Annotated in this window: 197 protein-coding genes, 1 tRNA gene and 1 riboswitch (1 of these 199 only partly in view); of the genes, 106 read left to right on the top strand and 92 right to left on the bottom strand. The window is 49.6% G+C overall.

The window, feature by feature from the left end; genetic code table 11:
- From porN to lipB, 9 genes are all read right to left on the bottom strand, one after another.
- Positions 1-639: the 5' portion of a type IX secretion system ring subunit PorN/GldN gene (porN, locus tag AC5FXQ_RS08910; RefSeq protein ID WP_007658785.1), read on the bottom strand. Its footprint begins 219 nt before the window's first position; 639 of the gene's 858 nt are visible here — the first part of the coding sequence; the start codon lies at positions 637-639; its stop codon lies beyond the left edge, outside the window.
- A 25-nt stretch (positions 640-664) separates the two neighbouring features.
- Positions 665-2,263 (bottom strand): type IX secretion system motor protein PorM/GldM, encoded by a 1,599-nt coding sequence (porM, locus tag AC5FXQ_RS08905; RefSeq protein ID WP_493602117.1) that lies wholly within the window; start codon positions 2,261-2,263, stop codon positions 665-667.
- A 51-nt stretch (positions 2,264-2,314) separates the two neighbouring features.
- Positions 2,315-3,112: a type IX secretion system motor protein PorL/GldL gene (gene porL / locus AC5FXQ_RS08900; RefSeq protein WP_493602116.1), complete on the bottom strand. Its 798-nt coding sequence runs from the start codon at positions 3,110-3,112 to the stop codon at positions 2,315-2,317.
- A 77-nt stretch (positions 3,113-3,189) separates the two neighbouring features.
- Positions 3,190-4,209 carry a T9SS ring complex lipoprotein PorK/GldK gene (gene porK / locus AC5FXQ_RS08895; protein ID WP_493602115.1) on the bottom strand — a complete coding sequence of 340 codons (1,020 nt, stop codon included), beginning with the start codon at positions 4,207-4,209 and terminating at the stop codon, positions 3,190-3,192.
- A gap of 225 nt (positions 4,210-4,434) precedes the next feature.
- A complete protein-coding gene (locus AC5FXQ_RS08890) occupies positions 4,435-5,394 on the bottom strand; it encodes a PorP/SprF family type IX secretion system membrane protein (RefSeq protein WP_493602114.1) in 960 nt (319 codons plus the stop codon).
- Positions 5,395-5,549: 155 nt separating this feature from the next.
- Positions 5,550-6,341, bottom strand: a complete 792-nt coding sequence (locus AC5FXQ_RS08885) for a uroporphyrinogen-III synthase (RefSeq protein WP_007656327.1) — start codon at positions 6,339-6,341, stop codon at positions 5,550-5,552.
- Between the two features lie 61 nt (positions 6,342-6,402).
- Positions 6,403-7,569 carry a DUF4271 domain-containing protein gene (locus AC5FXQ_RS08880; protein WP_493602113.1) on the bottom strand — a complete coding sequence of 389 codons (1,167 nt, stop codon included), beginning with the start codon at positions 7,567-7,569 and terminating at the stop codon, positions 6,403-6,405.
- 31 nt (positions 7,570-7,600) lie between these two features.
- Positions 7,601-8,005 carry a hypothetical protein gene (locus AC5FXQ_RS08875; RefSeq protein WP_493602112.1) on the bottom strand — a complete coding sequence of 135 codons (405 nt, stop codon included), beginning with the start codon at positions 8,003-8,005 and terminating at the stop codon, positions 7,601-7,603.
- The gene (gene lipB / locus AC5FXQ_RS08870; protein ID WP_493602111.1) at positions 8,006-8,743 is read right to left on the bottom strand and encodes a lipoyl(octanoyl) transferase LipB; all 738 of its coding nucleotides are present in this window, start codon (positions 8,741-8,743) and stop codon (positions 8,006-8,008) included.
- Between the two features lie 148 nt (positions 8,744-8,891).
- Here lipB and AC5FXQ_RS08865 point away from each other — a divergent pair, with 148 nt between their 5' ends.
- Positions 8,892-9,254: a YraN family protein gene (locus AC5FXQ_RS08865; protein WP_493602110.1), complete on the top strand. Its 363-nt coding sequence runs from the start codon at positions 8,892-8,894 to the stop codon at positions 9,252-9,254.
- On the opposite strand, the gene AC5FXQ_RS08860 is transcribed toward AC5FXQ_RS08865, so the two are convergent.
- The gene (locus tag AC5FXQ_RS08860; protein WP_493602109.1) at positions 9,251-10,153 is read right to left on the bottom strand and encodes a toxin-antitoxin system YwqK family antitoxin; all 903 of its coding nucleotides are present in this window, start codon (positions 10,151-10,153) and stop codon (positions 9,251-9,253) included. The genes AC5FXQ_RS08865 and AC5FXQ_RS08860 overlap by 4 nt on opposite strands.
- A gap of 229 nt (positions 10,154-10,382) precedes the next feature.
- Positions 10,383-12,206, bottom strand: coding sequence for a molecular chaperone HtpG (gene htpG, locus AC5FXQ_RS08855; protein ID WP_493602108.1), 1,824 nt, complete (start codon positions 12,204-12,206; stop codon positions 10,383-10,385).
- 297 nt (positions 12,207-12,503) lie between these two features.
- On the opposite strand from htpG, the gene AC5FXQ_RS08850 reads away from it, so the two are divergent.
- The 4 genes from AC5FXQ_RS08850 to AC5FXQ_RS08835 all read left to right on the top strand — a co-directional run bounded on the left by AC5FXQ_RS08850 (position 12,504) and on the right by AC5FXQ_RS08835 (position 16,863).
- Complete coding sequence (locus AC5FXQ_RS08850) at positions 12,504-12,830, top strand: hypothetical protein (RefSeq protein WP_493602107.1); 327 nt, start codon at positions 12,504-12,506, stop codon at positions 12,828-12,830.
- A 237-nt stretch (positions 12,831-13,067) separates the two neighbouring features.
- Positions 13,068-15,416: a TonB-dependent receptor gene (locus tag AC5FXQ_RS08845; RefSeq protein WP_493602106.1), complete on the top strand. Its 2,349-nt coding sequence runs from the start codon at positions 13,068-13,070 to the stop codon at positions 15,414-15,416.
- 89 nt (positions 15,417-15,505) lie between these two features.
- Entirely contained in the window at positions 15,506-16,036 is a 531-nt protein-coding gene (locus AC5FXQ_RS08840; RefSeq protein ID WP_493602105.1) for a hypothetical protein, read from the top strand.
- 260 nt (positions 16,037-16,296) lie between these two features.
- Entirely contained in the window at positions 16,297-16,863 is a 567-nt protein-coding gene (locus tag AC5FXQ_RS08835) for a hypothetical protein (protein ID WP_493602104.1), read from the top strand.
- Positions 16,864-17,009: 146 nt separating this feature from the next.
- On the opposite strand, the gene AC5FXQ_RS08830 is transcribed toward AC5FXQ_RS08835, so the two are convergent.
- The gene (locus tag AC5FXQ_RS08830; protein WP_493602103.1) at positions 17,010-17,669 is read right to left on the bottom strand and encodes a YdeI/OmpD-associated family protein; all 660 of its coding nucleotides are present in this window, start codon (positions 17,667-17,669) and stop codon (positions 17,010-17,012) included.
- A gap of 99 nt (positions 17,670-17,768) precedes the next feature.
- Here AC5FXQ_RS08830 and AC5FXQ_RS08825 point away from each other — a divergent pair, with 99 nt between their 5' ends.
- Both AC5FXQ_RS08825 and AC5FXQ_RS08820 read left to right on the top strand, forming a co-directional pair.
- Positions 17,769-19,010 carry an MFS transporter gene (locus AC5FXQ_RS08825; RefSeq protein ID WP_493602102.1) on the top strand — a complete coding sequence of 414 codons (1,242 nt, stop codon included), beginning with the start codon at positions 17,769-17,771 and terminating at the stop codon, positions 19,008-19,010.
- Positions 19,011-19,172: 162 nt separating this feature from the next.
- Positions 19,173-19,499 carry a DUF4286 family protein gene (locus tag AC5FXQ_RS08820; RefSeq protein ID WP_493602101.1) on the top strand — a complete coding sequence of 109 codons (327 nt, stop codon included), beginning with the start codon at positions 19,173-19,175 and terminating at the stop codon, positions 19,497-19,499.
- A gap of 145 nt (positions 19,500-19,644) precedes the next feature.
- Here the strand turns inward: AC5FXQ_RS08820 and AC5FXQ_RS08815 are convergent, their stop codons facing one another.
- From AC5FXQ_RS08815 to AC5FXQ_RS08800, 4 genes are all read right to left on the bottom strand, one after another.
- Positions 19,645-20,118, bottom strand: coding sequence for a GNAT family N-acetyltransferase (locus tag AC5FXQ_RS08815; protein ID WP_493602100.1), 474 nt, complete (start codon positions 20,116-20,118; stop codon positions 19,645-19,647).
- Between the two features lie 149 nt (positions 20,119-20,267).
- On the bottom strand, positions 20,268-21,011 hold the full coding sequence (locus AC5FXQ_RS08810; protein WP_493602099.1) for an acyl-[acyl-carrier-protein] thioesterase: 744 nt from the start codon (positions 21,009-21,011) through the stop codon (positions 20,268-20,270).
- Between the two features lie 120 nt (positions 21,012-21,131).
- The gene (locus AC5FXQ_RS08805) at positions 21,132-21,575 is read right to left on the bottom strand and encodes a hypothetical protein (protein ID WP_493602098.1); all 444 of its coding nucleotides are present in this window, start codon (positions 21,573-21,575) and stop codon (positions 21,132-21,134) included.
- Positions 21,576-21,724: 149 nt separating this feature from the next.
- Complete coding sequence (locus AC5FXQ_RS08800; protein WP_493602097.1) at positions 21,725-23,923, bottom strand: prolyl oligopeptidase family serine peptidase; 2,199 nt, start codon at positions 23,921-23,923, stop codon at positions 21,725-21,727.
- A gap of 228 nt (positions 23,924-24,151) precedes the next feature.
- On the opposite strand from AC5FXQ_RS08800, the gene AC5FXQ_RS08795 reads away from it, so the two are divergent.
- A complete protein-coding gene (locus tag AC5FXQ_RS08795; RefSeq protein WP_493602096.1) occupies positions 24,152-24,808 on the top strand; it encodes a 2OG-Fe(II) oxygenase in 657 nt (218 codons plus the stop codon).
- Positions 24,809-24,909: 101 nt separating this feature from the next.
- Here the strand turns inward: AC5FXQ_RS08795 and AC5FXQ_RS08790 are convergent, their stop codons facing one another.
- Positions 24,910-25,911, bottom strand: coding sequence for a sugar phosphate nucleotidyltransferase (locus AC5FXQ_RS08790; protein WP_493602095.1), 1,002 nt, complete (start codon positions 25,909-25,911; stop codon positions 24,910-24,912).
- A 164-nt stretch (positions 25,912-26,075) separates the two neighbouring features.
- On the opposite strand from AC5FXQ_RS08790, the gene AC5FXQ_RS08785 reads away from it, so the two are divergent.
- The 4 genes from AC5FXQ_RS08785 to AC5FXQ_RS08770 all read left to right on the top strand — a co-directional run bounded on the left by AC5FXQ_RS08785 (position 26,076) and on the right by AC5FXQ_RS08770 (position 30,872).
- Positions 26,076-26,654, top strand: coding sequence for a LemA family protein (locus tag AC5FXQ_RS08785; protein WP_493602094.1), 579 nt, complete (start codon positions 26,076-26,078; stop codon positions 26,652-26,654).
- A gap of 92 nt (positions 26,655-26,746) precedes the next feature.
- Positions 26,747-27,184, top strand: a complete 438-nt coding sequence (locus AC5FXQ_RS08780) for a TPM domain-containing protein (RefSeq protein WP_076421397.1) — start codon at positions 26,747-26,749, stop codon at positions 27,182-27,184.
- 6 nt (positions 27,185-27,190) lie between these two features.
- Positions 27,191-27,973 (top strand): TPM domain-containing protein, encoded by a 783-nt coding sequence (locus AC5FXQ_RS08775; protein ID WP_493602093.1) that lies wholly within the window; start codon positions 27,191-27,193, stop codon positions 27,971-27,973.
- Positions 27,974-28,139: 166 nt separating this feature from the next.
- Positions 28,140-30,872 (top strand): ATP-binding protein, encoded by a 2,733-nt coding sequence (locus tag AC5FXQ_RS08770; protein WP_493602092.1) that lies wholly within the window; start codon positions 28,140-28,142, stop codon positions 30,870-30,872.
- Here AC5FXQ_RS08770 and AC5FXQ_RS08765 read toward each other — a convergent pair.
- The 3 genes from AC5FXQ_RS08765 to AC5FXQ_RS08755 all read right to left on the bottom strand — a co-directional run bounded on the left by AC5FXQ_RS08765 (position 30,869) and on the right by AC5FXQ_RS08755 (position 33,794).
- Positions 30,869-32,248 (bottom strand): sigma-54-dependent transcriptional regulator, encoded by a 1,380-nt coding sequence (locus tag AC5FXQ_RS08765; RefSeq protein ID WP_493602091.1) that lies wholly within the window; start codon positions 32,246-32,248, stop codon positions 30,869-30,871. The two genes, AC5FXQ_RS08770 and AC5FXQ_RS08765, sit on opposite strands and share 4 nt — an antisense overlap.
- A 185-nt stretch (positions 32,249-32,433) precedes the next feature.
- Complete coding sequence (locus tag AC5FXQ_RS08760) at positions 32,434-33,009, bottom strand: hypothetical protein (RefSeq protein ID WP_493602090.1); 576 nt, start codon at positions 33,007-33,009, stop codon at positions 32,434-32,436.
- 206 nt (positions 33,010-33,215) lie between these two features.
- On the bottom strand, positions 33,216-33,794 hold the full coding sequence (locus AC5FXQ_RS08755) for a hypothetical protein (RefSeq protein ID WP_493602089.1): 579 nt from the start codon (positions 33,792-33,794) through the stop codon (positions 33,216-33,218).
- 281 nt (positions 33,795-34,075) lie between these two features.
- Between AC5FXQ_RS08755 and polA the strand changes: the two genes are divergently transcribed.
- The gene (gene polA / locus AC5FXQ_RS08750; RefSeq protein ID WP_493602088.1) at positions 34,076-36,922 is read left to right on the top strand and encodes a DNA polymerase I; all 2,847 of its coding nucleotides are present in this window, start codon (positions 34,076-34,078) and stop codon (positions 36,920-36,922) included.
- Between the two features lie 110 nt (positions 36,923-37,032).
- Here polA and AC5FXQ_RS08745 read toward each other — a convergent pair whose 3' ends face one another.
- On the bottom strand, positions 37,033-38,427 hold the full coding sequence (locus tag AC5FXQ_RS08745; RefSeq protein ID WP_493602087.1) for an SGNH/GDSL hydrolase family protein: 1,395 nt from the start codon (positions 38,425-38,427) through the stop codon (positions 37,033-37,035).
- Positions 38,428-38,445: 18 nt separating this feature from the next.
- The gene (locus tag AC5FXQ_RS08740; protein ID WP_493602086.1) at positions 38,446-39,684 is read right to left on the bottom strand and encodes an OmpP1/FadL family transporter; all 1,239 of its coding nucleotides are present in this window, start codon (positions 39,682-39,684) and stop codon (positions 38,446-38,448) included.
- Positions 39,685-39,918: 234 nt separating this feature from the next.
- Here AC5FXQ_RS08740 and AC5FXQ_RS08735 point away from each other — a divergent pair, with 234 nt between their 5' ends.
- The gene (locus AC5FXQ_RS08735; protein WP_493602085.1) at positions 39,919-40,827 is read left to right on the top strand and encodes an NAD(P)/FAD-dependent oxidoreductase; all 909 of its coding nucleotides are present in this window, start codon (positions 39,919-39,921) and stop codon (positions 40,825-40,827) included.
- On the opposite strand, the gene AC5FXQ_RS08730 is transcribed toward AC5FXQ_RS08735, so the two are convergent.
- Positions 40,824-41,669: a cyanophycinase gene (locus AC5FXQ_RS08730; RefSeq protein WP_493602084.1), complete on the bottom strand. Its 846-nt coding sequence runs from the start codon at positions 41,667-41,669 to the stop codon at positions 40,824-40,826. The two genes, AC5FXQ_RS08735 and AC5FXQ_RS08730, sit on opposite strands and share 4 nt — an antisense overlap.
- A 343-nt stretch (positions 41,670-42,012) precedes the next feature.
- On the opposite strand from AC5FXQ_RS08730, the gene AC5FXQ_RS08725 reads away from it, so the two are divergent.
- The 3 genes from AC5FXQ_RS08725 to AC5FXQ_RS08715 are packed head-to-tail and all read left to right on the top strand — an operon-like array spanning position 42,013 to position 42,632.
- On the top strand, positions 42,013-42,189 hold the full coding sequence (locus AC5FXQ_RS08725; protein ID WP_155800719.1) for a hypothetical protein: 177 nt from the start codon (positions 42,013-42,015) through the stop codon (positions 42,187-42,189).
- Between the two features lie 49 nt (positions 42,190-42,238).
- Positions 42,239-42,415 (top strand): hypothetical protein, encoded by a 177-nt coding sequence (locus tag AC5FXQ_RS08720; RefSeq protein ID WP_155800721.1) that lies wholly within the window; start codon positions 42,239-42,241, stop codon positions 42,413-42,415.
- A 52-nt stretch (positions 42,416-42,467) separates the two neighbouring features.
- Entirely contained in the window at positions 42,468-42,632 is a 165-nt protein-coding gene (locus AC5FXQ_RS08715; protein ID WP_493602083.1) for a hypothetical protein, read from the top strand.
- Positions 42,633-42,810: 178 nt separating this feature from the next.
- Here the strand turns inward: AC5FXQ_RS08715 and AC5FXQ_RS08710 are convergent, their stop codons facing one another.
- Together AC5FXQ_RS08710 and arfB are read right to left on the bottom strand one after the other, a co-directional pair.
- Positions 42,811-43,458, bottom strand: a complete 648-nt coding sequence (locus tag AC5FXQ_RS08710; RefSeq protein ID WP_493602082.1) for a hypothetical protein — start codon at positions 43,456-43,458, stop codon at positions 42,811-42,813.
- Between the two features lie 204 nt (positions 43,459-43,662).
- Positions 43,663-44,079, bottom strand: a complete 417-nt coding sequence (gene arfB / locus AC5FXQ_RS08705; RefSeq protein ID WP_493602081.1) for an alternative ribosome rescue aminoacyl-tRNA hydrolase ArfB — start codon at positions 44,077-44,079, stop codon at positions 43,663-43,665.
- A gap of 135 nt (positions 44,080-44,214) precedes the next feature.
- Between arfB and AC5FXQ_RS08700 the strand changes: the two genes are divergently transcribed.
- The 4 genes from AC5FXQ_RS08700 to AC5FXQ_RS08685 all read left to right on the top strand — a co-directional run bounded on the left by AC5FXQ_RS08700 (position 44,215) and on the right by AC5FXQ_RS08685 (position 49,762).
- Positions 44,215-45,123 (top strand): alpha/beta fold hydrolase, encoded by a 909-nt coding sequence (locus AC5FXQ_RS08700; RefSeq protein WP_493602080.1) that lies wholly within the window; start codon positions 44,215-44,217, stop codon positions 45,121-45,123.
- Between the two features lie 131 nt (positions 45,124-45,254).
- Positions 45,255-46,235 carry a TIGR03885 family FMN-dependent LLM class oxidoreductase gene (locus tag AC5FXQ_RS08695; RefSeq protein WP_493602079.1) on the top strand — a complete coding sequence of 327 codons (981 nt, stop codon included), beginning with the start codon at positions 45,255-45,257 and terminating at the stop codon, positions 46,233-46,235.
- Between the two features lie 88 nt (positions 46,236-46,323).
- Positions 46,324-47,403, top strand: a complete 1,080-nt coding sequence (locus AC5FXQ_RS08690; protein WP_493602078.1) for a site-2 protease family protein — start codon at positions 46,324-46,326, stop codon at positions 47,401-47,403.
- Positions 47,404-47,539: 136 nt separating this feature from the next.
- Positions 47,540-49,762, top strand: a complete 2,223-nt coding sequence (locus AC5FXQ_RS08685; RefSeq protein ID WP_493602077.1) for a T9SS type A sorting domain-containing protein — start codon at positions 47,540-47,542, stop codon at positions 49,760-49,762.
- A gap of 48 nt (positions 49,763-49,810) precedes the next feature.
- Here the strand turns inward: AC5FXQ_RS08685 and AC5FXQ_RS08680 are convergent, their stop codons facing one another.
- Complete coding sequence (locus AC5FXQ_RS08680; RefSeq protein ID WP_493602076.1) at positions 49,811-50,275, bottom strand: Hsp20/alpha crystallin family protein; 465 nt, start codon at positions 50,273-50,275, stop codon at positions 49,811-49,813.
- Positions 50,276-50,889: 614 nt separating this feature from the next.
- On the opposite strand from AC5FXQ_RS08680, the gene AC5FXQ_RS08675 reads away from it, so the two are divergent.
- The 4 genes from AC5FXQ_RS08675 (at position 50,890) to AC5FXQ_RS08660 (ending at position 56,844) form a co-directional block, all read left to right on the top strand.
- On the top strand, positions 50,890-51,783 hold the full coding sequence (locus tag AC5FXQ_RS08675) for a DUF3667 domain-containing protein (RefSeq protein WP_493602075.1): 894 nt from the start codon (positions 50,890-50,892) through the stop codon (positions 51,781-51,783).
- A gap of 18 nt (positions 51,784-51,801) precedes the next feature.
- Positions 51,802-53,169 (top strand): dGTP triphosphohydrolase, encoded by a 1,368-nt coding sequence (dgt, locus tag AC5FXQ_RS08670; protein WP_493602074.1) that lies wholly within the window; start codon positions 51,802-51,804, stop codon positions 53,167-53,169.
- A gap of 240 nt (positions 53,170-53,409) precedes the next feature.
- On the top strand, positions 53,410-54,747 hold the full coding sequence (locus AC5FXQ_RS08665; protein ID WP_493602073.1) for a M16 family metallopeptidase: 1,338 nt from the start codon (positions 53,410-53,412) through the stop codon (positions 54,745-54,747).
- A gap of 12 nt (positions 54,748-54,759) precedes the next feature.
- Positions 54,760-56,844, top strand: a complete 2,085-nt coding sequence (locus AC5FXQ_RS08660) for an insulinase family protein (RefSeq protein ID WP_493602072.1) — start codon at positions 54,760-54,762, stop codon at positions 56,842-56,844.
- Positions 56,845-57,041: 197 nt separating this feature from the next.
- On the opposite strand, the gene AC5FXQ_RS08655 is transcribed toward AC5FXQ_RS08660, so the two are convergent.
- The gene (locus AC5FXQ_RS08655) at positions 57,042-57,956 is read right to left on the bottom strand and encodes a DUF72 domain-containing protein (protein ID WP_493602071.1); all 915 of its coding nucleotides are present in this window, start codon (positions 57,954-57,956) and stop codon (positions 57,042-57,044) included.
- A gap of 318 nt (positions 57,957-58,274) precedes the next feature.
- Here AC5FXQ_RS08655 and AC5FXQ_RS08650 point away from each other — a divergent pair, with 318 nt between their 5' ends.
- On the top strand, positions 58,275-58,919 hold the full coding sequence (locus AC5FXQ_RS08650; RefSeq protein ID WP_493602070.1) for a septal ring lytic transglycosylase RlpA family protein: 645 nt from the start codon (positions 58,275-58,277) through the stop codon (positions 58,917-58,919).
- Positions 58,920-59,054: 135 nt separating this feature from the next.
- Here the strand turns inward: AC5FXQ_RS08650 and AC5FXQ_RS08645 are convergent, their stop codons facing one another.
- From AC5FXQ_RS08645 to AC5FXQ_RS08625, 5 genes are all read right to left on the bottom strand, one after another.
- Positions 59,055-59,762: a DUF4097 family beta strand repeat-containing protein gene (locus AC5FXQ_RS08645; RefSeq protein WP_493602069.1), complete on the bottom strand. Its 708-nt coding sequence runs from the start codon at positions 59,760-59,762 to the stop codon at positions 59,055-59,057.
- Between the two features lie 26 nt (positions 59,763-59,788).
- Complete coding sequence (locus AC5FXQ_RS08640; RefSeq protein WP_493602068.1) at positions 59,789-60,646, bottom strand: DUF4097 family beta strand repeat-containing protein; 858 nt, start codon at positions 60,644-60,646, stop codon at positions 59,789-59,791.
- 18 nt (positions 60,647-60,664) lie between these two features.
- A complete protein-coding gene (locus tag AC5FXQ_RS08635; protein WP_493602067.1) occupies positions 60,665-61,450 on the bottom strand; it encodes a HEAT repeat domain-containing protein in 786 nt (261 codons plus the stop codon).
- Positions 61,437-61,949 (bottom strand): GFO_1088 family ECF-type sigma factor, encoded by a 513-nt coding sequence (locus AC5FXQ_RS08630; RefSeq protein ID WP_493602066.1) that lies wholly within the window; start codon positions 61,947-61,949, stop codon positions 61,437-61,439. The genes AC5FXQ_RS08635 and AC5FXQ_RS08630 overlap by 14 nt, the downstream gene beginning before the upstream one ends.
- A gap of 114 nt (positions 61,950-62,063) precedes the next feature.
- Positions 62,064-63,749 carry a S41 family peptidase gene (locus tag AC5FXQ_RS08625; RefSeq protein WP_493602065.1) on the bottom strand — a complete coding sequence of 562 codons (1,686 nt, stop codon included), beginning with the start codon at positions 63,747-63,749 and terminating at the stop codon, positions 62,064-62,066.
- A gap of 284 nt (positions 63,750-64,033) precedes the next feature.
- Here AC5FXQ_RS08625 and AC5FXQ_RS08620 point away from each other — a divergent pair, with 284 nt between their 5' ends.
- The 12 genes from AC5FXQ_RS08620 (at position 64,034) to AC5FXQ_RS08565 (ending at position 77,709) form a co-directional block, all read left to right on the top strand.
- Positions 64,034-65,680 carry a TldD/PmbA family protein gene (locus tag AC5FXQ_RS08620; protein ID WP_493602064.1) on the top strand — a complete coding sequence of 549 codons (1,647 nt, stop codon included), beginning with the start codon at positions 64,034-64,036 and terminating at the stop codon, positions 65,678-65,680.
- Positions 65,681-65,827: 147 nt separating this feature from the next.
- Complete coding sequence (locus AC5FXQ_RS08615; RefSeq protein ID WP_493602063.1) at positions 65,828-67,144, top strand: TldD/PmbA family protein; 1,317 nt, start codon at positions 65,828-65,830, stop codon at positions 67,142-67,144.
- Positions 67,145-67,217: 73 nt separating this feature from the next.
- Positions 67,218-67,451, top strand: a complete 234-nt coding sequence (locus AC5FXQ_RS08610) for a DUF4160 domain-containing protein (RefSeq protein WP_493602062.1) — start codon at positions 67,218-67,220, stop codon at positions 67,449-67,451.
- Complete coding sequence (locus AC5FXQ_RS08605; protein WP_493602061.1) at positions 67,435-67,668, top strand: DUF2442 domain-containing protein; 234 nt, start codon at positions 67,435-67,437, stop codon at positions 67,666-67,668. The genes AC5FXQ_RS08610 and AC5FXQ_RS08605 overlap by 17 nt, the downstream gene beginning before the upstream one ends.
- Before the next feature lie 32 nt (positions 67,669-67,700).
- Positions 67,701-68,318 carry a DUF4159 domain-containing protein gene (locus AC5FXQ_RS08600; RefSeq protein ID WP_493602060.1) on the top strand — a complete coding sequence of 206 codons (618 nt, stop codon included), beginning with the start codon at positions 67,701-67,703 and terminating at the stop codon, positions 68,316-68,318.
- 453 nt (positions 68,319-68,771) lie between these two features.
- Positions 68,772-69,767, top strand: a complete 996-nt coding sequence (locus tag AC5FXQ_RS08595) for an AAA family ATPase (RefSeq protein ID WP_493602059.1) — start codon at positions 68,772-68,774, stop codon at positions 69,765-69,767.
- Between the two features lie 80 nt (positions 69,768-69,847).
- Positions 69,848-70,387, top strand: coding sequence for a hypothetical protein (locus tag AC5FXQ_RS08590; RefSeq protein WP_493602058.1), 540 nt, complete (start codon positions 69,848-69,850; stop codon positions 70,385-70,387).
- A gap of 12 nt (positions 70,388-70,399) precedes the next feature.
- Positions 70,400-71,299 carry a DUF58 domain-containing protein gene (locus AC5FXQ_RS08585; protein ID WP_493602057.1) on the top strand — a complete coding sequence of 300 codons (900 nt, stop codon included), beginning with the start codon at positions 70,400-70,402 and terminating at the stop codon, positions 71,297-71,299.
- Positions 71,300-71,337: 38 nt separating this feature from the next.
- A complete protein-coding gene (locus AC5FXQ_RS08580; RefSeq protein WP_493602056.1) occupies positions 71,338-72,102 on the top strand; it encodes a class I SAM-dependent methyltransferase in 765 nt (254 codons plus the stop codon).
- A gap of 6 nt (positions 72,103-72,108) precedes the next feature.
- Positions 72,109-73,623 carry a BatA domain-containing protein gene (locus tag AC5FXQ_RS08575; protein WP_493602055.1) on the top strand — a complete coding sequence of 505 codons (1,515 nt, stop codon included), beginning with the start codon at positions 72,109-72,111 and terminating at the stop codon, positions 73,621-73,623.
- Positions 73,623-75,812 (top strand): hypothetical protein, encoded by a 2,190-nt coding sequence (locus tag AC5FXQ_RS08570; RefSeq protein ID WP_493602054.1) that lies wholly within the window; start codon positions 73,623-73,625, stop codon positions 75,810-75,812. The genes AC5FXQ_RS08575 and AC5FXQ_RS08570 overlap by 1 nt, the downstream gene beginning before the upstream one ends.
- 94 nt (positions 75,813-75,906) lie before the next feature.
- Positions 75,907-77,709, top strand: a complete 1,803-nt coding sequence (locus AC5FXQ_RS08565; RefSeq protein ID WP_493602053.1) for a hypothetical protein — start codon at positions 75,907-75,909, stop codon at positions 77,707-77,709.
- Between the two features lie 55 nt (positions 77,710-77,764).
- On the opposite strand, the gene AC5FXQ_RS08560 is transcribed toward AC5FXQ_RS08565, so the two are convergent.
- Together AC5FXQ_RS08560 and AC5FXQ_RS08555 are read right to left on the bottom strand one after the other, a co-directional pair.
- Complete coding sequence (locus AC5FXQ_RS08560) at positions 77,765-78,586, bottom strand: alpha/beta fold hydrolase (RefSeq protein WP_493602052.1); 822 nt, start codon at positions 78,584-78,586, stop codon at positions 77,765-77,767.
- A gap of 255 nt (positions 78,587-78,841) precedes the next feature.
- Entirely contained in the window at positions 78,842-81,007 is a 2,166-nt protein-coding gene (locus tag AC5FXQ_RS08555; RefSeq protein ID WP_493602051.1) for a sensor histidine kinase, read from the bottom strand.
- Between the two features lie 120 nt (positions 81,008-81,127).
- On the opposite strand from AC5FXQ_RS08555, the gene AC5FXQ_RS08550 reads away from it, so the two are divergent.
- From AC5FXQ_RS08550 to AC5FXQ_RS08525, 6 genes are all read left to right on the top strand, one after another.
- Positions 81,128-81,895 carry a LytR/AlgR family response regulator transcription factor gene (locus tag AC5FXQ_RS08550; RefSeq protein WP_493602050.1) on the top strand — a complete coding sequence of 256 codons (768 nt, stop codon included), beginning with the start codon at positions 81,128-81,130 and terminating at the stop codon, positions 81,893-81,895.
- 55 nt (positions 81,896-81,950) lie between these two features.
- Entirely contained in the window at positions 81,951-82,238 is a 288-nt protein-coding gene (locus AC5FXQ_RS08545) for a hypothetical protein (RefSeq protein WP_493602049.1), read from the top strand.
- A 200-nt stretch (positions 82,239-82,438) separates the two neighbouring features.
- Complete coding sequence (locus AC5FXQ_RS08540; RefSeq protein ID WP_493602048.1) at positions 82,439-83,995, top strand: sodium:solute symporter family transporter; 1,557 nt, start codon at positions 82,439-82,441, stop codon at positions 83,993-83,995.
- A gap of 79 nt (positions 83,996-84,074) precedes the next feature.
- Positions 84,075-85,025 carry an alpha/beta fold hydrolase gene (locus AC5FXQ_RS08535; RefSeq protein ID WP_493602047.1) on the top strand — a complete coding sequence of 317 codons (951 nt, stop codon included), beginning with the start codon at positions 84,075-84,077 and terminating at the stop codon, positions 85,023-85,025.
- A gap of 39 nt (positions 85,026-85,064) precedes the next feature.
- Positions 85,065-87,563: a TonB-dependent receptor gene (locus tag AC5FXQ_RS08530; protein ID WP_493602046.1), complete on the top strand. Its 2,499-nt coding sequence runs from the start codon at positions 85,065-85,067 to the stop codon at positions 87,561-87,563.
- Positions 87,564-87,641: 78 nt separating this feature from the next.
- Positions 87,642-88,409, top strand: coding sequence for a 3-hydroxybutyrate dehydrogenase (locus AC5FXQ_RS08525; protein WP_493602045.1), 768 nt, complete (start codon positions 87,642-87,644; stop codon positions 88,407-88,409).
- 89 nt (positions 88,410-88,498) lie between these two features.
- Here the strand turns inward: AC5FXQ_RS08525 and AC5FXQ_RS08520 are convergent, their stop codons facing one another.
- The 5 genes from AC5FXQ_RS08520 to AC5FXQ_RS08500 form a co-directional block, all read right to left on the bottom strand.
- Positions 88,499-90,493, bottom strand: a complete 1,995-nt coding sequence (locus tag AC5FXQ_RS08520; RefSeq protein ID WP_493602044.1) for an OmpA family protein — start codon at positions 90,491-90,493, stop codon at positions 88,499-88,501.
- A 19-nt stretch (positions 90,494-90,512) separates the two neighbouring features.
- Complete coding sequence (locus AC5FXQ_RS08515) at positions 90,513-91,466, bottom strand: PorP/SprF family type IX secretion system membrane protein (RefSeq protein WP_196116832.1); 954 nt, start codon at positions 91,464-91,466, stop codon at positions 90,513-90,515.
- 26 nt (positions 91,467-91,492) lie between these two features.
- Positions 91,493-95,686 (bottom strand): ice-binding family protein, encoded by a 4,194-nt coding sequence (locus tag AC5FXQ_RS08510; RefSeq protein ID WP_493602043.1) that lies wholly within the window; start codon positions 95,684-95,686, stop codon positions 91,493-91,495.
- A gap of 465 nt (positions 95,687-96,151) precedes the next feature.
- Positions 96,152-97,111 (bottom strand): PorP/SprF family type IX secretion system membrane protein, encoded by a 960-nt coding sequence (locus AC5FXQ_RS08505; RefSeq protein ID WP_493602042.1) that lies wholly within the window; start codon positions 97,109-97,111, stop codon positions 96,152-96,154.
- A gap of 5 nt (positions 97,112-97,116) precedes the next feature.
- The gene (locus tag AC5FXQ_RS08500) at positions 97,117-100,629 is read right to left on the bottom strand and encodes a DUF8696 domain-containing protein (RefSeq protein ID WP_493602041.1); all 3,513 of its coding nucleotides are present in this window, start codon (positions 100,627-100,629) and stop codon (positions 97,117-97,119) included.
- 657 nt (positions 100,630-101,286) lie between these two features.
- Between AC5FXQ_RS08500 and AC5FXQ_RS08495 the strand changes: the two genes are divergently transcribed.
- Both AC5FXQ_RS08495 and ygiD read left to right on the top strand, forming a co-directional pair.
- Positions 101,287-101,862, top strand: coding sequence for a Crp/Fnr family transcriptional regulator (locus tag AC5FXQ_RS08495; protein WP_493602040.1), 576 nt, complete (start codon positions 101,287-101,289; stop codon positions 101,860-101,862).
- Positions 101,863-102,022: 160 nt separating this feature from the next.
- On the top strand, positions 102,023-102,856 hold the full coding sequence (gene ygiD, locus AC5FXQ_RS08490; RefSeq protein ID WP_493602178.1) for a 4,5-DOPA-extradiol-dioxygenase: 834 nt from the start codon (positions 102,023-102,025) through the stop codon (positions 102,854-102,856).
- Between the two features lie 288 nt (positions 102,857-103,144).
- On the opposite strand, the gene AC5FXQ_RS08485 is transcribed toward ygiD, so the two are convergent.
- The 5 genes from AC5FXQ_RS08485 to AC5FXQ_RS08465 all read right to left on the bottom strand — a co-directional run bounded on the left by AC5FXQ_RS08485 (position 103,145) and on the right by AC5FXQ_RS08465 (position 108,354).
- A complete protein-coding gene (locus AC5FXQ_RS08485) occupies positions 103,145-103,873 on the bottom strand; it encodes a TonB family protein (RefSeq protein WP_493602039.1) in 729 nt (242 codons plus the stop codon).
- A gap of 275 nt (positions 103,874-104,148) precedes the next feature.
- The gene (locus AC5FXQ_RS08480) at positions 104,149-104,934 is read right to left on the bottom strand and encodes a hypothetical protein (protein ID WP_493602038.1); all 786 of its coding nucleotides are present in this window, start codon (positions 104,932-104,934) and stop codon (positions 104,149-104,151) included.
- Between the two features lie 365 nt (positions 104,935-105,299).
- Positions 105,300-105,836, bottom strand: coding sequence for a restriction endonuclease (locus AC5FXQ_RS08475; RefSeq protein ID WP_493602037.1), 537 nt, complete (start codon positions 105,834-105,836; stop codon positions 105,300-105,302).
- 553 nt (positions 105,837-106,389) lie between these two features.
- Positions 106,390-106,466: transfer RNA gene (locus AC5FXQ_RS08470), tRNA-Met, on the bottom strand.
- A gap of 85 nt (positions 106,467-106,551) precedes the next feature.
- The gene (locus AC5FXQ_RS08465; protein WP_493602036.1) at positions 106,552-108,354 is read right to left on the bottom strand and encodes a BamA/TamA family outer membrane protein; all 1,803 of its coding nucleotides are present in this window, start codon (positions 108,352-108,354) and stop codon (positions 106,552-106,554) included.
- 178 nt (positions 108,355-108,532) lie between these two features.
- On the opposite strand from AC5FXQ_RS08465, the gene hemW reads away from it, so the two are divergent.
- From hemW to AC5FXQ_RS08450, 3 genes are all read left to right on the top strand, one after another.
- A complete protein-coding gene (gene hemW / locus AC5FXQ_RS08460) occupies positions 108,533-109,660 on the top strand; it encodes a radical SAM family heme chaperone HemW (protein ID WP_493602035.1) in 1,128 nt (375 codons plus the stop codon).
- Between the two features lie 70 nt (positions 109,661-109,730).
- A complete protein-coding gene (locus AC5FXQ_RS08455) occupies positions 109,731-110,141 on the top strand; it encodes a hypothetical protein (RefSeq protein ID WP_493602034.1) in 411 nt (136 codons plus the stop codon).
- Between the two features lie 13 nt (positions 110,142-110,154).
- Positions 110,155-110,925, top strand: coding sequence for a cyclase family protein (locus AC5FXQ_RS08450; protein WP_493602033.1), 771 nt, complete (start codon positions 110,155-110,157; stop codon positions 110,923-110,925).
- Between the two features lie 219 nt (positions 110,926-111,144).
- Here the strand turns inward: AC5FXQ_RS08450 and metF are convergent, their stop codons facing one another.
- The 4 genes from metF to rplU form a co-directional block, all read right to left on the bottom strand.
- A complete protein-coding gene (gene metF, locus AC5FXQ_RS08445) occupies positions 111,145-112,101 on the bottom strand; it encodes a methylenetetrahydrofolate reductase [NAD(P)H] (protein ID WP_493602032.1) in 957 nt (318 codons plus the stop codon).
- 45 nt (positions 112,102-112,146) lie between these two features.
- Positions 112,147-115,860 (bottom strand): methionine synthase, encoded by a 3,714-nt coding sequence (metH, locus tag AC5FXQ_RS08440; protein ID WP_493602031.1) that lies wholly within the window; start codon positions 115,858-115,860, stop codon positions 112,147-112,149.
- A 72-nt stretch (positions 115,861-115,932) separates the two neighbouring features.
- Positions 115,933-116,042, bottom strand: a riboswitch (SAM riboswitch).
- A gap of 276 nt (positions 116,043-116,318) precedes the next feature.
- Positions 116,319-116,588 carry a 50S ribosomal protein L27 gene (gene rpmA / locus AC5FXQ_RS08435; RefSeq protein ID WP_076421363.1) on the bottom strand — a complete coding sequence of 90 codons (270 nt, stop codon included), beginning with the start codon at positions 116,586-116,588 and terminating at the stop codon, positions 116,319-116,321.
- 68 nt (positions 116,589-116,656) lie between these two features.
- The gene (rplU, locus tag AC5FXQ_RS08430; protein ID WP_007657183.1) at positions 116,657-116,965 is read right to left on the bottom strand and encodes a 50S ribosomal protein L21; all 309 of its coding nucleotides are present in this window, start codon (positions 116,963-116,965) and stop codon (positions 116,657-116,659) included.
- A gap of 661 nt (positions 116,966-117,626) precedes the next feature.
- On the opposite strand from rplU, the gene AC5FXQ_RS08425 reads away from it, so the two are divergent.
- From AC5FXQ_RS08425 to AC5FXQ_RS08410, 4 genes are all read left to right on the top strand, one after another.
- Positions 117,627-118,586 carry a ribonucleoside-diphosphate reductase small subunit gene (locus tag AC5FXQ_RS08425; RefSeq protein ID WP_493602030.1) on the top strand — a complete coding sequence of 320 codons (960 nt, stop codon included), beginning with the start codon at positions 117,627-117,629 and terminating at the stop codon, positions 118,584-118,586.
- A gap of 349 nt (positions 118,587-118,935) precedes the next feature.
- The gene (locus AC5FXQ_RS08420; protein WP_493602029.1) at positions 118,936-121,317 is read left to right on the top strand and encodes a ribonucleoside-diphosphate reductase subunit alpha; all 2,382 of its coding nucleotides are present in this window, start codon (positions 118,936-118,938) and stop codon (positions 121,315-121,317) included.
- A gap of 135 nt (positions 121,318-121,452) precedes the next feature.
- Positions 121,453-122,502 (top strand): hypothetical protein, encoded by a 1,050-nt coding sequence (locus tag AC5FXQ_RS08415; protein WP_493602028.1) that lies wholly within the window; start codon positions 121,453-121,455, stop codon positions 122,500-122,502.
- 241 nt (positions 122,503-122,743) lie between these two features.
- A complete protein-coding gene (locus tag AC5FXQ_RS08410; protein WP_493602027.1) occupies positions 122,744-124,180 on the top strand; it encodes an amidohydrolase family protein in 1,437 nt (478 codons plus the stop codon).
- Positions 124,181-124,219: 39 nt separating this feature from the next.
- On the opposite strand, the gene AC5FXQ_RS08405 is transcribed toward AC5FXQ_RS08410, so the two are convergent.
- The 4 genes from AC5FXQ_RS08405 to AC5FXQ_RS08390 all read right to left on the bottom strand — a co-directional run bounded on the left by AC5FXQ_RS08405 (position 124,220) and on the right by AC5FXQ_RS08390 (position 127,898).
- Entirely contained in the window at positions 124,220-124,663 is a 444-nt protein-coding gene (locus AC5FXQ_RS08405) for a hypothetical protein (RefSeq protein ID WP_493602177.1), read from the bottom strand.
- Between the two features lie 88 nt (positions 124,664-124,751).
- Positions 124,752-125,174 (bottom strand): hypothetical protein, encoded by a 423-nt coding sequence (locus AC5FXQ_RS08400; RefSeq protein WP_493602026.1) that lies wholly within the window; start codon positions 125,172-125,174, stop codon positions 124,752-124,754.
- A gap of 239 nt (positions 125,175-125,413) precedes the next feature.
- Positions 125,414-126,076, bottom strand: coding sequence for an OmpA family protein (locus AC5FXQ_RS08395; RefSeq protein ID WP_493602025.1), 663 nt, complete (start codon positions 126,074-126,076; stop codon positions 125,414-125,416).
- A gap of 163 nt (positions 126,077-126,239) precedes the next feature.
- Positions 126,240-127,898, bottom strand: a complete 1,659-nt coding sequence (locus tag AC5FXQ_RS08390) for an Ig-like domain-containing protein (protein ID WP_493602024.1) — start codon at positions 127,896-127,898, stop codon at positions 126,240-126,242.
- A 421-nt stretch (positions 127,899-128,319) separates the two neighbouring features.
- Between AC5FXQ_RS08390 and AC5FXQ_RS08385 the strand changes: the two genes are divergently transcribed.
- Positions 128,320-128,757 carry an Hsp20/alpha crystallin family protein gene (locus AC5FXQ_RS08385; RefSeq protein ID WP_493602023.1) on the top strand — a complete coding sequence of 146 codons (438 nt, stop codon included), beginning with the start codon at positions 128,320-128,322 and terminating at the stop codon, positions 128,755-128,757.
- A 6-nt stretch (positions 128,758-128,763) separates the two neighbouring features.
- Here the strand turns inward: AC5FXQ_RS08385 and AC5FXQ_RS08380 are convergent, their stop codons facing one another.
- Complete coding sequence (locus tag AC5FXQ_RS08380; RefSeq protein ID WP_493602022.1) at positions 128,764-128,943, bottom strand: hypothetical protein; 180 nt, start codon at positions 128,941-128,943, stop codon at positions 128,764-128,766.
- A 663-nt stretch (positions 128,944-129,606) separates the two neighbouring features.
- On the opposite strand from AC5FXQ_RS08380, the gene AC5FXQ_RS08375 reads away from it, so the two are divergent.
- From AC5FXQ_RS08375 to AC5FXQ_RS08355, 5 genes are all read left to right on the top strand, one after another.
- Positions 129,607-129,912 carry a hypothetical protein gene (locus AC5FXQ_RS08375; protein WP_493602021.1) on the top strand — a complete coding sequence of 102 codons (306 nt, stop codon included), beginning with the start codon at positions 129,607-129,609 and terminating at the stop codon, positions 129,910-129,912.
- Positions 129,913-129,952: 40 nt separating this feature from the next.
- Positions 129,953-130,702, top strand: a complete 750-nt coding sequence (locus tag AC5FXQ_RS08370) for a hypothetical protein (RefSeq protein ID WP_493602020.1) — start codon at positions 129,953-129,955, stop codon at positions 130,700-130,702.
- An 8-nt stretch (positions 130,703-130,710) separates the two neighbouring features.
- Positions 130,711-131,409: an alpha/beta fold hydrolase gene (locus AC5FXQ_RS08365; RefSeq protein ID WP_493602019.1), complete on the top strand. Its 699-nt coding sequence runs from the start codon at positions 130,711-130,713 to the stop codon at positions 131,407-131,409.
- Between the two features lie 40 nt (positions 131,410-131,449).
- Positions 131,450-131,854 carry a septal ring lytic transglycosylase RlpA family protein gene (locus AC5FXQ_RS08360; protein ID WP_493602018.1) on the top strand — a complete coding sequence of 135 codons (405 nt, stop codon included), beginning with the start codon at positions 131,450-131,452 and terminating at the stop codon, positions 131,852-131,854.
- Between the two features lie 112 nt (positions 131,855-131,966).
- Positions 131,967-132,329 (top strand): hypothetical protein, encoded by a 363-nt coding sequence (locus AC5FXQ_RS08355; RefSeq protein ID WP_493602017.1) that lies wholly within the window; start codon positions 131,967-131,969, stop codon positions 132,327-132,329.
- A 154-nt stretch (positions 132,330-132,483) separates the two neighbouring features.
- Here the strand turns inward: AC5FXQ_RS08355 and AC5FXQ_RS08350 are convergent, their stop codons facing one another.
- The 6 genes from AC5FXQ_RS08350 to AC5FXQ_RS08325 form a co-directional block, all read right to left on the bottom strand.
- Positions 132,484-133,239: a ZIP family metal transporter gene (locus AC5FXQ_RS08350; protein WP_493602016.1), complete on the bottom strand. Its 756-nt coding sequence runs from the start codon at positions 133,237-133,239 to the stop codon at positions 132,484-132,486.
- 6 nt (positions 133,240-133,245) lie between these two features.
- Positions 133,246-133,980 (bottom strand): class I SAM-dependent methyltransferase, encoded by a 735-nt coding sequence (locus AC5FXQ_RS08345; protein WP_493602015.1) that lies wholly within the window; start codon positions 133,978-133,980, stop codon positions 133,246-133,248.
- Positions 133,981-134,154: 174 nt separating this feature from the next.
- Complete coding sequence (locus AC5FXQ_RS08340) at positions 134,155-134,448, bottom strand: hypothetical protein (protein WP_493602014.1); 294 nt, start codon at positions 134,446-134,448, stop codon at positions 134,155-134,157.
- Between the two features lie 103 nt (positions 134,449-134,551).
- Positions 134,552-135,109, bottom strand: coding sequence for a hypothetical protein (locus tag AC5FXQ_RS08335; protein ID WP_493602013.1), 558 nt, complete (start codon positions 135,107-135,109; stop codon positions 134,552-134,554).
- Positions 135,110-135,181: 72 nt separating this feature from the next.
- Entirely contained in the window at positions 135,182-136,039 is an 858-nt protein-coding gene (gene nadC, locus AC5FXQ_RS08330) for a carboxylating nicotinate-nucleotide diphosphorylase (protein ID WP_493602012.1), read from the bottom strand.
- Between the two features lie 66 nt (positions 136,040-136,105).
- Positions 136,106-136,528, bottom strand: a complete 423-nt coding sequence (locus AC5FXQ_RS08325; RefSeq protein ID WP_007657219.1) for a DUF4783 domain-containing protein — start codon at positions 136,526-136,528, stop codon at positions 136,106-136,108.
- Positions 136,529-136,845: 317 nt separating this feature from the next.
- Between AC5FXQ_RS08325 and gpmI the strand changes: the two genes are divergently transcribed.
- The 3 genes from gpmI to AC5FXQ_RS08310 all read left to right on the top strand — a co-directional run bounded on the left by gpmI (position 136,846) and on the right by AC5FXQ_RS08310 (position 140,585).
- The gene (gene gpmI, locus AC5FXQ_RS08320; RefSeq protein WP_493602011.1) at positions 136,846-138,378 is read left to right on the top strand and encodes a 2,3-bisphosphoglycerate-independent phosphoglycerate mutase; all 1,533 of its coding nucleotides are present in this window, start codon (positions 136,846-136,848) and stop codon (positions 138,376-138,378) included.
- Position 138,379: 1 nt separating this feature from the next.
- Entirely contained in the window at positions 138,380-138,955 is a 576-nt protein-coding gene (locus AC5FXQ_RS08315) for a hypothetical protein (protein WP_076421354.1), read from the top strand.
- A gap of 136 nt (positions 138,956-139,091) precedes the next feature.
- Positions 139,092-140,585 carry a M43 family zinc metalloprotease gene (locus AC5FXQ_RS08310; RefSeq protein ID WP_493602010.1) on the top strand — a complete coding sequence of 498 codons (1,494 nt, stop codon included), beginning with the start codon at positions 139,092-139,094 and terminating at the stop codon, positions 140,583-140,585.
- Between the two features lie 13 nt (positions 140,586-140,598).
- On the opposite strand, the gene AC5FXQ_RS08305 is transcribed toward AC5FXQ_RS08310, so the two are convergent.
- From AC5FXQ_RS08305 to prfA, 4 genes are all read right to left on the bottom strand, one after another.
- Positions 140,599-141,024, bottom strand: coding sequence for a secondary thiamine-phosphate synthase enzyme YjbQ (locus AC5FXQ_RS08305; RefSeq protein WP_007657228.1), 426 nt, complete (start codon positions 141,022-141,024; stop codon positions 140,599-140,601).
- Between the two features lie 364 nt (positions 141,025-141,388).
- On the bottom strand, positions 141,389-142,759 hold the full coding sequence (locus AC5FXQ_RS08300; protein ID WP_493602009.1) for a hypothetical protein: 1,371 nt from the start codon (positions 142,757-142,759) through the stop codon (positions 141,389-141,391).
- A 24-nt stretch (positions 142,760-142,783) separates the two neighbouring features.
- The gene (locus tag AC5FXQ_RS08295) at positions 142,784-143,179 is read right to left on the bottom strand and encodes a hypothetical protein (RefSeq protein ID WP_493602008.1); all 396 of its coding nucleotides are present in this window, start codon (positions 143,177-143,179) and stop codon (positions 142,784-142,786) included.
- Positions 143,180-143,295: 116 nt separating this feature from the next.
- Positions 143,296-144,372 (bottom strand): peptide chain release factor 1, encoded by a 1,077-nt coding sequence (gene prfA, locus AC5FXQ_RS08290; protein WP_493602007.1) that lies wholly within the window; start codon positions 144,370-144,372, stop codon positions 143,296-143,298.
- 186 nt (positions 144,373-144,558) lie between these two features.
- Between prfA and AC5FXQ_RS08285 the strand changes: the two genes are divergently transcribed.
- From AC5FXQ_RS08285 to AC5FXQ_RS08275, 3 genes are all read left to right on the top strand, one after another.
- A complete protein-coding gene (locus AC5FXQ_RS08285; protein WP_493602006.1) occupies positions 144,559-145,182 on the top strand; it encodes a Tll0287-like domain-containing protein in 624 nt (207 codons plus the stop codon).
- A 145-nt stretch (positions 145,183-145,327) separates the two neighbouring features.
- Positions 145,328-145,648 carry a thioredoxin domain-containing protein gene (locus AC5FXQ_RS08280; RefSeq protein ID WP_493602005.1) on the top strand — a complete coding sequence of 107 codons (321 nt, stop codon included), beginning with the start codon at positions 145,328-145,330 and terminating at the stop codon, positions 145,646-145,648.
- 3 nt (positions 145,649-145,651) lie between these two features.
- Entirely contained in the window at positions 145,652-145,894 is a 243-nt protein-coding gene (locus AC5FXQ_RS08275; protein WP_493602004.1) for a DUF6952 family protein, read from the top strand.
- Between the two features lie 86 nt (positions 145,895-145,980).
- Here the strand turns inward: AC5FXQ_RS08275 and AC5FXQ_RS08270 are convergent, their stop codons facing one another.
- The 9 genes from AC5FXQ_RS08270 to rbfA all read right to left on the bottom strand — a co-directional run bounded on the left by AC5FXQ_RS08270 (position 145,981) and on the right by rbfA (position 156,013).
- Positions 145,981-146,589: a TetR/AcrR family transcriptional regulator gene (locus tag AC5FXQ_RS08270; protein WP_493602003.1), complete on the bottom strand. Its 609-nt coding sequence runs from the start codon at positions 146,587-146,589 to the stop codon at positions 145,981-145,983.
- A gap of 157 nt (positions 146,590-146,746) precedes the next feature.
- Positions 146,747-147,430, bottom strand: a complete 684-nt coding sequence (locus AC5FXQ_RS08265; protein WP_493602002.1) for a carotenoid biosynthesis protein — start codon at positions 147,428-147,430, stop codon at positions 146,747-146,749.
- On the bottom strand, positions 147,423-148,919 hold the full coding sequence (gene crtD, locus AC5FXQ_RS08260) for a 1-hydroxycarotenoid 3,4-desaturase CrtD (RefSeq protein WP_493602001.1): 1,497 nt from the start codon (positions 148,917-148,919) through the stop codon (positions 147,423-147,425). The genes AC5FXQ_RS08265 and crtD overlap by 8 nt, the downstream gene beginning before the upstream one ends.
- Before the next feature lie 145 nt (positions 148,920-149,064).
- Positions 149,065-149,505, bottom strand: a complete 441-nt coding sequence (locus tag AC5FXQ_RS08255) for an SRPBCC family protein (RefSeq protein WP_493602000.1) — start codon at positions 149,503-149,505, stop codon at positions 149,065-149,067.
- Between the two features lie 352 nt (positions 149,506-149,857).
- Positions 149,858-152,791, bottom strand: coding sequence for a DEAD/DEAH box helicase (locus AC5FXQ_RS08250; protein WP_493601999.1), 2,934 nt, complete (start codon positions 152,789-152,791; stop codon positions 149,858-149,860).
- Between the two features lie 180 nt (positions 152,792-152,971).
- A complete protein-coding gene (locus AC5FXQ_RS08245) occupies positions 152,972-153,301 on the bottom strand; it encodes a hypothetical protein (RefSeq protein ID WP_493601998.1) in 330 nt (109 codons plus the stop codon).
- A 46-nt stretch (positions 153,302-153,347) separates the two neighbouring features.
- Entirely contained in the window at positions 153,348-154,571 is a 1,224-nt protein-coding gene (locus AC5FXQ_RS08240; RefSeq protein ID WP_493601997.1) for an ABC transporter permease, read from the bottom strand.
- Between the two features lie 219 nt (positions 154,572-154,790).
- The gene (locus AC5FXQ_RS08235; RefSeq protein WP_493601996.1) at positions 154,791-155,600 is read right to left on the bottom strand and encodes a class I SAM-dependent methyltransferase; all 810 of its coding nucleotides are present in this window, start codon (positions 155,598-155,600) and stop codon (positions 154,791-154,793) included.
- Between the two features lie 17 nt (positions 155,601-155,617).
- Positions 155,618-156,013 (bottom strand): 30S ribosome-binding factor RbfA, encoded by a 396-nt coding sequence (rbfA, locus tag AC5FXQ_RS08230; protein WP_493601995.1) that lies wholly within the window; start codon positions 156,011-156,013, stop codon positions 155,618-155,620.
- A gap of 103 nt (positions 156,014-156,116) precedes the next feature.
- On the opposite strand from rbfA, the gene AC5FXQ_RS08225 reads away from it, so the two are divergent.
- Positions 156,117-157,523 carry a hypothetical protein gene (locus AC5FXQ_RS08225; protein WP_493601994.1) on the top strand — a complete coding sequence of 469 codons (1,407 nt, stop codon included), beginning with the start codon at positions 156,117-156,119 and terminating at the stop codon, positions 157,521-157,523.
- Positions 157,524-157,538: 15 nt separating this feature from the next.
- On the opposite strand, the gene rpiB is transcribed toward AC5FXQ_RS08225, so the two are convergent.
- From rpiB to AC5FXQ_RS08180, 9 genes are all read right to left on the bottom strand, one after another.
- Positions 157,539-157,976, bottom strand: a complete 438-nt coding sequence (gene rpiB, locus AC5FXQ_RS08220; protein ID WP_493601993.1) for a ribose 5-phosphate isomerase B — start codon at positions 157,974-157,976, stop codon at positions 157,539-157,541.
- A gap of 4 nt (positions 157,977-157,980) precedes the next feature.
- Positions 157,981-158,823, bottom strand: coding sequence for a twin-arginine translocase subunit TatC (gene tatC, locus AC5FXQ_RS08215; RefSeq protein WP_493601992.1), 843 nt, complete (start codon positions 158,821-158,823; stop codon positions 157,981-157,983).
- Positions 158,824-158,858: 35 nt separating this feature from the next.
- Entirely contained in the window at positions 158,859-160,133 is a 1,275-nt protein-coding gene (gene glyA / locus AC5FXQ_RS08210; protein WP_493601991.1) for a serine hydroxymethyltransferase, read from the bottom strand.
- Between the two features lie 259 nt (positions 160,134-160,392).
- A complete protein-coding gene (locus tag AC5FXQ_RS08205) occupies positions 160,393-166,479 on the bottom strand; it encodes an IPT/TIG domain-containing protein (RefSeq protein WP_493601990.1) in 6,087 nt (2,028 codons plus the stop codon).
- A gap of 766 nt (positions 166,480-167,245) precedes the next feature.
- A complete protein-coding gene (locus AC5FXQ_RS08200; RefSeq protein ID WP_493601989.1) occupies positions 167,246-169,498 on the bottom strand; it encodes an Ig-like domain-containing protein in 2,253 nt (750 codons plus the stop codon).
- Positions 169,499-169,905: 407 nt separating this feature from the next.
- Positions 169,906-170,601, bottom strand: coding sequence for a metallophosphoesterase family protein (locus AC5FXQ_RS08195; RefSeq protein WP_493601988.1), 696 nt, complete (start codon positions 170,599-170,601; stop codon positions 169,906-169,908).
- Positions 170,602-170,694: 93 nt separating this feature from the next.
- On the bottom strand, positions 170,695-170,934 hold the full coding sequence (locus tag AC5FXQ_RS08190) for a hypothetical protein (RefSeq protein ID WP_493601987.1): 240 nt from the start codon (positions 170,932-170,934) through the stop codon (positions 170,695-170,697).
- A 98-nt stretch (positions 170,935-171,032) separates the two neighbouring features.
- On the bottom strand, positions 171,033-171,344 hold the full coding sequence (locus tag AC5FXQ_RS08185; RefSeq protein WP_493601986.1) for a hypothetical protein: 312 nt from the start codon (positions 171,342-171,344) through the stop codon (positions 171,033-171,035).
- A gap of 76 nt (positions 171,345-171,420) precedes the next feature.
- On the bottom strand, positions 171,421-172,281 hold the full coding sequence (locus tag AC5FXQ_RS08180) for an SDR family oxidoreductase (RefSeq protein ID WP_493601985.1): 861 nt from the start codon (positions 172,279-172,281) through the stop codon (positions 171,421-171,423).
- Positions 172,282-172,405: 124 nt separating this feature from the next.
- Between AC5FXQ_RS08180 and AC5FXQ_RS08175 the strand changes: the two genes are divergently transcribed.
- The 6 genes from AC5FXQ_RS08175 (at position 172,406) to AC5FXQ_RS08150 (ending at position 176,266) form a co-directional block, all read left to right on the top strand.
- Positions 172,406-172,651, top strand: coding sequence for a 4a-hydroxytetrahydrobiopterin dehydratase (locus AC5FXQ_RS08175; protein ID WP_493601984.1), 246 nt, complete (start codon positions 172,406-172,408; stop codon positions 172,649-172,651).
- 94 nt (positions 172,652-172,745) lie between these two features.
- Entirely contained in the window at positions 172,746-173,438 is a 693-nt protein-coding gene (rsmI, locus tag AC5FXQ_RS08170; protein ID WP_493601983.1) for a 16S rRNA (cytidine(1402)-2'-O)-methyltransferase, read from the top strand.
- Between the two features lie 22 nt (positions 173,439-173,460).
- Positions 173,461-174,699, top strand: coding sequence for an Lnb N-terminal periplasmic domain-containing protein (locus AC5FXQ_RS08165; protein ID WP_493601982.1), 1,239 nt, complete (start codon positions 173,461-173,463; stop codon positions 174,697-174,699).
- A complete protein-coding gene (locus AC5FXQ_RS08160; protein WP_493601981.1) occupies positions 174,696-175,499 on the top strand; it encodes an inositol monophosphatase family protein in 804 nt (267 codons plus the stop codon). The genes AC5FXQ_RS08165 and AC5FXQ_RS08160 overlap by 4 nt, the downstream gene beginning before the upstream one ends.
- 34 nt (positions 175,500-175,533) lie before the next feature.
- Positions 175,534-175,710, top strand: a complete 177-nt coding sequence (locus AC5FXQ_RS08155) for a FeoB-associated Cys-rich membrane protein (RefSeq protein WP_196116641.1) — start codon at positions 175,534-175,536, stop codon at positions 175,708-175,710.
- A 217-nt stretch (positions 175,711-175,927) separates the two neighbouring features.
- A complete protein-coding gene (locus AC5FXQ_RS08150) occupies positions 175,928-176,266 on the top strand; it encodes a hypothetical protein (RefSeq protein WP_493601980.1) in 339 nt (112 codons plus the stop codon).
- A gap of 55 nt (positions 176,267-176,321) precedes the next feature.
- Here the strand turns inward: AC5FXQ_RS08150 and AC5FXQ_RS08145 are convergent, their stop codons facing one another.
- The 6 genes from AC5FXQ_RS08145 to AC5FXQ_RS08120 all read right to left on the bottom strand — a co-directional run bounded on the left by AC5FXQ_RS08145 (position 176,322) and on the right by AC5FXQ_RS08120 (position 185,786).
- Positions 176,322-177,248: a mechanosensitive ion channel family protein gene (locus AC5FXQ_RS08145; RefSeq protein WP_493601979.1), complete on the bottom strand. Its 927-nt coding sequence runs from the start codon at positions 177,246-177,248 to the stop codon at positions 176,322-176,324.
- Between the two features lie 40 nt (positions 177,249-177,288).
- On the bottom strand, positions 177,289-178,311 hold the full coding sequence (locus tag AC5FXQ_RS08140) for an SPASM domain-containing protein (protein ID WP_493601978.1): 1,023 nt from the start codon (positions 178,309-178,311) through the stop codon (positions 177,289-177,291).
- Between the two features lie 87 nt (positions 178,312-178,398).
- A complete protein-coding gene (locus AC5FXQ_RS08135) occupies positions 178,399-179,586 on the bottom strand; it encodes a baeRF7 domain-containing protein (protein WP_493601977.1) in 1,188 nt (395 codons plus the stop codon).
- Between the two features lie 203 nt (positions 179,587-179,789).
- Positions 179,790-181,205, bottom strand: coding sequence for a redoxin domain-containing protein (locus tag AC5FXQ_RS08130; RefSeq protein ID WP_493601976.1), 1,416 nt, complete (start codon positions 181,203-181,205; stop codon positions 179,790-179,792).
- 194 nt (positions 181,206-181,399) lie between these two features.
- A complete protein-coding gene (gene radA / locus AC5FXQ_RS08125; protein WP_493601975.1) occupies positions 181,400-182,785 on the bottom strand; it encodes a DNA repair protein RadA in 1,386 nt (461 codons plus the stop codon).
- Between the two features lie 64 nt (positions 182,786-182,849).
- Complete coding sequence (locus AC5FXQ_RS08120) at positions 182,850-185,786, bottom strand: CHASE domain-containing protein (protein ID WP_493601974.1); 2,937 nt, start codon at positions 185,784-185,786, stop codon at positions 182,850-182,852.
- A 267-nt stretch (positions 185,787-186,053) separates the two neighbouring features.
- Between AC5FXQ_RS08120 and AC5FXQ_RS08115 the strand changes: the two genes are divergently transcribed.
- From AC5FXQ_RS08115 to AC5FXQ_RS08040, 16 genes are all read left to right on the top strand, one after another.
- On the top strand, positions 186,054-186,770 hold the full coding sequence (locus AC5FXQ_RS08115; RefSeq protein ID WP_493601973.1) for a hypothetical protein: 717 nt from the start codon (positions 186,054-186,056) through the stop codon (positions 186,768-186,770).
- Between the two features lie 111 nt (positions 186,771-186,881).
- Positions 186,882-188,279 (top strand): class II fumarate hydratase, encoded by a 1,398-nt coding sequence (fumC, locus tag AC5FXQ_RS08110; protein ID WP_493601972.1) that lies wholly within the window; start codon positions 186,882-186,884, stop codon positions 188,277-188,279.
- A 419-nt stretch (positions 188,280-188,698) separates the two neighbouring features.
- On the top strand, positions 188,699-189,721 hold the full coding sequence (locus tag AC5FXQ_RS08105; RefSeq protein WP_493601971.1) for a hypothetical protein: 1,023 nt from the start codon (positions 188,699-188,701) through the stop codon (positions 189,719-189,721).
- Positions 189,722-189,886: 165 nt separating this feature from the next.
- Entirely contained in the window at positions 189,887-190,387 is a 501-nt protein-coding gene (locus AC5FXQ_RS08100) for a GbsR/MarR family transcriptional regulator (RefSeq protein WP_493601970.1), read from the top strand.
- A 47-nt stretch (positions 190,388-190,434) separates the two neighbouring features.
- Positions 190,435-190,800 (top strand): hypothetical protein, encoded by a 366-nt coding sequence (locus AC5FXQ_RS08095; RefSeq protein ID WP_493601969.1) that lies wholly within the window; start codon positions 190,435-190,437, stop codon positions 190,798-190,800.
- A gap of 19 nt (positions 190,801-190,819) precedes the next feature.
- Positions 190,820-191,197 (top strand): hypothetical protein, encoded by a 378-nt coding sequence (locus AC5FXQ_RS08090; RefSeq protein WP_493601968.1) that lies wholly within the window; start codon positions 190,820-190,822, stop codon positions 191,195-191,197.
- A 94-nt stretch (positions 191,198-191,291) separates the two neighbouring features.
- Complete coding sequence (locus AC5FXQ_RS08085) at positions 191,292-192,254, top strand: SRPBCC family protein (protein WP_493601967.1); 963 nt, start codon at positions 191,292-191,294, stop codon at positions 192,252-192,254.
- 22 nt (positions 192,255-192,276) lie between these two features.
- Positions 192,277-192,531: a hypothetical protein gene (locus AC5FXQ_RS08080; RefSeq protein ID WP_493601966.1), complete on the top strand. Its 255-nt coding sequence runs from the start codon at positions 192,277-192,279 to the stop codon at positions 192,529-192,531.
- Between the two features lie 264 nt (positions 192,532-192,795).
- Positions 192,796-193,275 (top strand): DUF1905 domain-containing protein, encoded by a 480-nt coding sequence (locus tag AC5FXQ_RS08075; RefSeq protein ID WP_493601965.1) that lies wholly within the window; start codon positions 192,796-192,798, stop codon positions 193,273-193,275.
- A gap of 52 nt (positions 193,276-193,327) precedes the next feature.
- Positions 193,328-193,858, top strand: a complete 531-nt coding sequence (locus AC5FXQ_RS08070; RefSeq protein ID WP_493601964.1) for a GNAT family N-acetyltransferase — start codon at positions 193,328-193,330, stop codon at positions 193,856-193,858.
- A gap of 138 nt (positions 193,859-193,996) precedes the next feature.
- Positions 193,997-194,773: an SDR family NAD(P)-dependent oxidoreductase gene (locus AC5FXQ_RS08065; RefSeq protein ID WP_493601963.1), complete on the top strand. Its 777-nt coding sequence runs from the start codon at positions 193,997-193,999 to the stop codon at positions 194,771-194,773.
- 105 nt (positions 194,774-194,878) lie between these two features.
- Positions 194,879-195,274, top strand: a complete 396-nt coding sequence (locus tag AC5FXQ_RS08060; RefSeq protein ID WP_493601962.1) for a methionine-R-sulfoxide reductase — start codon at positions 194,879-194,881, stop codon at positions 195,272-195,274.
- A gap of 23 nt (positions 195,275-195,297) precedes the next feature.
- The gene (locus AC5FXQ_RS08055; protein WP_493601961.1) at positions 195,298-195,630 is read left to right on the top strand and encodes a peptide-methionine (R)-S-oxide reductase; all 333 of its coding nucleotides are present in this window, start codon (positions 195,298-195,300) and stop codon (positions 195,628-195,630) included.
- Between the two features lie 66 nt (positions 195,631-195,696).
- Positions 195,697-196,083 (top strand): diacylglycerol kinase family protein, encoded by a 387-nt coding sequence (locus AC5FXQ_RS08050; RefSeq protein ID WP_493601960.1) that lies wholly within the window; start codon positions 195,697-195,699, stop codon positions 196,081-196,083.
- Positions 196,084-196,281: 198 nt separating this feature from the next.
- Positions 196,282-196,683 carry a DUF6970 domain-containing protein gene (locus tag AC5FXQ_RS08045; protein WP_493601959.1) on the top strand — a complete coding sequence of 134 codons (402 nt, stop codon included), beginning with the start codon at positions 196,282-196,284 and terminating at the stop codon, positions 196,681-196,683.
- A gap of 2 nt (positions 196,684-196,685) precedes the next feature.
- Positions 196,686-197,162 carry a DinB family protein gene (locus AC5FXQ_RS08040; protein WP_007660880.1) on the top strand — a complete coding sequence of 159 codons (477 nt, stop codon included), beginning with the start codon at positions 196,686-196,688 and terminating at the stop codon, positions 197,160-197,162.
- A gap of 121 nt (positions 197,163-197,283) precedes the next feature.
- On the opposite strand, the gene AC5FXQ_RS08035 is transcribed toward AC5FXQ_RS08040, so the two are convergent.
- Both AC5FXQ_RS08035 and AC5FXQ_RS08030 read right to left on the bottom strand, forming a co-directional pair.
- Positions 197,284-198,075: a DUF4382 domain-containing protein gene (locus tag AC5FXQ_RS08035; RefSeq protein ID WP_493601958.1), complete on the bottom strand. Its 792-nt coding sequence runs from the start codon at positions 198,073-198,075 to the stop codon at positions 197,284-197,286.
- 146 nt (positions 198,076-198,221) lie between these two features.
- Complete coding sequence (locus AC5FXQ_RS08030) at positions 198,222-201,248, bottom strand: AsmA family protein (protein ID WP_493601957.1); 3,027 nt, start codon at positions 201,246-201,248, stop codon at positions 198,222-198,224.
- 107 nt (positions 201,249-201,355) lie between these two features.
- On the opposite strand from AC5FXQ_RS08030, the gene AC5FXQ_RS08025 reads away from it, so the two are divergent.
- Positions 201,356-202,372: a PorP/SprF family type IX secretion system membrane protein gene (locus AC5FXQ_RS08025; protein WP_493601956.1), complete on the top strand. Its 1,017-nt coding sequence runs from the start codon at positions 201,356-201,358 to the stop codon at positions 202,370-202,372.
- A gap of 63 nt (positions 202,373-202,435) precedes the next feature.
- On the top strand, positions 202,436-203,668 hold the full coding sequence (gene gldJ, locus AC5FXQ_RS08020; protein WP_493601955.1) for a gliding motility lipoprotein GldJ: 1,233 nt from the start codon (positions 202,436-202,438) through the stop codon (positions 203,666-203,668).
- A 78-nt stretch (positions 203,669-203,746) separates the two neighbouring features.
- Here the strand turns inward: gldJ and AC5FXQ_RS08015 are convergent, their stop codons facing one another.
- Entirely contained in the window at positions 203,747-204,433 is a 687-nt protein-coding gene (locus tag AC5FXQ_RS08015; RefSeq protein ID WP_493601954.1) for a ComF family protein, read from the bottom strand.
- Between the two features lie 95 nt (positions 204,434-204,528).
- On the opposite strand from AC5FXQ_RS08015, the gene AC5FXQ_RS08010 reads away from it, so the two are divergent.
- From AC5FXQ_RS08010 to AC5FXQ_RS07955, 12 genes are all read left to right on the top strand, one after another.
- On the top strand, positions 204,529-204,882 hold the full coding sequence (locus AC5FXQ_RS08010) for a carboxymuconolactone decarboxylase family protein (RefSeq protein ID WP_007656658.1): 354 nt from the start codon (positions 204,529-204,531) through the stop codon (positions 204,880-204,882).
- Positions 204,883-204,983: 101 nt separating this feature from the next.
- Positions 204,984-205,334 (top strand): hypothetical protein, encoded by a 351-nt coding sequence (locus AC5FXQ_RS08005; protein ID WP_493601953.1) that lies wholly within the window; start codon positions 204,984-204,986, stop codon positions 205,332-205,334.
- Between the two features lie 98 nt (positions 205,335-205,432).
- Entirely contained in the window at positions 205,433-206,194 is a 762-nt protein-coding gene (locus AC5FXQ_RS08000; RefSeq protein ID WP_493601952.1) for an exodeoxyribonuclease III, read from the top strand.
- 157 nt (positions 206,195-206,351) lie between these two features.
- Positions 206,352-209,660: a DUF4175 family protein gene (locus AC5FXQ_RS07995; protein WP_493601951.1), complete on the top strand. Its 3,309-nt coding sequence runs from the start codon at positions 206,352-206,354 to the stop codon at positions 209,658-209,660.
- 31 nt (positions 209,661-209,691) lie between these two features.
- Entirely contained in the window at positions 209,692-210,117 is a 426-nt protein-coding gene (locus tag AC5FXQ_RS07990) for an ATP-binding protein (RefSeq protein ID WP_007656655.1), read from the top strand.
- Positions 210,101-210,529, top strand: coding sequence for an rRNA maturation RNase YbeY (gene ybeY / locus AC5FXQ_RS07985; RefSeq protein ID WP_493601950.1), 429 nt, complete (start codon positions 210,101-210,103; stop codon positions 210,527-210,529). Before AC5FXQ_RS07990 ends, ybeY begins: the two co-directional genes overlap by 17 nt.
- 67 nt (positions 210,530-210,596) lie before the next feature.
- Entirely contained in the window at positions 210,597-212,459 is a 1,863-nt protein-coding gene (mnmG, locus tag AC5FXQ_RS07980; RefSeq protein ID WP_493601949.1) for a tRNA uridine-5-carboxymethylaminomethyl(34) synthesis enzyme MnmG, read from the top strand.
- Positions 212,460-213,347 (top strand): class I SAM-dependent methyltransferase, encoded by an 888-nt coding sequence (locus tag AC5FXQ_RS07975; RefSeq protein WP_493601948.1) that lies wholly within the window; start codon positions 212,460-212,462, stop codon positions 213,345-213,347. It begins immediately after the preceding gene.
- A 75-nt stretch (positions 213,348-213,422) separates the two neighbouring features.
- Positions 213,423-215,033, top strand: a complete 1,611-nt coding sequence (locus AC5FXQ_RS07970; protein ID WP_493601947.1) for an Ig-like domain-containing protein — start codon at positions 213,423-213,425, stop codon at positions 215,031-215,033.
- Positions 215,034-216,633: 1,600 nt separating this feature from the next.
- On the top strand, positions 216,634-218,712 hold the full coding sequence (locus tag AC5FXQ_RS07965; RefSeq protein WP_493601946.1) for a cation:proton antiporter: 2,079 nt from the start codon (positions 216,634-216,636) through the stop codon (positions 218,710-218,712).
- Positions 218,702-219,190, top strand: coding sequence for a DUF4385 domain-containing protein (locus AC5FXQ_RS07960; protein WP_493601945.1), 489 nt, complete (start codon positions 218,702-218,704; stop codon positions 219,188-219,190). Before AC5FXQ_RS07965 ends, AC5FXQ_RS07960 begins: the two co-directional genes overlap by 11 nt.
- A 93-nt stretch (positions 219,191-219,283) precedes the next feature.
- Complete coding sequence (locus AC5FXQ_RS07955) at positions 219,284-219,742, top strand: hypothetical protein (RefSeq protein ID WP_493601944.1); 459 nt, start codon at positions 219,284-219,286, stop codon at positions 219,740-219,742.
- A gap of 322 nt (positions 219,743-220,064) precedes the next feature.
- Here AC5FXQ_RS07955 and AC5FXQ_RS07950 read toward each other — a convergent pair whose 3' ends face one another.
- Positions 220,065-221,201 (bottom strand): hypothetical protein, encoded by a 1,137-nt coding sequence (locus AC5FXQ_RS07950; RefSeq protein ID WP_493601943.1) that lies wholly within the window; start codon positions 221,199-221,201, stop codon positions 220,065-220,067.
- Between the two features lie 228 nt (positions 221,202-221,429).
- On the opposite strand from AC5FXQ_RS07950, the gene AC5FXQ_RS07945 reads away from it, so the two are divergent.
- The 4 genes from AC5FXQ_RS07945 to AC5FXQ_RS07930 all read left to right on the top strand — a co-directional run bounded on the left by AC5FXQ_RS07945 (position 221,430) and on the right by AC5FXQ_RS07930 (position 229,873).
- Positions 221,430-222,932, top strand: coding sequence for a glycine--tRNA ligase (locus AC5FXQ_RS07945; protein ID WP_493601942.1), 1,503 nt, complete (start codon positions 221,430-221,432; stop codon positions 222,930-222,932).
- 373 nt (positions 222,933-223,305) lie between these two features.
- Positions 223,306-225,798, top strand: a complete 2,493-nt coding sequence (locus tag AC5FXQ_RS07940) for an efflux RND transporter permease subunit (RefSeq protein ID WP_493601941.1) — start codon at positions 223,306-223,308, stop codon at positions 225,796-225,798.
- A 1-nt stretch (position 225,799) separates the two neighbouring features.
- A complete protein-coding gene (ileS, locus tag AC5FXQ_RS07935) occupies positions 225,800-229,153 on the top strand; it encodes an isoleucine--tRNA ligase (RefSeq protein ID WP_493601940.1) in 3,354 nt (1,117 codons plus the stop codon).
- A gap of 99 nt (positions 229,154-229,252) precedes the next feature.
- Complete coding sequence (locus AC5FXQ_RS07930; protein ID WP_493601939.1) at positions 229,253-229,873, top strand: lipoprotein signal peptidase; 621 nt, start codon at positions 229,253-229,255, stop codon at positions 229,871-229,873.
- A gap of 76 nt (positions 229,874-229,949) precedes the next feature.
- Here the strand turns inward: AC5FXQ_RS07930 and AC5FXQ_RS07925 are convergent, their stop codons facing one another.
- Positions 229,950-230,612: an HAD family hydrolase gene (locus AC5FXQ_RS07925; protein WP_493601938.1), complete on the bottom strand. Its 663-nt coding sequence runs from the start codon at positions 230,610-230,612 to the stop codon at positions 229,950-229,952.
- Positions 230,613-230,686 lie beyond the last annotated feature (74 nt).

Raw genomic sequence — 230,686 nt, 5'->3', positions numbered from 1 at the left:
AGGATTGTTTCTGAACACCTTTACCAGATCGCTCATTTTAAAGCTGCCTACTGTCTGCTCGAAACCAAGTGGGTTAAGCGTAGAAGGCACTTTAATGCTGATCGTTTGGATATCGTGGTACATACGAGAACGCTTCTTGTCGAATACTACGTTCTCTTTCAGCTCCAGCAGGTATAGCTGCTTTGCAAAGTACTCGTTGCTTACAGGACCAGTCTCTTGGGTAGCAGTTGTACCCAGGGCAGCGCCCCAAGCATCATCATCTTCCTCTTCCTGACCGAAACCAGCTGCTATTTCCTCCTCTGTCAAACCGCCGCCCATGTCTTTGGCAGTCATGTTCGCCAGAAATTCTTCTCTGGTTAGCGGTACATTTACAGAGTCTGTCTTATAGGCCACCAACTCGCCGCTTTTTACAGCATCGATCAAAACTTTGGTGATCTCTCTGTTTTCAGAAAACAAAGGTCTGTTTTGCTTTTCGCGCAAGTCGATCTTACGCCAAACCGTTTTCTTGAACAACACATCAGACTCCGGAATAGGTCTTGCTGATGGATTACTGGACTGCGTGGTAGACACTTGCTGTGCTACTGCTCCGTAAGAGAGCATCATACCAGCTGCTACACCTATTACTTTGATAAGTTTCATACTCCTTGTAAGCTTCTAATCTTAATTAGTTAAGTGGGATAGTGAAGATACCGTCGCCTGTTGGTTTCGCGTCTACCGGATTGCCCTGATAGTTCAGGCGCTTCACTTCCATTACTTCGATCGTAACACGGTCGCCTTTGGCAGCTTTAGAGGCAAAACGGCTCAAGTCACCTGTTGGGCTAGAAAACTCAGCCTGATCAACTGGGTTAGAACCTCTTACCAGGAACGCTCTCCACTTCGTTACTCTATAACGTGCTTCTTGTGGCAAAAATTGCTTGAAGCCTTCGTCAGCGATCGCCTGTATCTCTACTGCTCTGATGCCTTGTGCTGGCAAACCTCTCTTCTGATCTACTGGTCTTCCGTTCACTACAGTTTGTAGAGATGGTCTTGGAACCGGACGAACTTTGAAAGTTTCTGTACCGATTGCGTTACCTCCGCTGCTTACAGCAAGCTTAACCTCTGTAGTAGTAGGGATGACCGTAACCTGACCTTTCTTAGCACCTTTGATGGCAGAACCACCAGAAGCAGAGAAGCTAGGATCGTAAACCGCACCAAGAGCTGGTACCTGTACGTTCAGTTCGTTAGCACAACCCAGGTATAGGGCCTGCACTGCAGCAGACTGTACCTGAATAACTGGCTTCGCTACAATGTACTCTTCTGTTACGTCAAGTACTTCCTGCTCACCATTCTTGTCGATGATAACCTGACCTTTCCAGGTCTGCTTTGAGTTACCATCAGCATCGTAGTTAGAGGCAGCCGCCGTAAATTCAATCTGACCTTTACCGTCTACTACGTTGATTGGCTTACCCTGGAACGTCATCTTTGGCGTGATCGCATCAGAAGAAGCGGCGATAAACATATCAGCCTTATACTTTGTACCTGCAGCTACTGTCTTAGACTCAGCACGTGCCATCGCGAAGATCTTCTCGAACTTGATGATGTCAGCACCTACTTTTTGAGCCAGGTTCTGCAGGGCATCAGCTTCATACTTCAGAATCTCTGCTTCTTTCTGAGAAAGTGTTGCAAGCGCTGCTACCAGTGGAGTAGCTTCGAAGTTCAACTGAGCGAAGTCTTTGTTGCGCTGGCTACGGTCTTTAGCAGCCATTGGGTCAGTCTTACCGTCACGTGCCAGGATGTCCGGCATGCTTGGATTGTACTGCTTCATGAACTTTGCATAGTTGTTCAAACGCTGCTCTAACTCGTAGGCTGCACCATTCTTCGCACTTGCAGGTCCAATCATGGTCATAGCAACCTGATCTTCCGCACTAGGGTTTGAGTATCCGGTTTTCTCCTCGTTCTCTCCACCAGTTCTCTCGATCAGTGTAGCGCGCAGACCACGGATATACTCTACCAGTTCTCCTGTTTCTTTTCTAACAGCATTGGCGCTCTCGAGTACAGTTCTGTCTTTGTCTCGGTTACCACCTTCGCTGACCTTGGATTTAATATTCGTTACAACTCCGCTATTGTCAGTTTGCGTTTTATTGTTGACGTCCATAAGACTCTCATCAATAAACTGAAACTTTAACAGGATAGCAGAGTTCACTTGCAGGGCGAGAAGTGCGGTCAGTACCAGGTACATCATACCGATCATCTTCTGCCGTGGTGTCTCTTTTCCTCCAGCCATTTTCTACTTAGTTACTGTTGTTTTCTTGTTGATTTAGGAAATGTTGCGCAATTAGCCTTTCATAGCTGTCAGCATGTTACCATACACTGTGTTCAGTGAGTGTAGGTTATGCGTCAGTTTAGAAACTTCTTGCTTGAACTGCTCTGTGTCCTTGCTGGCATCGGTCAGGTTTTCCATGGCCATGCTCAGGTTTCCGTAGAACTTGTTCATTGCTTTCAGGTGGTTGTTAGCATCCTGAAGCTCCATCTCGTAAACAGCATTTAAAGCACCTAAGTTTCTTGTCATGCTCTGTACTTGCGTATGATACTCCTGCGCATCGTTAGTAGCAACAGCCATTTTAGACAGTGCATCCGCTGTTGTGGCATAAGCTTCTGTAATGCGGCCCAGCTGGTCACCGGCAGCTTTCACGCGTACACCGTACTCGTTTGTAGCAGCAGTAGCCTGGCTCAGGTCAGCCATTTGAGCAGCTGTTTCGCTCAGTCTGTTCAGACCAAGACCTAGTGTGTTAATTGTAGCAGGCGTGATGTCAGCATCACGCATCATTTTGTCAAGCTCCTTAGTAACTGAATTGTTGTTTGAAGCTGTAGTTGGGATAAGTGCCTCACCTGCATAGTCATCCGCCAGCTGTGGGTATACTCTTGCCCAATCTGGATCGTGTGGCTGTGGTTGGAATGCGCTCAGGGCAAAGATTACGGCCTCTGTACCAAGACCTACAATCAGCATAATGTCGGCACCTGGCCAGTGCTGAATTTTAAACAATGCTCCGATAATTACGACTGCGGCACCAAGACCATACACTTTGGGCATCAACACGTCGTATAAGAAACTGCGACCTCTAGCTTTGCTCATTTTGTTTTCAAAAATTAAATGTGAACGATTGGGTATTAAATTGTTTAGTTTTTAACTGTAAAGAACACTTCTACTTATTATCTGAACTCTCTTCCTGAAGAACGTCCCAGGTAGATCATCGCGTTACGGAAACCGATATACGATCTGGCTGAGTCCTGATATTCGAAGTTACGGGTGCCAGTTTCAAGGAAGTATGCAATATCTTTCCAAGAGCCGCCTCTTACTACTTTGCGAGGCTCGTTATCATCATAGTAAACCGGGTTCAAGTCCCAGGTAATCGGAACAGTAGCATCAGCGTAGGCATCTTCGCACCACTCCGCTACGTTACCGGCCATGTCATACAGACCAAAGTCGTTCGGGAAGAACTGAGCTACAGGAGCTGTATAAGTAAAGCCATCGCTGTAGTAGTCACCACGGCCCGGCTTAAAGTTAGCTAGCAGACAGCCTTTGGCATTGCGCAGGTATGGGCCACCCCAAGGGTATGTTGCCATGTCGCGGCCGCCTCTGGCAGCGTATTCCCACTCAGCCTCAGACGGCAAACGGAACTTAGGCATTGGCGCCATGCCGTTATCAGCGTTGGCCTGGTTCTTATGCTTCGTTCTCCAGTCAGAGAAGTACTTGGCAGCAAACCAGTTCACACCCACCACCGGATACTCGTCAAATGCCGGATGAGAAAAATAGTACTCCATCAATGGGTCACCCATGTGGTATGTGAAGTCACGCACCCAAACAGTCGTGTCCGGATACAGGCTTGTCATCACAAAGTCTTCTCCCAGAATATCGATCGAGTCATTGATCATTACTTCAATGAACTGACGGTATTCGTTGTTCGTAATCTCGGTTTCGTCCATATAGAAGCCGCCTATTGTTACCTGCTTGTTCAGGTTCGCCATAGTTGCCGCTATATCCTGATCAGCCTGGCCCATGTGGAATGTTCCGCCCGGGCAGGCAACCATGCCGTAAGGTACAGCTTGTGGATTGTAGTCTGGTCGATCCTCTGCGCCTACTAGGTCGCCTTGCGGTCCTCTTCTTAACCCACAACTCGCAAGCAGTACCACCGCCAAAGCGAAGGAAGACAGCTTTAATAGTTTGTTCATGATGACTTTGGAAAAAGTAAATTTTTTAGCAATGATTTATGCACACTATTTCTGGTGTAGCAAATATATTGAGAATTAGAAATAAAACAAAAACAATTAAAATTCTCACTTATTAATAATTTTCAAACGGTACAATATCAAGATTATTATACCATAGGAGAATTATTTTAACTGTATTTTTTCAAGAATACAGCTTTTCAGTGATAAATACAATATCATGAAAATTTATTTAGTGAAATTATAGCGAGGGGTTCGCACTGGCGGTCTGAACCGAACAACAGGTTCAGGTAATCGATAGGAAACCATCACTTCATGTGATGTTGGGGCCTTGGCCGCTTTATTAAATGTTGTGAGATCTAATGCATATCCTACCCGCAGCGCGTTGTCCTGCAACATCGCTATACCCACAAGCGCACTAACAGCTTCCTGATGCCGAAAATTCAATCCGCCCCAATATTTTTCATCAAATGTTACGCGGGCGCCTGCATCAAACGAAAATGTCTCTGTATCATGCTTTAAGAGGGCTGTAGGAGTAAGTACCAGCTGGTTGGTAAGTGGTAAATGGTAGCCACCTGTCAGGTAGATGTGGTTTTCACCTACTACGCGCCCGCCTCCTGTGTTATCTACGTCCATAAACTGGTAGCTCGAGCGCAGCAAATTGGTTACGCCAGCGCCTGCATAAAAGCGCTCTGACTCATACCATAGACCACCTCCCATGTCAAATTTGGAATCGGAGCTGTTGAAGGGGATGTTCGGGTCTCCTTCGTCAATAAACCGGTAGCTGCCTTTTCTTATATTATTTATATTGCCCTGCACACCTATACCTAACTTGCCTTCGCCCACATTCAGGTGAAAGGAGTAGGAGATGGCGGCCTGTTGAATACGGGTATTAGCGATCTGATCCTGCACGAGTGTGATACCTACACCGCCCTTCAAAAGCCGCACCGGGGTGTGGGCCGTCAGGAGCAATGTGCGTGGCGAACCGCCATCGTCAAAGGAGGCATCATAGTTCAGCCACTGGTAGCGGTAGATCGATTGTATCTCCGGGCGATTGGTTATACCTGCGTAAGCCGGGCTGATATACATACCGTTGAATCCGTAATGGGTAAACTGAGGCTGCTGCTGCGCCCAGGAATTCAGGTGGCAGATGAACAGCAACAAAACGGCAGGTATAATCTTTTTCATAGAATGTTGCAGCTAAGCATGCGTTAACTGGACGTTAAAGAGCCAGAGTTGAACCAAATATATATATTAAACAGTAAAACGCAAAAGCAAGCAGATGGTTGATTCTACTTGCTTTTGCGTTTTACTGTTTTAATCCTGCCTGTTTTAAGCCTGATTTATTTCTTTTGGTTCTGGATGTATACCTCGATCGCTCCAGTCATGGATGGTGCATTTGGCATCGGCGCCTCTATATCAAGCTCCAGCCCTGCATCGCGCACTGCCTTAGCCGTGGTTGGCCCAAAAGCTGCTATGCGGGTATTGTTCTGCTTGAAGTCAGGGAAGTTGATGAACAGTGAGCTTATACCGGAAGGACTGAAAAAGGCGATGCAGTCATAGGTCACATCGTCCAGGTCAGACAGGTCTGCCGCTACTGTTTTATAGATCACTGCCTCTGTGTGCTTGATCTTATTTGTCTTCAGGAAGCCCGGGATGTCGTCTTTGCGGATGTTAGAGCAAGGGTACAGGAACTTCTCGTTCTTGTGCTTCTTGATTACCTCAAACAGGTCTTTGGCTGTTTTCTCACCTACAAACAATTTACGCTTACGCAGGGTAATGTACTTCTGCAGGTAGTAAGCCGTCTGGTCTGAAATACAGAAGTACTTCATATCCGCAGGCATCTCTATCTTGCTCTCCTGGCAAATTCTGAAAAAGTGGTCTACTGCGTTGCGGCTGGTGAAAATCACAGCCGTATGCGACAGGATGTCCACCTTGTCCTTACGGAACTCTTTGTAGGAAACAGGCTCTACCTCAATAAATGCCCTGAAATCAACCTTGATACCGTACTTTTCTGCTATCGAGAGATAAGGAGAGTTGTCGGTGGTAGGCTGTGGTTGCGTTACGAGTATACTCTTGATCGGAATACTGTGTCTTTCAGGATTTGCCCAAGCCTTTTCTTTACTTTCAGCCATAGAGTATGGAAGTCTGTTTTTATAATATAAGCCGCCTGCCGAAACCGTCGATTTTGTGTTTTTAAAAGTTAAACACGATAAACTTCAGCATGATGGCTAACGGAATCACTTCTGTGGCGCAAAGGTAAGAAAATAAATGCAAATTTATCACAGAAGTCTGCTTATTTACTGTCACAAACACACGAATAATCGTGATTACCAGCAGCAAGAGCACCGCCATACTCGAAACGGTGAGCACTGTGTCGGGAGCCACCTGGTTAAGCGAAAGGTATAGCAGCATGACTACTGGTAGAAAAAGGCCCAAAAACAACAGAGAACGCAGAAACTCACTGAATTGAACCTGCACGATCTGCTCTAACCCGAAAATATAACCCATCACTTTCAGGAAAAGGTACTTTAGCAGGATGACAGCAAAAATCAGGAAGGTATAGAACAGGATCTTGGTCGTGATATCGGACTCAGACACCGGAAAAAGACGGTTAAAGATGCGCACATGCTGCACATTGGTATGAATAGCCGCGATCAGCAGCGCCATGGACATTGAAAAGGCGATAATAAACAGCACGCCTGACCAGGTACCAAGCGGCTTGGTCAGGATTCCCTCATCCAGAGACCTTGTGCGCCAGAAGGATTGCACCCCGAATACGGCTTGAAAGTCAGAAGGGAAAGTAGTCTTAAGCCCCCCGTACAGCAAACCGATCAGCAGCATGAAAATGATAAAAGCGTTCTGATTGACATATTCCCGCAGCCGCACCGAGAAGCTCCCCTGCATCGTTTCGTTATCGTTTCGCTCTGCCTGCACCCGGTTGCGGAAAGACCCGACATTGGGGTGCTGCGACGGATGCCACACTGACAGCAGGTAGCGACCGTTCACGGGTTTGACCCGCTTGTTCCACGTAGCCAGGTCGAAGGTATAGTTGGAAGTGGAGTCTGCCGTGAAGATCAGCTGGTTGTTCAGAAAAAGGCACAGGTCCTTCTGGGCTGTAAATTCTATCACAAACGGCTTCGTGGGAGCCATGGTCACCCACTGGTGCACCGCACTGTAGCCTCCGTGTAGGTTGGTGGCATAAGGCACCAGGTCACTCGAGCCAGCATCGTATACCTGCCAGTTGCCATTCAGGGTATTTTTCTGCTCCAGCGGCAGCACCTGTGCCTGTAGTGGCCAGGTCAGCACCATTAGCAGCAGCAACAGCCTGAAGCTATACCTTATGCGGTTTGTAAAATACACGGTCAGAATGAAAAATTTGGGAAGCTATACCTTAAGAATGGAGCACACCCTGCATTTGCAGCATGCTGATGTCAATGAGATGCTCATCGGTGATGGAATCGGGCACGAACACAAAGCGCTTGTCATAGATCTTGCCGTCGATGTAGTAGCTTACCCAGTATTCGTTGTTGAGCTTGAACACGGATGGGTCGATCACCTCCACCTGCACAAAGCTCTTGGCCTCTACACGCTCAAACATGTGTCGCAGCACGGAGGTTTTCACTTCTTCGTCTTTTATAGTGCCGTAGCCTTTGGATGTGACAAACACATTTTCGAGCGCCACACTATTGTTGTTGATCAGGTATACGTTCCAGGTGCGCTCTTCTGGCGACTCGCCTGTGAAAGCAATGGCCACAGCCACCCCCTGAACCGGAGTGAAATCAATATCTTTCTTCATTTAATCTTTTGTAATGCCTGCCTCAAATAGGGTAGCCAGGTGGCCCAGTAGTTTTTCCTCTACTTCAGCCATCGGCAATTCGCGGCCCAGCTCTTTTGCCAGCGACGTCACCTGCTTGTCGGTTATGCCGCAAGGTACGATGTTATTAAAATAATCTAAATCGGTGTTGATGTTAAAAGCGAAACCGTGCATGGTTACCCAGCGGCTGCACTTCACGCCCATGGCGCAGATCTTGCGCGGGTTTTTCTGCTCCACATGGTCCAGCCAGACGCCGGTGAGGCCAGGTATACGGCCCGCTTCTATCCCGTAATCTTTCAAAGTCAGGATAATCGCCTCTTCCAGGAAACGCAGGTACTTGTGTATGTCTGTAAAGAAGTTGTCGAGGTCCAGGATGGGATACCCTACGATCTGCCCCGGGCCATGGTAAGTGATGTCGCCGCCACGGTTGATCTTGTAAAAGGTGGCACCTTTTGCCTTAAGGCCCTCTTCGTTGATCAGCAGGTTGGATTCGTGTCCGCTCTTGCCCAGGGTATAGACGTGCGGATGCGAGCAGAACAGCAGGTAGTTAGGCGTTACCTCCTGCGCTTCGGGAGCTGCTGTGCGGTTACGGGATTTCATCTCCAATATACCTGTAAAGAGCTTGTCCTGGTAATCCCAGGCCTCTTTGTAATCGATCAGCCCCAGGTGCTCAAATTGTATGGTCTTGTTCTGTGACACGTCTTTTCTCCCTTCTTGCAAGGTATAGCCCCAGGGCTGACAACCGTGCTGGCCGGGCCTCTATACCGTTAGTTTCCAACAAAGATACGGCCGCCCGGGGGCATACGCAAACGGCAGCTCAGGCAGCCACCGTAAAACCACCTGCCCGCATAATAAGTTTAAAGCTCTTATGACAACACCGCAAGCACCCCATCTCTCTACCGGCGCCAACGGCGAAGACCTGGCCTGCGACCTGCTGCACCAGAAAGGCTATCGCATCCTGCAGCGCAACCTGCGCATGGGCAAAGCCGAGATCGACATCATTGCCCGCCAGAACGACACATTGGTGTTTATAGAAGTGAAAACCCGAACAAACGATGATTTTGGCTATCCGGAGGAGTTTGTGAACCGTCGAAAGCAACGGATGATCCTGAACGCAGCAGACTCTTACATCTTAAAAACAGGCTGGCAGGAAGACATTCGCTTTGATATCATCGCTATCACGATGAGCAACCCGCCGGAGCTATTCCACATTGAAGATGCCTTTCACTAACGGGCCGAGGCGCGCTTGTCCAGCTTGTCCTTTTCGAAGATAAGTGTGCCGTGGCGATCGTATTGCTTGACCAGGTATGGCTCTGCCTGCGGTTCGTATGGTGTTTTGGGGTACTGGTATTCATATTGGCGGCGGGCCCTAAAGTCAAAATGCTTCACCCAGAGACCTACTTTGCGCCCCTTTTGGTACTGCCCCATCCATTCCAGCTGACCATTTTCATAGAAGCGGTAATACGTTCCCTGCACCTCCCCATAGGCATAAGGGATCACTTCTTTTATCTTTTTGGTGCCTTCGTAGTATTTCACCACGGCATCACGCAGAAAGCCTTTCTCAAAATGCTCTTTTGCTAACAGTATACCGTCACGGTTGTAGCGTTCCCAGCGCAGGTGCTTGGTACCTACATAAAAGTAGCCTTCTTCCATCACTTCACCGCCCTGCTCCTTTTTGTAAGGGCCGTGCAGTACTTTGTGCTGCTCGGGATTCAGTTCGCCGCGCGTCTTGTAAAGTTTGCGTCGCTTGGTGTCATAGTAGTATTTTTCGGGCGCGTAAGGGTCAGGTTGCTGAAACTCGGCCAGGTAGCTGAAAGACTCGATCACCTCCCGGTCGCCTCGTCCGCCTGACTTCACAAAGCCACGGGCTACTCTGTCGCCCATAAAATAGCGCTTGTCAGCTTTCTTCTTGCGCTTTTTCGGCTGCTTTTCCTCCACATTTGCCAGGGAATCCCCTATTTGCACAGAAGGCTTGGCGGTATCGGCCAGAGCGATGGCTTCGGCTTTAGCACTTTGCTTTTCGGCTGCGCGGCTCAGGTTGTAGTCGCTGTTATAGGCAGTAGGTTTGCAGGCTGCAACACCTAGCACCACAGACAAAACAAGCCAGACAAGATAGAGCGTGTGCCTCATATGTTTTCGTTCAGATAAATGCGCTTCTGTTTTTCCCCAAAAGCTATACCTTGTTTAAGGTAACGTAAATATGCAGATAAATCATATACCTGCCAACAACCGGTTGGGCAGGTATAGTCCCTATAACTTTAAGTACGCATCCTTAGTTCATCAGATACCCCTAAACCAAAAGCGGCACCCAGTCGGGCGCCGCTTTTGTGCTGTTAAGTGTAATTTATGAAAAGTAATGTTATTCTTTGTCGATCAGGTCCACGCTGCGCTTCACAAAGGCAGTCAGGGCTGAACCGGAAAGCATATTCTGCGACAGCAGGGCAAGGTCAAAGGCCTGACGGGCGATGCGCTCCTTGTTGTCGTCCTTAGCCTTAAGGATACGCTGGTTGATGCTATGGTTGGCATTGATGGTCACGTTGTAGGTATCCGGCATGTTACCCATAAACATCATACCGCCACCGCCACTCTTGCTCATATCCTTCATGCGGCGCATAAACTCAGGCAAGGTAATGATCACTGGTGCATCGTCCGGAGTCATCGGTGCTACTTCTACCTGCATGTTCTGGTTGTTGATTGCCGTTTCGTAGATCTTCTTCAGGTCCTCCTTCTCGGTATCGCTCAGCACGCTATCATTTGCTTCGTCTTTCTCGATCAGCTTGCCGATCGTTTCAGAGTCTACCCGCTTGAGTGAGGTTTTCTCCAGCTTCTGCTCCAGCATACCTATAAAGTGGCTGTCGATGATGGAGTCAAGCTTGAGCACGTCGTAGCTGCGGTTCTGAGCGGCCTCTACGAAAGCATGCTGCTTGTCAGCATCGGTGGTATAGAGCATCACCAGCTGACCGTTTTTGTCAGTTTGGTTGGCCTGGGTATAGGCCTTATATTCTTCTAAGGTATAGTACTTGCCCTCGGTGTTCTGCAGCAGCACGAAATCTTTGGCTTTTTCATAGAACTTGTCATCGCTCAGCATGCCGTATTTGATGAACACGTTGATGTCTTCCCAATTCTTCTCAAAGGTTCCACGATCTTTCTTGAAGATATCGTTCAGCTTGTCGGCTACCTTCTTGGTGATGTAGGTATTGATCTTCTTCACATTGAAGTCAGCCTGTAGGAAGGAGCGGCTTACGTTCAGCGGAATGTCCGGCGAGTCAATCACACCGTGCAGCAGCATCAGGAACTCCGGTACTACGTCTTTCACCTCGTCGGTAATGAACACCTGGCGGGAGTAGAGCTGGATCTTGTTGCGCTGAATCTCGAAATCGTTTTTGAGTTTCGGGAAGTACAGGATACCGGTCAGGTTGAACGGATAGTCCACGTTCAGGTGAATCCAGAACAGTGGTGCTTCTGAGAACGGGTATAGCTCCTTGTAGAAGTTCTTATAGTCTTCGTCGGTCAGCTCCGAAGGCTGCTTGGTCCAGATCGGATTCGGGTTGTTGATCACATCGCCCTCAAACTCCACAGGCACCGGCAGGAACTTGCAGTATTTATCAAGGATGGTACGGATGCGGGCCACCTCCAGGAACTCCTCTGAATCCTGTGCCACATGCAGGATCACATTAGTGCCCTGATCTTCCTTGTGCGCCGGGGCGATGGCAAACTCGGTGCTACCATCGCAGGTCCAGTGAGCTGCCTCCGCGCCTTCTTTGTATGATTTCGTAATGATCTCCACACGGTCGGCCACCATAAAGGCAGAGTAGAAGCCCAGACCGAACTGCCCGATGATCTGGTTCTGCTCGCCGGCATCTTTGTAGCGCTCCACAAACTCAGTAGCGCCTGAGAAGGCAATCTGGTTGATGTACTTCTTGATCTCCTCGGCCGTCATACCGATACCATTATCCGAAATGGTGATGGTGCGGGCGTCTTTATCCACTTTCACAACCACTTTCAGCTCGCCCAGGTCGCCTTTGTACTCGCCGATGGCGGACAGACGCTTCATTTTCTGGGTGGCGTCCACGGCATTACTCACCAGCTCACGTAGAAATATCTCGTGGTCGGAGTAAAGGAACTTCTTGATAATCGGGAAAATGTTTTCGGTGTGAATCGAAATATTACCTCTTTCTTCCATGTGCTATACTTTTAAAATCTATATTTTAATAAGTGATGTCTTCAAAATCGATGCCTCTAAAAGGACCTGTGACTTGTCTGCCCAAGCGCTTTCAAATCCTGTTCCACAGGAGGCTTCACTGCCCATTTGTGACATGATGTCAGAAAACTAGCCCTGCAGAACAGTTTCAGGTATAGCCTTGGTCTGTTTTGGCATATTTTTCGTGATAGCCCAGGCACAACTTAACTAGCAGCGCATTTGTGCGTACATGCAACATTGACAAAAAAGTCCTATCTTTGTTTTAAAGCCATGCTTTAGGTGCACCGTTTCACGACATATATCGCCCTCTTTCTGTTGCTGCTGTTCACGCGCGCCATGGTGCCGGATCAGTTGCTACTGAGCCTGCACAGCCATGCCCACACGGAGCATAGCCACCCAGGCGATCAGAAAAATGCGCATGTTGAGAAAAAGCACAGCCACTGTCCGGTAGAGGACCTGTTTGGAGCGCCTTATCAGAGCGCCACCATCGTCTATACTTTCAGGGCTCCTGTTATGCTGCCGGAGTATACAGATCGGTATAGCCACCACTCGGCTTTCGATTCCTTTGCCCGCCTCAAGCTGCGCGGCCCGCCGGCTCTCGGCTAAACCTTCCACTCTTTTTCCAGTCTTACGGCGTGTCGCCTCTCCCGACATCTGTTTACAGACTGGCTTATCAGTATAGCATACCTGCTGTTCCCCTATGGGCATCAGGTACTGTCCCCTGGTATTCCCATTATTTATTTTCCTGGCATTAGGGCTGTTCCTATACCTGTGGCTGCTTTTCAGTTGGCGGGTTATTGGCAGGCTGTAGCCAACACCTTATACCTAAACTTTACACAAACTGTGTTCAGATCTAAATTTATCATCGTGCTGTTGTGGCAGCTACTCCTGATAGCCCCTATGGCAGTGGCGCAGGAACAGCTATACCTGGACAGCGACGATCCGGAGCAGGATTGCGGCCTTACCCTTTCTGGTAAGGTGCTGGACCATGACACCCGGGAGCCACTTATTGGCGCTACTATTTATATAGAAGAGCTGCAGCGTGGCACTTTGTCGGACGAATACGGCAATTACCATTTTCATCACTTGTGCCGTGGCAGCTATACCCTTAAGGTCACCTACATCGGCTATGTGATGGAACGGCCTTCGCTGCGGATGACCACCTCTACAGTGCGTAACCTCACGCTGCACGTCGATGCGCGACAGCTCGAACAGGTAGTGATCACAGGCAATCGTCTGCAGGAGCAGGCACAGGCAACCGAAACGCTACAGGGGCGCGAGCTGGAGGAAACTCGTGGTCTTTCGCTGGGGGAGTCCCTGAAAAAGCTGACGGGCGTTAGTTCTGTGCAAACAGGGCCCACTGTCTCTAAGCCTGTTATACACGGCTTGTTCGGCAACCGCGTGGTAATCCTGAATAACGGAGTAAGACACGAATCGCAGCAGTGGGGGAATGAACACGCTCCGGAAATTGATCCGATGAATGCGCAGCAGATGCAGGTGATTAAAGGTGCTGCTGGTGTACGTTACGGTTCCGACGCTATTGGCGGCATTGTGCTGGTGGAGCCCAGAGCGCTACCAGACTCTGCCGGTATAAACGGCGAACTCACTCTGATCGGGAGCACCAACAACCGCATGGGCACGGTGGCCGGCATGGTAGAGGGCCGGCTCCGTCAGTTGCCATTGAGCTGGCGCCTGCATACCTCCCTTAAGAAAGCAGGTAGTGCACAAGCTCCCAGGTATAACCTGGACAACACGGGTTTTGAGGAGCAGAACCTGGCGGCCACGCTGGGTTACCGGCAGCAGCGGTTCGGGGCCGAGCTTTACTACAGTTATTTCCATAGTAAGCTAGGCTTTCTTTCTTCGGCTCACATCGGCAACCTGACAGATTTGGCCAATGCCATAGGCCGGGAGCGTCCGGAGGAGACGGGCAGTTTTACCTATACCATTGCCCGCCCTTACCAGGATGTAACCCACCACCTGCTCAAAGCCAAAGCCTACTACAAAACAGGCGAAGCGGGCGAGCTGCAGTTTACATACGGGCTGCAGCAGAACGTACGGCAGGAGTATGACCGCCACCGCAATACTGGCGACCGGCCACAACTGGACCTCGACCTGCAGACGCACACCACCGAGTTTGTATGGGAACATAAGCCGATTGCCAACATTTCCGGCAGTATAGGGGCCAGCACTATTTGGCAAAACAACTCTTATGCTGCCAATACAAGGCCCTTGCTCCCTTATTTTATCAATACCACAGTGGGAGCCTTTGTATCGGAGAAGTGGAGAAAAGACAACCTGCAGCTGGAGGCAGGTATACGCTACGACAATAAATCGCTTGACATAAAGCGGTGGAACCGTACAGAGGGTGTACTTCGCCCATCTTATACCTTCCACAACTTTTCGGGTAGCCTCGGCGCTCTTTACGACCTGGGTTACCACTTCACGCTGAGCGGAAATGTTAGCTATGCCTCCCGAGCGCCGCATTCTTACGAGTTGTTTGCAAACGGCTTGCATAACAGTGCAGCCTCCTTTGAGCGGGGCAACCCGGAGTTGGTATCGGAAGATGCCTGGAACACAGTGGCCACACTTGGCTATCATTCTAACCTCCGGCTAAACGGAGAAGTTAGTCTCTATTACAATACCATCAACAACTACATTTACCTGCAGATAGCGCCAGACTATGCGCTGGGTATAGGTGGTGCTTACCTGCAAGCCGACTACATGCAGGCCGATGCCCGGTTCTGGGGAGCGGATATCAGCTTCGACTATGCTTTTACCAACCGGCTTGAGCTCAACAGCAAAACGTCACTGGTTTATGCCATCAACCGGGAAACAGGTAATTACCTGCCATTCATTACACCTGGCCGCACTGACAACACCCTCCGCTATAGCTTCGGAAACGAAAGTACATCAAAACTCTCTGACAGCTACCTGGCGCTGGGAGGATTGTACGTGGGCCGCCAGAACCGTTCTGATGAGCAGTCAGATCCTGTTTTACCGGCACCTGCTGCCTACTTTCTGCTGCATGCAGAGGCCGGCACTAACGTGCAGTTTGGCAAGCAACAGGTGGAGCTAGGTATAGTGGGCAGCAACCTGCTTAACACCAGCTACCGCGACTACCAGAACCGACTCCGCTACTTTGCCGACGAACTGGGCCGCATGGTCATGTTCCGCATCAAGGTCCCGCTGTAGTCAACCTCAAAGAATTCAAATTATTTAAACCTCAAACAGTTTAATTTATCATGAAAAAATTATTTAGACCTTATATCGCTTTTCTATTAATGGGTAGCTTACTTACTTTCTCAGCTTGTAAAGACGAGGAGGATCCAGAGCCAGATCATGAGCATGATATTGTTACAACGGTAACTTTAACCCTGACTCCTACCAATGGTGGCCAGGCAGTTACAGCTATTTGGGAAGACCATGATGGCCCGGGCGGCAACGCTCCTGAAGTAGACGAACTGGTGCTTAGCGCCAACACCACCTACACCGGATCTTTGACTTTTGCCTCTGAAGAGGAGCACGGTGATCACCATCACGCACACGACCTGACAGAAGATATTCGTGAAGAAGGAACAGCGCATGAGGTTTTCTATCTGGTAACGCCACAAGGCTTGGTTGCTTTTAATAAAACAGACAGAGACGCAAATGATCGCCCGATTGGTCTGGAAACAACAGTTACCACCACTGAAACCGGATCAGGCAAGGTACGCATTCTGCTTAAGCACCAGCCAGGCACTAAGAGCAACACCAGCAACGAGAACACTGGCGAGACAGATGTAGATATTACATTCGACACCAGAGTTCAATAGTTTGCCTATCAACTATTTTGAGAGCGGGTACTAGTTGGTACCCGCTCTTTTTTACTCTGTGAACCCCATTATTCAATTGCTCATGCGGCATGCATCGGCATAGTATAGAACTTTGCAACTACATGTGTGCAATTGGCGTAAATCCGGTTATTCCCAAGTGCATTCGTTATGGCCTTTGTAGCGCGTTGCCTTAATTAATAATATATCCCTATATTTACAGTTCACTAAAGATTGTGTAACACGATTAAACAAACTACTGTATGAACAAGCTTTTCAGGCCATACCTTACTTTCTTGCTGATGGGTACCTTGTTAACTTTTGCATCTTGCAAAGATGATGATGATCCAGGTCCGGATGATGAGCAGGAGGTGATAACCGCGGTGACAATCTCGCTTACGCCTACTGGTAAAGGTCAGGATGCAGAGGCTACAATTAGCACCATCTCAGGCTCTCCGGTACAGAATGCACCTCTTACATTAAGACCAGGCACAGAGTACACAGCCGTGGTAACATTTGCTGACGAAAGCAAGACACCTGTGGCTGACATAACTACTGAGATTTATGAGGAGCGTGACGAGCATTTGTTAGTGTACACCTTTACACCTGATTCAGGAAGCGATGCAAATGTGACCGTAAACATTACAGATACTGACCGTAACAACCGTCCTGTAGGGTTGGAGTCGACTGTGACAACCGGCGCAGGTACTGGTAACGGTAAACTGAGAGTTATGCTGAAGCACCAGCCAGGTAACCTGAAAACAGGCACAAACACCACCGCAGGCGAAACTGATGTGGATGTAAGCTTTAATGTGATCATAGCGAACTAAGCTGTTTCGATAAGTATCATAAAAAAGACCGCAACAGGTATAGCCTGCTGCGGTCTTTTGTTTTCTGCTCTTGTTTTCTCTACCTGCCGGCTCAGACAATCCTGCAGCAAAGTGCAATATGCCGCTTCCAGGACTGCTATACCTGCTTAGCGACCCAGCAACTGCTGGCCCATCAGCATCTGGATGGTCTTGCCGATGCGGTTAGCTCTTGTCTCAGGGCGCTTGGCCTCCTGTATGGCGAGCACATGCTCCTTGCGGTGCGTAAAGGCCAGCTTTTCGAAAGTTTCCAGCAGCCCCGCCGACTCCAGTGCCTCACGCAAGTCCTGCGGAATTTCCACTGTTCTGTTCTTGCGGTCTATACCTGGGGCGTCTACTCCAAATTTAGAAGGAGCGCTTCGCTCTGACTCGTGCTTGAAACGCAACGACGACCAGGTGTCATCTATGGCCACTTGCCTCACCGGAGAGTAACCTAACTCTGATACGGCCTCCCATCCATTGTCGCGGTTCAGATCCGACTTAATACCAGATGATTTCTTAGGATAAGACACCCAAAGGATACCGTTGCGCTTGAGTGACGGCACCGCCATGGGTACATAGTAGTTCAGCTCTTTGCTGTCGGTGGCAAACACCTGCACAGCATCATACAAGACCCCCTTTTCAGGACTGGTGTGTACCTGTATACCTTCGGTCTGCAGCGCCTCTGCTATACCTGCCTGTGCATTGAGCACCAGCACCTGCCACCCCGACTTTAAATTTAACTTTTTGGCTATACCCTGCATGTTGGTTTCTGATTGGATCGAACACACTAATCTAAGGGAAAACGTCAAAATATTATACCTCCACGGCCAGGTCTTTCACAATTATCAGCAAAATACTATATTTAAAGCTGTCATAACCTGAACTTTATGCCCACCCTGCAATCATCACCTCAAAAGCACTACCTTTTCAATACGGCAGTTATTGTAGCGGCCCTCGGCTACTTTGTCGACATATACGACCTGGTGCTTTTCAGCATCGTGCGAATACCCAGCCTGCAGTCGCTGGGTGTAACGGACCCTACCGCCCTACTGGAAGACGGCGTGATGCTGCTGAACATGCAAATGGCCGGTATGCTGCTGGGCGGTATAGCCTGGGGTGTGCTGGGTGACAAAAAGGGAAGGCTTTCGGTGCTTTTCGGCTCTATCTTTCTTTATTCTATTGCCAATATCCTCAACGGCTTTGTGACCACTATACCCATGTATGCGGTGCTGCGCTTTGTAGCGGGCGTGGGTTTGGCTGGAGAACTGGGCGCAGGTATAACCCTGGTATCGGAAGTGCTGCCAAAGGAGAAACGCGGCTATGGCACCATGGTAGTGGCCACCATCGGGATATCAGGGGCCATACTGGCAGGTATAGTGGGCGAGTACTTTGGCTGGCGCACGGCCTATTTCATCGGTGGCGGACTGGGCATGCTGCTGCTCCTGCTGCGGGTTGGGGTATACGAGTCGGGCATGTTCAACAACCTGAAGCAGACCAATGTGACACGCGGCAACTTCCTGTCACTCTTTACCAATGCCAGGCGTTTCTGGAAGTACCTCAAGTGTATCCTGATCGGGGTGCCGATCTGGTATGTGGTGGGCATCCTCATCACTTTCTCGCCTGAGTTCGGTGTGGCCTTGGGTGTAACGGACACCGTGTCGGCGGCACGCGCTGTTTCCTTCTGCTACCTTGGGCTGGTGTTCGGCGACTTTGCCAGCGGCTTCCTGAGCCAGCGCTTCCAGAGCCGCCGAAACATTGTGCTGGCATTCCTGCTGCTCACCGGCATTTTTATAGGTACATACCTGCTGGGCAGGGAATTCAGCCTGACCGCCTTCTATACCTTGTGCGTGGCCCTAGGCTTTGCGGGCGGCTACTGGGCTGTATTTGTGACCATAGCGGCCGAGCAGTTCGGTACTAACATACGCGCTACGGTTACGACTACCGTACCTAACTTCGTGCGTGGAGCCGTCGTGCCACTCACCATTGCCTTTACTTACCTCAAAGACGGTGTCGGGCTGGTACCGGGCGCCATACTACTGGCCGTGCTCTGCTTGGCCATTGCCATCTACTCTATCCTGACGCTGGACGAAACCTATGGCAAAGACCTGAACTACATGGAGCCGCTGTAATCGCTGGCAGTACCAAGCATTAAGCTAAAGAGCATTGGAGGCTGCAGGTACACCTTGCCACATGCGTTACTGTCTGCCTTTTGCTGCCTTCACAGGATAGGCATTTCAGCAAATTTTCAGCGCTATACCTTACAAAAAGCTGCCGAAATCGTAATTTTGAGTATGATTATATACAACGTAACTATCAACATCGACAACAGCGTGGCCGAAGAGTGGCTGGACTGGATGAAGAGCACGCATATACCGGAGGTGATGGCAACAGGCTATTTCCTGAACAACCAAATCGCCCGCCTGCTGCACGAGGAAGACAATGGCGGCACTACCTATGCCGTGCAGTACACTTGCCGCAACCTGGAAGACCTGGAGGAGTACCAGCGCGATCATGCCCCGGAACTACAGGCCAAGGTGCTGAAGCGCTACCCGGAGAAATTTGTGGCTTTCCGCTCTTTGCTGGAGATTGTAGGCCGAGATGTGGAGAAAGATCAATAAGTCAACTTATCTTATCAACAAACAGGCCCTTGCTATACCTGAGCATGGGCCTGTTCTTATTTAGTTGAGTTGGTAAGAATTTGCGCAAGGTAAAGCCATTGCCAGATTCGCCGCTTTAATGCTTTTGCAGGCCATTTGAATAACCTTAGTTCGCGGTGTAGGCCTTGATCTGCTCTTCGGTCATGTTGCAGTTTATCCACTCACCGTCGAGGTTGGCACCTATTTTCTTGTAGAAAGCAATTGCTGGTTCGTTCCAGTCCAGCACCTGCCACTTCATGCGCTTGGCACCTATCTCCTTTGCCTCGCGGGCAACGGCATTGAACAGCATTTTGCCGATGCCACTGCGGCGCAGGCTTTCGGTTACAATCAGGTCTTCCAGAAAAAGCATCTTGCCTTTCCACGTGGAATAGGCGATGTAATAAAGCGCTATACCTACAATGCCCTCTTCCGTTTCGGCCACAAAGAATTTAAAGATCGGATTCTCCCCAAAGCCGTCCCAATGCATATCCTCCAGCGTGTTAGTCACTTCGTCTGGCGCTTTTTCATATACCGCCAGCTCTTTAATTAAATCGTGTACCTGCGACAGGTCATCTATGGTTCCTTTTCTGATGTTTAGCATTGAGACAGGATTTTTAAGATTAAAAGGATTTTTCAGGATTGATAATGTCTGCTGAAACGTGTTGACCGCACAGTGTCTTTTGCGCAACGCATCGTCGCAATTTAAATGAAATTAGAACCGAAGCCCAAACTTTCTAACTTCTCAACTTCCTAACCCAAAAACCTACTTCTGGCTTGCACCAATTCCTTACCTGTTTCGGTGCTGGTGAGTTTGTGCAGGAAGTTATTGGCCTCCCCGGCTGGTCCTGCCGTAGCGCGTACAGTGTCACCCAAGGCGCTTTCGGCTTTGAAGATGATGTCTATCTCCTGTAACTGCTGCGTCTCCAGCACATCGGCTGGCAGTGTTTCGAGGACCCATTGCAGGTAGCGGGTGTTGGTGACGTGGCGGTTCAGGTCGATGTCGTGCCAGCGGACGGGCATTTGCTCCTCATACCTGACTTCTTCCAACTGCGGCAGTTTCCCTTTGGCAAAGGGCAATGGCTCCTCACCGGGCACTACTTCCACAGCTGTAATGAAATCGGGCACAGACACCATTTGGCGCTTCACCACATCCATCACCAGCCAAACACTCGTCGCCTGCCCCAGTAGCTCCCGGTCGGCGCTGTATACTCTGAAGTCGCGGTGCAAGAACACCCGCTCCCGGCCCGAGGCCCAGGTCTCGACGGTAATCTTTTCACGGTGTCTGGGGTAGCGGAATATCTCGACGCGCATGCGCTGCAGCACCCAGGTCAGGCCCCGCTCCAGCAGCTCGTACATGGAAATGCCCATAGTAGCTGTATTGTCCCAGGCGGCTTCCTGCATGTAACCGACCAGCGCTGGTAAGGTCGCCTGCCCGTTTTGATCGGTTTCGGTGGAGCGCACAATAAACTCGCTTTGCCCGGTAACTGATTTCATTGCGTATAAGATGGTTCGTGTTGCAAGGTACGCAAGAATCAGGGAGGGGACCAGGAGGTGTAGGTATAAAAAAAGCACATCGTGGGGATGTGCTTCTTCTGTTTTAGATTAAAGGCTGCTTTAAATTGAGGAGCCAATAGCTACACCAAAGAACATGGCCAGCAGCGCCAGCGCATAAAATCCAAGGAAGACGATTGTAAGAACACCCATAAATTTAAAAAGGGACTTTAAGTTTTTGAATGATTCTGCTATTGTCACCTCGTCTTCAGTTAGAAGGCCTGTCTGCATATTGCTAGAAAACCTGTACAGGTATAAAACTGGCAACAAATACAACGCAGCAAATAGCAGATAAAACAGGCTCAGGAAAGTCCCGCTAATGGCTCCACCGCCCAGGCTAGCTCCCATAGTTAAGGCAATAACCCCAAACAGGACCATGATGCCAACACCTACAAACCCAACTATAGCTAAAAACTTGCCCCACCTCGCCGTGTTCTGCAAGAAATCTCTTGACTCTAAATTAATGCTTAACCCTTGAGGCTGCTCGTTGTAAAATTCTGTGTCCATTCAATTATCATTTAAGGTTGATTGATTATCTAAATATAGGAATACATCTATAGAAATCAAATGGAACAGGGGTCGGCCATCTAACAAAAAAGCCAGCACCACATTTCTGCAGCACTGGCTTCTTTTGGTTCAGTTATCAGCTATACCTGTTATGGCTGCTGCTGCTGTGCGTACGGATTCACGCCCATGTTCTTGTACATGAACGCCCAGGTATCAGCCCACTCCTGAATAACAAGAGAAGTCGGCTTACCGGCACCGTGGCCAGCACGCACATCCACACGGATCAGGTATGGGTTGCCCGGAGCGCCTTTGTCCTGCAGCTCAGAGATGAACTTGAAGGAGTGCGCCGGCACCACACGGTCATCGTGATCGGCTGTTTTCACCAGTGTAGCTGGATATTTCACACCTTCTTTCAGGTTGTGCAGCGGCGAGAAGGCATAGAGGTTCTTGAATTGCGCTTCGTCATCAGAAGAACCATACTCTGGTACCCAAGCCCAACCAATGGTGAACTTGTGGAAACGCAGCATATCCATTACACCCACGGCTGGAAGGGCAACCTTTGCCAGTTCCGGGCGCTGTGTCATGAAGGCACCTACCAATAGGCCACCGTTAGAGCCACCGCCTACAGCCAGTTTCTCACTGGAGGTATATTTGTTGTCGATCAGGTACTCAGCTGCCGCGATAAAGTCATCAAACACGTTTTGCTTGTTCGGCGTCATACCTGCCTTATGCCAGTCCTCGCCGTACTCACCACCACCACGCAGGTTTGGCATGGCGTACACGCCACCGTTCTCCAGCCACAGCATGTTCGCAATGCTAAAGCTTGGCGTCAGGGAGATGTTGAATCCGCCGTAAGCGTACAGGTATGTCGGGTTGTTGCCGTCTAACTTCAGACCTTTTTTGTGCACAATGAACATTGGCACTTTGGTACCGTCCTTCGAAGTATAGAACACCTGCTTGGTCTCATACGCTTCAGTATCCACATCCACCTCCGTTTTGCGGAACATGGTTACTTTGTTGCTCGCAATCTCGTAGCGGAAGATCGTCGGTGGGTATGTGAAGGACGTGAAAGTAAAGAAGGTCTCTTTGTCGTCTTTCTCACCGCTGAAGCCGCCTACTGTACCGATGGCCGGCAGCTCTACCTTGTTCATCTGCTTGCCGTTGGTGTCATACACCACCACTTCGCTGGCAGCGTCTTTCATGTAAGAGGCAATGATACGGCCACCTACCAGCGACACGCCGTTCATCACGTTCTCGTTCTGCGGCACCACTACTTTCCAGTTCTGCTCCTGTGGCTTCTTCGGGTCGATCAGCACCAGGCGGTAGCGAGGCGCATTTTTGTTCGTGCGCACCAACAGCTTATCGCCAATATTTTCCACCACGTTGTACTCCGATTCAAAGTTATCCACGATCGGCTTGATAGTAGACTTAGGATCTGAAAGGTCACGGTAGTACAGGGCGTTGGCACCGCTGGCACCTTCCGACACGTTCAGGATCAGGAACCGCTCGTCATCAGTGGTCTGGCCGTAGAAGTTACGGAGCGGTTTGGTCTTGTCTTCGTACACCAGTTGGTCCTGGCTCTGCGGCGTACCTATCTTGTGGTAGTATACCTTGTGGTACTCGTTTTTATTCGCCAATTTGTTACCCTCGGTCGGAGCGTCGTAGCGGCTGTAGAAGAAGCCGTCTTTGTACCAGCTTGGGCCGGAAAACTTCACCCACTCCACTTTGTCATCGAGCTTCTTGCCTGTGGCCACTTCCATCACTTCGTAGGTGTTCCAGTCAGAGCCACCGCTAGAAGTGCCGTAGGCTACATACTTGGCGTTTTTATCAAAGGCCAGGGCTGTGAGAGCTACCGTGCCGTCAGTAGAGAATTTGTTCGGGTCGAGGAACACTTTCGGCTCGCTCTCCAGTGTGTTCTGCACGTAGAGCACGCTCTGGTTCTGCAGACCGTCATTCTTATAGAAGTAGTATTTGCCGCCCTTCTTGAACGGAGCACCATACTTCGGATAGTTCCAGATCTTGGTCAGACGCTCTTTGATCTGGTCACGGAATTCAATGCCGTCGAGGTAATCGAAGGTCACCTTATTCTGCGCCTCTATCCACTGATCCACTTCCTCGTTGTGGGTTTCGAGCCAGCGGTAGGGGTCGGCTACCTTCGTGCCGAAATAATCGTCTACGTGGTCTACTTTCTTGGTTTCAGGGTAATTCAGTTGAGTTTCAGCCGTTGCAGCGGCTGCAGTTGTAGTCTCGGTATTCATGCCTGTGGCGGTACTCTCGGTTTGGGTGGATTTGCAGGCCGATACGGCGGTCAGGCCGCCTGCCAGCAATAGAACAGTTGTCTTTTTCATAATAGCTTTCCTATTGATTTGTTTGGTTTAGGTATAGCAGGAACTAAGATACGCATTTTATACAAATTAAATCACAAGGCGCTTTAAGAGCAGTCTCCTTTTTCATTTATTATCAGTTATTTCCAACCAAAATTTCTTTGCTCCACCGTATACAAGCAATGCTCCTGCGCATTACATTTGCGCGCTTTTAACACTAGGGTTTTAGGCTGTTTTAGGCTGTTTTAGAAGATGATAGAAGAAGTAGAAGACGAGAAACTGTTACAGAAGTTTGAGCAGATAGCCGACCGCCTGTCTGATAAAGGCTATGCTATAGTAGATAACTTTCTGGAACCAGAGGAGGTGCGCAACCTGCTGGAGGTGCTGCAGCACCATCAGGAACAGGGGACGTTTAAAAAAGCAGGCATCGGCACGGCAGACCAGTTCACGGTGGACAAGCAGGTACGTGGCGACTATATCCGCTGGATTGAGCCATCGCAGGCGCTGCCCCCAACTCAGGTGTTCCTGGACCGCATGCACGAAGTGATGCGCTACATTAACCGCACTTGCTTTCTGGGACTAAAGGATTTCGAATTCCACTTTACGGTATACCCGCCCGGCACCGTGTACCAGCGGCACCTTGACCAGTTTCAGACCAACGACCACCGGCGTCTGTCATTCATTTGCTACCTCAACGAAAACTGGCTACCAGAAAACGGCGGCAACCTGCGCCTATACCTGCCCAACGACGATGACTCGGAAGAAGAGGTGGATGTGCTGCCCATTGCCGGTCGCCTGGCCTGTTTTCGCGCTGACATAATCCCGCACGAGGTACTCGCTGCTAACCGCCACCGCTACAGCCTGACGGGCTGGATGCTGGACCAGCTGAATGAGCTGACGTTTTTGTAAGATCAACGTTTTGAGGCAGACAAAAGGCTGCTCGGCGAAGAACAAAGGATTATTGAAAGTCTCTTGCCCTTTGCCACATGGGCTGTCGTGAGGCAGAGCGACTACTGTGCGAAGTTGATTTCCGTGCTATCGCCGATATTCAGGCTATGGCTAAGTCCTTTAAAGCTGGCATCTGAGCCAATGATGGAGTCGTGCATCACCGCATTCTGCAGTTCGGAGTAAGCCCCAATGATAGAGTTGCTCAGTGAGGAGCGCGAGATGGTGGTATTGTCGCCGATCGCTACATTGGGCCCGATGATGGAATGTGTGATGTTGCAGTTAGAACCGATGCTCACAGGCGGAATGATGATGTTGCCGGGATACTCACCTGAGTAATCCAACTCCCGGAAGCGGGGGTGCCGCAGCAGTTTCGCATTGGCTTCCAATAGCGTCTCCTTGCGGCCGCAGTCAAACCAATTATCCACGTTCCAGGTCACCATTCTCTCTCCCTGCCGGATCATGTGCATGAGGGCATCGGTAAGGTGGTATTCGTTGTGGGTGCGTACATTTTCGGTGATGATATGCTCGAGCGAGCGCACTAGTTTTTCAGGCTGCATGATCTTGTAGAGCCCCACCAGCGCAAAGTTCGACTTCGGAATTTTCGGCTTCTCGACCACCTTCACAATGTACTCGTCCATGCCCACTTCCGTTACCCCGAACAGCGAAGGTTTGGCTACTTTTTTTACACCGAGCACTGACTTAGTAGAGGCAATAATGGCGGGCAAATCCGCCTCTACAATGTTGTCGCCCAGCATGATGAGTACACTGTCTTCGTGGCGGTAGGTTTCGCGGGCGATCCAGAGCGCATGCCCCAAACCCTCACGTGGCTCCTGCACCACAAACTCTGCTTTGATCTGAGGATATTTCTGCCGCACGTAGTTTTCGACCTTGTCGCCGAGGTAGCCGATGATGAACACGTAGTCCTGAACGCCTGCCTGTATCAGTCGCTCCACGATGTGCCCCAGTATCGTATTATCCGCCACCGGCACCAGCGATTTAGGCTGTGTGTGCGTGTGCGGACGGAGTTTAGAACCAACACCAGCAACAGGAATAACGACTTTCATATACTACACTTTTTCAGCAATATAGTAATTTTTGATTAGAGTTTTGAGGATTAGGGGGAGTAGTATAGTGTTTTAGCAATTTCACAACGTCACACTATGTTTTCCGTAATCATATCGCTTAGCTTTGTACTTATATCGTATACAAACTATACCCTTCCATAAACATGAAAAAAATCTTCTTTTACCTGATCGGCTTTATCGTTCTGGCCTCTCAATCTTCTTGTGGTTACAACACGATGGTGCAGAAAGACGAGACCGTAGAAACCGCATGGGCCAACGTGCAGAACGCCTACCAGCGCCGTGCTGACCTGATACCAAACCTGGTGAACACTGTGAAGGGCGCTGCCAACTTTGAGCGCGAAACCCTGGAGAGTGTGATAAACGCCCGCGCAAAAGCAACCAGCGTACAACTCAATGCCGACGATCTGACACCTGAAAACCTGCAGCGCTTCCAGGCTGCCCAGAACGAACTGGGTGGTGCCCTGAGCCGCTTGCTTGTTTCTGTGGAGCGTTATCCGGAACTGAAGGCAAACCAAAACTTCCTGGAACTGCAGGCACAGCTGGAAGGCACCGAAAACCGCATTTCGGTGGAGAGGCGTAAGTTCAACGAGGCCGTGCAGGACTATAACACTACGGTGCGTTCCTTCCCTAACAACCTGATGGCAGGCATTTTCGGCTTTGAGCGTAAAGGCCACTTCCAGGCCGACCCTGGTGCTGAACGAGCTCCTACGGTGCAGTTTTAAAGTATAAATTGTTGATTGTTAGTTGTTGATTGCTTTCCCTGCGAGAGTAAAAACAATTAACAATCAGCAATAAACGATCAACAATTCAAGTCATGCCTAAAGATACCATAACCGAAGCGGATGAAAAGGTCATCATGGAGGCCATACAGGAGGCGGAGCGTAACACGTCCGGTGAGATCCGTGTGCACATCGAGAACAACTGCGAAGGCGATGTGCTCGATCGTGCCACAGAAGTGTTTGCCCAGCTCCACATGCACCTGACCAAGCAGCGCAACGGCGTGCTGTTTTATGTGGCCATCAAAGACCATCAGTTTGCCGTACTGGGCGATGCAGGCATCAATGCCATCGTACCCGACCACTTTTGGGAAGACATTACCGCCGAAGTGATTTCCCACTTCAAAAAGCAGGAATATGCCGCCGGTCTTGCCAAAGGCGTTATCATGGCGGGTGAGCAACTCAAATCACACTTCCCGTACGACGACAAAGGCGACCTAAACGAACTGAGCGACGATATATCGTTCGGAAAATAACGCACCATGAAACGATCCATTCTGTTCCTATACCTTACTTTGTTAAGTATCCTGGCGGTAGCCCAAAGCGATGATTTCCCGCCAAGGCCCAACCCACCGCGATTGGTAAACGACCTGGCCGGTATCCTGAGCCAGGGCGAGATACAGTCACTGGAACAGAAACTGGTTAACTACAACGATACCACCTCCACCCAGATCGCAATTGTCACCATCAAATCCATAGGCGACTATGACGCAAACCAGTACGCGGCCGAATTGGGTGAGCGGTGGGGCGTGGGCGGCAGCAAGAACGACAATGGCTTAGTTATACTGGTAGCACTCGATGAGCGCAAAGTAGCCATCCAGACAGGCTATGGCATGGAACACATCATACCTGACGCCATTGCCAAACGCATTACCGAACGCACGCTCAAGCCCAATTTTCAGCAGGGGGAGTTTTACAAAGGATTGAATGAAGCGACGAACCTGATCATTAGCCTGGCCAGCGGTGAGTACCAGGCCGATCCACAGGCTAGCCAGGGCGAAGGTGAAGGACCTTCGCTGATAGCCATTATCCTGATCGTGATCGTGCTGGTATTCGTTATGTCACGCTTTAAAGGCGGTGGCGGCAGAGGAGGCCGCGGTGTGCGCACACTCGGAGGACCTATCCTGGGGCCAGGCTCTTTTGGCACATTCCGTACCGGTGGCGGCATGTTTGGCGGAGGAGGCGGCTTTGGCGGCGGGGGCGGTGGCTTCGGTGGTTTCGGAGGTGGCTCTTTTGGCGGAGGCGGGGCTAGCAGTAGCTGGTAGGCCGCTATACCTGCAGGCTTTCGTCCGGAGATTTCCTCAACGCTATCCGCTGCAAACTCGTACAGGCGGTATATCCCTCAGCCTATGATTCTGGCTTTCTTATCATTACAGAAAGTATAGCTCCTCAAAAATTAGTACCTTTGCAGGCGGAGGGGGATCTGCGCGTATGAAAATAAACAACGGAAACATTAAATCGAAGGTCGTTATCGGCTTCACGCTGGCGCTTTCGGTGGTGGTTTTTGCCATATACCTTACTTATAACAGCTTCACCCAACTACTCAGCTCCGTCAATGTGCTGGCGGAGCCAAACGCTAAACTAGCCAAGCTACAGCACACCCTTGCTGACATTGCCACGGCAGAAAGCGCTATCCGGGCTTATACCCTCACCACTGAAGACAAGCACTTCAGGGAGTACCTCGACAACCTGGGCAACATCAACAGCCAACTCGACTCGCTATGCTCGCTCATGCAGGACAATCCTGCCGAACTGGCTCAGATCGACTCGGTGTCTACGCTGCTGCTGGCTCAGAAAAAGAGCCTGGAAGAGCACGTGAACAATAAAAAACAGCAGCGCGGCAACAACGCTTATACCGATAGAGCGCTGAAACAGATTGCCTCAGCAGCTTCCCGTCAACCTGCCACTACCACGATCAACCAGCGCACCAAAACAATCATATCGGACAGGCTGGCCTACAATACGGACTCCATTACCAGCAGACCTCCCCAGAGCGAGAGTAAAAAAGGTATATTGCATAAGATTTTTGGTAAACGCAACGAATCAAAACAGCAGGAGCCGCCACAGCCTGTAGTGGTTCCACAACTGAATGTAAAACAGGAATATACCGCCGACACCAGCAAAGCAACCCCAACCAACATGGCTTCCATTGCCAAAGTGCGCGTTGTGCTCAAAGATGTGGAGCGTGAACTACAGCAGCAGCAAGACGCCATGGTAGCCAAAGAGCTGGCACTCCTGCAGCAGGACAAACAGATCATGGACCAGGTTCGCCGCATGGTATACAACCTGGAACGATACGAGCTGCAGCAGGCCCGCCTCAATGCAGCACAGGCACAGGAAGTTGCCAAAGAAACATCGCTCGTGCTCTTGCTCGTCGGTATCTTCGGTTTGGCCAGTGGCATTGCCTTTATCCTCATCATCCTGCGCGACCTCACCCGCAGTAGCAAGTATAAGGCTGAACTGAAGCGCTCCCGCAAAGAGGCTATCCAGCTGGCACGTGCCAAAGAGGCCTTCGTGGCCAACATCAGCCATGAGATACGCACGCCGCTCAACGTAGTGCTGGGCTTCTCAGAACAACTGGGCCATACTCAGCTGCAGGAGCAGCAGCAGGAACACCTGCAGGCCATTCACGGTGCCGGTCAGCACCTGCTGCACATCGTAAACGACGTGCTCGACCTCTCCAAACTCGAAGCCGGCAAATTGCACCTGCACATGGCCCCTTTCGAGATGAAACAGCTCCTGACTGAGGTGGAGCGCACATTCCGACTCAAGGCCAGCACCAAAGGTATAGGATTCACCTGCACCATAGATAACCAGCTGAGCGGCCACCTGTTGGGCGACTCACTGCGGCTGCGGCAAGTGCTTTTCAACTTAGTGGACAATGCCATCAAGTTCACCCACGACGGGGAGGTACAGGTACGCTGCAGGCTTAAGTCGCAGCGCCGTAACCGTGTTGTGGTGCTGATCGAGGTTTCTGATACAGGTATAGGTATACCGATGGAACAGACCGCGCATGTATTCGGGGAGTTCAACCAGGCTGACGACTCGATCATCCGGAAGTATGGCGGCACCGGGCTGGGGCTGTCTATCAGCAAGAAGCTGGTGGAGATGCAGGAAGGCTCACTTACCCTTCGCAGTGTACCTAACGAAGGCACCACCTTCAGCATTGTACTGCCGATGCAGCGGGTAGCTGCCCCTGAGCTTGAGGCTATACCTGAGCCTCAACTCTCTGCCACCAATGTACTGGCTGGCAAAGCCGTGTTGGTGATTGACGATGATGCCTACAGCCGCACCCTCTGCCAGCTGATACTGGGCCGCAAAGGTATGCAGGTCACGCTGGCTAACGATGGCCAGGAGGCGCTACAGCTGATCAAGGAGAAGAGCTTTGACATCGTACTCACTGATATACAGTTGCCAGGCATGAGCGGGAAGGCCGTAGCCAGAGCCATCCGGAAGGAGAACGCTACCATACCGATCATGGCCCTCACGGCCAACATCATGAGCAGCAACAAGCGCTTCTTTGCCAAAACAGGTATATCAGAACACTTGCTCAAGCCTTTCACGGAGCAGGACCTATACCTGAAACTCAGCAAAGCTCTATCTGCTCAGGCTATACCCGAGGCAGCGCCTGCACTTGAGGCTACAGTTGAAAAGGAAAAGAGCGTAAAAACAGCAGGTATAGCAGATGCTCAGGCTATCCCCATACCTCCAGGTATAGCTGAGATGCAAAACACAGCTGATAAAGCCGAACAAGAAATTGAAGTCAAAGCACAACAGACAGACGAAGCTATACCTGCTACTTATACCCTGGATGAGCTACGGGCTTTTGTGGGAGAGGATCAGGAGGCGCTGTGGGATATTGTGGAAGTACTGATAGCAGATAATCGTCGCTCTCTTGCGCAGTTGGAAAGCACAGCCGCCACTGCGGACTGGCAACAGGCAGGTGAACTGGCGCACAAGATGAAAACCGCTTTCCGTCATTTGCAGGCCCATACCGTGCTCCCGGCTATTGATACGCTCGAGCAAGTGTTGCACCAGCCGGGCTTGCCAACCGAAAGTCTGCCTGCCACAGCTACAGCATTGCAGCACGAGGCTACCCTTGTGCTCACAGCGCTCGAAGCTGAACTTAGCAAGCGTAAAAAGCCCGCAGAAGCTGCCGCTTAGGCCTCGATGTTGTACTGCCGCATTTTGTTGTAAAGCGTCTTACGATCGATGTTGAGCAAACGGGCTGCTTTGGATTTATTGTACTTCACCCGCTCCAGCATTTCGAGGATCAGCTCCTTCTCGCTGCGTTCGGTTGCTGTTCGCAGATCCGTCACCGGCATGGCCACTTGCGTTGCATCCGGCTGCGCCACCATGTTGGCTGGCTCCGGTATATGGTAGGCGATCTCGGGTGGCAGGTCGTCGAGGCTGATTTCGCCGCCCTTGGCTAAAAGCACAGCCCGCTTCACCACATTTTTCAACTCCCGCAAGTTTCCCGGCCAGCTATACCTTTCCAAAGCCATGGCTACGGCTGCATCAAAACCTGCTATGTTACGCTCCAGTTCATGATTGGCCACCTGCAAAAAGTGGCTGGCAAACTGCATGATGTCGGCTGTGCGCTCACGAAGTGGGGAGATGTTAATTTTGAACTCGTTGAGACGGTGGTACAGGTCTTCCCGAAACTCGCCCCGGCTCACAGCCTGCACCAGGTCTTCGTTAGTAGCCACAATGATGCGCACATCCACATCGAGGTCGGTGTTGCTGCCGATCTTGCGCACTTTGCGCTCCTGTATGGCCCGCAGCAATTTCACCTGTATTTCATAAGATAGGTTGCCGATCTCATCCAGAAAGAGTGTGCCGCCATTTGCTGCTTCAAACTGTCCTTCCTTATCGCCCATAGCTCCTGTAAACGAGCCCTTTACGTGCCCGAACAGTTCGCTCCCGGCTAGCTCCTTCGATAAAGCACCGCAATCGATGGCTACAAAGGGCTTGTCGTGGCGCTTGCTGCGCTGGTGTATCTTGCGGGCCACATATTCTTTGCCGGTGCCGCTCTCACCCTCTATGATCACCGACATGTTGGTAGGCGCTATCAACGCAATGTACTCTTCTAGCTGCGCCGACTGCGGACTGGCACCTTTCACAAAGGTAAAACCGCCCTGCGCAGGTATAACCGGCTTCGTAGCAACATTGCCTTCGCGCCCGTAAGTCAAGGCCTTTCGGATGGTCAATAGCGTTTCGTCCGGATTGATTGGCTTAGCAAGGTATTCGAAGGCACCCATTTTAATAGCTTTCACAGCCGTGCGGATGTCAGCGTAGTGCGTCATCAGGATGACGGGCACCTGGGTATCGAGCACGCGAATCTGCTCCAGCAGCTCCAGCCCGTTTTTGTCGGGCAGCCTGAAGTCGGTCAGGATCAGATCAAAGGAACCGGCTTTGATCTGACTGAGGCCTTCGCTGGCGGTATAGGCAGTTTTGACCTCATACTGCTGGCGTTTCAGGAACGTGCTCAGCATCAGGCAAAAGGTAGGATCGTCGTCGATTAAGAGTATTCTGGGCATAATCTTTAGCAATATACACAACCGTGGGGCAGTGGGGAAATTTTGCCCTGAAATTCGTACTCCGGCGTGCATTCCGACTGTTTACCGAAAAGCAGCTGTTAAGGTTGGCATAAAACAGAAAAGCCCCCGCTAGGCGGAGGCTCGTTCCATAGATATTAGGGTCGCTAATATCTAATCTATGTGGCTTATTTTTGGTCGCGGATAATGTTACCTTGTTCATCAATACGAACCTTAGCGCTCTGCTGCTGCTCGTTGGAGAAGAAGATCTCATACATTGTTTTGGCACCCTGGCCTTGCGCATTCGCCTGTGTATTGGTGTTCTGCGCATTTTGTGTCGCCTGCTCGGCACGGTTTTCCATACCCTGTGCGTTAGCACCAGCGGCATTTCCGTTAGGTGTTACGCGGAACACCTCTACAATCTGCCAGCTGCTGAATGCTTCAGCAGTCAGGGTTTGCTTTACAGGCTCCGGAAGCTCTTCCTGCGTGATTGCTTCACGCTTTACATTTTCTTCCTGCGTTGCAGTCTGAGTTTGGGTCTGTGTCTGTGTTTCAGTTGTTACCTGCGTCTCAGTCTGTACTTGCTCTTCATAGTTTACCTGATTTTCAGTTCCGGCCTGCGCTTCGGTTTCTGTTTCAGTAGTTTGCTCTACTTGCTGTTTCTTCTTCGACTTCTTCTTACTCTTATCTGTCTGTGCGTTAGCGTCAAGTGAGGCAAAGCCAAAGAAAGCAATGGCAGCTGCCAGGTAGGTTATTTTTTTCATAGTTTTATTCTGTCGCTCAAGTTTAATTTTTTCATAAAGCCTATTAGTCAAAACTGTGCCAAAACTATATATAATAATCAAACACCTTTAAATCAATATGTTACATACAAAAATAAAAATCCCCAACCTGTGGAATTCGCCATGAGGTGTAGCGAAAATTCCACAGGTTGGGGAATGAAAACTGGGTAATCAGGTATAAGCGGGGCTTATGCGCCTAGCATGAGGGCCAATGCGATCAGAGAGCCGAAACCTATTCCGAAGCCAGCCGCGGCTTTACCTACTTTACGTTTATGGGCCTGCTTCTTAAAAGCCTCACGATAAACCGGCTCTTTCATTAACTGATAGTTCGGGTGAAAGAGATTATCTACATTGGGTGGAATTGCGGCTGTCACAATGCCAGTGACTAAGCCAACAGGAGGAAGCAGGAAGGTCGCTCCGGCCGTACCCCAGAGTGGTCCTTGTCCTTTGTAGTACATCAGCGCATCGTGACGGCCCTGGTACATCAGTTCTTCGGGGGTATAGTTACGTGACGCTCCGGCACCTGCTGGCGTGGCAGAGGCGGTGGCATATTCGTCGTTGCTCTGCGGCAACTGGTTTAGCTGTCGCTGCGATGGTTGGGTTGCAAACTGCATAGAGGACACATCGTTTCGGAGTACAAACCGCAACGGGCCTTTCTCTTCGCTCAGCATGCGATAATGGATGGTGTCTTCCCCCACTTTCACAATTTTACCTACTACTTCTTCACCGCTCTTCTTAACGATCAGATCCTGGCTGTGGCCAAGCATGGCGGTTAGTACGAAACATACACTTAGTACCGCTCTTTTCCATGTCATGAGGTGCATCATCCTGCTCTTTTAATTTTTGTTTTGTTTATTTTCAGTCTTGGACTAGGAAGATACAAAGACTATTCCATTTATTGCCTAATCTCTATATTTTATTTCTCCATTAAAATTATTTTCCTGACAAGTTGTAGCAATGTGGCGTATAAAGCCCGAATGGCACAAACTTAATGCCTTGGCACCACCAGAAATTTGCAAAGCAAGCCCTCAGCCTATACCTTTATAACATGAGCGAACCACGTAAAAAATTATTCCTGCTTGATGCAATGGCCCTGATTTACCGGGCACACTTTGCCTTCAGCAAAAACCCGCGCATCAACTCCAAGGGCATGAATACGGGCGCTGTGCTCGGCTTCACCAACACCCTGGTAGAAGTACTTCAGAAAGAAAGACCCACACACATTGGCGTAGCTTTCGACTCAGCGGCCAAAACTTTCCGCCACGATAATTTCGCTGCCTACAAGGCTAACCGACAAGCCATGCCCGAAGATATCTCGCTGGCTATACCTTACTGCAAAAAGATTGTAGAGGCTTTCAACATACCCGTGCTCATCATGGATGGCTACGAGGCCGACGACATCATCGGCACCCTGGCCTGCCGCGCCGAAAAAGATGATTTTGATGTGTACATGATGACGCCCGACAAAGACTACTGCCAGTTGGTGACGGAGCATGTTTTCCTGTATAAGCCTGCTTTCCTCGGCAATGCCGTGGAGGTATGGGACGTGGCGCGGGTACTGGAGAAGTTTGAAATTGAGCGGGTGGAGCAGGTGATCGACATACTCGGTCTGCAAGGCGACGCCGTGGATAACATACCAGGTATACCGGGCATCGGCGAGAAAACTGCCAAATCCTTGATTCAACGCTTTGGCTCCGTGGAAAACCTGATTGCCAATGCAGATCAGCTCAAGGGCAAGCAGAAAGAAAACGTGGTGAACTTTGCCGAACAAGGCATGATGTCCAAAGAGCTGGCCACCATCCACTGCGATGTGCCAGTGCCGTTTAGACCCGAAGCCCTGCACTACGACGGACCTAACGAAGAGCAACTGGCTGAGCTGTTTGCCGAGCTGGAGTTCCGTCAGCTGATGCAGCGTGTGCTGGGTATCTCCATGGCCGAGGCGCCAGCTACTAAAGCCGCTACTCGACGAGCAAAGCCCTCTAACCAACAGCAGACCTCCCTGTTTGATGCGGCTGCCCCAGCTGATGCAGCCGTGGCCGGTGAAGAAGCAGGTATAGCCACTGAGCATGTGCCGTTTGAGCGCTTCAGCAACACCGTGCAGGACTATCACCTGATCGACACGCCGGCCCTGCGCCAGAGCCTGATCCGCTACCTGCAGAAGCAGCAGGAGTTCTCCTTCGATACCGAGACCAGCAGCATCGACCCGATCACGGCCAAGCTGGTAGGCATGTCGTTCAGCTACCTCCCGGGTGAGGCTTATTATGTGCCTGTACCACCAAATGACGAAGAGGCCATGCGCATCGCATCGGAGTTTAAGGACGTGCTGGAGAATACTAACATCGCCAAGATCGGACAGAACATCAAGTACGATATTCTGGTGATGAAAAATTACGGGATTGAGGTGAACGGTCCGTTGTTTGATACCATGCTGGCGCACTACCTGCTGGAGCCTGAGATGCGCCACAACATGGATGTACTGGCAGAAACCTACCTCAACTATAGCCCTATACCTATCACTGACCTGATCGGGCCAAAGGGTAAGAATCAGATCACGATGGCTGACCTGAAGCCTGAAGAGGTGAAGGACTATGCCTGCGAAGATGCCGATATCACGCTGCGCCTGAAGCAATACTTTGAGCCACTGCTGCAGGAGCAGGGACTGATGAAGCTGTTCAACGAAGTGGAAAACCCGCTGGTGCAGGTGCTGGCAGGTATAGAAAAAGAAGGTATATCGATCGACGCCAATGCGCTGGCCGACATTTCGCTGCTGCTGGAGCAGGAGATTAAAGGTATAGAGACCCGAATTTTTGAAATTGCCGATACAGAGTTTAACATCGGCTCGCCAAAACAACTCGGTGAAGTGCTCTTCGACAAGATGGGGCTGCACGGCAAAGCCAAGATCAAGAAAACGAAAACCGGGCAGTATGCTACCGGTGAGGAGATCTTATCCAAACTGGCCGGCGAGCACGAGATCGTGCGCCTGATCCTGGATCACCGCGAACTTTCTAAACTCAAGTCTACCTATGTGGATGCGCTGCCGCAGCTGGTGTGCGAACTGGATAACCGCGTGCATACCTCGTTCAACCAGGCGGTAACAGCCACTGGGCGCCTGAGCTCGACCAACCCGAACCTGCAGAACATCCCGATCCGTACGGAGCGGGGCCGTGAGATACGCAAGGCCTTTGTGCCGCGCGACAGCAAGCACCTGATCATCTCAGCGGACTACTCCCAGATCGAGCTGCGCATCATGGCTGACTTCAGCGGAGACCCGACCATGAAAGAAGCCTTCAAAAATGGGTTGGACATCCACGCCTCCACGGCCAGCAAAGTGTTCCATGTGCCGCTCGACCAGGTAGACAGCGAAATGCGCCGCAAAGCCAAGACGATCAACTTCGGCATCATCTACGGCATTTCGGCCTTTGGTCTGTCGGAGCGACTGGGTATACCGCGCCGCGAAGCTGCTGACATCATTGAGGCTTATTTTGAGGAGTTCCCGGCTGTGAAGGAGTACATGGACAGCGCCATTGAAAAGGCCCGCGAGCATGAATACGTAGAAACTGTGCTGGGCCGCCGCCGCTACCTCCGTGACATCAATTCGCGCAACGCCACTGTGCGCGGCTTCGCAGAGCGCAACGCCGTGAACGCCCCGATACAGGGTACCGCCGCCGACATCATCAAAATCGCCATGATCAACATACACGAGTACCTGCGCCATGAAAACCTGAAGACCCGCATGATCCTGCAGGTACATGACGAACTTCTGTTCGACGCCCCGAAAGAGGAAGTAGACATCGTGACGCCGAAGATCGTGGAACTAATGACCAACGCCCTGCCGCTTAGCGTGCCGATGGAAGTAGGCTTAGGTGTTGGCAAGAACTGGCTGGAGGCACATTAAGGTATAGCTGTTTTTACCTGTAGCTTATACCTCTATACCTGATACAAAAGAAAGGCGCCTCCCGCAAAGAAGGCGCCTTTCGCTTTTACGAGCGTTTGAACCTAAGGAGATTACGGTAGCGCTACAGTGTTGTACTGTGTCTCGTCTACCTTAGGAATTCTGGCACCGTATTTTGCATTAATTACATCAATGAACTCGTTTGCTACGAGTGCGGCTCCTCTTGGCGCAAAGTGAATGCCATCAAGGCTGAAAACGTTGCCTGTCACGAAGGTTGAGTTATAAGCTACGCCATTCTTAGTAAAACCTGTGGCCAGTCTATTCATGTATGCGTTGAAGTCACCCAGTGCCAAACCTTTAGCATCTGCAATTGATTTGATTGATGCGTTATAGCTGTCTGTGTACTCTTTGATGATAGCTAGCTCAGATTCGGAAAGAACAAGTTGATCTGGAAGCGGTGTTCTCGAGCCCGCGCCTTGGCATTTGATCAAATCGGAAGCAGGCAAAAGGATAAGTTCTTTTGAAGTGGCTTTACGAGGTATACCATCTTCCATTACAACAAATGCGTTAGGACCTGCCTGGAATGTAATGTGGTTCAAGTTCTGGGCTGCATACGCTGCAGTTAGCTGTGTCGCCTGCTGGTCTGTCAATACCAATGCGTTGTAAGGCACAGTGGTAAAGTAAGGGATTTTTGTAACATCAGGGAGATTGCCCAAAGCCCCTTTAGCTCCTTGAGAAGTAAGCTGGTTTACGATAGTAGCAATGTAAGCTGTAAACTGATCCTTGTTAGTTGGAAAGTCAGCACTACCCTGTGCCGGTGTACCACCAGCCAAAGCATAGCCAAGCACATCGTTGTTACCGATCCACAGAGTGAAGAAGGTAGGGTTTTGAGCCATCGCATCGGCCACCACGCTTGTGGATGGAGCTGAAGCAAAGCGCACAAAGAACGGGTTAGCAGTAGCTGGTTGCGTCATTAGACCAGCCGGGTTGCCATAACCAGGAGCCAACAAATGGAATGACTTTGCACCTGGTACACCTAAGTTATTATAAGGCCCCTGCACAGTTGGTATAACTTTTCCGAAGAAACTTTGGTCAAACAAGTGAGCATTTCCTGCTTCCACCGGTGCTAAGCCAACAGTTCCATTGCAGTCAGGTTGCAGTCGCAATACTCTTCTTTGTGGAACCTCCACGATGCTTGGATTCGAAGGATTGGACCTAGGGCTACCCGCACTTATACCTTCCGGCATTAAAGGCTGTCTGAAGTCGGTACTGCCTCCTACTGCTTCAAACTGCTGTGCGAGTATGGCCGGATAAGATGCTTGCTGCCCTTCACGGTATAGTGCCCCATCAGCGAAGCCAGCTGTCAGAGAGTTACCCAAAGCCACATAAGTACTAAAATCTGCTTCCCCTGAACTGGCCGCGGGGGTGTCAATCTCAGGGTCGCAGCTTGACAAAAGCACGCCAGCCAATACAGCCAGCGCACTCGATTTATAGAAAAACTTTTTCATATAATTTACTAAAGAAAATTAGAATTTGAAGTTAACACCAATACCTGGGATGTAGGCAACCGCCTTAAATGTTCCAGGTATACCACTAGACAGATCAGCGTTATCTGTTCTTTCTTTTCTATTGATATAAAGGAAAGAGGCATCGATGCTGATACTTTCAGATACATTAAATCCTATCCCTGCAGAAAGACCGCGTGAGTCAGAGTCTGGTGTCTCAGGGGTTAAATACCCTTCCTGCACAGGTGTTTTGTCCAGATAAGCACCAGCACGCAGGGCTAACGCATCTGTCACCATGTACTCACCACCTATACGGTAAATAAAGGTGTTCTCATAATTTCGGGCGGCTTCAGATGAAGGGCTTCCGGCTACAGGTTGGCTAAAGTCGAAGCGAAGTCTCTCATAAGCACTCCAACCTACATGGCTCACGTCAGCGGCTAGTGTCAAACGCTCGTTTGGCTTAAAGCCTATACCTACCGATAAGGTTGAAGGCATTGGCAGCTCTGCATTGAAGGTAGTACCCTCAGGGAAGTTGGCACGTGCAGCCGTAGGAATGTTGCTGAACATCACATCGCCACCTTCCACGCTTATATCTACTTTAGAGCGGTAGTTTACACCTATCGATAACTTATCGGTTGCCTGGAAGAAAATGCCCGCGTTGAATCCAAACGCCGACTCAGCATTGCCATCCAATTCGATAGCACCTTCTGTGCCGTCCTGATTCTGCACTGGCAGCGAACGCTGCAGGTTTACGCTACCTGCCACATAGGTAAGACCCACGCCTATACCTAGTTTATCGGTGATAGCGTAGCTAACAGTAGGCTGAACATAGATTGCCTGCAGTTGCAATTCATTTAGGCCGTATCGGCCGCTCCATTCGTTGCCCCAATTCACTGTGCTACCGAAAGGAGTATACACGCCAAGACCGGCAGAGAATTTTTCATTTATTTTATAAACTCCATATACTTGGAAAGGAGTACCCAACGGGTTATCAGTACGAGCCGTAACGCCCGCAGACTCAGGAGCTGAATAGGCAATTCTGGAGACAAGCGCACTACCGCCTATCGTTACGCCGCTGTAGCCCATGTGGCTCATGGCACCAGGGTTGAAGAAGATACTGGACGTACCTGTCAGAAGGCCCGTGCCCGTGTGGCCCATACCTATCTGGCGCTGGCTCGCCAGGTTAACCTGGTATCCGCCGGCCATGGCCGTACCTGAGAGCAGGGCGCTACCTAATAAGGCTAAGATTTTGCTTTTCATAAAATGCGACTTGTTTAAATGTAGGGTGTTAATAAGGTAAAACAAATATATAAAACATTCATACTTCCTAAAGCACATACACTACCTTTTTTCAAATAAAATCAGTCTTTAGTCGAAAAATAATCTGTTCCCTCCGGACTGCTCTGAATAAAGCTTCCAAAAAGTAGTTTTTTTGATGCGAAAGCTATCCCAGAAGGGGATTCTGCGTTTATAGAGTCTCAACTTGAAACCCAAATGAAGGAACAATACGACGTGATTATAATTGGCGGGGGGCCTGCTGGTCTGAATGCCGCCATGATACTGGGGCGTTCGCGCCGCAAGGTGCTCTTGTTTGACAGTGGCAAGCCCCGCAACCGCTGGGCCACCAGCATGAATGGCTTTTTGTCCAGTGACGGGGTGAACCCGCGTGATTTTATAAAGAAGGGGCGCGAAGAACTCGTAAAGTACGGCGTGCAGATAATAGACCGTGCCGTGAAAACTGCCACCTATAGCAAAGGGCAGTATGTAGTAGACGACGAGGACGAAAATGTATACCACTCACGCAAGATGCTGCTGGCTACCGGCCTCAGAGATGCCCTGCCCGAAGTGGAAGGGATAGAAGAACTGTACGGCCAGAGTGTGCACCACTGCCCTTACTGCGACGGCTGGGAAAATCGTGACAAAGCCATTGCTGTATACGGGAAAGACCGCAGCGGCATAGGCCAGGCCCTGGCCATGAAAAACTGGAGTGATGATGTGACCTTGTATACCGACGGCACCCAGAAACTCAACAACAAAGACATGGAGTTGCTCAACCTAAACGGGGTAAAGGTATGCACGGAAGCCATTGTACGTCTGGAGGGTGAGGAGGGCATGCTGCAGCGAATTGTTTTAAAGAACGGTCAGTCGAAGGAACAGGGGGCGCTTTTCTTTTCGGGCGAAACCAGTCAGCAGTCAGATATTGGCCGGCAGCTGGGCTGTGAATTTACCGGCAAAGGCGTCATCAAGACGCGACGCCTCCAGCAAGCCAACATTCCGGGCCTTTATGTGGCCGGTGATGCAGCCCGTGACATGCAGCTGGTGATTGTGGCGGCAGCTGAGGGCGCAAAGGCCGGGGTGGCCATCAACATGGAGTTGCAGCAGGAAGACAGAGTAAAACCTTAGGCCATGTTGGCAGTAGCATCGCTGGCTTCCTGGGTGGGGCTTGGCAGATGCTGCTCCACAGGCTGAAAAAGGTGCTCCTTCAGGCAATAGCGGTATCCTTCTACCAACATGTGCATGATCAGGTGCTCCACGGCAATGGGTTGGTTTTCGGACACTTGCCTTGTGTTAGAGAACCGGATCTTGCTGGCATCAATGATCGTCACGACTCCCGTCCCGAACACTTCTATTTTATCTCCCTCTTTGATAATAATACCGGTTTCTTCGCTTAGCCCTACTCCCACATATGCCGGATCGTGTGCCACAGCATGGGCCAGTCGCCCGAAGCGGCCACGCTCCACAAAGTGCGTATCGATATATACATGGCTGATAAACCCGAAGCCGATCGTGGTTTTCATCTCTCCTTTGATAAGCGAGTAGTGACCGTAGCCATCATAGATCATGCGGTCTGACATGACGGCGGCCCCTGCGCTGGTGCCGGCTATGATGATTGGCTCCTGGTGGTAACGGCGACGCATGATCTCGAGCAGCTGGGTCCCGTTCAGAAACTCAGTTAAACGAACCTGGTCCCCTCCCGTAAAAAAGATAACGTCAGCCTGCTGGATGCGGCTGATATACTCTGGCTGGTCAGCGGCGTGGTTTTCGTCGATGAGCATGAACTGCACACGGTCACAGCCTAGCTCTTCAAAGGCTTCTTTGTATGCCTTCCCAGACTCTTCTGGGTCACTGGTAGCAGTTGCTATTACTTCGATACGGGAATGTATCGGACATATCTCAGACCTGATCAACTTAATTAAGTCATCATCATACCCACCTCCGAGCGCTATTAAGGTACCTTTATACATTGGTGCTCCAGTTTATTTGACTATTCACGTTCTCTTCACGATAAACGCCTCTATACTTTACAATTAAGTATCCGAAAAGATTTGAACAGCACGACAGTCTGTTAGAATCCTGTTCGTTTTCGAACAAACACCTGTACGCTATTGGACGATTTAAGTAGACAAACCATTACCTTAAATTCACAAATTGCTTATTATCAGCACTTTATCCGATTGGCACATAAAATGCAATATGCTAATCATAAATAAAAAAAAATTTAGGAGCGCCAAGCAACCTTTTACTTAACTCCTCTATCTATTAAGTACTTACAACATGAAACGAAAAACCTTTTAAATATTAACAATTATGAAAATCATCATCTTATTATTCGCCATAGTACTCGGCTTCGGAGCCACCTGCAAAAAGACAGCAGACGATATCAGAGTAACAGCCGCCAAGTACAAACTGCAGCAAGAGCAAAAAGAGCTACGCAGCTACCCTAACCTGTTGCCAGAAGTGCTGATCGTAGCACCAAAGGCCTAACATCCTGACCGATCTCAACCCAAAATAAATCATCTTAACCTGAATGACTATGAAAATCCTGATTCTTTTGTTTGGACTTACAGCCGCCTTCGGTGCTGCTGGCAAAAAAACAACCAGCGACCTGAAAGAGATGAAGCATCGCCAGGAGCTAAAGGAGCTGCAGCGTTATCCTAACCTGCTTCCTGAGGTAGTGATTACCATTTCGCGTGACTCCCTGATAAAGTAGCATACCTGATTATACCTGTTTCTTAACCCCGCCATTAGTACTAAATAAAACCATGAAAATCATCATTCTTCTGTTAGCCTTGGTAGCCGCCTTTGGCTTCGCCATGAAAAAAACCGTTGACGAGCGTATGCTGCTGGCTGATCGCTTGCAACAGGAGCGCCTCACCTTGCTTTATAGCACCGAAGCTCCTGCTTCTCAGCCTGTGGCCATGCTGTAACACCGCCACCTTTTTCAGGGCCTGCGCCAAACCGTATAACAAAGCTTATATCTGGGCCCAGCATCTATTAAGTTATTTCCTGCACCACCGTTACGCTCCTGCACAGACAGGGGCGAACAGAAAGATATTGCCCTTATAACAGCAATCGCCCGACCTGAATGGGGTCAGGCGATTGCTGCTAATTTTCCTTTTTCTTAAAAATCTTGTTCAGGTCAATGCGCTTCTCGGGTTCAGGCTCAGGAGCAGGCTCCTCTTTTTTACCGAATGGCCATACCTTCTTTTTAGGCGGCTCCGGCTCTTTCTTCTTGCCAAAAGGCCAACCGGATTTCTCCTCTTCTACCTGCTGCTTGCCAAAAGGCCACAGTTTCTTTTTCTCTTTTTTCTCGGGAAGGATCACATAACGGATCGAAATGCCTGTGGCCAGGTTTACCCAGTCTTCGTGGTTGAAGTGCAGGGCTGGTTTCACGTCGGCTGAGAGCAAGATAGGCAAGCCGTTTATCTTATACTCCACTCCCACGATGGCATCCAAGCCCGTGAACACGCCCTGGTCTTTCAGGTTCCCGATGTGGCCGCCGCCGCCCAGGTAGTAGTTGAAGCGCTTACCCAACATAGGCCAGTGGCGCTGGTAAAGCAAGGTGCCGCTATACTCCCGCGAACCTACCAGTGCTATACCTTCCAGTGTGGTTTTCTCTGCGATGCGCTGCTGAACGGTAGCTCCAAACTGGTCGCCACCGAGTCGTATACCTGCTGCTGTTCTGTACTTCTGCGCCTGGCTGGCCGTAGCCGCACCCGCCATCAATAGTATCGTAATAAAAATCTTCTTCATGGTTTGTATCCGGAGTCTGACTCCTGCCGCTGCAAATATCTTACCTATTCTGTACAAATAGTGCAGTGCAATGTCAGCACGCCGATGTTTTTTTGAAAAGAACTCATGGATACCGTAATGCACTACTGCGAGAACTGGACTATGGGAACGCCAGCATTGGCCAGACAGGTATACCTGAGCGGAGAAATTGATGATAGCTATACCTTAATAGTCGCCCTTAAAACCGCCACGGCTGGCTTTTTTATCGGATTGGCGGCGCTTGCTTTCGAGGCGCTTGCGCACGGATGCTCGTGTGGGCTTGGTAGCTTTGCGCTTTTTCTGTCGGGTAAGGGCCTGCCGGAGCAGCTCATAGAAGCGCTCGATGCACTGCTCCTTGTTCTGCAACTGGCTGCGCTCCACCTGGCACACTATCTGCAGAAACCCCTCGTTATTGATGCGGCTGGCTAGCTTCTCCTGCACCAGTGCCTTTTCCTCGTCCGTCAGCAGCTCTGAGTCGCCCACATGGAAGCGCAGCTCAACCTTGCTGGCTACCTTGTTCACGTTTTGCCCGCCGGCTCCCCCACTTCGTGAAGCCTGAAAGCTCAACTCCCGCTCAAATTCACGTTCTCTTATATCTGTCATACCTATGCTATACCTTCCAAATCTGCCTTATAGCCACTCCTTTATACCTGTTTACTAATAATATCAGGCAAATATGCGTCTTTTCAAGTTTTTAAGCGTCTTTTGTGAAATTTTTGATCACCTTATACTTATTCTATGAAAATGTTACGCTTTGTCTGCCTGTTTATGCTGCTTGCACTTCCGCAACTCACGCAGGCTGTAAACAAGTCGTTTTACTTCACTACTTCTGACGGTGTGCAGCTATACGTGCGTATGGCAGGCGAGGGCAAGCCTTGCCTCTTCATACATGGTGGCCCCGGCTCCTGGAGCAAGTATTTCTATGCCCTCGGCGGCGATGTGGTAGAGCAGAACATGACCATGATCTACGTAGACCAGCGGGGCTGCGGTCGTTCCTCCAGTTCCGAAACCAAAGATTACTCCCTGGCCCGTGTTGTGCAGGACTTTGAGGAGCTGCGCGAGCACCTCGGCTATGACAAGTGGATGATCATGCCGCACTCATTCGGGGGCACTATCGCAACTGAATACGCCTACCAGCACCCGAAGCGTGTAAGCGCTGCCATTTTCGTAAACTCTACCCTATACCTGAACGACGCTCTGGAAAGTTACATCAAGAACGGCGCACGCCTGCTGGGCAAGCCTGAGACAGAGTTCCGCAAAACCGGCGGCTCTATTGGCGAAGCACTCAACGGAGTGGCTTATCAGCTTAACCAGCAGGGCGTGATGTACAAAATGATGTATCCTAAAAAGGAAATGTTTGACCAGATGAACGCTGTGATGGACACCACCATCAACTGGGACTTCGGCTCCAAGGTATGGGACTTCCCGGAATATGCGCAAGACTTCACCATCAAAAGCGCCTCGCTCAAAATGCCGGTACTGGTTATATCGGGAAACAACGACTTGTCGGTCGGCCCCGAGCACTATCGTCTCTTCAAATTCAAAAACGCTACTTACCGACCGATGGACACTGGCCATTGTCCTTATCAGGAACAAACGGCGCTCTTTCACGAGCATGTAAAGTCCTTCCTGGCGAAGGTAAAGTAATCAAGTCTACCTACCTAGGCAAGAAGGGGCAGGCCGCATCGGTTTGCTCCTTTTTTTGTGCCAGCAGCCTCACACGAAACCAAAGCGCGAAGCATCGCCGTATGCCATAGAATAAATTTGTGGCTATACCTATGAACGAAAACAACAACACGCTCCGAATCGGCTACCATGCCTCGCACGAACAGTTTAAGCCAAGTGAGCTCCTCCAGTATGTGCAACAGGCCGAGCAAGCGGGCTTCAATGCCTCCATGTCATCCGATCACTATGCACCCTGGAGCCTCGACCAAGGCGAAAGCGGTTTTGCCTGGTCCTGGCTTGGAGCTGCAATGCAGGCCACCAAACTGCCATTCGGTATAGTCAACGCGCCAGGGCAGCGCTACCATCCGGCCATCATCGCACAGGCCGCCGCCACGCTTGCCGAGATGTTTCCGGAGCGCTTCTGGGTAGCCATGGGCAGCGGACAATACATCAACGAGCAAATTACCGGTGATCACTGGCCCGTGAAGCAAGACCGTAACAACCGGCTGAAGGAGTGTGTCGACATTATCCGGGCACTTTGGGACGGCGAGACAGTAACGCACCACGGCCTGGTGAAAGTAGAACAGGCCAAGCTCTATACACGCGCCAAGGTAGCTCCTAAAATCATCGGGGCAGCCATAACCGAAGAAACAGCGGAGTGGGTGGGCAGCTGGGCAGACGGCCTGATCACTGTGTCCAAGCCTCCGAAGGAACTGAAGAAAATGGTGGAGGCTTTCCATAGGGGAGGGGGCGAAGGCAAACCTATGTACCTGAAAGTGCAGCTCTCTTACGCCAAAGACGAAAAGGAGGCACTGCAGGGAGCTCACGAACAGTGGCGCTCCAACATCTTTCCGAGCGCTGTACTATCTGACCTGCGCACGGCCAAGCAGCTGGAGCAGGCGGCCATGTTTGTGCGCGAAGAGGACCTTCGGGAGCATGTTCGGGTATCAGCCGATCCAAGTCAGCACATCGAGTGGCTGCAGCAGGACATCGACCTGGGCTTTAGCCAGTTGATTCTGCACAACGTGAACCTGGGGCAGGAGCGCTTTATTGAGGTGTTTGGCGACAAGGTTGTGCCGCAGCTTTTAAGATAAGGTATAGCACTTCCACAAAGCATGTTTGGCTATTAACTTATAGCGTATAAGCACGTTACAGGTATAACACGTCACGTATAAACGCCCTATGAAATGGTCCCTTAACCTTGGCAGAATAGCGGGAATCAAAATTCTGGTGCACTGGACATTCCTGATCCTGATCGGCTGGATCGTGTTTTCGGAAATGCAGCGCGGCTCTGATCTGACTACCACCCTTTTGTCGGTTGCGTTTGTGATGACCATTTTCCTATGCGTGGTACTCCACGAACTGGGCCATGCCCTTACGGCAAGGCGCTATGGGGTCAGCACCAAGATGATCACCCTGCTCCCTATAGGCGGTGTGGCTAGTCTGGAGCGTATACCTGAAAACCCGAAGCAGGAACTTATGATCGCCATCGCCGGCCCTGCCGTGAATGTGGTGATCGCGTTTGTGCTATGGTTGATACTGCCTTCTTTAAATGAGCTACCCGGCGAAGAGTTTTTCAGCCGCATCACACCGGCTAACTTCCTATACCTGCTGTTCTTTGTAAATCTGATGCTCGTGGTGTTCAATGCTATACCTGCTTTCCCGATGGATGGCGGTCGTGTGCTGCGGGCTTTGCTGGCTTTCAAACTGAGCCGTGTGCGTGCTACTCAGATAGCCGCCAACCTGGGGCAGATGCTGGCTATGTTTTTTGTGTTTATCGGCTTTTTCTACAACCCTTTCCTGATCCTGATCGGTATTTTCGTGTTCTTTGGCGCCTGGTCTGAGAACATGATCGTGCAGCATCTTGACTTCCTGCGCGGCCACCTGGTGCGCGAAGGTATGATGACCAATTTTGTTACCCTTGCGCCTACTGAGACGGTGCGCCAGGCCTTAGGGAAACTTCTCAATGGCTCGGAGCACGACTTTGTGGTGGAGCAGGAAGGACAGGTGGTTGGCACGCTCACCCGCATGCAGCTGATACAGGCCGTAAAAGAAGAAAAGATAGAGAGTCCCGTGTCGGATATTATGACGCAGGAAGTAAGGGCCTTTAACGTGCAGGACAAGCTAGCCGAGGCCTACACGGAACTTCAGAAAACCAAGGCTCCACTCTACCCGGTACTCGAAAACGGCCGTCTCGCCGGCGTGATCAACAGGGATAATATAAATGAATTCATTCTGATAAAATCTGCCTTGGCTCATTAAATTTAAAACTATTGCTGCCTGGCAAAAGCTATACTTGATTTACTGCTCCTGACACACAATTTTATTATATTTGGCAACAAACCACGCATACCTCTGCACATCCTTTTGCGTAATAGAACGTTATGGCCGCTTAGGAATGCGACATCCTAATTTTATCGATAGCAAAACTGACAATCCGCACCAGTCTATGACCACCATACTCCCAACACCTGACCGTTTGTGGTCACGAAGCGCTGCCATCCTGTTGGCACTCCTTCTTTCGGTGATTTCCTTTGCGGCACGCGCCTCTGAAGACCTGCACATGGTGCCTATCCCACTTGAGGAGCGCATAAAAGCGGCTGACATCATTGTGGAGGGCGAAGTAGTAGCTCAAAGATCATTCTGGGATGCCAAACAGGAGTTTATTTACACAGCACATACTGTCCGGCTTTTCAAAATATTCAAGGGAGAGGTAAAGGAGCGTCAGGTAGAGGTGATCACGGATGGTGGTACCGTTGGCCTGGCGATGCACACCGTTTCATCAGCACTTCAGCTGCAAAAAGGGCAACAGGGCATGTTTTTTCTGAGCAGAGGTGCTCCTACAGGTATAGTTGCCAGTGCAGCTTCCATCATTGCCAGACCATACGCCAGTCGGCAGGGTTTTGTGCGCTATGATATAGAACGGGGTACGGCCGCCGATCCGTTCAGGCAGTACAAGTCGGTGCAGGAGGTATACCAGACGGTGACTTCCCGCATGGGGCAACAATATAAAACTGTAGTAGCGAATGACCGGCTGGAATCAGGTATAAAGGCACAGCTGCAGCAGCAGAGCACTCAGGCAACGCAGGCTGTGGTGGTAACCAGCTTTAGCCCTGCCCGTACCAGTGCCGGCACCGGCGCCATCCTCACCATTAACGGCACAGGCTTCGGCAGTTCACGAGGCAACGGATTTGTGGAGTTTCCCAATGCCGACGACGGAGGCACTACTCTAGTCCGCCCTTATGCCTCTGACTACCTGTCATGGACCAATAACCAGATTAGAGTGAGGGTGCCTTCTTATACCCAGACAGGCGGTACAGCTGGCACAGGCCAGATAAAAGTTACGGCCAATGATGGAACTTCAGGCATGAGTGCCGGTACGCTTATAATCGAATTCGCTTATTCCAATGTAGTGGCTGAGGGTGGCAATACGCCCTTCCAGCCCGTGTTGATTGATGCAAACAGGAGCGGCGGCTATACCATACAGTTTGCCCCTAGCTTACAAAACAGAGCGGCTGCGCAGGAAGGCTTCAGGCGCGCCGTGAACAATTGGGTATGCACCACGAACGTAAATTGGATAATCGGAGCCACTACCACAACAGAGAGTTCAGCTGACGATGGCCGTAGCGTCATTCGCTTTGCGTCCTCAGCTGTAACAGGTCAGGGTGTACTGGCCCGTACAATAAGCAAGTACAGAGGCTGCGTGGCCATCAGCGGCACGCGTCGCGACACGACCTTCTGGCTTACTGAGTTTGACATGGAGATAAACAGCAGCATCACCTGGCAGTACGGCCCAGGCGCTCCAGCCACCAATCAATTCGACTTCGAAACTGTGATCCTGCACGAGTTGGGCCATGCACACCAGCTTGGCCATGTAATTTTGCCAAATACCCTGATGCACTATAATATAGGCCGCAGGACCCAAATCCGTGACCTGACTCCTCCTGATATAGCAGGAGCCAACCTGGTGTTAAACCGGAGCCTTACCCCTCCTGCTTGTGGAGGGCGTTCAGCTATGACACCAAAGCTGGATGGCGAATGCAACCTGGCCTCAGAGATCTTTACCTTCGACGCTGCCTTCACAAATGCCGGTGCCGTGGAAGTAATCTGGACAACCAGCACGGAACAAGGCATAACCCGCTTCGTGGTGCAGCGCAGCCCGGACGGGCAGGAGTGGGAAGACGTAGGTGAAGTTCCTCCCTCCGGACAAGCCCGTGACTATACCTTCACAGACAGCAATCCGCTGCCTCGCCGAAGCTATTACCGTTTGCGTGTAGTCTACAGCAATAGTTCTGAAGCATTTTCGGGCAGGGTGCAGGTGCTTAATCCGAGTGATCTGCGCATTTTTAGAGTATACCCTAACCCGATCGGACTGACTGCGAATGCTGACGGCACCCCTAGCGAAACCCTCCGGGTTGAGTACCTGGTACGTAGCACTTCCGACCTTCGCCTGCAGCTATACGACTTGCAGGGCAGACTCGTGCGTGACATGGAAGCAACTGTAACCGACGCTACCGACATCATTGAGATCAATGTATCTGACCTGGCGACGGGTACGTACGTGCTGCGCTGGAGCGAGGGCAACAACAGCGGCGTCACGAAAGTAGTCAAAGTGCAGTAAACAAAAAGGGAGGCTGTCGGCCTCCCTTTTTGTTTGTTACTAAACATTTTACTCGATGCTTACGCGCTTGCGGTTGTTGGTATTTGTTTGCTCTTGTTTCGGTACCGTTATTTTCAGCACCCCCTCTTCGTAGCGTGCTTTTATTTCTTCTGCTTTTACGGCATCCGGTAGCTTAAATGAACGGCTGAATGAGCTGTAGTTATATTCACGGCGGGTATAGTTATCCTCTTCTGTTGTAGTATCCTGCTCCTTTTGGCTGCTGATAGTCAGCATACCTTCGTCCACATCTACTTCAAAATCATCTTTTGCCATACCTGGGGCAGCCAATTCAATAGTGTATTCTCTGTCGTTCTCACGGATGTTAGTGGCAGGCATATTCCGCATAATCTGCCGCCCGATCTGCGCCGGCATTCTTAGCAGGTCATTCTCAAAAAAACGATCTACGTCGCTGAAAAAGTCTGTGAAGAAAGACCTGGGTGTGAGGCTCTCTCCTCCTGTGCGTTCTTTTTTCATTGGCTTCATAGTGGTACCTCCTTTTGTTTTGGTTGAACATTCTGGGTCATTAGTCCCACCGGAACGGGTTGACCCCACTATTTTCTACGCCTTGATTTTTTTATAGTTTACCCCTGAATAAAAATAAAAAAATCACCCAGAAACAATAGTCTGTTTCTGGGTGATTTTCAGGGTTAAGGTTTGTTTTCAGATGTCAGGGCATACACTCCAGGAGCATAAGCGCATACCCGACGCAGGGTTTAGTCAGTAGCTCGCATGTTGTTTTCACAGCTTGGAAAGGGACAGTCTGTTTTTCATTGCTCGGAATAGGCTCGAGTAACTATACAAATGTTGTAAAACATTATCAGTACAAAAAGGAGAGTTTACCCTCCAAAGTAACTTTAAAAATAGAGCTATAAACATTAACTATTAGTACATAAAAGCCCTTTTTACATAACAAGGCAAGCCTTTGACAGCCACAAAAACACCAAAGGTAACATTCGGAAATCCTATGTTATTGTTGCAACAGCCAATCTTTACAACTAACTATAATCCTTGTGACAAAAAGTATGGTAGTATAATAATAGTGAGTATGCTATATTTGACAAGTTAAGCGTATCGCTTAATGCATACCTATGGCTAAGAGAAGACGAAAGTTTACACAATGCCCTAACTGCGGCTATACCTTTGAGGAGGTAAACAACTACTGCCCCAACTGCGGGCAGGAAAACCACGACCTGAACGTTCCAGTGAAGCACCTGGTGGAAGAGTTCTTTGAGAGCACCTTACACTATGACACGAAGTTCTGGCGTACACTCAAGTACCTGATTACCCGCCCAGGTTACCTGACAGAGAAATTCAATATAGGCCAGAGAGCATCTTATGTTCCGCCGTTCAGGCTATACGTGTTTGTGAGCATCTTTTTCTTTACCGCTATCGCCCTGTTTGCCTCAGAAGGGCTTGTGGTGAATGATGGAGAAGGTGCAATAGAAAAGCTCGAGACCACCAATCCTGAAGCAGCCGCCCAGGTCATGAAAGCAGATTCGGTGACCAGACCATTAGTTGGACTAACCCCGAGCGATACAGCAGCTGTTATACTTAATAAGGAGGTTGACAATAAGTTTAGAAACTTTGTTAAAAATCAGGAACAGGCACGACAAAAGCTGTTGAAGAACGTTTCATTCATGATGTTTGTGCTCATGCCGTTCTTTGGGTTCATCCTATACCTGTTTTACCGATCACAGCGTCGCAATTACGTGGAGCACCTGATGTTCTCTGTTCATTTCCATACCTTTGTCTTTCTGCTGATCATGCTTGCCATACTGGTAGAGGTGATTTTTAGCAATATGGACACCAATGGATTGGTGTTTTTGATCAGCATGGCTTATTTATTCTTTGCGCTACGCAATGTATACAAGGAATCGTACCTGCGCACAGCGATTAAACTAATACCGATCGGCTTGACTTACCTGGTATCACTGGCCATATTATTTGTAGCGACTGTGGGCATTAGCGTGCTGCTCAGTTAATTTATACCTTATTACTGCATGACTCCTACCACCACCTGGGAACGCTTAATTTCAAAGAAACGCTTCGAAACAACCGAAAGCAAGTACAATTCAGATGAGTCGGTGCGCGGCGAGTTTCAGCGTGACTACGACCGTATTGTATTCTCCTCAGCATTCCGTCGCCTGCAGAACAAGACGCAGGTGATGCCGATGCCTGAGAGCGACTTCGTTCACACTCGTCTAACGCACAGCCTGGAAGCTTCGGTGGTCGGACGTTCACTTGGCCGTATTGTAGGCAAGAACATCCTGGAGCGCTACCCGGATCTCACTGGCGATAAGAACATACAGGAAGCTGACTTCGGCGACATTGTGGCGGCGGCCTGCCTGGCACATGATATTGGCAACCCCCCGTTTGGTCACTCCGGTGAAGATGCCATCTCGGCTTATTTTCTGAGTGAAGTCGCGCAGCCTTTCCTAACAAACCTGACAGATGCCCAGAGAGCAGATCTGCAACGCTTTGAAGGCAATGCGGCAGGCTTCAGGATACTTACCTATACCTACCCGGCACATTGTAATTTGCCGGGTGGCCTTAGCCTGACCTACACTACACTCGCCACTTTCACCAAATACCCAAAAGAGTCACTCCCGGTAATCGTTGGCACCCAGAGTACCAGCGAAAAAAAATATGGCTTCTTTCAGACTGAAAAGGCCTGGTTCAACACGATTGCCCAGGAACTGGGACTGCTCACAAAAGGAGATGACCAGGTGTTTTACCATCGTCATCCTTTAGCATTCCTGGTCGAGGCCGCTGACGACATTTGCTACCGCATCATCGATTTTGAAGACGGGCTCAAGCTCGGTTTGGTGCCGCACCAGCAAGGTATAGCCCTGTTGCGCCAAATCCTGAACGATGACCCCAACCGTGTTTCCAGCCTTACTTTTTATGACTGGCGCGAAGAGATCGGTTATCTGCGGGCCCGTATCATTGGGAAATTGATTCAAGAGACATCGCAAATCTTTTTGCAGCACGAAGAATCTATTTTGGCAGGGGGTTACGACAAGCCCCTTATCAACGAGCTCAGCTGTAAATCCGTGCTAGACGAAATCAAAAGTCTCTCCATAGAATTGATTTATCGCAACAAGCCAGTGCTAGAGATAGAAGCAGCAGGCTTTGAGGTGTTGGGTGGTTTATTGGATGCCTGTATGAAAGCCGCTTTCCGCCACGATTCTAAGCACCACCGCAAAATAGCCGACCTCATTCCGCCACACTATCTGCAGCTACCCGAAGGCGCTTCCGATTACGAGCGCATCATCCACATCACCGACTACGTGACCAGCCTCACCGACCAGGCTGCACTCGGGCTGTATCGGAAGATAAAGGGAATTGAGTTACCGAGGATGTATTAAGGATTGGGCATGACATTAAGAATTTGCAAACTCTGCTAAGAAAGAATGCCTCATCGAGCTGCTGGAGTTTTACCTACTCCCCCCCAAAATCCCCCCATTCATCTGCTTCTCTCCCCGGTTAGTAGAGCAATCCTCTGTGTTCAGCTATTTGTGGAAAAACCATCCGGTATTTAGATTAATTTTATAGTTTCTATAACACATATTGTGTGTAGAGCATTACTATTCCTAAACAATCATTTTATGAAACGTAAGCTTATCCTTTGCCTTATGTGGTGCGCTACAGGCTTTGCTGCCTTCGCCCAGACTAAGAGCAATAAGATCGAATTCACGGAGTACACGCTCCCGAACGGGCTGCATGTGATCCTGCATCAGGACAACTCCACTCCTAACGTGGCAGTGTCGGTGCTGTACCATGTGGGTTCTAAAAACGAGGTGAAAGGCCGTACAGGCTTTGCGCACTTCTTCGAGCACCTGATGTTCGAAGGCACAGAGAACATAGAACGTGGCCAGTACATGAACATGGTGCAGGCAGCTGGCGGCTCCCTCAATGCCAACACGTCGTTTGACCGCACGTACTATTACGAGCTGTTGCCTTCTAACCAGTTGGCGCTTGGCCTTTGGATGGAAGCCGAGCGTATGGTAGGTGCTAAAGTAGACGAAGTAGGCGTGGAGACGCAGCGCAAAGTAGTGCAGGAAGAGAAGCGTATGCGCGTAGACAATCAACCATACGGTACTATCCTCGAGAACACATTTGGCCTTGCCTATACGGAGCACCCTTACAAGATCACACCGATCGGCACGTTTGAAGACTTGAACAACGCGAAAATCGAAGAGTTCCGCGACTTCTACAAAACCTTCTATGTGCCTAACAATGCTACGCTTTCTATCGCCGGTGACATTAACATCGATGAGACGAAGAAACTGATCGAGCAGTATTTCGCTAAGATCCCGAAAGGCACGCAGGCTATCCCAAGACCAAACATTGTGGAGCCTGCCCAGACCGAAGAGCGCCGCAAGATCGTGTATGACAACATCCAGCTGCCAGCTGTGATCCAAGCGTACCACATACCGGCGCAAGGCACGGAAGACCATTATGCGCTGTCTATGCTAACTACGTTGCTTTCTGGCGGCAAGAGTGCCCGTATGCCGAAAGCGATCGTTGACAAGCAGCAGAAAGCGGTTGCCGCCCTTTCTATACCTTTCCCAACTGAAGATCCGGGCCTGTTCCTGACTTATGCTATCGCTAACATGGGTGTGGATGTGAAGGACCTGGAAGCCGCTGTGGATGCTGAGATTGAGCTTGTGAAAAAAGAGCTGATTAGCGAGCGTGAGTTCCAGAAACTGCGCAACCAGATGGAGAGCCAGTTTGTGCAGCAGAACAGCACGGTGGCCGGTCGCGCCGAGAACCTCGCCAACTACCACGTGTATTACGGCGACGCAAACCTGATCAACAACGAGATCGACCGCTACATGAAAGTGACGAAAGAAGACATCCAGCGTGTAGCCAACAAGTACCTCACCAAGAACAACCGTGTGGTATTGCACTACCTGCCAAAGTCAGCTCAACAAAGCAATTAATTTTAGATGACGATGAAGAGAATATACAACATACTCCTTTTGATGCTGGCGCTCACTACGGTAGCCACAGCTCAAACAAAACAAACGCCTCCCCCTGCTGGTCCGGCTCCTAAAATAGAGCTGGGCAAGTACGAGCACTTCACCCTGAAAAACGGTCTGAAGGTATACGTTGTGGAAAATCACAAATTGCCAGTGGTAAACATGTCACTGGTACTCGACCGCGATCCGATCCTGGAAGGCGACAAGGCAGGTTATGTAACGATGGCAGGTCAGATGATGCGTACAGGCACTAAAACACGCAGCAAAGATCAGTTCGATGAGCAGGTGGACTTTATCGGCGCCAACCTTTCGTTCAGCTCGACCGGGTTCAGCGCTTCTTCTCTTAAGAAGAACCTGCCGACTTTGCTCGACCTGACTGCAGATGCACTCCTGAACCCGAACTTCACGCAGGAAGAGCTGGATAAGGTGAAAAAGCAGATGGCTGCTAACCTGGCGTCTGAGAAAGACAACCCAGACGCTATTGCAGGTAAAATCCGTAACACTTTGCTTTTTGGCAAGAACCACCCGAACGGTGAGTTGACTACTGAGAAATCTGTAGAAAACGTAACACTGGCTGATATTCAGAACTACTACAACACGTATTACCGCCCGAACATCGGCTACCTGGCTGTAGTAGGCGACGTGACGCCGAAGGAGATGAAGAAGCTGCTGAACAAATCGTTTGGCAAGTGGAAGAAAGGCAACGTGCCGACTCACAACTACGATTTGCCGAAGCACAACAGTAAGACTCAGGTAGTGATCGTAGACCGTCCGAGCGCGGTACAGAGCGTGCTTTCGTTTACAAACCCTGTTGACATGAAGCCGGGTGCCGATGACTACGTAGCCACTCAGGTGATGAACACAATTCTGGGTGGTGGTAGCACGGCTCGTCTGTTTATGAACCTGCGTGAGAAGCACGGCTACACCTACGGTGCTTACTCCTCACTATCATCTGACAAGATCCTGGGTCGTTTTAATGCCTCTGCCAGCGTACGCAATGCCGTAACTGACAGCGCCACAACCCAGTTTATGTACGAACTCAACAAGATCAGAACGGAGCCTGTAACTGACAAGGAGCTTGCATATGCAAAAGCTTACATCACGGGTAACTTTGCCCGTGGCCTGGAGAATCCAGGCACTGTAGCCATGTACGCTATCTCGACTGCCCGCTACAAACTGCCAGCTGATTACTATGCCAACTACCTGAAGAAAGTAGATGCCATCACAACAGCCGACGTACAGCGTGTAGCACAGAAGTACGTACGCCCTGACCAACAGTACATTCTGGCAGTGGGCAATGCCAAGGATATCGCTGACAAGCTGGTAGCGTTCGACAAAGATGACAACACCATCACGTACTTCGACGCTACAGGCGAGAAAGTAGATATGGCAGCTGCCAAGACAGTTCCTACGGATGTTACTGCAGATCAGCTTATCGCGAAGTACATTCAGGCGATTGGTGGCAAAGCGAACATCGAGAAAGTGAAAGACGTGACAGTGACCATGAACGCCAGCGTACAGGGCATGCCGCTTATTTTCAAGCAGCAGCAGAAAGGTGCCGACAAAATGCTGATCCAGATTCTGATGAACAACAGCCCGATGCAGCGCGTGATCATCAATGGCGATAAAGGCAAAATGGAAGCTCCTATGCAGGGCCTGAACAAAGACATGACCGCCGAAGAGCTTGCTTCTTCTAAGGCTGAGTCTGACATGTTCTCGATGACCCGTTTCGAAAAGTTCGGCATCAAGACAGCCGTTACTGGTCAGGAGAAAGTAGATGGTGCTGACGCTTACATCGTGGAAGCCACAGCAGCAAATGGTCAGAAGACGCTTCATTACTTCGATAAGGCAACAGGCCTGCTTCTGAAAGACGTGAAGAACATGCAGACGCCACAGGGCGCTATCACGCAGACCAAGAGCTACAAGAACTACAAAGAAGTAGATGGCGTGAAGTACCCACACGTGATTGAGACCGTTGTTGGTCCTCAGGTGATCAAAGCAGAGGTGCAGAGCGTAGAAGTAAACAAAGGCATCAGCGACGACGCCTTCAAAATTTAATACCCTTTACCCAATAACCCAAAGTAAAGCGGCGTGTCCAGATGGGCACGCCGCTTTCTTGTTTTAGCTATACCTGTTAAGATGTTTTCGGGCCCTTGCTATACCTTGGAACAGGTATTGACCAACGAGGGCCAGGTATAGCAGGAGTAAAATTAAAGAAGCACAGGCATAGCCATTGCCTCAGCAGCTTTGATCTTTTAAAACAGCTCGCCCTGAACCGCCTGCACAAACTTCTTCGGCGGTTTAATATCCAGTCCGCATTCCTTGTTCAACTTATCGATCAGGTAGGAGGCCAGCTCTGGCGAGGTGACATTGTCGGGCTCGTGTACAAAGAAGTAGAGCTCCTGCAAACCAGCTTCGAGCCACACCTTGATTCTTGCCACCCAGTCGTCGATGCGGGTATAGTCGGTGGGGTGCAGGCCATTGCCCACAAAACGCACCATGGCGGTGGGCGTGGTCAGGCGCATGTGCAGCACGTCGCGGCGACCTGACACGTCGGTGTGCACCGTGCTAACATGGACCTTCTCCAGCACCTCAAACAGCTCCAGCGAAGCCACATTGTCTACAAACCAATCAGGGTGGCGCAACTCTACGGCCAGCGGCACACTCTCCGGTATGTACTGCACAAATTTCTCCAGATCGGGCAGCTGCTTTGGTCCGAAGTAGGGCGGCAGCTGCAGAAACGAGCAGCCCAGCTTATCTTCCAAACCTGCGATGGACTCGCAAAACGTGGCTGTGAGGTCGAGCGAGCTCACGAGCGGTCCTTCGTGGCTGATCAGTTGCGGGAACTTAGGGCAAAAGGTAAAGCCCTGAGGCACGGTATGGCGCCAGCGATCGATCGTGTCCGGTCCTGGTATATGGTAGTGCGTGCTGTTCAGCTCGATGGTATTGAACTGCCTGCCATACCAGAGCAGCGACTCCTTCTCTTTCATACCTGCAGGATAGTACTCTCCTACCCAAGGCTTGTTTACCCAAACTGGAAGGCCTACGTATATCTTCGGCTTCTGCAGAGGGTCTGTACTATACCTGTTTAGAAGCGGCAGGGTATCAGGATGGTCGGGGGGTAATGCGAAATCGACGCGGCTGATATCAGAGAGTTTTCCAAAGTCCATGGTACTATGCTTTTATAAAGTATACGCTTTGGCAGAAGATGCGGCTTAAACAAAATATCACGCCAAAAGTTCCCGTTATGCCTACAGTTTGGCCGGTGAAACGAAAATAATTTATGGCTTCAAACGATTTATTCATCGCTATAAAAATATATGAAAATATGCTCATATGAGCAAAAAATGGACTTTTTGTCATTATAGCTCTTATAGCGATTTTTCGAGGCAGCGTGTATCCCCCTACAACCAGGGCCACAATCGCACGTATAAGGCCTCGTTTGAAAATATTTCCGTATCTTTGCGGATTCACCAACTAAAAACTATATGAAGAACGATAGAAAGTGCTTTATCTTAACAGTAATCATTTTTCTATTTATCGGAGTTAGTCAACCAACTTTCGCACAAAAGAACGACAAAACCCAAGTAGGATCTGCCTCCTGGTATGGTAGCAAATACCACGGCAGAAAAACCAGCAGCGGCGAACGCTACAACAAGAATGAGATGACCGCCGCGCACAAAACCCTGCCTTTCGGCACGATGGTCAAAGTGACCAATCCCGCTACCGACCAATCGGTAATACTACGCATCAACGACCGCGGCCCATTTGTGGGCAACCGCATTATTGATGTGTCAGAAGCAGCCGCCCGCAAACTGGGCATGCACTCGGTAGGCGTGGCCAAAGTGAAGGTAGAAGTGCTGGACAAGAGCGATGTAGCTGCTGCAACAGCAGTAACGAAGCCTGAAGCCTTCACCATCCAAACGGCTGCCAACCACCAGCAGGCTGAAGAGCTCAGCCGTAAACTGAAAGCCTTTGACAAGCACCTTCCGCTGGAGATAGCCGAGGAGCAGGTAAATGGCAGAAAAGTAGTGCTGGTGAGAGCCGGTAAATTCAACTCCAGAAACGAAGCCGAAGCCTTCAACGAGTTACTCGAAGAAGAAGGCCTGGCAGGTAAGGTTAGCGAAGCCTAAACGACTACAAGATTACTGATAAACAAAAAGCGGGATACCATGGTTGGTATCCCGCTTTTTGTTTTCAAAACCTATTGTCATCCTTGTTTCCAGCTCACAGCGATGACTCTTAATTTATTTTGCTGCTGGCTATACCTAGTCCTTCTTGCGGAGGTAGATGTCGTTGCTGATGCTTTCTAACTTAATAGGGGAACCGCCGCCGCTCACGTTGCCTTTCAGCTCATACCCTACCATAGGCGATTTTTGTTTACTGCCCATCAAGTCGATGGCCAGATCGGAGTAAACTTCGCCTGTGATGGTTTTCAGTGCCACAGCAGCCCCTCTGTTCGGAGCCCAGTTCATATCCACAAAACCACTGATAGATTTAGCGCTTACCGGGCCTGTTAACCCTCTAATCTCTATGTTACCATTAATGGTTTCTACAGTCAGGTCAGCATTAGGCGGCAGGAAAATTTCGTAATTGATCTTCGCGCAGACAAAGTTGCGGTTGCCGTTCTTGCTGACATTGTATTGGCTGTAGTTATTGTCCGGGCAATCCACTGCCTGCCCATTCTTAGTTAACTCTTTGTCCAGATCTACATTTACACGGGCGCTGGCATTGTCGCTCTCAAAATTAAGCTGCAGCGCCTCATTCAGCTTGCCACTGTTTATCTCATAGGTTACTTTGATGTAGGCCTCTTTTTTATTCCAGGCACTGATCTTGATGTCCTCGCCGAACTTAAGGTTCAGCTCCACTTTGTTATTGGCAGGCACCGCCAGTGTTCGCTCTACTGTCTTGCTCTGAGCCCAAACGGTGGTCGTAAAACCAAACCATAACAGGGCGAGGATAAATGACTTTTTCATAGTCTTAGAAGGTTAAGTTTGATGAATTACTTGCTTTTGCGAATGAACATGTCGCCACTGATGGTATAGAGGTTCATTTCTACGCCACCGCCGTTGGTCTTCCCTTCGATGTTGTTGCCACCGCTCACACGCGGCATGTTGTTCTTGGAGTCTTTGGCAATGTTCATGTCGAAGTCGGAGTAGATCTCGCCCTGAATTGTTCTGAGCTTAAAGTTGGCCTTGGTGGTGGCAGGCAAGTGGATATCGACCGTGCCGGCCACGGTAGAGATGGCGCTCGGCTTGGACTGGTTCAGGCTGGAGAACTTGATGACCATGTCGCTGCTGGTGGCATTGGCTACTATTGGGCCAGAGATGTTGGTAAGCGTTGCGTTGCCATTGTTCAGTTTGAGCTCGATCTCCCCTGCAACATCTGTTATGCTCAGATCACCGCCGGTCCAGTTTGTTTCTTCATACATCACAGAGGCACTCTTAGGTACTCTGATCGTATACCTGCCGTCGTGCCTGGAGGCTTTTGCGATCTGCAGTGTGCTGCCATCCTTTGTTACCGACAGTCCCAGGCCCGTATTATCTTCCACCTGGTTGTATAAGGGCTTCAGTCCGGCGGCACGCGCTGGAGGGGCTTTGTAGCCGACAGCTTCCACCACTACTTCGTCAGAGTTATGCCCAACTACCTGCACATGGCTGCTTTGCATCATGATCACCACTTTTCCGCCTTTGTTACCAAGTTTGGTTTTATAAATAAGAGGCTTCTCCTGAGAAGTTTCAGATGGATCACCTGAGGCAATTACCATTGTATTGCTACTATTGTTGCTTGCGTGCGCTAGTACAGGCACGGCTGTGAGGTAGAGCAGAAGACAGGCTGCTGCTAGTGTTAATCTTTTCATATTCTTTTTGCTGTTATATTACATTAGTATTCCCAGGCCTTCTGTGGCCTTCTCTTTCACGATCGGAAGCAGGCCTTCGCGTTTGGTTAGCTCTTCCAGCTCCATCACGGCCTCTTTCTCTTTTATGCTGACGAGCATGTCGATGAGCGTGAGCTGCATGATCGGGTCTGTTTGTCGCCTAAGCGACTCTACAAGCGCCTGGCGTACCGCTGGCTTGTCGTGGAACTTGTATAAGGCCTCTGTTGCTGCCACACGCACATTCACATTAGGGTCCTGGTTCATGGTTGTGATCAGCACCTGTATGATCTCGTCGGGTTGCTCTGTTTCAAATTCCTGGCTAACCAACTGGATGCGCTCACTGGCAGAGGCTCCTGCTGTCATAGCCCTTTTCATTTCCTGCACCTCTTCCCGTAGCGCGGCTATCTCTGCACCAGGTTCAGTTGTGGCACCTTGCTTGTACTGGCTTCCGGCCCAGAAGGCTCCCAGCACCAGCAGTATACCTGCGGCCACCCGCCAGTAGGTAGCATATTCCTGTATGATCGGGAAAAACACTTGCCTGCCTCTTGGCTCCTGCTGCTCTGTTTCCTGCGCCTCGATCTTCTCAAACAACCAGTCATCCGACAGTACTCTAATTGATTGCTGCTGCTGCTTGGCGTAATACTGAAATGGGGCGGCATGTGCCTTCAGGTGCTCGGGCAAGTCTGCCGACTCGCGAAAGAAGGTCTGCAGTTGCCTTTCCTCGGCTACTGTTGTGTCGCCTTCGTAATACTTCTGCAGCAGCTCTTCTATTTTATCTAACTTCATAATTCTCCAGTTTTAAAAAGCCGTCACGTACACTCTTGCGGGCTCTCGACAAAATCACCCGCAGGTTATTCACCGTCAGGTTTGTGATCTGCTCAATCTCATCAAATGAGTACCCTTCCACATCCCGCAGGTGCAGCACCAGTTTCTGCTGTTCGGGGAGGGCGGCTAGCAGCATCTGCACATTGCCCATACTGTCTGTCAGCTCCGAATGCTGGTAGGGGGTGATATCTCCTGAGCTCAGGTCAATGCCGGTTACATCGACCATCTGTTTTCTTTTGCTTGCTTTCAGCTTATCCAGGCATAGGTTTTTGGTGATGCGCATGGCCAATGCCTCTATGCTGTCGTATGCGTGCAGCTTGTCTTTCTGGGTCCAGAGTTTGAGGAATACATCCTGCAGAATATCATCCGCTTCATCTTTGTCATGAAGCAGGAACAGCGCAAGCCGGTAAAGCTTTTGCTTTGCAGGGAGAACCTTTATTTTAAACTCTTGCAGATCCATTCAATTACAAAGACGACCTCGGGTGGGAAACATTACAGCATATTATCAAAATTTTATCTGTTCAGGGTACAGGAGCACCTTATTTCTTTATAAATAGCTGCGTACCAGCATGTTTCACCCCTTCTGCGGCATCTTCTTTATGGTTGCCAGCAGTTCTTTTGCTTGCCTGTTGGCTGGTTGCAACTGCATTGCCTGCTCCAGTGTAGCTGTTGCCTTCTGACGATCTTTGTTGAGCAAGTGTGCTTTTGCCAGTTCAATCAGTGGCCAGACTTCATATTTGTGCCGGCTACTGATGTGGCTGTACCATGCAATCGCTTCCGGTGCTTTCTGGCTTTGCAGCAGGTAATCCCCGAATGACTTTTCTGTTATGATCACCTCATCCCGGTCTGTGCGGGCATCCTGCACAGACCGGAAGTAGACCCATGTTGCAGACCGAAAACCTGCACGCTCGTATACCTGCTGTATCACACTGGCCACACTGGTGGTTGTCGGCATGGCCAGAACAGTTTCGAGCACAGGGTCTCTTCCCTGCAGATAGTCTTCGGAGGTATAGCCGACAGGTATATCGGGTGCTGTCCAGGGCCTTTTTTCGTCCACGTCCCAGTCGCGCCAGTAAATAGTGGAGACACGTATGGTTAGTTTGCTATTTGGCAACTGCATTTTCCTGGAGTCGCCGTAGGCGCTGGGCGAGGAGCCCGACGGCTCTCCCACAAATAGAGTATTGGTGTAGTATTCCAGATCGTTGGCCAGCATCTGGGCAGTCGAGAAAGTCTCCCGCCCTATCAGAGTATAGAACTTACCAAACTGATTGATCTGCTCCGATCTTGCCAGGGCCAGCACCAGGGAGCGGTTCAGGTGATTGTTTCCGCCAGGATTATACCTGAGGTCCAGCACCAGCTTCTCGACTGGAAAACCCGCCGTGATGCGCTCTACCCTCGCCACGAAGGCTGCAAGCGATTCATCTTCTTTGTCATTGCTTTCATTGAGCTGCACATACAGCGTTTTTTCTTTTTCCAGCATGTGGAACCAGAACTTCTCCTTCCTGTTCCACTGGCCCATAGGCGCTGCTATACCCAGCGCTTCGTTTGCTCCTACAAAGTATACCTGTTTGAATGGCGTAGTCGGAGAGAGCATTATATCTGTTGTAGCTCCATCGCGTGTTTTTATTTTGAATGTCACTTCCTCCGGATCACCGGCTATACCTAGCGCCGCCAGAAATTCCGGCACAACCAGAAAGGTGGGAGCCAGCTGCCTGAATCCCATTTCGTTATCGTAATGCACTACCGGCCTCACGTTTTCCAGTGCTTCTTTTGCAGCGGCATTCCCGATCTGCAACACTTCTGCTCCTACCAGGTGCATCAGCTCAGGCGTTGTTTCCCGTATGAACAGGCCATCGTCGAACAGGGTGAGCTTTACAGGAAGGTGGTTCAGAAACAAACTGGAGTCAGCCGGTGGCGGCGTGGAGGAGTGTGCCCGGCTGTAAGCTACTGCCATGTCCTGCGGCAGCGTCAGGCGGGTATGGCCATCTCCAATCATGGCGACCAGGCGCGTAAGGCCTACCACAATCTCGTAATCCTGCAGCTTGGGCACTTGTGCATGCAGCACTGCTGCGGCACTGTCAAACGCCTGCTGCGACACCTTATTAAAAGGAGCCCTGTGCATTCTAGGCATTTGCTCGGCCAGCGCTTTGACATCCTGCTGCCATTGGGTTACACTGAGTACTTTGGGCTGAGCCTGCACCAGGCCGGGTATAAGCAGCACCAACAGGAAGCTGCAACTGACTAGGAATGAATTCTTCATAGTAACAAAGTCAGGTATAAACGCAGGGCACGGAAACTGCGGCTGACCCCTCCAGTTAGAGAGACGATGCAACCCAGCAAACATTACACCGCTTACTTCGCTTTTGCACTGAACATAGCAATTTTTTACCCACACATGCTTGGCTAGTAGAGTATAACCCCCTGTTTATCGATTAAAAAGCCTTATCAGGCTTATAACTCTTGTCTGTACTTTGATTTAATTGTGTAAATGCCTAAACTTAGTTACCTAAAACTAAACTTCTCTAAACCTTAACTTAAAAGAACTTGAAAAGACGTCATTTTATCGAGCTATCGGCGCTCGGGTTTGGTGGGCTCATGTTGCCTTCCATACCTGTTTTCGGCGATATCATCTCACCCGAGAGAGCGCTGGAACAGGTAGACCCAGCCCTGAAAAAGCGTCTGGCTGATGTAGCCCTGAACGCAGCCAAGTCAAGCGGCGCTTCCTATGCCGACGTACGCATAGGCCGCTACCTGCAGCAGTATGTTTTCACCCGCGAGCAACAAGTACAGAATATCGTAAACGCCGAGTCTTATGGCGTAGGTGTACGAGTACTGGCCAACGGCACCTGGGGCTTTTCTGCCACCTCTGACGTAACTGATAAAGGTATAGCCAAAGCTGCTCAGGAGGCCGTGGCCATTGCCAAAGCCAATTCAAAGCTGCAGAAAGAGCCGGTTAGGCTGGCTCCTGTGAAAAGCTACGGAGAGGTAAGCTGGAAAACGCCGATCGAGAAAAACTCTTTTGAGGTACCAGTTAGTGAGAAAGCTGACCTGTTATTGGCTGCCAATGCCAAGGCAATGGAGAACGGCGCCAGCTTCGTGAACTCGGCCCTCTTTCAGGTAAACGAGCAGAAATACTTCGCTTCTACCGAAGGCTCTTATATCGACCAGGACATCCACCGCATCTGGCCAAACTTTACGGTAACGGCTGTAGATAAAGCAAGCGGTAAGTTCAGAACCCGTGAGGCCCTGAGCGCACCGATGGGTATGGGCTGGGAATACATGGTGCCGAAAGCCGGCGAGAAGATAAAAGGACCGGAAGGCACAGGGCTGATGGGCTATCGCTACGCCTACGACATGCTCGAAGACGCCGCCCTGGCTGCCAAGCAAGCCAAAGAGAAACTAACAGCCAAGTCAGTGGCAGCTGGCAAGTACGACCTTATACTTGACCCGAACCACCTTGGCCTGACCATCCACGAGTCAGTGGGTCACCCACTGGAGCTGGACCGCGTGCTGGGCTACGAAGCCAACTACGCCGGTACCTCCTTCGCTACCCTCGACAAGTGGAAATCCAAGAACTTCAAATACGGCTCCGACAAGGTGCACATCTTCGCTGACAAAACGCAGAAAGGCTCTCTTGGCCTGGTAGGCTGGGACGACGAAGGCGTGAAGACCAAGCAGTGGGATCTGATCAAAGACGGCATACTGGTGAACTACCAGGCCATCCGTGACCAGGCGCACATCATCAACGAACCAGAGTCGCATGGCTGCTGCTACGCCGACAACTGGAGCTCGGTGCAGTTCCAGCGTATGCCAAACGTATCGCTGGCGCCAGGTAAGCAGAAGATGAACGTGGATCAGCTTATAAGCGGTGTTGACAAGGGCATCTACATTGCCGGGCGCGGTTCTTACTCAATCGACCAGCAGCGCTATAACTTCCAGTTTGGCGGTACGGCGTTTTACGAGATCAGCAAAGGCAAGATCGTAGGTATGCTGGAGGATGTGGCTTACCAGAGCAACACGCAAGAGTTCTGGAACTCATGTGCGGGTTCTTGCGACGAGAGCGACTACCGCCTGTTCGGCTCGTTCTTCGACGGCAAAGGTCAGCCAAGCCAGGTCAGCGCTGTCTCGCACGGCTCCGCCCACACCCGCTTCAACGGCGTGAATGTGATCAATACAGCTCGTAAAATCTAAATAAGTTAAGAGTTGAAATTTATAAGTGAAGAGCTCACACCTGGACTCTTACACTGGATAAACTCATGTGATAGGTAAAGTAATTTTTACCCACTTTCCTTTATTAACTTTTAACTCTGAACTCATAACTCTTAACTAAAAGAAAAGATGGCAATATATACAAGAGAACAAGCAGAAGCTTTGCTGAAAAAGGCTCTGGCTTACTCAAAAGCCGACGAGTGTGAGGTCACGCTAAGCGGCTACAATGGCGGCAACATCCGCTATGCCCGTAATGAAGTATCTACCAGCGGGGCCGAAGAAAACGTGGCCATGTCGGTAGAGTCACGCTTCGGCAGACGCTCCGGAGTAGCCACGATCAATGAGTTTGACGATGCCTCTTTGGAGAAAGTAATACGTCGTGCCGAGGAGATCGCACGCATTGCACCCGAGAGCCCGGAGTATATGCCGATGCTGGGTCCTCAGAAATACATCACCACCAAAGCACACTTTGACTCCACCGCCAAGATAGACCCGGCCTACCGTGCTGATGCAGCCGCCAAGAGTATCAAAGCAGCCGCCGACAAAGGTTTGACCGCCGCCGGCTTCCTGGAGCATTCCACCAGCTTTATGGCCCGACTTAATTCCAAAGGCCTGTTTGCTTATCACCCGTCTACTGTAGTTGATTTCTCGGTGACCATGCGTACAGAGGATGGCACGGGCTCCGGTTATGTGACGCAGGACTTCAGCGACGTGAGTAAACTCGATACTGGCAGCGCTTCACAAATAGCAGCAAGCAAAGCGGTGAACTCCCGCAACGCCAAAGCACTGGAACCGGGCAAGTATACGGTTATTCTGGAGCCAGCCGCTTCCATCGATTTGCTGCGCAACATGTTCGGCAACATGGACCAGCGTAACGCAGAAGAGGGCCGTAGCTTCCTGAGCAAGGCTGGCGGTAAGACAAAAGTAGGCGAGAAACTGGTAGACGAGCGTATCACGGTATACTCTGACCCGGCGCACCCTGAGATTCCCTCTGCTCCATTTGCTGGCGATGGCCGTCCGCGTGAGAAGACAACCTGGATCGAGAAAGGTGTGATCAAGAACCTGTACAACTCCCGTTTCTGGGCTGAAAAAACTGGCGCCAAGTCAGTGCCAAACCCGGGCGGTGTGGTAATGGAGGGCGGCAACCAGACGCTCGAAGACATGATCAAGAGCACCAAACGCGGCATCCTGGTGACACGCCTGTGGTACATCCGCTCTGTAGACCCGCAGACGCTGCTCTACACCGGCCTCACCCGCGACGGCACTTTCTATATCGAGAACGGCAAGATCCAGTACCCGGTAAAGAACTTCCGCTTCAACGAGAGCCCGATCATCATGCTTAACAATCTGGAGGCCCTGGGAAGACCGCAACGTATCAACGGCAACCTGGTACCGCCGATGAAGATCCGCGACTTCACCTTCACCAGCTTGTCTGACGCGGTGTAGTCACTACAACTTATACCTTGAATGCCGTATGCAAATCTGTGTACGGCATTCATTTTCTAGATAGAAATCAGTTATGCCGACCATACTTCGGATATTTGGTTATAGGTTTTTCTTCTTCAGCAACGAAGGAAATGAGCCGCCCCATATACATATTGAGAAAGCAGAAGCACATGCTAAATACTGGCTGGAGCCAGTTGAATTGGCGAGTTCCTATGCTTTTAATGCGAGAGAGCTCAATGAGCTTCGTAAATTAGTAATAGAAAACAAAGCGCTCTTCGAGCAAAAATGGCATGAGTACTTTAGCTAAAAAAACTACACCACAAGCACAGAAAATCTGGTTTACAGACGCCAAAATGTATGTACTTCTCACAGATGGTCGTGAACTAGGTATACCATTGGAGTGGTTCCCAAGGCTTCGGGATGCCTCTGAAGAACAGCGTATGAATTGGCGATTAATTGGTGGGGGCATAGGTATACACTGGGAAGATATTGACGAAGATTTGTCTGTTGCAGGCTTATTGTAAAAAACTTTTAACTCATAACTCTTAACTCCTAAGTGCAACCTTTCACCTTCGTACGACTGCAATACCGCTCCGGCAACTGGGATACTGACCCGCGTATGCCAAGCAATCTGTTGCATTCGCTGATCGAGTATACCACAGTAAAGGTGAACGAGCAGGAGAAGGTGATTCCGCTGGATAGCGCCGAATTGTTCAACTACCCCTTCAGCTATATGAGCGGGCATCGGCTGGTGCAGTTCAACCAGAAGGAACGGCAGAACTTTGAGACGTATGTGCGCAACGGCGGCTTCGTGTTTGTAGACGATTGCAACCACGACATCGACGGGCTTTTTGCAAGGTCGTTTGAGGAGCAGATGAAGCAGATATTCGGACAGAGTGCGCTGAAGAAGATACCGAACAACCACAAAATTTACCGCAGCTTCTTTACTTTCGACGATGGTCCACCTACGACTTCATTTGAACTCAACGGATGGGGCGATGACCTGGTGCATGACTACCTGAAAGCGATTGAGATCAACGGCAGAATCGGGGTGCTTTACAGTAATAAAGATTACGGCTGTGAGTGGGATTATGACTTCCGGAACAAGCGCTGGCTGGCAGAAGATAACACGAAGTTTGGCGTCAACATCATCATGTATGCGCTGACGAGTTAAACTGTCTGAATCAGGATTTACAGGATTAGAAGATTTACAGGATTCCGGTGCATGATTGTCTTCCCCCTGCCTGCCAAGGGGGACTTTTCTGTACTGCTAATTCACAGGTATAAGCGCTGTAGTTTCTGCTAGAGTCACAGACCCCTAGCAGGTATAGTAAGACTAACTCGCACGGAGACTACGCAGCAACTAGCGTTGCCAGGTGCGCAGAACGACGCTCCACTGTTGGGGGTGAAGGGGTCCCCCTGTCAAGAGCGTTCAGCGAGTGGGGGTAGGGGCCCCCGAGAAAGGAGCATCTTGATTTTTTTGCCTACTGGGGGTAGGGGCCCCTCTACTTTTTTATCAAGAAAAAAGTAGGGCCCGCCCGGCTAGGGCAAACTATGAAACAAATTAGGTTGCTATACCTGCTGCAGCCATTACTATAACAATACTACGTCATTAACTCATTAAACAGTGACTGAACAAGACATAAACCAACTCCTCGGCAAGCTGCCACAGCTCAAGCAGGAGATACAAAAAGTGATCGTGGGGCAGGAGGAAGTCCTCGATGAGGTGCTGATTACCCTTCTGGCTGGCGGGCACGGCTTACTGGAGGGCGTGCCGGGTCTGGCGAAGACTTTGCTGGTACGCACCTTGTCCAATGCCATGGACCTGAGTTTCCGCCGCATCCAGTTCACCCCTGACCTGATGCCGACCGACATACTCGGCACCGAGGTGTTGGAAGAGGATCATGCTACAGGCAAACGCTTCTTCAAATTCAATGAAGGCCCGATCTTCGCCAATATCGTGCTGGCCGACGAGATCAACCGGACGCCGCCTAAAACGCAGGCGGCGCTGCTGGAGGCCATGCAGGAGTATGAAGTGACCTATGCGGGCACCACCTATACCTTGCCGAAGCCTTTCTTTCTGCTTGCCACCCAAAACCCGATCGAGCAGGCCGGTACTTACCCGCTGCCCGAGGCGCAGTTAGACCGCTTCCTGCTGTACATCAAAATAAAGTACCCGACCGAACTGGAGGAGCTTAACATACTCACCAGCACAACCGGCACCCGGCAGGCACAAGTACACCCGGCCATTACTGGCGAAGAGGTATTGCAACTGCGGCAACTGGTGCGCGAAGTGAGCATCAGCGAAGACCTCCTGACTTACGTGAACCAGCTGGTGCGGGCGACAAGACCTGACACCACCTCGAGCGAGCACATCAGGAGCTATGTCCGCTGGGGAGCAGGTCCACGGGCGGGGCAGGCACTTATTCTCACCTCCAAGGCACGGGCCTTGCTGCAGGGCCGCTTTGCCGTAACGGCCGCCGACGTGCAAACCATGGCCTACCCGGTGTTCCGCCATCGCATACTGGTCAACTTTACGGCCGAGGCCGAGCGCATCACACCAGATAGGGTGGTAGAAGAATTATTGCAGCATATCAAGTTACCTCAAACGGTATTGGTATAGGTTGCTCTATGAGTGAAGTCGCTCGTTGCGAGTTAGCAGGTACACTGCAGATCGACAGGACAATCAGAAACTGAAAACAGATGGAAGAAATAGAGAACATAAAGCTGACGGACACGGATACGCAACTCCTGAAAAGGATTGTAGGGGAGAGAATCTGTTATTTCTTTACTGATAATATAAAGATACAGGCGACAGGTGGCAAAGTCACCTATTGGGCACCTGAGTTTGCCATTGGCCTGACCAAAAACAAGCAGGACCAGCGCTTTATCAACGTCAGTGCCGACTATAAGCTGACATCCCGTTCTTCTACCACGTTTTATGAATTTGAGATCGGGGAAAGCCGGACACCACTACGTTGTGAAAAGCTCCTGCAGTCGGGACAGCATTCTGAAATTCGGGTATTATCGACGCCTGTTTTGATGATCGAGGTATACCAGGACTGGAATCAGGAGTTTGACGAAGCTATTGCATACGATGCGGCCATTGTGCTGTACACGGAATCGCAAAAGTATATGCTGAAAGTGCGTGAAGAACTCATTGGCGGCGTAGATATCATACTGGATGAAGCTACGATCGAAGCAGAACTGGTTGATCTGAAGCTACGCCAGAGTTTGGTTTAACAGCAACATCCCATGTCGCAAACAGGACACAAGTTCATCGACCCGAAGGTGCTGGCAACTATCAGGGACCTGCCACTGCTGGCCAAAACCGTTGTGGAGGGCTTCTTGAGCGGTCAGAACCAGAGTATACGCCGCGGAGCAGGGCTGGAGTTTAGTCAGTACCGCAGCTACCAGCCTGGCGACGACCTGCGCCAGCTCGACTGGAAGATGTTTGCGCGCTCCGATCGCTATTACATCCGCGAGGCTGAAGTAGACACCAACATCACCGTGCGCTTTATCGTGGATGGCAGCGCCTCGATGGCGCACGAGGACGAGAACGGTCTCACCAAAATGGACTATGCCCTCTTTTTGGTGGCGTCACTCGCTTACCTGGCCACTACCCAAGGCGATGCAGTAGGCCTGTATGTACTGCATGAGCAGCAGCTGATTAACTTGACGCCCCGCAGCGACAACATGCACCTGCAGCGCTTCTGGCACCAGTTGGCTGAGATTAGACCCAGCGGCCGCTTTCCCGATCCCGAAACAGCTGCCAACCTGTTCGCTGACCGCCGCCAAAAGGAGCTGACCGTGTTTGTGACCGACCTGTACGAGCACGGGCACGAAATAACAGACCTGCTCTACAAACTGGGCGCACAGCGGCACGAGCTGTTGCTATGCCACTTGATGAGCCGCAACGAACTGGATTTTAAGTTTGAAGGCACGCTTACTTTTGAGGATCTGGAAACAGGCCAGACGATGCAGGTAGGCACCGCTGAACAACGCAAAACTTATCTGGCCAAGCTGCAGGACTGGCTCCAGCAAACCGAGAAGTCCATGCGCAACCGACAGATCGCTTATGACCGTTTCGTCACCGACGAGCCGCTGGACAAAGCCCTGAGGGCGTTTCTGAAGAACAGGCTGGTATTAGGGTAGGGATTAAATGAATGAGTGACTTAGTGAATGTAATACAGATGAAAGATAACTTTTCTGGTCATGCCGTAGACTACGCCCGGTTTAGGCCTACCTATCCAGGTGCACTCATCGCGCACCTGGCAGGCTTAGCACCAGGCCTGCAGCTTGCCTGGGATTGTGCCACAGGTAACGGACAGGTAGCCAATATGCTTTCCAAGCACTTTGTTGAGGTGGTTGCTACTGATATAAGTGAGCAGCAACTACGTAATGCTGTGCAGTTACCCAACATCAGCTACAGAGTGGAGCAGGCCGAACAGGCTTCCCTGCCAGATCAGTCCGCAGACCTGATCGTGGTGGCGCAGGCTGTGCACTGGTTTGATTTTGAGCGGTTTTACCAGGAGGTGAGGCGTGTGCTTAAGCCCGAAGGCCTGATTGCAGTGATCGGTTATGGTCTACTTAGCACAACTCCTGCTTTGGATAGAGTAATACAACATTTATACAGCGATTTGCTCGACAAATACTGGGATCCGGAGCGGCAGTACCTCGACGAAGGCTACCGTACTATTCCGTTTCCTTTTCAGGAGCTTGAGTTGCCGAAATTTAGCAGCAGCTATACCTGGACTCCTGATGACCTGATCGGTTACCTGAACACCTGGTCGGCCGTGAAGCACTACGAAAAGCAGCAAGGCCATAACCCCGTGCAATTGATAGAAGAGCAGCTACGTGATGCATTCGAGGGCCAAACCACTGCTGTAACTTTTAATATTTTAACCAGAGTAGGCAAAGTGCGTCTCTCTCAAACTCCTAAACTCTCAAATTCTTAAACTCACTTGACTTTCCTCTCTCCATACTGGTTTTTGGCGGCGTCGGCAATATTGGTGCCGATTGCGATCCACCTGTGGAACAGGCGGCAGGGGAAAACTGTGAAGGTGGGTAGTCTACGCTGGCTGGAGCCCTCAGCAAGCAGGCGCTGGAGTAGCATAAAACTTAGCGATGTATGGCTGCTGGTGCTGCGCTGCGCTATTTTCATTTTGTTGGCAGCGGCTTTGGCAAAGCCTGTTTGGGAAGGAAGCCCTACTGCCCGCCAGGCACAGAAGGCGGTTTTCATTAGCCCGGAACTGCTGCATAGCACTGCCCTGCGTGACATCAAACCAACAGTAGACATCCTGCTGCAGCGCGGCTATACCTTGCACCGCTATACCCCGGCTTTTGGCGCCATACCTGCCGAAGCCTGGCAAACGCTCAGCAGCAACCCAACTGATTCTGTAGTGAGCAGCGGCAACCACTGGGGCCTGCTGCCTGCACTGGCGCAGCAGTACGACCAGCCGCAGGACAGTGTCTGGCTCTTCACCTCCGATCAGCAGCGGCACTTCATGGGCACGCCTGCTCCACTGCAGGAGAACATCCGCTGGGTGCCTGTGGCGCTAGAGCAATCTGTCAATTGGGTGCAGGCCGCTTATACTTTGTCAGCGGACAGCCTGCTGCTGATTACCGGAACAGGTAACCGCGACGGCTCCAGGTATAGCCATACCCGTATTGCTAACACTAATCAAACGCTGAACCTAAATGGCAGTCAGGTAAAGCTGACGCTGCAAGACGATGTACTGCTGGCGCAGTGGAACGGAAACGTGCCGCAACAGGTCACGATTCACAGAGAACCACTCCTGCTAGGTATAGCACACGACGAAGTACAACAGCCAGAAGTGCGCTATTTGCAAGCAGCAGTGCAGGCGATCAGCGACTACACAGGTATACTACTCCAGCTCCGGCCGTTCGCAAAAGACACTCAGCCCGACACCACCGCCAGCTGGCTATTCTGGCTTAGCAGCGAGGAAGTACCGGAGACATGGCTGGAGCAGGTGCAGGCGAAGGGCACTCAGCTTTGGGTGCAGGCAGCTACTGAGCCTGTAGCCACTAATGCAAGCCTCACTTCAGCAAGTGCAGAAAAAATCAAAATACGCCTGCTCTCAACAGCAGGTATAGATCAGGCCATGGCAGGTCCAGTTTGGCAGACCACAGCCGGAGAGCCTTTACTGACAATGCAAAGGTTGGGGCTAGGCAAGGTCTATCATTTCAGGAGCGGCTTTGGTCCAGCCTGGAGCCAGCTGGGGCAGAGCGCACAACTGCCGGAGCTCTTGCTGCCTTTGCTTTTACCACAACAAAGTGCCAATCAGTACGATGCCCGTGCTTTAGATGAATCACAGCTGAAGCCGGAAATACAGTCCATCAGCAAGCAAGCCGAGTCGGAAAGGCAGCAGCACAGCTTGATCCCATGGCTGGTATTGCTGGCATTTCTGTTATTTTTAGCGGAGCGATTGATCACCAGTAAACGAAAAGCAGTCTAATGCAAAGCAGTCTCCATACCTTGCAGCGCATCCGCCGGGAGTACATCCGGACGAAGGGGTGGCTGTATACCTTGCAGGCGCTGGCTGTGGCCTTGGTGGGAGTTGCCATCCTGTACAAGTGGCGACTGGAGGTGCCTTTGCTAGCGGCCATGGCTGTCTCGCTGATCGTGGGCGCTTTGCTATACCTGTTTTGGGCCTGGCGCAAGGTAAGCCAGACGGACCTGCAGCAGGTGGCGCGTCACCTGAACCGCACCTATCCGCAACTTGAAGACAGTGCAGAGTTGTTGCTCCGCCCCACTGCCGAGCTCAACCTGCTGGAGCGCCTGCAACAGCAGCGGGTGGCGAGTCAGCTGCAAACTGCTATACCTGAAAAAGAGTCGCTGTTTCACCTGCGCAAAAAGCCAACTTACCTGGCTTTAGGTATAGCCTTGTTGGTAGCGGCAGGTATAGCCGCGCTGCCAGCCGAGTCCGTGGCCGACGCCACATCGCCCGCTCCCTTGCAACTTGACTTCCCCAACACGCCACAGGCAGTGGCCGACACAGCTGTCACGATTCAGAAGATCGAGATCAACGTTACGCCGCCTGCCTATACCGGCCACAAAGCCTACCAGGCCGAGCAGCCCAACCTGCGGGTGGAGCAGGGAGCTACTGTGACGTGGCGCATCAGCACCAACCGCCCTGCCCGCACCCTGCAACTTGTTCTCAACGAAGGCAAACCTATCACGCCCACTTCGCAGAACGGCAGCTATACCTTGTCCCAGACTTTTACAGAACCTGCACTGTACCACATTACTGTCAACGGGCAGAAATCGGCTTACTATACCCTGGAGATCATTCCGGACGAAGCCCCAATCATCCAAATCACGAAGCCGGAGCAGTATACCGAGATCCTGTTCGGTGACCCGCAGCGGGTGACCATCCGGGCTGAACTCTCCGATAACTACGGTCTGCGCGACGCGAACATGATCGCCACCGTGGCGAAGGGTACAGGTGAGGCTGTGAAGTTTCGAGAAGAGAAGATCAGCCTAGGTTTTAGTGGGCAGACTCGCAATTTCAGCGTGAACAAGACCATCGACCTGCAAAAGCTGGGCATGACGTACGGCGACGAGCTTTACTTTTATGTGCAGGCCTGGGACAATCACCGCGGCTATACCCGTTCTGAAACCTATTTTGTGCAGATCGAAGACACCACCATCGTGGAAAGCATGGACGACCTGACCATGGGCGTGAACCCGGTGCCGGAGTACTTCCGCAGCCAACGCCAGATCATCATTGACACCGAGAAGTTAATTAAAGAACAAAAAACACTTAGCCGGGCTGTTTTTGAAGAGCGCGGCAACAACCTGGGTGTGGACCAAAAGCTGCTGCGTCTGCGCTACGGCAAGTTTCTGGGTGAGGAATTTGAGTCCGGTATAGGCCCCGGCGGCGGTATACCGGAGGGTGAAGAAGGCCACGAAGAAGAGGAGCACTTTGCCGGCGACGGCCATGACCACCCCGAGTTCGAAGACCAGACCAGTGTGGAAGCCTTGCTCGATCCCTACCTGCACAAACACGACCAGGAAGAAGCAGCTACCTTCTTCGAGCCTGCCGTGAAAGCCAAACTCAAAGGCGCACTGGCCCAAATGTGGGAAGCCGAGCTGCGGCTGCGCACCCATCGTCCGAAAGAAGCACTGCCTTACGAGTACAAGGCCCTGCGCATGCTCAAGGAGGTGCAGCAAAGCACCCGCGCCTACGCCGCCAAAACAGGCTTCGATCCGCCCCCACTCAAAGAGCCCGAAAAGCGCCTGACGGGAGAGTTAAGCAAAATAAAAGCGCCGGCTGAAAGTAGAACGATAAAAACTGAAACGAAGCTGCCCCAAACCCGGCAGGCCCTGCAGTGGCTGGAGCGGCAAAAGCAGGGAGGCCGGTATAGCCACCAGGATGTGGCGGTGCTGGAGCGGGCCGGACGGGAACTGGCCCAGGAGGCACTAGCCAAACCCGGTCGCTACCTCCGCGCCATGCAGGACCTGCGCACGCTAATCGCCGACATCAACACCAACCGGGCGCTCTGCAAAGACTGCCTGGTGACGGTAGAGCGGGCATGGCACGAATTGTTACCAGCTGCGGCTCCTTCACCACAAAAGCAAGGCACGACAAGGAGCAAACTGGCGAGAGAATATCTGAAGCAGTTACCAGAGAACAGTAACTAGTAAACAATAAGCAGTTAGCAATCGATCTCACATGTTAAACCACAATATCAATCCTGAAAATTTTTTAATCCTGTAAATCCTGATTCAGACAAACATGCTCACCACCCTCCCATACCTTCTCGCTATCATAGCTGTGCTATTGCTTGGCTGGCTGGCTTGGCGGCGACCAGACCGCAGGCGGTTGGTGTGGCGGCTGTTGGCGAGTGCGGTGGCAGGTATCAGTCTGGTGCTGTTGCTTTTCCCACCCAGCTACGAGCGGGCACTTGATCCGGGCACAGCTATACTTTTAACAGAGGGTTACGAACCTGACTCACTTGATAAACTTCTCGAGCAACTGGAGCCAAAGCCGCTTGTCTATACTTATAAAACAGAAACTCCAAGAGCAGCCCAAATCTCCGACTTCTATACCTTCCGGCAGGAGCAGCCGCAGGTTCAGACCATGCATATGCTGGGCTATGGCCTGGAAAAGCAGGAGCTACAGGCCCTGCACGATATCAACCTGATGCCACACCTATCCGGTATGCCGGCAGGTATAGCTTCCGTTACCTGGCCGGAGCATGTCTCTTTGGGAGAGGCGGTGACGGTGGCGGGGCAGTATACCTTATCAACTGCGGAAGAAACAACCCTATACCTTCGGGCTGCCGGGCAGGCGCAGGATTCTGTTACGCTGGAAGAAGTTGGCCAGCATACCTTCCAGCTGCGCTACACCCCAAAACAGGAAGGTCGCTATACCTATACCCTGGTGGCCAGAGCAGGCGATAGCGCCGACACGCTGGGCCAGGTGCCGGTGCAGGTATACCCTGCCGCTAAACCGACCGTGCTGCTCGTTTCTTCTTTCCCGCTGTTCGAGTTCAAATTTCTGAAAAACCACCTGGGTCAGCTGCAGCATAAAGTCGCCTTGCGCAGCACAGTCAGCAGAGGCATGTACCAAAGCGAATGGCTTAACATGGCGCAGACCGACCTGAGCCGCATCACGCCTAAGTTGCTCCAGCAGTTTGATGTGGTGATCACGGAGCCACAGGCTTTGCAGGAGCTCAGCAACGCCGAACGTGCTATCCTGCAGCGGGCTGTTACTGATGACGGGTTGGGCGTGCTCACCATCGCCGGCGAGCAACTGGGCAACCGTACGACAGCTTTCTTCACGAGCTTCCAGAGCAAGCGCCTGTCGCAGCAGGATGCCCGTACCGCCCGCGCCAACTGGACCAACGCCAGTGCCGCCGCTATACCTGCATCGCCTTATACCTTGGTGAGTAGCGATGCTGTGACAGGCCTTATAGAAGAGCAAAATGATAACCTGTTAGCAGCAGGTCGAAAAGCGGGCTGGGGTACTGTGGCCATGGCGGTGGTGCCGCAGACTTTTAGCTGGCAGCTCGAAGGCAAGCAAAGCACTTACGCCAGCTACTGGGCGCACTTGCTTTCGTCAGTGGCCAAGCGGGAAGTTCAGGAAAAATTCTGGCAACTCGCACAGCCGCAAATTCCGCAGCAGCAACAGCCTGTTGCACTCCGGCTCACCGACTATACCTTAACCGAAGCTTCCGCCATACCTCAGGCCACTGTCCGCAGCGCAGCCGACACCGTTCGCACAGGTATAGCCCTACAGCAAAACGTGCATCAGCCGGAAGTATACGAAGGCACTTTCTGGCCACGGCAAACGGGATGGCATGTGGTGGAGTCACCGGGAGTGGAACCGTTTTATTTCCTGGTGCAGGATACCGCCGCCTGGCAGCACCAAGGTATACAGGCCAAACGTGAAGCGACCTTGCAGCTTGCTACGCAGCAACGGCGCACAGAAGTGGCAAGCACAACAGCGTATGCTCAAGAGCAGGTGCCGGTGATCTGGTTCTTCCTGTTATTCGTGCTCAGCAGCAGCTTCTTGTGGCTGGAAGAGAAGCTGTAAAGCCTGCTTCTGAGATATTTATTTTATATGCCTGTACGCTGTAGCCCCTCGTTGTCTACTTCTCAACTGCTATTGCCTTCGCCGCAAAAGTATCCAGCAGTTGGATCAGGTCAGGTATACACTCCAAGTTGAGCGTGTGGCCCACGTGAGGTAGAATTTCCAACTCGCCGTGCGGCAAAACCTGATACATGGCCTGCCCCATCTCTGGAGTACAGAGCATATCTTCCTGGCCATGCACCACCAGCACCGGCAGCTGCACTTTCTTCAGCTCTTCCAGGTAGTTGCCGCTTTCTTCGGTGGCGCGCACCAACTTGAGCAGTCGCTCCGGGGTTGGGCTTTGGCTTGTCTTGCTGTTCTTCAGGTTTTCTATTGTGATGATCGGGTTCAGGAAATAGCTGCGCCCCAGCACAAAAGGCAGCATCACGTCGAGCATCAGCGGATAGCCACCTGCCAGCAAAGCCTGTTTCCAGCTGGCCCCGATGGCATCGAAATAAGCATCCTTGTAGGGGAAAGTGGAGAGTAGCACGCCCCGCTGCACCAGCTCCGGGTAGTTAACCAGGAAGCGCTGCGCCACCGCGCCACCATAAGATATCCCGACCAAAATGGTATCAGTTGGGAGCTGCAGCGCCCGCAGTAGATCAGCCAGATCAGCGGCATGGCCTTCGAAACTGCGGTGCTCCGGCGCTTCATCCGACTGCCCCTGAAACACCAGGTCCACCAGCACCAGTCGGTACTTCTTACCCAATGCATGCACCAATCCCGCCCAGGCAGCGGTCGACTGTGAGAGTCCGTTCAGGAAAACCATTGCTTGTGAAGCGTCAGTATTTCCGTGCAGTTCGTAATGCATTTCCAATCCGTCGGGTAGGCGATGTCGCATGGTGCTGTGGGTTTAGGGTGGAAAGATGATAACCAAATCTAAAGGAAAATTGTGAAAGGCGCCGTGTGAGGTATGGTCAAACCGTACCTGTATCAGGTGTAGGCACAAACTTTCGTGGTAAACTTCTTATGAAAACCGGCTGTCTATACCTAAGCTACTTGCCCTGCATGTATAACGGGTAGGCTTATACAGTGCCAGTTGGCAACCGGCCCGTAGTTCATGGTATGCAAAACGCAGAATCAGGTATAGAAGCGGCTAGCATATCTCCCCTTCTATCAATAAGGATTTATCGGTCGCCTGTTCAGGTATAGCCAGAGGTATCGTGAAGTAAAACCGGCTACCCTGCCCCAGCTGCGTCTCTACCTGTATTTTGCCGCCATGCCGTTCCACGAAATCGCGGCAGAGCAGCAGCCCCAGACCTGTGCCTTTCTCGTTTACAGTGCCTTTGGTCGCCATGGCGGGTGTTTCCAGCCTAAAGAGCGTCGCCAGCACATCAGGGCTTATACCGGTGCCCTGGTCGGTTACAGCTATGGTTGTCATGTTGCCGGGACTTACTTCTGCAGCTACCTGAATTAGCCCGCCGGGGTAAGAGAACTTTATGGCGTTGTGCAGCAGGTTGCGCACCACAAAGTCGAGCATGTGGGCATCGGCCCGTACTTGCAAAAGCTCCGGCACCTGTACCTGCCAGGTGATCTGTTTTGTATCGGCTGTGTCTTTCAGCAGGGCCACATTGCGGTTCACCAGCTCGGCCAGCGACAGCACTTCCGGCTCAAAGCGCACATGATGCCCCGAAGCCGTTTGGGCCGTCGACCATTGCAGCAGGTTCTCGAGCAGGGCTTGCAGGTTGCGCACCGACACCTGTGTGTGGGTGGCCAGTTTCTGCATCTGGTCGGGCTTCATCTTGTCGGAGAAGTTCACTAGTATGTTCAGGAAAGACTCCAGCGTAGCCAGGGGCGTGCGGATGTCGTGGGAGATGATGGAGAAAAAACGATCCTTGAAAAAGTTGAGCCGCCGCAGCTTGTGCTCCGATGCTTTGAGTTTGCGTACCGTATCCTTGAGTTCCTGCGTGCGGTGCCGGAGTGCTGCCGTACGATTGGCGACCGTCACTTCCAGCTCGTTTTTCTGTTGCTCTATCAGCAGCTTACGCTCGGTCTCTTTCTCGCGCTCCAGTCGCTCCTTTTCGAGCACTCTGGCATTGAGCTCGCTCGTGACGGTGTTCAGCCTGTAGGCCAGACCAAGCGAGAACAGCACCACCTGCGCCACCATACCTACCTGCGCCGCATACACGGTCACGATGGTATCGGGAACCAAATGATTCTCCTTCAGAATAAACAGCAGGGCCCCAACCACAAAGAAGATGTTAGCGATAAGGAAGTAGAGTGCCGGCCTGTACCCTTGTCGCAGCGACTGAATACTAGTCAAAACCATGGCGACCAGCACCAGACCCCCGATGATGCCGATCAGGCTCACGCAGGCCTGCAGCAGGTCGAGTGGGGTAAAGTACGACAGCAGGCCCATACCTACCGGCAGTATGTAAAGCAGCGCCAGCAGCGTGAGTGCTTTGTCCCAAAGCGGCATGGTACGTTGGGTGTTGAGGTAGTGCCGTGTGAACAGCACCCGGAACAGTCCGTTGAAGGTCACGATGAATGGAAAGCTGTGCGCATTCCAGAGTGGGGCGTTCGGCCAGAGCAGCTCAATAGCGAAGCCGTGGTAGAACATGAAGTACAGCCCTGTGCCCAGCAGGGCCAACACGTAGTACAGGTAGCTGCGGTCGCGCACCGAAGCGAAGAGCACCAGGTTGTAGAGCGTCATCACGAGAATGATGCCGATGAAGATGCCTTGAACGAACAACCTGTTACGGTTGGCGGCTTCCACTTGCTCCGGCTGCAGCAACTGCATACGCAGCGCCTGCGGCTTGTACAGGTTGATATCGCCCTGCAGGCGCAGGTATAGTGTGGTGGTGCTGTTAGGCAGGAGCTCCAGCCGGATGTAAGGTTTGTACGAAGGCACGTCGCGCTCGCCTATAGGCAACAGTTGCCCCGTTCGCTTCAAGGTATAGCCTGTTTCATTTTGCTGATAAAGCTCCAGGTGACTCCAGTCGCCAGCGTAGAGCAGGCGTGTTAGTTCGCGGCTGGTCGGGTTTCGCAACACCACCCGTACCCAGTGCACCGTTTTACCCGGCTCCAGCACAGCAGCGGGATTGTTGGGCGCAAAAGACCGGCTCTGCAGCTGCTCCACTTTCAGTCTGGCGCTCGGGTCGTGGTATACCTGCAGGGCATCCGCCACCAGTTGTTCCGAAGCCGACACATCCACCGTGTCAGGTGCCTGCGCATGTGCCTGCACCGTTGCCGCCAGGAACAGCAGCAGGACCAGCAACTTGAGCAGGTGCAATGAACAACAGATATAGCGGAGCGAGTGCATACGTCAATTTACAAAATAATCTCAATTCCACTATACTTCCGTAAGCTGAGCATTTTGCCTATAGAATCATTTTGCTATATTTAGCTGACGTACCTGACCGATTTCACTTATACCTTCCCTATGGCTCGCCTGAAGTTACTGATTGCAGAAGATGATGTGGTGATTGCCCAGAACCTGTCGCTCTCCCTCGAGTCGATGGGGTATGAAGTGTGCCAGGCTGTGAGTTCGGGCGAAGAGCTGCTCCTACAGGTACATCAGCACCAACCGGACCTGATCATCCTGGACATCACGCTGGACGGCAAACTCGACGGTATCGAAACAGCCGCCATGCTGGCCAAAGCGACAAAAGTGCCCTTCATCTTCATGACGGCTTTTTCGGATAAGGAGACCATCGACCGCGCTAAGCAAACCAACCCGCATGCCTACCTGGTGAAGCCTTTTGATGCCCGCACTCTACAGAGCAGCATCGAGCTGGCCATCCACAATGCCGGCACCCGCCAATGGCAGCCCGAGCAGGCTGCGCCGGCTATACCTGCGCAAAGCATCGACTCCGTTGAGGCCGACAATTTTCTGTTGCATGACGCACTGTTTGTAAAAGTGCGAAACCGGCTCGAGAAAGTGATGCTCGAAGACATCATCTGGGCCGAAGCGCAGGACATCTACTGCAACATCAAGACCCGCACGCACCTGCACCTGGTGAGCCAGAGCCTGAAGAACCTGGAGCAGCGCCTGCCCGCCAACCAGTTCATGCGCGTGCACCGCTCCTACATTGTGCAGCTCACTGCCATCGAAGCCATCGAAGACAACAACATCCTGATCGGCGGCAAGCAGATCCCCATCGGCAACACGCACCGGGATGCTCTGCTGAAGCGGTTGCAGATATTGTAATGCATCTATTAAACCAAGCTGCTAACTATAGCTTTATCTCAAACTAATCTAAATCATGATTTTAAAGCTAATAGTCTTGATCCCTTTGGGTCAGTTAATGCTTTACTTGGTCATCGATAAGTTAAGGCTTAGCTATGGAAAAATTGTTTTACTGACGGCATTGTTAGTAAGTCACATCTTTATTTTGCCAAGATATTTTTATCCGGATCCAGATCCTGACGGGGCCAACTGTGGCATGCCTGTTTTAGGCATCACCCTTGCATTCTGGATCTTTGGAAGTATTTCAACACTTTTAATGCACGCATTTTATTCCTTGATCAAAAATAAAGTTCGACGCCAGTGATAAGTCTCTTATCAACTTTATGGCTATCACTGCTTAATATAGCTCACTAGTAGTCGTGTCACTGCCTTGCCATAACACCCCACCTTCCACCTCACCGATTTCACCTTAAATTATTCCCGTTTGGCAAGTATAGGCTTCTGTTAATGTTTAATATTAGCTAAATTAATTCAATATTTCTTTAGCAATAATACCATTCACGCATGAATAGTCTGGCATCATCGGAGCTTGTAACAGCCGGTTGGGTACTTGTACTCGCCTACGCAGGCATTATCCTGTTTTTTGTGATACGGGGTGCGCTGCGTATTCGCTCCATCTCTGATTACGCGCTTGGCAATGTGGCTTTTTCACCAATTGCCGTGGGTCTGGCATTAGCTGCTTCTATGACAAGTGCTGCCACCTTCATTATAAACCCAGGCTTTGTGGCGCTATATGGTATAAGCGGGGTCATCTCCATGGCCATTGCCTTGCCGATAGCGGCGCTCGTGTCGCTGGTGGCGCTCACCAAAGGCTTCCGCAAGATGGGCACCGCCGTAAAGGCCCAGACCATGGCCCAGTGGATGGGGCTGGTTTACAAAAGCCGTGGCTATGCCATGTTCTTTGCTTTCCTGTCGCTTTTGCTCATCACCTTTATCGTCCTGATTTGTGTAGGCCTTACCAAAGTACTGGCCAGTGTGCTCAACCTGAACGAGCTGCATGTATGCGTGGGCATCGTGGTATTTGTGTTCGGCTACATGATGTTCGGGGGCGCCAACTCGATGGTGTACACTAACATGATCCAGGCGGTGCTGATGCTGGTTGTGGCCTTTATACTTCTTGGTTCCGGCTATCAGCATTTCAGCGATGGCGTGCACGGCTTCCTTGACAAACTGGCCGCCATCGACCCTTTGCTAATCTCACCGACCAACCCGCAGAGCTTCCTTTTCCGCGATAATTTCGAGATCATTTTCTGCCAGATGATCATCGGGGTGGCCATTGTCTGCCAGCCGCACATCATCACCAAGTCGCTCTTGCTCAAGAACGAGAAAGATGTGAACCTATACCTGCTGACGGGCGTGCTAGCCGAGGCGCTGTTCTTCTTAGTGGTGTTTGCCGGTCTTTACGCCCGTATTTCTTTTCCCGACCTCACCGCAAATGGCCAGCCGCTGCCTGTCGATGGCATCATGTCAGCGTATGTGGTGCGTGAGTTTCCGGTTTATGTAGGCCTGCTGCTTGTGCTGGGCCTGATCTCAGCAGGACTCTCTACTCTTGAAGGCCTTATTCAGTCGCTCTCTATCACCATCACTTCTGATATCCTAACCCCAATTGTGGGCGATAGCATTAAAGCACGGGGTGTGATGATTAACCGGCTTGTCATCGTAGTGCTGGCGGGGGTTACCATTTGGCTGACCTTCGACCAGTTGCAGAACCCGAACCTGAGCGTGGGTATTTTTGCACAGAACGGGGTGTACGCTTACTTCTCGGCCGCTTTTGTGCCAGTGCTGTTTGGCATGTTCCTGCGCCGCGTGCCGCTTATTGCCCCAGTGGCAGCCTCTCTTACATCGGTCATCGTGCATTTTAGCGTGTACTATGGCGGTCTCACTACCTACATGCAAGCACCTGTGCGAAACCCAGGTATAGCAGCCGCCCTGGCCATCCTGGCATCAGTAGCGGTGGGTCTCATCTTTTACTATGTGTTCCGTCAGCCTGCTAAAAAAGCAGAAATTATAGACCCTTCACTTTTGATTAAACCAAGCTATGAAAGTGAGCTCAAAAACTAGGCTATTAGTAGCTTCATTAGGTCTCTTGTACCTGCACACAACTTGCCAGTCGGCACAGCCTGTGCCAGCATCAACAGGTATGGACAATACCATTGGCACAGAAGCAGCCAACACACAAGCGACTGCCAGCACCTCAGCTACTGCCATTGCACCAGCGGCCGATCCTGTGTTTGAAGGGCTGAGCTACAAGTATGCCACTAAGAAAGTGACGCTGCCTAACGGTACACGAATCGCCTATACCGACGAAGGCAAAGGCTCCGAAACGCTTGTCTTCATCCATGGACTGGGCAGCTACCTGCCGGCCTGGGACAAGAACGTGGCCGAGCTTCGCCAGCACTACCGCTGCATCGCCATTGACCTGCCCGGTTACGGTAAGTCCGACAAAACAGGCGTGACCGCAGGTATGGCCAGTTATGCAGATGACGTACTGGCCTTGATGGACGCGCTTCAGCTGCAACAAGCCACACTGGTTGGCCACTCCATGGGCGGGCAGATTGCCATTACCGCCGCCCTGAAAGAACCGCAGCGCATCAAGCACCTGATCCTGGCTGCTCCTGCAGGTATAGAGACCTTCACGGAGCAACAAAAACAGCTCTTTAAAATGACGGTGACGCCGGAAAGCGTGCAGAAAACCACGCCAGAACAGATAACGGCCAACTTTAAAGTCAACTTTCACCAGATGCCGGCTGATGTGCAGTACATGATCGACGATCGCCTGAAAATGACAGAGTCAGCTGAGTTTGGAGCTTATTCCGCAGCCGTGGCGGGAAGTGTGGCAGGTATGGTCGACGAGCCGGTGTACGAGCAACTGCCACAGGTACAGGTACCGACGCTGATCATCTTCGGTGCGCAGGACGCCCTTATACCGAACCGCTACCTTAACCCGAACCTGACTACCCAGGCAGTCGCAGAAGCTGCCCGCGACCGCATTCCCAACAGCCAACTGGTGATGCTGCCCGAAGCGGGGCATTTTCTGCAGTACGAGCAAGCCAATGCATTCAACAAAGCTATCAGGAGCTTCCTGAAATAGCACCTAAGCGATAACCTTAAACATCTAACCTACATTGCCATGAAAAAAATTTACACACTCCTGTTCGCACTCCTTGCAGTGACACAGGTAGCACTCGCCCAAAGCGGCAGTGTCAAAGGCCGCGTGCTCGGGGCCGACACCGGGGAGCCTCTGACCGGGGCCACTGTCTTGCTCGAAGGAACAACCAAAGGGGCTTCCACGAATGCTGCCGGTGAGTTTAGCATCATGGATGTGCCGGCTGGGACCTACAATATGCGCATTTCCTATGTAGGCTATAATTTCCCACGGCAGTCCATCACTGTTACTTCAGGCGGCACCACCGACATCGGCACTGTCACCATGAACATGACCAATATGGTGGGCGAAGAGATTGTGGTAACGGCTTCCCGCAGACCCGAGAAACTGACAGAAGCCCCTGCTGCCATCAGCGTGATCTCGTCGCGCGACCTGACGGAGTTGCCTTCATTCAACGTGGGTGAGCTGCTCAACAAGGTACAGGGTGTGGAAGTAGTGCGTTCGGGTGTGGCTGGTATCGGCATCAACGCCCGCGGCTTCAACAATGCCTTCAACGTGAAGATGTTCCAGTTGACCGACGGCCGTAACTCGATGCTACCAGGTGGTACAGGTCTTCCGGCTGGTCTTTATAACACCGTGATAAAGGAAGATATTGAGCGTGTAGAAGTGATTCTTGGCCCGTCTTCGGCGCTTTACGGTCCGAATGCGCACAACGGTATCATCAACACCATCACCAAAGATCCGCGGCGCTATCCAGGCACAACCGTAACATTAGGCGCCGGTAATCAAAACGTGCTGACAGCCCGAGCCCGCCATGCAGGTGTCATCAACAGCAAGTTCGCTTATAAGGTAAATGCAGAGTATACCGAGGGTAAGGATTTTGAGTTCATTGACACCGTATATACCACGCTGGGCCCTAAGCCTGAGTATGACGTGGATTTTGGCTTCAACTTCAAGCGTGCCAGCGCCGCCGTGTACTACACACCCAGACAGAATATGGACATCATTCTGGACTATGGCATCGGGCAGGGTTCTAACATTGGCGTGACGAACAACGGTCGTAACCAGATCAACGGCTGGACCTTCCAGTACCTGCACGGTCGCATTGTGACGCCCCGCATCTTCGCACAGGTATACAACACCTGGAACGATGCCGGTGATACTTACCAGATTAATGCCCGCACAACCAACTACCATACCCTGCGTGCCCTGGGCCAGTCACAGGACGTAGCACACGAAAAGTCTAAAACCGGTGCTCCGGCAGGTTCGCTCTACCCTGGCTCACCTGCCATCGCTTTCCCAGGCTTTATAGACAAGAGTCACCGCATGAACGGTGAGGTACAATACAACAACAGCTACGCCGGTTTTGATGTGATCACAGGTCTTAGCTTCCAGCGCGATGTTGCCTATAGCCGCCAGACCTACCTCGACGACCGTAACGGCAACATCATCCTGAACCAGTATGGTGCTGTGGCTCAGATCGAGCGCAGCCTTGGGAACAGAGTGCGTGCCGTCGTAGGCGCTCGCCTGGACCGTCACGACAACTATGGCACCCAGTTCAGCCCGAAAGCGGCCCTGACGCTGAATGCCCTGGCAGGTACTTTCAGAGCTACCTATGGCCGTGCTTATGCAGCTCCCTCTATCCAATTCCAGGAGTTTTATCTGAACAATGGCGCATTGGCCATTTTGGGTAGCGGCGCAGGTCTGACAATTCAGAATACGGAGACAGGTGCCACTCGCGAGATCCCGAAGCTGGAGCCAGAGCGTGTACAGACCTTTGAACTCGGTTACAAAGGTACTCCCACCGACAAGTTTTATGTGGACCTGAGCACCTGGTACTCCATGTCACAGGATTTTATCTCCCCACTAACAGGCATCACCCCGATCATGGGCAAAGAGAAAGTAATCCGCAAGGGAAGCGAAGATGTGACGGAAGCTGCTTCTAATGCCCTCAACTACTACCTCACTTACCTGAACTATGGTAATGTGAACTCCTGGGGAACCGATCTGGGTATAAATTATTACCTGAGCAATAAATTCAGCTTGGGAGCCAAGTACTCTTATTTCAATTCCGATATTACAGACCGCGATAACCTGGACAACGATGCCAACGGCGATGGCAAAGTGACGCCGGCCGAGAGCAGCCTGAATGCTCCGAAACACCGCTACAACTTCAACTTCACGGCCCGAGACCTGTTCAACAACAAATTCTTTGGCTCTGTGAATGTGCGCATCCTGCCGGAGTATGATTTCTTCTCTGGCTCACAGGTGGCATCCCGCGAAAACCGCGAGCAGCGTGTGGCACCGCTCCTTTACAACTATGGTCCACTGGGCGGCTTCACGTCTGTGGATGTGAGCGCTGGTTATCGCTTCACGCAAATGATCACATTAGGAGCCAGCGTATCCAACCTGTTTGATGTTGAGCAGCGCGAGTTTGTAGGTTCACCGGTGATCGGACGTCTGTACTCCGCTGAGTTGCGCTTCGACTTTGGCGGAAAGAAAAAGACAAATGATGTTAGGTAGATAGATTAAGGTAAGAGCAGGGCGCCCCTAAAGGGCGCTCTGTTTTTTTACAGCAGTTTCATTACAAGAACTTTACACATGAAAAATGCGATCATCACAGGCGGCACCAGCGGTATAGGCTTAGGTATAGCCCGCTTATTTGCTGCCCAAGGCTATAATCTACTGTTGAACGGGCTTGAAAAGAATGGCCAGGCCATTGCCAGAGAACTGGCTCAGGAGCACGATGTAAAAGCAGTGTTCTCATCTGCTAACATGCAGCACCCTAACCAGATCCGAGAAATGGTGCAGCAGGCCGAGCAGGAGTTTGGGCAAATTGATGTCCTCATCAACAACGCAGGCATACAATATGTCGCTCCTGTAGACGAGTTCCCGGAAGATCGTTGGGATGCGATTATTGCTATTAATATGTCGGCTACCTTCCATGCTTCCAAGGCAGTGTGGTCAGGTATGAAAGCCCGTGGGTTTGGCCGCATCATCAACATCGCCTCAGCCCATGCCCTGCGTGCATCGGAGTTTAAGGTGGCCTATGTGGCAGCCAAGCACGGTGTGGCAGGTATAACCAAAGTCCTGGCGTTGGAGGGAGCTCCTTACGGCATTACCTGCAATGCTATTTGCCCGGGTTATGTACGCACTCCACTTGTGGAGGCACAGATCGCCGATCAGGCACGTGCCCACCAGATGTCAGAAACTGAGGTCATCGAAAAAGTGATGCTGAAGAAACAGCCTATTAAGCAATTTGTGGAAGTTGAAGCACTCGGCAATCTGGCGCTATACCTGGCATCCGATGCAGCCGGGCAATTGACAGGCGCCATGCTGCCCGTAGATGGTGGCTGGTCGGCGCAATAAGCTATACCTTATCTCAGCCCACAGCTGATCTTAAAGCAAAAGCCCCGGCTCTCTCAGGAGTGCCGGGGCTTTTGCTTTACCTTAATTTATTACTTGCTGATAATCTTAAATTCGGTACGTCGGTTCACCTGGTGATCTTCTTCCGAACATTCTACAAAGTCAGCACACTTGTTACGCAGCCTGGTTTCGCCATATCCTTTCGCTACCATGCGGTTGCGTTCTATACCTTTCGATACAATGTAATCCACTGCAGCCTGCGCTCTACGATCCGACAGATCCTGGTTATACTTGCGGGTCTGGCGGCTGTCAGTATGTGAGCTCAACTCAATGCGGATAGTCGGGTTGGCCTTGAGTATACGCACCAGCTTGTCTAGTTCAATGGCAGCATCCGGACGAATGTCATGCTTGTCGAGGTCGTAGAAGATGTTCTCCAGAACGATTGGTACGTTCGGCGTGTCACGGTACATGATCATCTCCACCAACAGCGAGTCTATGCTGAAGCGGCAATCCGGTGTGAAGAGGATGGTCTGTGTCAGGTAACCTTTCTTACTGCCACGGATGGTGTATTGCATACCTGCTTCCACTTTGTAGTTAAAGTTACCAGTAGAGTCGGAGTGCGTTTCGACCATGGAGCCTACGTTCTCTTCAAATAACTGAAGCAGCACATTGTCCACCATCACACGCTTCTTGATGTGCGTTCCTGGCTGATCAACCATCTCGTAAGTCTGTCCTACCAGCGTACACTCCACATTCACCTCTCTGAACTTGTAGATATTGTCGTAGCCTGTCTCGCTTGTTCTGCCTGATGATAACCAGCCCTTGGTGCCCGAACTGTCTACGACGATACCTAAGTCGTCGCGGGAAGTGTTGAGCGGGTACATCAGGTTCTGCACGCGTGTCCAGTTGCCGTGCTCACCCTCAGCTTTAAATATATCCAGACCTCCAAGGCCTACATGTCCGTCAGACGAGAAATAGAGTTTACCATCACCGCCTATACTTGGGAAGCTTTCACGGCCGCTCGTGTTGATCACATCTCCTGCGTTTACAGGCTCGCCCCAGCTGCCATCAGGCTGGCGCTCACAGTAGTAGATATCGGTTTCACCCGCTCCTCCCGGCATGTCAGACACAAAGTAAAGTACCTTCCCGTCTGGTGTAATGGCAGGATGCCCAACAGAATACTCCTGTGGCTTATTGTATTTGAAAGGCTTCACATCCACCCACTCATCGCCATTGCGACGCGCCATAAATATTTCATGACGGTTAATGTTTCCGGCCCCCTTGCCATTGCCTCTGTTCACCCAACTGGTTGGGTCGGTGTTCACTTTGGCATGACTACGCTTCACACTGTTGGTACGTGTAAAGTAAAGGGTATTCTCCTTCGGCAGGAAAGATGCCGGGCCATTGTGAAAGTCTGTGTTGATCTCTTTGCTAAGTGGGCTCGGCTCGTTCCAAGTAGAGTCTTCGTTCATGCTGGCGTAGTAGAGCTGCACGAAGCCATTACCTGTCCAGTTGAAGCGCTCTTTTTTCTTGTTGTCGTCAGTCGGCAGTCTGTCCGACGAGAATACCATGTCGCCATTTGGAAGCTGAATAGGGCTGAAGTCAACTCCAGAGGAATTAAGGCTTTGCTCGGTAGAAATTTCGTAGGAAAGCGGTCTGTTCGTCCAGAACATAGCTGTATCGCATGAGGCCGCCAGTGCCATCGCCCTGTTAGCCTGCTCCGGCACGCGGCGGGCATAGCTGGTATATAATTCTTTTGCCTTCTCATAGTTACCATTGCGCTTGGCTGCTTCGGCATAATAGTAAAGGCTGGCTGGCGTTACATTCTCAAAGCCGGCAGCCTGCGCATACCAAAACTCCGCCTCCTTGCTGTTGTTCATCAGGCGGTAGCTGTCTGCTATGCGCTCGAGCAGATAAGCGTCCGGCTCTTTACGCTCCATCAACTTTTTGTACGCGTCGAGCGCCAGGGCGTACTCAAAACTATTGAAGTATTTATCAGCCTCCTTTATCTCTTTTTTCTGCGCTGCAAGTGGCTGCGCGCATATTGTAGCCAGAAGAATCAGTAGGTATAGGAATCGTAATCTCATGTTTGCTTTCTGGGTGAATTTAGAAGTAACGAGGTGTCAGCATTCGGTTATCCTGCTTCTTGAAGAAGGAGTAACCCAATGAAATTTCGTGGCTGGCATGCTGGCGCAAGGCATTTAAGCTCACATCGTAAGAGTAGCCCAGTCGCAGCTTAGGAGTTACATACAGCTGCGCGATGGCAGCCCAGGCATTGCGGCGGTCCAGTTCGTATTCGTCAGAGTAGTTGCTGTGCACTTTCACGGCCGTACGGTATGAACCTCCCAGCCAGATGCGCTCTCCCAGCAGGAAAAAGGCGTTCAGATCCAGACTGGTCGGGCTGTTAAAGTCCTCCTTTACCAGGAAGCTAGGCTTGAAGATAAGCGTCGACGAGAGGTCCATCACATATCCTGCCGATAGGAAGTAATGGCGATTCGGCATGGTCACTTCCAGATTGTCACCGCCGGTATTGATAAGGTTGGCTACTGAAAGCCCGGTATAGAAGCGCTCCGTATTGAAAAACGCTCCGATACGGAAATCAGGCATCAGTTCTGAAACGCGACCGGGATTCAGGGCCTGATCAGGTCTTGTATTGCCGGTGTTGAGCTTGGTGCCATCGAGGGTATACTGCGCCAAACCTGCCGCAAAGCCTAGCGCCAATTTGGACGTCTCGCTCATTTGCAAGCGGACAGCCAGGTTGCCATGAAGTCCCATCTGGCGCTGTGCTCCCAGCTCATCATTCATCGCATTGAGGCCAAAGCCTAGGAGGCCGCTACGCGAAGAACCGTCCACACTGAAAGTCTGTGTAGTGGGAGCCCCTTCTATACCTACCCACTGGCTGCGGTGTGTCAGATTTGCGTTGATAATCTCTTTGCTACCCGCATACGCCGGGTTGATGATCAGCTCGTTGAAGATGTACTGAGTGTATTGCGGTGCCTGCTGCGCATAGCCTTCCCAGGACAGCAGCAGTAACACCAGAAGTACCCCTATTTTTCGCATGGTAATCACTTAATTCGTTTGTTTTCTTATCGGACGATCATCACATAACCCTTGTAGGTCTTCTCAGAGCCATCGCACAGCGTGAGACGAATCAGGTAGTAATAAGTACCCTCTGCTAATTTGTCTCCGTTCCAGTTGTTCTGATAAGCTTTGCTCCTGTACACTTCGTTACCCCAGCGGTTCACTACTACCACCTCGTTATCCGGATAGTTTGTCAGGTTTCCTACCACCCAGGTGTCGTTTTCACCATCGTTGTTAGGTGTAAACACGTTTGGCACATTCAGGGCGGCTTCGCGCAAACCTGGGTCCGAGATCATGGTTACCGGGTCGCTCTTACATTCGCCGTTGTCGGCTACTACAGTTATTTCTCCTTTGGCATTGCCCTGCATTACGGTGATCACGCTGGTGCCCTGCCCTGACATGATTTCCCAGCCAGCCGGAACTTCCCAGGTAAACAGTGCCGATGGGCTGTTGGACTCGAGCTCGAAAGTAGCTATATCAGAACAAGCTAGCGTGCGGTCTACAATGCGGCTGATCACAGGCAACGGTCTGGTAGTAACAGCCAGTGTCGTTGCGTCGCTCTTGTCACAGTCGTTCATAGCTTCCACACTTATATTTCCGGAGCTTGTGCCCATCTGCACTGTGATTTGTGTCGTGCCCTGGCCTGAAGAGATAATCCATCCGGCCGGCACTTTCCATGAATAAGAAGATGCGTTGGCAACTGCGTCGATGGAGTAAGTGGTGATGCGGGTTGCGCAAGTCAGCGTTTCTCCTTTGATAGCAGCAGGTGCAAGCGGTGGTGAGGTAACAACTTCGACTGTCAGTTTAGCTTCTGCTGTAGCGCCACAGGCATTCTGTGCTTTTACTATCACATCGCCTCTGCCCGTTATTTTTACTGTTATGCTGTTGGTGCCTTCGCCGGCAAGTATTTCCCAGCCGGTTGGCAGTGTCCACAGGTATGTTTCGGCACCACTGATAGCAGGTATAGAATACACGGCATCCGTTCTACCCACACACGCCAGCTCCGGTCCTTTTATAGCTTCCGGGTTCATGAGCGGACGCTGAGGCGATGTGACAATCTTAACACTATTGCTCTCACCGCATGAGTTCACAGCCTTTACGGTAATCTCTCCGCCATTTATACCTGCTGTTACTTTAATTTCGTTTGTCCCCTCTCCTGAGGTTATTTCCCACCCTGCTGGTACTGTCCATACATAGCTGGTGGCAGTTGGCACGGGATTGATGCGGAAGCCCAGGTTTGTAGCATTACCACAGTAAGATTCTGTATCGCTAATGATGGCACTTGGAGCAACCGGCACTTCACCGACCAGTTGGAGGGCCAAGGTATTGCTTTCGCCCACTGAGCCGCAATTATTAATGGCAGCTACTCTTACCTGCCCCTGCGTAGTTCCGGCTCGTACTGTTATGCTGGTGCCAGTCGCGTTACCAATCACCTCCCAGTCTGGGCCTGGGAAAGTCCACTGGTAGGAAACAGCTCCGTTTACAGGGCTAATGGAGTAGGTTTGGTTTTTGCCTGCGCAATACTGCGTCTCCCCGGTTATAGGGCCTGGCTTAGGTGTCGGCACATCAGGCTGCAACGTGATGTTGAGCGTGGCCGCCTGGCTCTCACCGCAAGGGTTTTGGGCCGTAACCCGTATTGTACCTGACTGCGTGCCTACATCTACTACAATTCTGTTTGTTCCCTGTCCTTCTACAATTCTCCAGCCTGTAGGGAAGGACCAGGTATAGCGCTGGGCCTGGTCTACGGGGTCAAGCCGGAACTCCACATTTGTCTGGTTCACACATATTGCTCTATCCGGGCCTGTAATCACAAACGGTATGTCTGGAATGAGGCTAAAAGGCTTTACACGCAATACAGCCGGGTCGCTGATGCCGCAAGAGTTCTTGGCGCTTACTTTTATATCACCTTCGTTTGTACCAAATTTCACCTTGATGCGGGTTGTACCATCACCATCGAGTATTTGCCAGCCCTGTGGCACTTCCCACACATACTTCTGTGCGCCTTCAACTGCATTGGTGGAATAATATGCCTCAGTTGTGATACAGGTAAATGGATCGCCCGTTATTGAAGCAGGGGCAATCGGTTTTGCGGTAGTAGCTTCCACATTTTTTCTTGTCCTTCCTTCTGCACCACACGAGTTAATCACCATCACAGATATTTCTCCACTCTGTGCATCCGTGTCCAGCTTTACTGTGATCTTACGTGTGTCCTGCCCCGAAGTAATTGTCCAGCCGTTGGGCACAGACCAACTATACTCGGTTGCAAAAGGCACTTCTTCAATCCAATACTCGGTGCCTGAGCTTCCTTTACATATTGGGAATGCTCCAAAAATATCGCCGGGCACTACAGGTTGATCAGGTATAATCTGTAGCTCAAATTTCAGGTCGCTGCTACCGCATGGGTTTATACCACTGATGGTTACCTCACCAGCTACACCATTGGGGTTAAAAGTGATACTGTTCGTACCCTGACCTTCTATCAGTGTCCAAGCGGCAGGCCAGTTTTTCCATTCATACTCCCGCACGTCGCCACTTGCCTGCACACTGAAAGTTACACGATCCACATTGTAGCAAACAGTCATTTTGCTGTTGCCAGAGACAGATGTAGGTTGGTTAGGTTTGTTCAGAAAAGGCTTCACAGCCAGGGTTCGGTTAGGGCTCTCGCCGCAGGAGTTCTCCGCTATTACAGACACATCGCCTTCCGACTCCCCAGGCATCACTTCAATACGAGTAGTGCCTTGCCCGTTTAAAATTTCCCAGCCAGTGGGTACATTCCATATATAGTTAGTGGCTCTATCAACCGGTGCGATCGAATAGAAGGCTACTGTGCCGGTACAAATGCCTTCCTGCGCGTCTATTGGGCCGGGCTGGTCCGGCTTTGGCGGAGCATTGGTAATGCGAATAGAACTCCTCGGGCTCTGAAAGCAGTCGTTAGTAACGTATACCTGAATTAAAGCGTCCTCGTTTGTATTCTCGCGTTCGGCTTCAACTGTAATTTCGTTTGTGTTGCCGCCGCTTACAATTTTCAGGAAAGACGGCACTTCCCAGTTGTACACGTCTATGCCTGGAATTCTCGGCACTTTGTAAACACCTGTCATACCCACGCATATCTCGGCAGGGCCCTCTATATCGCCTGGCTTTGGCAGTACTGTACATAGGTTCTGTATAGACTTGGCGTTGTTCGACCTGATTTCGTCTACATAGCTACCACTAATGCTGGTAACACTTATTTCACCAGCATTAGTGGCTGGCATTTTGGCCGTAATTGTAAGTGTTCTTGCCTCACCCACATTTAACCGTCCTATGGTCCATACCCAACTGCCTTCCGGCCCCGGCGATACCGTTCCCACCGAAGGAGAGAAGACATGGTCGGTTCCCGTAAAGCGGAATGTTACGGTAACATTGTTATCATCAATGGGCCCGTTATTTTTGCCTGTAATTGTATAAACGATAGTCTCGCCTACCATGTAGTAATTCTCCCCCATACTACCAGGCGTCTTGGCTACATCAACTTCAAGGTCGTTAGGTATAGTAAAGGTATTTTTATTAAGGGAGACAGTACCGTTTAGTGCCGCGACACGACCATTGACGTTTGCCCCTTCTGCCAGGGTAGCACTACTTTGCGCAATATAATTACCCCGTAAGCTAGCATTGCTGTTCGCGATCAGGTCTGTTTCTACTATCCAGAAAATATTCCCCACTCGGGTATTTGCATCCGTGTTTACACCAACACCCGCCCTCACCGTAAGGCTACCTCTGATGATAAAGATAAAAACCGGATTAGTATTGCCCTGAGAGTTTAGGGTTATATTGTTGTTAAGTGTAGCATTCCCACTAAACTCATACACGCCGGGCGTAAAGGGGCTGTTAAAGCTTCCGTTATCAACAGAAGTTTTGTTCGGAGAGTTAATAGCCGTATTGTAAACAGCCTGGGCATCTGCAATTGCCTGAGAAGCAGCCGCATTTTGATTATCGATGCCGCGCAGCACGACGCCAGGCGGGAAGCCTTCGGCAGGAGTATCAACGGACGCAAGTTTGCCGGGCATGGTGGTTTCCAATGTATTTGTAACCCCCAGCTTACCTGCTACGTTATACTCGTAAAAGGCCCCCAGTGTGGGCGCTTGTTGCGCATTTACGCCAAACGTAACCAGCCATAAGCCCAGCACTAAGAGCAAGGCTCTACTTAAGAAGCTTGTCATGAAATCAATGAGTATAAGTTTGTTATAGAACTTGGCGTTTAAGTATTCAACAATTTGCAACTACGGACAGCCATTTCCGTAGCTCTTTTCTTTCCACATCTCTCAGCCAAATAACTCGCAAGTATATACTTAAAAAAGTACATTAAGAAGCTTCAAAAGTATATTGCATATATTTGGGGCTATATTAACCTCTAAAATTTAACAAAATTTGTTAAGTACCAAATTTTAAGTTAAAGTTTAAACTTAATTACGGCAAAGTCCTATGTTTCTTATGTCACGTTTAAACATCTGCCAGTACAATATTACACGCTGGCTGATCACGTCTTACAAGCTATTTCACAATAGTATTTTTAGACTCGGGTGCAAAAGTAGGCACAATTGGGCACACTCTGTATCAGCGACATAAAAAAAATATTCCTGTACAGGCTCTTTCAGAATTGCACTAAAACAAAAAGTGCTCTTACGCTACCATACCCATTGCGGGCAGATAATGCGGCGGTCATTGAGCAGCTTAAAACCTACTACGACCTCGTGAGTTCCGGCACTTACCCGGTTGAGGCCCGATGTAGTGGCGTCGTACGAATAGGAGATATCTATCAGCGGGCTAACGTATACGCCTACCATACCTACTATGGCATCGTTGTGGCGGTAGGAAGCCCCTACCCAGAAGCGCTCATCGTAAAGCGCACGCAGATTCACATCCACAGAAAGTGGACTAGGCGAGGCCAGTTTAAGCATCACAGAAGGGATCAGGTCAATGCGACCTCCAGGAGCAAAGCGGTAGCTACCCGTCAGGAAGTAATGACGCTGCAAGTCAAGTGATACATTGTTCTCCTCAGCGGAACGGAAAGTGCCTGCATTCTCAAGCAGCTGCGCACCCGCAAGGCCAACAGAGAAGTTACGCGAGTACACCCACAGCCCCAGCGACAGGTCCAGCACATTCTGATTCACCCGACCTCCACCTATAAGCGGCTCCGCCGGGTTGGTGAACTCCAACTCTGAACTGTTGATGGTATTGCGCACCAGACCCGCTGCCACGCCTGCCGACACGTTGATGGTGCGCGTAACGGGTAAGTGGTATGCATAAGTGCCTGAGAGCCCCGTTCTACGCAATGGCCCCGTTTTATCGGTATGGATGATCACGCCTGCTCCATGATGAGCCAGTGCCTTCGCATACTTGGTACTGGCTGCGCCTTTGTTCAGGGGCATATGGGCAGAAGCATAGTAGGTAACAGGCGCTCCGTCGAGCCCCACCCACTGTTGCCGGTTGCTTATGCGTATGTCGGCGTAGTCTTCTATACCTGACAGTGCAGGGTTGAGCAGAAAGTTATTGACCATGTACTGGCTATACTGCGGACGCTGCTGTGCGAAAGCCTGCGTAACAACACCCACTAATACAACCAACAGGAGAGACAGCTTTTTCATAGTCATTATCTAATAATGGTCACATGCCCTGAAATTGGTTTTTCGGAGCTGTTGAGATAAATGATGTAGTAATAAGTCGCCACTGGCAGGGACTCGCCATTGTATGTACCGTCCCAAGGTGTAGCATAGCCAGTCGAACTGAAAATCTGGTTACCCCAGCGGTTGAAGATCTCAATGCGGGCATCCGGATAGTTCTGGATATTCTCGATCTCCCACACATCGTTCACCCGGTCACCGTTTGGAGAGAAAGCGTTAGGCGCTGTGATCGCAGGTATAACCGTCACGGTCACTTCATCGGTTGCCGTACAGCCCTCTTCTGTAGTGATGGTTACCGTGTAGGTGGTTGTTACGTCTGGCCTGGCTACTGGATTAGACACATTGGCATTGCTCAGGCTTTCAGCAGGTTCCCACTGGTACGACACTCCGCCTGAAGCACGCAGTTCTGCAGGACGCCCCTGAATAATCTCAACATCCGGGCCGGCATCAGCCACAGGCTCTACCACAGTCACGTTTACTGCCGTGCGGGTAGCATTCGTACAGTTGTTATTGTTTCTGGCCTGTACATAAAAGGTGGTATTGCTACTAAGCTCAGGTGTAACGAAAGTAGCACCTACAAAAAGCGGTGAACCGCCAGTTGGAGCATCAAACCACTCGATTGTATTGCCGTTGGCATTGGCTACTGTCAGCGTAGCAGACCCACCCACGCAGGCCCGTGCATTTTGCACTGTCAGGATAGGCGCGTTTGGCAGAGGCAGCATCGATATCAGCACTGCTTCTGAAGGGTTCTCACAGCCCCCAGAAATAGCCACTCGGCGGAACCAGGTGTCACGGGTCAGCACAGGAGGAGAATAACCTGCCCCTGTATTCTGGCCTGGCGCAGGATTGAAACCTGCATTCGGTCCGCTGATGCTGCTTTCCCAACGGTAAGTAAAGCCGCCGGTGCCGCCAGAAGGAGTAGTGCCTGTCAAAGCCGCCGGCTGTGTACCTGAGCATATCTCCTGAGCAGCTGAAATGGAGTTGCCTGTTATGGCAGGCCGTATGCGTATCTCCACCACATTACTCTCGTTTGGCGTACACTGCCCGGATCGCACAACACGCTGTAAGTAAGTAGTTTGGGTAATAGCGCCCGGGGTATAGCTTTGCTGGTTGTTAGTACCAGGCGCCAGCACGAAACTTCCGGGATTACCCGTTCCACTAATTAACCATTCGTAGGTATAGTTGCCGCTGCCGCCAGAAGGCGCAGAACCGGTAATAGCACCTGGTGCGGCACCCGAACACTCGTCCTGGGTCGGCGCTGTGATCGTGTTATTGGCAAGGGCCGGGAAAACAGAAATCTTAATTGCTTCTGACACCACTGTACAACCGCCCGAAGTAACTGATCTCCTGTACCACGTATCCTGGCTTAGCGCGGAAGCAAAGGTATAGTTCTCGCCGGCATTGTTGCCTGCTGCAGCCACAAATCCTGTATTAGGACCGGTCGTGCTTTCCTCCCAAAGATAGATGTAAGGCTCCCCGCTACCTCCTGTTGGTCTTGATCCTACCAGTTGAGCAGGTACTTCACCACCGCATATCTCTTGGTTCGAACTGATGGTGTTGTTCTCTACACGCGGTACGGTTTGTATTTGTATTACATTACTGATGCTTGGCTCACAATCTCCCTGCCGAACGACACGTCGGAACCAGGTATTGGCGCTAATAGCCTCCGGACTGTAATTCTGATTATTATTGACTCCAGGCGCCGCCGTAAACCCATCATCCGGGCCAGTGGTACTTAGCTCCCAGGTATAGGTATAGTTGCTGTTACTGCCGCCTGTAGGCTCACTACCCTCTAACTCGGCAGGGCGGTCGCCCACGCAAATACCTTGGTCTTCGCTGATCGTGTTGTCGGCTATACCTGGCACTACATTTACCACTACCGTGGCGCGCGGGCTCACGCAATCACTCACATTAACGCCCTCCACATAGAAGTTGGTAGTAGATGTAAGCGGCGGGGTTGTGAACTGCGGGCCTGCAAAAATAGGGTCGCCGCCAGTTGGCTCCGTGTACCAGCGGTAGGTCAAGCCAGTGGATGGGCCCGAGGCTCGCAACACGGTAGTGCCACCAATACAGGCAGGAGCAGGCGCTTCGACCGTAGGGGGTGCGGTGAGCGGCGGAAGAATAACGATCTCTTGCTCTGTCGGGCCTTGGAAGTCTGAATTACCGCACTCGTTTGTGGCCACCACACGCACGCGATAAGTACCTACTTGGTCAAAGCGGAATGTTTGGTTAGCACCTGTTTCGTTTCTGGTGCTTCCATCGGGAGCAGTTATGGTCCAGGCCACGGAGAACTCGTTACCAAAGTTCCTGTCGAAATTCTGTTGCTCGGTGTAGGTAATTTCTACAGGCCCGCATGAAGGAGGAACTTCCTGCAGGAACGCCTGCGGGTAGCCCACCACCACTTGCTCTTCTGTTTCGTCGGTGCCGCAGGCATTCTCCACGATCAGCTTGATCATGTAAACACCATTATCAAAAAACTGCACTTTGAGGTCTTTCTGCTCCAGGCCGCCTTCTACAATTTCGTAAGGGCGCACCCCTGGCGGCGATGTAATCTCCCACTTGTAGGTCAGTCCGCCGCCAGTCGACTCTTTGGCCTCCTCAAACTCCGTCTCCTCTGTTTCCGTCATGGTCACATAAACAGGTCGGCAGCCTATACCCGGCTCTATTTCGGCAGGCTTGTCGGGGTCGTTTTTAGCGGGGCTAAAACCAGCTTTGGGCTTCTGCAGAAACTCAAACACCTCTTCATAGATAGTAGAACAGTTATTTGAGTTTACCGCCCTGATGCGGATGGTATAGGCCCCCAGCTCTTCGTACACAGGGCCCTCGATAGGAAAAGTGGTTACGCGTTGCTCTTCCTCGTCTTCGCCAAGCCCCCAGGTGATATAGTATTCCGTGATGTTGTTAAGTTGTGGCGACTGTGGATTCGACACTACGGCACGCACCTCAGCTTCAGCAGGGTCTTCGTCTTCCGGGAGGCACTGGGTAAACGTTTCACCGTCTTTATCCTTGCCTTCAATGGTATAGGAAACCTCCGCCTGCTGCTGCACCGATACTGCAGCCTGGCCCTGTGGAGACGGGCAACCACCCGTTCTGCTAATAGCGGTAACTCTTACTGTAAAAGGCGCTCCAGCGGTTCCAAAACTTTCATAGCTATGCGTTTCAGTCGCACTTCCCCTTGCGATTACATTGCCATCGCCAAAATCCCAGTCAAATGTATAGGCATCATCCGAAAGGTTCGTGACATTGAAAGTAAACTCCTGTCCTGAGCAAATAGGCCGATTAGGGTCAACTACAATTACAGGTTCAGGGGGTGTTGCTGATACCACAACCGGATTAGTGCGCAGCGGCGTAGCGTTGTCGCAGGCGCCTGCAGCCGGGGTGGCGATGGCGTAATAAGAACCGGGTTCGCTAACTGAAAGCGTATTGGCGTTGGGAGCGCCGCTTATTGGCTGGTCATCTTTGTACCATTGCCAGGTATCCACAGTAAATGCTGCATTAGCTGTAATGACTGCAGGCTGACTGCCAAGGCATACACTTACGTTATTATCGATCGTTGCAGTCGGAGAAGGGCAGTTGTCCACACTTCCAGAAGCCTGCTGGACTATAGCGAGGAGTAAGAGTAAAAACCAGGTAAAAGTCTTATACGAAGTGAACCGCATCAGGAAAGCTTTAAGGGTGAATTTGGGCTGCGCCTAAACTATAACGATATAACCTTTCATTATGATTTATCAGAGCATGGCTTTAAAGCAAATAGTGCTTAAATATAAGCAAAACAATTAAATAACAGCATATATACCCTAATCAGTGATTGATAAAGACACTTTCCAGAATTGCTGACAAACTAAACGTATTATTGTTTAGGCTTTATTTAGCTATTTCATCATAGTAGAAGATCCTTATTTACGGTGGCAGGTATAGTTCTGTTTAAATATAGTAGCAATAATATTTATCCGGAGCTTCTTCATCAGGATGTTTTGGCCTACCTGGTAGAGGAATTTAGAGAGAGCCTACCTTAGCCAACATAAGCTTTGCATATAAGTAGCAGGAAGGTGCAGGTATAGCGGTTTGTTTCTAAATTTGAACAAGTGCGTAACTTTAAGCATTAACTTATCCTGTTTTCTTCTAATCAGAACTATAAAATGGCGGAGCTACTCTTACAAGCTATCCGGGAAAAAGTAGCTGCAACTGATGAAGAGCTGCAGGTATGCAAAAGCTTTTTCACTCATAGAAAACTAGAGAAAAAACAGTTGCTGCTGCAGGAAGGGGATGTGTGCAATCAACTGGCGTATGTGGAACATGGTGCGCTGTATTCTTACTCGGTAGATGCCAAAGGAGCACAACGCGTGATACAGTTTGCTTTTAGCGGCTGGTGGATAGCAGACCTCTTCAGTTTTTTCACACAGGAGCCCACTGTACTCAACATAGAGGCCTTAGAAGATTCAGAGCTCCTACTGATTGACCGGGAGCGTCACCAGCAACTGCTCTCACAAGTCCCGAAATACGAAACCTATATCCGTCTGCTTTACCAAAATGCCTACATCGCCCTGCAGCGCCGCGTGGAGAGCACCATTGGCCTCAGTGCCGAAGAAAAGTACAGCCGCCTGCTTGAGCAATTTCCATCCATCTTGCAGCGCGTGCCACAACACCTTATCGCTTCTTACCTGGGTATTACTCCCGAAACCCTGAGCCGCATCCGCAGACAAATCGCCAGCTAAACCCAACAGTCTTTCTTATCAAATGTCAATGCACCACAGGACTCGGGCTGCTAACTTTGTAATATAAGGGGCAGGTATGCCTGCACCCTATACCCTAAAAAAACAGGCTGTTATGAAACGTGGACAGTTTATTAAAACACTTATTACAGGAGCAGTAGGCATGACCACATTATCGGCATTTAACAGATTCACAGATAACCTTAACGAGCAGGAAAGTTTGATGCCAGTCCTGTTTATGGGACATGGCTCACCTATGAATGGCATAGAAGACAATGCCTTCAGCCAGAAATGGAGACAATTGGCAAAAGATATCCCTGCGCCCAAGGCGGTGTTGGTGGTATCGGCGCACTGGCTGAGCAAAGGCACCCGCATCACGGCCATGGATTTCCCAAAGACCATCCACGACTTTGGCGGCTTTCCGCAGGAGCTCTTCGACGTGCAGTACAAAGCGCCTGGTAACCCGGAACTGGCCAGAGAGATAGCTTCCATCATCAAATCAACAGCGGTGGAACCGGACCACGATTGGGGCCTGGACCATGGCGCCTGGACCGTTATCCGGCACATGTACCCTGAAGCTAATATTCCGGTGTTGCAGCTAAGCATAGACTACACCAAAGGTCCCCAGTACCACTACGATCTGGCAAAGGAGCTGTATAGTCTGCGCAAAAAAGGTGTGCTGATCATGGGTAGCGGCAACATGGTGCATAACCTGGGGATGATAGCTTGGAACAGGCTCAACGAGGAGGAGTACGGTTACGACTGGGCTGTACAGATGAACACCACTTTTAAAGACCTGATCCGTAACGGCCATCACGATAAGCTGATCAGGTATGAGCAACTGGGAAAAGAAGCGATGCTCTCTATCCCAACTCCGGAACATTACTGGCCGCTGCTGTATACCTTAGGGCTGAAAGGCAGCAAAGACGATGTCTCGTTCTTCAACGACAAAGTAGTAGGCGGTTCCCTTACCATGACATCGGTGCTGATCGGATAACCGGCAGCCTGAGAAACAAAGAAGCCTGATTTAAAAATGGGTCAGGCTTTCAGTAGAACGGAAAATCACAGGAATTTTAACATTGTAAATAACGATTTCAATGCTGTGATTAGCTTTACCATTCTACACAGGCGGTAGATTTTAAACCGTTGGCAGAAGGTGATGCCATAGTTAACGCCTATTTTATAGCTAAACTTTTATCACTACAGCATCTTCGCTCTTTTTACCTTATTTCGTAATGGAGTTGCTCGAATAATAGCTTGCCATTATTCGGTAAGAGGCACCTACCTATTGTATGCTAAATCTGAAAGGAGCGAAGTATTCTGTCTTCACTGCTTCACCATCAACCACGCCAGCAGTCCATTTCGGCATCTTTTTCACCACCCGTAAGGCTTCCTTGTCAAGGTCTGGGCTGACGCTTTTATCAATCTCAATTTTCGTCAGGTCTCCGCTTTTGTTCACGACGAATTTAACTACCACCAATCCTGTCACTCCCTGTTTCCTTGCTCTTGGCGGGTACTTTGTCTCCGTGGCAATGAACTGAACCATTCTGTTTATGCCACCTGGGAACTCTGGGAGGATCTGATAAGCATAGTAGAGTGACTCTGTGCCATCAGAGTTTAGGCATTTGCCTTCTACAAGCTTTCCGTTGTCAAATGTGTCGTCGCGCTTTAGGGCACCGCTGTCCCAGAAAGTAAGTACCTTCCCGTGCAGTTTACCGTCTAGATAGTTAACGCCCTTGCGCAATTGCCCGCTCTCATAGAACTCCCTTAGCTTACCCTTAAGCACCCTGTACCTGTAATTTGAGTAGTGCCTTTCTAACTTCAGCTGACCTGAAATGAAGTAGGTTTTGACCAAGGCCTCCGATGTGTCGGCGGCTTCTATCTGAGCCACTTCAAAGAAGCGTGCTTGGGCTGGCGAATTTACTATTTCCCAGTCGTGATTGTAGTAAGTGGTATCCTGCCCAAAAGCAAGCGAAGCCATAAGACAGAGAGCAACGGTAAAGAGTCTTCTCATTCTAATTAAGTTTGTCAATGTCGAGCAATACCCAAGACAAGGGCACCCGATGTTACGGCAGTAAATCTACAAACTAGTTACATTTAATGATAGCTACCTTTAATCTGCTGCGATATTAAAATTAAAAATGGTGGAAAAGGCTTAATAATACATCCTCCATTCGTCATGATGGATCAAGGAGAAAACGTCGATAATCCCAAACTACTCTTTCTCAAAGCTAAACTCGATATAAACGTACCTGATATCCGGCAAAACAACTGCTTCACTGGGCTTAACTATTTACTGCAGGTATAGGCTAGCTCCTCTACTGCGCGACTACTGCCTAAAACCATTTTGTATGTTTTGACGGGAAGACCTTCCGCATTGTACTCGTACTCCTTCACATAAGAACGATCGTCACTTAAGTTCTGGTGGGCATCCCAGAGTGTAAGCCTTGCTATATTATGTGGAGTATATATCTCTGGAAATCCCGTTGAAAAGTTATCAATTATCATTTGCAAACTAGGAGACAACTGGTAGAATGGGTTTATTCCCTCATCAAGCTCTATTTCAGCTGTTGGGTAAGAGTGGCCAGGTGAAGTCACCTTTATCCTGTTGCCGCCCAGATATTCATATTCAGAAGTATGCAAGCCATAATTCACACTTTGGAGCTGGCCTGTAGACGAGTACTTATATTCGTGGCTTTGGAGATGTGTTATATACCCTTCGAAATTTGATCCGTTCCATCTTTTATAGACGTTCCGTTTTACTAACTGGCGTGAAGCGTTATATTCATAGGTAAAATAGTCGATCAGATTGCCATCACGACCATATCTGGCATACTTTACAGGGTTTCCCTTCTCGTCATATTCAAGCTTATAGCTCTCTGTCATGAGCGGAGATACTGAAGCCGACCTTTTTACCTCGACTAACCTGCTCTGCCTATCATAAAGGTACTCGTATTTAATATCACCGAACATGATCTCCCTCAGCAGGCACCCCTCAAATGAAGGGGCAGTATCTTTTTTGTCACAGGCCAATAGAGCGAATACAAGATAGAGCAGGGCAAAACTTTTTTTCATTACAGAATTGAGTTCTATTGTCAGAAACTTGAGCAGAGGGAGGGCCTCCTGCTCTGTTCACTAGCAGTATGCAAGGCTTTTAATTTTATGAAAGTACTTTTTCCTAATATGCATCACAAATTCTACCTGCATTGTTGCTAAATATTTGTGTCCGGCATTATTTTAAGCTCAAGCAGCACGAGCTACTAGAGACATGTTTTTGCAGACACATTACTGGCATAGCTCCAGTTCATCAATTGCTTTGTATACCCGCTACAAACTTCTTCACACCTACCTGGCATAATATAGTGTTCAATATCAGAGATCTTCGTTTCTGATATTGAACAGGGAGTACTGTAGCATGAAAGGCTATTCCTGCTATGTGACTAATCTTGTGTATGCATTGCTATTTCTCTGAATCCCACTCTTAAATTTTGGTATCTACCGTCTTGGCTTTTAAAGTAATGTAGCCAAGGATATTCACGCTTGTTTGGGTCATCTTTAAGTGGGGCACGCCTGAAGTTACTTTTAGTGCTATGCACTACCAATGCGAAGGCGAATTGTTTTTCCTTGTCTTTATAGGCTTCCAATAGTTTTCTTGAAGCCTTGAAAAGGATGTTATTGATATGGCTTTTAGAAAGCTTCTTTGCTTGTAAATACTTGCACTGGATGAAGGTGATCGTGTTTCCCTTCTCAGCTATCAAATCTATGCCACTGTCTGTATATCCGTTAAACCCGTTGTGGGTAACATTGAAGCCTTCACTTTCTAGAGTTTGCCCCACAAACTTTTCATAGATATAACCCCATTCGTTGCCTTTGATTTTATCAAAGGGATAAATAAGCTGACCTTCTGCTATTTCAAGCTGTTTCAGACTAGGATTTATTTTTAAGTCACCTGCTTTAAGACATTCAATTATCAACATGGCTATTTAAACTTGAGGTGTATCCTGCTGCAGGGGCACAGCAGTTAATCTACATGAAGTGGCAACAACCATAATTTACAATTAAATCTTTATTTATACAAAACCAACTATATATGCTATGAAGTAAATTAGCTGAGAAATAGTCTATCAGATTTAACCTGCTTTTTTCAGACTGGCTCCAAGCGGATACATCACATGGTTTTCCGCCAGATTTTAAATTTAAATTTGAGAAAACGCACCAATGTATGCTTTACCCTTTAACTATGATGCAAATTGGCAGCACAATGGCCTACCCAGCTTATCAAAACATGAAGAAACCTTCATATAAACCTGACACAAGCTGACTTAAATCTGAAGCTTTTGGCGATATAAATGTGAGCAGGAGCAAACTATTTTGCTGTAAATACAGACTGACAGGAGAACTGAATAGCTTTTATTTCACGCAAAGCGTGCTTAACTTTAATGCAGCGTACTACAGTTGGAAGTGAAATTGGTCACCTGTAAAGCAATAAAGGCTCGTAAGTTATTCACCTACAAGCCTTTATCTTAATCTTGGGTAGCGGGAACAGGACTCGAACCTGTGACCTTTGGGTTATGAGCCCAACGAGCTACCAACTGCTCCATCCCGCACTGTTATTGTGTTACAAAAGTAGTATAAACATACTTACAATGCAAGCATAGGTTACTAAAAACCTCAAAAAAAAAAAGCACCTCCTTAGAATTTGCTTGTGATTCCGAAGTGTATCTTCGAGGCTCTCAGTGACATAGGCTGCTGCTCCGATTTTCCGACAGAATACACTAATTGAAAAATACCCGCGCCGGTGCTGAAGCTTATACCGCCGCCAACACCCAACGGCAGACCTTCGGCCTTCGACTGTTCCAGGTCGCTGCGGTAGTAGCCCTGGTCGTAGAAGAGCAGCACGTAGGAGTCTTCGGCCGTGAACAGGCGGTACTCCAGCGTGCCGATGCCATAGGTGGAAGCAAAGAAGAAATACTCGTCAAAGCCCCGCAAAGAAGACAGTCCACCTATGCGGTACATGTCGTTGAGAAAGATCTGGTCGTTAAGGAGTGCCTCACCACGCAACCTGGCCAAGAGGGCGCTGTTTTTGCCCACCCTGAAGAAATTCTCCAGACGCACACCCAGGCTGAGCTGTGTGGTATTTACCTCCAGGGTATCGTAAAACTCTTTCTCCAGACTTAGGTTGCGCAACAGCTTTTTGCGTCCTGCTGCCAGTTGCAGCTCTACCAAGCGACCTTTGCGCGGGAAGTAAAAGTCGTCGAGGTTGTTCCAGAGGTAGTTCAGGCCATAGGTGTTGGTACGCGCATCAGCCAGATCAAGCGCACGCAGGCTTTGCGGGCTGGCAGTGGAGAGGATGCGGGAATTGCGCCACTCCGTAAACACACTGAAGCGCCCATACCGCATGGTGTTGTAAGCCAGCTGCACCCGCGGCTGTATGGTGATAAAGCTGGAATCCTGCTTGAGCAGCCCGAAGCGGGTGCCTAGCTCAAAGGGAGTTCCAAAAAGATTAGGGTGCAGGTACTCGCCGTTCAGGATCACAGAACCTTTGTTAACCCGACGCCACTGCAGGCCCAGCTGCTTACCGCTGCCTTTGATATTGCGAATGTTCATGTTGGCCTCGCCCGTGATAAGCAGTTTGTTGCCCGAGCGACTCGGGTCGGGCAGGAAGCCGACCACACCGTCTATTTGGTTTGTCTGGCGGTCTTCCAGGAAATAAACCACCCGCGCCTTGTCCCGATAAAACTGCACCTGCGGGGGACGCACCACCTTCAGGTAGGGCAGGGTGGTGAGCATCCGCTGCGAAGCCTCCACCTGATCCTGGTTATAGGGCTGATCCGGGTATAGCTGCAGGTAGCGCATCAGAAACTTAGGCTGCGTTTTGCTACCCCCCATTACCTGAAGGGAGTCATAAGTGACGATAAATGCCTTCTCAACCATCAGGGCAGCTCTTATCTTGTTATCTACAATCTGGATGGAATCGAGCCAGACAGAAGCGAAGGGGTAGCCATTACGCTCGGCGTAGTCGAGGATACGCTGCTGCAGCCGGGCATACTCAGCCGGCTTAAAGGGTGTGTTGCGGTAAAACTTCTCCCGGAAGCCAGACTCCACCAGTATACCTTCGCTCAGGTTGCCGTTGCGCAGTTCGGCCCAGTCGAAGCGGTTGCCGATGTGCAGTTTCACGTGGAGCGTGTCGCCGCGTTTGTACGAGCTGTCAGCCGAGGCCAGCAGGTAAGCATCCTGATGCAGCCGGTGCACCAGTGCCGTGACTTCTTTGCGGGCTTCTACGGTATCGGTGTGCTGGGTGCGGAAGTTATACTGCCGCAGTACAGACCGCTCTGCACCTGTCGTGTATATCTTTAACGCTGCTTTTGTCTGGTTTACCAACTTAGGCGTTGGTGGCTGTACCTGCTGCTGTGGCACAGGCGGCTTGTCCTGCGCCTGCGCCAACAGGGGCAGCCAAAGGAATAAGCACCAGACTAAGACAGCGATTTTGTACATTTGTACGCTAAGTGGTTGAATTGTTTAAGGGCTAAATTGTTTCTCTATTAACAAGAAGCATTGGCTCAATGGCATGTCTGCAAAGGTATGACTGCCTGAACGGATTATCGCCTGCTATTTTTATCTATTGCACGAACTGAACAGTAATTTAACCATCAACAATTTAACAATTAAAAAATTGTCCGGCATCTACCTTCATATACCTTTCTGCAAGCAAGCCTGCCACTACTGTGACTTCCACTTCAGCACCTCCATGGGGCACAAGGAGGTCACCATACAAGCCATTGCCCGGGAACTGGAGCTGCGTCGAGAGTATCTGCAGGGACAAGAGGTCGGCACGATCTACTTCGGAGGCGGTACGCCCTCGTTGCTCACCCAGAAAGAGCTGCAACTTCTACTGCAAACCATCAAAGACTTGTTTATAGTTTCGGAGGAGGCAGAAATAACGCTTGAGGCCAATCCGGATGACCTTTCGCCAGAGAAGCTGCGGGAGCTGAAAGGGGCAGGTATAAACCGCCTGAGCATTGGGCTGCAGTCCTTTCACGAACCGCACCTGCGCATGATGAACCGCGCCCACAATGCAACTGAGAGCCTGCAGTGCGTGAAAGACGCCCAGGCCGCCGGCTTCGACAATATTACCGTGGACCTGATCTACGGTATACCTGCGCCGGACCACAGCATCTGGCTAGAGGACCTGAAAACGCTCTTCTCGCTTAATGTGCAGCATGTTTCCTGCTATGCCCTCACCATTGAGCCCGACACGGCTTTGGGGCGCTGGAGCAAGAAGGGGACCTTTAAACCGTCGGAAGACGAGTTTACGGCGGAGCAGTTTGAGATCCTGCTCGAGCAGATGAAGGCGCAGGGCTATGTGCAGTACGAGGTGTCTAACTTCAGCAAGCCTGGCTGCGAATCGCGGCATAACAGCAACTATTGGCGTGGGGTGCATTACCTGGGGGTGGGGCCGAGTGCGCATTCCTTCAACGGGCATAGCCGGCAGTACAATGTGGCCAACAACCGCAAGTATACCGCTGCCATAAGCGAAGGCACTATACCTGCCGAAGTAGAAGAGCTTACCTTGGCAGACCAGGCCAACGACTTCCTGCTCACCACACTCCGCACCATCTGGGGCTGCGACCTGAAAGTGATGCGAGACAGGTATGGCTATGACCTGCAGTCACAACACCAGCTATACCTACAGCAGCTTCACAATAAAGGCCTGGCCAGGATCGAAGCTGATGTGCTATACCTAACCGATCAGGGCAAGCTGCTTACCGACCAGGTCACACTGGACCTGATGGTGGAATAGCTTTCGCAGTTTATTTCAGATTTATTCGTAGATTTGATATCAGGCGGATATAGCCCCGCGCCACACCACCATGCAGCTACTGGAAACACTTTACTTGAATGACATCAGCCGAATCGCAGCAGACCGCAAGCACGGCATTCTGGCAAATACCTGGCTGCGCCCTGTGGAGCACAATGAGATGCTTCAAACAGCAGAAAGGATAAGCCAGCTGCTGCAGGAATCCAGGACTGACAAGCTGCTCCTGAACGCCATGGCCATAGGCAAGCTACTGCCCCACACCAAAGAATGGCTATCCACGACTTATTACAAGTCGCTTTCGGACCTGGGCCTGAAAAAACTGGCCCGTGTGCTGCCCGAGAATGTGTTTAACAGACTTTCGTTTGAGGCTGTTATAACAAGGGCTGAAGCCTTGGGCTGCGTGAACTACGAAGTCAGAAACTTTACCAGCGACGAAGCTGCCTTGCGGTGGCTTCGGGATTAAAAGCCTTAGCTCCATGGAAGCCTCCATCACATACCGCGATCAACCTTTTACTTTTGATCCGCTGCAGCCGCTCGACATTTCGATGCCCCTGCACGACCGTCAGCCGCAACCAGAGTGCTTTTGGGCTGAGCCGGTGGCTTTTGATGTGATCCGGGTCGGAAATTTTGTGGGAAGCGTGGCAGAAGGAGGCAGCACCAATTACAAGCGCATACATGTAACACCACACGGCAACGGCACCCACACCGAGTGCTATGGCCACATATCTGCTGATGAAAACGCCACCATCTACAACTGCCTGAAGCGCTTCCTGTTTGTGGCGCAGCTGATTACGGTGCAGCCGCAAAAGCAGGAGAACGGCGATGAAGTGGTAATGCTCGAAGATGTAAAAGCCAAATTGCAAGGTATAAAGTGCGAAGCACTCATCATTCGTACCCTGCCTAACTCCGATGAGAAGCTCACCCGCCACTACTCCGGTACCAATCCGCCTTACCTGGAGCACAACATCGGACAATATCTCGCTGAAAGAGGTATACAGCACCTGCTCCTCGACCTGCCCTCCGTAGACCGGGAGTTGGATGAAGGCAAACTGCTCTGCCACCATGCTTTCTGGCAGTACCCAAAGAACACCCGCTGCGGCGCTACGATCACCGAACTGATCTATGTACCGGATCAGGTAGACGATGGGCTATACCTGCTCAATCTGCAAATCGCCAGTCTGCAACTCGACGCCAGCCCCAGCAAGCCAGTGCTGTATAAGCTGTCGCCTGTTTTCCCGACTTTGTAGGGTATAGCTATACCTTGTCAAACCTCGCGGTGTGCGCAGCTCCTGCGAGTTTCTACTGCCAAATGCCACTGTTAAACATAAACAAGATGGCTGTTACTTGAGACACTCGTGAGTCTGAAGACACTACGAGGTCATGTGACAGGTATAGCAAAACCCGAAAAAAAAGCTGGAGCCAAAAGCCCCAGCCTTAAGGTTAGGTTTAGTTTGGTTGAGGTTTCTCTAAAATAAGGCTTCAGCTACTTTCCGCACCGACTCCGATTTGCCCATGGAGTAGTAGTGCAGACAAGGCACGCCAAACTTCATCAGCTCCTTCGATTGCTGTATCGCCCACTCCACTCCTACCTGTGCCGCGGCCTTATTGTCCGGACAGGCCTCGATGGCATCGGCTAGTGCGCAAGGGATCTCGATGTGAAACAGGCTCGGCAACAGTGTCAGCTGTGTCCTGGTGGTCATCGGTTTCAGGCCCGGAATGATCGGCACATTTATACCTTCTTCTCGGCAGCGCTTCACAAAGTCGAAATACTTCTGGTTATCGAAGAACATTTGCGTCACAATGTACTCTGCCCCCAGCTCCACTTTCTTTTTAAGCCAGCGCAAGTCTGAAGTAATATTAGGTGCCTCGAAGTGCTTCTCCGGATAGCCCGCCACGCCAATGCAAAAATCAGTGCCATTGTGGTATGCCTGCTCCTCATCCAGGTAACAGCCCTTGTTCATGTTCACGACCTGCCCAATCAGCTCTGTTGCATAGGTGTGTCCATCAGGTTCCGGTATAAAGCGCTGCTCACTCTTCACACAGTCGCCGCGAAGCACCAGCACATTGTCTATACCTAAGAAGTGCAGGTCAATCAGGGCATTTTCTGTTTCCTCCTTGCTGAAGCCACCGCAGATCAGATGCGGCACCGTGTCTACCTTGTAGTGGTTCTGGATGGCCGCACAAATACCTACCGTCCCCGGTCGCTTGCGCGTGCTGCGCTTCTCTAACAGCCCATTTTCCCGCTGCTTGTACACATACTCTTCGCGGTGATAGGTCACGTCGATGAAGGGGGGCTTAAACTCCATCAGCGGGTCGATGTGGCTGAAGAGTGTTTTCATGTTCTCGCCCTTGAGCGGCGGCAAGATCTCAAAGGTGAACAGCGTCTTGCCATTGGCGTTCTGGAAGTGCTTGGTTACTTTCAATTTATGTTGATGGTTAAATTGCTGTATTTTAAAATTGCTGGCTGACTAGACTGCCTGTTGCGCCATGACCTTTGGCTCGTAGTTCAGGTTTGGTGAGAGCCAGCGTTCCAACTCCTCTTTGGCCATCCCTTTGCGCTGGGCAAGATCAGCTACCTGGTCTTCGCCTATTTTGCCGAGACCAAAGTAGCGTGATTCCGGATGGGAGAAGTACAGACCGCTCACTGAAGATGCGGGATGCATGGCCAGGTTCTCTGTCAGGATTACACCAGTCTCCTCTGCCTTCAGCAAGTTGAACAGCGTGATCTTTTCGGTATGATCAGGGCAACCGGGGTAGCCAGGGGCCGGGCGTATACCTTTGTATTGCTCTTTGATCAGGCCCTCGTTATCCAATTGCTCTTCCGGTGAGTAGCCCCACAGCTCTTTGCGCACCTGTTCGTGCATGTGCTCAGCAAAAGCCTCAGCCAGACGGTCAGCCAGCGCCTTGACCATGATAGACTTATAATCGTCATGCTCCGCCTCGTACTGCTCCAGGAGCTTCTCGATGCCAAAACCCGCTGACACCACAAAGCCACCGATGTAGTCGGCTATACCTGTTTCTTTCGGTGCTAAGAAATCAGAGAAGGCCAGGTTCGGCACGTTCGCTCCTTTCTTGCCCTGCTGGCGCAAGGTGTGGAATTCGGTGAGCACGTTTTCACGTGAATCATCCGCGTATACCTCAATCGTGTCGTCAGCCTCCACGTTGGCCGGGTAGAAACCTACTACGGCGCGGGCTTCGAGCAATTGCTTGTCCACGATCTCCTGCAACATGGACTGTGCGTCGGCAAACAGCCTGGTCGCTTCCGCTCCCAGCTCCGGATCGTTCAGAATTTTCGGGTACTGCCGCTTGAGTTCCCAGGTATGGAAGAATGGCGTCCAATCGATGTACGGGATGATCTCCTGCAGCGGGTAGTTGGTGTATACCTTGTTGCCGATGAAGCTTGGCTTCGTTACTTCTGTCGCTGCCCAGTCTATCTGGTACTTGTTGGCGCGGGCCTCGGCTATACTGGCAAAAGCACGGTCTTTGGTGCGGTTCAGGTGGTCCTCACGCAACTTCTCGTACTCCGCTTTGATTTCAGCAATGTAGCTATCGCGGTTGCTGCTCAAGAGGTTGCTCACCACCGTTACGCTGCGGGAGGCGTCGTGCACGTGCACGACAGGGCCGCTGTACTGCGGCGCGATCTTTACAGCGGTATGTACACGGGAAGTAGTCGCGCCACCGATCAGCAACGGAATCCTCATGCCGCGACGCTCCATTTCCTGCGCGATATACACCATTTCATCTAAAGATGGTGTAATTAGCCCGCTCAGGCCAATAATATCAACCTGCTGCGCTTCTGCTTCTGATAATATTTTATCCAGTTGCACCATCACACCAAGATCAATCACTTCGTAGTTGTTGCAGGCCAGCACCACACCCACAATATTTTTACCGATGTCGTGCACGTCACCTTTGACCGTGGCCATCAGGATAGTGCCCGCCGTTGACTTGGATGTGTCAGATGCCAGCTTCTCCTGCTCCATGAATGGCAGCAGATAGGCCACAGACTTCTTCATGACGCGAGCGCTCTTCACCACCTGCGGCAGGAACATCTTACCGGCTCCGAACAGGTCACCCACCACCTGCATACCTGCCATCAGCGGCCCTTCGATCACATCCAGTGTTTTGGTAGCTTTCTGGCGAGCCTCTTCGGTGTCTTCTTCAATATAATCGACGATGCCTTTTACCAGTGCATGTTTGAGGCGCTCTTCTACCGAAGCTTCACGCCAGGCATTGTCAGCGGCAGTTGCCGTTTTGCCTTTGCCCTTGATGGTTTCGGCATAGTTCACGAGCTTCTCGGTGGCATCCGGATGGCGATTGAAAATGACATCTTCAATCAGGTTGCGCAGTTCGAGCGGTACCTCTTCGTAAATTCCCAGCATACCGGCGTTCACGATGCCCATGTCCATACCTGCCTGCACCGCGTGGTACAGGAATATCGTATGCATGGCCTCGCGCACCAGGTCGTTACCCCTGAAAGAGAAGGACAAATTGCTCACGCCGCCGCTCACCTGCGCATGCGGCAGGTTGGCCTTGATCCACTTTACCGCCTCGATGTAGTCAACAGCATAGTTATTATGCTCTTCTATACCTGTGGCAATCGCGAGTATGTTCGGATCGAAAATGATATCCTGCGGCGGGAAGCCTACTTCGTCTACCAGGATGCGGTAAGAGCGCTCGCATATCTCGATGCGTCTAGGCAAAGTGTCAGCCTGGCCCTGCTCGTCAAATGCCATCACCACCACGGCCGCTCCGTACTGGCGCACTTTGCGGGCGAGTTTTTTAAAGGCCTCTTCGCCTTCTTTCAAGGAGATCGAGTTGACGATTGATTTGCCCTGCACACATTTCAAGCCTGCCTCGATCACGCTCCACTTGGAAGAGTCGATCATGATAGGCAGTTTTGCAATGTCGGGCTCGGAGGCGATCAGGTGGAGGAAGTCTGTCATGGCCTGCTCCGAGTCGAGCATACCTTCGTCCATGTTCACATCGATGATCTGGGCACCGCCTTCTACCTGCTGTCGGGCAACCGAAAGGGCTTCTTCAAACTTGCCATCGACAATCAGGCGTGAGAATTTCTTGGAGCCGGTTACATTGGTGCGTTCGCCGACATTCACAAAAAGGGTATCAGAGGTGATGGTGAGGGGCTCAAGGCCGCTGTAGCGGGGAAGAGGTGCTACGGGAGTGGGAACGTGCGGTTTATACCTGCGCACCAGGTCTGCGATTACTTTGGTGTGTACTGGCGTCGTGCCACAACAACCACCGAGCACATTCACCAGTCCCTCCTTCAGATACTCCTCCACAATGGCACCCATCTGCTCGGCTGTCTCGTCGTAACCGCCAAAGGCATTCGGCAGACCGGCATTCGGGTAGGCGCTGATGTAACAGTTGGAGATGCGTGACAGCTCCTGGATGTGCGTCTTCAGTTGTCGGGCGCCCAGCGCACAGTTAAAGCCCACGCTCAGGATAGGCGCATGCGATATCGAGTTCCAGAAAGCTTCCACTGTCTGCCCGGACAAGGTACGGCCGCTGGCGTCCGTGATCGTACCGGACACCATAATCGGCAGTTCTTTGCCACCGTCGTTTACATATTGCTGTATCGCAAAAAGGGCTGCTTTACAGTTGAGGGTATCAAACACAGTTTCCACCAATAGCAGATCAGCACCGCCTTCTACGAGACCACGCACCTGCTCGTAATAAGCCTCCACTAATTGGTCGAAGGTGATGGCGCGAAAACCTGGGTTGTTCACATCCGGGGAGAGCGAGGCCGTACGGTTGGTCGGGCCGATGGCGCCTGCTACGAAGCGCTTGTGCGCCGGGTCTTTAGCCTCGGCTTCGTCCGCTGCCTCACGTGCTATCCTTGCCGACTCGTAGTTAAGTTCATAAACTATGTGCTCCAGCTTATAATCCGCCATCGCAATGGTGGTACCGCTAAAGGTGTTGGTCTCGATGATGTCGGCGCCAGCTTCGAGGTACTCGGTATGAATGGCTTTGATTATATCCGGCCGGGTAATGGAGAGCAGGTCATTGTTGCCTTTCAGGTCGGATGGGTGATCCTTGAAACGCTCGCCACGGAAATCGGCTTCGGAGAGCTGGTAGCGCTGGATCATGGTGCCCATGGCGCCGTCGAGCACGAGTACGCGCTCCTGCAGCAAGGTATGGATCGGATGGTGTGATGTGGTCATGGTTGGTGTTCCCCCTCTTGGTTAAGTCTACATACGCGCTTATCAAGAAGGACACCCAAGGAAGGATATACTCTCTTATCTTTTCCCGGCCAAGGTATGGCTGAGAAGGGAATTAGCACCAAGCTGGTACAAGGTTGCTAAGACGTCATCGGGCCCTGTCCCTCGGTCTTTCTTGATAAGAATGCTGTAAAGATACACACTTATCCGAAAAAGGCAAATTTTTGTTGCGCGAGGACAGGATGAAATCGAGAATACATATGAAATCAGGCTTTACAGCCATGTATAAAAGGTATAAAAACAGAAAGGGACACTAAAAGTGTCCCTTTCCTAAAAGAGTTTAATTGTTTTCACTCTATAACTCTTTATAGCTTTTTATACGAAGCCATCATTGCGATAGTTACTAAAAACAAAAGGGCTACCGTTTGGCAGCCCTCTCTTCTCTTTAGTATCGGTCAGAATTAAGCCTCTGCTTCTACTTTAGGTACTACAGAAACGAATGAACGGTTCTTAACACCTTTTTTGAATTGAACTACACCGTCAACCATAGCGAACAGTGTGTGGTCTTTGCCCATACCCACATTCTTACCTGGGTGGTGTGCAGTACCTCTTTGTCTTACAATGATGTTACCAGCGATGATATCCTGGCCACCGTAAATCTTAACGCCAAGTCGTTTAGAATGCGACTCACGACCGTTGTTAGAACTACCAGCTCCTTTTTTGTGTGCCATTTTGTTTAACTATTTACTCAGGGCGATGAAACACCTGAAAAATTCAACGTTTAATTTCTTCTTACTGCTTATCCAATGCTCTCGATCAGGACCTTCGTGAAGTGCTGGCGGTGACCATTCTTCTTGCGGTATCCTTTTCTTCTCTTCTTTTTGAAAACGATCACTTTGTCGCCTTTCACGTTGCCAAGGATCTTTCCAACCACTTTAACACCGCTAACGAAAGGAGCACCTAAAGTAACAGTGCCGTTATCATCAGTAAGAAGAACATTGGTGAACTCCACGGCGTCACCATCATTGCCGGAAAGCTTGTTAGCGTAGATGAACCTTCCGGCCTCTACTTTGGTCTGTTGACCTGCGATTTCTACAATTGCGTACATCAGCTTCAATGTATGATTTAAAAAATTTTAAGTCTGCAAAATTAGCAGTCTAAAAATTAATATGCAAATCATTGTTCCTTAATTCCTTCTGTTTTTCCAGGCCTTATGCACAACCATGTGGATAACGATGTTGAAATCCACATCCCATAATTTTGCACCTTTCCAAAACCTTCATAACACACTAGTCTGCAAACCCTTACAGACAACTCCTCCGCCCCATGTTTTCCACAAACTGTGAAACTTTCCATCACAGTCCGCCACATTTAGCCTGAACACAAGTCTTGAATCTTGGATTTTACACCCCTAGAAACACACCCACTATCTCTTAACACTGCCGTCGCTTGCACTTTGCAGCACTCTGCAACGATTTAATATTGAATTACATATATTTAGCGAATTATATATATCAACAAACACATGTTGATAAGCCTGTTGATTTTAAGCCAATTTTCAGACAATCAAACACTTAACAAAGTGTGTATAAATTGAACAACTTTAGCCCTCAAATTCAAGTTCTTATCACTATATTTGAAGACCTGTTACCTGTTTATCAGGCGGCAGAGAGACGACTTAATAAACAGGTCTGACATCATCAAAGAGCTTTACAACAGCCTAACATGTTGTCATTCTGAATTTTAGATATCATTTAATGTTTACGCGTATGGAGCCAATACTACAAGAAAACCCGAATCGCTTTGTTTTATTCCCAATACAGCACGACGAGGTGTGGCAGATGTATAAGAAGGCAGAGGCCAGCTTCTGGACTGCCGAGGAGATCGACCTGTCGCAGGACCAGAAAGACTGGGAAAACCTGAACGACGGCGAACGCCACTTCATCAGCCACGTACTGGCATTCTTCGCCGCCTCCGACGGCATCGTAAACGAGAACCTCGCCATTAATTTCATGCAGGAAGTACAGATACCGGAAGCCCGTTGCTTCTATGGCTTCCAGATCATGATGGAGAACATCCACTCCGAAACTTACTCACTCCTTATAGATACTTATATAAAGAAGCAGTCTGAGAAAGACTACCTCTTTAATGCGCTCGAGACTGTGCCTTGCGTGAAGAAAAAAGGGGAGTGGGCGCTTAAGTGGATCAACAGCGAGAAATTTGTGGAAAGATTGATCGCGTTTGCGGCTGTGGAGGGTATCTTCTTCTCCGGCTCTTTCTGCTCCATCTTCTGGCTTAAGAAGCGCGGTTTGATGCCAGGCCTGACTTTCTCAAACGAACTGATCAGCCGCGACGAAGGCCTGCACTGCGATTTCGCCTGCCTGCTTTACTCTATGCTCAACAACAAGCTGCCGGAGAGCCGTGTGCACGAGATTATCCGCGACGCCGTTGAAATAGAGCAGGAGTTCGTGACAGACGCCCTTCCGGTTGACCTGATTGGCATGAATGCCAAACTGATGAGCCAGTACATCGAGTTTGTGGCCGACCGCCTGCTCGTGTCACTTGGTTGCAGCAAAATTTATAACGCCACCAATCCATTCGACTTCATGGAAATGATCTCCCTGCAGGGCAAGACCAACTTCTTTGAGAAGCGCGTGGGTGAGTACCAGAAAGCTGGCGTGATGGGCGACAAAGACAAAAACGTTTTTTCGCTCGACGAAGATTTTTAGCAAACAAAATTTGTCGTAAGTTTAGGAGATAAAGGGCGCCGGGCTTTTGTCCGGCCGCTTCCTAAATTACCTTATACCATCCGGATGCAGGTATAGCCAACCGCGCCAATGCCCGCAACACCGGACCTTATACCTGGCAACAATCGCCAGACGGAGCATCCGCCTCCGAATTTGTGAAAGCAATTGGCTTTAGCTGTTAAACTATAGTATTTCAACGGATTACGTCTATATACACGTATCTCCTTATGAAAATATTAGCATGTATCAACCCGCTGCATCGGTAGCGGCTCTCTTATACCTATACCTTATAATTAACCCGGGCTTTTGACTCCCGCTAAATGTATACGCTATGTTAGTAGTTAAACGAGACGGCAGACGCGAATCCGTCAAATTCGACAAAATTACCGCACGCATCGAGAAGCTGTGCTATGGTCTGAACATGGACTATGTGTCGCCGATTGAGGTGGCCAAGAAAGTAATTGACGGCATTTACGACGGCGTAAGCACGATAGAGTTGGACAACCTGGCGGCAGAAACAGCTGCTTCGCTCACGACCAAGCACCCGGACTATGCAGTGCTGGCGGCACGTGTGGCTATTTCGAGCCTGCACAAGGTAACGAGCAAGTCGTTCTCCAACACCATGAAGCGCCTCTATACCTATGAGGACCCGAAAACAGGTGAGAATGCTTCCTTGCTGGCCAAGGATGTGTACGAGATCATTCGCAAGCACGCCGCTACGCTGGACTCGACAATCATTTACGACCGGGACTACAACTACGATTATTTTGGATACAAAACGCTGGAGCGCTCATACCTGCTTCGCCTCGACGGCAAGATTGTAGAGCGCCCGCAGCATATGTTGATGCGTGTGGCCGTGGGTATCCATAAGGAGGACATCGAATCTGCCATCGAGACTTATAATCTCATGTCTGAGAAGTGGTTTACGCACGCCACACCAACATTATTCAATGCCGGCACGCCAAAGCCGCAGCTGTCTTCGTGCTTCCTGCTCACCATGAAGGACGACAGCATACCGGGCATCTACGACACGCTGAAGCAATGCGCGCAGATCTCGCAGAGCGCCGGTGGTATCGGTCTGAGCATCCACAATGTGCGTGCGACCGGTTCTTACATCAAAGGCACGAACGGTACCTCTAACGGTATCATCCCGATGCTGAAGGTGTTTAACGACACGGCCCGCTACGTGGATCAGGGTGGTGGCAAGCGCAAAGGTGCTTTTGCGATCTACCTGGAGCCATGGCATGCCGACATCTTCGAGTTCCTGGACCTGAAGAAGAACCACGGTAAAGAAGAGAACCGCGCACGCGATCTGTTCTATGCCCTCTGGACGCCAGACCTGTTCATGAAGCGTGTGGAGCAAAATGGCGACTGGAGCCTGTTCTGCCCGAACGAAGCACCTGGACTGGGTGATAGCTGGGGACCTGAGTTTGAGCGCCTGTATGAGAAGTATGAGCGCGAAGGCCGTGCCCGTAAGACGGTAAAAGCGCAGGACCTGTGGTTTGCCGTACTGGAGTCTCAGATTGAGACAGGTACGCCTTACATGCTTTATAAGGATGCCGCCAACAGCAAGAGCAATCAGCAAAACCTGGGTACGATCAAGAGCTCCAACCTCTGCACCGAGATCATGGAGTATACCAGTGAAGACGAGGTAGCGGTATGTAACCTGGCATCGCTTGCTTTGCCGCGCTACATCAAAGAAGAAGGCGGTCATAAGACGTTCGACCACCAGAAACTGTTCGACGTGACGTACCACGTGACGAAGAACCTGAACAAGGTAATCGACATCAACTACTACCCGGTGCCTGAGGCCCGCAACTCCAACATGCGCCACCGTCCGATCGGATTGGGCGTGCAGGGCTTAGCGGATACTTTCATTGCGCTGCGTATGCCGTTTGAGAGCGACGAAGCAAGAGGCCTGAACAAGGACATCTTCGAGACCATCTACTTTGCTGCCATGACGGCTTCTAAGGACCTGGCGAAGAAAAACGGGGCCTATGAAACATTCAAAGGTTCTCCGCTGTCAGAAGGTAAGTTCCAGTTCGATATGTGGGGTGTAACACCAGACAGCGGCCGCTGGGACTGGGAAGAGCTGCGTCAGGAAGTAGTGAAGTACGGTGTGCGTAACTCCCTGCTGGTAGCGCCTATGCCTACTGCCTCAACAGCACAGATCCTGGGCAATAACGAGTCGTTTGAGCCTTATACCTCTAACATTTATGTGCGCCGCGTGCTTTCAGGTGAGTTCATGGTTGTGAATAAGCACCTGCTGAAAGACCTGATCAGCCTGGGTCTGTGGAATGACAGGATGAAGAATGCCATCATCGCAGCCAACGGCTCGGTGCAGGACATCCCGAACATTCCGCAGAACATCAAAGACCTGTATAAGACGGTGTGGGAAATCAGCCAGCGTACAGTAATCGACATGAGTGCTGACCGTGGTGCCTTCATCTGCCAGAGCCAGTCACTGAACCTGCACGTGATGAACGTGAACTTCGGTAAGCTGACTTCGATGCACTTCCACGCTTGGAAGAAAGGCCTGAAGACAGGTATGTACTACCTGCGCACCAAAGCCGCTGTAGACGCCATCAAGTTCACGGTGGAGAAACAAGCCGCCGAAACGCTAGAGCCAGTCTACAACAGCCAGGACCAGAATCGCAGCGACATGAGCTGCTCCCTGGATAACCCAGACGCTTGCGAAGCTTGCGGATCGTAAATAACCGAAGAAGGAGGGCTTATTGTCCTCCTTCTTTTTTGCCCTACGCAAGTGCACCCTGTGTTACCACTGATTCCCCGTCAGTGGATGGAATACTGTTGTTTAGACTTTTAGCCCATTTATAAAATATAAGAAATGAAAATAGTGTGGTTTATTGGTAGTGGGTTTATCTACCTAATCGCAGACATCATAAAAAAACAATCAAAAGATTCTTTTATTTTTAACTCTCGTCAAAACACAATCCCTTTACATGATGAGCTCTTGAATTTGAACAACTTATGGGGAGAACTTGACCCTATTTTCCTTCCAATGCGGGACCTCCTTCCAGACAGGAACAATGAACAAATCATGGAAGATGTGCGAAAGATATTAGACTCACCACTTGTTAAAAACAATTTCAAAATATCAAGCGAAGATAGCATACCTAAAACCCGCCTTAATCTCATAAGAAATGAAATGAGAAGTGTGGGTAACAAGTTTAGAGAATTTGAAAAGGCCGGAGGATATGGAGAGATTTATAAATTCTTTCCTAATCTTGGCCGCTCTCTCCACGAAGCGATAAAAATAAATAGAATTGAGAACCTACATGTCTGCACAACAAATTATGACGGTGTTTTTGAATCTCTACTAACGTACTATGATCCAATCTTTAAAAGTCGACAATTTCTTTTAAAGGATGGATTTTACTACAAAGACTTTATTGAAAGAAATTATAGGCAAGCATCATACAGTATAGCTCACATGCATGGGTCACATCGCTTTTGTAGGGTTGGTAGCCAATCAACACAGAAATTAGGTAGAGGTGAGCATAATCCAAGTCCAGTAATGATATACGATAGTCAACAATGTAAGGAAGGAGCTATATTAGAGAATGATGTTTTGTCCGTTTATTTAGATGAGCTCGCAAAGAAACTTGCTAACTGCGATAGAGTAGTTGTATTAGGAAATTCATTTAAAACAGAACCACACTTAAAGCATCTCATAAGTACCCATTTCAATAGGCCCAATACAAAAATGATAATTTGTTCAGATAGACCTGTTGAAGTAGTTTCTGAATTAGGGCCATATTATAATTTCCCCATCCAAACCCAATCAACAGGACACATTAAATCCGAGATTCAACTTGTACAACTTTTTGATAAAATGTTTGGTGCAATAAGTACAGATATGCTTGCTACAGCGTAGTTAAAATTTATAATAAATACACTGATGCTCACAGAGTCTCTACAACCCTCGAGCGTCCATCACCTGCTATCTATACTACAAAACAAGTTGAAGTAATCTAGACAATAAGAGTAGATATTTAAAGGCCGTTAGTATAGATACATTCTGAAAGCCAAACCAAACACTAAACAATTTGCTTCAGTAAAAGCTTTTATACCTTATAAGCCGAAAGGGCTATACCTATCATACTGAAGCTATACCTGTGAGCGCACAACCTGATCAGAACGATAAAAACCGACACGGTATAAGCCGCCGCAGTTTTCTAGGCAGATCCATCCTGCTTGGGGCGGCAGGAGTTGCAGGCTATACTAACGCCTTTGCCGGTAGAATATCAGCACCCCTGCAGAAGCAATACCAAAGTCTTCCGCCTCAAGGCCACTACCTCATCAAAAACGCCTATGTCCTCACCATGGACGCAAACTTGGGAGACTTGAAGCAAGGCGATGTGCTGGTGCAGAACGGGGAGATAAAGCAAGTGGGGAAGGGGCTAAGCGCAACAGGCGCAGAGGTATTGCCAGGTGATAGGATGATCGTGATGCCGGGCTTGGTGGAAACACACTGGCACCTCTGGACTTCCCTTCTGCGCAGCATGTCGGGCTCAAAAGAGGGGCGAGGCTACTTTGATGTCACCCGCACAGTAGGCCCGCATTACACCCCGGAAAGCATGTACGCCGCCACCCGGCTGGCGATCGCGGAAGCTATCCACTCAGGTATAACAACTCTGCACGATTGGAGCCACAATGCCCGAAGCCTGGCCTTTGCGGAGGCTAGCCTGCAAGCCCTGCGCGAAGCAGGTATACGGGGACGCTATTCGCTTGGTGTACCGGCCGGCAAAGGCGGGATAGTCGACCTGCAGCTGCTTGAAAGATTGAAAAAGGACTGGCCCAGGCTCGCCAGCGATACCTTACACCTTGGATTAGCCTGGCCAGGTATAAACGACCGAAAAGCACAAGGCATAAAAGAGCTGAACATTGCCAGACGGCTTGGCATCCCGGTGTCAGTGCATGCCAGCACTGCAGGAGTGATCAGCGGATTAATGAGAGAGAACTTACTCGCCGAAGGTATGCAGCTCATCCATTGCAAAGACGCCACTGTAAGTGAGATACAAGGTATAGCAAAGGCCGGTGCCGTCGTCAGCTTATCGCCCTTCTCGGAGTTGCGCATTGGTTATGGCATACCTCCCGTAAAAGAGCTGCTGGATACAGGGGTTACCATTGGCATCTCGGCGGACACCACTACGCTTACAGGTAATGCTGACTTGTTTGCGGCACTCAAAATACTTCTGAACCTGGCCAATGCACTTAATAGAAATGAGTTTGCGCTCAGCGCTAAACGCACCCTGGAAATCGGCACAATCGAAGGAGCCCGTTCTCTTGGGCTCTCAGATCAGACAGGCTCACTCACGCCAGGCAAACGTGCAGATCTGATCATGCTCTCCACCAACGCCTTGAATTTGGGCTATGTTACGGAACCGTACCAGCTTGTTGTAGAGGCTGCGCAACCTGCCAATGTGCACACTGTCATGATCGACGGGAGAATAGTGAAAAGGAACCATGCCCTTACTCACTTGAACAAGGATACAATAATGGCGGAAGCCAAAGCAGAATTCGAAAAGGTAATGAAGAAGAGCGGCTGGTAAGGGCAGGAAGTACTCCTTAACAACAAGCGCACCGCTTCCCTATTCTAAGTTAGTAAGTTGATGATGCTGAACAGCAGTTTTAGGCGTTTCCAGTAACCATCGCATCGCCTCTTTTTCATCCTCAAAATCCCGTAGTTCGAGGGACAGGTCTAACGTGTATCCCTTGTTAATCATGGCCCCGACAGCCTTCCGGTTATGCTCGAATTGTGAAGGTATACGGGCGAGTCGCTTCAAAGAACTCTTAGCCATTTGCGGCACATGCACCTCCAGGCTCCATTTCAGGTCTGCAGGGGATATACTGCTCATCAGCCGGTCATCGGCCAGCCACCTGGTCAACGCAAAACGGTTAATCATTTCATGACATAGCAGATAAGCCTCTCTGAGTTCGGCGCCATGTAAATAACCGCGCCATTCGGCTTTGCCTAGTTTTTGAACTTTGTCGTATGAAAGCTTGACAAAGCTATTTTGAAAGTAAAGTTGCATCAAGAGAATTTCCTCTCAGGTAAAATTGTAAATAAGATTTGGAGTAGCTCATGGATGAAGATGGTTGTGCGGTAAGGCCTGCTTAAAGCTAAGCCTGGACTTGCACAGGCAGCGGCTCTTGCAACCAGGTCATAGCGGCTTCTACACTTTCAAAATCCCTTAATGCCATGTCTCCCAAATTGTCAGCCCGTTTAATGATCTGCTCGACAGCCATCCTATTGAATAGATCTTCTGACACGACTGATGCATTACGACGCAGGGTGCCAGCAGCAAGCCTGGGTATGACATACTCCACAAACCAGTCCTGATCAGCCTGTCGGATAGCCCTTAGCTTCCGGTTATCGCCAAGCCAACGCAGGAGTCTGTGCTCATCCATCAAATCAAGGCAGATTTCCACTGCCTTCCTAAACTCCGAACTACTCAAAAATCCGTTCCAGACAGCCATACCAAGCTGCTGATCCAAATCATAAGAGATCGTTACTACGTCGTTCTGAAAATAGGTAATCATCATAGGCTGTCCCTGCAACTACATCCGGGGTGCAAATATACTTTGTAACCGTATACGAGCAATATTTAAAATTGCACTTTTACATTACAAAATAATTTAAGGAGCCCATCGATTCCGTCATCCTAAATATAACCTGCTTTGCCCAAAAGTTAATGGAACAGCTACTGATTTCTTTAAATAAAAATGCTGGGTTCCTGTCTTACAACAGAAGCCCAGCACCATAAATGTTTATCTATCAGCAACTATTGACGTTGCATATTCTGTCCGTTGTCAGTGCGCGTCGCCACCATTATGGCCACACGGCGGTTTTTCTGCCTTCCTTCAGGAGTCTCATTAGTAGCAATTGGCCTTGCCTGACCAACAGCCTCAATTGACATGCGGGAAGCATCTATATCTGTGTTATTTTGCAGCCAGTCTTTTACAGCATTAGCACGTTCTTCGGCCAGCTGCTTGTTATAGGAAGCGCTTGCAGTAGAGTCGGTATGGCCTACAATGCGGATAGGACCACGTGCACTCATATCGTTGATTGATTCGGCAATGCTGCGCAACTTATCTTCTGCGCCATCGCGGAGTGTAGCTTTGTCCAGGTCAAAAAGTACCTTATCTTCCATGGTATAAATAGTATAGCCCGGGTTGCTTCGCACCTCCACATCGCGGTCTTGCACGCGTCGGTCCGTTACAACTGGAGCACTATAGTCTACACTGGACCAGAAGTTTTCATCTACACTAATGATCTCGGCACCATCAGCCTCCACAATACCTGGTAAGTCTCCATACATGACAGCTGTGTCTGCCGAGGCGATCTCCTGCACATCTCCGGCATTTTCAACTCTTTTATCTGTTTCACCGCAGGCTGTAAAAGCAACTGCAGCCATCAAGCATGCGAATGTTATTACTTTTCTCATATCTTTTGTTGTGGTTAGTTCTACTAAACCGTACGGGGTTAAAGTTGATTCGTTCAATAAGACACAACTCAAGTAATCTTGTATGTAGCATGCTCACATATAAAGCAAAAGGGGGTAGCCTTACAGGTTACCCCCTTTTGCTTACCTCGCAGTATAGCTGTGATTAACGTTTTACGAAACGGAACACTTCTTTTTGCGCACCGGAGACGACTGTGACAAAGTAAACACCGTTCTGCAGGTGCTGCACCGGCAACACCACTTGACGCGCTGCAGGGTTCTGAACCGCCAGCAGCTGCTTTCCAGCCATATCAGCCACTGCGATCATCACCTGCTCATCAGATGCTGCTACTCTTACTGTAACTTCATGCGAGGCCAGCGTTGGGTATACAGAGGAAGAGGCAACAGGGGTATTGTTAACAGCAACTACTTTAGAGTATTCAAATGCTCCGTCAAAGTCAACCTGCTTCAGGCGATAGTAGTTGGTACCGGCTGCTGCTCTTGTGTCAAGGTAGCTATAGTTTTGCACAAGGGATGTGGTGCCGACCTTACTCTCAACGAAGGCTATCTTTCTGAAATTTCTGCCATCCGCTGATACCTCTACCTCAAAACCTTTGTTGTCCTGCTCAGAAGCCGTCTTCCAGTTAAGCTGTATGCCATCCTTTGTTGACTGAGCCTTGAAAGAAACCAGCTCGACAGGGAGGGAAACGATTTCCTGAGAGGTCACAAAAAGGGCTGACTCATCATAGCATACAGAGCTGATCGGAGTGACTGTAACCTGAAAGTATGTATCACCGGCAGGCATGGATGCAACAGCAAGTGATGCAGGTGAGGTAGCAGGGGCATCAGTAGTTCCCAGATCAGTTACTACTCTTGTTATAGTATTTACCGATTGCCACTTTACGCTAACTGCATGTCCTTTGTCGAAAAGATCGGAGTTCACTTTGATTATGCCAGGCTTACCTGCTTCGTAGCTCTGCTTAACGAATTCTGTGTTTGCAATCTCTTTTTGGGTAATGGTTGCGGTTACTGGCACACGTGCACTCTCACAACCATCCGCGTTTACAGCACTTACATAATATGTAGTGGTATTAGCCAAATAAGTATTTGTGTAAGTTGAAGAAGACGATAACAAAGTGCCACCATTTTGAGTGCTATACCATCTGTATCCGCCTCCTACAGGCGCTCCCGTTGCTGTCAACGCAATTGGACCAGCCCCACAACGGCTAACTGGCGATACTGCAGGTTGTGTAATAGTACTGCAAGCTGTGGTTACAGCTATTTCATCTATGTAGAGGTACTCGTTATTTTTGTTGCTCTCATCCAGAATACTATTCACATAAAAAGACAAATATTCGGTTTGCACGCTATTAACAGTAAATGATACTGTAAAGTTTGTAAAGTTAATATCAGTAGCATCTACCGTATTGCTTGGAGAGATTCCAGGGATATGCGTTCCGCTCGTGCTGGCCGCGATAGCAACTGTGGCTCCTCTCTGGAATCGCAGGTGTGTGTTTTGGGCGACAGCTCTGGCTCTGACCGTGATTGTATACACGTTACCAGGATTGAATGTGAATGCAGTCGAAGTTGTGATATAACCTGTATATCCCCTTGCTGCACCATTTCCATTATTCCCTCTGATGCTGAGAGTAGTGCCACTAATCTCAGCAGGAGCATCTGTTCTAAAAGCTTTAGAGAAGCTGTAAGTTAATCTACCTAGATCAGTAGTGCCATTGGTGAAGTCATTCTTATAGACTGAAACCTGTGCATAGGCAGAAGAACTGATAATAAAAAGGGCAAAAATTACTGTGTAAATGTGTTTCATGGCTTGTTTCCTTATGCCACTATATATGAAAGAAACATGCCAGCATGCCATAGACCAATTCTATTTCTATAAAGTGCAAAAAAAATAGAAACTCAATCTCACTGATTTCACATAAAAACATGCCTTTCAATCACTTATCGAAAACCCGATTAAATTAATTTTTATTGAATACAACCCGGGAATTGGCTTTTAAGAAGTATAAACTGACACATTTTCCGCGCATGGGAAAAATTGCACCAATATGGGAATGTTTTCCATATTGGTATCCCCTTAGTATTGTATTAACTTCTAGGCTACATAATACTATTCACCCATAAGTTCTTTCCTGATCAAGCTATATACTTCCCGCACAAAAAGGTCATTCTGGCATATAATAAGCACTTTCACCCTGATTTAACGGTCAATTTGACGGTGTTAGTTCTTGGCATTTGTTTTGCATCATTATTCGTTGAAAACTTTAGAGGAGAAAGAGATGAAAATTATAAAAGATAAAGAGTTTTTAAGATCAATTGCACACCAGATTGACTTACTGAATACAGTAGGCGGCGGTGTGAGCGAAACATATACTGAGGTAAAGAAGAAAAAGAAAGGTGCTGTCATTAATATATGGGCAGCTGGCATTAACCCAGAGTCATTCAGAGTGGTGCTGCACCAAAATCAACTTACTATATTCTCTGTTTTGCAGAGCCAGGAAGACCCACAGATGGCGGTACCTATGTTTAACCGCATCTTTATGCTGCCACCTCAGGTAGACCTGGGTCGGATTGAGGCAATCTATAAGGATGGTGAGCTGCGAGTAAAGCTGCCTTACCATGAAGCAGCGCTGCATCCGCGCCAAATTGATATCCAGCAGCTTTAATTACCACTACCGCCGTGGATGTTCTTTCCGCCAGCCTACCACGGCTGTAATGCCCCACACGGCATAAAAAGGGGTAAATACCGAAGCCAGGTATGGGTCTACCGCTATAGAGACAGTTAACTGGGCTATAAATGTGAGAACAGCTCCCCAAAAAGCAATTCTGTAATACTTATTCCATTTACTCATAATAAGGTGTTAATAAAAATACCCGGCATCAGGGCCGGGTATTCATTAATCTGAACGCTTCCGCGCGCGATATCTTTTTTTCCAGTATCAGCGGTGGATCGTCTTCTTTCGATATTACTAACGTGTAGTTGTTATTGTTATCCTGATAATAGATGAGCGTCGTCAGATCTTCATAGCCTATGCTAAAGATCTTTCGTGTCTTATCACCATAGTTAAAATAGTGATTGTCTAATTTAACATTCTTTAATAACCTCATATCCCTACATTCATCTGGTATTTTAACGGGTTGTGCCGCTAAAATTGTTTCACATTATTGCTGATGTGCAACCATATTCTTTTTATCTTACCATAAATTGCACTAATCAGACACATATAGACAATACTAGTAGCAACTAAATCTATTTATGTGTCTGATAATAAAAAGCAAACAACATGCCAGGCCCAATATATATATCACTAGCAATATAAACTATACTTGCTTAACGCATTACACTAAGTATACGGACAATCCTGAAAATAAACCTCCCTAGCAAAATATTAGCATCCTGTCGCTATATTTAAGGTATGCTGGGTGCTTACACTCGCAACAGCATAGTTCACTTTGCTTAACACCCAAAGCGCGCTACAATCAGAGCTGTTTTTCTTATAAAAAGATCCTGCAACATGGCTGAGCACAAACGCAACAGACTTTATGGGCTGTTTTTCTTTATAGTGTTCGAAGTATTGGTCTTCTATTTGCTGAGCAATCTGGTGTCAGACATAGGGATGGACAACCAGTATCAGGCAGAGAATACCATAGTGCCAAATTGGGTAAAAGCGGTTACTTTTATACTATTGTATATATTATGCGTACTGATAGCCGTTGTATTTGTGAGCAATGTTGTGCCCAGCAAGCACAGGGGCCAGCTGATGAGCTGGGTATACCTGGCGCTGGCAGGCATGCTCGTCATGCTCGCGCTTATTTTCTAAGTCTAAGCCTATTTTAAGTTTTAGCTGAAATCACCCACACATGAACAAGACAATTTTTGCACTTATTGCCTGCCTGCTGTTTAGCTTTGGTTTGCAAGCGCAGGAGTACTCTCAGGAAAACTACCAGCCACAACGCCAGAAAGGTCGCCACTTTCTGCAGCTGCGCAATGGTCAGGTGGTGTATGGCAACAGGGTACAGTATAAGTCACCTCTCTTCAAGCAGGACTTCTTCCTGGTCGATGATACGCTGAAATACGCTCCTGAGCTGGTAGATGTATACCAGAACAACGACGGCTACTTTGCCAGAGTAGCTGCCGGCAACCGCTTTGATGCCTTCGCTAAGCGAATAATGGAAGGGCCGCGTATCTCTAAGTTCTTCACGACAACAATTGATTACGCAGCCATGGGGTACCATCCGTATGGGTATGGGATGCCCCGCACCAGCCGTCGCCGCATTTACTTCTTCTCCAAAGACAATGGGCCACTAATGACTTTCAACCAGCAAAATCTCGAGCAGGCGCTGGCTGACAACTCTTCCAGTATGCTGCTGATTCAGCGTCATAAACGCGAAAAGACTATTTCGACAGTGATGGGTATAGCGGGTGCGGGTCTGCTTACTTATGGCCTGCTTTCTTCTTCTCAAAGCTCTACCAACCCGAATTCTGTTAATGTATCGCCGACTGTGTATGCCGGAGCTGGCCTTATAGCCGTACCACTGGTTATTCAGCTCTTCCGAAAAGACAAACTGACACAAGCCGTTGATGTGTACAACTATCAGGTAAAACAGTAGCACAGCCTATGCCCGATCTGCTCCTGCTTCATGGTGCCCTGGGGGCTGCCAGCACCCTGCAACCCTTACAGCAACTGCTCAAGACAAACTTTACAGTGCACACGCTGAATTTTCAGGGGCATGGGGGCAATGCACTGCCTGATAAACCATTTCGTATTGAGCTGTTTGCAGAGGATGTGCTCCGTTACCTGGACCAGCATCAGCTACAGCAGGTAGATATATTTGGGTATAGCATGGGAGGCTATGTCGCGCTACACCTGGCGCTTCAGCACCCTGAAAGGCTAGGGAGCATCTTCACGCTGGCCACCAAATTTGCCTGGAGCCCGGACACGGCAGCCAAAGAAGTGAAAATGCTGCAACCGGAGAAGGTACAGGAGAAGGTACCAGCATTTGCTGCTATACTTGCCGAGCGTCACAAGCCCGCTGACTGGCAGGAAGTCATGCGCCGCACAGCGGATATGATGCTGCACTTAGGCAACAGTCCACTGCTCACCGAGGAAAATCTGCCGCGCATACAGGTGCCTGTCCGGATCAGTGTGGGCGACCGTGACCATATGGTCAGTCTGCAAGAAACGGCCTGGGCGTACCAGCAGTTGCCTAACGCCAGCCTGCAGGTGTTCCCCGACACGCATCACCCGCTGGAGAAGGTTAACCTAGATCAGCTTCAGCACCAGATACGACAATTCTTTGGCAAACCCGCCGTTTAAGTCTATATTAGGTCATTAACAATACCTATTGCGAGTACTTATGCGTTTACAACACATCTCTGGCACCTTACTGATAGCAGCAGCTTTATTGACGACTAGTGCCTGCACCAGTTCTAAGCCCATGCCAGGACAGCGTGGCTATACCGAAGCAGGAAAAGCCTCTTACTACAGCAACAAGTTGCACGGCCGTAAGATGGCCAATGGAGAAGCCTATAATCGCAGAAAGCTGACGGCCGCACACCGCTCCCTTCCATTTGGCACTAAAGTGAAAGTCACCAATCTGCAGACAAACAAGTCCGTGAAGGTGAGTATAACAGACCGGGGGCCTTTTGTAAAAGGACGTGTGATTGATTTAAGTGAGGCCGCAGCCAAACGGCTAGACTACATCAGCGCAGGTATAGTGCCTGTAGAAGTGAAGGTAGTGAAGCCTGCTCCTGTACGCTGACACATGACTTGCCTACACTTACCACCTTTGCGACAACTCTTACCCTGATCTTCATAAAAGTCTACAAATATTCCAACTAAACATTTGGAATACTGTATTTTAAATTATAATTTTGGACATGCTTAAAAAGTGGAAATCCCTTTCAGTGACAACTGGTTTAGCAACATTATTGTTGCTGGGTGTAACTGCTACGCCTAATGCCGCTCACCTGAACAACGGCAATTCCACCACTGAAGCCACCACTGTTGTAGCGCCTAACGCTAACGGCCCTGCTGCTACCAACGACACAAAGCCTGCCGCTCCTAAAAAGCAGAAATCGGTTCTGGATGCTGATGTACTCGATAGCCCTTTTTCTTTCTTCAAAGATCTTACTGGTTCAGACGAAGATGACTCGTCTGATGTAACTGTGAAGTCGAGCACAGTAGTACTTGCCCTGAAGGCGCTTGCTGCTACACTGCTTTCCACTATCATGTAATTGCCCTTTACTCACTTTATACAAGACGCAAGGCTGACTTAGATCAGCCTTTTTTGTTTCTGGTCGGTTGCATACCTGCTATACCTCAAGATATGCATCAGTAGAGGACTGACAGGAGTAAAGGTCTATACTTCTGCGCCCATACCTATTGCATCTACATCAAATCAGTGAGCAGGGCCAGCCCTAACCCGAAAAGGGTTGCCAGCAACTTGTTTCGGTTAAAGCGGTGATCAGGGCTTGTCTCAAAGAGAATGGTGGTGGAGATGTGCAGGAAGTTACCGGCTACCAAACCTGTAAGTGCAGTAAAGACCACCTCACCGCCTATGTTATCTTTTATGATGTAATTGCTTACCAGTATCCCTAGCGGAGAGCCTATGGCAAAGATGAGCAGCCACAAAAAGGCCTTGCGGAAAGAACCGATACGCGACATCAGCACCGACATTAGCGCAAAGGCAGCCGGCACGTGGTGTATGGCTATACCTAGCAGTACTGCGTAAAAGTTTTCACCCGTGTGGTGGTGCCCCACATGTCGTTCGCCGCCTTCTACCAGTATACTACCTTCCAGAAAAGAATGTATGAATAGTGAGCCTAACAGCAGAAAGGGCATCGAACCCACGTGGCTATGGCCATGGTGGTTGGTATGCATGTGCCCATGTTCCACACCATGAGAGAAAAGCTCCAGCACCAGTTGCAGAAAAAAACCGGCCAGCACCCAATACCCTACACGATGGGGGTTAGGGTTACCCAGCAGCACATCAGGCAGCAGGTGAACGATTGTGATCGTGAACAGGTATGCGCCGCTAAAAGCCAGCGCCATCTTTAGCCAGCGACTGTTATCTGGCGGAAACACCTTGACGAGGAAGCTCGAGAGCACCACCGTGAAGAAGAGCACAAGTATAGCTATGATCATACCGCGTTACTTTTTTAGCACGAAAATGATTCGCTCGCTTTTTTCCGGATCGAAAGGGTGCAGCCTGTAGTCACCAAATATCTCCACCAGGCGTAACTGAGCAATGCTGAAGTACTCCATGAAATTCTCTTGCCGCAGCGCCCGCACACGCTCCTCAAAGCAGTAATCCCGGCCTTTGTCCTGAAAGCGAATAGTTTTCACAATGAAATCGTGCTCCACTTTCCGGCTGATATCAAACAGAATTCCCTGCACCTCCTTTTGCTCATGCGCGACCAAACGCTCGATGGTCCGGTCAGTGTTCATGAAGTCGATCACCAGCTTGCCGCCGTACTTCAGGTTAGCCGCCGCAGCCTTTAGGGCCACCACATTTTCTGTCTCACTTTCAAAATAACCAAAGCTGGTAAACAGGTTCAGCACAAAATCGAATGCCTCGGGTTTGTATACCTCCCGCATGTCGTGCACATCAAAGTGCAGGTGCTCGTTCTCATACTGCCGTGCATAGCCAATGCTTTTCTCAGACAGATCTATACCTGTTACATCGTAGCCTAGCTGGTTGAGGTAAAGTGAGTGGCGGCCTTTGCCGCAGGCAAGGTCCAGTATTTTGTGCTGTGGTTTGGGGTGCAGATAGGCCAGCAGGTTGTCCATGAACAGCCGGGCATCGCGGTCATCGCGGTTGCTGTAAAGGATGTGATAGTAAGGGGAGTCAAACCAAGTGCTGAACCACTCTTCCTGTTGGGCCATAGGAGCAATAAAAATGCAATAAGGGTGCAAATATACCTTTTATTTTTGGAACATGGGTATACGGAACAGCACAAGCAAGGTATAGCCAGTTTGCCTGTAAAGCAAAAGCCATAAAAAAACCTGCCGCCGCTGTCTACTATCAGCGACGGCAGGCCTCAGCCTTTTTGCACAGGACTATCGCTTGACAGCTCCGGCTGGAGAGTTAGTTTCCTCTGTCTCGCGAATGCTATCGCCAGGCTGGATCGTGTTACCTCCCGTATCTCTGTCTGGCACAACTTCTTCGTGAACGGTGCCTTGTACTGGATGTTCATCTCCACTCAAGTCAGACACATTGTAAGTGCTGCGGGTGCCAGGCTGTACATAGTCTACAGAGGTCTTAGCACTCGGTCTGTCATCTTTTGGCGTGTCGCATGAAATCATTGCCAGGCCACAAACTGCTGAAAATACTGCAAGTACGTTCTTATTCATCTCTATTTTTAGGTTATAGGTCTTTATTATAAGGCTCTGCCACACAGCGCAGTAGAGCAAATCTATTCTTACGATAGGTAGATAGGCGTAGGTTCTGAAGCAACTAGGCGATCAACTCCTTGCGGCGCAGCATCGACTCCAGCAACTTGATGTCGTTCGGGTTGTTGAAGATGCGGAAAGGCAGCATCACAAACACCGGCGCCTGGAATGTTTTGGCCAACCAGCCTTTGAACCCGCCCGGGAACTGGGCCTCACTTGGCGGCTTCAGCCACAGCAGATACGATTCTCCTTTACGCTCGACTGAGCCAATCATATCCCAGGTCAGAGTCATGCCTTCACGCTCGTTGCGCTTCAGGATGATCTGGCGGGAGTCAATCTCATAGCTCAATTTCTCGAACAGCGGATTGCCCTGCTCCATTTGCGTTACACCCATCACCTGAGCGGAACGGAGCAGCACAAAAATAAGGGTAACCAGAATAGCACCTGCTACCCACCACCAGGAGAAGCTAAACACAGCCGGCAGCAGGAAAAGCACCAGCGGAATAAGGGCCATCCACCAGTCTTTGCGCCATACCTTGGCAAGGGCTATACCTGTAAAAGTATTTTTCTCCAGCTGGTACTTTTTGGTGCGAATGGCATTCGGAGCAGCACTTGACTGCATCCGGTAACGTTGATTTTGTTGCATAAAAAATAAAAAATAAGCGCCCGCCTCAGCTGGCAGGTATAAGTTCAATTAATAAGCCTTCAGGCTGAGGTCCATGCTCTTGATAGAGTGCGTCAAAGCACCTACCGAGATAAAGTCCACACCGCACTTGGCTACCTCCGCAATAGTCGCTTCTGTAATACCACCCGATGCCTCTGTTTCATAACGGCCGCCGATCAGGGCTACCGCCTCCTTCATCATCTCCGGGGTCATATTATCGAGCATGATCCGGTGAATGCCACCGGCCTCAAGCGCCTCTTTCACCTCCTCCAGGTTTCGGGTCTCCACCTCAATGCGCAGGTCCTTGCTTTTCTCCTTCAGGTAACGCTGCGTCGCTTCAATGGCTTCGCGTATACCGCCGGCATAGTCCACGTGGTTGTCTTTCAGGATGATCATGTCGAACAGCCCGAAGCGGTGGTTCATGCCGCCACCGATCAGCACCGCCCACTTTTCCATGATGCGGAAGTTTGGCGTGGTTTTGCGGGTGTCCAACAGTTTTGCTTTGGTACCGGCAATCAGCGTGTTCAGGTAGTGGGTATAGGTCGCGATGCCGCTCATGCGCTGCATGCAGTTTAGTACCAGTCGCTCGGCCGTGAGGATGGACTGCGCCTTACCTTTCACGGTGAGGGCCACGTCGCCAAACTTCACTTCGGCACCGTCCTGCAGCAGTACTTCTACCTGCAAGTCGGGGTCTACCTGGTTAAAGATGTAACCAGCCAGCTCCACGCCAGCCAGTATGCCGTCACCCTTCACCAGCAGTCTTGCCTGGTTCTGGGCATCGTTCGGAATAGAAGCCAGCGACGAGTGGTCGCCATCGCCTATATCCTCGGCCAGGGCCCTGGATATAAACTCGGCTATGCTTTGTTCTGTCAGGTATGATGCTTTCACGGTGCAAAAATAAAAAAAGGCCCGGTATATATCCCGAGCCTTGCTAAAAATCTCACTATTATCTGCTTAATCTTTTATGAAATCGACAGAATGGATCAGGAATTTGCCTCCCGCGTCCTTCACACGGATCAAAACGGTATAAGAACCGTTGCGATGCGTATAGGTGCCGATCACATAGCGCTTGTCTTTCCGAACAGACTCACTCGGAGTCGGGAAGTTGTAGGCAAAGCCTGTAGGCGGGTTTTTGCTGAAAAAGTTCTTCATCACAAACTCCGCCTGCGTCTTGCTGTAGTCAGTGGCCTTCTCATCGGCAAACGACAAACTTACCTTGCTGTCGAAGTGCCTGGCCAGGTCTTTAGCCGATCCTGCACGCATGGCAGCCTCCACTCCGTCAAACACATCCTTCTGGGCCATAGCCTGTCCGGATGCAAATAATGACGTGACAAAAGCTAAGAAAAGTACTACAGCAATGTTTTTAAAGTTTTTCATAAGGTGTGTAAGTAATCTCGTCCTCATATTAGCTAAAACTATGCCAACAAAAGTCATAAGCAAGGTCCCAAATTTATTAGGAATAATCAATATATGCCGATGTAACGGGATTAATATATCTGCCGTTACAGACGCATATCCGTTGTAGCTTCTATTCATCAAGTCAGCAGCTACAACGCTGCTCTTTAAAGCCCTAAACGGGACATTATTCCCGGCATCAGCTACAATTTAAGCATTTATGGTGAGGCTTCCCATTATCAAAGCATAAATCAGCCATATAAGCCATAAGGCACCACAGATTATCTTATATTTGCACTATGGATAAAAAGGTAATGCTCATGATTCTGGATGGTTGGGGAATCGCCACCAACCCAGAGGTTTCAGCTATTCATAAGGCGCACACGCCCTTCTACGATCACATCATTCAGACCTACCAGCACACAACGCTGCAGGCTTCTGGCGAGGCGGTAGGACTTCCGGAGGGGCAGATGGGCAACTCAGAGGTAGGCCACATGAACCTGGGCGCTGGCCGTGTGGTGTACCAGGACCTGGTGCGCATCAACAAATCCATCGCAGAGCATAAACTGGCTTCCATGCCGGCACTGGCTGGCGCTTATACCTTTGCCAAGGAAAACAAGAAAGACGTACACCTGATCGGTCTGCTGTCAGACGGGGGCGTACACTCTCACATAGAGCACCTCAAGGCACTCTGCACCACCGCCTTCGACTATGGCCTGGACAAGGTTTACATCCATGCCTTTATGGACGGCCGCGACACAGACCCGAAAGGGGGCGTGAAGTATATCAACGACCTGGAACAACATCTCGAGAACACAACCGGCACCATCGCCTCCGTGATCGGGCGCTACTACGCCATGGACCGCGACAACCGCTGGGAGCGTGTGAAGCTGGCCTACGACCTGCTGGTGCACGGCAAAGGTACACCTTCACAGAACCTCATCAAGTCAGTGCTGGATTCTTACAACTCCGGAGTTACGGACGAGTTTATTCAGCCGATCGTGAAGGTAAATGACGAGCAGCAGCCAATCGCGACTATCAAGGACGGGGACGTGGTACTTTGCTTTAACTTCCGCACTGACCGTGGCCGTGAGATCACACAGGCGCTTACGCAGCAGGACTTCCCGGAGCAGGACATGCACAAGCTCAACCTGCAGTACATCACCATGACCAATTACGACGAGACTTTCGTGGGCGTGGATGCTATATTTGAAAAAGACAACCTGAACAATACCCTTGGCGAAGTGGTGGCCAAAGCCGGTCGAAAGCAGATCCGCATTGCTGAGACAGAAAAATACCCGCACGTCACCTTCTTCTTCTCAGGTGGTCGCGAACTTCCTTTTGAGGGCGAGAAACGTCTGCTGTGCCCTTCTCCGAAGGTAGCCACTTATGACCTGCAGCCGGAGATGAGCGCCTACGAGATTCGCGACGCAATTGTGCCGGAGCTCCAGCAGAAAACAGCCGACTTTATCTGCCTCAACTTCGCCAACCCGGACATGGTGGGCCATACCGGCGTGTTCGATGCAGCTGTGAAAGCATGTGAAGCAGTAGACCGATGCGCTGAAGCTGTAATTAAGGCAGCCCTGGAAAGCAACTATGACGTGATAGTGATAGCGGACCATGGCAACGCCGATTTCATGATCAACCCGGACGGTACGCCAAACACGGCCCACACCACCAACCTGGTACCTTGCGTACTGGTGAGCAATGACTACAAAGGCACTCTGAAGCCAGGAAAACTGGGCGATATCGCCCCGACTATACTGGACCTGATGGGTATAGAGCAGCCAGCAGAGATGACCGGCGAATCACTTCTTCAGAAAGCGCAGTAAGTTGAGCAGCTATCGCATCATCGGACTATTTGCCCTGCTGTGGGGTGTCACGGCTTGCGAGCGCCCTACGCCGCCACTTGCAGAGGGGAAAGAACCTGCCTACGACCTGACGGGTTACCTGCAAGAGCAGACGGCCCGCCTGCAACAGGAACAGCCGCCCGTGTTGAAGTCGGTTATTACAAAAGGGCAGCCGACTGAAACCGCTCAGATGGAGGAGATGGACTGGGAAAAAGAACTTGCCATCTTTCAGGAGGTAGACCTGAGCCGACCTGCCCTGCGCGATTTTTATAAAGAGGAGCGCCATACCTTACCCAATGGTAGCACGGTGAGTATTTTCACAAAAGATGCCGAAGCAGCCGCCCCTGTAGAACGCCTGCAGCTTACCGTGTCGCCGTTCCAGAAGCTGGAACGCCTCGAAGCGGTGGTGCTGGAAGAGAATCTGCTGTTTTACTCTAAAAGAAACATCAGCCTGACTGCAGAGCCTGGCTCTGGTAATCTGTCTGGCTACCGGGTGGAGGGTGTGCAGAAGCTTATTTTCGGGGATTCGCTCCGTTATCGCGTTGATGCCAATCTATAAGCATACCTGCACAAGTAGCTCCCTCATGCCTGATTTCATTTTTAAGGGTTAAATTGCGTATATTGCTCTACTAAGCCGCTCAAGCCATGCACTTTATCTGCGCTTGTGCTCTTTGATGCCTGTTTGATCTGTGTGTATGCGTGTCTGTACCGTAGCCCTATTTCTAATCCTTGCCTTTGTTCGTTTAGCTTTTGCGCAAACAACCGAACAAGGCCGTGGCTGCAGCACAGAGGCATACCTGGAGATTTTAAAACGACAGGACCCTGGCTTTGAGGAGCGAAGCTTAAGAACACAGCAGGCTGTGCAGCAGCTCATGCGCCAGCGCCCTCCCGGCCAGGCCATGCAGCAAGCCACCATCACGATACCGGTGGTTTTCCATGTAGTCTATAAAACCGGCAGCGAAAATATCAGTGATGCGCAGGTGCTCTCGCAACTGGCCGTGCTGAACGAGGACTTTCGTCGTCTCAATGCGGACACTGCCAACACACCCGATTACTTCCAACCTTTCGCCGCTGACACCCGCATCGAATTCTGCCTGGCCATAGTAGATCCGAACGGTAATCCAACATCAGGCATCACCCGCACCCAAACTACCAAAGAGAGCTTCAGCTATTTTTCTGATCAGATCAAGTCCACGGCCAACGGCGGCCTCGATGCCTGGGATACAAAACAGTATCTGAACATCTGGATAGGCAACCTGGGCACCAGCAGCATCGGATATGCCTCCTCACCCAGCGCCTCACCCGACCGCGATGGAGTGGTGCTGCACTATCGTACAGTAGGAGCGGCCCTATTCAACAACAGCCTGTGGGCCTATAACCGAGGACGCACCGCTACGCACGAAGTAGGGCACTGGCTGGGCCTGAAGCACATCTGGGGGAACGGAATGACCTGCAACGACTCCGATGACATTGACGACACGCCCAACCAGCTCACACAGACGGATGGCTGCCCTGACGGAATAGAGGTATCGTGTGACAATGGCCCTTATGGCAATATGTGGCAAAACTACATGGATTACTCCGACGATGCCTGCATGAGCCTTTTCACCAAAGGTCAGGCCACCTACATGCAAAGTATATTGCAATCGGCACGCGGGTATTTGTTCGAGTCCACGGCCTGCACCGGTGAGTTGCGCTCCCGTTTCAGCACCGCCCAGCCTCAGGATACTTTACTGGCTCCCGGTGATCAGGTACAGTTTCTGGGCTCATTTGCTGGCTTTAAGCCTACACTGTGGCTGTGGGAGTTTGAGGGCGGCACGCCTACATCCTCCACAGCCCAGAACCCCACCGTCAGGTATAACCGCCCGGGCAGGTACCGCGTTACGCTCACTACCTCCAACGAAAACTCAAGCCATACCCTCACCAAAGAAGACTATATTTACGTGACGTCAGACAACGTGAAGGTATACCCGAATCCGGCGAAAGGCTATATCATAGTGGAGCAGGCAGCCCGTCAGCAGATTGAGTTAGTAGAACTGATGAACCGCCACGGGCAGGTGATGCTGCGTGAACAAGTAGCAGATAGGGTGATACAACTGGATGTGCAGCACCTGCCGGCCGGTATGTACCTCCTGCGCACGACCAGCACCAATGGCATTGCTGTTACGAAAGTGAGTATTGTGAAGTAATGGTGTCTATACCTTAGTACCCTTCGCCCTGCAGGGTAACCACCACGGTACGTTTAGAGGCATGGTTGCGATGCTCACACAGGTATACGCCCTGCCAGGTTCCCATATTAAATTCCCCATCCGAGATCGGCACTGTAACAGAACTACCCAGTAGGGCAGCCTTCAGGTGCGCCGGCATATCGTCTGGGCCTTCCATGGTGTGGCGGTAGTAAGGCGCGTTTTCAGGCACCATATGATTGAAGTGGCTTTCAAAATCCTGTCGCACGGTAGGGTCTGCGTCTTCGTTGATGCAAAGGCTAGCGGAGGTATGCTTGATAAAGATATGCGCAAGCCCCACTCTGTAATTCTCCAACTCAGGCAGTTGGGCTGTAAGCAGGTCGGTGATCAAATGAAAACCGCGTTTCACGGCTGGCAAGCGTATCTCTTTCTGAAACCACATGGAGTTTGATTTTTGAATTGGTGAATGAGTGATTGAGTGATTGATTTTTAAATAACTTTTTGAAATACTCGATCATTATGGTTCATACGCGAATATACCATCCAGGTGGATTTAAATACCCAAAGCGCGCCCCTTCAGTTAATCGTTATAGCATACATCAATTGATTCGCTTATTTAGTAATCAATAGCCCTCTTAGTTTCATTCAACTTTTTGTCATCCTGAAAGGATCTTGGTAAAGAGGGCCACTACCCCCGCGTGTAGCAAAGGCTTAATCTCCTGGGCTAGGGGCCTCTTTTCAAACAAGTTTATCTACAGAATGACAACAAGTTTTGAACTGTTTTCTTAGAATGAAACGATCCTGCCTCAATCAATAACTCGCTCGAAGGCACCAATATCAGGTTTGTCGGTGCTGCGATTTATACCTTTGAAGTCCTTGTTTATACCTGGTAAAGGCAGGGCGGCACTGCTGGCAGGGGAGAGCGTGTCGAGTCTGAAGTCCTGCTTGCGTACGTCTTTAAACTTGGGGTCGATATTGAGCAGGTTCCCGTTGATGTTGAGTGTGTTTCTGTAAGCCTCTGTGCGAAGGATATTGTGCGCTACCTCTGCGGATATATCGCCCTCCAGCAGCACCTCGTTTGCGTAATTGGAGCCGTCGCTGTACACGATGCTGTTGACCAGGCGCAGCTGCGTAGGTTGGTTGCGAATATCAGTGCCAGGTATGAAGTCAGCGATCACAACAGCCGGTGTCTCGCGCTGCATCTGGTTCTGGTAATTAACGATGGTAGAGTACAGCACCTCATAATTACCACCACCCAGGCCCCCAAAACTGTACTGTCCGCAGTTCTGGATCAGCGTATTCACCACCTTCACATCTGAAGTGAAAGCCACTATGCCATCCAGGAAAGCATACTGTATTGCACACCCCTCTACCAAGGTGCCCCCTTTTCCGGGATTGCCGATCCGGAGACCACGTATCGTGTTGCGAATGTCAGCATAGCGGATGGTGTTGTTCTGGCTACCTGTCAGAATGCGTATACCTTCCCACTGACCAGGCGCATTGACATAGGCTGGCTCTCGTCGTATACCTGAAAAGGTAACCCGCTCCTCCGGTGTGCCCTCGACCTGCAGCGTACCGTTGATCAGCAACACAGCTTTGTTCGTGGCAAATATGCGTGCCCCTTTCTCAATGGTCAGTGTTGCTCCTTCGTGCAAGAGCACCGTGTCGAGCAGCACGTGCGGTTTGCCTGCCGCCCAAGTGGTATTGCCTATCGCTCCTTTCTGATGAAATACTGCGTCCTGTCCATAGGCTACCAGCTTCACATTCTGCCGATTCCCATTTGTATGAAACAGAATGGAGTCTGCCACCAGGAAAGGCTGGTTCTGATCAGCCGGATTGATGTTCACGCGCACCAATATGTAGAGGCTGTCCTGACCGCGCAACTCCAGGTTATTAGCAATGGGGGTGTGCTGCCCGTTGATGATCAGTTTGTAGGGAGAGGCGTTTGCTCCGCCTAAACTGATACTGCTGATGCGCACGGCATTTTTTTGAGGGTTGTATACTTTGAGTCGCCGCGTTATACTGCCTTGCGTCACAAACACGGTATCAAAAAGCACTGTGTCTGCCGAGAAGCGCAGCATCGCATCCGGGTCATTTGTTACAACCTCGTCTTTGGGCTCACAACCCACCATTGAGAGCAGGAATAGGAGGGGCAGTATGGCGAGCAGGTATTTCAAAGGCAGTGAGGGTTATTAGTTACGCTATTTTTTAAATTTTAAAGAAAATAGACCAATACCTGTTGCAAAGCACACAACAATGGTAATTGATGCTGTAAGAATATAGACTGCTCTATCATGTAGGTATAGCATTCCGCAGAAAATAACGGTTAACGCAATGAGATGATAAAAAAGCCTACCCTGCTCTATTGAATTCTTCTTCTTTAGGTTTCTAAAGGCAAATATCTCCCTGCCCAAAAATACAATCTCAAATAAAGTAAAAGCAGCGTAAAGAATGAACATAGTTAGTATAGTCGCATACAAACCATATTCATAAATCCCAGCAGGTAGAGCAACTGCTACTAAGCAGACCGTAAATACGTTATCGGCTTCACTTATACCTCTTAGCTTCTCCCTACTGTATAAGATCAAGCTTTTCATACCGCTTCTCCCTAAGAATGGTTCCTCTTGTAGTTACCACCAAGTTAAAATAAAAAAAGGAATGCAGCGCAGCTTTCGGCTGCACCACATTCCTAAATATATCTTACACAAACAGATTATTCCGCAGTCGCACCTTCTTTCAGACGCTCAGAGTTCTCTGCTATACGCAGCTCTTCCACGAAATCTTCAATACCGCCGTCCATTACGTTAGGCAGATTGTAAACAGTATAGCCGATACGGTGATCTGTCACACGGCCCTGTGGGTAGTTGTAGGTACGGATCTTGTCAGAGCGATCGCCGCTACCTACCATGCTCTTGCGCTGAGCACCTTCGGCCTCCAGTTTCTTGGCCAATTCCTGCTCGTAAATACGGGAGCGCAACACGGCAAGGGCTTTATCAAAGTTCTTGAGCTGCGACTTCTGGTCCTGGCACTGGGCCACCAAGCCGGTTGGTAAGTGTGTCAGACGAACGGCTGAGTAAGTCGTGTTCACTGACTGACCACCCGGGCCTGAAGAACAGAACAAGTCCTTGCGGATGTCATTCATGTCTAGGTCGATGTCAAACTCCTCTACCTCTGGCAGCACTACCACTGAGGCAACTGAGGTATGGATACGCCCCTGCGTTTCGGTAGCGGGTACACGCTGCACACGGTGTACGCCCGACTCAAATTTGAGTTTGCCATACACGTCCTCACCGGACATACCCACTATAATTTCTTTGTAGCCGCCTGACGTGCCTTCTGTAGCATCGATCAATTCGGTGCGCCAACCCATCTTCTCAGCGAAGCGGGTATACATGCGGTACAGGTCGCCGGCAAAAATAGAAGCCTCGTCGCCGCCAGCACCAGCACGGATCTCCATGATAATGTCTTTGCTGTCGTTCGGATCCTTTGGTATGAGCAACTCTTTCAGAAGCTCTTCCATCTGCTCACGCTGTGGCAGCAGCTCGTCCAGCTCCTCCTTGGCCATCTCACGGAACTCCTCGTCTTTCTCCGTCGCGATCACCTGCTTGGCGCTGTCGATGTTGCTCAGGATGTTGAGGTACTTCTTATACTCTACTACTATCTTGTCAAGGTCTTTATACTCTTTATTCAGCGCTTTGAATTTCTTCATGTCGCTGGCCACATCAGGCTGGATAAGCAGCTGGCTCACCTCCTCAAACCGGTGATTAATGGCTTCTAATTTATCTAACATCGTTCTGTTATGGTTTTATAGCTGCAAAGATACTAAATTGGCGTTGAAGTAATAAAACATAAGTATCAAGCACTGAGTTTATCTCTAGCTTATCTTAATACAAATTTGCTCTGAAAGATGTTCAACAGCCGCTCTTTGTCTGCCATCATAACCCTAAGTATATCCCTGTTAGTTTCAAGCTGCGATGTGAAAGTAAAACCAATAGAGGGAGGAAAGGAAATCGCACAGGAACTGGAGCGTCACAAGATCAAGCGCCTTACCCAGCAGGATATCCTCAATGCCGCCCTGAAGCATGGTGATTCTATTGTGGTGGTAGCGCAGCGCCTGCACGTCCAACGCCTGACCGGGCACCTTGCGCAGGGAGGAGTGGAGGCCGCTATACCTTATTGCCAACCTGAGAACTACGAGGAAGTAGAGGCGCTGCAGCACAAGTTCGGAGCCATCTCACGCCGCTTCAGCGAGCAGCCACGCAACCCGCAAAACCAACCAAAGGATGCCACAGCCCAGGTGCTGGCCAGGTATAGCAGCGGACAGGAACGTGCGTCAAAGGTTGAGGCGCTGACTAAGGACGAGATCCGCTATACCTCCCCGATCTACCTGCGCGACGAGAGCTGCCTCAGCTGCCATGGCACAGTGGGGCAGGATGTAAGCGAAACCGATTATGCTCTGATCAAAGAAAAATACCCACAGGACCAGGCCACTGGCTACAGGAAAGGTGATCTGATGGGTATGTGGGAGCTTACATTCGACAAAATGGACCTGGTGGCTTACCTCAACGACCAGCCCAAGAAAAGCCGCCGCCCCCGCTAAACAATCCTTCTGTGTTGCTGTTTTAGCCCGGACAACCGTGCAATGGTGACAAACATCACTGCATGTTTGGTCTGAAACATTTAACTTTGCACCTAGTATGATTAGGCAATACCTGATCTGATGTTTAATCTTTAAAAAGAATAACATGGCTGTAATAGTAGCAACCGATAACGATTTCAATAACGTACTTAACTCAAACCAAAACGTGGTAGTGAAATACTACGCTGACTGGTGCGGCAGCTGCCGTTTGTTTGCGCCTAAGTTCAAGCGCATGTCTGACGAAGAAGTTTTTGCCAATGTGGCCTTCGTGGATGTGAATGCTGAAACAAGCCCAGAGGCCCGCAAATTGGCTGGCGTGACCAACCTGCCTTTCTTTGCCGTGTTCAAGAGTGGTAAACTGGTTGACACAGTGGCTGCCAGCAAAGAAGAAGCTGTACGTGATCTGATCAACAAACTGACTGTTTAAGAAATGAAAATACCCGCAATCAAGAAACTGGTAGAAACCCAGTCGCTGGAAAACCTGACGGCAGCCGAAGAGGCCCTGATGGAGGAGCAGCCGCTTGCCATTGAAGTAGAAGGAGATGACGAAGGCGAACAGCTGACACACGTGATAGCTGCTGCCTGGATCCTGAATTACATGAACGACAACGGCGTCGATTTCAAGACGGCGCTGCGTGAGTACACGAAAAAGGTGCGCGTTTCTATCAGCTAAACCTATAACTGATAATCTCTAAAAGCATCAGGCCCCGAAGCGAATTGTTTCGGGGCCTGATGCTTTTTTTATAGCGTACTTCCTGTCTACATGTTATTCTTTGCGAAATATGACTCAGCCAGCTTTCCTCCCAGGTCCGTACAAATGCCGCGCACATAGTACAGGTAGATGCTGCGGAACACTTCTGCCAGATCATACTTTTCAGGCGGAAATGATACCGGGTTGATCATCATAAAGAACTGCTCCAGAATGATCTTTGTAACCAGTTGCAGGTTAATGTCTTTGCGGAAGTAACCTTGCAGTATCCCTCTGTTCAGAATCTCAGCGTTTACATGCTGGTTATTCTCGATCACATTCTGCATGCTCAACTTCCAGGCTTCCGGATATCTTTGCAGATCTGCAATATAAACGGGGTTCACCTGCTTGATACTTCTGATACCATCCTGCAGAAGCAGCATAATTTCCTCTACAGGGTTCGTAGCCTTGGAGAGCATTTCCATCTGCCTCTTGTTTTCTACTTCTATATCGTACAGAATTACCTGCTTCACCATATTCTCACGGCTCGAGAAAAGCTCCTGAAAAGTTGACTGACGGATGTCAAGCTTCCTGATCAGGTCTGCATCTGAGTTCGCATCTATGCCATCCCGCTTAAAGATCTGCAGGAGTTCACCTAATATGGTTTCTAAAAAAGTCATGGAGTAGGGTAAATCATCAAGCTAATGCATGGAGTAGGTATATACTCATTACGCAGTTAGATCCCTGATGTATATATTAACTTGTATTTTAAAGCATGCAAATGTAACATAATACAAGGCGCCTTACAAGCTATTCTCTAATCCGTCCCGAGTAGACCTACAGTAAGGTCCAGATACTGATGAAGAACACGGCCTGTACCAGGTAAACATAAGGCGCCAGTCGGTTATGCTTGTAGATAGGGGCTTTCTGAAAATACACCTGAAACAGAAAGGACAGTCCCAGCCATCCTACATAATTAGTCCATGGAATACGCCCTCCATACCAGTCCCAGAAGTCAAAGGCCACAGCCACCGGCTCCAGAAAAAAATCGAGCCCGACCATAAGCAGTGCAGCCAGCACAGCTCTTGCAAGCCAATGCAGCTGTATCATATTAACCAAATGCCCTGAAGTGTAAACGAGCATCAGCCAATTAAGCCCGATCAGCAGCGGCACGTCCAGCACTTTTAGACCTAAAGACTCCCCATAGGCATAGTCCCCGAACAGTAAGCCGGTATGTATACCTAGCACCTCCGCAAAAAAGCCAGCGACCATGATTACAACTGCGAAGAGTATAAAGGCTACATTCCAGCGCCTATGAAAGGAAAAGAGCAGGAAGTTAGTCAGGAGCAGGTTCATGGGTGTGAGCCGCTGAAACTTTTCTGGTTCACCACTAAACATCAGCCCCCAAAAGCCCACCGCATGGAAAATAGCCAACACACCTAAAGCTAAGCCAAAGGCATAGGGTTTAAGCCGTTCTTGCAGAGGTATAGCCGGTTGATATGTTTGTGTGGTATCAGGCATGCTGTTTAGATTTGTTAGCTGGTGTTACGACAGGCAGAAGACTTCCTACTATACGGGCAGAAAGCAGGCAGAGTGGTATACCTCCCCCAGGATGCACACTGCCTCCGCAGAAGTAAAGCCCCTTAAGTTTAGAGCTGAAGTTCGGGTGCCGTAGAAATGCCGCCATGCGGTTGTTAGAGCTACTGCCATAGAGTGCCCCCGCATACGATGAAGTCTGCTGCTCGATCAGCAATGGGTCCAGCACCTGTTCGCAGGCGATCAGTTTGCTTAGGTCAGTTTGCAGCATACGGCTGAGCTTATCTGTCACGGCCTGGCGGGTGGTGCTGATGAGCTGCTCCCAATTCTGCCCCTGGTGGTGCGGCACGTTCACCATCACAAACCAGTTCTCGCAGCCGGCAGGCGCATCGCTCTTTTCCATTTTAGAGGTGATATTCACATACACGGTCGGGTCCGGGCTGATGGACTTGTGCCGGAAGATGTGCTCGAACTCCTTTTTGTAGTCCTGGCTGAAGAAGATGTTGTGCAGGTGCAGCTCCGGAAACTCACGGGCTATACCCCAGTAGTAGATCAATGCAGAACTGGAGCGTGGCTGCTGCAGGGTCTGCTCCGGCGCCGGCTGGTCGGGCAGCAGGCGGCGGTAGGTCGGCACCACATCCATGTTGCTCACCACCACCTCAGCGCTATACCTGCCGGAGCTGGTTTCTATACCTGTTGCTTTGCCATTTTGGGTAATGATCCGCTCCACCCGTTCGTTATACCTGAAGGCCACGCCCAGCTCCTCGGCCAGCTTCACCAGACTGGTGGCAATGCTGTAAATACCACCTTTGGGGTAGAAAGCGCCTATGTTATGCTCCAGATGCGGGATCAGATTGAGTGTACCCGGTGCCTGGTAAGGGTCGGAGCCGTTGTAGGTAGCAAAGCGGTCAAGCAATTGCACAAAACGCGGATCCTTGAACAGCCTGGCATTGGCATCGTGCATGGTCGTCGTCAGCCCCAGGTCCGACAGGCAACCCAAGGCTTTAAGCACATCAGCGCTCAGGTAAGTGTCGAGCCGGTGCAGCGACTTGTGCAGAAAAGTATCAGCCGTACCCTTGTATAGCCGGGCGCTCTTGGCCAGCACATCCCGTACATCCTGCGCGTTTACCCCTAGCTGCTGCTCCGCCTCAACGGCAAAGGCCTCAGCATCGGCATAGGCCTTCAATTGACTGCCGCCGGGCCAAAAGTAGTGCGTAATCGGGTCGAGGCGGGTATAGGTAAAGTAATCGGATGGATTGCGACCGGCCAGGGTAAAGAGTTCGTCGACGAGGTGTGGCAGTGTGAACAACGAAGGACCAGCATCAAAGCGGTAGCCCTGCAGGTCGAACTGGTGCATCTTGCCCCCAAACGAAGCATTGGCCTCAAACACGGTCACGTCATAGCCTTTCACCGCCAGCCTGATAGCCGTGGCGATGCCTCCTATACCTGAACCGATAATGGTCGCTTTCGTCATACCCTAATTTAAGGAGATTATTTCTTCTCTGCACTTAACTGAAAGGGTATAGCAAAGGTTTTAAAGATTTGGCTCTTTACTACAGGCTGATTCCGTGGTATACCTATACCTGATGAGCTTATCTGTACCTGAGGCTTCAGCTAAACTATACCTGCCTGAATAGCCTTCTGTAAACCGGCCCGCGCATTCCAAAAGCAGCTAGCATCAGCGGGTATAGTAGCAAGTCGAGTACTTTATACTCTGTGCTATAGTCAATGATGTCGTGGATAACAGCGCCACTGCCCTGTTTCGTAATTAAATGCTTGTGTCGCCAGCTGCGGAGGGGAGGGGGTACTTCCTGACCTTCGTCCACAAACCAGGCAGCTGTGTCCGTTATTTCCCGCTCTGTGATCAGGCTGGTCCAGCGAAAGGACTTTATGCCTGTCTGCAGCTCCACCTCCACCATGTCACCTGGGGCACTGCCATCAAACCGCAATAGTTTCAGCCGCGGGTAGGGTGGAGCCAACTCCCGGAACAGCTGCTCGTCAAAAGCATTAAAAACGCTCGAAAAGTCTTGCTGCACAGTGGTTTTCAGGTGAAGGCGCATTTGTTTGATTGCTAAATTGCTGATGGTTAAATTGTTGGTCCTCATTTACACCTGCCGCCGCTCCAATGAGCGGGGGCAATAGTGGCTTGTGTCTTTAAACAGGTATAGCCAGCTTAATTAGCACTTGCCGAGCCAGGGGTGATTGGCAAAAGTCGGTGAAAACATAGGCTTTCCCTCTATACCTGCAAGCCGGGCTATATCTATACCTAAGAACTACCTCTAATAACCAAACATTAACCATAAGGTTATACCTACTATCTTACTGTAAGCACAAAAGAAAAGCCGCAACACTAGACATGCTGCGGCTTCGGTATTTTCACCTGTTACCGAACCAACAATTTAACAATTAAATTTAACTCAACAGGTTATCGATATCCTCTTTCGTCAGGCTCTTGATGATGTTTTCGTCCGTGCTGATCAGGTCGGTTACGAGCTGGATCTTCCGGTTCTGCAGTGCCAGGATCTTTTCCTCCACGGTATCTTTGGTGATGAACTTGTAAGTAAACACCTTGTTCTGCTGCCCGATACGATGGGCACGGTCCACAGCTTGCGCCTCAACGGCCGGGTTCCACCACGGGTCCAGGATAAACACATAGTCAGCGGCGGTCAGGTTAAGGCCCACACCACCGGCTTTCAGTGAGATCAGGAACACCTGTATGCTTGGGTCATTCTGGAAAAGCTCTACCTGCTGCTGGCGGTTTTTGGTGTTGCCGTCCAGGTATGCGTAGGTGATCTCCTTTTCATTCAGCACCTGCCGTATGATTTCCAGATGCTTCACGAATTGGCTGAAGATAAGCACCTTGTGCCCCTTGGCCACAATACTCTTGGTCATGCGCATTACCTCTTTCAGCTTACCCGACTCGCCTTCGTAGCTTGGATCGGTCATGGAAGGGTGATTGGCAATCTGGCGGAGCTTCATCAGACCCTGCAAGAGCATAAACTGGGTATTGCCCGGCCCGTTTTCCTCCAGACTCGTCAGGATCTTGTTGCGGTAATACGACTTTGTTTCTTCGTAGGCATGCTCCTGCTCCTCCGTCATCTTACAGAAAGTGGTGTGCTCAATCTTCGGCGGCAGCTCGCGAGCCACCTGCGACTTGTGCCTGCGCAGGATAAAAGGCTTGATCAAGGCATGCAGTCGGCGTGTCTTGTGCTCATCCTTCTCCTTTTCGATCGGCTTTAGAAACTCGTTTCGGAAGAAGTGCTGATTGCCCAGCAGGCCCGGATTAATGAACGACATCTGCGACCACAGGTCCATTGTGCTATTCTCCACTGGTGTACCCGTCAAAATCAGGCGGTGACGCGACTTGAGCGAACGAACTGCTTTTGAAGTGTTGGAGTCAGGGTTTTTGATAGCTTGCGACTCGTCCAGTATGATGTAGTCGAAGTAGTAGGTCTTGAGCAGCTCCGTGTCGAGGCGCACAATGCCGTAGGAGGTCAGCACCAGGTCATAGTCCTTGAACTGCTCCACGTTCTTGTCGCGGTAAGTGCCGGTGTAGGTGAGGATGCGCAGCTCCGGAGTAAACTTCTGGGCCTCATTCATCCAGTTATAGATGAGCGATGTAGGCATGACCAATAGCGAAGCCGACTCGGCCCCGTTCTCTTTGCGGTGCTGCAGCATGGCCAATGTCTGCACAGTCTTACCCAATCCCATGTCATCAGCCAGACAGCCGCCAAACTTGTAGTCCTTTACAAAGTGCAGCCAGTTGTAACCTGCTTTCTGGTATGGACGCAGCTCGCCCTGGAAGCCGGCTGGCAAAGGCTTATCTTCTATTTCATCAAACTCGCGCAGTTTCTCCAACTTGCGCGTCATCGTCACCTGCGCCAGGTTGCCGTTCTGCAAGTCGTTCACCAGCGCCATGTGGTGCTTACGCAGCGTAAGCTGGTGCTCGCCCTCCGAGAAAGCAAACAGTTCGATGTACTGCGTGAACCACTCTTCAGGTATAATGGCCACCTGCCCGTTCGGTAACAGGTACTCGTTGTTGCGGGTCAGAATATGGTTTTTGAGCTTGATAAAAGGAATCTCAAACTCGCCGAAACGCACCGTGCCGTAGATGTCGAACCAGTCGTTGTTTTCGGTTATACCTACATTAACGGAGATCTCACCAATGAAATAGTTCTTACCGCTTTTCTCAGACTGCTCTACAGTAAAGCCCAGTTCTTCGAGCGCCTGCAGGTTGTTGTTGAGCCAAGAGAAAGCAGCGCCTTTATCCAGCACAGCCTGTCCGTTCTTCACTTCCAGTTCGCGCTTGGCAAGCTCTTTTACGTACTGCTTTTCGTGCACTGCATCACGTATCAGCTTATGGAAAATGTAGGAATCCTCCGTCTTTTCCATGCTCACACTGATGCGCTTGGCATCCTGGGCCTCTACCATGTGGTCGCCATACCTGAACGATAAGTTAAACAGGATCTTGTCAGCCACGGCAGCCTTGTCTGCTTTGCTCGCCTCACTGCCTCCGTTGCTCAGCAGCGCAGACACCTCTGCCGACTTGATCTCGGAGAAGTTCAGATGAGGCTTAGGCCGAAACTCCTGCGGTTTGATCTCAAAGCCGTTTGGTTTCACGTCAAAGGACTCCACCAGGGAGGTCACGAATTTGCGGTAGTAGTTTTCCTCTACCGATCGCGGAATCAGAATAAACTTCTTATTCAGGAAAGGCTGTAGCTTTTTGCCATCAATGCCATTCTCAAAACTATAAACCACTCCATCCAGCATCAGCCACGCGGGCTCATAGCAGATCAAGGCAGCATTGCGATACTGGAAGTTCAGCTTTTCGCCTTTGTATTTGATGGTAGGGTAGTAGTGGGTATTGTCTTCATTTCGGTGTAAGTGAAAGCGCACAGTCGCCTTGTCAGCCGCCACTTGAATCTCTTTCCAGGCAGGGTCACCGTCTTTGCCCATAATGAATGTGCGCCGGTCCTCGAGCATTTCCAGAATTTTGCCCATACGCACCTGTATGTAATGGCTGATCGCCTCCTGCATGTTTTTATCGCCCTTTTCTGGGTCGTATACCTTCAGGAAGAAATCAGCAGGAGATAGCTTCTTGGGAGAGAATTTCTTCAGTACAGCGTCCTGCTGAATCTGATCGATCAAAGCAATTAGCTTGAAATCTTTGTCGTCGAGACGGGAAGCAAATTCATCGGCGTTTTTGGCAGAAATATTCTGGTGCTGTAAAGTCAGCTGCCCCTTGGTATTGATCTGCACCACAAAAGATTCGAACAGGTATCCCAGGTATTCGTGTTCAAACAACGAATAGATCACCTGAAACGGCTGTGTGGTGTATACTTTCATACAGGTACAATTTTAGGACTTCAAATTTACTCCCAAAACTCCTGATTTCCTACCTTACACTCTTGAAATTACCGCCGCGAATCAAACTATTTTTATATTTTCAGTATATAATTACCCGCTCAGGCACATTAAAGACTTTTAATCTCAATATATAGAGTATATCATATATTCCATAGCACCTTAAAGCCCCTCTTCAAATTTAAGCTCGCTTCTGATCACTTCTGATTTACCTGCTCTCACCAAGCTAATCGCATCATCTTGAGCCAGGAAAACATTTTCCTCTGTCCACTCCCAGGTAGCATTCATCGGCAAGTTCACACCGCTTGCACCAAACCATACTTTGATCGTATCGCCTTGTGTGGTCAAGTATATCTCGTCGAAAGTTTGCTGGCTTGAAGCGGTAAAAGGTATGCGGGGACAGGAAGTCAATTGTGTCAGTACTTCCTGGTCGTTTCGGAACCGCCTCTGCAGAAAGTCCAGGTGCTGGCTGGAGCATTGGTAGCCCAGCATCAAGGCGGAGTTAGTGCTGATAAGGCGATTAGGGTATAGCTATACCTTACAGATTGTCCCGTACGGACATGGCAGCCGCTTTGCGGGCCGGCCGTATAGACACCAGCATGGTGATGATCACGATTGCGCCCCCCGTCAGCACAAAGTCCATCAGCTTAAGTTTAACAGGGTAGGAGTCAACAACCGAAGTGGCCATACCCATCGACACAATGCCGAAGGTCTGCTGCAGGTTGGCAATCAGCATACCCAGCGACAGGCCATAGGAAGCTCCGATAAAAGCCACTAAAGCGCCTTCGATCAAAAATATGTTGCGGATCTGCTCTTTGGTGGCGCCCATGGAGGCAAGCACTGCGATATCCTTCTTCTTATCGATGACGAGCATGGAGAGGGAGAAGAAGATGTTGAGCGAAGCTATAAGTAGGATAAAGGCAAAGGTGATGAACACGAAAAGCTTTTCGACCTTCACAGCACGTAACAGGCTGGTGTGCTGCTCGTCGCTGTTCTGGACCAGGAAGCCCTCGCCCAGTACTTTCTGCAAAGAGCGTTTCACTGTTTCGATGCGGTACCCATCCTCCACCTTGATCTCAATGGCTGTACGCCGCCGACCGTACTCCATCAACTCCTCCGCAAACTGTATAGGCACAAACACATAGGCATCGTCGTACTGCCGCTCAATGGCAAACACGCCGCCTGGGCTTATTTGTAGTGTTTTAAAGGCCCCCTCGGGATTGAGTGGGTTAAATTTTGTATTGCGTGGATACAGGAACTGCATGTACGTAAACTGATTGCTCGTCCTGATGGAGAGCTGATACTGAACACCCCGGCCCACCAGAGCGTAGTAATTGTCGTTTGCATACAGGTTGTAGTCGCCTTCCACTACTGAAGAGCCAATCCTGTTCTGCTCAAAGAAGTTCTCACTCACGCCCTTGACTTTCACAACCATCTGCCGATCGTTGTAGCGCAATAGCGCATTGTCTTCTATCACCTCTGTTACCAGCGCTACACCAGGGGTGCGGCGTATGCGGTTCATGAACTCAGTATCCGTCTCAAACGACTTGCCTTCTACTGACGAAATCTTTAGGTTCGGATCAAAGCTGGTATAAATCGTACGAATAAGGTCTTCGAGACCGTTGAACACCGACAGCACAATGATAAGAGCCGCCGTACCCACCGCCACCCCGATCATGGCAATGTTGGAGATAATGCTGATGATGTTCCTCTTCTTCTTAGAGAAAAAATAACGCTTCGCTATGAGATAAGGGACGTTCATTTAGCAGTTTTGGGTGCTTGGGCTAAAGGTTGATTGTTCTTACAAAAATTAATTTCATTGACTGCCAACTCTCTTCTAATTGTCTAGGCTTTAGAATGAGCTAAGGTCTGCTATACCTTGCTGATGTGAAATCAGGTCTTTGGTTTCTTCCTGCCTTTCCAGCAATTTAATCATTTTGCGGCATCAACAATTTAACAATTAAGCCATCAACAATTTAATTTATTTCCAGGCTTTCACGATCAGGCCTGTGCCTGAGGCGTGCTTGCCGTTTACATCAAACCAGTTCAGCACGAGGCTTATCGGGAAAGTAATCAGGTAGTAAAATGGCAGCAGGATAAAAAACGCTTTGGAAGTGTTGAGCATCAAGAGCGGGTACTTCATCGAAAGCCGCCACGAGATCTGCCCTGGCTTACCGTAGGAATAGCGCGCTTCTACTTTGCTGAAGCCTGCTGAGAAAAGCTTATCCTGAATTTCCTGAATGTTATAGCCGTCGCGCACGTGCTCTTCTATAAACGATGTTTCATCGTCGCCATGCACATCCGAGCCACCTTGGTCAGACGGGGTGGAGATAACCAGCATACCGCCTGGCACCAACGATGCCTGAAAGTTGCGGAATACTTCCACATCCTCCAGGATATGCTCCATCACGTCTACCGAAAGAATCAGGTCGTAAGTGTTCTCTTCGCGGTATTTCACCAGGTCGCCTATGCGAAACAGCACGTTCTGCCGCCCAATCGCCCTGAAAAAGCGGTTACTGTCTGATATCTGCTCCTCTTTTACGTCAACGGCCAATATACTCCATTTGCTACTCTGGCTTGAGAGCCAGTAGGTATACTGTCCGAAGCCAGAGCCCGCATCCAGTATGTGCTGCTCGTCGGCTTTACGGTTAGCGGCCCACTCGCGCAGCTCCTTGTGCACATGCCAGGCACGTAGCAGGAGCAGGTCCAGCAAATTATAAAATACGCGGCGCAGGAATGGGGTCTTGTTAAACACATCGCCCAGCACGCGCTTAATCGGATCGTACTGCATAAGGGTGTTGCTAGTTCTTAGCGGGTATAGGTGTCGTCCTCCTCGTCTTCCTCGGGAGCAGGTGGTATATCCAGATTGGAGAATAGTTCGTCAATCTTGGCGGCGTACTCAGCAGTATCGTCCAAAAAGAACACAAGCTCAGGTATAACACGCACCTGTTTCTTGATGCGCTGGGCTAGCAGGTGACGAATGGTTTTGGTGTTTACGCGCAGTTCCTGCAGGAGCATTTCATTGCCGTCTTTGGCGTTCATCACGCTCAGGTATACACGCGCCAGACCCAGGTCGGGCGACATACGCACTACACTTACCGATATATAGGCACCGCCGAACAAGTGTGGCACTTCCCGTTGGAATATCTCTGCCAACTCCCTCTGAATTAGGCGCGAAAACTTCTGTTGTCTTTTACTTTCCATATTGAAGATGCAAATATCATATTAATTTCGCATTTTTACCCCAATTGTGCCGTACTCATTTCGGCTCAGGCTGGTGTATAGTTCTTTCTAACTCCGTCTTCCTTTGATTAGTTACTTCCGAAGCATACTGCCTTCCCGCTTATTTTTGCTGGTGTTACTGTTCCTGGCGATCCGGTTGCCGCTCATCTTTTTGGGTATACCTGCTACTGCATCTGAGCTGCTGTACATGCTGGTAGGGGAGCGTATGGCAGATGGCTTTGCCATGTACCGTGATATCTACGACACCACGGCACCCCTTTCTGCCTTTGTGTACTGGACCATCGATGTGATAGCAGGGCGCTCATACCTGAGTTACAGGCTCACAGCGACATTCCTGCTCCTCTTTCAGGCGGTCATGCTTAACCTGACGCTAAACCGGCATCAGGTATACGCAGGCAAAGGCTATATCCCTGCTTTGTTATACCTGCTCATGGGTAGCCTTACCTTTGAGTTTGATATGCTCACGCCACTGCTTATTGGCAATACATTTGTTATTCTGTCGCTCCCCTATATCATCACGATCTCAAGGGAGGGCTTTGAAAATAACCGCTTGTTTGTAGGAGGGTTTATGGTGGGGCTTGCAGCTATGAGCTATCTGCCCTTGGCGCTGTTTCTGCTGGTAGCGGCTTTTGGCGTTGTGCTCTTCGCCTCCAACACTTTCCGGAGCTTCCTGTTAATGCTCTGCGGCTTTGCCTTTCCTTACGCCGTGCTGGTGACTTATTACCTTTATACCAATACAACGTCTCATTTTGCAGAAATGCATTTGCTGCAACCCTGGCAGTTTGGCATCAACCCGCTGGTTCCGCCGGCCCACCTGGCACTGGCGCTGGCGCTGCCTGCAGCACTTTTGCTGCTTTCGCTGATCAGCACGACCTCACTGCCTCAGCGCCTGGTGTTTCAGGGCAAGTTTCAGCAACTCATGACGGTATGGCTCGTGGTGAGTATTGTGGTGTTGATCAGCCGCAACGAGCTATCAGTAGGTTCCTTCGTAGTAATACTTCCGCCCATCGCCTATTTCGGCGAATTCCTGTTCACAAGCCGCATGAAGAAATGGATACTAAACCTGATGTTTTTTATCCTGTTAGGTGGGGTGTTGCTTATCCGTTATCGACAGCCACTGGGTTTAGCTTCTTTTGTAAAGATCGATGACTCTCAGCTACTGTTGCCGGACAACAGCGTTGGAGATGAGATCAGGGGTAGCTCGGTATTGGTTCTTGGTGATGACATCAGCTATTATGAGCACAACAAACTGGCTACGCCATACCTGAACTGGCGGCTATCACAACGCCACTTCGGCCGACTCGATGAGTACCAGGCCGTCTATGACCTCTATCAGAACTTCCGCCTGGAAAGCCCAGTATACATTGTGGACCAAGCCGGCCTTATGCCGCAATTAAAACATAAACTGCCGTCCGTTTTCGAAGGATATGAGCCTACGCAAACAGCGGCAGTCTATAAAAAAGTCCGTTAAGCGGCTATACCTGTCTTAGCAAACCGGAATTTTATTAACGCGATTCTGGTGGCGTCCACCTTCAAATTCTGTCTCCAGGAACACACGTGTCATATCCGCTGCTACGTCCTGCGACACAAACCGGGCAGGTATACATAGTATGTTGGCGTTGTTATGCTCCCGGGATAGCTTAGCCAGCTCTGTCTGCCAGCAAAGTGCCGCTCTGATCTCCTGGTACTTATTGGCTGTCATGGCCACACCGTTTCCGCTTCCGCAGATCAGGATACCAAAGTCGGCTTCTTTGTTCACCACAGCCTTCGCCAGTGGATGCACATGATCCGGATAGTCTACTGAAGCATCTGAACCAGGACCAAAGTCTGTCACTTCGTTGCCTGCCGCCTCCAGCTGCTCTTTCAGCAGGCTCTTGTATGTAAAGCCGGCGTGGTCGCCGCCGATTGCTATTTTATATCCCATAGTTTTAAGCGTTATTTTCGTTCAGTCTTTTCAAATCGCGCTGGATAATTCCTCTTGATACGCTGATACTTACTTCATACAGCACGATCAGCGGAAAGGATATCAGCAACTGACTAATCACATCCGGAGGTGTGATTACCGCAGACACAATCAGGATCACGATAATGGCGTGTCGGCGATACAGCTTCATTATCTCCGGTGAGAGCAGTCCCGCCTTGGTGAAGAAATACACAATGACCGGCAACTCAAACATAAAGGCACAGGCCAGGCAAAGCGTGGTTAGTGTTGAAATGTAGGAAGACAAGTCAAACTCATTTACGATAGACGGGTCGACCTGATAACCAGCCAGGAAGTTGATCGAGATAGGAGATACTACGTAGTAGCCGAAGAGCAGGCCCATCGCAAACAGTACCGATACCCAGAACACCGCACCACGTGAGTTTTGCTGTTCCTGCGGGTATAGGCCTGGCTTCACAAAACGCCAGATCTCCCAAAAGGCATACGGAAAGGCCAATGCCAGGCCTAGCACCAGCGACACCATGATGTGCATGGAGAACTGGCCGCTCATTTGCCGGCTTTGTATCGTAAAGCCTAGGTCTTCTATACAGAATGCGCTCGATCCAAAATATTGGCTGACCTTACACATCATCTGGTAGCTAAAGAAGTCGGTGCGGGAAGGGGCCAGGATGATATCGTGGAACACGAAGCCTTTGGCAAGAAAGGCCGCTGTAGCAAACACCAGAATGGATGCTACTGACCGTATAATGTGCCACCGCAACTCCTCCAAATGGTCCACAAAGGACATCTCCTGCTGCTGTTCCGCTCCCTCGAGGTGTGGTTGGTCCATTAATGATGGCTTATAAATAAATTCTTATGATTGAATTAGTAAGCAAAAAGTGGATAGTCTTGCATCCAGCTGTTCACTTCTTTGCGCACAGCTTCTATTTTGCTTTCGTTGTCGTGGTTAGTGAGCACACTGTCCATCAACTCTACTATGCGAGCCATGTCCGTCTCTTTCAAACCACGTGTCGTAATCGCAGCAGTACCTACGCGCATACCTGAGGTCACAAACGGTGACTTATCATCAAAAGGCACCATGTTCTTGTTGATGGTGATATCTGCCTTCACAAGTGTGTTCTCAGCCAGCTTACCAGTTATACCTTTCGAACGCAGGTCGATCAGCATCATGTGGTTATCAGTTCCACCTGAGATAATGTTATAGCCACGCTCTACAAAGGCAGCTGCCATGGCCTGCGCATTCTGCTGCACCTGCTTGATATAGCCCATGTAGTCATCAGACAACGCCTCGTAATAGGCCACTGCCTTCGCTGCGATCACGTGCTCCAGCGGACCGCCTTGTGTACCCGGGAATACGGCTCCATCCAGCAGAGATGACATCATGCGGGTTTCTCCCTTAGGAGTCTTCAGGCCAAACGGATTTTCAAAGTCTTTGCCCATCATGATCATACCGCCTCTTGGTCCGCGCAGTGTTTTGTGCGTAGTGGTGGTTATGATATGGCAGTGCTCAAATGGGTTGTTCAGAAGCCCTTTAGCAATCAAGCCGGAAGGGTGGGAGATATCGGCCAGTAATAGTGCGCCTACCTCGTCGGCAGCTGCACGTAGTTTTTTATAATCCCAGTCGCGGCTGTAGGCAGAAGCACCGCAGATGATCAGCTTGGGCTTCTCACGACGGGCTGTTTCCACTACTTTATCAAAATCGATCAGGCCAGTTTCCTGCTCCACACCATAGAAGCTTGGCTGGTACAGTTTACCAGAGAAGTTAACAGGCGAGCCATGTGTCAGGTGACCACCGTGAGACAGGTCGAAACCCAGGATCTTGTCGCCTGGCTGCAGTACTGCGAGCATCACAGCTGAGTTAGCCTGAGCACCAGAGTGCGGCTGCACGTTTACCCAGGTAGCCCCAAAAAGCTCCTTTGCACGGTCTATCGCCAGCTGCTCCGACTGATCCACAATTTCGCAACCACCATAGTAGCGTTTGCCTGGCAGGCCTTCAGCATACTTATTGGTCATCACACTTCCCATCGCCTCCATCACCTGATCCGAAACGAAGTTCTCGGACGCGATCAGTTCGATGCCGTGGGTCTGGCGTGCTTTCTCTTTAGCAATCAGGTCAAATATAGCTGTGTCTTTCTGCATGGCTGCTTTGTTTTTATAATCCTTCAAAATTAAAGCTTGCACCTGAATAAACCAATGTTTCAAAAGTTTATATCAGCCGCAGCGTAACTATAACCCTCCAGCCTCTGCCACTCCTCTTATCCTTAACTTTTTTCGAATCATTCAGATCACCTTATGCCCTTACTTTTAAGTTAGGTATAGTCAGCTTCTATTTAGATTTTCCTTAAAACAAGAAGGCCCGCCAATTTGGCGGGCCTTCTTTATGATGGTAATACTTGGATTACTGCTTCAGGAGTTTCACCTGCTCCGTCTTACCGTTAAACTCTGTCATCAGGATGTAGATGCCTGTTGGCAGGTTGTTGTTCAGGTTCAGAAGGATCGTGTTCTCACCTTCTTCGATGTCGTAGCTCAGGTTCTGAACGGCTGAACCATTCATGTTCACGATACGCACATTCAACTTACCTGCTCTGTCGGCATTGTACACCAGCTTAGAGTCAACGTTGATTGGGTTCGGATACACTCTTGGACCAACTGCCAGGTTCGCTCCGGTAGAGGACACAGCGACCACTTTGCTGTATTCAAATGTACCATCCAGGTCCACCTGCTTCAGTCTATAGTAACGTGTGCCGTTGAAGTTGCCTTTGTGGTTGAACTGGTAGTCCTGACGCAGTGAAGTCGTATTTACTTTGCTATTCACTTTGCCTACTGCCTTAAATTCACCTTTCAGGTCTTCTGTCATCTGCACTTCGAAGTAGTCGTTGTCCAGCTCAGAAGCTGTAGCCCATGTCAGTTGAACAGCATTGCCTTCTTTTCTTGCGTTGAAGGCGATCAGTTCTACTGGGAGAGGAACGATTTCAGACTCCAATGTTACTGTAGCCGATGCTTCTAATGAACTGTTAACAATTGACCCACTCAGTCTAGCTCCTATTTCTGTTGAAGTGCTTCTTACCGAAATTAAGGTAGTGAAGTTGCCATTTTCGTCTGGAGTAAAGCTCATTGCTCTTGTCCAAGCACCTTCCTCAGTAGATGTAGGATCCGAAGATATCTGGAAGGTAACATCTCCTGTCATTGACAGTTGCAGGTCTCTTCCAATAGCTAAGTTCTGAGCAGTTACAGTGTATGACTTGACATCGAACTCTGTTCCTTCTTGCGCTTTAAAGCTTAATGTGGTTGGATTAACTGTAATAATTGGTCTTACAATTTCCAATCTCTCAGGCTCACTACTTGTTGTTACACCCAGAGAGGTTATTGTCACAAAATTTCTGGAAGCTGTCTGTGGCACTAGCATTTCGAGAGAATTCTCATCTTCTTCGAAGAAGCTGCTTACATTCACTGTACCTATTTTGATAGTTCCAACATTTGTCAGCTTGTAACCTCTTACAACTACTCTTTCTAAGAGTCTAGCAGGGTTATCACCTGTAATAGTGCTTCCATCACTCTCCTTCTCGAATCTTACGATTACCGGGCTTGTTACGGTAAATACATCTTCAGTTGTCTGAGTTGATTCAGCTGTTGTTGTTGTTCCAGCCTCATTTGTTAGTGTGATAATACCTGTTATGGCATTGTTTGGAACTGTTACTGTTATTTCACGGGCAGTAGTCAGATCTTCCGTTTCCACTGTAGCTGGAATGTTGATTTGACTCTCGAGTGGCGCAGGGATGATTTCTCCTCCATGGCCTTTGAAGAATACATTTATCATTCCAGTCACATCGATCAGGTTCTCACCGGTGATGGTTACAACATATCCAGCAGGCCCTTCTTTAGCTACGAAATCATGAATGATCGGTGCTTTCACTACTCGGAAGATTTGTGAACTTGTCACTGTTCTGCTACCACCGTATGGTGTAGTAACAGCAAGCTTACCGATTGTAGCTCCTTCCGGCACAGTCACACTAATTTCAGTAGGAGATGTTACAGTATAAGATGCTATAACTCCGTCACCCTCTCCTTCAATCCCTAAGAATCTAACCTCTGTTGCATCGTCAAAGTTTGTACCGGCAATTGTGAAGGTTGTTCCAACGACACCTGCATAAGTGCTGAAACCTGTAATAGTTGGAGCTCCTATAATTGTCAGGTTACCATTTGACTGCCCTGTACCGCTGTCACTTGATATTCTCACTGAGCCAGTGATAGCTCCTGCTGGAACTGCTACTTCTAACACGTCTGTGCCTTCTTCTGTCGTGCTGTAGGTAGCGTTTACGATAGTACCTGCAATACGCGTACTATTTGAACCTGCAAAAGTTACTGTAGGTACTGCTCTAGTAACATTTGTTCCGTCAAAGTATTCGTCAAATCTAGACCCTGTAATAGTAACAATGTTTACACCTGCATATACTCTGGTATCGTTTGCTGTTCCTGTTTGTATAACACTAGCAATTACTGGTTTGTATACTGTCAAGGCAGTTGATGTACCTGTGCCACTTGTAGAAGTAACGCTCAGCACGTTTGAGCTGTTGAAGTTTACAACTGGAGCTTTAAATGTAATAGTACCTGTACCGTTTTCTACGTTCGTCAAGGCTACAGTGTAGCCCGAGATTGCTATACCACCATAAGACATACCAGTAATGTTGATAAAGTTAGTACCAGTGATAACCACTTCCTCACCTGCATATACAGCAGTTGGTGTTACGCTCGAAAGGACTGGTGCTAGAACTGTGAATGCAAATGGATTACTTTCACCACTTCCAGAAATCACAGTCAAGTTTCCTGATGTGGCTCCATTTGGAACAGTTATTGTAATTTCAGTCGCAGTATAAGTAGTTGCCGTAACTTGGGTACCATTAAAATTCACAACTGGTGCTTTTTCAGCAACACCACCTTGTCCATCGTTTAGCGTTTCATCCCAGTACTGCGTGAATAATTCGCCCGTGATTGTTACTACTGTTTGACCTACATAACCTTCTTCAGCGCTTATTGCTGTTATAATTGGCTCAATTACAGTATAGTCAGTAGCACTTGTTCCTGTTCCGGCTGGGGTGGTAACAGCTACTTTACCTGTTCCTGCATCAAACGGTGCTTTTACCGTAATCAGCTCAAAACCTGTCTCAGCGCCTTCACTATCTACCTCTTTAGTAACTTCACCTACGATTGTCGCAGACTCCCCACTGAAAGTTACTTCTGTTGCATTGGTGAAGAACTGACCTCTAACGGTTACCAACTGATTTGCATAGCTAGTAGTAGGAGTGTCTGTGCTGTTCGTAAATGTAATGTTAGCTGGCACTGGCACAACGAAATTATCTGTGCTTTCTGCTACTCCTGCAGGTGTCGTTATAGTGATTTTACCAGTAGTAGCGGCAACAGGTACTGTTACAGTAAGTACATCAAATGTCTCGTTTATCTGAACAGTCGCCATATCGGCTGCAATTCCATTGAACGCAACTGCTGTAACATCTATGAAGTTTGTACCAGTGATGGTTACTACTGTTCCTGCCACACCACCTTCTACTGGTTCAAATGCTATAATAGTAGGCGCAGGTATAACGGTGAATACATCAGTAGTTCTGAATACTTCTGTTTCCGCAACATCTATGCTGATCGGCCCGGTCGTTGCACCAGTTGGTACTGTAGCAGTAATAGTACCTTCAGCTCTATTATAAGTAAAATCCGCTACTACGTTGTTAAATTTCACGCCAGTAACTTCATTTAACAACCAGCCAGTAATTACTACCTCATCACCAACTATACCTTCTGTCGCAGTAAAGCTGATAATCTCTGGTGTCGTAACTATCGTGTAAGGGTTGCTTGGGTTGCTGTTACCAGCCGCGTTTGTTACCATCAGTGGACCAGTTACAGCTCCTTCCGGAACAGTTGCAGTGATGGTTTGCGCCTCGGTGTTAACTGTAATGGTAGTGGCCTCAACATCATCATCACTGCCTTCTGCACCTAAGAAGGTTACTTTGATCTCCTCACCATAGAAATTGGTACCGCTGATAACAACTTCATTCCCCACAACTCCCTTCCCAGAAGAGATAGATGTAATAGTTGGCAACTCAATAACGTTGAAGTTAGAAGGGCTTACGCCAGGACCGTTGATGTTTGACACGGTGATTACACCAGTGATAGCACCAACCGGCACAGTAGCTGTCAGTGTTTTATCGTCGGCAACTTCGAATACAGCAGGTATAGCACCTTCTGCACCAGCAAAAGTTACCGTTACTGCTCCTTCGTTTATGAAGTTATAACCTGTGATTGTCACTACTGTACCTGCTGCGCCCATTTCCGGCGTGAATGTCAGAATTACAGGAGTTACAACTACTTCGAAAATCTCTGTCTCAACCTGATCTGCAGGGTTGGTTACTAATAGCTTCCCTGTTACAGCGCCTTCTGGTACAGTTACTGTAAGTTCAGTATCGCTCTCGTTAGGAGCAGTCAGCTCAATGCGTAAGTCATCTTCCGCTGTTACATCGCTACCCAAGAATACTACTTCTGAAACATATTTCAGATGCTGACCTGTGATCGTGATTGTCTGGCCAATTGGGCCTTTGGTAGGATCTATGCTTACAACTGGGGCATGAATTACTTCGAATGGTCCATCCCAAGTAGCCTCACCACCAAGCGTGGTTACCACTACATTGCCTGTTGTAGCAGTTTCAGGTATATTGAATGTAATAGTAGTACCCTCATTGCTTACCACAAAACCAACTACTCCAGCTTCTGTATCATTTGGAGAGATTGTAACATTTCCAAATGTAACTACAGTTGCCGTTTCGAAGTTGGTACCAGTGATGGTCACTTCTTCTCCTACGATGCTGTATGTGAAACCACCGATAGTAGTTGCAACACTCGCTATAGTTGGAGCTGGCACAAAAACAAATTCCTCTGCACTTGTACCAATCTTGTCTCCTGGAGCAATTACCTGTATAAGACCGGTGCTTGCATCTGCCGGTACAATTACGACTAGCTCACCGTCGTTTGTTACCGGCGTAACAATTGTACCTTCTCTGTCATCTTCAACACCTTCACCTCCTAAGAACATTACACTGCTTACTCCCGACAAGTTGGTTCCTTTTATCGTCACCCTCATGTTTGGACCTGCTGTAGTTGGCTCAAAACTAGCGATTGTTGGTGCCGGCACATCAAATGATGCCACACTCGAAGATTGGCTTTCAGGACTCTTCACTGTAATAACGCCAGTGCTTGCTCCCAATGGTACCGTTACAGTGATTTGGTTATCGTCAACTACTGTAAAGCTTGTAGCTGCCACACCATTAAATAATACTTCGTTCACTCCTAAGAAATACTGGCCGTAGACAGTTACAGTCGCACCTACACTTCCTCCGGCTGGAGAAAACTCTACACTCGTTGTCTCCTGATCATTGTCATGATCAATCGCTAAAATTTGTGGGCCAAGTACTGTGAATGAATTTGTACTTACATCCTGCCCGGCTGGTGTAACTACTGTAATTTGGCCAGACGTTGCTCCATTGGGTACAGTTACTGTTATTTCGCTGTCTTCTTTCCCTTCTGCAAAAGCTATCGTAGCTGGGTCAGCTGCCACACCGTTGAACAGCACACCGGTTACGCCTGTGAAATACTGTCCGTAAAGCGTTACTGTTTCACCAGCACCTGCACTTGACGGGGCAAATTCAACTCCTGAAGCAAGAGATGGAGCCGGCACTTCAAACGCTGTTGCACTTGTTACCTCTCCGTATGGCGTTACTATTCTTATGAAGTCACTCTTAACACCATAAGGTACAGCTACCGTAATAACAGTACTGTCTGTGGTAAAAGAGGTAGCCTGCACGGCTCCAAAGTATACTGCCGTAGCTTCTTTTAGATGTCTCCCATTTATAGTTACTTCTGTTCCTGGAACACCTCCTGTTGGAGTAAAGCCTGTCATCTCTGGCTCTTGCGACACTGTTACTGCATCGAGAAACACATAGGCTGCATTTACAGATCCTAGCTCAAACCTTACATTTGTTGCGTTGCTTGGCAGATATACCGTCTCTCTTGAGGGCTGGACAGCTACTGCATAAGTAGAGGCCTCTTTTATACTTCCTCCTTGTAGACGGTAGCTTACCTTCATATTAGCACTATATTCTGCTAATCTTGTTGTGCTTGCCAAAAAGCTAAAGCTCACTTTATACCCTGTTGAGCCTATTTGGCTCTCCTCCTGTAGCTTAATGTCCACATAGGCTGCTGTAGTTCTGAATTGAGCAGAACCGCCAGATGAACTTGGCGCTATTTCTGCTCCATCTGAGCTCAACCCGCTTGAAATTACGTTTGCAGAAGTTGGTATTCGCCAAGGGCCATTATAAGTTATGGGGGCCTGAGCAACTACAGTGGAAACCAGACCCAGCATAATCACGCACTGCAGGAGCAGAGAACGTATAAGCCGGCCTAATGGGGGGGAGTAGATTTGTGCCATAGCTAAAAGTTAAGAGTTAATAAATTTTTGTGCAGTTTTAATGCTAAGTTAATTATCACAAAATAAGATAATTTATCTTTCACTTTTGCAATATTAATCCCTGTTTTTTTGTCTGATTTTAACTCTCTTCTTTTATATAGCGTTTTTAGTGCATTCAAGGCTATTTTTTAAAAAGTGCCTTGATTAAGTTATTTGGAAACTTTTCAAGTTTATTTTTTTAAAATAGTATTTAAAAAGGTTATATATTAACTATATTATGTTTGCATTAAAATATTATATATAGGTTTTCGGTATTATTTCATTTCTCTCCTGAATACAATCTGGCTTTTTTATAACATTGTAAAGCTGTGCAATTAACCATGTCTTTAAACACCAGGTATCAGTTTAAATATATTAGATACCGGTTTAATTACATTAACTTATTTTGTGAGTTTGCCAGATTCAAAACCGCATAATAGCGCAGGAAATTTAGCTTATATGGATTGCAACATAATTAAACTTGCTTTAACCTAACGTAGGCAACATTCAAAAGGAACTCTTTACTAAAAATCTAAAATATAACACGAACCCCATCACATAAAAGGCCACATATGGTTGATATATAGAACTATGCAGTATGGTATAAGTGTATAACCAATCTCAATTTCTCATGATAAAACACTAGAATAGGTCAATATATATGTCTTTAAGATTGCCTGTAAATGAAAACAGAAAAGGGCTGCAGTTTCCTGCAGCCCTTTTCTGTTTTCTGAGAGTTTATCTGTCTCTAGCGCTTCATAAGTTTAAATGTATGCTTTGTGTCATTGTCGAGTACATGAAGCACATACATCCCTTTGGTAGTAACACTCCGCATATCTACTGTGATGGAGTTGCCGGAGGTTTCCTCGGTACGCTGCTGTAGCACCTTACCCATTGCATCCATTAACACCACCTGCACGTTACGAGCTTCTGTACCATTGAGAGTCACAACTACTGCGTCATCGAATGGATTAGGATAGGCCGAAGCTGTGCCATTACCTGCGTTTAAAGCAACTGCTCTAATTGGTGAGAAAGAAGTAGTGCCGTCAAAGTCAACCTGCTTCAGTCTATAGTAACGTGTTCCAGATACTGCTTTTGCATCCAGGAAGCTATAGTCCTGGCGTAAAGCAGTGGTACCTACTTTACTCTCCACAAAACCAATTGCTTCAAAATCTCTGGCATTTCTTGACACCTGCACTTCAAAGCCCTTATTCTCCTGCTCTGAAGCTGTGGCCCAAGTTAGGTTCACTCCTTTGGTTTGTGCTTGAGCTCTGAAGAACATGAGTTCTACAGGGAGAGGAACTATTGGTAAATCATCAATAACAATTTTACCATCAAGACTTGCGGTTGAATAGCAAACTCCAGGGGCAAGTTGAAGTACTACCGCAACCCTATTCATTTCTGCAGATACTGACTCAATACTAAAAATTTTACCACCTACAACTCTTAATGGATCTATTGTATTATCATAGTAGACGAGCCACTCATGACCAATAATTTCATTGTCTGGTAGGTTGACATTGTAAGTATACTCAGCGTACTTGCTTACTTCTGGATTTACAGGACCTAGGATATTTCCTTCTATATTTGCAGTAACTATGGGATTAGCTGTAGCAGTTACTAGTACCCTTTCTCCATCACATCCTGTTCCTATATTTACTTTGCTTACATAATAGTTGACGCTTGTGCCTTCCTGAATGACAGGAGTAGTAAATGATGAACCTTGCTCTAAATAATTTCCGCCTGATTGAGTCGTATACCACCTGTAAGTTTCTCCACCCAAAGCGCCAGAAGCGCTTAACATCACTTCTCCTTCACCACATCTAATTCCGTTAATTGCCTGAGGAGCAATTGGCGCCTCGTTTGTCATATTAATTACAGCTCTAGTTGAACTTTCACAATTACCATTAGCATCATAAATTGCCACATAGTAGTAACCCGAGTCACTGTTTCGTCTAATTGATAACGTATTACCTGTTTTAATTGGTGTTCCACCTGTCGAAGCTCTATACCATCTATAAACTTGACTGCCTGCAGCTCCATGGGCAGTTAGGGTAATAGTAGGGTTACCATTTCCACAGTCTCCATCAGATGTAACTATTGGAGTTGGTGGGTTTCCAATGGTTGCAGTTACAGGCACTCTTGCGCTCTCACACTCTCCAGTAAGATTGAAAATGCTTACATAATATGTTGTTGTGTTATTAAATGATTCTGTAAGGGTTTCGCCTCTGTGATGAACTGCATTTGCAGTTGAAGTTTTGTACCAACGGTATTCTGTATTTGTTGGAGCACCTGTTACACTAAGTGTAAGTTGTCCGCTATTACATCTGCCATTATTGAAAACTGTCGGAACTATATTGTTGCCAACAATTGCCCTAACAGGTATTCTAGCTGTTTCACACCCTGCTATCATTGCGCTTACATAATAAGTTGCACTATTTTGAAGCGAAGAAATTTCTAATGTAGATTGGTTGCTTATAGAGGAGCCTCCTGAAGATGTAGAGTACCACCGGTAATTACCATTTGTTGTTCCTGAAGCTGAAAGAGTAACAGGATTGCCAGGCTCACAGCTTTGTCCAGGTATTCCCACCAAAGCAACTACATTAACCGTACCTGGACTCGATGAAACCCCATTTGGCTGCCCGACTACAATGGATAAAGTCGTTCCAGTCACTCGACTTCCTGGGATACTTACTCTTATTTCATCTTTTGAAATAAGTGTGGGTATTATATAATCTTCACTGTTATTTAGTATTATATAAGATGGATTACCTCCGCCAGTATTAAACTTTTGACCGCTTATTATCAAGTTAACATCTTCCCCAGCTACTACACAGCTAGGAGAAATACTACTAATCGATTGCCCCATACTCTCCCCACTCACCAGCAGGAAAAAGCCCAGCAACAGTAGCATAAAAATTTTAGTTGCCGCAGCTGTTCCCGTAGCGTTGGCAGTTGGCCGCTGGGTGAGGGCGGCGGTTGGATTGTAGATGTGTTTCATAAAAAACTCAAAAAATTAGAAGATTCTGGTTGGTTGGCGGATTGACTAGAGCCGAAGTATGGACATAGTAATTCCACCTATACTTTTTACAGCATTTTTTAGAACTCTAACCTTAGAGATCTAACGAGATAGATATATTTTGACTAGCTATAAGCTAATATGTGGCATACCTGCTTATAGGATCACTTTTACCTATTAAAATATTCGGAAGAATTACTTTGCCCCTGAAATAACTAAGTCTAATTAATTATTAATATAAAGCAATATTAATTATAGGACAGCTAATTTCCATGCTATTATTGTTATTTTTTTTATCAGAAATTTACAAATTGTACTAATTTACAACTGTTCCATCGTTTAGCTTTATAATCTAACAAGCGCTATATGATGATTCAAACAATTAATTATCAACTCTTTCTGCGAACCATATATGGACGATCTAAATTGCACTGAATATTCAAAAAATTAGTGTCTAAATCCAATGCCACAAGGTTACCATAAGCTGCGTTTTTGTAGTACACGCAGCCTGCATCGAGGTTGATACGGGCATCCTGATGTGCAGCACTTTTCTTGATCGTATGTAGGGGAGTGGGGGTATGGCCGTGCAGGAGCCTCTTATTATCGAGGCGTTCCCAGTCAACTTCGTAGTGCCTTATGTTAAGCATGGCTTCTTTGTCTCTAAAAAGGTCGGTTTGATGGAAGTCGAAGCCGGCATGCACCAAAAAGAAGTCGGATAGTTCGAGGTAGAAAGGGAGGGAATCGATGAAGTTGGCGTAGGTGGCGGGGAATTTCCTGAAGTCGCTCATGCCAAAGTTTTGTAGCACCATTTGTTTTTCAGATGCCGAAAGGCTAACAGCTGACTCACCTTTCGAAGCGGCTTTGAGAAGCATCTGATCATGGTTGCCACGCAGGCAGTGCACCTGGTAGTGCTGTTTCTGGAGGTGTATGATAAAGTCCAGCACGCCTTTGCTGTCGGGGCCTTTGTTTACGTAGTCGCCCAGCAGGTATAGCTCATCCGTTTTCTTGAGTTGGAGTTGCTCGAGCACAAGCGCTCTGAAGGTGCGGGCGCAGCCGTGTATGTCACTGATCGCGTATCGGGCCATGGCGGGGAGCGTCTGGTCTGAGTCGGTTTGAAGCAGCTAAAAAAATAGCACCTGCTCATGAAACAGGTGCTATTTTTTTAGCTGTTATACTGATTAGTTATACTTATTATTATCTATTCCTGGTTTGTGATGACCGCGGTTCGGATTGTTGATACGCACATTAGCGCCTGTCTCATCCGCGTCGTCTACCGTATATTTTTTCTCCAACTCTTCACGCTCTGCACGTGTGCTATTCGGATCTACCGGCTTATCACCAGTACCTTTGCTTTGACCACGTCCTGTTGGGTTTCCTGAATCAGCCCCACCGGGCTGGGTATGCTTATATGATGGCATAGTGTGTTCTCCTTTTGTTTAAGTTAAAAATAAAAGGCAAGCTCCTCAGGCCTATACCTGAAAGCAGCTATACCTGGTTTAAAAATCAGTTCTGATAATCAGGTACCACGACCTTCTTCTTCGGTACGCATGTTGTCGGGCGGTGGCGTGCCGTCGTCGGCGAAGTCGTTGACGCCGGTAGCTGAGGGACCTTCAGAAGCAGTGTCGCTGCCGAAACCCTCTTTACCGTCACGGTTACCGAAGCCCCCGCGTTGGTGTTCGTTCTTCGGAGGATCTGCACCCGGAATGATATGCCCCGCACGGAATTCCTGATCCGTAGTATCGTCCTCAATCACGCGCACTGGCCTGTTTTTGGCCGCATCGCTGTGCTGCGATTCTCCTGCGTGTTTATCGTTTTCTTTATTTTCCATAGTTGTGTCTTTATCGTGCTCCACTTGAGAGCTATACCTGTTTTTACTCCATTTCGGCCGCTATGGTTTAGTTAGATTAGCCTCCAACCAGTTCGCCGCCATTCACATGGATCACCTGTCCGGTTATATAGGACCCGTCCTGAGAAGCCAGCAAAACATAGGCCGGCGCTACTTCCGATGGCTGCCCTGGACGCCCAAGCGGCACATTCTGCCCAAACTCTTTTACTTTCTTCTCATCAAACGAGGCAGGTATAAGCGGTGTCCAGATTGGACCTGGGGCCACAGCATTCACCCGTATTTTCTTTTCCGCCAGGTTAGAGGATAGGGAACGGGTGAAGGAAGTGATGGCTCCTTTTGTAGAGGCATAATCCATGAGGTGGTGGCTGCCGCGGTAGGAGGTAACGGAAGTGGAATTTACAATAGCGCTACCTTCTTTCATGTGCTCCAAAGCCGCTTTGGTCATGTAGAACATCGAGAAGATGTTTGTCTTAAAAGTACGTTGCAGCTGGTCTTTCGATATGTCCTTCAGATCGGTCTGCTCGTGCTGCTCTGCGGCGTTGTTCACCAGTATGTCCAGCCCGCCAAGATCGCTTACAGCCTGCTGGACAGCTTTTTGGCAGAAGGCCTCATCTCCTATATCACCTGAAATGATCACCCCTTTCCGGCCTTCCTTTTCTATAAGTTGCAGGGTGTCCTGGGCATCCTTGTCCTCGTTCAGGTATACAATGGCCACATCGGCACCTTCGCGGGCGAAGTGCACTGCCACGGCGCGGCCTATACCACTGTCACCGCCTGTAATGAGCGCCTTCTTGCCTTTGAGCTTATCGCTGCCTTTGTAGCTTTCGCGTATGTACTCCGGCTGCGGAGTCATTTTATGTTCTTTGCCCGGTTGCTCTTCCTGTTTCTGGGCAGGTACTTCATTTGGTTTGTTTGCCATAGTTTTTATAGTTTTAGTGTGCTTGCAGTCCATACCTATACGCCTGCATTTTTGGCCTAGTTACCGTAGCCTGGTATCTTGTGAGGCAGCTAGCCGTTTATACCTTAAAATATGTCCCCGGATTATGTGGAAAGAAACCGACAATAAACTCACCCGCAGCTTCAAGTTCAAAGACTTCAGAGCGGCTATGGCTTTCATGAACAAAGTGGCCGATGTGGCTGAGGAGCTCAATCATCATCCATGGTGGAGCAATGTATACAACAAGGTAGAGATCGAACTGACCACACACGATGCCGGCAATACCGTCACTGACAAGGATATAGAGCTGGCCCGACGCATTGACCAGCTTTATGACGAGATGATGGTCTGAGGCTCTATCACCAAAGTTGCTGTCAGGGGCTGGCTTATAACCTGGCACAGCAATCAGCCCTTAACAATCGACAATTAAGTAATACCTTTGCTGCATGCAGGAACCTGAAAAAACCAACCTATACCTGGTGCCGACTCCTATCGGTAACCTGGAGGATATCACGCTGCGGGCTATACGCATACTGAAGGAAGTAGACGTTATACTGGCCGAAGATACCCGCACCAGCGGCAAGCTGTTGCAACATCTGGGTATAGAAAAGCGCATGCACAGCCACCACTTGCACAACGAGCACAAGGCCAGCGCCCATCTGGTGGAACGAATGAAGGCAGGCGAAGTAATGGCTCTTATTTCAGATGCCGGCACACCCGGAATTTCTGATCCTGGCTTCCTGCTCGTGCGCGAATGCCTCAAGGCAGACCTTAAGGTGGAGTGCCTCCCTGGTGCAACTGCCTTTGTGCCAGCCCTGGTCAAATCCGGTTTCAGCACTGACCGTTTTACATTTGAAGGATTTTTGCCTTTGAAGAAGGGACGCCAGACGCGCCTGATCAGTTTGGCAGAGGAGGAGCGTACCATGATTTTCTATGAATCCCCGCACCGCCTGCTCAAAACGCTCACGCAGTTCAAAGAATACTTCGGGGGCGAACGCATGGCCTCTGTTTCACGTGAAATCTCCAAGATGTTTGAAGAGACCGTCAACGGAACGCTCGACGAACTGATCGAGATCTTCACTACCAAGGCTATCAAAGGAGAGTTTGTGGTGGTGGTTTCAGGAGCGGGGGCGAAGTAAAACTGAATACGAATAAATAAATATGAAGCTATACCTTAAAAAGCTTTCACTGCTATGCACGCTGCTGTTTATTACCCTGCAGACGCAGGCGCAGCTTGAAGGCTCCCGTCTGTCTCCGGAAGCCAAAATCAGCCTGATCACCTGCTCACCGGGCGATGAACTCTATGCTATATTCGGCCACAGTGCCGTGCGTGTTAATGACCCTGCCTCAGGTATGGACATCGTGTTCAACTACGGTACCTTCGACTTCAATGAGCCGGGCTTCTACATCAAGTTTATCCGTGGCAAGCTCAACTACAAGCTCTCCATCGCCTATTTTCAGGATTTCGCCTACAGCTATACCCTGGACAACCGCTCCATTAATGAGCAGGAGATGAACTTCACGGAAGCGCAGAAACAGCAGTACTGGCAATTTCTGACAAACAATTACCTGCCCGAGAACCGCTTTTACCTGTATGACTTCTTTTTTGACAACTGCGCAACCCGTATTCGTGATGGCATTGAAGCCACTTTCCCGAACCAGGTGGCCTTTAATGTAGCGCACCTGGACCAGGACATGAGTTTCCGCAACCTGATCGACCTATACCTGCCACCGCAGCCCTGGTCCGACTTTGGTATCGACCTGGCGCTGGGAGCGCCCATCGATCGCACAGCCACGCCTTACGAGTACATGTTCCTGCCCGATTATCTTTCAGAGGGATTTGCCAGCGCCACGATCCAGCAAAACGGGCAGCAGGTGCCTTTGGTAGGTGAGCCGCAGGTTATTTTCCAGAATACTCCGATGCCGGCCTCAGCTGGCAGCCTGTTTAACCCTGTGCTGGTATGGTGGCTGTTCTTCGGTCTTGTACTGGCCATTACCGTGCTCGATTACAAGCGCCGCAAGCGCAGCCGCACGTTTGATGTGTTCCTGTTCCTGATCACCGGCCTGCTGGGTGTGCTGCTGTTCCTGCTGTGGTTTGCCACAGACCATCAGGCGGCTGCCAATAACTTTAACCTGCTTTGGGCACTGCCTACCCATGTTGTAGCCGCTGCTTTCCTGGCCAGGCCGGCACTGCCGGGCTGGTTACAGAAGTACATGCTGGTGACGGCTGCCCTGGCTTTCATCACACTTTTGTTGTGGTTGGTGTGGCCACAGCAGTTACATGCCGCAGTTTTCCCGATCGCTTTATCCCTCCTTGTAAGAGCCGCGTATACGGTTTGGGCTGCCCGACAGCCGGCAGTGATCAGCAACACAAATCCTAAAGTAAAAGAGCGTATATGAACTTGCAGCAACTTTGCCAGAATGCGAATATTATTGTCAAAAGAGTAGGCGCATTTATCAAGCACGAGGCCACCAGCTTTGACAGGGGCAAAGTGGAGATGAAGGGCTTTAATAACCTGGTGTCGTACGTGGATAAGGAGGCCGAGCAGCAGTTGGTAGAGGCATTGCGTAATCTGTTGCCAGAGGCAGGTTTTATAACTGAAGAGGAAACGGACAACACCCGTGGCGAACGCTTCAACTGGATCATCGACCCACTGGACGGCACCACCAACTTCACCCACGGCCTGCCACTGTACTCTGTTAGCGTAGCATTGCTGGATGGTGACGAGGTGGTGCTGGGCATTGTGTATGAAGTGAACAAAGACGAATGCTTCTATGCTACCAAAGGCAACGGTGCGTTCTTAAATGACACTCCTATCAAAGTTTCGCCTGCAGAAGGCTTGAAAGATTCGCTCATTGCCACTGGTTTCCCTTATTATGAGTTTGGACTCACGCAGCAGTACCTGCAGGTGCTGGGTGCCTTTATGGGCAAGTCGCATGGGGTGCGGCGCCTTGGTTCTGCCGCGCTGGACCTGGCCTATGTGGCGGTAGGCCGCTTTGAAGGATTCTTTGAGTTTAACCTGAACGCCTGGGATGTGGCAGGAGGCGCCATTATCGTGCAGGAAGCTGGTGGTCACGTTTCTAAGTTCACGGCTGGCGGCGACTATATTTTCGGCCGCGAAATTGTGGCCAGCAATGGCAACATCCACCAGGAAATGCTCGACACAATAGCCGAGCACTGGAAAGAGCCACTTCCCTAAACTTTTTGTAACTTTGTGCAGTTGATAAGAGCATATGGTACAGCAAATCATCATTTTCCTGATATTCGCAGTGGCGGTGGGCTACATGGGCTGGGTAATTTACCGTAGTTTCATTCCTAACAAAAATGCCGGCTGCGCCAAAGGCTGCGGCAGCTGCTCAGCCATCGACTTCAGCAAGATTCAGAAAGAACTCGACAAGAAGGCGGTGTAGCCGTCCCGGTTCTCCCCCTACTCGGTTTCTGGTTTAACGCCTCACCTGCATTCGTAGGTATAGCGCTATACCTGTGTCTGTGAAGAGGTCGCTGCTCATCGCACTCTATACCTGCCAGTGCCTGCTTCCTGAATAATTCCAGACCCTTTTTCGTATCCATTGCCTGATTTTGCGTATAGTTCTATACTTAACAGAACATCCCTTAAAACTATACGCTATGCAAGATAAAGTAGAAGAAAGATCCCTGGTCAATGTGCTCAACCGCCTCCGCAAAGATGGCTACACCTACGACTTTAAAGTGTCAGGTGAAGGCACTCTTTGCACCATGGAAGACAAGCACAACTTCGGGCCTGACCAGGTACGCATCGTGGACTTTTACCGCTTCGAAGGTGAAAGCAATCCGGATGACATGTCGATACTCTATGCCGTGGAAACCAGCAATGGCCTGCGCGGGACCATCTCTAACTCCTACGGCCCTTATGCCGACGAGAAAATTGACAACTTCCTGAAACAAGTGGAAGACCTTGGCAAAAACCTTGATAAAAAAGATAAATAAAACAGAAAGGGCCGATCACTCGGCCCTTTCTGTTTTATACCTGCACTAGTTATACCTAATTGTCTGACATCTTGCGGCCATTCTTCATTTGAGCCTGCAAGTCCTCTAAATGCTCGTTCAGCTTCTCGCCGCCTTTTATACCAAAGTCCAGCGTACGGATCGGGAATGGAATCATGATGTCGTTCGCATCAAAAGCCTTCTTGATCTTAATGATGGCGTCGCTCTTAGCCGACACAAAATCTATCTGCCGGGAATAAGATATCCAAAAGCGGGCTTTGAAGTCGATAGAACTATCGTTAAACGCATCGTACATCACTTCCACGTCACGGGTTTTTACGCGATTTTTCACATCCTGCAGTGCCTCTATCACAATTTGCTGCACCCTTTCCAAATCTTCGCCATACGATACCCCCACATCCAGGTCGAGGCGCCGGATGCCGCTGCTTGAGTAATTGGTTACAGGATTTTCAAACACCATCTTGTTGGGCAGTTTCACCAATTCGCCAGAAGGCTTTCGGATGTCCAGCGTACGCAGCGACACCCGCTCAATCACTCCGAAATAATCATTGGTCTCAATCATATCGCCTACCCCAAAAGGCTTCTGCACGGCGATGATGATCCCTGAGATGAAGTTGGCGGCAATATCCTGAAAGGCAAAACCCAGGGCCAGACCAATAATACCCACACCAGCCAGCAAGGAGATAACCACTCTGTCGAGCTGCAGCACGCTGAGCACAAAGAAGAAGCCAACACCCAGCAAGGCGATGTATAAAATGGTAGATATCAGGTTGTTGAGCGCGGCGCTATGTGATATGCGGCCTATTACTTTATCAAGGCCATTGCGGATAAATCGGGCAACGACAAAAGTGATAATCAGGAGTATAAGTGCTACTACGAGGTTTGGAAGCATCAAAATCAAATGCTCGCCCCAGCCTTCCAGCTTGCTTAGCAGTAACTCAATTGCATTGTTGATATCGTTCATATAGTGTCAGGTGTCATTGTACATTATCAGCAGGTATAGCTCAGGCCCATACCCGGGTGCCCTCGGTACAGTTGCGGCACATTTCTATTTCCTCCCGTGACTGTAACAGCGATCTCCGGAATTGGTTATACGCCGGACTGCGCCATACCTGCTGAAAGCTTTGCGCCTTCACATCGCCCATGCGATACTCGGCGTCCTTGTCAAAGCAACAGGGTACCACCAGGCCATCCCAGGTGATGACGCAGGAGTGCCACATTTTCCAGCACTGGTTCAGCAGTTTGTTTTTGATGGAGTAACTGCCGTCGCCGTTGTTCTTATACCTGGAGTAATAGTCGATGGTAGGTATAAGCGGCGAGCCCTGCTCATAATCGTAGATCTGCGCCGTCTTAAATACGACTTCGTCCACTCCAAGTTCGTCGGCCAGCGCCTGCACTTCCGAAATCTGGTGCTCATTGGGCCGCACCACCAGGAACTGAAACATAATATGCGGTGTGTGCGACTTCAGCTCTTTCTTCCACTTCACGACCTGCCTTGTACCTTCCAGCACTTTGTCCAGCTTGCCTCCCACACGGTAAGCCGCGTAAGTATCCTGCGTAGTGCCGTCTATGGAAACAATCAGGCGGTCCAGTCCTGACTCCACAGTTTTGCGGGCGGTGTCGCTGTCGAGGAAGTGGGCGTTGGTGGAAGTAGCGGTATAGATGCCGCGGTCCGATGCGTATTTGACGAGCTCCAGAAACTGCTTGTGCAGGTATGGCTCCCCCTGAAAATAGAAGATCAGGTATAGCAGGCGCTTATGCAGCTGGTCAATGGTTTCTTTGAACAGATCGCCCTGCAGCATACCCGTGGGCCTTGTAAAGGAGCGGAGTCCACTCGGGCACTCAGGACAGCGCAGGTTGCATGAGGTAGTCGGTTCGAACGAGATACTGAGCGGATCGCCCCAGTGCACGGCCTTGCGCGAAGCCCTTGCATACCAGTAGCTGCCAGCCACCTGCAGGGCATTGAGCAGGCGCAGCGGCGTTAGTTTCGACAGGAAATTAAGCTTATCAGAGAGGTGCAGCTTCATGTATAGGTATGCAAAAGAAAGGGCAGCCTACTAAGGCTGCCCCACTAAATTATACTTTAAGGCGCTAACGGCCAAAATAAGGTTTGCTTAGTAGCGGAATAGCGCTTTTACGCTGCCACCGTCTTCGCCAACCTCAGCCAGACCGTTGTAGCTGCTCACGTATACCTTGCCACCCTGTGCCAGCGTCTTGATGGCTGCCAGGTTGATCAGGTCATCATCACCGCGCTGGTAGTCCTGGTGCACTTCGGCCACAGCACTCTTGGCATCGTAGCGTCCCCATACCGGATTGCTCGGCGCGATAAAGAGTGTATCGACGCGGCCATGAACAGCTTCGGCGGCCACCGTAGCGATGTCCTCAGAAGTTACGCCTGTACCTGCCACATTCTCGTAGCGGGTAAGCGAGTCGGAGTGGCTCTGCTGCATGAGCGGCTTCATTACCTCCAGCGCCTTCTCGTGTATGGTCTGCGGGTTCATGCCAGCTTGTGTCTCGTTCAGGTTGATATTCTGTGGCACAATGTTCTTATACTTGCTGAACTTCTTGAATATAGCGCAGTAGTGGTCGACACCTGCCAGCACAAGCGGCTCGGTTGCGTCATGCAGAATCTCCTGCAGGCTGTTATCCAGCTCATGTATGAACTCCCGTACCTCATCGTGTTCGTCGTCGCCTTTCTGAGCTCCGGCACCGTGCACGATATTAGAACCATTCACTGTGGTAGTGGAATGGTGGAAGTCTTGGTCGTTGCCTTTGATGGTAAATTTCAAGGCTTCATTCATGCTCTCCGGTGCAAAGGCGCTGATGTCGATCTGACGGATGCGGTCGATGGTAGCCTCGAAGAAGCCAACACGCTCACGGTACAGCGACAGAATAAAGAAGCGGCCGTTCTGGCTCAGGATCGGCAGCATTGGTGTGAAGTAAAACTGGTCGAGCACGTACACCACATCCGGCATCGTGATCGGCAGGGTATAGTGTGCCGAGAAGCCTTTGGTGATAAACACAGCCAGGCCTTCGGACTGATGGCGCCAGAAGCCGGTGTCGTTCAGCAGTTCTTCAGCGGGCTTCAGGTATGCGTCAATTTCAGCATCGGCTACATCATGCCTTGCCAGTAGTGCGCGGGCTTCTTTCAGTTTGTTTTTGAATAGTGTGTGATCCTGACCGTTCAGTGTTTCGTGGCCGGCTCGGTGCGTAGGTATGTAGATAGAGATGCAAAGTGCGTCTTTCGTGTTGTTCTGAACATTGAGAAGCTTCTCAATGTCACTTTTGTTGATTAATGCCATATTTTTCTAGCTGTTAAATGAATAAGGATATCTCAAACAATCAATTCCTTTCTACTACCCCCTCGCATAAAGGGGTTAGGCTTTAATTACGCACTAAACAAATACACGGTTATTGATGCCCTCATAAACGGAGGCATTGGACTCAAAAAGAAAGCCGCCCATGCTTGTGAACATAGGCGGCTTTATATAGTCAGGTATAGCTATTACCTGCGGGAAGCTCTGTTACTCATCACATGCTGCAGAATTTCCTTTTCGGCTTCACGGTCTATGGGTCGGCGGGGCTTTGTGCTCAGGATCGTGCCGTCCTCGTCTATCAGGAAGTAAGCCGGCACATCTTTGAGGCCATACTGACGAGCCAGTTCGTGCCCTTGCCCCTTTAGGTATAGCTGCACCCCTCCAAAGCCTCTTGACTGCACCACACTGCGCCAGGACTGCTCATTCTCATCCACTCCGATGTTGATGAGCACTACATCATGGGGCTGTAGTTTCCGGGCCAGTTCCTGCGCGTGCGGTTGCTCTACCATGCACAGACCACAGTCGGTACGCCAGAAGCTCAGGTATACAATCTTGCCTTTAAAATCGCTGAGCGACACCAACTGCCCGTTTATATCCTGCAGACTAAAGTCAGGAGCCGCACTGCCTATACCTAAGCCCGGGTGGCTTTCGTACTGCTGCAGCAATGTGGCGTACACGTCAGCCACGGCTTTATGTTGGCTAAAATCCTGCAGCATGGCAGGCACATGCAGCACATTGCCCTGCTGCAGCGACTGACGTATTATGTAAGCCTGCGCCATTACCTGCGCCTGCGCCTGCAAGGTATGGCTCACTTGCTCGTATACCTTTTTATAATAATGTATGTCACTTGCCTCTAGCTGGGCTTGCTCCCCTATAAACTTGATATAATTGCGCAGAAAGGCTGGAAAACTGATGGACTCCAGGCTTGTCGGCTGCTCCATGTCCAGCTGCTGCAAAAAGTCGAAGTAGCTGGCAGAAGGGCTGAGCTGCACCGGCAGCCTCATCAGCTCACGCATATCATAAAAGGTGAGACGATCATTGGCGTAGCTGTATTCAATTTCGGCAAGTATGAGCTGTCTGAAATGCTCGCTTACCGGCTTCGCTGCTATTTTCTTCTCAAAGATGGCCAGCTGATCTTCTTTGCGATAATCCAGAAATTGCAGAAACTCTTTCTCTGAGAGCTTTACATTGTCGGGCAGGGTCTGGTAGTCTTCCTCTTCATCGAAACGGTAGGCATGCAGGGCCAGGTAGTTATTTTCATTCGCACCTTGTCCGCTGTATTTGAGTGACTTGAGCATCTTGCCAGCTGTAAAGGTTATCTGTAGCTCAAAGCCCGGTTCCAGGTATAGCGGAGCTGATTCGTTGCCGTACACCAGTTCTACCGTAAGGGGTTTGCTAACCGGCAGCTCAAGCCTGAAGTGCCCGTTACTGATCTCAGCAAACGTGTGCTGTTCTTCCGGAAATAATAAAGAGGGGAGAGAAGCGATGAAGATGTCATCCTTCTGGCCTTTTTGAACTTTGCCCGTAATGGTAACGGTACCTTGAGCCAACAAGGAATGTGTTGCCAGCATACATGCCAGCAACAGTATAAGCATTCGTTTCATAGGTACAGTGGGTAGAGGTGTCTTATAAAATCTAATTTTCGGTCCAATTAGCTGCTAATTCTAGCTTGCCATATATGATAGCAAGATCGCAGCTAACGCACTGAACATTAATTTTATAGATTATAATTCCAATTCCCAATACTGCCCCTGAAATTATACGAAAGATAGAACTACTTCCTGCTTAAAGCACAATTCTACCCAAAGAGTGAAGCAAACACTTCTTCTAATCGTCCAAAAGCATGCACATTGATGGAGAATTTGCTCAGGTCCACCCCCTTCTTGTTGTATTTGGAGATGTAGATATCCCGGAAGCCTAGCTTTTCTGCTTCCGTAATGCGGTTCTCGATGCGGTTGACGGCTCGCACCTCGCCCCCAAGCCCTACCTCCGCTGCAAAACAGGAGGTGCTGGGTATAGCAATGTCTTCGAAAGAGGAGAGGATAGAGGCGCACACAGCCAGGTCAAGCGCAGGGTCTTCTACCTTCAGGCCGCCGGCTATGTTGAGGAACACGTCCTGCGTACCCAGTCTGTACCCGCCGCGCTTCTCCAGCACAGCCAGCAGCATGTTCAGGCGTTTGCCATCGAAGCCGGTGCTGGTTCGCTGCGGGGTGCCGTAAGTAGCAGGTGTTACGAGGCTCTGCACTTCGATCAGCAGCGGTCGGTTGCCTTCCAGCGTAGCACCAATGGCGATGCCACTGAAAGCATCCTCCCGTTGCGAAATCAGGATCTCGGATGGGTTGCTTACTTCGCGCAGGCCTGTGCCCAGCATTTCGTATATACCTAGTTCAGAGGTGGAGCCGAAGCGGTTCTTGGACGTGCGCAGGATACGGTAGGTCATGTGGCGGTCGCCTTCGAACGTTAGCACTGTGTCTACCATATGCTCCAGTATCTTAGGGCCTGCCAGATTGCCTTCTTTGGTGATGTGGCCGATCAGGAAAACGGGGGTGCCGCTTTCTTTGGCAAATTTGAGCAGTTCGGCCGTACACTCCCGCACCTGGCTTACACTGCCGGCCCCGGCCTCTATAAAGGAGGAGTGCAGCGTCTGAATGGAGTCAATAATGAGTACCTGCGGACGCAGCTGCTCTATTTGCTTAAAAATATTCTGCGTGCCTGTTTCGGTCAGGATAAAGCAGTCTGAGGTCTGGGCATTGAGGCGCTCGGCCCGCATCTTGATCTGGTGTTCGCTTTCCTCGCCGCTTACATACAGCACCCGCAGCCCCGTCAGGCTCAGGGCGATCTGCAGCATCAGGGTAGACTTGCCTATACCTGGTTCGCCGCCAATGAGCACCATAGAGCCCGGCACAATGCCACCGCCCAGCACCCGGTTCAGCTCCTGGTCCACCGTCTGGATGCGCTGCTGCTCCTGGTAGCTGATGTCGGCGATCGGCTTTGGCTTATTCGCTACCTGCGCCGAACTACTGGTGTTGCCTACTTTCCAGACACTGGTGGGGGTGAGTTCTTCACGCTGCACCACTTCCTCCACGTAGGTGTTCCACTCGCCGCAGGCAGGGCATTTGCCAATCCACTTGGCCGACTGCGCCCCGCAGTTCTGACAGAAATATGAAGTTTTGATCTTAGCCATTCTGCTTTATACCTATGCAGCCCTTTTGCTCAGAGCTGGCTCGTTCTTAAAATGATTATGAAAGCTATACCTGCTGTGACTGCACTGGCACTTGCACCGGCGCCTGCTTAAAGTATACCCGGAAGGTAGTACCCTGGCCTAGCTCACTTTCTACTTCTATGCGGCCACCGTTGTTTTCGATGATGCGCTTCACAATATACAGGCCTATACCTGTACCCTCCACATGGTTGTGCAGGCGCTTGAACATATCAAACAGCTTGTGTTCCTGGCCTTTCTTGATGCCAAGTCCGTTATCCTGCACCCGCAGCACCACATAGCCATCCTCCAGGTATGTACTGATGCGCACCTCCGGAGCAACCTCGGCCTTGCGGTACTTGATCGCATTCGACACCAGGTTGTAGATGATACTTCGCAGGTTTTTACGGGCATACAGCAGATCTTTTATCTGAAAATCAACCTCTACCTTCGCATAGGATTCCTTTACGAGGCTATCAATATCCAGCATCACATCCTGCAGTACCTGCTCAAACGACAGCGGCTCTACCTTGGCATGCAGTCCTTTCTGCACTTTGGTAATCTCAGCCAGGTCGGCAATTGTGCGCTTTAACTTGTCGATTGCCTCAGCCAGCATATCCAGCAACTGCTTGTCTTCGCTCTCCAGCTTGCCCTCCAGTATATCACGCAGCATATTGGACAGTCCCTCCATGTTGGCGATAGGAGACTTCAAGTCATGCGAGGCAGTGTAGACGAAGTTATCCAGGTCATTGTTGGTGCGCAGCAGTTCCATGTTTTTGAGGCTCAGCTCCTCGTTGGTCGATACCAGTTTCGTGCGGGCCTTAACCAGCTCTGTTACCTCCACTGCGAAAATGAGCACCGCCTCTGGCTTGCCTTTGGCATCCATGAGCGGCTGTATCACAATATTGAAGTAGCTCTGTGTGAGTTTACCGTCGTTATGCCGGTCAATCATAAGCGGCACTTCTTTGCCCACGTAAGGGGTGCCGGTGCTGAACACCTGGTCTATCTCTTCCAGTATACCCTGATGTGCCAGCTCTGCATGGGCTTCACGCAGCGTTTTGCCTACTAACAGGCGGTTGCCGAAGAGCTTGCGGTAAAGCGGGTTGGCCAACAGGTACTGCTGGTCCGAAGCCCGTACCAGCCCCACCAGTGCAGGTACTTCAACGAATAGCTTTTGCAGAAGCTCGGCATTCTGCTTCACCTTGCGGTCCGCTTCTTTTATATCGGTGATGTCGATGGTAGAGCTGATATACCCCAGGAAGTCGCCATCGGCACCAAAACGAGGCGTGCAGGTCGCTACCATCCAGCGGTACTGCCCGTCATAGCGGCGCATGCGTACCTCAGCCCTGAAGCCGGCCTCCGAAGCCTGCGACTGGTTATACTGCTCCTCAAATGCTGCCAGATCCTGCTGATGGATAACCTGCTGCCAGCCGAAGTTAATGCTGTCTTCGAAGGTGCGGCCTGTAAAGTCGAGCCACTGTCTGTTTACATACACACTCTGCTTCCAGATATCCAGTATACTGATCATTACCGGGGCATTGTCAGCCATGGTGCGGAAGCGGGCCTCGCTTTCGATAATAGCTTGCTGGGCTCTCTTCTCTTCTGTGATATCACGCACTTCAATAATGGCATAAGCATCCCTGCTTCCGTCCTCAATCGGGTGCACCGAGCAAGACACATCGAAGAAACTTCCGTCCTTCCGGATAAATACTTCGTCGTATACCTGCTTCAACTTTTGGTTATGGAGGGCGTTTCGAAGCGGGCACTCAACTACAGGATAATGCGAACCGTCTGGCCTGCTATGATGCACCATTTCATGCAGTGATCTGTTTTGCACCTCCTTAAAATCGTAGCCGGTCATTTCCTCAGCGGCCGGGTTCATGAAAGTACAGTTGCCGTTTGAGTCGATGATAAACAGCGCGGCAGTGGCATTGTCGGTGATGGTCTGCTTGAGGCTGTTGGAGCGGCGTGTGTTGATGAGCGACCAGATAATGAAGAACATGAGCAAACTAATGATCGTACCGCCCAGCAAAATAAAGTAAGGTAGCTCGGTATCGGCTGAGCGCACAAACGACGGCTTGGCTGAGCAGTACACGCGCCAGGTATGGTTGCCGATGCTGAGTGTGCTGAGCATATCAAGCTCACGCTTTTTATTTGCGTGATAGTACAGCTCCTCGCCTGTGCTGTAAAGCACGTCATCTTTCCCTAAGCCAGTACCATCGTATACCTCGATATCCAGGTCATTAAAATTGCTCCCCCAGATGGCCATCATCAGGTCTTTGGCCCGAAAGGGGCTATACACAAAGCCCTCTATCAGCCGCTGCCGCTCTTTTATAGCCTCAGGTTCGGCATTGCCCTGGTAGATGGGCAGGTAAATCAGGAATCCGGCCTGCTCGTCCACGCCTGTCTCCTGCACCAGCCTTACCTTGCCTGACATGGCAGGCTTGCGGGTGTCACGGGCCATTTGCATAGCCGAGCGCCTTACAGAGTCACTAAACATATCGAAGCCAATGGCACGCCGATTACGTGCATCAAGGGGCTCCAGGTAAATAATGGAAGTGTAAACAGCTCGTCGGCCCTCCGGACGGATAGCAAAATCTTTAAACCCCTCCTTACGCAGGCGGGAAATATGAGCAGGCAGTTCGTCAGGCTTTACAAAATGGGTATAGCCCACTCCCTGGATGCCGGGATAGTTTTCTTCGAGTTTGAGTGTGCTGTAGTACTGCTCCCAGTCTTCGCGGGTCACTGTATCGGAAGCTACATATAAGGCTTTGGCTCCCACCAGAATCTGCATATAGTCACGCATACGCAATTCCAACGCCTGGGTAGCCTGAGTAGCTTTCAGTTCAAAGAGTTTCTCGTTGCGCTCCAGTGCCTTCTTTTTTGTCTCTGAATAAATAAAAAGCGTGAGTAAAAAAATAAGCAGAAAAGAAGAGATCGCGATCAGATACTCCCGGACAAACGCTACCAGTTTGGAAAGTTTCATAGATAAATGAACAGGCTATTCAAAAAAACACCGGCCTTGCGCAAAACAACGGCCGGCAGAAGCACTTAGTTCAATGGTTAGATCATCAAAAATAACTAAATTATTGTATCTCCTGCAACATTTGAGGGGCTTAATATCCAGACGCTGCAGTAAGTCTTACCCTGTCGTTCCATTACGCCCGAACTGCCACTTATTAAGTGGATACTGCTGTTTTTCTGCCGTAAATTGGGCATTGCGTGTTAATTTTACGGCAAATACCTTTTTATCATGATAGATATTCTGAAAAGCCTGCTGATGAGCTTCATAGCCGTGGCCATATTGCTACCTGTGCTACGCTATGCGCTTCGCCGGCTATCGCCGGCAGGGCAGCAGGCTCAATTAAGTGCTGACGAGTCCCGCTACCTCCAGAAGAAGGAGTGGCAACTGACTTTGGCCTACTTTGTTTTCGCTTCGGTACTGTCCGTTTTCTTCTCAGGGGCACTGGCCATGCTTTCCAGCATCCTGCACCTGTCTTCTGAGCACATGTTCGTGATGACGCCTAACTTCAAGGCTTTCTTTGCGCCAGGCCTTCTGCTGGGACTCACGATGGCGCTGCTGCCACTCCGACTTTCACAAAGCACGCTGCTCAACCAGGACTATGACCTGTACAAGCAGTACCTTCGTCAGCAGGAGGGACTTCGCTCCATCCGCCTCTACAGCATCCTGTTTGGCGTAATGCTGGGCTTCTCGCTGGTTGTGCTTTGGTTTGCCATGCGCTGGCACGTGAACGTGGACGAAAACCAGGTGCAGGTGACCAACCTGCTCAACCAGGAGCGCACTTACCCGCATGAAGCCATTGAAAGCATTCACTACATGGGCACAGAGGGAGAATACCTGATCACGTTTGATGACCAGACGGTGCTCAACACAGCCTACCTGAAGCCTGTTTCGCTGGATATGATCGCCCTGATGGTTGACCGCTCAGGCAAGCGTGTGATCCGCTAGACTTGCAGGTATAAGCTATACCTTGATTATACCTGTAAAGCGGCCGTAAAAGAATATTTTTCGTAGTTTTGCCACAGTTAAACTGATCCTTTAAACCTAAGTATAAACGATATGCAAGTTCGCGTAGAGAAAGACACGATGGGCCCGATTGAGGTGCCTGCCGACAAATACTGGGGCGCGCAGACACAGCGCTCAAAAGAAAACTTCACCATCGGTGGTCAGCAGATGCCGAAAGAGGTCATTGAAGCCTTCGCTATCCTGAAAAAATCAGCGGCGCAGGCCAATGCTGAGCTGGGTGTTCTGGCGCAGGACAAAGCTGAGATTATCTCGAGGGTATGCGACGAGGTGCTGGAAGGCAAGCTGGACGACCAGTTCCCGCTGGTGGTATGGCAGACAGGCTCGGGCACGCAGTCGAACATGAACGTGAACGAAGTGGTGGCCAACCGTGCGCACGTACTGCTTGGTGGCAGCCTGATGGACGAGAAAAAGAAAATCCACCCAAATGACGATGTGAACAAGTCGCAGTCGTCTAACGATACCTTCCCGACAGCCATGCACATTGCCGCCTACAAGAAGGTGGTAGAGCACACGCTGCCAATGGTGAAGAAACTGCACGACACGCTGAAGGCGAAGTCAGAGGAGTTTATGGATGTGGTGAAGATCGGCCGTACGCACCTGATGGACGCTACGCCACTGACACTGGGCCAGGAGCTTTCTGGCTACGTAAAGCAGCTGGAATACGGCATGAAGGCGCTGGAAAACACGCTGGACCACCTGAAGGACCTGGCACTGGGCGGCTCGGCCGTAGGTACAGGCTTGAACACACCGGCTGGTTATGCTGAGCTGGTTGCTGACAAAATCTCTAAGTATGCCGGTCACGAGTTCCGCACGGCTCCTAACAAGTTTGAGGCCCTTGCCGCACACGATGCGATGGTAGAAACCTCTGGTGCCCTGAAGCAGCTGGCTGTATCCCTGATGAAGATCGCCAACGACATCCGTCTGCTGGCTTCTGGTCCGCGCTCAGGTATAGCTGAGATCCTTATACCTGAAAACGAGCCGGGCTCTTCAATTATGCCAGGCAAGGTAAACCCTACGCAGGCTGAGGCCATGACGATGGTTTGCGCACAGGTGATCGGTAACGATGTGGCCATCTCGGTAGGTGGCATGAACGGCCATTTCGAGCTGAACGTGTTCAAGCCGGTGATGATCTACAACCTGCTGATGAGCGCCCAGCTGATCGGCGACGCCTGCGACTCGTTCGACAAGCACTGCGCCGTAGGTATAGAGCCAAACAGAGAGCGCATTAAGCACAACCTGGAGAACTCCCTGATGCTGGTAACGGCACTGAACCCGCACATCGGGTACGACAAAGCTGCCGCCATCGCGAAGAAAGCACACAAAGAGGGCACCACGCTTCGTCAGGCAGCCATCGAGCTTGGCCATCTTACCAACGAGCAGTTCGACGAGTGGGTGAAGCCAGAGGACATGATTGGCAGCTTGAAAAAATAAGCGCCCCCTAACACACAACATACGCAATAGCAAAAGGCAGCCTTTACGGGGCTGCCTTTTTTATTTGTCATCGGTTTCTGTACAACTTATCTGGCTGAGCTGAATTTAAAGATCTCTATCAGAAATCGTCTTCATGGCATTTTTTCAGTTGCTCATCATAAAAAATTTAAATTTTAGCACAATTCTACAAACCGTTCTAAAAGAAGTCACGTATCCCAATTCAGAAGCTTCAAATCAGTGGATTATCCCCTCGTATTGCAGAAACAGACATTCCGGTCAGTCGGACCGCATTGCAAAAGGTTCGCCTTTGCTTAATATTAGTTAAATCAATTACCAATATATAATACAATTTATATGTATATACCTGTGATAGGTTCTCAGGCTGTATTCTCTTTATTTTTCACCCTAGCATATTTCGTATGAAAGCATTCAGTACAAAAACCCTCGCCATAGCTTTTGCCAGTATTTTCTTATTCTCTTGTGAACGCAATGCAGAACAAGACCAGGTTGAGCCGATGCAGGCCAGCCAGCAGCAAGACCTGAGAGGCTACGACCCTACTACCTGTAACCTGGTGCAGTCGTTTGGAGAGGGCGAACTGCCCCGCAAAGCCGATGTGATAGAAGAAGACGGTGCCGTGATGATTGTAAAGGCACAGCGTCGTGGTCACAACGGCAAGTACCTTCCCGAAACGGAGGCCGTACTGCTCGACGCGCACGACCCAGCAACGGACCTGGTTAACTTTATGGACGCTCGGTTTGACGGCATGTCTGGCTTGCTAACTGTAGGAGACAAGTCGGGCATGAAAGCCAACCGTAAAGGCGGCCGTATTACACTGGACTTTTCGCCGGTGAGCTCCGTCACCATGAAAACTATGGTGTTCACCGACATTGCCGAAGAGGACAAAGGTTCTAAGGTGGCATTATACAGCCGTACCGGACAGTTGCTGGTGCAAAAAGAAATTCCTGCCAATGGCAAGAATGAAGTCTCGTTCGTGTGGTTTGACAATGTTCCGGAAGTGGCCAAAGCCGTTGTAACCTTTGGGGCCGAAGGCAGCAAGACAGGCTCCGGTGCCATTGCCCGCCTGCAGCTTTGTGTTGAAGGACAAGGTCGTTACGATGAAGCCCGCTATCAGGATGTGCATACCCTGTGGTTGGAGTATACCGGTCAGCAGCCTGCTAACGTCACTGTTAAATCGGTGCAGGAGGGGAACAGCAGCAACGTGGTTTTTGAGGCGAAAGGCATGAAGCCAGGCACTGTGTTTAAGATCGCAGCTTCAGAGGCCAACCCCTTAGGTGAAACTCTTCAGATAGAAACGCAGCGCCGTGAAAAACAGCTTATACCTGTAAATGAAGACCCCACCGCTTCACTGAAGAAACACTATGGCAACTTCAGGGTAGTAGAAGCCCGCTGCACCAATTACCCGCTTAAATTAGAAGAGTAAGATTGGAATATAATAAACTGGAAAGCAGCTCTGCAAAGGGCTGCTTTTTTTATTTCTGCAGATTACATCAGTTTTGGGTAACCTTTATAAATACAGGCAAGTGGATAAAGTAATTTTATTTTCAATAATATTTGAAAGTTATGAAATAAATATTATCATTGTGTCATGGAATACAGCGAAGCAAAAGAGCGGTACATAGAAGCATGGGGCAGCCTGGGGTCGAGCTGGGGGGTAAACCGTACCATGGCCCAGATACACGCGCTTTTAATGATCGCGACAGAGCCGCTCTCTACTGAAGAGATCATGGAAGACCTCAAGATATCGAGAGGCAATGCCAACATGAACATTCGGGCGCTGCTAGACTGGGGACTTGCCAAGAAAGTGCTGAAGCCGGGTGAGCGGAAAGAGTATTTCGTTACCGACAAAGACCCGATGGTGCTGGCTACCCAGGTGGCCAAGGAACGTAGGAAGCGGGAGCTGGATCCGATCATCAGATTGCTGGACGAGGTATCGGCTGTGCAGGGTGAGGGCAAAGAGGTGCAGGAGTTCAAGAAAGTGACGACGAATTTGAAGGGTTTTGCCAGGCAGGCCGACTCTGTGATCAATACTTTTATACAGTCTAACTCGAACTGGTTCTTCAAGATCCTGGGTAAGATTACACGCTAAATTTTTTGTTGATATGTTTCAATAATTATTGAAAATACTGAATAATTATGAACACAGACCTGACCATCCTCGCTTACTCAATTTATCTCCCGATAGGAGTCTTTGTGACATACTGGGTAGGGAAGAGTCTGTACAAAAACGGCAGGCTATACCTGCAGCAGATCTTTCAGCAGAACGAACAACTGATCGACCCCATCAACAAGGTGCTGCTCACGGGCTACTACCTGCTCAATGTGGGCTATGTGTTTGTGCTGATGGTGCAGCAGTTGCCGATCTATACCTACGAGCAGCTGATTGAAGTGCTGAGCAGCCGGGTCGGCATCATTTTAGTCTCACTGGGCGGCATTCACTTCTTCAATTTGGCGGTGCTATACCTGATCAGTCGGAAAAATCAAATCACAAATAAACTATAAACCATAAACAGACAAAGCCATGGAAAATGCACTAATGGTAAAAGGATACCTGATCTATCTGCCAATCGCCTTACTGATGACCGTGCTGGTAGCCCGCACACTCTTTAAAAACAGCCAGATCTTTATGCTGGACATTTTCAACGGCCGGGAGGAGATCGCCCTGGCCACCAACAGACTCTTTGAGATCGGTTTCTACCTGATGAACATTGGGGCTGCCTTGCTTATTCTCAAGATGACCGGAATCTTCACGCCCCAGGACCTGATCGAAGCACTGAGCCACAAACTAGGCGGCTTCTCTATCTACCTCGGCATTATGCTGTTCCTGAATTTATACCTGTTCTTCCGAGGCAAGCGCAAAGCGAAAGAGAAAGTGCAGGTTAGCGAAGTAAAAGCCTAAGCATCTTAAGTCTGGAGCAGCTCCGGCAGGGGCTGCTTCCTTTTGAACCATTACCAGCAAACTTATACCTGTAGCATCGCAAAAGCCCCTATAAATGAACAAGAGAAGTTTACGCACCACACTTATAGCAATTGGAATACCCACAGCCTACGCAGTCGTTCTGAGGCTCCTGTTTGGGGTTGAGACGTGGGAGAAGCTGTTTTCTGTCATGACGGTCACCTTCCTGTTTTGCCTGCCTACAATTGTCGGTGCACTGACCGTATACCTGTCCGACGCGAGCAAGGCAAGGAAAGCCAGCTACAGAATAATCGCTCCCTGGATACCTGTCTTCCTGTTCTTTGTGATTACGCTTGCATTGGCACTGGAGGGCTGGGCATGCTGGCTGATGATACTGCCTGTGTTCCTTATCGCCGCTTCGCTTGGTGGCTTATTAGGGGGCTACCTGAAAGCACGGAATATGGACAACAAACTCAGCATTTCTACCCTTATGCTACTTCCCCTGCTACTGTCTCCCCTTGAGAGCCTGATCGATTCTATTCCTGGTACCTACAAAGCCTATACCTACATCGACATCGATGCGCCGGCGGATAAGATCTGGCGCAACGTGACCAGGGTAACGGAGATTCCAGAAGAGGAAGACACCGGCTACCTCACCAGAGCACTCGGTTTCCCGAGGCCTGTGAAAGCGGAGCTGAATTACGAAGGGGTGGGCGCCTATCGGAAAGCCATTTTCACCAATGGCCTTGTCTTTCACGAAACGGTAACAGAATACCAGGACCAGCAGAAAATGGTGTTCAACATCAAGGCACATCCACACGAAATTCCATCCACTACACTCGACGAGCATGTTGTAATAGGAGGGGACTACTTCGATGTGCTCAGCGGGACGTACGAACTCGAAAAACTGCCCAACGGCACGCACCGCCTGCACCTGTACAGCTATTTCAAAATGAACACGACTTTTAATTTCTATGCCGGACTGTGGGGAAAATGGATTATGAAAGACATTCAGAATAACATTTTGAAAATTGAGAAGCAGCGCTCAGAGAGTATATAACTTAACTGCAGGAGCAACGAAAATGAAAATTGTCTCTTATTTAGTATCATTGCTAGCTGCAGCAGCAACATATCTTCTCTTTGCAGCTTATTTGAGTGTATCTGCAGGATTTAGCTCCATAATGCCATTGATTAGCTTTTATAGCTCCATATTAGTATTCGGTTTTTTTAGCTGGCTCCATTTTTTTTCAACCAAAAGTTGGGGCTGTACTGCTGACAATAGCCTTACTGATCATGTTTTTCAGCTGGCCGGCATTGCTGTTTATAGAGCATTTTAGCAGAGAATATAGACCAAACCTTATAGAGTCATTGCTGCCATTTTCTTTGGTTACAATAACTGTGGCCCTTATATGGCTCAGCTATAGCAAGCGCAGAAATGTTGCCAAGTGGTTAGCTTATACCTTGGCTATTCCTCCGGCCTTGTTAGCTACTTATGTCGGCGTTTATTTTACAGTAAGGTATTTCGACCTTATTACATTCTGATCAAAGTCGTATGCAATTTACTATAACCCGCAGCTATCAAACCGCAAATCAGTTTAATTATGTCCCAACCCCTCACTGATAAACTATACCTGCTCGAGAAGTTCCCGGGCAAAGGCGGCTGGACCTATGCGGCTATACCCGAGATATTACCTGACAAGCATGCCTACTTCAACTGGGTCAGGGTGAGAGGCACCATTGATGGCTACGAAATCAAAGGCTTCAACCTGATGCCGATGGGCAATGGGCAGCTTTTCCTGCCGGTGAAGGCGGAGATCCGGAAGAAGATAAAGAAGGAGGCGGGCGACTGGGTTCAGGTAACGCTATACGCTGATAACACGCCACAGGAAATCCCCGAAGAACTGCTGCTCTGCCTGCAGGACGAGCCCACTGCCTACCAGAAATTCCTGAAGTGCACAGATGGAGAGCAGAAAGCCATGGTGGACTGGGTATATGCTGCCAAAACCGACGAGACCAAAGTGGAACGCATCGTCCAGACGATCCAAAAACTGCTGAGCAATCAGAAGCTGCACCAGAAATAGCGCTTAACTTTGTAGCAGCCTAATAAGGCTGTCCTCTTACAGCCAATCCGGTATGGAGCACCTCCGACTAACGAACACATCACACCATTACTTTGAAGAAGCCTGGGAGCTGTACGAGCAGTCTTTTCCGTTGGAAGAGCGGCGTCCCTTGCACTGGCAGCTCGATATTATGCCCCATGCCAGCTACCATTTCGAGCTTATACTGCAGAAGGATGCGCTGGTAGGTATACTGCTGTGGTGGAGCTTTGAGGAAGTGCGCTACATAGAGCATTTTGCAACGACTCCGGCATTGCGTGGCAGGGGTTATGGCAAACTTATACTGGAGGCCTTCACAGGCCGCAGCACAAGACCTGTGCTTTTAGAAGTGGAGCCGCCACAAGAAGAAATTCAGCAGCGCCGTATCCGGTTTTATGAACAGAGCGGCTTCACCCTGAATCATCACACCTACCAACAGCCTCCTTACCACCAGGGGCAACAGCCGCTTACATTGCTGCTCATGTCTTACCCCGCTGCCATCTCAGCTGAAACGGTAGCGCATTTTGTCAGCGAACGGCACCCGCTCATATACCGGCTAGCGGAGTAGTACACACTTACCTGCCTGCTTCCGGTCATGCACCTGCTCAGGCGCTCTTCAACTTGCTCCACACTGCATCACAACCATCTGCTATTACCATAAGTATGATTACATATGCTTTATACCCATACCTCTAAAACCTAAGCAATGGACAAACTGAAAAACAAAGTTGCCCTGATCACCGGATCCGACTCGGGCATAGGAAAAGCTACCGCAATCGAATACGCCAAAGAAGGAGCTGACGTAGTCGTTACTTACCACACCGATAAGGAAGGCGCTGAAGAGACGCTGAGCGAAGTAAAGAAGCACGGCCGCAAAGGCCTGGTGCTGCAGGTGGATATCAGTGATGAGCAGGCTGTGGAAAAACTCTTTGAGCAGTCCCTGAGCGAGTTCGGCTCCATCGACATACTTGTGAATAACGCAGCAGTAAATGGCTCTGGCATCAATGTAGCCGACATGGACACCGAAGTTTTCGACAGAACAATCAAGACCAATCTGTACGGCACCTTCTTCTGCTCCCGTGCTTTTATCAGGCATCGCAAACAAAAGGGCGGCAAAGGCAAGATCATCAATGTGTCGTCGGTGCACGAGGAGATCGTGTCGGCGGGCACGGCAGACTACTGCGCTTCCAAGGCCGGCGTGCGCAACCTCACCCGCACCCTGGCGCTGGAACTGGCAGAGGATGGCATCAACGTGAACAACATTTGCCCCGGCATGATCCTGACACCTATGAACCAGGAGGCGGTTGATGACAAAGAGGCCCGCCAGGAAAGTGAACAGAACATCCCGATGAAGCGGGCGGGCAAACCTGAGGAGATCGCTAAGGTAGCGCTGTTTCTGGCTTCTTCTGACTCAGACTACGTTACCGGCTCAAGCTACTTTATGGACGGCGGTCTATCGCAGCATGTGGGGCAGGGGGCGTAGCAATTGCCAGCCAATAGGGTATAACCCAGCCATCCTGTCAGGGCAAGCCCTTGCGGTGCGTTATTTGTATACCTTCGTATACACAACCTAATTACCAATAAGCTTATGAAAATCGCAAAAGACCCATCTGAATATAACCAACTGACACCGGACGAAGAGCGCATCATCGTGCGCAAGGGCACCGAATACCCAGGAACTGGGGAGTATAACAACTTCAAGGGCGAGGGTGTATACCTGTGCCGCCGCTGCAATGCGCCACTCTATACCTCTGAGTACAAGTTTGAGTCCAACTGCGGCTGGCCAAGCTTTGATGATGAAATAACAGGCGCCGTGAAGCGTGTACCTGACCCGGACGGACACCGCACCGAGATCGTATGCGCCAACTGCGGCGGCCACCTGGGGCATGTGTTCGAAGGGGAGTACCTCACCCCGAAGAATATCCGCCACTGTGTCAATTCCCTCTCTATGAAATTTGTACCGGTCGAAGACCTGGAGAAGTAGACCGCAGGTATAGCTGCAAGCAAATGTTCAGGCACAGGCAACAGGTATCGGCAGCGGACCATGCGCATGAAACCGGCTCCTACGTCTGTGCCTGTTGCGGCAATACGCTGTTTGAGGCCAGCAAAAAATTTGAGGTCGGATCAGGCTTTCCAAGCTTTTGGGCGCAGATTGCAGACCATGTTATCCACAGGGAGCTTAGCACTTATGACCGGCAGCGCACCCAGCTACTGTGTAGTAAATGCGGCCAGCACCTAGGCCACCTTTTCGAAGATGCACGCACTCCCACACAGCTTCGCTACTGTATTAACCAGGCAGCCATCCTTTTTGCAGAAAATCAAGGCGGGGCTGCCTCTTAACTTTATACCTGTTTCTGCAGTATATTATAGCAAAAACTGAATATTCTCACCCTGATATATTCTCATATGAGCCGACCCTCGTTTATCAGAAGTCGCTACAACAGTTTCCGGTTTGCCTTTAAAGGTATGACAGCCGTGTTTCGCTCCGAGCCGAACATGCACCTACACGTGCTGGCCAGCATCATCGTGCTGGTCATGGCTTATCGCTTCGAGGTCACGCGGGTGGAATGGTGCCTGCTTATACTTTGCATCGGCCTGGTCTGGATGGCCGAGATCTTTAACACCTCCATCGAAACGCTTACCGACCTGGTGTCGCCTGAGGAAAACATATGGGCAGGCAAAACCAAGGACTTGGCTGCCGGTGGAGTGCTGATGGCAGCTATTACCTCTGTGGCAGTCGGCTTGCTTATCTTCATACCTTATTGGGTCGACTACGTAAACACTGAATTGTAATTACCGCAAAGAATGGGATAGCCCGATAAACGAAGACCTGCAGGGGTGCCAGCTTTTGGTTTGATATAAGCCCGTAGATCGTTTCGCTCTGTCTGACTAGGTACTCTTTTACTGATAGCACCAGGTATAATGCCGTAGCATGACCAGTGTTTAACCATAAATTTCTACCTTTGCGCACCGTTTGAAAAAATGAACGCTATGCCTCTATTAAAACCCTTCAAGTGGGCACTTGCCTTATCCGTTTTGATCGCTTCGGTAAGCTGCCGGACGACAGAGAAGCGAACAGCAGTTGCTACTGAAGTGGAGCAGGAGCGTGATACCCCAACGGGATGGCTGAGCGAGCTTATCAGGGAGTTGGAGCAGGAAGAGGTGGCCAATCCGCCAGCCAGGGTATACCGCTATACCTATAACGAGCAGGAGGTTTACTACCTCACCAGCCGCTGCTGCGACATCCCTGCCAGGGTATACGACACCGATGGCAACCTGCTGTGTGAGCCCGAGGGCGGCATTACAGGTGAAGGCGACGGTCGCTGCCCGGATTTTTTAGATGCACGCACAAACGAAACCTTAATTTGGGAAGATAAAAGAGAATATAATTAAAGATGACTGGAAACGACGTATTAAAGAACCTTTCGGAATATAACATCTGGGCAAACCAGACCATGCTAGATGTATTCGATTCGCTGCCAGAGTTGCCTTCTAACTCAGGCCGCCTATTCAGCCACGCCCTCAATGCACAGGCCATCTGGATCGCCCGCATCACCGGCACCGAAAGCCCCGTGAAGGTATGGCAGGAGCACACGCTGGAGGAACTGCACAAGCTGCACCAGTACGCCTCCTATAAAATAGCCGAACTGGTAGCTAACTCCGATGAGGAGGAGTTTAACCGCCTGATCGATTACACCAATAGCCAGGGGCACAAGTATAGCACCCGTGTGCTTGACATCCTGACGCACGCCTTCAACCACGCCACTTATCACCGTGCCCAGGTAGCTACTGACCTGCGCAAGTGCGGCCATAACCCACCCAACACCGACTACGTGACGTACGTGCGCGAACTGATGGGGCAGGTATATTAGTTGCCTGATGACTCTCCGGTAAAAACAATAAAACTTTAAACAAACAAAAGGAGCTCCTCATGAAGAAGAGCTCCTTTTGTTTGTACTACTTATAAGTAAAGGAATAGCTTTATGCTAAGTCTTATTTTGTTGGCAACTGAACAGTACCTAAGTTTCTGACTTGATCTTGTGATACACTAATGTTTGTCAAAGTAGTGTCTTGAGCGGCATTCTCGGTATAGAATTTTACTGTATAAGTACCTGCTCTTACACCTCTGATCAGGAAATCCCCATTCTCATTTGCAAATCCACCGATAGTATCGTTAGCTGCTGAGATCACATAGATGCCTGGCTTGGCCTCGGCAGGTGTTACTCTGCCTTGAATAGCGCCAGCTATAGCTTGCGTCACAGTTCGTATAACCGGCTTGAGGTTATACTGTCCATTGCCTCTGGCCACAACCGACTTGGCTGCGTCGAAGTCCAGCAGCACTACATAGGTCACGTCTTCTCTCAGTTCGGCGTTCAACTGCAATTTTACGCCTGAAGTTTGCCCGCTTGGCGTCTTCAGATCGACTACAGTGCCATTCTTCAGTTTCACGGAGTTGTTCTCGCCTAGCACCAGCCTGATCTGTGAAATAGTACCCGCCGGTAGGTTTGCAGAAGCCAGCAGCGTGTCACGTCCGTTGGCAAAATCAAGCAAGTTGTATACACCTGGGTTTATCTCGTCGAGTGTGAGCCAGCCGCTTTCGCTGTCAGTATTCTCTTTGTGAATCTGCACAGAGCGTATGTCCACGTTTACCTCTTCATAGTCACCCGGGGCATCCGTCATGCGCACTTCCATACGGGCTGTGCCATTGCTGTCGGAGTCGCTGTCGCAGGAGCTAAACCACACCAGGCCACTCATCAGAAAAGGAATCAAAAATTTAGTTCTCATAGAAATTGGATTAAGTTTAAACCGCTTGGGTGCCAAATAGCAACCATTATACGGATAAACGGCATAAAGTTGCACAAAAGTATATAGCTATAAAAAAATATAGACCGCTAAGCTAAGCATAGCGGCCTATACAGTGTTATAAAGCATTACTGCTGAACTTTGGTGGTATCAGGTTTAGCAGGCTGTGTGGCAGGCTTTGATCTCGGCTTCAGGAAATCAGTGATTTTATCAGTCGCCTGTTTTTTGATATTCTGCTCAGCTTCCTGTCGCTTGCGCTCCAGTTCCTGACAGGCCTTTTCCTCGGCTTCCAGCTTTCTTCTTTCGAGCTCGTTGCGTACGCTGTCCTGCACCTGCTGCTTTTTCTGCTCCAGCTGCATTTTGGCATCATCTACCTTGCTCTTCACAACATTTTCTACCAAGTCCCTGGCCTGTCCCTTGGCACTGCCACCCGCCAAAGCCACACGTGGCTCAGAGAGTGTGCCTCCAATGTTCAGGTTCAGTGTAATTCGATCGGAAGTCTTTAGTGCTTCATTGCCAATCAGGCTACCCAGTCGTGTATTGAGCTCACGGCCTATCTTGCCAGCCGGTACATTGAGTGCAGTTACATAGTCAATGTTGCCGTTTACATTATTAGAGCCACCTACAGTCATATCCACATCGCCTACTTTCAGGTCAAACGGACGAATTACCAGGCTCCCGTCTATGATCTGCGCGTCGATGCGTTTGTTTTCAACTACAAAGGTTCGCAGTTCATCAAAATTGGTCAGCCTGCTGATCTGGTCCACGATCTTCACGTCACGCACAGCAGCTTTCACCACATCGATTATACCTGAGCCGTCCAGCGTATTAAACACTGGCGTCATATCCTGGCCAATCTCTCCGGCAAAGTTGAACTTGGTAGAGAAGGTACCATCCAGCAGACCTGCGATAGGAGCAATTACTTTAATTGTGTTGAATGCATTGAAGGCTTCCTTGAAGCTCAGGTTCTGCACATCCAGTCGCATATCAAAAAGTGGCTGCTTCAGGCTCTGCGTGTTGTAGCTGCCACTGGTCACGAAGGTACCACCTAAGGTGTTGAACTTCACTGACTCGAGTCGGGCGATTTTATCTTTGATCAGCACGCGGCCACCCACATTGTTTAGCTTCAGGTTGTCATAGAGCACCTGCTTGGCATCCACGTTCAGCGTGATATCGAGGTTGTCCGGCACCTCTACCACGCCTTCGGCTTCGTTGGCAGCAGTAGTTGTCTGGCCGGTGTTCTCATCTACCATCCACTCATTCACATTAAAGGTGTTGGAGCTCAGGTTAAAGTTGCCGCGCAGCGACTGGTTCTCGGCAAGCGCATACCCGATGTAGTTCGATACCGAGCCACTGGCTCTGAAGTCGCTTTTGCCCAGAAAGCCGTTCATATCGTTGAGCTGGATACGCTCATTGTTGAACACAGCATCGGCTTTGGTAATCTTTATGCCTTGCGGCAAATCCGTACTCACAAAGTTCAGGTTGCTGATGCCCATCGTACCATTAGCCGTCACATTATTATACTTTTCGGCTTCAATATCCGACATTTTCCCTTTGGCAGCCACGTTGGCATTGATGCGGCCTGTCACCGTCATACCTTCCTGCGGGAAGATCTTGGTGAGCTTCTCCAGGTCCAGTATACCTTTGATCTGGCCGTCGAAAGCGGGATGCGCTATACCTTGCACCAGCATGCGGCCTTCCAGCGGCTCACCGTCCAGCGTCATATTGAAGCGCTCTATGTTGATGCGGGTGTCGTCGGTGTTGCCTGTCTTGTTCAGGATGTTCACCACCGCATTCAGATTCTGAATAGGAGCGGGGAAGTCGGCTGACTTCACATAGCCATTGGTAAGGCGCATATCAGCGTCTACCACAGGCATGCTCTTCTCGCTATAGGTACCTTTGGCATTGGCGTCTACATTCAGGAGACCTCGCAGCGTCATACCTTCCACCGGGAACACCTTGGTCATCTCGTCCAGATCGATGCTGGCTTTTACGTTGCCGTCTACCTGCATCACCTCCATACCTTTCACCAGCACGCGGGCGTCAATCGGGTTCTTGCCCATGTCCATGTGGAAGCGGCGTACATCCACTACCGTATTTTCCATGTCGCCATCCGGATTATCGATGCGCATGTCTACGTTAATATTGCGGGCGGCCTGCGGCAGGTCAGGGTACTTGAACATACCATCTGCTACCTTTAGCTCAGTGCCGAAGCCTGGCATCTGTGTTTCGTTATAGCGGCCTTTCACATAGCCGTCAAAACTCAGGTTACCTTCCGTTTTGATGTCATTAAAATCCTCCTTGAACATACCCGGCACCACCGACAGCACACTGCGGAAGTCTGTGTTCACAGCCTTAAAGGTCAGGTCCAGGTCGATGTCGTCTTCTGGCATCAAAATAGTACCGGCAAACTGCACAGGCAGCTCATTGATGCGGATGTTGTTGTCTTTAAAGGTATAGAGGTACTGATCCAGGTCCATTTCCATGGTCACGTCAGCGTCCAGCACGGCATTCTCGATGTAGTTCACCCCATCATAAGTCATTACAAAGCGTTCAGCCTGGGTTTGAGACTTCATATCAAATACGCTCTTCTCAAAGTCGCCGCTACCGGTATGGCGCACATTGTAGGCAGCCAGCCCGAAAGGGATGCTCAGGTCGTCATAATAGAGCGTACCGTTGTTGATATCCCATCGTTTGATCGCCATGCGGAAGTCGCTGGCAGCTGTATCAGCTTCGGCTGTTGTGGTGGTATCGGTGATAAAGATGTCCCAGTTCGCCTTGCCACTTTTGAGCACCAGCAGGCGGATAGTCGGGTCGTCGAGTTTGATGTTGTTAACCTTAACCCGGTTGCCACTGATCACACTCATCAGATCCAGACCCATGCGGAAAGAAGGAACCTTCGCCAGCGTATCTGTCGCAAAAGAATCCTGGCCAACGACCAGCAGGTTCTCTACGCCCAGCGACATGTTCGGGAAATCTCTGAAAAGGGAAAGGCTCACATCATCTGTCGCGTATATGACAGATGCATTGATATTCTTGGCGATCTCTTTGTCCAGGGCCTCTTTAATTTTATCTTTGAAGAGCAGAGGCACCAGCGCCGCCGCTGCCAGCAGCACCGCCAGAAAGACGAAGAAACCAATAACTACTTTTTTCATATAGATGGTTGCGTTTAGTAAAAGCTAAGCTATATAATTTTATAGCTAAAACCATGCAGAATTTACACTAGCTCTAAAACTATAACCGTTTTAGGGTCTTATAAGGTATGCGTACAGCCCGGATAAAACATTTTTTTCTCTTTGCCCTATACCTGCTGAGCGCTGGCCTGGCTGCAGCACAAGATGCGCACTTCACGCAGCAGTACGCGAACCGGTTATACCTGAACCCCGCCTTCAGCGGACTGGGTCGCGACTGGAGCGTATCTGTTGCCCACCGCAACCAATGGCCATCGCTCAACGGATCCTTCATCACCAATCAGGTCTCTTCCGACTATCGCTTTGAAGGTACCAAAAGTGCAATTGGAGTGGTACTGCAGCAAGACCGGGCCGGTATTGGCGGATTACAAAAACTGCAGGCCGCACTGGCTTACGCCTATCATACCCGCCTTACCGACAACCTGGCTTTTTCAGGAGGCCTTCAGACATCTATCGCCTCACTGCGTGTTAATTATGACAACCTGATCTTCGGTGATCAACTAACCGACTTTGGGCAAACCGCTCTTACTTCAACCGAAGCCAATCATTTCGATCCAACCAACTATGTGAGCTTCGCTGTAGGCAGCATCTTGTACAATAACAATTTCTGGGCCGGGCTCAACGTGTCGCACCTCAACCAGCCGTCTTATGGTTTTGACGAGACGACCAGGCTGCCGCTGCGCTTTGTGGCAAATGCCGGTTACAAATTTTATCTGGATACCGGTTTAAGGCGCTATAATGCTGAGTTTAGCATCAGTCCGGCACTGAATTTTACACATCAGCAAAATTTTAATCGTATTGATTTAGCCTTGTATACTATCTATTCACCTTTGGCGTTAGGTGTAATATATAAAGGAGTACCTGCAACTGGCGCAGACCAGGATCAGAGTTTAGGAGTGATAGCAGGCATTAGCCTGAACAGGCTCCGTATCGGCTTCAGCCACGACGTGGGAGTGAAGGGATTTGGCAGACAGGCGGGTGGGGCGAATGAAATTTCGCTCGTTTTTGAACAACTTAACTTAAATAATTTGTTCACAGGCCGTCGATCGTCCAAAATAAACCATAACATTGTTTGTCCGGCATTCTGAATTTAGTTATAATTGCACGTTAAATTACATTAAAAGAACCTTATCATTAGTAGGTCCTAATCTATGAAGCTTATTAAGTATGTATCAGCCGTTGTAGTAGGAGGAGCTCTCCTTGCATCATGCGGAAGAGGGGGCGGCTATCCAACTAGCACTGACCCAGGCGATTACAGCTCGGCCACGGGTATAGAATACAACGAGGACGAAACTGCGTTTCAGGTAAACGATTACGAAGACTTCCCTCAGGCTCCGGGTCTTGTATTTATTGAAGGTGGTCGTACCACACTGGGCTCTATGGAGGAGGATATCGCCATGACCCGTGACAATATCGAGCGCACGGTAACAGTGGCTTCGTTTTACATGGACGAAACTGAAGTGGCTAACATCCACTGGCTGGAGTACCTGCACTACCTGAAGCGTGACTCTATACCTGAGGTATACGTAGCTGCTCTTCCGGATACAACGGTATGGTCGCGTCAGCTTTCTTTCAATGACCCTTACGTAACGTACTACCTGCGTTACCCTGGTTTCCGTTTCTTCCCGGTGGTAGGTGTTAGCTGGCTGCAAGCCAATGACTACTGCACCTGGCGTACAGCTAAGGTGAACGAAAACCTGGCAAAAGAAGCGTCTGGTGGTACTCAGAGAAGAGGCCTTTTCGGAAGAAACCGTGCTCAGGAAACAACAGAAGCAACAGCTCTCTCAATCGAGTCTGGCTATGTGTTGCCGAACTACCGTCTCCCAACAGAGGCTGAGTGGGAATACGCTGCACAGGCTCTGATCGGTACACAGTACAACGAAGACGAAAACCAGCACAACAGAAGATTATATCCTTGGGATGGTCATCAGCTGCGTAACCCATACGGTAAGAAAATGGGCCAGTTCCTGGCTAACTTCAAGCGTGGCCGTGGTGACTATGCTGGTATAGCTGGCTCACTGAACGACGGTGCCATGATCACAGACTACATCTACGCTTATCCGCCAAACGACTTCGGTCTGTACAACATGGCTGGTAACGTGAACGAGTGGGTGCAGGATGTTTACCGTCCGCTTTCATTCCAGGATGTAGAAGACTTGAACCCTTTCCGTAGAGACGGTTACCAGGACGAAGCTGAAAACTATGATACAGCTGAAGGCTTCCACTCACTGATCAGCAATGAGGTTCGAGTTTACAAAGGTGGTTCTTGGAAAGACGTAGCTTACTGGTTGTCTCCAGGTACCAGAAGATTCATGGCGCAAGACTCATCTACAGCGACAATCGGTTTCCGTTGCGCGATGATCAACGCAGGATCTAACAGATAAGAACTAACAGTTAATACTATATTTTAAAGGGCCCGGGGTATACCCGGGCTTTTTGCATTTCTGGCTGTTGCTATTTCATTAAGCTGCCGCAATAGTGGTTATACTTACTTCGCTGCAGCCGTTTTGCAAGAGGGTTAGAGCGCACGCTTCCAGTGTTGCTCCAGTTGTCAGCACATCATCCACCAGTAGTATCCTTTTGCCGCTTACTTCCTCTGTCTTCTTCACAGCAAACACCTGCTCCACATTCTGCCAACGGTCAAGGCGGCTTTTCTTTGTCTGAGAATCCGTGTCGATGGCACGCTCCATTACTTTATTACTCCACGGAATCTGCAGTGCCTCAGATAATCCCTTGGCAAACCCATCAGACTGGTTGTAGCCACGGCGGCGCAACTTCAGCCGGTGCAGCGGCACAGGTATGATCAGGTCAAAGTGTGCTGCATATCCGTGGTCAAACAGTATGGAGCCGTAGCGTTTACCCAAGTGTTCGCCAACATCCTGAGCTCCTTTATACTTGAGCTTATGCAATAGGCGCTGTACCCGCCCTTTAGGTCTGAAAAGCAGGTATGAGAATGCAAACCTTACCGGCACCTTACCCCAAAACCGCTGCTGCAGGTAGTTCAACTCTGTCGCACCATGCAGATGCAGATCGGTGTAGGGGAGTTTCACGTTACACTCCGTACAGATATAGCGCTCACCACGAGTCAGTGGCTGGTCGCATGTATGGCATATCTCGGGAAAAAGTAAAGACAGGAAATCCTGTAGCATAGCGGGAAAGGCGTGGTTAAGGTATTCTTGAGAATTTAGATTAACTTTATCTCTTATACTTTTAAAAGCATAAAACAGTCATAGCACACACAACAATGAGTCAGATAGAAGAATTCAACGAATACCGTACGCGCATGAACGAGCGCATCATGTCTTACGATAACAAGGTAATCAAACGCTTTTTTAACCTCGACACCAATACATACATGGAGGGTGCCCTGGATGTAAAAACAAAAGAAATGCTCGGCTTGGTAGCCTCCATGGTTTTGCGTTGCGACGATTGCATCAAGTACCACTTGGGCAAGTGCTTTGAAGAAGGAGTTTCGGATGAGCAGGTGTTTGAGGTATTCTCCATTGCCAACCTGGTGGGAGGATCCATCGTGATACCACACTTCCGCCGCGCAGTTGAGTACTGGGAGGAACTTAAAGCCCAGCAAAGCGCTTCTTAAAAAGAGTAATTCAAATGCTGAATAGTTCTGTTGACTTTCCTCAATTGTTACACTCTATTGAGACGGGAAACTGAATAATTCAGCCATTCAACAATTAAAATATGGCCGACGAATCATCTAACCTGGACCACAGATGGACCAACCTGCGGGCTTCGATGATGAAGACTTTCGGGAAAAAGCCTGACCTGAATGCTATCCTGTTTCTGATAGGTATACAGGAATTGGGCAGAGGCATCTCGAACTTCACAAAAGAGGAGAAGCAAGACCTGATGCACATCGCTACTTGCAAGGTGTTCAGTCTTTCAGGTTTTTATGAACTGGAGCGGGTCGACGAAGAAGGTTGGCCCCATTATCGCTCTGTCAAGCCTATACCTTTCACTAATCTGAAAGATCAGGAGAGAATGCTCAAGTGGCATATCCTGGAGTACTTTGACAGAGCCGACGATATTTAAATCCCATCACTTAAATTTTTTACCTGTACAGGTAGCATGCTTCTCTTTCTTACTAAAGGGGAAGTGTGCTGCCTGTGCATGGAATTGAAACAGAAAGCATGAAAATTATTACCTATAACGTAAACGGCATCCGCGCTGCTATTACCAAAGGATTTCAGGATTGGGTGAAAGCTGCCAATCCGGATGTACTTTGCCTGCAGGAGATCAAGGCCTGCGAAGATAAGTTTGACCGTGCCATCTTTGAAGATATGGGCTACAATGTATACCTGCACCCAGCTGTTAAAAAAGGGTATAGCGGAGTGGCCATTCTCAGCAAAGACAAACCCAAGCACGTGGAGATCGGCTGTGGCATGGAGTGCTACGATAATGAGGGCCGTGTGATCCGTGCAGACTTCGACGATTATTCAATTATGAGCGTATACATGCCTTCCGGATCAAGCGGCGATGAGCGGCAGGGTTTTAAGATGCAGTGGCTCGACGATTTCTATGGCTATATCGGCGACCTGAAGCAGACACTACCGGGCATGGTGATCAGTGGCGACTATAATATCTGTCACCAGACGATTGACATTCATAACCCAAAGTCCAACGCGAACAGCTCGGGCTTCTTGCCAGAAGAGCGCAATTGGATGACCAAGTTTATCGAGAGCGGCTTTGTGGACAGCTTCCGCCACTTTAATAAGGAGCCACACAACTACAGCTGGTGGAGCTATAGAGCAGGGGCGCGTGCAAAGAACCTGGGCTGGCGTATCGATTATAATATGGTGACTGGAAATTTACAGGATCGTATGCAACGGGCGGCCATACTGCCTGAAGCCAAACACTCCGATCACTGCCCTGTTTTATTGGATATTATATAGTAGCACGCACTGTACGTATACTAAATCGACCGTGCAGACAGTTTAATAGTAAAGGCTTTAGGAGATTCTCTTAAATTTCTATATTTTAACAACTTACACCTCTCAGGTTAATCATTAGCTGTAAGCATGGGTCAGTAACGATTAAATAATTAGGCAGATGAATCAGCAAGATGCGATGGACAAGCTGTTATACCAGCTGCAGGCCTTTAAGAAAAAGTTCTACCTCAACCTGTTGTTGCGCGGGAGCATTTTCGCCATAGGCTTGCTGATGTCCATTTACATCGTGTACAGCCTGCTGGAGTATATCTTTTACTTCCCGGTGATCGTGCGGGCCTTTCTGCTGTTCTCGTTCGTTGGCCTCACGATTTACGCCCTCATTCGCTGGATCATTCTTCCTATCTCAGCCCTGACAAACCTCCGGAAGCTGCTCTCTGACGAGCAGGCCGCCGCCAGGGTAGGAGACCATTATCCTGAAATAAAAGATAAACTACTGAATGCCATTCAGTTAAAAGACCTTGATCGGACAAACGAACTTATCGCCGCCAGTTTAGCCCAACGTTCCTCTCAGCTTGTCAATTATCCTTTCGAAGAGGCAGTTACGTATCGCGAGAACAAGCCGCTCCTTAAATACATTGCATTGCCGGCGGTTATTATGCTGCTGATCGCTTTGCTATACCCTACCATATTTGTGCAGGGCACGGAGCGAATCATCAACTACAAGAAACACTATACTCCGTTGGCCCCTTTCCGGTTTGTGGTGGAGAACGAATCGCTACAGACTTATAGAGGAGAGGACTTTGAACTGAAAGTGCAGCTGGAAGGCAAGACTATCCCGAGCGAAGTATACATTCACTACAACGGCAGACGCCAGCGACTGCAGAAGAGCAGCAACGGCTATACCTATACCTTTAAGCAGCTGCAACGTCCTGTGGAGTTCCAATTAGAGGGCTCCGGCTTTATGTCTGACGACTACAACCTTAACCTGCTCTCCCGGCCTAACCTGAAGAACTTCCATATGGAAGTGGCATACCCTGCTTACCTGAAGAGAAAGCCTGAGCTGATTCAAAACACCGGAAACGCGACTATACCTGCAGGCAGTACCATCACCTGGAACTTTGATGCAACCGAGACAGAGCGCATTGAGCTCAAGTTCGAAAACCCCTCTGAATCGCTTGTAGCCAAACCTAAGGCAAACTTATTCACAGCTAGTAAGCAGTTTACCGAGAGCCAGAATTACGACATTGACCTACGAAATGCACATAGCAGCAACAAAGAAGAAATCAATTACCAGATCACCACTATACCTGACCGCCACCCTCAGATCTCATTGGAGCAGTACCACGACTCAGCGCTTTACCGCTTTGTGGTGCTGGCTGGCGAAATATCAGATGACTATGGTTTGACACGACTTGTGCTGAACTACAAAGTGACTAATGACAAGAACCCGCAAGCCAAGTATAAGAGCGTACCGATCGGCCTGAACCGACAGCAACTCAGCCAGACTTATTACCATCAGTGGAACACAGCTAGTCTGCAGCTGAACCCCGGTGACAAGCTGGAGTACTTCGTGCAGGTATGGGACAATGATGGCCTGAACGGACCTAAAAGTGCCCGTACCCGCTCCTTTGAGCTGCGGGTGCCAAGCCGTCGTGATCTGGAGCAGGAACTGAACAGCAATGCACAGTCGGTGGAGAGCCAGTTGAGCAAATCACAGGAGAGAAGCACGAAGCTGAAAGAAGAACTTGCCCGGTCCGAAGAAAAGATGAAAACCAAGCGCGACCTGAACTGGCAGGACAAAAAGCAATTGGAAGACCTGGCGGAGAAGCGCAAGCAACTGGAGCAGGACATCTCCTCGATGAAAGAATTATTCGACGAGCTCAATAAAAAGCAGAACATGCTCTCGGAGCAGGACAAACAGCTGGCTGAAAAGGCACAGGAGCTGAAAAAGCTGATGGATAGCCTACTTGATGAAGAAACCAAAAAGCTGTACGAGGAACTGGAAAAACTATTGCAGGAGCAGAGCCCTAAGGATTCCGAACTGCAAAAGCTGCTGAGCAAACTCGACAACCGTGAGCGCAACCTGGAGCGCGAATTAGAGCGGGCGCTTGAACTGTTTAAGCAACTCCAGTTTGAGCAAAAGCTCGACAACATCACCAATAAGCTGGAGGAAATGGCCAAGGAGCAGGAAGAACTGGCCGATAAAACCGCCCAAAAGCAGGAAGACAATAAGCAATTACAGCAGGAGCAGGAAAGCATACTGAAAGAGTTTGAGCAGCTGAAGCAGGACATGAAAGACCTGAAAGAGCTTAACGACAAGCTTCAGAACCCGAACCAGATGGACGAGCAGCAAATGCAGCAGGAACAGCAGCAGATTGAGCAGGACATGGAGCAGGGGCAGCAGCAGCTTGAAAAGAACCAGAACAAGAAAGCCAGCGAGTCGCAGCAGAAGGCAGGGGAGAAGATGAAGCAGATGGCTCAGCAGATGGAGCAGATGCAGAACAGCATGAGCATGGACGGTATGCAGCAGAACCTCGACAACCTCCGCGACATCCTGGAGAACCTGATCAAGCTGTCATTTGACCAGGAAGGGCTGATGAAATCGTTCCGGGGTGTTAACCAAAGTGATCCGCGTTTTATTTCCCTGTCCCAGCAACAGCTCTCACTTCGCGACAATGCCAAGGTAATCGAAGACAGTCTTTTTGCTCTTGCCAAGAAGGTATTCCAACTGGAGTCGTTTGTGACACGAGAGGTGGCCCAGATGAACCAGAGCATGGACAACAGCATGAAAGAGCTGCGCGACCGCAATGTTGGCCGAGCCACCGCCCAGCAGCAGCTCGCCATGACATCCATGAACAACTTGGCCCTAATGCTCAACGATGCTCTGAAGCAAATGCAGCAGGCCATGCAGCAAATGCAGGGCAGCATGGCCTCAAAACAGAAGGGCAGTAAGCCCCAACCCGGTGATTTTGGCCAGATGCAGGATGCTTTGAACAAAAAAATCGAAGAATTAAAAAAAGGTGGCAAGTCAGGTAAGGCACTGTCTGAAGAATTAGCTAAATTAGCTGCGGAGCAAGAGGCTTTGCGTAACGCCCTTAAAGAAATGGAGAAACAGGGACAGAAACCTGGGGAAAAGGGCGGTAACGGTGAGTTAGGAAATATCAGCAAGATGATGGAACAAAGCGAGACTGATCTCGTTAATAAACGTTTGACTGAGCAGACCATCATGCGACAGCGCGAAATTCTTACTCGTTTGCTGGAAGCAGAGAAGTCAATGAAGGAGCGGGAACTGGATAACAAACGTGAGGCCAAGAGCGCTCAGGATGTCGCCAGAAGGGTTCCACCATCATTCGAAAAGTATTTGAGAACAAAAGAGAAACAAACGGAATTGCTGCAAACCGTATCACCGGCGCTTACGCCTTACTACAAACAGAAGGTTAGCGAGTATTTCCAAAATATGAGTAACTAATACGCACCTTATAGCATCACTAACAAGTAATATGAATCAGGTTAAAATTCAGATTCCTTCCTTAATCGAGAACATCCGGGTAATAGAAAGCTTCATAGACAATTCAAAGGAAGAATTCGAGTTTGAAGACGACGTTTATGGCAACATTATGGTAGCCGTAACAGAGTCTGTGAACAATGCCATCCGCCATGGCAATAAATTCGACAAGGAAAAATTAGTATACCTTACGCTCCAGGTAGAGAATAATCAGCTTCTTTTTGAAATTGAAGATGAAGGACCTGGTTTTGATTATGACACCCTGCCTGATCCTACCGCTCCTGAGAACTTGGAGAACCCTGGAGGCCGCGGTATCTTCTTGATGCGTAACCTGTGTGACGAAGTAAACTTCCTCGACAATGGTAAAAAGGTGCAGCTAATCTTTAACATCACACAATCACAGAATGGATCATCCAATTGAGTTCTTCAGCGAGGATATTGATTTCTCGCTGGAAAACCCAGAGCAGATTTCCGACTGGATTGCAGACATCATAGAGCAACACGAGCAAGAGCTGGTAAGCCTGACTTACATTTTCTGTTCTGACGATTACCTGCACCAGATCAACGTAGAGTATCTGGATCACGACACACTCACAGACATCATCACCTTCGACAATGCCGACATGGAAGGCACTATCGAAGGTGATATTTTTATTAGCATTGACCGTGTGCGCGACAACGCCATGACACACGGCACCTCTTTTAATGACGAACTTCACCGCGTCCTCATCCACGGCGTTCTTCACTTGCTTGGTTTCAAAGATAAAACCCCTGAGCAGGAAGCAGCTATGCGCAAACTCGAAGATTCTTCCTTATCTTTGCGGAAATTTTAATCGCAAATGAGGGAATTACCAACCTCCCTTTGATGTTTCACGTGAAACATCTCTAAATCCTGAATACATGTTTCCAGAATACGATATCATAGTTGTAGGTGCGGGCCATGCAGGCTGTGAAGCCGCTGCTGCAGCTGCCAAAATGGGCTCTAAAGTTCTTTTGGCGACCATGAATATGAATACCATAGCACAGATGTCTTGCAACCCTGCTATGGGTGGCGTTGCAAAAGGTCAGATTGTGCGTGAAGTTGATGCGTTGGGTGGTATGAGCGGTATTATTACCGACGAGACCATGATCCAGTTCCGCATGCTGAACAAATCGAAAGGGCCTGCCATGTGGAGCCCTCGTGCACAGAGCGATCGCATGCGATTTGCTGAGGTCTGGCGACTGACACTGGAGCAAACGGAGAATGTAGACTTCTGGCAGGAGATGGTGACAGGTATAGAAGTAGAGGATGGCAGAGCCGTTGGTGTACGCACTAGCCTGGGGATAACTATACATGGAAAGGCAGTAGTCTTAACGAATGGCACATTTTTGAATGGCATTATCCACATCGGTGAGAAGCAGATGGGTGGTGGTCGCTCAGCAGAAAAATCAGCAAAAGGCATAACAGAGCAGCTCATTCAACTGGGCTTTGAGGCAGGCCGCATGAAGACCGGAACACCTCCACGTGTAGATGGCCGCTCACTCGACTACAGCCGTATGGAAGAGCAGTTCGGCGACGAGAATCCTTCAAAGTTCTCTTATACTGAAACCACGCCGTTGGCTAAGCAACGAAGCTGCTATATCACCTATACAAATTCAGACGTACACGAAATCCTTAAAACTGGCTTCGAAAAGTCACCTATGTTCCAGGGACGCATTCAGGGATTAGGCCCACGTTACTGCCCATCCATCGAAGACAAGATCAACCGATTCGCTGATCGTGACCGTCACCAAATTTTTGTGGAACCGGAAGGGTGGAATACAGTAGAGGTATACGTGAACGGTTTCTCCAGCTCACTGCCGGAAGATGTGCAGTTGAAAGCACTGCGTAAGATCGTGGGATTTGAGAACGCCAAAATGTTCCGCCCTGGTTATGCGATCGAATATGACTTCTTCCCGCCAACGCAGCTGAACTTAACGCTGGAAACAAAGCTGGTGCAGAACCTATACTTTGCTGGCCAGATCAACGGAACAACAGGGTACGAAGAAGCAGCTTGCCAAGGATTAATGGCAGGTATAAATGCGCATAACAAGATAAACGAAAAAGCGCCGTTTATTCTAAGACGATCAGAAGCTTACATCGGTGTATTGATCGACGACCTGGTAAACAAAGGTACTGACGAGCCATACCGTATGTTTACTTCAAGAGCAGAACACCGTATCCTGCTACGTCAGGATAACGCTGATATCCGCCTGACAAAACTTGGCTACGAGCTTGGATTGGCTGACGAAAGCCGTTTAGCTGCTGTGGATAAGAAGATCTCAGAAACGGCTGAAATCATCGCTTACTTAAGTAACAAGCCAATCGAGCCCGGAGATATCAACAGCATGTTGGAGCAGATGGGCTCAGCTCCAATCGTAGAAAAGCAGCGTGCAGGCCAGTTGATCAAGCGACCAAACATCGAGATCAAACATATAGCCGAAGCCGTGCCAGCCGTAGCAGAGTACCTAAGCAAGTTCAAAGCTGACAGTGTAGAGCAGGCTGAGATAGCCGTGAAGTACGAAAGCTACATCGAGAAAGAGCACACCATGGCTGCCAAAATGGGAGAACTCGAGAACTATAACATCAAAGAGAAAATAGACTACCGCAACATACCTGCTTTGTCAGCAGAGGCGCGTGAGAAATTGCTACGTATACAGCCTGAGACAATCGGGCAGGCATCACGTATCAGTGGCGTGTCACCAGCTGACATATCTGTACTAATGGTATACCTTGGAAAATAAATGAGCTACGAAAGACTGGAGCATTGCCCGATATGTGGCAAAGAAGATTTTAAGAACTTTCTGGTAGTAACAGACAACGCGGTCTCAAAAGAGAGCTTCGTAATTGTGGAATGTGAGAACTGCACATTCAAGTTTACGAACCCGCGACCTGATGCCACCAGTATTGATAAGTATTACGAATCTGAAGAATACATATCGCATAGCAACATCAAGACAGGCATTATCAACAGGGCCTATCATGTGGTGCGCTCCATTACTACGAAGCAAAAAGTAGAGCTTATCAACAGACATGCTCCAGCCAAAGGAGCTATACTGGATTATGGCTGCGGAACAGGCGTGTTCCTGAATGCCTGCAAAAACGACGGTTGGGATATAAGAGGAGTTGAGCCCAATACCCGCGCCCGTGAGGAGGCTTCAGGCCAAACAGGTGAAATAATAGCAAAAGAACTTAGTGAGATAGGAGGAGAGAAGTTTGAGGTAATCACGCTCTGGCATGTGCTGGAGCATATCCATACCCTGAACGAAACACTTTCAGAACTCATCAACCTGCTGCAGGACGATGGCACCCTGATCATAGCTGTTCCCAATGCCGATTCGCACGACGCGCAACAATACAAGGCAGACTGGGCGGCTTATGATGTGCCGCGCCACCTGTATCACTTCACACAACCAACCATGAAGCGCCTGCTCAAGAAACATAAGATGAAACTAGAGGAAGTGCTGCCCATGAAGTTTGATGCCTATTACGTGAGCATGCTCAGCGAGAAACAGAAGGAAGGGAAGACAAAGGTCATCAGCAGTGTGGTTAATGGATTTAAGTCTAACAGCTACGCAGAGAAAAATGGCAACGATTACTCGAGCCTGATCTTTGTGGCAAAGAGAAAATAAACACCACCTATTGTGTTAATAAATAAGAACAAGGCAAGCGAAAGTTTGCCTGTTTTTCATTTAAACGAATATTAGATGAAAATTGTCAACAGCCTTTTACTTGCAGCTTCAGTCATTACCATTTCTTCATGCGCCAGTATAAACAACCCGGAAGGAGGACCTAAGGACGAGGACGCGCCAGAACTTCTGAACAGCAATCCGAAGTCACAGGAGCTGAATGTAAGTACCCGTACCATCACGCTTGATTTCAACGAAGAGGTCCAGCAAAATAACCTGCAGAAGGAACTCCTGATCACACCGTTTACCGACAATAAATATCAGGTGCGATCGAGCCGGACCAGAATGGAATTAGTGTTTGAGCAACCCTTAGAGGAAAACACGACCTATACCTTAAACTTCAGAAAAGGCATACAGGATATTACGGAAAAGAACATCGCCGAAGGATTAGTATTAACGTTTAGCACAGGCAATTTCATAGACTCGAGCAGGGTAAGCGGACAAGTGGTAAGAATGCTGACGCAGCAACCGGAGAACGAAGCCGTGGTGGCTTTATACCCTACAAACGACACGCTCAGCATCAGGAAAAGCAGACCTTACTACCAGACGCAGACAAATGCTAATGGGGAGTTCACCTTCGAAAACATAAGAGATGGTGAGTACAGAATCTACGCTCTGACTGATAAAAATAATAACTCCCTTTATGATTCAGAGGAGGAGTGGATCGCCTACAAAGCAGAGCCGATAAGCGTGACAAGCGAGGAACAGGAAGTAGTGCTTCAGACTGTTAGGATAGATACAAAACGCCCCATCCTGCAGCGTCGCGAAAGGTATACAGATCGATTTGTGGCCAATTATAATGAAGGTATAGAAAGCTTTGTAGCCAGGCCGGTTGACTCGCCAAAAGATACCTTAATTCATAAAGTATCAACTGACGGAAAGATAGTGGATTTATTTGGCGACAGCCGTTTCGCTGGAGGAAGAGCTATACTGACGGCCCTGGACTCAGCAGCTAACCGCACAGTGGACACCGTACAGATAGCCTTCGAAGGTAAAAGAGCACAGCGGGTGCAGGGTGCACGTCTGAAACAAAACGGCAATACAAGCAATGGTGCCATCAGTGAAGGACAGCGTGTCGTAATTGAATTGGAAACACCGGTGAAGATTCAGTCAAAAACCCCTGTACGGCTATTAGCTGACAGCATAGAGGTGGCCAGACTGATGTATCCCGAACAAGTGGCACTTGATCGCACGGCAACAGAGATAAGCTTTGTAATGCCTAAATGGACAAACAATAACCGACAGGCTACCATCGTGCTGGATAGTGTAGGTATAGTGCCGGTACAGGGTGAACGTTTCACTATGCCGACCCTGCAGGTAACGGTGGCAGAAGCCAGAGGAGCAGGAAGTCTGAGAGGAGCGGTAAAAACAGAGCAAAAGAGCTATATCATCCAACTGGTAGATAACCAATACAAGGTGAAGCACCAGGTGCGGAATACAAGGACATACAATTTCCGAAGCATTGAGCCAGGTACTTACTTTATTCGCGTGCTACTAGATGCCAACAATAATGGCAAATGGGATGGGGGAGACCCTGAGCTGGTAAGAGAGCCTGAGCAGGTATACCTCCACGACAAGCCACTGGAGATAAGGGCGAACTGGGAGATGGAGGAAAACATCGAATTTTAGAGTAAAAAAAGGGAGCCACAGCAGCTCCCTTTTTTTGTATCCGACTCATACCAGTCAATCAATAACCCGTGGATAAGCAGCAACGAAAACGGGGGAAAATTACCTGCAGGACCTAAACCAAATAAATTGTCCACAGAAACGTGTGATAGCAAAAAGAGAACAGAGGAGAAACTGTGATCGAAAGACTGAGATGAAAATAAGAATAGGTCATAAAACCAGTATATGATTCCAGCTTTGTGCTCCTGATGTCAAATAAACAATTGCCAGCTATCACTCAGGTATAGACAACAAGCTGGAACCAACGAACTATCAAGCGATGATTATACTGTCTTACCATCGCATTCATTTAGACACTCTTCAAGAGCCAAACAACTTCCCAAAGCCTTGTGGAATAACCTAAGATTGATGATACAATCTAACCAAAATTCATGCATAGGTATAGCGGAACAAAGCAGTTAAATTCAAAATGAGAGCTGCTTAACGAGTGCTTAGGAGATATAAATACTACCAGTATATATCTGGAATATGAATCTGTGATAGATTCGAGAGCAACACTAAAGACGAAAACCTATACCTGGTACTGATATCCCCTATAACTCATCTTGAATAAAGAGGGAGACTGATCTTAAAGAAAGGAGGCAAAATCGCGTGGTGAGGATGTGGGCGGAGTTAGCGGTAAAATGGAGTACTCTTTAATTAAAAGGGTGCCGAGTCACTACTTACCTGTCGTATACCTAAGCAAATACATTACACCCAACCTAATTGAAGAACGTGCAGTAGCTCTTCTGAAGTTCGAATAGCACAAGCTGAAAATCTCCACTCCATTTCGAGCTGCCTGCCAACAATCAAACAGACTGCTACCAGTTAAAATGCTGCGGATGTATCATACAGAATTTATTTCAGTTTGAGATGGCCGTGCCAGAGACTTGTGGAACATAATCACAACAGGCCAGAACTTGTATGCAAAGAAACCTGCTCCTCTTCCGTAATAGGTAAAATTGATCACCGTCAGAGGCTATAAAATCCTCCGGAATACAAAATCAAAAAAGATGTTTAGAAATCCACAAAAAGGGTGGGTATAAATGTGGACAAGTGTGGATCAAATCTGATAACTCAAAGCGAGCATGTTCCACAAGTAGGGCAAAGGGACTGTGGAACACACAAAAAGTGGAAAGCAGTTGACAAAGGTATACTGAAAAAAGGGTTTTCCACGGCAGCACAGGTATGTGAAAAAAGTAATGCACACAAAATGGGTAAAAGTGGAAAAAGCGGTTAAGTGATTGAGAGATAAAAATTAACAAAAAAATAAAATGTGGGAAGGCAGGTGCAAAGCAAGGGTATATAAAATGAAAATGAGGACAATTCAGAATGTTCCACAGTTATTAACTTATAAACAGCCTTAATGATGAAAGAAGATTTATTTAAAAATTTATCTAATTAAAATTAATAAGGTCAGGTAAGATGTGGAAAGCTGGATAAGTCGGGCCAAAAAGAGAGAAAGGATGATCAAAAAAGAGAAGGAAAGGTAGGGCGCAAGAAAAGGCAAAAAAATAAAAGCCCTATATTTATAAGGAGAAAAAGTAAACGCTAACATAAAACTATGACATTACTTCTAAAGCTGGTTCCTCCATTTGAGGATCCGGTGCTGATATTTACACTGGTACTGCTGATCATACTTATTGCCCCGATCATACTGAATAAATTAAGGATACCGGGTATAGTAGGGTTGATATTGGCAGGTGTACTCGTAGGCCCCAATGGATTTAACCTGTTACTAAGGGACTCCAGCATCATCCTATTTGGAACAGTAGGCATACTCTACATTATGTTCTTAGCCGGACTAGAGATGGATATGGTTGGCTTCAAGAAGACCAAAATGAGAAGTATAGTTTATGGCGCCCTTACCTTCCTGATTCCCGTTATTTCAGGTACAATACTATTCTTTTATGGGTATGACTACCAGATAAATTCTGCAGTGCTGCTTTCGTGTATGTTTGCTTCGCACACCCTGCTGGCCTACCCAATTGTAAGCAAGATGGGGCTTACAAAGAATGAGGCCGTCACTGTGACGATAGGTGGCACAATCATCACAGATACAGCTGTACTATTGGTACTGGCTGTAGTAGCAGGAGTAGCGCAAGGAAACATAGGTATAGGCTACTGGCTACAGCTGTTGGTGTCACTTTCCATATTTGTGGCGATTGTGATGTTTGTTTTCCCAATGATAGCTAAGTGGTTCTTTAAGCAGATAGAAAGCGAAAAAGGGGCACAGTTCATCTTTGTATTGACATTGGTATTTGCAGCGGCTTTTCTGGCTGAACTAGCGGGGGTGGAAGCTATATTAGGTGCATTTTTAGCTGGGCTGGCCTTAAACCAACTCATTCCACATACCTCAGCCTTGATGAATAGGTTAGAGTTTGTTGGCAACAACATTTTTGTTCCATTCTTCCTGATAAGCGTTGGAATGCTCGTTGATGTTAGTGTGCTGTTTGAAGGCATAGAAACAATCATGATGGCGGTTGTTATCATAGCGTTGGCATTAGCAACGAAGTGGTTACCGGCATATATTACCCAAAAGCTGTATGGCTATACTACTACCCAAAGAAATTTGATGTTCGGACTAAGTACAGCAAGAGCGGCGGCAACTCTTGCTGTGATACTAGTTGGTTACGAACTAGGCATAATCGGAGAAACGGCCCTTAACCTAACCGTCGTACTAATACTAGCTACATCGTTGGGTAGCTCATTTATTACAGAAAAATCTGCTAGGGTTCTTGCCATTATAGAAAGCCGTAGAAAGCCTGACCTGAGCGAAAAGCCAGACCGTATCATGGTGCCTATAGCAAACCCCAAAACACTGGAAAGCCTGGTTGATCTGGCCATCATGCTGAAGAACCCTCACTACCATGAACCAATCTACCCACTAGCTGTGGTGATAGACAACGAGCATGCAGAGGAGGAGATCTTCAAAAAGAATAAAATGTTGCAAGAGGCCATCAAACATGCCTCGGCTACGGACCACGATGTACAGCTTGTCTCCAAGATTGATATAAACGTAGCTAGTGGTATACTTCGGGCTATTAAAGAACTGATGATAACAGAAGTGGTCTTGGGATGGAACGCCAAGATTACAACCCGCGACAGAATTTTCGGTACCGTGTTGGACAATCTGCTCAAAAACACAGAACAGATGATCTTGGTATGTAAAATTGTGCAACCGCTCAACACAACCAACAGGATCGTTGTGATTGTACCAGCCAACGCTGAACTGGAAAGAGGCTTCTTACGCTGGATACGCTCAGTTAAATTGTTGTCGTTACAATTGGGGGCTAAAGTTGTATTTATGGCTGGCAGGAGGACTCTTAACAGACTGAAGACAGAAGTAAAATCAAATAAACCTGCTATAGACGCCACCTATATGCCACGCCCAACCATGGCGGAGTTTGAGCACAACCAGACAGGTATAGGCAAAGACGATATGGTAATAGTGATTTCAGCACGTAAAGGAACAGTGTCTTATATCAGTGAACTGGATACAGTACCACGTGTCTTGTCAAGAAACTACAAAGACAACAGCTTTATCATCGTTTATCCTGAGCAGTACCCTGTGCTGTACGAAGACGACCAATTTAACATGACAAGCATAACAGACGACACAAGGGCAAGAAATGAAATTTGACTATGAACTGGATTTCAAAAAAAACGATTTCAGAAAAAATCCGGAGCTGTACCGTATAGGAAAAGGAGAGCAAGGGGTGTTGCTGGTGGAGCCGTATAAGTCGGAGATACTACCGCATTGGCGCTTTAAGACGCCCGAGATCGCACGGGAGTCGTCGGAGCATATCTACGGGTTGTTTTTGGATTACCTTCGTCAGAACGACTTTGTAGGCGCTGATATGGCACGCAAGTTTTTGCAGATGGGCTATACCCGCTCACGCCGCTATGCGAACCACCGCACGGGGCAAAAGTATAAGGGCCCCGTACCGGATGATAAGAAAGGGCAGAGCGGAGCTCACGGCCGCGACCGACTACCGCTAGACCCCGATCCGGTAAAAGCTGAATCGGCTCGTATTTTTAAAGAAAAGTGGGAAGAGGCGAAGGAAAATGACACGTATAAAAAGCTGATGGCCGAATTCAGGTCGAAGTACGAATCCTAAAAAAAATGAATTGTTCATTGTATCAATTAACCTTTTAATTCCGAAATTAGTAAATCACATATCTTTGCATACAAGATAAAACTAGATAGCAACATGGTTAACAAAGAAATCAGGTTAGGCAAAGGGCTTGGTAAGATCAAGTTTGGCCTTACAATGGAAGAAGTAGAAGAACTATTGGGCGAACCTGAAGAAATAGAAGAGTCTGACGAAGAAGATGAATTTGAGCATCAGGCCTGGAACTACTGGGAGGAAGGCTATTCTCTTTACTTCGACAAAGAAGATGATTATAAACTGAGCTGCATCGAAACGGCCAATCGCGACGTGAAGCTTTGGGAAGAGCGTATTTTTGAAATGAGCCGTGACCAGTTGAAGCAACTGTTTGCCGACCACGGCTACGAAGACATAGAAGAAGAGGAAATGGAGACAGGCGAGACCCGCATTTCTTACGAGAAGGAAATGATCGACCTTTACTTCGACGAAGACCAACTGATCGCCGTGAATTTTGGCGTGTTCATCAACGACAACCTGGAGGTTGTTTGGCCGGAGAAATAAGAAAACAGTTTTTCTACATAGATCCCGGTTTCTGCAAAGGAGCCGGGATTTTTTTTTCATCAGGTACAGCAGCTAGTGTTAAACTTGTAAGTCAGCCCAGGTATAGTGGGTGACTTGAAAGATTCACAGGCACTTTTTTGCTTATCAGTGCGAAAAACAAAGCCGGCATATTAACGTGTACCCATGTGGAAAATCTACTAAGAATGTAAGCTATAGGTGCAGAGGAGGCAATTTTTGGCAGATACTATGCACAACCTAAACCGTTACAAATCAAAAAGGCCCGACTGATGCCGGGCCTTTTCAATAGTTGAACAGGTATAGCCTATTCGAAGAAGAAGTTATAAATCTCTTGCTGGATAACCGGGTTGATGGCAATCGCCATGATAACCGAAATAACCAAACCGATCGTGACAGACAGGATATCCTTGCCGATAAGGCTGAATGTTTTGGCAAGTTTGGCGCTACCTTCCTGCGCTCTGATGCGCATACCCAGCTCACGGCCTGCCAGCAAACCGATGAACACCCAGGTGGTACTCATTGGCATGTTATTAAGTTCTTTGAAGAAGTAAAGGATGATGGCGTACACCAAGTCAATAATGGTGGCGCTGCGCACGTCACGCACATCCGATTTTTCGTTGATGATCTCCTGTATTTTCTCACCTTTCTTAAAGAAAAGAAAGCCCATACCCAGGAAAATAAAACCAGCGAAAGCAGCAAACTCCCAGATGTTGAGCGAGCGCGGCAGGTATACGGCTACGTTCGCTAGGTCTTGCGCCAGCCAGGTATGCCACAGGAAACCCGATACAACCCATTGCGCTACTGTCCAGAAGCTATGTGCCTCGCCTTTCACGAAGCGCTTGATAACTTTTGAGAGTGCCAGGTATAGAAGAAGCGCCGTGCCAAAGGCAGCGACATAGCCCAGCAAACTCTTTTCTATCATGCCCACAATGGCACCTGAACTGACCGTGAACACGCTCAGGAGCATGAAGGTGGTGGATACAGGTATACGGAAGCGGGTAAGGAGCAAGAGGATGATTGGGGCGGCCAGCTGCAGGAAAACGAAGTTGTCAGGCGTTTGGTCGAATCCCTTGGAGGAAAGGCGCTGATATGTTACGTCACCGTTGAACATGTACCAGCTGTAGAATACCGTGCCCAGGAAGATCGTACCCATGAAAAGCCACTGCCAATACCAGGCCCGCTTTTCGTTGGAAACGATAAAGGTACCAATGGTTTGGATACTGTCGTTGGCGATAGCTGAGTAAGCGGCGAACAGGAAGCCTACCCACATTGCAATGGAAGCGTAGGGATAGACAATGCCGGCTACGATGAAGGAGAAGGCAATAAAGTAAAGGAACTTCTTCTCCTTTTGAAACAGAACGTCCAGCAAACTGAAGCGCTTTCTGAACTTATAAGGCTGGGTAGGTACTGCTGGTTTTTTACCCTTTTTAGTCTTAGCCATTTTAAAGAATTGGGTGAGTTTTTAAAAAACGACGCAAGTTACCATAAAATAGGCGAGTAGTCTGGTTATCCAATGTTAAGAAATTATTAACAGATGCATCCTTATACCTATTTGGCAGTGTAGAGTTGTAAATGGCTAAGCATGAATGGGTACAGTGCCAAATGGTATAGATAAAAAACTATAAATCCCGTATGGCATAATCACACCTGAATCTTCTATCTTTGCAGCATGGCGACACAAGAGAAAACCCCTGTAGAAAACGCACAATTGAAAGATATCATCTCGCATGCAAAGGAGTACGGCTTCGTATTTCCGTCGAGCGAGATTTACGATGGTCTGCAAGCCGTGTACGATTACGGCCAGATGGGCGTAGAGCTGAAGAACAACCTCAAGAACCTGTGGTGGAAGTCCATGACGCAGCTGCACCAGAACGTGGTAGGTATAGACGCCGCCATTTTCATGCACCCGCATACCTGGAAAGCCTCCGGTCACGTGGACAGCTTCAACGACCCGATGATTGACAACAAGGACTCGAAGAAGCGCTACCGTGCCGACGTGCTGATAGAAGAGAAAGCCGCCCAGTACGAAGCCGACGGTCACTATGACAAAGCCAGCGAGCTGTTAGTAGAGATGGGCAAGCTGTTGGGTGCTGAGGAACTCGACGCCGTTCGTGAGCTGATCATCCGTGAAGACATCAAATGCCCGATCTCCGGCACGACCAACTGGACCGAGGTGCGTCAGTTCAATCTGATGTTCTCGACACAGGTAGGTTCTGTAGCTGAAGACTCGAGCACTATTTACCTGCGTCCCGAAACGGCTCAGGGTATATTTGTGAACTTCCTGAACGTGCAGAAGACCGGCCGTATGAAGGTACCGTTTGGTATTGCGCAAATCGGTAAGGCCTTCCGTAACGAGATCGTGGCGCGTCAGTTCATCTTCCGCATGCGCGAGTTTGAGCAGATGGAGATGCAGTTCTTCGTACGCCCTGGCACCGAGATGGAGTGGTACAACACCTGGAAAGAGAACCGTAAGAAGTGGCACCAGGCCATCGGCATACCCGCAGACAGCCTCCGCTACCACGACCACGAGAAACTGGCCCACTACGCCAACGCCGCCGTGGACATCGAGTTCAAGTTCCCGTTCGGTTTCAAAGAAGTGGAAGGTATACACTCCCGCACCGACTTCGACCTGACGCAGCACCAGGAGCTGAGCCGCAAGAAAATGCAGTACTTCGACAACGACCTGAACGAGGACGGTAAGCCTTATGGCAACTACATCCCTTATGTGGTGGAAACATCTGTAGGAGCCGACCGCCTGTTCCTGATGACGCTTTGCAGTGCTTATACGGAAGAGGAGATTACTGAAGGTGAGGCGACGAAGACCCGTACTTTCCTGAAGTTCCACCCGGCACTGGCTCCTGTGAAAGCCGCTATTTTGCCACTGACAAAGAAAGACGGTCTGCCAGAGAAAGCGACCGAGATCTTCAACTCGCTGCGTTACGACTTCAACATGATCTACGAAGAGCGTGACTCTATCGGCAAGCGCTATACCCGTCAGGACCTGATCGGTACGCCGTTCTGTATCGCCGTAGACCACCAGACGCTGGAGGACAACACGGTAACCGTGCGCGACCGTGACTCCCGTGAGCAGGTGCGTATGCCAATCAGCGAACTGCACAGCTACATCGACAAAGCTGTTAACTTCAAGAGCATATTTGAGAAGCTGGCCTAAGGTATACTAGGTATAGCTATAAAGAACAGCCTGCGACTTAAGTGTTGCAGGCTGTTTTATTTTGCAGGTATACCCATCTGTGATTTTGAGCTATACCTTGCTTTGCTCTCAATCTGTCCTAAAACCCATGATAGTTTACTTTTTATGTAAAATGTATCCATTTCTATATGTGGATTAAGGTATAGATGTATCAACTCAAACTCCTGTTAATGTTCTGACAAGCAATATTATAAATGGGTAGGCAGGCTAAGTAATCCACAGTCTATGCCTATCATCTGTTGTGACTTTATGTAAATGCAGCACATGGGCCTATAGGAATCGATAGAAGGCACAAAAATTAAAATTCCTTACCTTTGCCGAATTATTGGGGACCATGTGGAATAAGATTGCCATTTTCATCATAAAGAACAGGTTGAGGCTACTCATCCTGCTTGCTTTGCTTACTGTGTTTATGGGCTATAAGGCCAAAGACGCAGAAATGTCTTATGATTTCGCCAATGTCGTGTCGCCGGATGATCCGGATATGGTGTACTTCCAGCGATTTAAAGAGACCTTCGGTGAGGATGGCAATATTCTGGTGGTCGGCATGCAAAGCCCCAAAGCCTACAAACTCGACAATTTCCGAGAGCTCAAAAGCCTGACGGACCAGCTGAACACGGTAGAAGGCGTAAAGGCTGTTATTTCGCTGCCTAACCTGATACAGGTCGTAAAGGACACTGCCGAGCGCAAATTCACCACGGCCCCCATCTTCAACCCCATGCCGCAGACGCAGGCGCAGCTCGACAGCATGCTGCGGGTAGTGCGCAGCCAGGGCTTCTACGACGGACAAATCATCAACCAGAAGACAGGCGCGACCTTACTTGCTGTGACCGTGGATCCCGCTTACCTGAATTCCGCCCGTCGGGTGCAGGTGATGGACGATGTGATGGAACATACTGAAGCCTTCTCTAAGAAAACAGGTATAAAGCTGCATTATGCGGGTCTGCCTTTTGTGCGAGCCGTGATGACGACCAAGGTGGCCGCCGAAATGAAAATGTTTCTGGTGCTGGCCTTGCTGGTGACAGGCATCACGCTCTTTATCTTCTTCCGCTCGTTCTACGCCGTTATCTTCCCGCTGCTCATGATCAGCATGGTGGTGGTATGGGTGCTCGGTACGCTGGCAATACTCGATTACAAGATATCGCTTCTAACGGGACTTATACCTGCCATCCTGGTAGTGATCGGTATACCCAACACAACTTATCTCCTCACGCGCTACCACTACGACTACCGCAAGCACGGCAACAAGATAATGGCCCTTGCGCGGGTCATCAGCAAGATTGGCGTGGTAAATCTAGTGACGAATACAACCACAGCCATTGGTTTTATCGTGTTTACCTTCACCCACGTGGCCATCCTGTATGAATTCGGTGTAGTGGCAGGCATTAACATCTTCGTGACCTTCGTCATCAGCATCGTGCTGATACCGGTGGTGTTCTCATACCTGCCGCCGCCAACGCTCCGGCAGCTGCGCCACTTGGACGCCAAGCCGCTCAACAAGTTCCTGGAGTTCCTGGATTACATCGTGCACCACAAGCGCCATCTGGTCTACTTCTTTACAATCGTCGCTTTGCTGGCGTCTTTCTGGGGTATCTACAAGGTAAAGACGGTCTCCTACATGGTGGACGACCTGCCAGCCGAGAGCAGCGTGAATGCCGATCTGGCTTTCTTTGAGCACCACTTCAGCGGGGTGATGCCGCTCGAGATTATCGTGGACACTGGTATAAAGCAAGGGGTTATGCGCCTGCCGAACCTGAACAAACTCAACCAGCTCGAAGGCTTCCTGCGCACCCAACCTATCTTGTCAGCGCCTATTTCTATTGTAGGGCTGGTGAAGACAGCGACGCAGGCGTTCTACGAGGGCGACCCGAACTCATACCGACTGCCTGACAATACCGAGCGCAACTTTGTGTTCAGTTACCTGGCCAAACAAGACGGTGGCGACAACCAGCGGCTCTTGCGCTCCTTCGTGGACAGCACCGGCCAGACGGCCCGCATTTCGCTCAAAGTGGCCGATGCTGGTTCCAGAGAGCTCGATACGCTTATCATCAGCAAAATAAAACCTGAACTGCACGAGATTTACGGCGGCGAAGGCGTAACCGTGACGGAAGAAGGCAACACGATGACCTTTACCCGCAACGAAACGGGCGCTGAAACCAAGGTTAGTCTGACGGGCACAACACTCCTGTTCATCAAAGGAAACGAATACTTAATCAACAACTTGCGCTCCAGTTTGATGCTGGCGTTCGTGTTGGTAACTATTGTGATTGCTTTGTTGTTTAAATCGGCAAGGGTGGTGATTATCTCGGTCATTCCCAACATGATACCGCTTCTGATAGCGGGCGGACTGATGGGAGTTTTCAACATACCACTGAAGCCAAGCACGGCGCTGATTTTCAGCATTGCGCTAGGTATAGCCATTGACGACTCGATTCACTTTCTGGCCAAGTATCGAAGCGAATTGCTGAGCAACGGGTTCCACGTGAGTCGCGCCATCACGACCAGTTTGACGGAGGCGGGCACAAGTATGATTTACACGTCCATCATCCTGTTCTTCGGCTTTGTGATATTCGCCTTCTCTGAATTTGGCGGAACCAAGGCCTTGGGAGTGCTGATGTCGGTGAGTTTATTGATTGCATTATTCACAAACCTGATTATATTGCCAACTTTGCTGATGAGCTTTGATAGCGGCAAGTACAAGCGCGATCCTTACGCCCTGATAGAGCACTACGACGAGTTCTACCTGGAGCACGAGGACGAGGAGCTTGACCTGAACCAGCTGAAGTTGAAATTTGAAGAAGAATTACCAGAAGAAGTAACTGCTTAACATGGCAAAGTATAACGAGTACAAGAACCTGAACTACGCCCAGGTAGGCGAGGACGTACTGGCATACTGGAAAGAACACAACATCTTCCAGAAGTCGGTGTCGACAAGGGAAGGGCACAAGCCTTTCGTGTTTTATGAAGGACCGCCGTCGGCGAACGGTACGCCAGGTATTCACCACGTGATGGCCCGTGCCGTGAAAGACATTTTCTGCCGCTACAAGACCCTGAAGGGATTCCAGGTGAACCGCAAAGGTGGCTGGGATACGCACGGTCTGCCCGTAGAGCTGCAGGTAGAGAAGGAGCTGGGTATCACGAAAGAGGATATCGGCAAGAAGATAACGGTGGAGGAGTACAACCAGCGCTGCCGCGAAACGGTGATGCGCTTCAAAAGCCAGTGGGATGACCTGACTGAGAAGATGGGTTACTGGGTGGACCTGGACAACCCGTACATCACGTTTGAGAACGAATACATCGAGTCGGTATGGGCCCTGCTGAAGCGCCTGTACGACAAAGGCTATTTGTATAAAGGGTATACCATCCAGCCATACTCGCCGGGAGCGGGTACAGGTTTGAGCTCGCACGAGCTGAACCAGCCGGGTTGCTACAAGATGGTGAAAGACACGACCATCGTGGCGCAGTTCGAGGTGAAGAAAATCACCCGCAACATGTTCCTGTTCGAGAACGAAGAGGAAAGCGTGCACTTCCTGGCCTGGACCACCACACCTTGGACGCTTCCTGCAAATACTGCGCTGGCTGTGGGCAAAGGCATCAAGTACGTGAAGGTAAAAACCTACAATCCCTATACCTATGAGCCGATTTCTGTTATCCTGGCAAAAGACCTGGTGAGCCGATTCTTCAACCCGAAGGCAGACGGCATTCCGTTGACAGAGTATAGCTCCGGCGATAAGCTGATACCTTACAAAATTGTAGAAGAGTTCGCGGGTGCCGACCTGGCCGGTGTGGAATACCACCAGCTGATGCCATACGTACAGCCGGAGAAGCCGGCGTTCCGTGTGGTAGTAGGCGACTTTGTAACCACTGAAGACGGTACAGGTATCGTGCACATCTCCCCTACATTTGGCGCAGACGACTTCCGGGTAGCTGCCCAGAACGATATACCTGCGCTGTTGGTAGAAGACGAAAACGGCAAGCCATCGCCGCTGGTAGATAAGCAAGGCCGCTTCGTGAAAGAAGTAACTGACTTTGCAGGTATGTACGTGAAGAACTACACAGGCGAAGACGAGAATGGTGTAGACTACAAGCCTACTGACGTTAAGATTGCCATCAAACTAAAAGAAGAAGGCAAAGCTTTTAAAGTAGAGAAATACGAGCACACCTACCCGCATTGCTGGCGTACGGACAAACCCGTGCTGTACTATCCGCTGGACAGCTGGTTCATCAAGACCACCGCGGTAAAGGATAGACTGATTGAGCTGAACAAGACCATCAACTGGAAACCGGAGTCTACAGGTACAGGCCGTTTTGGAAACTGGCTGGAGAACCTGGTGGACTGGAACCTGTCACGCTCGCGCTATTGGGGTACGCCGCTGCCTATCTGGAGAACAGAGGACGGGGAGGAAGAAATCTGCATCGGCTCTATCGCGCAACTAAGCGAAGAGATAGACCGTGCCGTAGATGCTGGCTTTATGGAGGCTTCTGTAGAGATCAATGACCTGCACCGTCCGTATGTGGACAACATCGTGCTGGTAAGCGACTCGGGAAAGCCAATGTACAGAGAGACAGACCTGATAGACGTTTGGTTTGACTCGGGTGCCATGCCTTATGCACAGTGGCACTACCCGCTGGAGAACAAGGAAATATTCGAACAGAACTTCCCGGCCGACTATATCGCCGAGGGCGTTGACCAGACACGCGGCTGGTTCTTTACGCTACACGCTCTGGCGGTGATGCTGGAGGATAGTGTGGCCTACAAGAACGTAATCGCAAACGGTCTGGTACTCGACAAAAACGGCAACAAGATGAGCAAGCGCCTCGGCAACGCCATCGACCCGTTCGAGATGATTGGCAAGTACGGCCCGGACGCCGTGCGCTGGTACATGATTGCCAATGCGCCACCTTGGGACAACCTGAAGTTCAACCCGGAGGGTGTGGTGGAAACACAGCGCCGTTTCTTCGGTACGCTGCAGAACACGTACTCTTTCTTCGCGCTGTACGCTAACCTGGACAACTTCACGTTCGCCGAGGCCGAAGTGCCATTGGAGCGCAGGACCGAAAGTGACCGCTGGATCATCTCCAAACTGAACACGCTAGTACAGGACGTGGACGTATACCTGAATGACTACGACCCAACCCGTGCAGCCCGTGCGATCCAAGACTTCGTGGTGGACGACCTGAGTAACTGGTACGTGCGCCTGAACCGCAAACGCTTCTGGAAAGGCGAGTACAACGAAGACAAGATGGCCGCTTACCAGACACTCTATACCTGTCTGGAAACCATCGCCAAGCTGGCTTCGCCTATCGCGCCGTTCTACGCCGAGCAACTCTACCGCGACCTGAACGCTGTGAGCGGAAAGCATAAGGAAGAGTCAGTGCATCTGGCTTATTACCCGGAAGTAGAGCATTCGGCTATCGACAAGGACCTGGAAGAGCGCATGGCGCTGGCCCAGACTATTTCGTCGCTGGTGCACTCGCTGCGCAAGAAGCACTTTATCAAGGTGCGTCAGCCGCTGCAGCGTATTCTTATACCTGTGCTCAACAACAAGACACGCCAGCAAATTCAGGCAGTGGAAGACCTGATCATGAGCGAGGTGAACATCAAACACGTGGAGTACATCGACGATACGTCAGGTATACTGGTGAAGAAGATCAAGCCGAACTTCAAAAAACTAGGTCAGGTATTCGGTCCGAAGATGAAGCTGGTGGCCGCAGCCGTGCAGCAGATGAACCAGGAGGATATCGCCCACCTGGAGCGTGAAGGTGGCATTGAGCTGCAGATAAGCGACGAGGAAACTGCCGTGCTGACGCCGGAGGATGTGGAAATCTCTTCGGAGGACATCCCGGGCTGGTTGGTTGCCAGCGAGGGTAAGCTGACTGTGGCGCTTGACGTGACTATCACGGAAGAACTGAAACAGGAAGGTATCGCCCGCGAACTGGTAAACCGCATTCAGAACCTGCGCAAAGACAGCAACCTGGAGGTTCAGGATAAGATTCATATCGTGCTGCAGGCATCCGTGGCTGAGGTAAACGCCGCTGTGGAAAACTTCCGCGACTACATACAGTCCGAGACACAGGCGCTAAGCCTTGAACTGGCTGACAATGTGGTAGATGGCACACTCCTTGATGTGGACGATTACCAGGTGAACATCCGTATTCGCACTGAAGCGGTAGTAGCCTAAAGAACAATAAGCCCCGGCTATAAACCAGCTGGGGCTATACTTTATACCTTTATCCTGCAGCGCGGCTACAGTAAGCTCCTGCAGCCTAATTGAAGACACATGAAATATTGGAAGTACTACCTGGTGGCCCTTATCGTCATCATCATCGACCAAGCTGTGAAGCTTATCGTGCATTACAACATGGAAATGGGTATGCCAGGCGAGATCGTGCTCCTGGGCGACTGGCTGAAGCTGCACTACACCCTGAATCCAGGTATGGCATTCGGTGTAGAGCTCGGCTCCGATTACGGTAAGCTGATCCTGTCGCTGTTTAGACTCGTGGCTGTGTTCGGTATAGCCTACTACATTTATTACCTGGTGAAGACAAAAGCACCTAAAGGTTTGATCTGGTGCATCGGCCTGATCCTGGGTGGTGCTATTGGTAACCTGATTGACAGTACGTTCTACGGCGTGTTATTCGATAATCATCCATATGGCTCGCCAACTCCATGGTTTCATGGACAGGTAATTGACATGTTCTATATTGATATCTGGGAAGGCATCGTGCCACATTGGGTTCCTTTGTTGGGTGGCAAACCGATGTCGCTGTGGCCGATCTTCAACGTAGCGGATTCGGCTATCTTCATTGGTGTGCTGATCATCCTCTTTAACCAGAAGCGTTTCTTTGCGCATTATGATGAGCCGGCTAAGCAACCAGCGGCTGAGCAACAGGGGTTCTAAGGTATAGGTATAAGCAAAAAAAGGCGGCTGTTCCATGTGGAGCAGCCGCCTTTTTTATTGTGACAATCAGAAGGTGCTATAAGATGCCCAGTCGCTCCAGCCTCACCCTCAAATCCTCGGGCGAAGTAAAGTGAATTGACTCTATACCTAATTGCTCAGCCGCTTTGATATTGCGGAGGTTATCATCAATGAACAAAGCCTCGCCAGGTTGCACGCTATACCTGTTCAAGAGGGTATGGTAGAAACTGTGGTTGGGCTTGCGGTCTTTTTCGGTGCCGGATACCACGATGCCCTCGAACCAGCCGAGGAAGTCATAGCGCTCCAGGGCGATTGGGAATAGCTCTGCAGACCAATTGGTGAGGGCGTATAACTTATGCTCGCCACGTGTTTTCATCTCACGCAAAATCTCCACAGTACCCTCAATCGGGCCGCCCAGCATTTCCTCCCAACGCCCGTAGTAGGCTTGGATATGCTCTTCGTGCTCGGGGTGCCTGGAGATCAGATAATCATTGGCTTCTTGGATGGTGCGGCCGGCATCCTGTTCTTCATTCCACTCAAAAGTGCAGACGTTCTCGAGGAAGTGCAGCATCTCAGCTTCGTCATCAAAAATCTTGCGGTAGAGGTGATGCGGGTTCCAGTCAATCAGCACAGCACCGAGGTCCCAGATAATAGTGCTTTTGGCGCTTGTTTCGGAAGAGGTGCTGTTACCAATAAGGTTGTTTTCAGAAGAGTTTTTCATATGTTTTAAGCTCAATCTTAAATGTACTGCGAAAAACGAAAACAAGAAAGACTTCGCAATCATTCAAAAAACCT

Source organism: Pontibacter sp. LHS1, assembly GCF_058932855.1.
The sequence above is the reverse complement of the archived record's forward strand: the minus strand, read 5'-3'. Positions and strand labels throughout refer to the sequence as shown.

Bases quoted from the DNA above. Each gene is read 5' to 3' on its own strand.
- AC5FXQ_RS08655 (WP_493602071.1), bottom strand. From the start codon at position 57,956: ATGGACTTTGGAAAACTCTCTGATATCAGCCGCGTCGATTTCGCATTA.
- AC5FXQ_RS08450 (WP_493602033.1), top strand. From the start codon at position 110,155: ATGGAAGCCTCCATCACATACCGCGATCAACCTTTTACTTTTGATCCG.
- AC5FXQ_RS08665 (WP_493602073.1), top strand. From the start codon at position 53,410: ATGAAACGTAAGCTTATCCTTTGCCTTATGTGGTGCGCTACAGGCTTT.
- AC5FXQ_RS08540 (WP_493602048.1), top strand. From the start codon at position 82,439: ATGAATAGTCTGGCATCATCGGAGCTTGTAACAGCCGGTTGGGTACTT.
- AC5FXQ_RS07940 (WP_493601941.1), top strand. From the start codon at position 223,306: ATGTGGAATAAGATTGCCATTTTCATCATAAAGAACAGGTTGAGGCTA.
- AC5FXQ_RS08150 (WP_493601980.1), top strand. From the start codon at position 175,928: ATGCAAGATAAAGTAGAAGAAAGATCCCTGGTCAATGTGCTCAACCGC.
- AC5FXQ_RS08690 (WP_493602078.1), top strand. From the start codon at position 46,324: ATGAAATGGTCCCTTAACCTTGGCAGAATAGCGGGAATCAAAATTCTG.
- AC5FXQ_RS08875 (WP_493602112.1), bottom strand. From the start codon at position 8,005: ATGAAGAAAGATATTGATTTCACTCCGGTTCAGGGGGTGGCTGTGGCC.
- AC5FXQ_RS08630 (WP_493602066.1), bottom strand. From the start codon at position 61,949: ATGGATCTGCAAGAGTTTAAAATAAAGGTTCTCCCTGCAAAGCAAAAG.
- AC5FXQ_RS08715 (WP_493602083.1), top strand. From the start codon at position 42,468: ATGAAAATCATCATTCTTCTGTTAGCCTTGGTAGCCGCCTTTGGCTTC.
- AC5FXQ_RS08805 (WP_493602098.1), bottom strand. From the start codon at position 21,575: ATGGACACAGAATTTTACAACGAGCAGCCTCAAGGGTTAAGCATTAAT.
- AC5FXQ_RS08205 (WP_493601990.1), bottom strand. From the start codon at position 166,479: ATGGCACAAATCTACTCCCCCCCATTAGGCCGGCTTATACGTTCTCTG.
- AC5FXQ_RS08195 (WP_493601988.1), bottom strand. From the start codon at position 170,601: ATGGCCCGATACGCGATCAGTGACATACACGGCTGCGCCCGCACCTTC.
- AC5FXQ_RS08185 (WP_493601986.1), bottom strand. From the start codon at position 171,344: ATGGAAAATAAAGAAAACGATAAACACGCAGGAGAATCGCAGCACAGC.
- AC5FXQ_RS08040 (WP_007660880.1), top strand. From the start codon at position 196,686: ATGACTGGAAACGACGTATTAAAGAACCTTTCGGAATATAACATCTGG.
- AC5FXQ_RS08700 (WP_493602080.1), top strand. From the start codon at position 44,215: ATGAAAATGTTACGCTTTGTCTGCCTGTTTATGCTGCTTGCACTTCCG.
- prfA (WP_493602007.1), bottom strand. From the start codon at position 144,372: ATGTTAGATAAATTAGAAGCCATTAATCACCGGTTTGAGGAGGTGAGC.
- AC5FXQ_RS08075 (WP_493601965.1), top strand. From the start codon at position 192,796: ATGTCCCAACCCCTCACTGATAAACTATACCTGCTCGAGAAGTTCCCG.
- arfB (WP_493602081.1), bottom strand. From the start codon at position 44,079: ATGACAGATATAAGAGAACGTGAATTTGAGCGGGAGTTGAGCTTTCAG.
- AC5FXQ_RS07990 (WP_007656655.1), top strand. From the start codon at position 209,692: ATGAATCAGGTTAAAATTCAGATTCCTTCCTTAATCGAGAACATCCGG.
- AC5FXQ_RS08365 (WP_493602019.1), top strand. From the start codon at position 130,711: ATGCCCGATCTGCTCCTGCTTCATGGTGCCCTGGGGGCTGCCAGCACC.
- AC5FXQ_RS08545 (WP_493602049.1), top strand. From the start codon at position 81,951: ATGATTTTAAAGCTAATAGTCTTGATCCCTTTGGGTCAGTTAATGCTT.
- AC5FXQ_RS08105 (WP_493601971.1), top strand. From the start codon at position 188,699: ATGAAAGCATTCAGTACAAAAACCCTCGCCATAGCTTTTGCCAGTATT.
- AC5FXQ_RS08890 (WP_493602114.1), bottom strand. From the start codon at position 5,394: ATGAAAAAGATTATACCTGCCGTTTTGTTGCTGTTCATCTGCCACCTG.
- ybeY (WP_493601950.1), top strand. From the start codon at position 210,101: ATGGATCATCCAATTGAGTTCTTCAGCGAGGATATTGATTTCTCGCTG.
- AC5FXQ_RS08190 (WP_493601987.1), bottom strand. From the start codon at position 170,934: ATGCCATCATATAAGCATACCCAGCCCGGTGGGGCTGATTCAGGAAAC.
- AC5FXQ_RS07960 (WP_493601945.1), top strand. From the start codon at position 218,702: ATGAAATTTGACTATGAACTGGATTTCAAAAAAAACGATTTCAGAAAA.
- AC5FXQ_RS08345 (WP_493602015.1), bottom strand. From the start codon at position 133,980: ATGGCCCAACAGGAAGAGTGGTTCAGCACTTGGTTTGACTCCCCTTAC.
- AC5FXQ_RS08515 (WP_196116832.1), bottom strand. From the start codon at position 91,466: ATGCGAAAAATAGGGGTACTTCTGGTGTTACTGCTGCTGTCCTGGGAA.
- AC5FXQ_RS08340 (WP_493602014.1), bottom strand. From the start codon at position 134,448: ATGAATAAGAACGTACTTGCAGTATTTTCAGCAGTTTGTGGCCTGGCA.
- radA (WP_493601975.1), bottom strand. From the start codon at position 182,785: ATGGCTAAGATCAAAACTTCATATTTCTGTCAGAACTGCGGGGCGCAG.
- AC5FXQ_RS07970 (WP_493601947.1), top strand. From the start codon at position 213,423: ATGAAAATTGTCAACAGCCTTTTACTTGCAGCTTCAGTCATTACCATT.
- AC5FXQ_RS08265 (WP_493602002.1), bottom strand. From the start codon at position 147,430: ATGCCTGATACCACACAAACATATCAACCGGCTATACCTCTGCAAGAA.
- AC5FXQ_RS08395 (WP_493602025.1), bottom strand. From the start codon at position 126,076: ATGAGAAAAGTAATAACATTCGCATGCTTGATGGCTGCAGTTGCTTTT.
- AC5FXQ_RS08495 (WP_493602040.1), top strand. From the start codon at position 101,287: ATGGCGGAGCTACTCTTACAAGCTATCCGGGAAAAAGTAGCTGCAACT.
- AC5FXQ_RS08415 (WP_493602028.1), top strand. From the start codon at position 121,453: ATGAAAATAGTGTGGTTTATTGGTAGTGGGTTTATCTACCTAATCGCA.
- AC5FXQ_RS08565 (WP_493602053.1), top strand. From the start codon at position 75,907: ATGCTCACCACCCTCCCATACCTTCTCGCTATCATAGCTGTGCTATTG.
- AC5FXQ_RS08465 (WP_493602036.1), bottom strand. From the start codon at position 108,354: ATGTACAAAATCGCTGTCTTAGTCTGGTGCTTATTCCTTTGGCTGCCC.
- AC5FXQ_RS08010 (WP_007656658.1), top strand. From the start codon at position 204,529: ATGAGTCAGATAGAAGAATTCAACGAATACCGTACGCGCATGAACGAG.
- AC5FXQ_RS08370 (WP_493602020.1), top strand. From the start codon at position 129,953: ATGAACAAGACAATTTTTGCACTTATTGCCTGCCTGCTGTTTAGCTTT.
- AC5FXQ_RS07945 (WP_493601942.1), top strand. From the start codon at position 221,430: ATGGCGACACAAGAGAAAACCCCTGTAGAAAACGCACAATTGAAAGAT.
- dgt (WP_493602074.1), top strand. From the start codon at position 51,802: ATGACTCCTACCACCACCTGGGAACGCTTAATTTCAAAGAAACGCTTC.
- glyA (WP_493601991.1), bottom strand. From the start codon at position 160,133: ATGCAGAAAGACACAGCTATATTTGACCTGATTGCTAAAGAGAAAGCA.
- AC5FXQ_RS08200 (WP_493601989.1), bottom strand. From the start codon at position 169,498: ATGAAACACATCTACAATCCAACCGCCGCCCTCACCCAGCGGCCAACT.
- AC5FXQ_RS08005 (WP_493601953.1), top strand. From the start codon at position 204,984: ATGGCCGACGAATCATCTAACCTGGACCACAGATGGACCAACCTGCGG.
- AC5FXQ_RS08035 (WP_493601958.1), bottom strand. From the start codon at position 198,075: ATGAGAACTAAATTTTTGATTCCTTTTCTGATGAGTGGCCTGGTGTGG.
- AC5FXQ_RS08645 (WP_493602069.1), bottom strand. From the start codon at position 59,762: ATGAAAAAGTCATTTATCCTCGCCCTGTTATGGTTTGGTTTTACGACC.
- AC5FXQ_RS08120 (WP_493601974.1), bottom strand. From the start codon at position 185,786: ATGAAACTTTCCAAACTGGTAGCGTTTGTCCGGGAGTATCTGATCGCG.
- porL (WP_493602116.1), bottom strand. From the start codon at position 3,112: ATGAGCAAAGCTAGAGGTCGCAGTTTCTTATACGACGTGTTGATGCCC.
- fumC (WP_493601972.1), top strand. From the start codon at position 186,882: ATGCAAGTTCGCGTAGAGAAAGACACGATGGGCCCGATTGAGGTGCCT.
- AC5FXQ_RS08325 (WP_007657219.1), bottom strand. From the start codon at position 136,528: ATGAAAAACTTTAAAAACATTGCTGTAGTACTTTTCTTAGCTTTTGTC.
- AC5FXQ_RS08250 (WP_493601999.1), bottom strand. From the start codon at position 152,791: ATGAAAGTATACACCACACAGCCGTTTCAGGTGATCTATTCGTTGTTT.
- AC5FXQ_RS08420 (WP_493602029.1), top strand. From the start codon at position 118,936: ATGTTAGTAGTTAAACGAGACGGCAGACGCGAATCCGTCAAATTCGAC.
- AC5FXQ_RS08800 (WP_493602097.1), bottom strand. From the start codon at position 23,923: ATGAAAAAGACAACTGTTCTATTGCTGGCAGGCGGCCTGACCGCCGTA.
- AC5FXQ_RS08570 (WP_493602054.1), top strand. From the start codon at position 73,623: ATGCAAAGCAGTCTCCATACCTTGCAGCGCATCCGCCGGGAGTACATC.
- AC5FXQ_RS08160 (WP_493601981.1), top strand. From the start codon at position 174,696: ATGAACTTGCAGCAACTTTGCCAGAATGCGAATATTATTGTCAAAAGA.
- AC5FXQ_RS08140 (WP_493601978.1), bottom strand. From the start codon at position 178,311: ATGAAGCTGCACCTCTCTGATAAGCTTAATTTCCTGTCGAAACTAACG.
- AC5FXQ_RS08530 (WP_493602046.1), top strand. From the start codon at position 85,065: ATGAAAAAAATTTACACACTCCTGTTCGCACTCCTTGCAGTGACACAG.
- AC5FXQ_RS08095 (WP_493601969.1), top strand. From the start codon at position 190,435: ATGAACACAGACCTGACCATCCTCGCTTACTCAATTTATCTCCCGATA.
- AC5FXQ_RS08485 (WP_493602039.1), bottom strand. From the start codon at position 103,873: ATGAGAAGACTCTTTACCGTTGCTCTCTGTCTTATGGCTTCGCTTGCT.
- porM (WP_493602117.1), bottom strand. From the start codon at position 2,263: ATGGCTGGAGGAAAAGAGACACCACGGCAGAAGATGATCGGTATGATG.
- AC5FXQ_RS08130 (WP_493601976.1), bottom strand. From the start codon at position 181,205: ATGAAACGAATGCTTATACTGTTGCTGGCATGTATGCTGGCAACACAT.
- AC5FXQ_RS08475 (WP_493602037.1), bottom strand. From the start codon at position 105,836: ATGTTGATAATTGAATGTCTTAAAGCAGGTGACTTAAAAATAAATCCT.
- gpmI (WP_493602011.1), top strand. From the start codon at position 136,846: ATGGATAAAAAGGTAATGCTCATGATTCTGGATGGTTGGGGAATCGCC.
- AC5FXQ_RS08065 (WP_493601963.1), top strand. From the start codon at position 193,997: ATGGACAAACTGAAAAACAAAGTTGCCCTGATCACCGGATCCGACTCG.
- AC5FXQ_RS08000 (WP_493601952.1), top strand. From the start codon at position 205,433: ATGAAAATTATTACCTATAACGTAAACGGCATCCGCGCTGCTATTACC.
- AC5FXQ_RS08505 (WP_493602042.1), bottom strand. From the start codon at position 97,111: ATGAAAAAGCTGTCTCTCCTGTTGGTTGTATTAGTGGGTGTTGTTACG.
- AC5FXQ_RS08255 (WP_493602000.1), bottom strand. From the start codon at position 149,505: ATGCGCCTTCACCTGAAAACCACTGTGCAGCAAGACTTTTCGAGCGTT.
- AC5FXQ_RS08745 (WP_493602087.1), bottom strand. From the start codon at position 38,427: ATGAAAAAGTTTTTCTATAAATCGAGTGCGCTGGCTGTATTGGCTGGC.
- AC5FXQ_RS07930 (WP_493601939.1), top strand. From the start codon at position 229,253: ATGAAATATTGGAAGTACTACCTGGTGGCCCTTATCGTCATCATCATC.
- AC5FXQ_RS07965 (WP_493601946.1), top strand. From the start codon at position 216,634: ATGACATTACTTCTAAAGCTGGTTCCTCCATTTGAGGATCCGGTGCTG.
- AC5FXQ_RS08240 (WP_493601997.1), bottom strand. From the start codon at position 154,571: ATGAACGTCCCTTATCTCATAGCGAAGCGTTATTTTTTCTCTAAGAAG.
- AC5FXQ_RS08270 (WP_493602003.1), bottom strand. From the start codon at position 146,589: ATGACTTTTTTAGAAACCATATTAGGTGAACTCCTGCAGATCTTTAAG.
- rpiB (WP_493601993.1), bottom strand. From the start codon at position 157,976: ATGGGATATAAAATAGCAATCGGCGGCGACCACGCCGGCTTTACATAC.
- AC5FXQ_RS08375 (WP_493602021.1), top strand. From the start codon at position 129,607: ATGGCTGAGCACAAACGCAACAGACTTTATGGGCTGTTTTTCTTTATA.
- AC5FXQ_RS08425 (WP_493602030.1), top strand. From the start codon at position 117,627: ATGGAGCCAATACTACAAGAAAACCCGAATCGCTTTGTTTTATTCCCA.
- AC5FXQ_RS08640 (WP_493602068.1), bottom strand. From the start codon at position 60,646: ATGAAAAGATTAACACTAGCAGCAGCCTGTCTTCTGCTCTACCTCACA.
- AC5FXQ_RS08735 (WP_493602085.1), top strand. From the start codon at position 39,919: ATGAAGGAACAATACGACGTGATTATAATTGGCGGGGGGCCTGCTGGT.
- AC5FXQ_RS08785 (WP_493602094.1), top strand. From the start codon at position 26,076: ATGAAAAAAATCTTCTTTTACCTGATCGGCTTTATCGTTCTGGCCTCT.
- AC5FXQ_RS08525 (WP_493602045.1), top strand. From the start codon at position 87,642: ATGAAAAATGCGATCATCACAGGCGGCACCAGCGGTATAGGCTTAGGT.
- AC5FXQ_RS08180 (WP_493601985.1), bottom strand. From the start codon at position 172,281: ATGGCAAACAAACCAAATGAAGTACCTGCCCAGAAACAGGAAGAGCAA.
- AC5FXQ_RS08165 (WP_493601982.1), top strand. From the start codon at position 173,461: ATGAAGCTATACCTTAAAAAGCTTTCACTGCTATGCACGCTGCTGTTT.
- AC5FXQ_RS07975 (WP_493601948.1), top strand. From the start codon at position 212,460: ATGAGCTACGAAAGACTGGAGCATTGCCCGATATGTGGCAAAGAAGAT.
- AC5FXQ_RS08885 (WP_007656327.1), bottom strand. From the start codon at position 6,341: ATGGCTGAAAGTAAAGAAAAGGCTTGGGCAAATCCTGAAAGACACAGT.
- AC5FXQ_RS08510 (WP_493602043.1), bottom strand. From the start codon at position 95,686: ATGACAAGCTTCTTAAGTAGAGCCTTGCTCTTAGTGCTGGGCTTATGG.
- AC5FXQ_RS08400 (WP_493602026.1), bottom strand. From the start codon at position 125,174: ATGATGATTACCTATTTTCAGAACGACGTAGTAACGATCTCTTATGAT.
- AC5FXQ_RS08520 (WP_493602044.1), bottom strand. From the start codon at position 90,493: ATGAGATTACGATTCCTATACCTACTGATTCTTCTGGCTACAATATGC.
- AC5FXQ_RS08685 (WP_493602077.1), top strand. From the start codon at position 47,540: ATGCGACATCCTAATTTTATCGATAGCAAAACTGACAATCCGCACCAG.
- AC5FXQ_RS08480 (WP_493602038.1), bottom strand. From the start codon at position 104,934: ATGAAAAAAAGTTTTGCCCTGCTCTATCTTGTATTCGCTCTATTGGCC.
- AC5FXQ_RS08815 (WP_493602100.1), bottom strand. From the start codon at position 20,118: ATGCTAAACATCAGAAAAGGAACCATAGATGACCTGTCGCAGGTACAC.
- AC5FXQ_RS08280 (WP_493602005.1), top strand. From the start codon at position 145,328: ATGGCTGTAATAGTAGCAACCGATAACGATTTCAATAACGTACTTAAC.
- AC5FXQ_RS08310 (WP_493602010.1), top strand. From the start codon at position 139,092: ATGCGTGTCTGTACCGTAGCCCTATTTCTAATCCTTGCCTTTGTTCGT.
- AC5FXQ_RS08295 (WP_493602008.1), bottom strand. From the start codon at position 143,179: ATGAAAAGCTTGATCTTATACAGTAGGGAGAAGCTAAGAGGTATAAGT.
- AC5FXQ_RS08795 (WP_493602096.1), top strand. From the start codon at position 24,152: ATGATAGAAGAAGTAGAAGACGAGAAACTGTTACAGAAGTTTGAGCAG.
- AC5FXQ_RS08615 (WP_493602063.1), top strand. From the start codon at position 65,828: ATGGCAATATATACAAGAGAACAAGCAGAAGCTTTGCTGAAAAAGGCT.
- AC5FXQ_RS08535 (WP_493602047.1), top strand. From the start codon at position 84,075: ATGGACAATACCATTGGCACAGAAGCAGCCAACACACAAGCGACTGCC.
- AC5FXQ_RS08115 (WP_493601973.1), top strand. From the start codon at position 186,054: ATGATAGATATTCTGAAAAGCCTGCTGATGAGCTTCATAGCCGTGGCC.
- porK (WP_493602115.1), bottom strand. From the start codon at position 4,209: ATGAACAAACTATTAAAGCTGTCTTCCTTCGCTTTGGCGGTGGTACTG.
- gldJ (WP_493601955.1), top strand. From the start codon at position 202,436: ATGAAGCTTATTAAGTATGTATCAGCCGTTGTAGTAGGAGGAGCTCTC.
- AC5FXQ_RS08145 (WP_493601979.1), bottom strand. From the start codon at position 177,248: ATGAACGATATCAACAATGCAATTGAGTTACTGCTAAGCAAGCTGGAA.
- AC5FXQ_RS08550 (WP_493602050.1), top strand. From the start codon at position 81,128: ATGGCTCGCCTGAAGTTACTGATTGCAGAAGATGATGTGGTGATTGCC.
- AC5FXQ_RS08555 (WP_493602051.1), bottom strand. From the start codon at position 81,007: ATGCACTCGCTCCGCTATATCTGTTGTTCATTGCACCTGCTCAAGTTG.
- mnmG (WP_493601949.1), top strand. From the start codon at position 210,597: ATGTTTCCAGAATACGATATCATAGTTGTAGGTGCGGGCCATGCAGGC.
- AC5FXQ_RS07955 (WP_493601944.1), top strand. From the start codon at position 219,284: ATGGTTAACAAAGAAATCAGGTTAGGCAAAGGGCTTGGTAAGATCAAG.
- AC5FXQ_RS08625 (WP_493602065.1), bottom strand. From the start codon at position 63,749: ATGAAGAATTCATTCCTAGTCAGTTGCAGCTTCCTGTTGGTGCTGCTT.
- AC5FXQ_RS08770 (WP_493602092.1), top strand. From the start codon at position 28,140: ATGAAAATAAACAACGGAAACATTAAATCGAAGGTCGTTATCGGCTTC.
- AC5FXQ_RS08070 (WP_493601964.1), top strand. From the start codon at position 193,328: ATGGAGCACCTCCGACTAACGAACACATCACACCATTACTTTGAAGAA.
- AC5FXQ_RS08580 (WP_493602056.1), top strand. From the start codon at position 71,338: ATGAAAGATAACTTTTCTGGTCATGCCGTAGACTACGCCCGGTTTAGG.
- AC5FXQ_RS08390 (WP_493602024.1), bottom strand. From the start codon at position 127,898: ATGAAACACATTTACACAGTAATTTTTGCCCTTTTTATTATCAGTTCT.
- AC5FXQ_RS08060 (WP_493601962.1), top strand. From the start codon at position 194,879: ATGAAAATCGCAAAAGACCCATCTGAATATAACCAACTGACACCGGAC.
- AC5FXQ_RS08610 (WP_493602062.1), top strand. From the start codon at position 67,218: ATGCCGACCATACTTCGGATATTTGGTTATAGGTTTTTCTTCTTCAGC.
- AC5FXQ_RS08720 (WP_155800721.1), top strand. From the start codon at position 42,239: ATGAAAATCCTGATTCTTTTGTTTGGACTTACAGCCGCCTTCGGTGCT.
- AC5FXQ_RS08175 (WP_493601984.1), top strand. From the start codon at position 172,406: ATGTGGAAAGAAACCGACAATAAACTCACCCGCAGCTTCAAGTTCAAA.
- crtD (WP_493602001.1), bottom strand. From the start codon at position 148,919: ATGACGAAAGCGACCATTATCGGTTCAGGTATAGGAGGCATCGCCACG.
- htpG (WP_493602108.1), bottom strand. From the start codon at position 12,206: ATGGAAGAAAGAGGTAATATTTCGATTCACACCGAAAACATTTTCCCG.
- AC5FXQ_RS08305 (WP_007657228.1), bottom strand. From the start codon at position 141,024: ATGTGGTTTCAGAAAGAGATACGCTTGCCAGCCGTGAAACGCGGTTTT.
- AC5FXQ_RS08635 (WP_493602067.1), bottom strand. From the start codon at position 61,450: ATGAAGTTAGATAAAATAGAAGAGCTGCTGCAGAAGTATTACGAAGGC.
- AC5FXQ_RS08840 (WP_493602105.1), top strand. From the start codon at position 15,506: ATGGGTAGCTTACTTACTTTCTCAGCTTGTAAAGACGAGGAGGATCCA.
- AC5FXQ_RS08045 (WP_493601959.1), top strand. From the start codon at position 196,282: ATGCCTCTATTAAAACCCTTCAAGTGGGCACTTGCCTTATCCGTTTTG.
- polA (WP_493602088.1), top strand. From the start codon at position 34,076: ATGAGCGAACCACGTAAAAAATTATTCCTGCTTGATGCAATGGCCCTG.
- AC5FXQ_RS08560 (WP_493602052.1), bottom strand. From the start codon at position 78,586: ATGCGACATCGCCTACCCGACGGATTGGAAATGCATTACGAACTGCAC.
- AC5FXQ_RS08760 (WP_493602090.1), bottom strand. From the start codon at position 33,009: ATGAAAAAAATAACCTACCTGGCAGCTGCCATTGCTTTCTTTGGCTTT.
- AC5FXQ_RS08080 (WP_493601966.1), top strand. From the start codon at position 192,277: ATGAAAATTGTCTCTTATTTAGTATCATTGCTAGCTGCAGCAGCAACA.
- AC5FXQ_RS08820 (WP_493602101.1), top strand. From the start codon at position 19,173: ATGATTATATACAACGTAACTATCAACATCGACAACAGCGTGGCCGAA.
- AC5FXQ_RS08730 (WP_493602084.1), bottom strand. From the start codon at position 41,669: ATGTATAAAGGTACCTTAATAGCGCTCGGAGGTGGGTATGATGATGAC.
- rpmA (WP_076421363.1), bottom strand. From the start codon at position 116,588: ATGGCACACAAAAAAGGAGCTGGTAGTTCTAACAACGGTCGTGAGTCG.
- AC5FXQ_RS08025 (WP_493601956.1), top strand. From the start codon at position 201,356: ATGCGTACAGCCCGGATAAAACATTTTTTTCTCTTTGCCCTATACCTG.
- AC5FXQ_RS08405 (WP_493602177.1), bottom strand. From the start codon at position 124,663: ATGCAACTTTACTTTCAAAATAGCTTTGTCAAGCTTTCATACGACAAA.
- AC5FXQ_RS08695 (WP_493602079.1), top strand. From the start codon at position 45,255: ATGAACGAAAACAACAACACGCTCCGAATCGGCTACCATGCCTCGCAC.
- AC5FXQ_RS08015 (WP_493601954.1), bottom strand. From the start codon at position 204,433: ATGCTACAGGATTTCCTGTCTTTACTTTTTCCCGAGATATGCCATACA.
- AC5FXQ_RS07995 (WP_493601951.1), top strand. From the start codon at position 206,352: ATGAATCAGCAAGATGCGATGGACAAGCTGTTATACCAGCTGCAGGCC.
- AC5FXQ_RS08660 (WP_493602072.1), top strand. From the start codon at position 54,760: ATGAAGAGAATATACAACATACTCCTTTTGATGCTGGCGCTCACTACG.
- AC5FXQ_RS08755 (WP_493602089.1), bottom strand. From the start codon at position 33,794: ATGCTTGGCCACAGCCAGGATCTGATCGTTAAGAAGAGCGGTGAAGAA.
- AC5FXQ_RS08790 (WP_493602095.1), bottom strand. From the start codon at position 25,911: ATGAAAGTCGTTATTCCTGTTGCTGGTGTTGGTTCTAAACTCCGTCCG.
- AC5FXQ_RS08335 (WP_493602013.1), bottom strand. From the start codon at position 135,109: ATGCAGTCAAGTGCTGCTCCGAATGCCATTCGCACCAAAAAGTACCAG.
- AC5FXQ_RS08085 (WP_493601967.1), top strand. From the start codon at position 191,292: ATGAACAAGAGAAGTTTACGCACCACACTTATAGCAATTGGAATACCC.
- AC5FXQ_RS07950 (WP_493601943.1), bottom strand. From the start codon at position 221,201: ATGGCTAAGACTAAAAAGGGTAAAAAACCAGCAGTACCTACCCAGCCT.
- AC5FXQ_RS08380 (WP_493602022.1), bottom strand. From the start codon at position 128,943: ATGAGTAAATGGAATAAGTATTACAGAATTGCTTTTTGGGGAGCTGTT.
- AC5FXQ_RS08765 (WP_493602091.1), bottom strand. From the start codon at position 32,248: ATGCCCAGAATACTCTTAATCGACGACGATCCTACCTTTTGCCTGATG.
- rplU (WP_007657183.1), bottom strand. From the start codon at position 116,965: ATGTACGCAATTGTAGAAATCGCAGGTCAACAGACCAAAGTAGAGGCC.
- AC5FXQ_RS08585 (WP_493602057.1), top strand. From the start codon at position 70,400: ATGTCGCAAACAGGACACAAGTTCATCGACCCGAAGGTGCTGGCAACT.
- ygiD (WP_493602178.1), top strand. From the start codon at position 102,023: ATGACCACATTATCGGCATTTAACAGATTCACAGATAACCTTAACGAG.
- AC5FXQ_RS08775 (WP_493602093.1), top strand. From the start codon at position 27,191: ATGAAACGATCCATTCTGTTCCTATACCTTACTTTGTTAAGTATCCTG.
- AC5FXQ_RS08455 (WP_493602034.1), top strand. From the start codon at position 109,731: ATGCAGCTACTGGAAACACTTTACTTGAATGACATCAGCCGAATCGCA.
- AC5FXQ_RS08740 (WP_493602086.1), bottom strand. From the start codon at position 39,684: ATGAAAAGCAAAATCTTAGCCTTATTAGGTAGCGCCCTGCTCTCAGGT.
- AC5FXQ_RS08235 (WP_493601996.1), bottom strand. From the start codon at position 155,600: ATGCAGTACGATCCGATTAAGCGCGTGCTGGGCGATGTGTTTAACAAG.
- AC5FXQ_RS08825 (WP_493602102.1), top strand. From the start codon at position 17,769: ATGCCCACCCTGCAATCATCACCTCAAAAGCACTACCTTTTCAATACG.
- AC5FXQ_RS08245 (WP_493601998.1), bottom strand. From the start codon at position 153,301: ATGCTGGGCTACCAATGCTCCAGCCAGCACCTGGACTTTCTGCAGAGG.
- AC5FXQ_RS08650 (WP_493602070.1), top strand. From the start codon at position 58,275: ATGAAGAACGATAGAAAGTGCTTTATCTTAACAGTAATCATTTTTCTA.
- AC5FXQ_RS08605 (WP_493602061.1), top strand. From the start codon at position 67,435: ATGAGTACTTTAGCTAAAAAAACTACACCACAAGCACAGAAAATCTGG.
- AC5FXQ_RS08835 (WP_493602104.1), top strand. From the start codon at position 16,297: ATGAACAAGCTTTTCAGGCCATACCTTACTTTCTTGCTGATGGGTACC.
- AC5FXQ_RS08030 (WP_493601957.1), bottom strand. From the start codon at position 201,248: ATGAAAAAAGTAGTTATTGGTTTCTTCGTCTTTCTGGCGGTGCTGCTG.
- AC5FXQ_RS08155 (WP_196116641.1), top strand. From the start codon at position 175,534: ATGGTACAGCAAATCATCATTTTCCTGATATTCGCAGTGGCGGTGGGC.
- AC5FXQ_RS08360 (WP_493602018.1), top strand. From the start codon at position 131,450: ATGCGTTTACAACACATCTCTGGCACCTTACTGATAGCAGCAGCTTTA.
- AC5FXQ_RS08275 (WP_493602004.1), top strand. From the start codon at position 145,652: ATGAAAATACCCGCAATCAAGAAACTGGTAGAAACCCAGTCGCTGGAA.
- AC5FXQ_RS08725 (WP_155800719.1), top strand. From the start codon at position 42,013: ATGAAAATCATCATCTTATTATTCGCCATAGTACTCGGCTTCGGAGCC.
- AC5FXQ_RS08865 (WP_493602110.1), top strand. From the start codon at position 8,892: ATGACAACACCGCAAGCACCCCATCTCTCTACCGGCGCCAACGGCGAA.
- AC5FXQ_RS08675 (WP_493602075.1), top strand. From the start codon at position 50,890: ATGGCTAAGAGAAGACGAAAGTTTACACAATGCCCTAACTGCGGCTAT.
- AC5FXQ_RS08090 (WP_493601968.1), top strand. From the start codon at position 190,820: ATGGAAAATGCACTAATGGTAAAAGGATACCTGATCTATCTGCCAATC.
- AC5FXQ_RS08055 (WP_493601961.1), top strand. From the start codon at position 195,298: ATGTTCAGGCACAGGCAACAGGTATCGGCAGCGGACCATGCGCATGAA.
- tatC (WP_493601992.1), bottom strand. From the start codon at position 158,823: ATGGACCAACCACACCTCGAGGGAGCGGAACAGCAGCAGGAGATGTCC.
- rbfA (WP_493601995.1), bottom strand. From the start codon at position 156,013: ATGGAAAGTAAAAGACAACAGAAGTTTTCGCGCCTAATTCAGAGGGAG.
- AC5FXQ_RS08680 (WP_493602076.1), bottom strand. From the start codon at position 50,275: ATGAAAAAAGAACGCACAGGAGGAGAGAGCCTCACACCCAGGTCTTTC.
- rsmI (WP_493601983.1), top strand. From the start codon at position 172,746: ATGCAGGAACCTGAAAAAACCAACCTATACCTGGTGCCGACTCCTATC.
- AC5FXQ_RS08590 (WP_493602058.1), top strand. From the start codon at position 69,848: ATGGAAGAAATAGAGAACATAAAGCTGACGGACACGGATACGCAACTC.
- AC5FXQ_RS08135 (WP_493601977.1), bottom strand. From the start codon at position 179,586: ATGGCATTAATCAACAAAAGTGACATTGAGAAGCTTCTCAATGTTCAG.
- AC5FXQ_RS08810 (WP_493602099.1), bottom strand. From the start codon at position 21,011: ATGAAATCAGTTACCGGGCAAAGCGAGTTTATTGTGCGCTCCACCGAA.
- AC5FXQ_RS08780 (WP_076421397.1), top strand. From the start codon at position 26,747: ATGCCTAAAGATACCATAACCGAAGCGGATGAAAAGGTCATCATGGAG.
- ileS (WP_493601940.1), top strand. From the start codon at position 225,800: ATGGCAAAGTATAACGAGTACAAGAACCTGAACTACGCCCAGGTAGGC.
- AC5FXQ_RS07925 (WP_493601938.1), bottom strand. From the start codon at position 230,612: ATGAAAAACTCTTCTGAAAACAACCTTATTGGTAACAGCACCTCTTCC.
- metH (WP_493602031.1), bottom strand. From the start codon at position 115,860: ATGACCACATCACACCATCCGATCCATACCTTGCTGCAGGAGCGCGTA.
- AC5FXQ_RS08100 (WP_493601970.1), top strand. From the start codon at position 189,887: ATGGAATACAGCGAAGCAAAAGAGCGGTACATAGAAGCATGGGGCAGC.
- AC5FXQ_RS08050 (WP_493601960.1), top strand. From the start codon at position 195,697: ATGAGCCGACCCTCGTTTATCAGAAGTCGCTACAACAGTTTCCGGTTT.
- AC5FXQ_RS08710 (WP_493602082.1), bottom strand. From the start codon at position 43,458: ATGAAGAAGATTTTTATTACGATACTATTGATGGCGGGTGCGGCTACG.
- AC5FXQ_RS08350 (WP_493602016.1), bottom strand. From the start codon at position 133,239: ATGATCATAGCTATACTTGTGCTCTTCTTCACGGTGGTGCTCTCGAGC.
- AC5FXQ_RS08860 (WP_493602109.1), bottom strand. From the start codon at position 10,153: ATGAGGCACACGCTCTATCTTGTCTGGCTTGTTTTGTCTGTGGTGCTA.